The organism is Neobacillus sp. 204, from assembly GCF_046562815.1.
Lineage (GTDB): Bacteria > Bacillota > Bacilli > Bacillales > Cytobacillaceae > Neobacillus.
Genome location: NZ_JBJORY010000001.1, coordinates 519044 through 749729, shown reverse-complemented (window position 1 = coordinate 749729; position 230686 = coordinate 519044). Strand labels below are relative to the sequence as shown.

Annotated in this window: 163 protein-coding genes, 2 tRNA genes and 12 pseudogenes (2 of these 177 cut by a window edge); 40 read left to right on the top strand and 137 right to left on the bottom strand. The window is 37.9% G+C overall.

The features are described from left to right. From ACJ004_RS03545 to rpmG, 3 genes are all read right to left on the bottom strand, one after another. Positions 1-37 carry the start of a metal ABC transporter substrate-binding protein gene (locus ACJ004_RS03545; RefSeq protein ID WP_410891133.1) on the bottom strand. 911 nt of this gene lie to the left of the window's left edge, so 37 of the gene's 948 nt are visible here — the first part of the coding sequence; its start codon is at positions 35-37; its stop codon lies off the left edge, out of view. A 437-nt stretch (positions 38-474) separates the two neighbouring features. After that, positions 475-1674 (bottom strand): GTP-binding protein, encoded by a 1200-nt coding sequence (locus tag ACJ004_RS03540; protein WP_410891132.1) that lies wholly within the window; start codon positions 1672-1674, stop codon positions 475-477. A 122-nt stretch (positions 1675-1796) separates the two neighbouring features. Then, entirely contained in the window at positions 1797-1946 is a 150-nt protein-coding gene (gene rpmG / locus ACJ004_RS03535) for a 50S ribosomal protein L33 (protein WP_410891131.1), read from the bottom strand. A gap of 732 nt (positions 1947-2678) precedes the next feature. On the opposite strand from rpmG, the pseudogene ACJ004_RS03530 reads away from it, so the two are divergent. Beyond that, positions 2679-2840: pseudogene (locus ACJ004_RS03530) on the top strand (TetR-like C-terminal domain-containing protein); the annotation flags it as partial. Positions 2841-2998: 158 nt separating this feature from the next. Here ACJ004_RS03530 and ACJ004_RS03525 read toward each other — a convergent pair. The 3 genes from ACJ004_RS03525 to ACJ004_RS03515 all read right to left on the bottom strand — a co-directional run bounded on the left by ACJ004_RS03525 (position 2999) and on the right by ACJ004_RS03515 (position 6018). Continuing rightward, positions 2999-3703 carry a DUF421 domain-containing protein gene (locus tag ACJ004_RS03525; RefSeq protein ID WP_410891130.1) on the bottom strand — a complete coding sequence of 235 codons (705 nt, stop codon included), beginning with the start codon at positions 3701-3703 and terminating at the stop codon, positions 2999-3001. A gap of 452 nt (positions 3704-4155) precedes the next feature. Next, on the bottom strand, positions 4156-5190 hold the full coding sequence (locus ACJ004_RS03520; protein ID WP_410891129.1) for an electron transfer flavoprotein subunit alpha/FixB family protein: 1035 nt from the start codon (positions 5188-5190) through the stop codon (positions 4156-4158). After that, complete coding sequence (locus ACJ004_RS03515; protein ID WP_410891128.1) at positions 5191-6018, bottom strand: electron transfer flavoprotein subunit beta/FixA family protein; 828 nt, start codon at positions 6016-6018, stop codon at positions 5191-5193. 335 nt (positions 6019-6353) lie between these two features. Between ACJ004_RS03515 and ACJ004_RS03510 the strand changes: the two genes are divergently transcribed. After that, on the top strand, positions 6354-7442 hold the full coding sequence (locus ACJ004_RS03510; RefSeq protein ID WP_410891127.1) for a low temperature requirement protein A: 1089 nt from the start codon (positions 6354-6356) through the stop codon (positions 7440-7442). 90 nt (positions 7443-7532) lie between these two features. Here ACJ004_RS03510 and wrbA read toward each other — a convergent pair whose 3' ends face one another. Further along, a complete protein-coding gene (gene wrbA, locus ACJ004_RS03505) occupies positions 7533-8144 on the bottom strand; it encodes an NAD(P)H:quinone oxidoreductase (protein WP_410891126.1) in 612 nt (203 codons plus the stop codon). Positions 8145-8415: 271 nt separating this feature from the next. Between wrbA and ACJ004_RS03500 the strand changes: the two genes are divergently transcribed. After that, complete coding sequence (locus ACJ004_RS03500; RefSeq protein WP_410891125.1) at positions 8416-9831, top strand: PQQ-dependent sugar dehydrogenase; 1416 nt, start codon at positions 8416-8418, stop codon at positions 9829-9831. 83 nt (positions 9832-9914) lie between these two features. On the opposite strand, the pseudogene ACJ004_RS03495 reads toward ACJ004_RS03500, so the two are convergent. The 8 genes and pseudogenes from ACJ004_RS03495 to ACJ004_RS03460 all read right to left on the bottom strand — a co-directional run. Beyond that, positions 9915-10181, bottom strand: a pseudogene (locus ACJ004_RS03495) (ATPase); the annotation flags it as partial. A gap of 479 nt (positions 10182-10660) precedes the next feature. Then, positions 10661-10786 (bottom strand): hypothetical protein, encoded by a 126-nt coding sequence (locus ACJ004_RS03490; protein WP_410891124.1) that lies wholly within the window; start codon positions 10784-10786, stop codon positions 10661-10663. Positions 10787-10807: 21 nt separating this feature from the next. Continuing rightward, positions 10808-11188, bottom strand: a complete 381-nt coding sequence (locus ACJ004_RS03485; RefSeq protein ID WP_410891123.1) for a VOC family protein — start codon at positions 11186-11188, stop codon at positions 10808-10810. 85 nt (positions 11189-11273) lie between these two features. Then, positions 11274-12506, bottom strand: a complete 1233-nt coding sequence (locus tag ACJ004_RS03480; RefSeq protein ID WP_410891122.1) for an MFS transporter — start codon at positions 12504-12506, stop codon at positions 11274-11276. Between the two features lie 39 nt (positions 12507-12545). After that, positions 12546-13571: an ROK family transcriptional regulator gene (locus ACJ004_RS03475; protein ID WP_410891121.1), complete on the bottom strand. Its 1026-nt coding sequence runs from the start codon at positions 13569-13571 to the stop codon at positions 12546-12548. Positions 13572-13813: 242 nt separating this feature from the next. Then, positions 13814-14062 (bottom strand): hypothetical protein, encoded by a 249-nt coding sequence (locus ACJ004_RS03470; protein ID WP_410891120.1) that lies wholly within the window; start codon positions 14060-14062, stop codon positions 13814-13816. Between the two features lie 33 nt (positions 14063-14095). Next, positions 14096-14188, bottom strand: a pseudogene (locus ACJ004_RS03465) (YunC family protein); the annotation flags it as partial. A 179-nt stretch (positions 14189-14367) separates the two neighbouring features. After that, complete coding sequence (locus ACJ004_RS03460) at positions 14368-14898, bottom strand: PadR family transcriptional regulator (RefSeq protein ID WP_410891119.1); 531 nt, start codon at positions 14896-14898, stop codon at positions 14368-14370. A gap of 332 nt (positions 14899-15230) precedes the next feature. On the opposite strand from ACJ004_RS03460, the pseudogene ACJ004_RS03455 reads away from it, so the two are divergent. Continuing rightward, positions 15231-16456 (top strand): annotated as a pseudogene (locus ACJ004_RS03455) (cytochrome P450). Between the two features lie 169 nt (positions 16457-16625). Here the strand turns inward: ACJ004_RS03455 and ACJ004_RS03450 are convergent. Then, on the bottom strand, positions 16626-17213 hold the full coding sequence (locus tag ACJ004_RS03450) for an AarF/UbiB family protein (protein WP_410891118.1): 588 nt from the start codon (positions 17211-17213) through the stop codon (positions 16626-16628). 282 nt (positions 17214-17495) lie between these two features. Between ACJ004_RS03450 and ACJ004_RS03445 the strand changes: the two genes are divergently transcribed. Beyond that, positions 17496-19391 carry an HAD family hydrolase gene (locus ACJ004_RS03445; protein ID WP_410891117.1) on the top strand — a complete coding sequence of 632 codons (1896 nt, stop codon included), beginning with the start codon at positions 17496-17498 and terminating at the stop codon, positions 19389-19391. A 522-nt stretch (positions 19392-19913) separates the two neighbouring features. Next, positions 19914-20099, top strand: a complete 186-nt coding sequence (locus ACJ004_RS03440; protein WP_410891116.1) for a hypothetical protein — start codon at positions 19914-19916, stop codon at positions 20097-20099. A 1161-nt stretch (positions 20100-21260) separates the two neighbouring features. Here ACJ004_RS03440 and ACJ004_RS03435 read toward each other — a convergent pair. The 7 genes from ACJ004_RS03435 to ACJ004_RS03405 form a co-directional block, all read right to left on the bottom strand. After that, complete coding sequence (locus tag ACJ004_RS03435; RefSeq protein ID WP_410891115.1) at positions 21261-25055, bottom strand: S8 family serine peptidase; 3795 nt, start codon at positions 25053-25055, stop codon at positions 21261-21263. A 759-nt stretch (positions 25056-25814) separates the two neighbouring features. Further along, the gene (locus ACJ004_RS03430) at positions 25815-27191 is read right to left on the bottom strand and encodes a sensor histidine kinase (RefSeq protein ID WP_410891114.1); all 1377 of its coding nucleotides are present in this window, start codon (positions 27189-27191) and stop codon (positions 25815-25817) included. Next, a complete protein-coding gene (locus ACJ004_RS03425; protein WP_410891113.1) occupies positions 27188-27868 on the bottom strand; it encodes a response regulator transcription factor in 681 nt (226 codons plus the stop codon). The genes ACJ004_RS03430 and ACJ004_RS03425 overlap by 4 nt, the downstream gene beginning before the upstream one ends. Before the next feature lie 40 nt (positions 27869-27908). Next, positions 27909-28607: an ABC transporter ATP-binding protein gene (locus tag ACJ004_RS03420; protein ID WP_410891112.1), complete on the bottom strand. Its 699-nt coding sequence runs from the start codon at positions 28605-28607 to the stop codon at positions 27909-27911. A 1-nt stretch (position 28608) separates the two neighbouring features. Further along, positions 28609-29643 carry an ABC transporter permease gene (locus ACJ004_RS03415; protein WP_410891111.1) on the bottom strand — a complete coding sequence of 345 codons (1035 nt, stop codon included), beginning with the start codon at positions 29641-29643 and terminating at the stop codon, positions 28609-28611. Between the two features lie 596 nt (positions 29644-30239). Further along, the gene (locus tag ACJ004_RS03410; RefSeq protein ID WP_410891110.1) at positions 30240-34358 is read right to left on the bottom strand and encodes a S8 family serine peptidase; all 4119 of its coding nucleotides are present in this window, start codon (positions 34356-34358) and stop codon (positions 30240-30242) included. Between the two features lie 614 nt (positions 34359-34972). Continuing rightward, positions 34973-36289 carry an efflux RND transporter periplasmic adaptor subunit gene (locus tag ACJ004_RS03405; protein ID WP_410891109.1) on the bottom strand — a complete coding sequence of 439 codons (1317 nt, stop codon included), beginning with the start codon at positions 36287-36289 and terminating at the stop codon, positions 34973-34975. Positions 36290-36862: 573 nt separating this feature from the next. Between ACJ004_RS03405 and ACJ004_RS03400 the strand changes: the two genes are divergently transcribed. The 3 genes from ACJ004_RS03400 to ACJ004_RS03390 all read left to right on the top strand — a co-directional run bounded on the left by ACJ004_RS03400 (position 36863) and on the right by ACJ004_RS03390 (position 38570). Further along, positions 36863-37054 (top strand): hypothetical protein, encoded by a 192-nt coding sequence (locus ACJ004_RS03400; RefSeq protein WP_410891108.1) that lies wholly within the window; start codon positions 36863-36865, stop codon positions 37052-37054. After that, the gene (locus tag ACJ004_RS03395) at positions 37041-37208 is read left to right on the top strand and encodes a site-specific integrase (RefSeq protein WP_410891107.1); all 168 of its coding nucleotides are present in this window, start codon (positions 37041-37043) and stop codon (positions 37206-37208) included. The genes ACJ004_RS03400 and ACJ004_RS03395 overlap by 14 nt, the downstream gene beginning before the upstream one ends. A gap of 603 nt (positions 37209-37811) precedes the next feature. Continuing rightward, the gene (locus tag ACJ004_RS03390) at positions 37812-38570 is read left to right on the top strand and encodes a BsuPI-related putative proteinase inhibitor (RefSeq protein WP_410891106.1); all 759 of its coding nucleotides are present in this window, start codon (positions 37812-37814) and stop codon (positions 38568-38570) included. A gap of 431 nt (positions 38571-39001) precedes the next feature. Here the strand turns inward: ACJ004_RS03390 and ACJ004_RS03385 are convergent, their stop codons facing one another. Further along, positions 39002-43165 (bottom strand): S8 family serine peptidase, encoded by a 4164-nt coding sequence (locus ACJ004_RS03385; protein WP_410891105.1) that lies wholly within the window; start codon positions 43163-43165, stop codon positions 39002-39004. A 950-nt stretch (positions 43166-44115) separates the two neighbouring features. Next, positions 44116-50004 carry an Ig-like domain-containing protein gene (locus tag ACJ004_RS03380; RefSeq protein ID WP_410891104.1) on the bottom strand — a complete coding sequence of 1963 codons (5889 nt, stop codon included), beginning with the start codon at positions 50002-50004 and terminating at the stop codon, positions 44116-44118. 342 nt (positions 50005-50346) lie between these two features. On the opposite strand from ACJ004_RS03380, the pseudogene ACJ004_RS03375 reads away from it, so the two are divergent. Next, positions 50347-50544: pseudogene (locus ACJ004_RS03375) on the top strand (tyrosine-type recombinase/integrase); the annotation flags it as partial. Positions 50545-51152: 608 nt separating this feature from the next. Here ACJ004_RS03375 and ACJ004_RS03370 read toward each other — a convergent pair. The 5 genes from ACJ004_RS03370 to ACJ004_RS03350 form a co-directional block, all read right to left on the bottom strand. After that, on the bottom strand, positions 51153-52460 hold the full coding sequence (locus ACJ004_RS03370) for an efflux RND transporter periplasmic adaptor subunit (protein ID WP_410891103.1): 1308 nt from the start codon (positions 52458-52460) through the stop codon (positions 51153-51155). 4 nt (positions 52461-52464) lie between these two features. Next, positions 52465-52776, bottom strand: coding sequence for a hypothetical protein (locus ACJ004_RS03365; protein WP_410891102.1), 312 nt, complete (start codon positions 52774-52776; stop codon positions 52465-52467). 20 nt (positions 52777-52796) lie between these two features. Beyond that, positions 52797-53003: a hypothetical protein gene (locus tag ACJ004_RS03360; RefSeq protein WP_410891101.1), complete on the bottom strand. Its 207-nt coding sequence runs from the start codon at positions 53001-53003 to the stop codon at positions 52797-52799. Positions 53004-53957: 954 nt separating this feature from the next. Further along, positions 53958-54176, bottom strand: coding sequence for an aldehyde dehydrogenase family protein (locus tag ACJ004_RS03355; RefSeq protein ID WP_410891100.1), 219 nt, complete (start codon positions 54174-54176; stop codon positions 53958-53960). A 53-nt stretch (positions 54177-54229) separates the two neighbouring features. Further along, positions 54230-54493 (bottom strand): aldehyde dehydrogenase family protein, encoded by a 264-nt coding sequence (locus tag ACJ004_RS03350; RefSeq protein WP_410891099.1) that lies wholly within the window; start codon positions 54491-54493, stop codon positions 54230-54232. 477 nt (positions 54494-54970) lie between these two features. On the opposite strand from ACJ004_RS03350, the gene katG reads away from it, so the two are divergent. Next, positions 54971-57172: a catalase/peroxidase HPI gene (gene katG / locus ACJ004_RS03345; protein WP_410891098.1), complete on the top strand. Its 2202-nt coding sequence runs from the start codon at positions 54971-54973 to the stop codon at positions 57170-57172. 86 nt (positions 57173-57258) lie between these two features. Here katG and ACJ004_RS03340 read toward each other — a convergent pair whose 3' ends face one another. Beyond that, on the bottom strand, positions 57259-57432 hold the full coding sequence (locus tag ACJ004_RS03340; RefSeq protein WP_410891097.1) for a hypothetical protein: 174 nt from the start codon (positions 57430-57432) through the stop codon (positions 57259-57261). 152 nt (positions 57433-57584) lie between these two features. Between ACJ004_RS03340 and ACJ004_RS03335 the strand changes: the two genes are divergently transcribed. After that, complete coding sequence (locus tag ACJ004_RS03335) at positions 57585-57734, top strand: zinc-ribbon domain-containing protein (protein WP_410891096.1); 150 nt, start codon at positions 57585-57587, stop codon at positions 57732-57734. A gap of 339 nt (positions 57735-58073) precedes the next feature. Beyond that, a pseudogene (locus ACJ004_RS03330) lies at positions 58074-59033 on the top strand (APC family permease). A 562-nt stretch (positions 59034-59595) separates the two neighbouring features. On the opposite strand, the gene ACJ004_RS03325 reads toward ACJ004_RS03330, so the two are convergent. Further along, the gene (locus tag ACJ004_RS03325) at positions 59596-61029 is read right to left on the bottom strand and encodes an alkaline phosphatase PhoX (RefSeq protein ID WP_410891095.1); all 1434 of its coding nucleotides are present in this window, start codon (positions 61027-61029) and stop codon (positions 59596-59598) included. Positions 61030-61315: 286 nt separating this feature from the next. On the opposite strand from ACJ004_RS03325, the gene ACJ004_RS03320 reads away from it, so the two are divergent. Together ACJ004_RS03320 and ACJ004_RS03315 are read left to right on the top strand one after the other, a co-directional pair. After that, entirely contained in the window at positions 61316-61441 is a 126-nt protein-coding gene (locus ACJ004_RS03320; protein WP_410891094.1) for a hypothetical protein, read from the top strand. Positions 61442-63130: 1689 nt separating this feature from the next. Further along, on the top strand, positions 63131-67279 hold the full coding sequence (locus tag ACJ004_RS03315; protein ID WP_410891093.1) for a S8 family serine peptidase: 4149 nt from the start codon (positions 63131-63133) through the stop codon (positions 67277-67279). A gap of 890 nt (positions 67280-68169) precedes the next feature. Here the strand turns inward: ACJ004_RS03315 and ACJ004_RS03310 are convergent. Further along, the gene (locus ACJ004_RS03310) at positions 68170-71742 is read right to left on the bottom strand and encodes a family 20 glycosylhydrolase (RefSeq protein WP_410891092.1); all 3573 of its coding nucleotides are present in this window, start codon (positions 71740-71742) and stop codon (positions 68170-68172) included. A gap of 755 nt (positions 71743-72497) precedes the next feature. On the opposite strand from ACJ004_RS03310, the gene ACJ004_RS03305 reads away from it, so the two are divergent. Continuing rightward, positions 72498-73316: a PRD domain-containing protein gene (locus tag ACJ004_RS03305; protein ID WP_410891091.1), complete on the top strand. Its 819-nt coding sequence runs from the start codon at positions 72498-72500 to the stop codon at positions 73314-73316. Between the two features lie 48 nt (positions 73317-73364). On the opposite strand, the gene nagE is transcribed toward ACJ004_RS03305, so the two are convergent. From nagE to ACJ004_RS03290, 3 genes are all read right to left on the bottom strand, one after another. Then, positions 73365-74813: an N-acetylglucosamine-specific PTS transporter subunit IIBC gene (nagE, locus tag ACJ004_RS03300; protein WP_410891090.1), complete on the bottom strand. Its 1449-nt coding sequence runs from the start codon at positions 74811-74813 to the stop codon at positions 73365-73367. Positions 74814-74947: 134 nt separating this feature from the next. Beyond that, complete coding sequence (locus ACJ004_RS03295; RefSeq protein WP_410891089.1) at positions 74948-75436, bottom strand: PTS sugar transporter subunit IIA; 489 nt, start codon at positions 75434-75436, stop codon at positions 74948-74950. Positions 75437-75729: 293 nt separating this feature from the next. Next, positions 75730-78036: a glycoside hydrolase family 84 protein gene (locus ACJ004_RS03290; protein ID WP_410891088.1), complete on the bottom strand. Its 2307-nt coding sequence runs from the start codon at positions 78034-78036 to the stop codon at positions 75730-75732. A 1150-nt stretch (positions 78037-79186) separates the two neighbouring features. Between ACJ004_RS03290 and ACJ004_RS03285 the strand changes: the two are divergent. Both ACJ004_RS03285 and ACJ004_RS03280 read left to right on the top strand, forming a co-directional pair. Beyond that, positions 79187-79519 (top strand): annotated as a pseudogene (locus ACJ004_RS03285) (zinc-ribbon domain-containing protein); the annotation flags it as partial. A 62-nt stretch (positions 79520-79581) separates the two neighbouring features. After that, complete coding sequence (locus tag ACJ004_RS03280) at positions 79582-79707, top strand: zinc-ribbon domain-containing protein (protein WP_410891273.1); 126 nt, start codon at positions 79582-79584, stop codon at positions 79705-79707. Between the two features lie 830 nt (positions 79708-80537). On the opposite strand, the gene ACJ004_RS03275 is transcribed toward ACJ004_RS03280, so the two are convergent. The 3 genes from ACJ004_RS03275 to ACJ004_RS03265 form a co-directional block, all read right to left on the bottom strand. Beyond that, on the bottom strand, positions 80538-84074 hold the full coding sequence (locus ACJ004_RS03275; protein WP_410891087.1) for a S8 family serine peptidase: 3537 nt from the start codon (positions 84072-84074) through the stop codon (positions 80538-80540). 599 nt (positions 84075-84673) lie between these two features. Continuing rightward, a complete protein-coding gene (locus tag ACJ004_RS03270; protein ID WP_410891086.1) occupies positions 84674-84871 on the bottom strand; it encodes a tyrosine-type recombinase/integrase in 198 nt (65 codons plus the stop codon). A gap of 22 nt (positions 84872-84893) precedes the next feature. Beyond that, positions 84894-85490, bottom strand: coding sequence for a tyrosine-type recombinase/integrase (locus ACJ004_RS03265; RefSeq protein ID WP_410891085.1), 597 nt, complete (start codon positions 85488-85490; stop codon positions 84894-84896). A gap of 1391 nt (positions 85491-86881) precedes the next feature. On the opposite strand from ACJ004_RS03265, the gene ACJ004_RS03260 reads away from it, so the two are divergent. Further along, positions 86882-87799, top strand: coding sequence for a PIN domain-containing protein (locus tag ACJ004_RS03260; protein ID WP_410891084.1), 918 nt, complete (start codon positions 86882-86884; stop codon positions 87797-87799). 613 nt (positions 87800-88412) lie between these two features. Here the strand turns inward: ACJ004_RS03260 and ACJ004_RS03255 are convergent. The 3 genes and pseudogenes from ACJ004_RS03255 to ACJ004_RS03245 form a co-directional block, all read right to left on the bottom strand. Next, positions 88413-88835: pseudogene (locus tag ACJ004_RS03255) on the bottom strand (group II intron reverse transcriptase/maturase); the annotation flags it as partial. Between the two features lie 285 nt (positions 88836-89120). After that, positions 89121-90380, bottom strand: a complete 1260-nt coding sequence (gene ltrA, locus ACJ004_RS03250; protein WP_410891083.1) for a group II intron reverse transcriptase/maturase — start codon at positions 90378-90380, stop codon at positions 89121-89123. Positions 90381-91563: 1183 nt separating this feature from the next. Next, entirely contained in the window at positions 91564-92865 is a 1302-nt protein-coding gene (locus ACJ004_RS03245; protein WP_410891082.1) for an FG-GAP repeat domain-containing protein, read from the bottom strand. A gap of 1067 nt (positions 92866-93932) precedes the next feature. On the opposite strand from ACJ004_RS03245, the gene ACJ004_RS03240 reads away from it, so the two are divergent. Further along, complete coding sequence (locus ACJ004_RS03240) at positions 93933-95159, top strand: IS110 family RNA-guided transposase (RefSeq protein ID WP_410891272.1); 1227 nt, start codon at positions 93933-93935, stop codon at positions 95157-95159. A gap of 105 nt (positions 95160-95264) precedes the next feature. Here the strand turns inward: ACJ004_RS03240 and ACJ004_RS03235 are convergent, their stop codons facing one another. After that, the gene (locus ACJ004_RS03235) at positions 95265-95600 is read right to left on the bottom strand and encodes a hypothetical protein (protein ID WP_410891081.1); all 336 of its coding nucleotides are present in this window, start codon (positions 95598-95600) and stop codon (positions 95265-95267) included. A gap of 848 nt (positions 95601-96448) precedes the next feature. Here ACJ004_RS03235 and ACJ004_RS03230 point away from each other — a divergent pair. Next, positions 96449-97309, top strand: coding sequence for an AAA family ATPase (locus tag ACJ004_RS03230; protein ID WP_410891080.1), 861 nt, complete (start codon positions 96449-96451; stop codon positions 97307-97309). A gap of 507 nt (positions 97310-97816) precedes the next feature. On the opposite strand, the gene ACJ004_RS03225 is transcribed toward ACJ004_RS03230, so the two are convergent. The 8 genes from ACJ004_RS03225 to ACJ004_RS03190 form a co-directional block, all read right to left on the bottom strand. Further along, positions 97817-100672, bottom strand: coding sequence for a DUF4116 domain-containing protein (locus tag ACJ004_RS03225; RefSeq protein ID WP_410891079.1), 2856 nt, complete (start codon positions 100670-100672; stop codon positions 97817-97819). Between the two features lie 292 nt (positions 100673-100964). Beyond that, positions 100965-101795: an excalibur calcium-binding domain-containing protein gene (locus tag ACJ004_RS03220; protein ID WP_410891078.1), complete on the bottom strand. Its 831-nt coding sequence runs from the start codon at positions 101793-101795 to the stop codon at positions 100965-100967. A gap of 105 nt (positions 101796-101900) precedes the next feature. After that, on the bottom strand, positions 101901-103010 hold the full coding sequence (locus ACJ004_RS03215; RefSeq protein ID WP_410891077.1) for a DUF4236 domain-containing protein: 1110 nt from the start codon (positions 103008-103010) through the stop codon (positions 101901-101903). Positions 103011-103085: 75 nt separating this feature from the next. Next, a complete protein-coding gene (locus tag ACJ004_RS03210) occupies positions 103086-103502 on the bottom strand; it encodes a hypothetical protein (RefSeq protein WP_410891076.1) in 417 nt (138 codons plus the stop codon). 179 nt (positions 103503-103681) lie between these two features. After that, positions 103682-104305 carry a YHYH domain-containing protein gene (locus ACJ004_RS03205; protein ID WP_410891075.1) on the bottom strand — a complete coding sequence of 208 codons (624 nt, stop codon included), beginning with the start codon at positions 104303-104305 and terminating at the stop codon, positions 103682-103684. A gap of 664 nt (positions 104306-104969) precedes the next feature. Next, positions 104970-110735, bottom strand: a complete 5766-nt coding sequence (locus tag ACJ004_RS03200; RefSeq protein WP_410891074.1) for a DUF4011 domain-containing protein — start codon at positions 110733-110735, stop codon at positions 104970-104972. A 287-nt stretch (positions 110736-111022) separates the two neighbouring features. Then, positions 111023-111415, bottom strand: a complete 393-nt coding sequence (locus ACJ004_RS03195) for a terminase small subunit (RefSeq protein WP_410891073.1) — start codon at positions 111413-111415, stop codon at positions 111023-111025. Positions 111416-111476: 61 nt separating this feature from the next. Further along, positions 111477-112352, bottom strand: a complete 876-nt coding sequence (locus ACJ004_RS03190) for a hypothetical protein (protein ID WP_410891072.1) — start codon at positions 112350-112352, stop codon at positions 111477-111479. A 134-nt stretch (positions 112353-112486) separates the two neighbouring features. Between ACJ004_RS03190 and ACJ004_RS03185 the strand changes: the two genes are divergently transcribed. The 6 genes from ACJ004_RS03185 to ACJ004_RS03160 all read left to right on the top strand — a co-directional run bounded on the left by ACJ004_RS03185 (position 112487) and on the right by ACJ004_RS03160 (position 116759). Next, the gene (locus ACJ004_RS03185; RefSeq protein ID WP_410891071.1) at positions 112487-112711 is read left to right on the top strand and encodes a helix-turn-helix domain-containing protein; all 225 of its coding nucleotides are present in this window, start codon (positions 112487-112489) and stop codon (positions 112709-112711) included. Next, positions 112695-113276: a CHC2 zinc finger domain-containing protein gene (locus ACJ004_RS03180; protein WP_410891070.1), complete on the top strand. Its 582-nt coding sequence runs from the start codon at positions 112695-112697 to the stop codon at positions 113274-113276. The genes ACJ004_RS03185 and ACJ004_RS03180 overlap by 17 nt, the downstream gene beginning before the upstream one ends. Continuing rightward, entirely contained in the window at positions 113254-114843 is a 1590-nt protein-coding gene (locus tag ACJ004_RS03175) for a YfjI family protein (RefSeq protein ID WP_410891069.1), read from the top strand. The genes ACJ004_RS03180 and ACJ004_RS03175 overlap by 23 nt, the downstream gene beginning before the upstream one ends. 178 nt (positions 114844-115021) lie before the next feature. Continuing rightward, the gene (locus tag ACJ004_RS03170) at positions 115022-115204 is read left to right on the top strand and encodes a hypothetical protein (RefSeq protein ID WP_410891068.1); all 183 of its coding nucleotides are present in this window, start codon (positions 115022-115024) and stop codon (positions 115202-115204) included. 28 nt (positions 115205-115232) lie between these two features. After that, positions 115233-115433, top strand: coding sequence for a helix-turn-helix domain-containing protein (locus ACJ004_RS03165; protein WP_410891067.1), 201 nt, complete (start codon positions 115233-115235; stop codon positions 115431-115433). Positions 115434-115631: 198 nt separating this feature from the next. Further along, positions 115632-116759, top strand: a complete 1128-nt coding sequence (locus ACJ004_RS03160; protein WP_410891066.1) for a site-specific integrase — start codon at positions 115632-115634, stop codon at positions 116757-116759. Between the two features lie 119 nt (positions 116760-116878). Here ACJ004_RS03160 and ACJ004_RS03155 read toward each other — a convergent pair. Further along, positions 116879-116975, bottom strand: a tRNA-Sec gene (locus tag ACJ004_RS03155). 328 nt (positions 116976-117303) lie between these two features. On the opposite strand from ACJ004_RS03155, the gene ACJ004_RS03150 reads away from it, so the two are divergent. Beyond that, positions 117304-117729 (top strand): DUF2621 domain-containing protein, encoded by a 426-nt coding sequence (locus tag ACJ004_RS03150; protein WP_410891065.1) that lies wholly within the window; start codon positions 117304-117306, stop codon positions 117727-117729. A gap of 74 nt (positions 117730-117803) precedes the next feature. Here ACJ004_RS03150 and ACJ004_RS03145 read toward each other — a convergent pair whose 3' ends face one another. Next, positions 117804-118283, bottom strand: coding sequence for a CcdC family protein (locus ACJ004_RS03145; protein WP_410891064.1), 480 nt, complete (start codon positions 118281-118283; stop codon positions 117804-117806). Positions 118284-118465: 182 nt separating this feature from the next. Further along, on the bottom strand, positions 118466-119173 hold the full coding sequence (locus ACJ004_RS03140; RefSeq protein WP_410891063.1) for a cytochrome c biogenesis CcdA family protein: 708 nt from the start codon (positions 119171-119173) through the stop codon (positions 118466-118468). A 275-nt stretch (positions 119174-119448) separates the two neighbouring features. On the opposite strand from ACJ004_RS03140, the gene ACJ004_RS03135 reads away from it, so the two are divergent. Beyond that, a complete protein-coding gene (locus ACJ004_RS03135; RefSeq protein ID WP_410891062.1) occupies positions 119449-119625 on the top strand; it encodes a Spo0E family sporulation regulatory protein-aspartic acid phosphatase in 177 nt (58 codons plus the stop codon). Positions 119626-119700: 75 nt separating this feature from the next. On the opposite strand, the gene ACJ004_RS03130 is transcribed toward ACJ004_RS03135, so the two are convergent. From ACJ004_RS03130 to yneA, 9 genes are all read right to left on the bottom strand, one after another. Further along, positions 119701-121494, bottom strand: coding sequence for an ABC transporter ATP-binding protein (locus tag ACJ004_RS03130; protein WP_410891061.1), 1794 nt, complete (start codon positions 121492-121494; stop codon positions 119701-119703). A gap of 1 nt (position 121495) precedes the next feature. After that, positions 121496-123247: an ABC transporter transmembrane domain-containing protein gene (locus ACJ004_RS03125; RefSeq protein WP_410891060.1), complete on the bottom strand. Its 1752-nt coding sequence runs from the start codon at positions 123245-123247 to the stop codon at positions 121496-121498. 190 nt (positions 123248-123437) lie between these two features. Further along, positions 123438-123767, bottom strand: a complete 330-nt coding sequence (locus tag ACJ004_RS03120) for a hypothetical protein (protein ID WP_410891059.1) — start codon at positions 123765-123767, stop codon at positions 123438-123440. Between the two features lie 149 nt (positions 123768-123916). After that, entirely contained in the window at positions 123917-124132 is a 216-nt protein-coding gene (locus ACJ004_RS03115) for a YneF family protein (protein ID WP_066252919.1), read from the bottom strand. 71 nt (positions 124133-124203) lie between these two features. Then, positions 124204-124644 carry a sporulation inhibitor of replication protein SirA gene (gene sirA, locus ACJ004_RS03110; protein ID WP_410891058.1) on the bottom strand — a complete coding sequence of 147 codons (441 nt, stop codon included), beginning with the start codon at positions 124642-124644 and terminating at the stop codon, positions 124204-124206. 247 nt (positions 124645-124891) lie between these two features. Next, positions 124892-126898, bottom strand: coding sequence for a transketolase (gene tkt / locus ACJ004_RS03105; protein WP_410891057.1), 2007 nt, complete (start codon positions 126896-126898; stop codon positions 124892-124894). A 179-nt stretch (positions 126899-127077) separates the two neighbouring features. Further along, positions 127078-127308 carry a DUF896 domain-containing protein gene (locus tag ACJ004_RS03100; RefSeq protein WP_410891056.1) on the bottom strand — a complete coding sequence of 77 codons (231 nt, stop codon included), beginning with the start codon at positions 127306-127308 and terminating at the stop codon, positions 127078-127080. 78 nt (positions 127309-127386) lie between these two features. After that, positions 127387-128034: a YneB family resolvase-like protein gene (locus ACJ004_RS03095; protein ID WP_410891055.1), complete on the bottom strand. Its 648-nt coding sequence runs from the start codon at positions 128032-128034 to the stop codon at positions 127387-127389. Between the two features lie 12 nt (positions 128035-128046). Next, the gene (yneA, locus tag ACJ004_RS03090; RefSeq protein ID WP_410891054.1) at positions 128047-128373 is read right to left on the bottom strand and encodes a cell division suppressor protein YneA; all 327 of its coding nucleotides are present in this window, start codon (positions 128371-128373) and stop codon (positions 128047-128049) included. Between the two features lie 158 nt (positions 128374-128531). Between yneA and lexA the strand changes: the two genes are divergently transcribed. Beyond that, on the top strand, positions 128532-129155 hold the full coding sequence (gene lexA, locus ACJ004_RS03085; protein WP_218347485.1) for a transcriptional repressor LexA: 624 nt from the start codon (positions 128532-128534) through the stop codon (positions 129153-129155). 199 nt (positions 129156-129354) lie between these two features. Beyond that, entirely contained in the window at positions 129355-129648 is a 294-nt protein-coding gene (locus ACJ004_RS03080) for a DUF4257 domain-containing protein (protein ID WP_410891053.1), read from the top strand. Positions 129649-129787: 139 nt separating this feature from the next. Here ACJ004_RS03080 and ACJ004_RS03075 read toward each other — a convergent pair whose 3' ends face one another. From ACJ004_RS03075 to hflX, 5 genes are all read right to left on the bottom strand, one after another. Beyond that, entirely contained in the window at positions 129788-130042 is a 255-nt protein-coding gene (locus tag ACJ004_RS03075) for a hypothetical protein (protein ID WP_410891052.1), read from the bottom strand. A gap of 448 nt (positions 130043-130490) precedes the next feature. After that, positions 130491-131825 (bottom strand): type I glutamate--ammonia ligase, encoded by a 1335-nt coding sequence (gene glnA, locus ACJ004_RS03070; protein ID WP_410891051.1) that lies wholly within the window; start codon positions 131823-131825, stop codon positions 130491-130493. A 38-nt stretch (positions 131826-131863) separates the two neighbouring features. Beyond that, a complete protein-coding gene (locus ACJ004_RS03065) occupies positions 131864-132265 on the bottom strand; it encodes a MerR family transcriptional regulator (RefSeq protein ID WP_410891050.1) in 402 nt (133 codons plus the stop codon). 134 nt (positions 132266-132399) lie between these two features. Continuing rightward, complete coding sequence (locus ACJ004_RS03060) at positions 132400-133671, bottom strand: methionine gamma-lyase family protein (RefSeq protein ID WP_410891049.1); 1272 nt, start codon at positions 133669-133671, stop codon at positions 132400-132402. A 14-nt stretch (positions 133672-133685) separates the two neighbouring features. Next, positions 133686-134945 carry a GTPase HflX gene (gene hflX / locus ACJ004_RS03055; protein WP_410891048.1) on the bottom strand — a complete coding sequence of 420 codons (1260 nt, stop codon included), beginning with the start codon at positions 134943-134945 and terminating at the stop codon, positions 133686-133688. A 196-nt stretch (positions 134946-135141) separates the two neighbouring features. Here hflX and ACJ004_RS03050 point away from each other — a divergent pair, with 196 nt between their 5' ends. Further along, a complete protein-coding gene (locus tag ACJ004_RS03050; protein ID WP_410891047.1) occupies positions 135142-135747 on the top strand; it encodes a trimeric intracellular cation channel family protein in 606 nt (201 codons plus the stop codon). Positions 135748-135802: 55 nt separating this feature from the next. Here ACJ004_RS03050 and spoVK read toward each other — a convergent pair whose 3' ends face one another. The 3 genes from spoVK to miaA form a co-directional block, all read right to left on the bottom strand. Next, positions 135803-136750 (bottom strand): stage V sporulation protein K, encoded by a 948-nt coding sequence (spoVK, locus tag ACJ004_RS03045; protein ID WP_410891046.1) that lies wholly within the window; start codon positions 136748-136750, stop codon positions 135803-135805. 198 nt (positions 136751-136948) lie between these two features. After that, positions 136949-137179: an RNA chaperone Hfq gene (hfq, locus tag ACJ004_RS03040; protein WP_410891045.1), complete on the bottom strand. Its 231-nt coding sequence runs from the start codon at positions 137177-137179 to the stop codon at positions 136949-136951. Between the two features lie 26 nt (positions 137180-137205). Further along, positions 137206-138162, bottom strand: a complete 957-nt coding sequence (gene miaA / locus ACJ004_RS03035) for a tRNA (adenosine(37)-N6)-dimethylallyltransferase MiaA (RefSeq protein ID WP_410891271.1) — start codon at positions 138160-138162, stop codon at positions 137206-137208. A 307-nt stretch (positions 138163-138469) separates the two neighbouring features. Here miaA and mreBH point away from each other — a divergent pair, with 307 nt between their 5' ends. Further along, positions 138470-139477, top strand: coding sequence for a rod-share determining protein MreBH (gene mreBH / locus ACJ004_RS03030; RefSeq protein ID WP_410891044.1), 1008 nt, complete (start codon positions 138470-138472; stop codon positions 139475-139477). 131 nt (positions 139478-139608) lie between these two features. On the opposite strand, the gene mutL is transcribed toward mreBH, so the two are convergent. Together mutL and mutS are read right to left on the bottom strand one after the other, a co-directional pair. After that, positions 139609-141564, bottom strand: a complete 1956-nt coding sequence (gene mutL / locus ACJ004_RS03025) for a DNA mismatch repair endonuclease MutL (protein ID WP_410891043.1) — start codon at positions 141562-141564, stop codon at positions 139609-139611. A gap of 14 nt (positions 141565-141578) precedes the next feature. Next, the gene (gene mutS, locus ACJ004_RS03020) at positions 141579-144179 is read right to left on the bottom strand and encodes a DNA mismatch repair protein MutS (protein ID WP_410891042.1); all 2601 of its coding nucleotides are present in this window, start codon (positions 144177-144179) and stop codon (positions 141579-141581) included. A 349-nt stretch (positions 144180-144528) separates the two neighbouring features. Here mutS and ACJ004_RS03015 point away from each other — a divergent pair, with 349 nt between their 5' ends. After that, positions 144529-145272: a YwaF family protein gene (locus tag ACJ004_RS03015; RefSeq protein ID WP_410891041.1), complete on the top strand. Its 744-nt coding sequence runs from the start codon at positions 144529-144531 to the stop codon at positions 145270-145272. A gap of 384 nt (positions 145273-145656) precedes the next feature. Then, positions 145657-145730 (top strand) — tRNA-Arg (locus tag ACJ004_RS03010). A 1244-nt stretch (positions 145731-146974) separates the two neighbouring features. On the opposite strand, the gene ACJ004_RS03005 is transcribed toward ACJ004_RS03010, so the two are convergent. Genes ACJ004_RS03005 through ACJ004_RS02995 form a run of 3 tightly spaced genes read right to left on the bottom strand, consistent with a single transcriptional unit; the run spans position 146975 to position 152739 of the window. Then, positions 146975-147100: a hypothetical protein gene (locus ACJ004_RS03005; protein WP_410891040.1), complete on the bottom strand. Its 126-nt coding sequence runs from the start codon at positions 147098-147100 to the stop codon at positions 146975-146977. Between the two features lie 2 nt (positions 147101-147102). Next, positions 147103-152466, bottom strand: coding sequence for a S8 family serine peptidase (locus tag ACJ004_RS03000; RefSeq protein WP_410891039.1), 5364 nt, complete (start codon positions 152464-152466; stop codon positions 147103-147105). A 57-nt stretch (positions 152467-152523) separates the two neighbouring features. Then, positions 152524-152739, bottom strand: a complete 216-nt coding sequence (locus ACJ004_RS02995; protein ID WP_410891270.1) for a S8 family serine peptidase — start codon at positions 152737-152739, stop codon at positions 152524-152526. Positions 152740-153253: 514 nt separating this feature from the next. Here ACJ004_RS02995 and ACJ004_RS02990 point away from each other — a divergent pair. Further along, positions 153254-154498, top strand: a complete 1245-nt coding sequence (locus ACJ004_RS02990) for a helix-turn-helix domain-containing protein (protein WP_410891038.1) — start codon at positions 153254-153256, stop codon at positions 154496-154498. 653 nt (positions 154499-155151) lie between these two features. Here ACJ004_RS02990 and ACJ004_RS02985 read toward each other — a convergent pair. Further along, positions 155152-155244: pseudogene (locus ACJ004_RS02985) on the bottom strand (adenine methyltransferase); the annotation flags it as partial. 370 nt (positions 155245-155614) lie between these two features. Between ACJ004_RS02985 and ACJ004_RS02980 the strand changes: the two are divergent. Next, positions 155615-156784, top strand: a complete 1170-nt coding sequence (locus tag ACJ004_RS02980) for a processed acidic surface protein (RefSeq protein ID WP_410891037.1) — start codon at positions 155615-155617, stop codon at positions 156782-156784. A 2-nt stretch (positions 156785-156786) separates the two neighbouring features. Continuing rightward, positions 156787-157443, top strand: coding sequence for a class D sortase (locus ACJ004_RS02975; RefSeq protein WP_410891036.1), 657 nt, complete (start codon positions 156787-156789; stop codon positions 157441-157443). Positions 157444-157809: 366 nt separating this feature from the next. Here the strand turns inward: ACJ004_RS02975 and ACJ004_RS02970 are convergent, their stop codons facing one another. The 5 genes and pseudogenes from ACJ004_RS02970 to ACJ004_RS02950 all read right to left on the bottom strand — a co-directional run bounded on the left by ACJ004_RS02970 (position 157810) and on the right by ACJ004_RS02950 (position 167310). Beyond that, positions 157810-161763 (bottom strand): S8 family serine peptidase, encoded by a 3954-nt coding sequence (locus tag ACJ004_RS02970; protein ID WP_410891035.1) that lies wholly within the window; start codon positions 161761-161763, stop codon positions 157810-157812. Between the two features lie 464 nt (positions 161764-162227). Beyond that, positions 162228-162662 (bottom strand): hypothetical protein, encoded by a 435-nt coding sequence (locus ACJ004_RS02965; RefSeq protein WP_410891034.1) that lies wholly within the window; start codon positions 162660-162662, stop codon positions 162228-162230. 174 nt (positions 162663-162836) lie between these two features. Continuing rightward, a pseudogene (locus tag ACJ004_RS02960) lies at positions 162837-162953 on the bottom strand (rhamnulose-1-phosphate aldolase); the annotation flags it as partial. A gap of 124 nt (positions 162954-163077) precedes the next feature. After that, a complete protein-coding gene (gene odhB / locus ACJ004_RS02955) occupies positions 163078-164334 on the bottom strand; it encodes a 2-oxoglutarate dehydrogenase complex dihydrolipoyllysine-residue succinyltransferase (RefSeq protein ID WP_410891033.1) in 1257 nt (418 codons plus the stop codon). A gap of 84 nt (positions 164335-164418) precedes the next feature. Continuing rightward, positions 164419-167310: a 2-oxoglutarate dehydrogenase E1 component gene (locus tag ACJ004_RS02950; protein WP_410891032.1), complete on the bottom strand. Its 2892-nt coding sequence runs from the start codon at positions 167308-167310 to the stop codon at positions 164419-164421. 170 nt (positions 167311-167480) lie between these two features. Here ACJ004_RS02950 and ACJ004_RS02945 point away from each other — a divergent pair, with 170 nt between their 5' ends. Then, entirely contained in the window at positions 167481-168365 is an 885-nt protein-coding gene (locus tag ACJ004_RS02945) for a LysR family transcriptional regulator (protein WP_410891269.1), read from the top strand. An 84-nt stretch (positions 168366-168449) separates the two neighbouring features. Here the strand turns inward: ACJ004_RS02945 and ACJ004_RS02940 are convergent, their stop codons facing one another. The 6 genes and pseudogenes from ACJ004_RS02940 to ACJ004_RS02915 all read right to left on the bottom strand — a co-directional run bounded on the left by ACJ004_RS02940 (position 168450) and on the right by ACJ004_RS02915 (position 173678). Next, positions 168450-169211, bottom strand: a complete 762-nt coding sequence (locus ACJ004_RS02940) for a DeoR/GlpR family DNA-binding transcription regulator (protein WP_410891031.1) — start codon at positions 169209-169211, stop codon at positions 168450-168452. A 201-nt stretch (positions 169212-169412) separates the two neighbouring features. Continuing rightward, positions 169413-169954: pseudogene (locus tag ACJ004_RS02935) on the bottom strand (bifunctional rhamnulose-1-phosphate aldolase/short-chain dehydrogenase); the annotation flags it as partial. Positions 169955-170202: 248 nt separating this feature from the next. Beyond that, positions 170203-171054 (bottom strand): SCO family protein, encoded by an 852-nt coding sequence (locus ACJ004_RS02930; protein WP_410891030.1) that lies wholly within the window; start codon positions 171052-171054, stop codon positions 170203-170205. A 377-nt stretch (positions 171055-171431) separates the two neighbouring features. Beyond that, positions 171432-172230, bottom strand: a pseudogene (locus tag ACJ004_RS02925) (ABC transporter ATP-binding protein). Positions 172231-172409: 179 nt separating this feature from the next. After that, the gene (locus ACJ004_RS02920; RefSeq protein WP_410891029.1) at positions 172410-172874 is read right to left on the bottom strand and encodes a flavin reductase family protein; all 465 of its coding nucleotides are present in this window, start codon (positions 172872-172874) and stop codon (positions 172410-172412) included. A 135-nt stretch (positions 172875-173009) separates the two neighbouring features. Continuing rightward, entirely contained in the window at positions 173010-173678 is a 669-nt protein-coding gene (locus tag ACJ004_RS02915; protein WP_410891028.1) for a protein kinase family protein, read from the bottom strand. A gap of 162 nt (positions 173679-173840) precedes the next feature. On the opposite strand from ACJ004_RS02915, the gene ACJ004_RS02910 reads away from it, so the two are divergent. Next, positions 173841-174392: a GNAT family N-acetyltransferase gene (locus ACJ004_RS02910; protein WP_410891027.1), complete on the top strand. Its 552-nt coding sequence runs from the start codon at positions 173841-173843 to the stop codon at positions 174390-174392. Between the two features lie 13 nt (positions 174393-174405). On the opposite strand, the gene ACJ004_RS02905 is transcribed toward ACJ004_RS02910, so the two are convergent. From ACJ004_RS02905 to rseP, 49 genes are all read right to left on the bottom strand, one after another. After that, positions 174406-174606 (bottom strand): hypothetical protein, encoded by a 201-nt coding sequence (locus ACJ004_RS02905; protein ID WP_410891026.1) that lies wholly within the window; start codon positions 174604-174606, stop codon positions 174406-174408. Positions 174607-174699: 93 nt separating this feature from the next. Beyond that, positions 174700-175245, bottom strand: a complete 546-nt coding sequence (locus ACJ004_RS02900; RefSeq protein WP_410891025.1) for an outer spore coat protein CotE — start codon at positions 175243-175245, stop codon at positions 174700-174702. Positions 175246-175494: 249 nt separating this feature from the next. Continuing rightward, on the bottom strand, positions 175495-175947 hold the full coding sequence (locus ACJ004_RS02895) for a YlbF/YmcA family competence regulator (protein ID WP_410891024.1): 453 nt from the start codon (positions 175945-175947) through the stop codon (positions 175495-175497). 1 nt (position 175948) lies between these two features. Next, complete coding sequence (gene miaB, locus ACJ004_RS02890) at positions 175949-177493, bottom strand: tRNA (N6-isopentenyl adenosine(37)-C2)-methylthiotransferase MiaB (protein ID WP_410891023.1); 1545 nt, start codon at positions 177491-177493, stop codon at positions 175949-175951. Between the two features lie 181 nt (positions 177494-177674). Further along, entirely contained in the window at positions 177675-178541 is an 867-nt protein-coding gene (locus ACJ004_RS02885; RefSeq protein WP_410891022.1) for a 2-oxoacid:ferredoxin oxidoreductase subunit beta, read from the bottom strand. Beyond that, positions 178542-180278 (bottom strand): 2-oxoacid:acceptor oxidoreductase subunit alpha, encoded by a 1737-nt coding sequence (locus ACJ004_RS02880; protein ID WP_410891021.1) that lies wholly within the window; start codon positions 180276-180278, stop codon positions 178542-178544. A 485-nt stretch (positions 180279-180763) separates the two neighbouring features. Further along, positions 180764-181024, bottom strand: a complete 261-nt coding sequence (spoVS, locus tag ACJ004_RS02875; protein WP_026566505.1) for a stage V sporulation protein SpoVS — start codon at positions 181022-181024, stop codon at positions 180764-180766. A gap of 143 nt (positions 181025-181167) precedes the next feature. Then, entirely contained in the window at positions 181168-181965 is a 798-nt protein-coding gene (locus tag ACJ004_RS02870; protein ID WP_410891268.1) for a TIGR00282 family metallophosphoesterase, read from the bottom strand. 108 nt (positions 181966-182073) lie between these two features. Then, positions 182074-183633, bottom strand: coding sequence for a ribonuclease Y (gene rny / locus ACJ004_RS02865; protein WP_410891020.1), 1560 nt, complete (start codon positions 183631-183633; stop codon positions 182074-182076). 286 nt (positions 183634-183919) lie between these two features. Then, a complete protein-coding gene (recA, locus tag ACJ004_RS02860) occupies positions 183920-184963 on the bottom strand; it encodes a recombinase RecA (RefSeq protein WP_410891019.1) in 1044 nt (347 codons plus the stop codon). A gap of 269 nt (positions 184964-185232) precedes the next feature. Next, a complete protein-coding gene (locus tag ACJ004_RS02855; RefSeq protein WP_410891018.1) occupies positions 185233-186486 on the bottom strand; it encodes a competence/damage-inducible protein A in 1254 nt (417 codons plus the stop codon). Between the two features lie 38 nt (positions 186487-186524). Further along, positions 186525-187109, bottom strand: coding sequence for a CDP-diacylglycerol--glycerol-3-phosphate 3-phosphatidyltransferase (pgsA, locus tag ACJ004_RS02850; RefSeq protein WP_410891017.1), 585 nt, complete (start codon positions 187107-187109; stop codon positions 186525-186527). A gap of 51 nt (positions 187110-187160) precedes the next feature. Next, complete coding sequence (locus ACJ004_RS02845; RefSeq protein ID WP_410891016.1) at positions 187161-188066, bottom strand: helix-turn-helix domain-containing protein; 906 nt, start codon at positions 188064-188066, stop codon at positions 187161-187163. A 21-nt stretch (positions 188067-188087) separates the two neighbouring features. Further along, entirely contained in the window at positions 188088-188927 is an 840-nt protein-coding gene (locus ACJ004_RS02840) for a DUF3388 domain-containing protein (RefSeq protein WP_410891015.1), read from the bottom strand. Positions 188928-189046: 119 nt separating this feature from the next. Then, positions 189047-189304 carry a DUF3243 domain-containing protein gene (locus ACJ004_RS02835; protein ID WP_410891014.1) on the bottom strand — a complete coding sequence of 86 codons (258 nt, stop codon included), beginning with the start codon at positions 189302-189304 and terminating at the stop codon, positions 189047-189049. Between the two features lie 79 nt (positions 189305-189383). Further along, positions 189384-190103 carry an elongation factor P 5-aminopentanone reductase gene (gene ymfI / locus ACJ004_RS02830; RefSeq protein ID WP_410891013.1) on the bottom strand — a complete coding sequence of 240 codons (720 nt, stop codon included), beginning with the start codon at positions 190101-190103 and terminating at the stop codon, positions 189384-189386. Between the two features lie 71 nt (positions 190104-190174). Then, the gene (yfmH, locus tag ACJ004_RS02825; RefSeq protein WP_410891012.1) at positions 190175-191467 is read right to left on the bottom strand and encodes an EF-P 5-aminopentanol modification-associated protein YfmH; all 1293 of its coding nucleotides are present in this window, start codon (positions 191465-191467) and stop codon (positions 190175-190177) included. 1 nt (position 191468) lies between these two features. Continuing rightward, complete coding sequence (yfmF, locus tag ACJ004_RS02820) at positions 191469-192749, bottom strand: EF-P 5-aminopentanol modification-associated protein YfmF (RefSeq protein ID WP_410891011.1); 1281 nt, start codon at positions 192747-192749, stop codon at positions 191469-191471. A 384-nt stretch (positions 192750-193133) separates the two neighbouring features. Then, the gene (locus tag ACJ004_RS02815) at positions 193134-194093 is read right to left on the bottom strand and encodes an ABC transporter permease (protein WP_410891010.1); all 960 of its coding nucleotides are present in this window, start codon (positions 194091-194093) and stop codon (positions 193134-193136) included. Position 194094: 1 nt separating this feature from the next. After that, positions 194095-195141 carry an ABC transporter permease gene (locus tag ACJ004_RS02810; protein ID WP_410891009.1) on the bottom strand — a complete coding sequence of 349 codons (1047 nt, stop codon included), beginning with the start codon at positions 195139-195141 and terminating at the stop codon, positions 194095-194097. Beyond that, positions 195134-196669: an ABC transporter ATP-binding protein gene (locus ACJ004_RS02805; RefSeq protein WP_410891008.1), complete on the bottom strand. Its 1536-nt coding sequence runs from the start codon at positions 196667-196669 to the stop codon at positions 195134-195136. The genes ACJ004_RS02810 and ACJ004_RS02805 overlap by 8 nt, the downstream gene beginning before the upstream one ends. Before the next feature lie 207 nt (positions 196670-196876). Then, positions 196877-197959, bottom strand: coding sequence for a BMP family lipoprotein (locus ACJ004_RS02800; protein ID WP_410891007.1), 1083 nt, complete (start codon positions 197957-197959; stop codon positions 196877-196879). 85 nt (positions 197960-198044) lie between these two features. Beyond that, the gene (locus tag ACJ004_RS02795; protein WP_410891006.1) at positions 198045-198770 is read right to left on the bottom strand and encodes a GntR family transcriptional regulator; all 726 of its coding nucleotides are present in this window, start codon (positions 198768-198770) and stop codon (positions 198045-198047) included. A 461-nt stretch (positions 198771-199231) separates the two neighbouring features. After that, the gene (locus ACJ004_RS02790) at positions 199232-201583 is read right to left on the bottom strand and encodes a DNA translocase FtsK (RefSeq protein WP_410891005.1); all 2352 of its coding nucleotides are present in this window, start codon (positions 201581-201583) and stop codon (positions 199232-199234) included. Positions 201584-201715: 132 nt separating this feature from the next. Beyond that, positions 201716-201952, bottom strand: a complete 237-nt coding sequence (locus ACJ004_RS02785; RefSeq protein ID WP_410891004.1) for a YlzJ-like family protein — start codon at positions 201950-201952, stop codon at positions 201716-201718. Then, on the bottom strand, positions 201949-202704 hold the full coding sequence (locus ACJ004_RS02780; RefSeq protein WP_410891003.1) for a ClpP family protease: 756 nt from the start codon (positions 202702-202704) through the stop codon (positions 201949-201951). The genes ACJ004_RS02785 and ACJ004_RS02780 overlap by 4 nt, the downstream gene beginning before the upstream one ends. A gap of 105 nt (positions 202705-202809) precedes the next feature. After that, entirely contained in the window at positions 202810-204477 is a 1668-nt protein-coding gene (locus tag ACJ004_RS02775; RefSeq protein WP_410891002.1) for a ribonuclease J, read from the bottom strand. A gap of 389 nt (positions 204478-204866) precedes the next feature. After that, positions 204867-205745 (bottom strand): 4-hydroxy-tetrahydrodipicolinate synthase, encoded by an 879-nt coding sequence (dapA, locus tag ACJ004_RS02770; protein ID WP_410891267.1) that lies wholly within the window; start codon positions 205743-205745, stop codon positions 204867-204869. 81 nt (positions 205746-205826) lie between these two features. Continuing rightward, entirely contained in the window at positions 205827-207071 is a 1245-nt protein-coding gene (dapG, locus tag ACJ004_RS02765) for an aspartate kinase (RefSeq protein WP_410891001.1), read from the bottom strand. 35 nt (positions 207072-207106) lie between these two features. Beyond that, positions 207107-208156 carry an aspartate-semialdehyde dehydrogenase gene (asd, locus tag ACJ004_RS02760; protein WP_410891000.1) on the bottom strand — a complete coding sequence of 350 codons (1050 nt, stop codon included), beginning with the start codon at positions 208154-208156 and terminating at the stop codon, positions 207107-207109. A 202-nt stretch (positions 208157-208358) separates the two neighbouring features. Next, positions 208359-208958, bottom strand: coding sequence for a dipicolinate synthase subunit B (gene dpaB, locus ACJ004_RS02755; protein WP_410890999.1), 600 nt, complete (start codon positions 208956-208958; stop codon positions 208359-208361). Continuing rightward, positions 208955-209857, bottom strand: a complete 903-nt coding sequence (gene dpaA / locus ACJ004_RS02750) for a dipicolinic acid synthetase subunit A (protein WP_410891266.1) — start codon at positions 209855-209857, stop codon at positions 208955-208957. Before dpaA ends, dpaB begins: the two co-directional genes overlap by 4 nt. 166 nt (positions 209858-210023) lie before the next feature. Continuing rightward, positions 210024-210266 (bottom strand): YlmC/YmxH family sporulation protein, encoded by a 243-nt coding sequence (locus tag ACJ004_RS02745; protein ID WP_088086400.1) that lies wholly within the window; start codon positions 210264-210266, stop codon positions 210024-210026. A gap of 146 nt (positions 210267-210412) precedes the next feature. Continuing rightward, positions 210413-211651 carry a M16 family metallopeptidase gene (locus ACJ004_RS02740; protein ID WP_410890998.1) on the bottom strand — a complete coding sequence of 413 codons (1239 nt, stop codon included), beginning with the start codon at positions 211649-211651 and terminating at the stop codon, positions 210413-210415. Between the two features lie 145 nt (positions 211652-211796). After that, complete coding sequence (locus ACJ004_RS02735; RefSeq protein WP_410890997.1) at positions 211797-212744, bottom strand: polysaccharide deacetylase family protein; 948 nt, start codon at positions 212742-212744, stop codon at positions 211797-211799. Positions 212745-212901: 157 nt separating this feature from the next. Further along, on the bottom strand, positions 212902-215019 hold the full coding sequence (gene pnp, locus ACJ004_RS02730) for a polyribonucleotide nucleotidyltransferase (RefSeq protein WP_410890996.1): 2118 nt from the start codon (positions 215017-215019) through the stop codon (positions 212902-212904). Positions 215020-215261: 242 nt separating this feature from the next. Continuing rightward, the gene (gene rpsO, locus ACJ004_RS02725) at positions 215262-215531 is read right to left on the bottom strand and encodes a 30S ribosomal protein S15 (RefSeq protein WP_026566475.1); all 270 of its coding nucleotides are present in this window, start codon (positions 215529-215531) and stop codon (positions 215262-215264) included. 158 nt (positions 215532-215689) lie between these two features. Next, entirely contained in the window at positions 215690-216655 is a 966-nt protein-coding gene (gene ribF / locus ACJ004_RS02720; protein ID WP_410890995.1) for a bifunctional riboflavin kinase/FAD synthetase, read from the bottom strand. A gap of 31 nt (positions 216656-216686) precedes the next feature. Continuing rightward, entirely contained in the window at positions 216687-217607 is a 921-nt protein-coding gene (truB, locus tag ACJ004_RS02715) for a tRNA pseudouridine(55) synthase TruB (RefSeq protein WP_410890994.1), read from the bottom strand. A 45-nt stretch (positions 217608-217652) separates the two neighbouring features. Then, the gene (gene rbfA / locus ACJ004_RS02710; protein ID WP_026566472.1) at positions 217653-218024 is read right to left on the bottom strand and encodes a 30S ribosome-binding factor RbfA; all 372 of its coding nucleotides are present in this window, start codon (positions 218022-218024) and stop codon (positions 217653-217655) included. Positions 218025-218041: 17 nt separating this feature from the next. Continuing rightward, a complete protein-coding gene (locus tag ACJ004_RS02705) occupies positions 218042-218323 on the bottom strand; it encodes a DUF503 domain-containing protein (RefSeq protein ID WP_410890993.1) in 282 nt (93 codons plus the stop codon). Further along, positions 218320-220644 (bottom strand): translation initiation factor IF-2, encoded by a 2325-nt coding sequence (infB, locus tag ACJ004_RS02700; protein WP_410890992.1) that lies wholly within the window; start codon positions 220642-220644, stop codon positions 218320-218322. The genes ACJ004_RS02705 and infB overlap by 4 nt, the downstream gene beginning before the upstream one ends. Before the next feature lie 19 nt (positions 220645-220663). Beyond that, positions 220664-220966: a YlxQ family RNA-binding protein gene (locus tag ACJ004_RS02695; RefSeq protein ID WP_410890991.1), complete on the bottom strand. Its 303-nt coding sequence runs from the start codon at positions 220964-220966 to the stop codon at positions 220664-220666. Between the two features lie 8 nt (positions 220967-220974). Beyond that, positions 220975-221247, bottom strand: a complete 273-nt coding sequence (gene rnpM, locus ACJ004_RS02690; RefSeq protein ID WP_335495516.1) for an RNase P modulator RnpM — start codon at positions 221245-221247, stop codon at positions 220975-220977. A gap of 19 nt (positions 221248-221266) precedes the next feature. Then, entirely contained in the window at positions 221267-222388 is a 1122-nt protein-coding gene (gene nusA, locus ACJ004_RS02685) for a transcription termination factor NusA (RefSeq protein WP_410890990.1), read from the bottom strand. A gap of 36 nt (positions 222389-222424) precedes the next feature. Then, the gene (gene rimP / locus ACJ004_RS02680; RefSeq protein WP_410890989.1) at positions 222425-222895 is read right to left on the bottom strand and encodes a ribosome maturation factor RimP; all 471 of its coding nucleotides are present in this window, start codon (positions 222893-222895) and stop codon (positions 222425-222427) included. Positions 222896-223185: 290 nt separating this feature from the next. Beyond that, on the bottom strand, positions 223186-227511 hold the full coding sequence (locus ACJ004_RS02675; RefSeq protein WP_410890988.1) for a PolC-type DNA polymerase III: 4326 nt from the start codon (positions 227509-227511) through the stop codon (positions 223186-223188). A gap of 171 nt (positions 227512-227682) precedes the next feature. Then, on the bottom strand, positions 227683-229386 hold the full coding sequence (locus ACJ004_RS02670) for a proline--tRNA ligase (protein ID WP_410890987.1): 1704 nt from the start codon (positions 229384-229386) through the stop codon (positions 227683-227685). 77 nt (positions 229387-229463) lie between these two features. Further along, a protein-coding gene (rseP, locus tag ACJ004_RS02665) for an RIP metalloprotease RseP (protein WP_410890986.1) crosses the window boundary here: on the bottom strand, positions 229464-230686 show its 3' portion. Its footprint extends 37 nt past the window's final position; the window shows 1223 of its 1260 coding nt (coding positions 38-1260); its start codon lies off the right edge, out of view — the gene reads right to left on this strand; its stop codon occupies positions 229464-229466.

Sequence of the window (230686 nt, the reverse complement as noted above, 5' to 3'; positions counted from 1 at the left end):
AAAGAAAAATAATTAATGTACCAATCAGTTTTTTCATGTTTACCTCCAGCATAATAATAATTAGGAATTATTACGATTTAAATAAAATACTTATATCATATAATCAGAGTTTATGAGGTTTTCATAAATCGTAAACATTACGAATTGTATTTTATAATGGATCTTTAATTTAGTCAATCCATTTTTAATGAATTAATTCACTAGGAAAACATAACCATATGATAGGAATGACAATCTCTTTATTTTTAGTTATGCTGTGTTTAACATGTCTGTTGATTTCCGCTCCAATCAACAGAGTGGAAAAATCAACAATAACCTTTAACACAGCCTTTAGTTAAAATAATTCCCTGATAATACTTGATAAATAATTTTAACTAGTATTATCAGGGTTCTTTTTTACAACCTTATGGTCGAACCAATCTCCTTTTAATGTTTTTTTGCCGGGTCATTTGCAGAAAGAGACAAACCGAAATTTTATCCTGCTGTAGTAATGGTCCATACGAAAGGATCATTCATTTGATTCCAATTTTGAGTCATCTCCTCTTCGGTCAATAAACAGCGATCTAAAGAGGCTTTCACAAGATTTTTATCCATGTCGATTCCGATTAGAACGAATTCATTTTTCCGATCTCCAAACTTTTCATGCCAGTCATTTTTTAAAGCAAGGTCTTCCTCTAAATATTGGGTTTGTTGTTCTGGAGGTAAAGATGCTACCCAATAAGTAACAGGCTCTAATTGAACAGATGGTCCTGCTTGTGAGAACAATAAAGCTAGGTCATTCCTGGTTGCGCACCATACTATTCCCTTTGCCCTTACGATTTCAGCAGGCATTTTTTCTACCCATCGATTAAATCTTTCAGAATGAAATGGGATAGGACTTCTATAAACAAAGGAGCTAATACCATACTCTTCCGTTTCTGGCTTATGCTCCGGGGCCTCCAACTCTTTCAACCAGCCAGCAGATTCACTTGCTGCCTCTAAATTAAATAATCCCGTATTTAAAATCTCTGAATTTGGAATTTTACACTTAATGGAACGGTGTAACTTTGCTTCAGGTTGAAGCTTTCTTAAAAATACCTCCAACTGATTTAATTGCTCCTCTTCTAGTAAATCACATTTATTAAGAACTAAAACATCACAAAACTCAATTTGGTCTATCAATAAGTCCGCAACGGTTCGATCGTCATCATCACCTAGTGCCTGGCTTCTTTCCAAAAGGAGGTCCCCTGAGGCAAAATCATGCCAAAACCTGTTTGCATCAACAACAGTAACCATTGTATCTAGTCTGCAGTACTTTGTAAGGTCAATCCCCAATTCCTCATCTATGTAAGAAAATGTTTGAGCAACTGGTACCGGTTCACTGATACCCGTTGATTCAATCACGATGTAATCAATGTTACCAATCTTGGCCAGTCGTTCCACTTCTTTTAAAAGATCTTCTCTTAGCGTACAACAAATGCACCCATTTGATAATTCAACAAGCTTTTCTTCCATCCTATTTAGCCCCCCTCCTTGTTTTACTAACTCGGCATCTACATTAATTTCGCTCATGTCATTGACAATAACAGCAACTCTCAATCCTTCGCGGTTTTGGAGAATATGATTTAATAATGTTGTTTTTCCTGCTCCTAAATAACCGCTTAAAACGGTTACTGGAATTCTTGTGTCTTTCATGGTAATCTTCCTTCCATTTATGTTTTAAATCAAAATCATTACGATTTACAGATTACACTTATACAATGATATAGCGAAATTGCTCCCAGTCATTATAATCATACTATAACTTTCCAAAGTTCCTACTTCGTTTCTCTATGTATGGTGTAGCGTTTCAATCGGGGAGAATATTTCCTAAGTACTAGCCTTTCAGGGTTATTTCTTTTGTTTTTAGTGGTGATGTAATTTCTATCACCTGTTTCTGTACATTGCAGGGTTATTTTTACGCGCATACAATATTTTCCTCCTTATAAGTTTCTTTTTAAATCGAAATCATTACGATTTGAATTTTATATCAATTTTGTTTCCTATGTCAAGGGGAAAAAGCTATCTAGCATTTTTTATCCAGTCATATATCATTTAATTTTATTTGATTAAATATAAAAACATCTAATTCGTGATCAAGATGTGACCAAAAGTGTGACCAGTTTTCTTATATTTTTTATGGGATTAAACAAGTAATTGAGGAGGTTTATGCATACCTCCTCTACTTTACGATTAAATATTTCTCCATATACTCAAATAGTATTAACAAATGGGCAACTCTTTTCAAGAACCCCTGCGAACAGAGATCTAATTGTTATATACGGACCTGTCACAAAAAGTATCCCCGCCCAAACCACACCCTATAGAATTATAATTTTGTGTTCACGGTTATAATAGAAAATTCCTGTTTAGAATATTAATTGGTATACAAAATATTTAATAGAATTTAATAAAAAATAGCAGAACGAAATACAGTCTTTACCTTCCAATAGGAACAAAAGAAATACCGAATTACAAAGGAGAAGAACACCTCTGCACTACTTCATATTTAAAAATCTAAATCTATGACTTCTTCAAAAGTCCTTTTTACTTGATCACTTTCGACTAATTGTCCTTCTTTAATATCTTTCACTTCTTCAGCAGGTTCAATAGCAGGATTATAATTATTTGGATTGGTAACCGGACAGATAGACTCCTTGCTCGCTACTACCGATATCCAAAGGGATATTGCTATTTGGCACGGTTCTTCTGCTCTTATCGGCACGATCGTACCTTGGTTGCGTAGGGACATGCCTTATACACCGCAATTTCTTGCTAAGCAGTTGTATATGCTTTTTCATTTAAGTAAGGTTAATAGGTAACCAACATAAAGAAACGATTATACCAGTTGGACCTTTGGTAGTTGTTAACTACTGGGCTTTTCCAATGCAAAAAAAAATCCCCTTTTGACAAATTCCGGGGATTTTTTGTTCGTATAAACCGAATTGTTGCCTTCCTATTTTCAATTAGCCTTTCCAAATTATTCAACATCTGTAGGTGAAGTTAATTTATCTTCATATTTGTCTACAAAAAGGTAACCATCGCTATTGACTACAGCATAATAAATTTCTTCTATTCGTAAATTTCTTCTTTTGAATTCAGCTTCAATCCACTCACGTTTATAAATGCCGGAAGCGTTCTTTTCGATGATTTTCCCGTCCATAATGAGTTCAACCGGCAGCGACTCTAAGGAATTGGGCAAATTTAAATCTTTTTTTATTACATTTTGAAACGGTATCTTTTTAAGAATGGATAATTCCCCGCTCACTTCTAGTAATGCGTATTCCACTTCAAATATATTAAAGATATCCTTTTCCCTTAAAAGCTGATTAAGGTCGTCAATCGAGAACTTTACCTTTTTCATATTATTGTCTAGTAATTTTCCTTTTTCTATTAGCAGGGTAGGTTTACCAGATAACCATTTTCTAAAACTTCGACTCCTAGAAGATAACACCATGAACAAATAAAACATTAAAACTAATACAAGAAATGAAATTAGAATTTCTTTGAACTTTAAATTCGTATCAAACCCCATGTTCGCTATAAAGGAACCAATTGTAACGGATAAGGCAAAACTATAGTGGTTTTTATGAGAGTTAATATGCTTTCCAATAGCCAGAGTAACGAGTATTAAAAGCATAAAGCTGACAGCTGTTCTCAGAATGGGTATAAGTGTATCTTCCATTTAAATCTCCTGCTTACTTATATTGTTTTTAATCATCTATTCTTTAAAAGACACTAGTTATCTTTCTCTTAGAACAGAATCCATTTATAATCCTTGATCAAAGTAAAAAAATCGAATCGATATTGGCCAATAATATCCTCTTTTAATTAATTTATCTTTCCAATTAGCCCTCTTATTTATCCATCTAGTTAGATTCAATTACGCTTCCTTTTTATAAAAATAAATGAAAAGGATATGTAGAACTAAACTAGCTACTTTTTATTTTGAGAGGAAAAAGGCTGAAAAACAAAATATAAAAAAGGTATATATAGGAAAAAGCCTCATGGGTGAAAATTCACCATGAGGCTTTATTATAGAGTTATCGTGAGTAACACATAATTCATTGTGGGAACTTAAGACTCCGACCTTTTTGAGAATTTCTATTTTATGTGTCTCTCCCTTATATCATTACATCAACCTTCGCTGGTATTGCTTACCTTTTCTCTGGATAAAGCCTTTTTAAACTGTTCGATTAGTATAGGAACGATCTCAAAAGCATCTCCAACAATTCCATAATGACAGGACTGAAAAATGGGGGCTTCTTTGTCCTTATTAATGGCAATAATTAAACCGGAATTTTTCATTCCCACTATATGTTGAATTGCTCCTGAAATTCCGATTGCAAAATAAATTTTTGGCGTTACCGTCAATCCGGTTTGCCCCACTTGATGAGCATGTTCGATCCAACCTGCTTCTACTACATCCCTGCTTGCACCAACCGCTCCTCCAAGAGTTTCTGCCAATTGGTGAATTAACTGAAAACCCTCGAAACTCCCTAATCCCTTTCCACCGGCAACAATGATATCCGCCTCGTCAATTCTTACTTTCTTAACTGTTTCCTTTACAATTTCCAAGACTTTTGTCCGAATATCTTCTTCTTTTAGAGATATCGTTTCTTCAACAATCTTGCCTGTTCTCCCCGACTCCGGGGTAAGTGCCTTCATGACTTTAGAGCGTACTGTCGCCATTTGCGGACGGTATTTTTTACATAAAATAGTCGCCATGATATTTCCGCCAAAAGCCGGCCTGCTCGCCAATAGTAATCCCGTTTCCTCTTCAACATCCAGCTCCGTCGTATCTGCCGTTAAGCCTGTCGGCATATCGGTAGCCACTGCGCTTGCTAGGTCTTTTCCCGTTGATGTGGCACCGAAGAGGATAATTTCCGGTTTATATTTATCCGTACATACCAGCAGCGCCTTCATGAAGGTTTCGGTCCGGTAATGTTTAAAGATAGGTTGATCATATAAATACACTGTATCTGCTCCATATTCAAATACGGTTTTTGTTAAATCCTTAACATTTTCCCCGATTAAAATACCCGCCAATTCCACTCCCCGTTTGTCTGCCAACTTTCTTCCGGCACCTAATAACTCAAGTGACACGGAAGCAACCTCCCCATCCTTTTGTTCAATGAATACCCAAACACCTTTGTAATCTTGGAAATCCAATTACAATTCCCCCTTCATTTCAAACAGTTCTTTCTTTTCAAGAAGGACTGAGAGCAATTGCTCTACTTGTGCCGTTGGGTTACCTTCAAGGAACGCTCCCCCTGCTGGTTTTTGCGGAGCCCATACTTTAGAGACAATCGTTGGGGATCCCTTCAAACCAAGCTGCTTCACATCTACCTCTTCCAGGTCGTCAACAGACCAGATATGCGGTTTATATCTGGCAGCTTTTATCATGTTTGGAAGCGGAGAATACGGCACTTCATTGATTGTTTTTTCAACAGAGAACAAACACGGCAATGTGGATCGAACGACTTCATATCCGTCCTCCAACTTGCGATGAACAATGGCATATCCTTCCTCTTGATTGATTTCCACTACTTTGTTTACAGAAGTCAGCGGTGGAATATCAAGCCTTCGTGCAATTCCGGGCCCGACTTGCCCTGTATCTCCATCGATGGACATTTTTCCGCAAATAATCAGATCTATCGGCTTCGTTTTTGCAATTTTTTCAAGTGCCTTTGATACGGCATAGCTGGTTGCCAATGTATCCGCACCCGCAAACCGGCGGTCCGTGATTAAATAGCCCTCATCGGCGCCTATTTCAATGCACGTTTTAATCGCGTTAACCGCGGGAGGCGGTCCCATCGTTACAACGGATACGATTCCCCCATACCGATTCTTTAGACGAACCGCCTCTTCAACTGCATGGGTATCATACGGATTCAATATCGCAGGCGCCGTCCTGCGGTCCATCGTGTTTGTTTTTGGATTCATTTTGATAATTTTGGTGTCAGGCACTTGCTTGATACAGGCTATAATATGCAGCATTTTAACCCTCCCTTTTAATTAAAAATGCACATGGTTCCTTTACTTACCGTAATATGAAACTTTCCAGCAGTATTCCGAATAAAAAGTCTTTTTACACCCGTTTACATTTACTTTATTAAAGGAGATGTCCCTACATTCGAATTTTCTGAAAATATATATGAAAATGTTGCAAAAATAAAGCCAACCTAAAAAAAACCTCACGAGTGGAGGAACCACAGTACTTTGTAACCTGGTTGTAATGTGCTCTAAGGGCCTTATAGTTAAACGATTTAATTTAGTATAATGGACATAATAATATTTTTGAAAATAATATCATCAGAAATAGGAGTATTAAAATGGTAGAAAAAAAAGTAACCTGGCTAGAACTTTTTTGTGACCTTTTATATGTCGCAGCAATTTCCAAGGCAACCCATGTATTACTGAGGGTTAATGAAGGAGAGGTTTTATTTGTAAATTTACTTAAATTCAATTTAATATTTATTCCGGTCTGGTGGGCATGGGTCGGACAGACAATGTTTGTGAACCGTTTTGGAAAGGACAAATTTCATCAAAGATTTTTAATCATTTTCCAAATGGTATTTGTGTTAATTTTAATCTCTAGCTTATCGGTTGATTTTGATCGCTATTATATCCCTTTTTTAGTTGGATTCATCGGCGTTAGAGTATTAACTGCATTTCAATACTTTTTGGTTATTAGAAAGGGAAAGAGGGAACAAAACAAGGCTGCGTATTATTTAGCAACAAGGTTTTGGATAGGTATTTTTATTTCAAGTTGCTCGATATTCTGTTCTTCGTGGTTTAAATATGTGGTTCTTTATATAGGAATTATTGTTGACATTTTTATTCCTCTATTCGGTAGGAAACACCTAGTTAAACATCCGGTTAACACTTCTCATTTATTAGAACGTTTTGGACTGTTGACGCTTATATTATTGGGAGAATCTATTATTAGCATTTTATCTGTTCTTCATCCCCAGATTGGTAGGTGGAATGCCATAGGATACTCTGTATTGTCATTCTCATTAATTATTTCATTTTGGTGGCAATATTTTGACAATCTTGAGAAAAAAATTGATAAGGCTATCAAAACAACGGGACAAATGATCCTTTATGGACATCTCTTTATTTATATTTCTTTAAGTATGATTGCTGCTTCTATTCAACTTTTATTTAATGAAGAAATTAGCTATTATTTCATACTTAATTTTATCTTTGGTGCAGCTTTAATTTATTTTTTATCAACGACCTTAGTATTTCATAAATATCGGTATGAAGATCAGAAGCTTAAGATATTTCATTTAAGTCTGTTCTTAAGTATTATTCTCTCTTTTTACATTTTCGACATTTTTATACCGGTTTCGGGTATAATCATTTTACTTCAAATTAATGTGTTTTTTGTTATCTATGCTAAAGTTTCAACATGAAAAATTGTCCTTATATACCCTTCTCAAATTTCAAAATAAAGAAAAAGCTAATCGCGAAGTTTCCGATTAGCTTTTTCTTTATTTTGAAATCTATTGATTGGCTTTTTTCACCCATTCTGCAACTGTAACTGTACGTTTTGCTTGGTGTTTAACTGCTGCCTGTACATCTTCTATCATTTTACCATCTTGACCAACAGTAACACTTGTCCCATATGGGTTACCACCAGCTCCAAATGTAACTGGATCTGTATAACCAGGAGCAGCGACAATTGCTCCCCAATGATACATGGTGGTATAGAGTGATAAAATCGTTGCCTCTTGACCACCGTGAGCATTTTGTGCTGAAGACATTGCACTTACTACTTTATTTACAAGTTTCCCATTAAACCAAAGACCACCTGTAGTATCAAGGAATTGTTTCATTTGTGATGGCATATTACCAAATCGAGTCGGTACACTGAAAATAATGGCATCTGCCCATTCTAAGTCGTCTAATTTAACCTCTGGTACATCTTTTGTTTTTTCAACTGTAGCTTTCCAAACAGGATTTCCTTCGATAGCTGATTGTGGAGCTAGTTCAGGCACTTTAAATACTTTCACTTCTGCACCTGCTTCTTTAGCACCTTCTTCTGCCCATCTTGCTAGTTGATAGTTTGTTCCACCCATGCTGTAGTAAATTACTGCTAACTTTGCATTCGTCATTTTAACTGTCTCCTTATTAGATGAATTCCAAATAATTTGTATCCCACCTATTATTTCTATCTTATAAATTCTGCATTCATTTATTAAGCAGCTTTTTTGAACTCAGTTGAATCTTTGTGAAAAATCAATTGGCTTACTGACCCAAAGATTTTTTCTGGTGCGGAAAATGGGGCTATACCTTATCAGATTCTCCAGCCCTAATTTGGTACTATTAGAATAGTTCCAATCATAATCTTATAAAAGAAAACAATTAGAAGGAGTGTAAAAGTAGGTGAAAAAAGTTAAGGTTAGTTTACGACCCATAGTTAGTAAGATAAATTTACCCACTGTTTTGAAAACAACTATCCTTCCGGGCGACTCAATTGAAAGATTATTTATTGCAACCCAGGTAGGAGAGATCTTTTACATAGGAAACGGCGCTATCAGTACTTTTTTAGATATTCGCCCGCAAATCATAAAACTAGGTGGTTCTAATGGTGGTTATGATGAACGGGGATTGCTAGGGCTAGCGTTTCATCCCGAATTTTATTATAACGGACTATTTTATCTTCATTATTCAGTAGCTGGAACACAAGGCCCAGGTGCTCTTTCTGAATCCTTTAACCCTAACCCGTGTGATCCCGGAACCTTAAACAAAAGGTGGATAAATAGAGAAACTCAATATGATCATATTGATACAGTGGAAGAATGGATTTTACAATCAAATGGTCAACCTCAAAAACGACGGACGTTACTTAACTTGAGAAGACCTTTCATGAATCATAATGGTGTCAATAGCTTAAACTTTTCACCTGAAACAGGAAAACTTGTTTTAACAACCGGAGATGGTGGATCAGGCTATGATCCATTTAATTTAAGTCAGGACGGAATGGAAATCGCTGGTAAAATACTTGAAATTGATGTAGTTAAGAATACATTTATCGATAATCCACCCGTAGTCACACGTTTGAATGAACTTTCCGCACCTATTCAGGAAACGCTTACGGTAATTGCCAAAGGGGTCCGCAATATATCAGGCATTTCATATCAAAGGTATTATAATCAGTATATTAAATATGTGGGAAATGTCGGACAGGATCTGGCAGAGTCGATTTTTTCATTCGTTCAATATAAACCAATACCGGTTACTCAGCTTGTTCAAGCTTCTTTAAGAAACACCGAACCTGACCAAGAAGGATTTATTAACTTTGGCTGGCGAGGTTGGGAAGGTGCTTCTCCTACTTCGATTATAAGGGGCTGCACTCAAAATCCGAAATTGGATGAAAAAACCATTGCTTATTACGATGAAGCAATAAAAACTTCAACGAAACGTCTTCAGCCTTTAACTAGTTATTTTCATAAAGATCCGCGCCCAGATAAGTTTGGAGGAACTGCACTTACAGGAGTCCGGGCATACATGGGGAACGGAATCCCCGATTTAACGGGAAGCGTTGTGTTTACCGATCTTGCCCGAAAAGAAGAATCCCGACCTCCGGTTAGAGGGGCTTTAGCTTATACCAGGGTAAGAACAGATGGTAAACTAAGTGATTTTAGTGTGATCGATACCGATTATGATTTTGGGTCTCAATCCGCTTATTATGTTAGTTTGGGAACGAATCTGGATCAAACCAGACTATATTTAGGGGTTTATGGCTCTATGAAAGTGACTGATTTTAATCAAGGTACTGTTTTTGAAATTGTTCCATGATACTTAAATTCGACTTATTACCAGATAATTCTGCTGTATCTAAACATTTCACTAAATTTTTTACCGAAACTAAGACTAATAACTTACAACTTTTTTGATCCTCTTTCAATTGCAAGTCCCTTAATATAACGTTTCATAAAATGCTCAAATCCCTCTACATCCTTTTGATCAGGGGACATTGTTATACCATTCTTTTCGGCAAATACTTTGTAGCTTAAATACTCTTCCAACGTTTCATTATCGGCTTTGTTCATCATATAAGATGCAAGCAGGGCAATCCCCCATGCTCCGCCTTCTCCTGCGGTTTCCATTACGGAAACAGGAACATTTAGAGCACCAGCCATAAAGCGAGAACTATTCGCTTTATTCTAAGATCTGCTAAAGTTAATTCATTAGCACTATAGCTTTTCCAAAGGATATCGCTGAAGTGTCGGAACTTTTTATATAAAGAGGCAACATCAACTTGCCCATAATACATTGGGAGCGTTTCTTTCAGCGCGTTAGAAAAAGGCAAAGGTGATCATGTAACGTATCGTCCAGATCATAAAAGATTGCTTTTATATCCAATTTATTTCCCTCCTTGTGTATTAAAAATAAATCAAATCATAACCTTTGTAATTGTAAATGAAATGAGTTTAGATCAGTTTGGCTTCATGAAGGTATAGTTAAATAAAGAAGTCAGCCACTACTCAATATATGTTTTACCACATAATTCATAATAAAAAAATCCATAACCCCAGTGCTTCGAATTTTTAAGCACCGGGGATATGGATCAATAAGATTTAACCTTCAGACTTTTACTGCACACTAAGAGTTGACGCTTGATAGTTTACTGGTAAGTATATGAATCTGCAGCAGTGGTTGTAACTGTTTGCTCATACCAAGTGTAATCCCCAAGAATAGACGGCGCTAGCCAGCTGGTGAATGTAAAAGTAATACTCTGGTTTCCTGCCAAGCATTATTCCCTTACCACCTATTACACAGTCAATTCTATAAGATTGCCTTCTAGGTCTTCTATCACACTCTCATAGTAACCGTCCCCAGTAACACGAGGACCATTAACAAGGCGATAACCATCATTTTGTAAGCGAGCTGTCATTTGGTTGACGGACTCCTTGCTTCCTAGGGAAATTGCAATATGAGCCCAGCCAATCGTATCGTCCAGATCCGACTTATCGACGCCTGACTTACACATAATCTCTAAACGTGCACCCCCGTCAAACGTTAGAAAATAAGATTCAAATTCCTTGTCTTTATTATGATACTTTGAGTTTGCAGTCCCATTAAAATACGTTTCATAAAACCTCTTCATACCCTCTAAGTCTTTGACCCAGATTGCCACATGCTCTATTTTCATCTCACTGTCACTCCTCAAATGTTGTTATATTTTTACCTTTTTTAAAATTTTTGCGGGTGGTTAAATAACCTATTAACCCCCCCGATTAAATTACTGTGGAGTTGTTATTTTCTACTCTTATTAATTCGTTCCTATTCAATATGGCATTTAATTTTTCAGAACCCCAAAGCATTATTGCAATAAAACCTGCAATGACAAATGGGAAGATTCCTATTGTTGAGTGTGCTGCAAGGAAACCAAGAAGAGGGGGGAGGAACGTGCTACCTGTATAAGCAACAGCCATTTGATATCCCATAATTGTTTGAGAATGTTTTTGTCCAAATCGTATTGGCGTATCATGCAACATACATGGAAATATCGGTGCTAATCCTAATCCAACCATAATAAAACCTACAAGCGAGAATGTGGATGGCAAAGGTAGGAGTAGAAGTGCGGCACCAACTAATGCTATTATTTGCCCCATCCGAATTAGTGTACGGTTACCTATTTTTAAGGTAATAAAGCCTGTTATTAATCTACCGATGGTTATTCCTGCGTAATACAAGGAAACCCATTTTGCTGCAACATCTACCGATAAATCTTTAACATTTACTAGGAAACTACTTCCCCAAAGTCCCATCGTTGCTTCTGCGCCACAATAAAACAAGAAAGATATCAAAGCCAGTTTAACTCCCCTTATTTGAATGGGTTTATGATTTTCAGCATCAGCTCCATAAAATGTACTATTTGTGTTTTCTAGCTCTATAGTTGCGTTAACATTACTGTTTCCTCCTACCTTATTCCATAAAGGCAAAGTGAAGAAAAGAATGACAACTAACACAAACTGCAGACCAGCGATGGCAAGATACCCGCTTCTCCAAGATTGTTGCCCTGAAATAAACTGAGCCATAATTACGGGACCAAGTGTAGCCCCAACTCCCCAAAAACAATGGAGCCAACTCATGTGGTGTGCTTTGTAATGTGAAGCTACATAATTGTTTAATCCCGTATCAACTGCACCTGCACCCAATCCAAGTGGTATGGCACAAATAAACAACCAAACAAGCGAAGGAGCAAAATGAAACCCAAGCAGTGCTCCAGCTGTCATTAAACAACTGAAAAATGTGACAATGCCAGTTCCGAATCGATTAAGCACAGCTCCGCTAAAAAAACTGGAAATGATCGTTCCACCAGCTATCGTCATAAAAAGCAATCCGGCTGTCTCTAATAGTGCTCCGAACTCCGATTGCATCAAAGACCATGACACTCCCAACAATGAATCCGGTAAACCTAAGCTGATAAAAGCCAAATAAATAATTACTAAAAAGAATGTAGCCATGTAACCCCGCCTTTTAATTTCAATAGGTATTGATTTGTCTTAGCTGCTAATTTCTGTGATCATCAGATTAAGACCAAGACTTTGTAATCCAAATAGATAATCTTGTTTCCAATCACTCATTATTAGTTCTGGAAGATGCTCTGCTGGAATATACTTTGAGCTTCGTTCTACAATTTGGTCTATGATGAATTGATTAACTTCATCATCGCAAAAAATAATTGTGCGAGGGTTAATGATTGCTACAAATGAAGCTACCAACCTGCTAATGGCGTCGATCTCATATTCCTCACATAAAATTGCTTTTTTAGACCGGTTTCCATTTTCCAAAGCCTGCCCGAAATTTCGGTCATCATACTGTGGAACGAATGATACCTCTCCTGAAAAATTAGTGCTTCCTCGCACCACAACCCCATTTACAATGATCCCAGCACCTGGACCATTTTGACCTGAATATAAATAAATGAGAGATTTATTTTTCTTGATTCCCTTACTATCGTAATAACCAAGCACTGCCGCATTCATATCGTTTTCTATTACAAATGGTATTGAGAACTGATTTTCCAAGTATCCCTTCAAATCAAAGCTTTGAAGATGCTCATAACCTGGTATATAAATAATCCGTCCATTATCAACGGAACCAGGTACACCAATGGCTACAGATTTGATTTTCGGATATTTCTCTATTAAATCTTCAACATACTTAGTTAATATTTTTAAATCGTCATCTATTAATGCACTTGATGTTTTACCAACATCCTTTACTTCTCCTAAACAGTTAAAGACAATATAATTTGTCTCTGTTCTCTCTAAAAAGATCGCCAACCCTAACATATACTCCGGATTGTATGCATATCTTTTTGCCCTTCTTCCACCACTAGAATCATCAAGACCGACTGAAATAAGTTCACCGTCCTTTTCCATCTGTGATAAGAATTTACTTATTGTAGGGAAACTAATTCCTAATTTATCGCTAAGTTCTACTTTGGTTGCACTTCCAAGTTCTAGAAGAGATTTACGAATACCGCGAAGGATTTCCGTTCTCAACGATTTTGGAGTCGTATTCACAAGGGTCACCGCCTATTAAAATGGAGTTATTAAAGAACTTTAATAACTTTCTAACAAAAACACTTATTAAAACTCTTTAATAAGTATTGAACAAAAAACTTATTAAACCTCTTTAATAAGTGATGTTCATAATATATCAGATAAAGTTACCGAAAACAATGGAGATTATTAATTGAATATTGTTAATTAAAAAGAATATAAAGGCTACTTGGTTCGCAAGTAAGAAGTAGAAAAGGTCATCATTAAGCGAATGAAGACCAAAACTTCATAAGAAAGCCGAAGAAAAGGTTATCATCAAGCGAATGAAGACCAAAACTCCAAATGAAAGCCGAGGAAAAGGTCATCATTAAGCGAATGAAGACCAAAACTTCAAAAGAAAACCGAGGAAAAGTCATCATTGATGATCTTGCCGCTAGAATTGTCAATTCCCCGCCTTGAAAGCCTCCTGTCACTTCATCGAGCTTTTTGATTGGCGTAATCGCACTTCTCAAAGTGATTTGTTCATCCTAGGGTGCCTCATAGATCCGATCGGCTAATTTTTCATTTAAAAATTTAACATTTAAAGCTCCGCACATAATATAATCCTTATTATTGGATACAGACAGCAGAGTGGTTTCTACTGCGGCTAACCCCATCCCACTTGCAGCGCCTGTAATAATGGCAACTTTGTTATATAAGCGTCCCATTAAACAGCCTGATTTCAATGACTTCTTTAACCAAAAGAAAAAATAAGCGAATAAAATTGTTATACAGGATGCCTATGAATATCGCAAACAGAGCCATGCTGCTTTTTATTTCATTGTTCGAACCGATTTATAAAAGTTAAGAGCTTTTCCATCCAATGAATATTATGTTCTGATTGACTAAATGCATGTTCACTTATAAATTGAACCGCCCTCTGCTGTTTTTCATCAAGTAATTCAATTCGTACTTTAGCCTGTTTATATTCATCCCAACGATTCTTTTCTTTTTTTATAGTTTCCTCAAGATAAAAAGCTACCTTGACTGGATCAATGTATTTTAGCAGATAAATGGATATGTACAAATCTTCTATCTTTGAGACTTTTTTAAAGCTGTTATAAATCTCTTGCTCAAGAAAACGTCTTCCTTCCTGAGTAATCCCGTACAGGGTTTTGTTTGGGCGATTGACTATCTGAATTGTTTCGACAGGTTCAATGAGTCCTTTTTTCTGTAGTGCCTCAAAGTTATAGTAAAATTTTCCTTCACTTATTTTTATGGGAATTACATCTAGTAATGCTTTCTTTAATTGATAGGGGTTGCTATTTTCATTAGCCAAAATCCCGAGTATAAATAACGAAAGAGACATAGGAAAATCTCCTTTCTTATAATTAGTTCTTTAAACCCTTAAATTTTATCATAATAGTCATCATCATACCTCCTTTCATCTTCATTCTTAGCAGCTGAAACGTTACTTTTCTTAAAATATAAAGCTTCTGTAAGCGTGTAACGCAAGAGTAATAAAGCTCATTTATATAATTTTGAAACAGAACAAAAATAAAATTCTTTAGTGCAATTTACTCTATAAAAACTGCTCTGATTAGAGTAATTTAAAATTAGCATTAGACATGAAGTAATACATAATTAACATTAACCATTATTATTACTTTGTGTAAATTCAGTTATAGGAGGAAGAATTTTATGAATAAAGAAGTAATTCCAATGAATGAAATCACAAATTTCCAATCACGTACGGAAGAGTTTTTTCCTATTAATTGGTACAAAGAAATGCTTCACAATCATCCTGTTTATTATCATGAAAAAACAAATACATGGAATGTGTTTAAATATGAAGATGTTAAACAGGTGTTAAGTAACTATGAATACTTTTCAAGTGAAGGTCCAAGAACCACAATTTTTGTTGGAGCTAAAGACCAACAAGAAAAAACTTCACCTATTATGAATATTACACTTTTAGACCCACCTCAGCACCGGAAAGCACGCTCCTTGTTAGCAGCTGCATTCACTCCCCGCAGTTTAAAAAACTGGGAGCCGCGTATTCAACAGATTGCAACCGAACTTGTGGAAGCCATACAAGAAAACTCTACTGTTAATATTGTGGAAGACTTGGCTGGGCCATTACCTAGTCTAGTCATAACGGATTTATTTGGGGTACCGGTACAAGATAGGTATCAGTTCAAAAAATGGGTTGATATCCTTTTCCAACCTTATGACAAAGAAAGGCTGGAAGATATTGAACTGGAAAAACAAAATGCTGCAAAAGAATATTTCCAATACCTTTATCCGATTGACGTTCAAAAACGTTCGAACCTTTCGGATGATATTATCTCTGATTTAATCCAAGCCGAAGTAAATGGCGAAAGGTTTTCGGATGAGCAGATAGTACAAACCACAATGTTACTTCTAGGTGCCGGGGTTGAAACAACAAGTCAGCCAATACTTTCTATTCATTACTCTATGATGACCAGTCATTATATGGAGAACTAAGAGATAATGTTGAATTAGTACCAAACACAGTCGAGGAAATGCTCCGTTATCGTTTTCATATGTCAAGAAGGGATCGTACTGTTAAACAAGATAATAATTTATTAGGCACTGAGTTGAAAAAAGGAGATGTTGTCATTGCGTGGATGAGTGCATGTAATATGGATGAAAATATGTTTGACGACCCGTTCTCTTTAAACATTCATCGTTCAAATAATAAAAGACATTTGACATTCGGAAATGGTCCACATATCTGTTTAGGTGCGCCTCTTGCACGATTAGAAATGAAAATTGCTCTTGAGGCATTCTTACAAAAGTTTTCTCGAATCGAACCGGTAGAAGGTTTTCAATTAGAAGAAAATTTAACTGCTTCAGCAACGGGACAGTCCTTAACTTATTTACCGATGAAAGTTTATAAGTAAAGATAAAAAGTCATTGAAAATATGATATTTCAATTGGGGAACACCAGGTTAATTCTGTTGTTCTATTTTTTTTTCTTGTTAAACTAATGACCTATTTTAAAATTCATTAATCTTCTTCACCTACAAGAGCCCAAACACTTTTTAATGGTAATTTATTAGAAAACTTCATTTATTTATCTTTACTATTTTTCATCAAATTTTGCCATTCCCAATATAAATCCGGATCCATTTCCTTCAGATGATCCAGGAACAGGTCCAACAGGTATAATCTGGCTAGGCTTTCAAATAATTTAATGGGCCAAGCTTGCAGACGTTTCATTGAATTCACATGGTCAACAACTTTAATTTCTCCATCATCGGTTACGATAAAATGGCGAATAGCTGCATCAATCCGGGTAAAACCGATTCTTTTCATTTCCTTGAATATAAATACAAGTTTTTTAGCGATAGGTTCAGGGATAGTCCCTATTGACCTAAGATATTCTTTCAATGGTTGTCCCTTGATGTACTCCATTACAATATAGTTCTCCCCTACTTCAAATACTTTGGGAACAATCGAAGAATCCTGACCTGCGTTTAGTGCTTCACTCTCTCTCAGCCAGTGTCTTTCTCTAGCATACACCTTTATACATCGGTCATCGGAAATCCTGAAAACTGCCCCCTGCACTCCTTTGCCGATCAATTCGTAATTGGTCGGATTTTTTATTTCCAGTCCATTTTTTGTTTTTTTAATAGAGATGCTTTTAAAATTATCCATATTTCCCAGTCCTTTTTAACTAGAATATTGTCCGAGCTATACTTACGTTACGGCGATTAACCATTGTACTCAATAAAACTGATAATTGAGAGGTCATTAAACTTATAAAATAACGAAAAAAATAGGATGGATTGGTTTATTCAAATAATTTTCATTAAAACTTGCCGGCTTGCCCAAACCTCTATTGGACAAGCGAATAAGATACAAGTATCTCATGTGTTTTTGAGGTATGTATTCGTTTGGCTGGCATTTCCCTAAAAAGAATAGGAGGAATATTTATAAATGGAAGACCCTTTAAATACAACAGAGCTGCTAAAGTTGCCATATTTAGATGGATCTGAGTCGAGAGTATTAAACCGGCCTTCAGCACTTGAATTCGCTAGAGATCTCTTAGCATATGATGTCATTTCATTTGATATTTTTGACACTTTATTATTAAGGCCTTTTGCCCAACCACATCATATATTTATGATATTAGGAGAAAAACTTAACTGTGTGAATTTTATGTCTATACGTATGGAAGCGGAAAAAGAGGCGCGAGACCAAGCAGAAATAAAGAATGGGAATAGGCAAGTAACTATCTATGATATATATGAAATTGTTGAGTTAAGAACAGGAATTGATAAACAATATGGAGTGCGGTTAGAGGTTCAAACAGAATTAGAGTTTTGTTTTGCAAATCCATATATGAAAGATGTTTTTGAAATACTTAAATCACATAATAAGAAAATAATTGCTATTTCAGATATGTATTTAACAAAGTCAATGATTATACAATTACTGGAAAACTCAGGTTTTAGTGTTATTGATGTTTTTGTTTCTTGTGAGAACAATTGTAGTAAACGAGATAAACAGTTATTTAAAAAAGCTCTGCAAAAATTAGGTAATGATATAAGGATGGTTCACGTCGGAGATAATTATGAAATAGATATTAAAAGCGCTCAAGAATTCGGAATTGCGACAAGATATTATAAAAATGTTCATGAGACAGGAAATCAATACCGTGCAGACACTTTGTCTGAACTAATTGGTTCCACATATAGCGGGATCGTTAATACTCATTTGCATAATGGTAGAAAGCAATATACACCCCATTATGAATATGGTTTTATTTATGGTGGATTGTATATATTGGGCTATTGCAAATGGATTTATGATTATGCAAAACAGAATAACATAGATAAAGTTTTGTTTCTTTCAAGGGATGGGGATATTTATCGTAAAGTATTTAATTTTCTATACACTGATATGGACAATGAATATGTTCTCTGGTCTCGAATTGCCAATTTGAAATATACCATAGAAAAAAATCGATATGATTTTTTGCAACGAATGGTAAAGCATAAAGCACAAAGTATATTGAAAATTACTATAAAAGGGCTTTTAGAATCTTTAGAGTTAAGTGAGTTGGTTGATTTATTGGCTCATTATGATTTAAAAGAAGACGATTTGATTCATAAAGGAAATGTAAATATAATTCAAGCATTTTTTATAGCAAACTGGGAAACTGTTGAAAAAAAACTTTCTGAGGATAATGCAATTGTTAAAGAGTATTTTTTAAATATCATTCAAGGTAGTAAAAAGGTTGCTGTCGTTGATGTTGGTTGGGTTGGGTCTGGAGGATCAGGGATAAAATATTTAATTGAACAAAAATGGAAATTGAATTGTGATGTTCACATATTAGTAGCTGGAAGTAGAACATCTAACCATACTGGTATTCTTAGCCAGATTTTGAAAAAAGAAATAGTCGCTTATATTTTTTCTAGAATGTATAACAGAGATTTATACGATATCCACTCAAATACTAAACATAATAATGTATATTTTGAGTTATTTACACAGGCTTGCTATCCATCATTCTCTGGTTTTAAGAAAACTGAAGAAGAGTTTAAATTACTTTTTGATGTACCAGAAGTGGAAAACTATAAAATTTATGAACAAATTCATTCTGGAATATTCGATTTTGTCAAATTATATAACAAGATGTTCTCAAATTTTGAATATCTATTTAATATATCAGGTTACGATGCGTATCAACCTTTTAGAATGATAATTAGAGACCTTCGATTTATAAGAGAATATTTTGGTGATATAGTTTTTTCCCGAGGAGTGATTGCAGATACAGAAAATCAATCCTTCGAAACATTGGGTGAAATCATGGATAAAGCTAGTCTCTAAAATGACATTTTAAGGGTGTATGCTTGTTTACATTTAGATTCGGAGTGAACACGATGATTTTGTACCATGTAGTAACAACCTAGCAGTTGTTGAACTGTTTAATTTACAAAGAACTATTTCATAAGGGACAAGTTTGTTACATTTTAATATCAGAATTTATTAAAGAAAAATATCCACATATTATGCAAATGGAAGGTCTCTTTTTTGATAAAATCCTTGTTTTTAATATAAAGGAATTCTTTAACGATACCAAAAATAATAGTTTAAATAACACTAGAGAAGCAGTTGGAAAATAGAATTAATTGATGATTTTAACAGTAATACTTTGCCAGAATCTAAAGAGATATGTAATTTTTTAAAATCCGTTGATAGAGATTCTATTATTATTTTTATAAATTCTTGTAAGAAATATCTTTTCTATAATTACCCTAACAGAGAAATATTTGAGAGTATAGTGCCTGTTGAAATTCATCATCAAAGCACAGTCGATTTGTTTATTAAAAAAGGAAGGAGTAAAGGAATATGATCAATCAACACTCTTTTGAAAAAACACTGACAGGTTCAAATGAAATTATTAAAGTAAAGGCAATGTCAGAAGAACAGTTAAGAATTAAAATATTGGAAGGAATATTAGAGGCAACAGAAAAAAGATTGGAACATTATATTAAGTTGGTATCCGAACTGAGAGAAAAGTTGAATTTAAAGTGAGTTTAGACTGACTTCCTAGATCCGCTTTTCTAATTCAAAAAAACACAAAAAAAAATAGGCGGAAATTAACATTTATTCTCAAAAAACGCTAAATTTTGGATTCTTCCCTAGTATTCGATTCCAAAATTAAATTGCCGTCGGAAAACATCATTAGGTAATACAGAAACTTCGGCCATTATTTTTTCTTCCAAAACCTCTAATTGTTGTTCATTCATTTTTTTCCTCCTGTTATCCTTTGTTTTGAAGTTTATAAATTCCTATCACACTTTAAACATATTGAAAAGGATAAAAAAAAGACCGAGTGCCCTCTGGTTTATGTACAATAAGTATTCGTTAGAATCCTTGGTATTACAGGGTTGGCGGGACTGGCTGGGAATCGAACCCAACTAACCTGGCACGCAGGCTACGGACAGTTTTGAAGTTAGAGGAAAGATTATTTCTAGTTATTTTTGATTATCATAAATTATTAGAAATCCTTAATTTTAAAGGATTTTAGCAATTTTTATGTGATTTAGTTATTTCTAATAATTTTTAATTATTTGTAGTGTGTGACCAAAATGTTACCAAAGTGCGGCCAAAAAACACTTCAAAAATAAAGCACAAAAAAGCCCACAAAATTAATCGGCACTTACTTTATTAAATGCTACCGACATTATCTGCAGATCCTCTTTAAATGGAACTGCAGTTTTTTGAAAAATTTTAAATTTTTAACCTTGTCGTCAAAATAGCACCATTTATATTTGGAAGATGAGCTTTTTGAAGAAAATAATTGACCTCAACCCTGTCTATTTTCTTAAACTGTCTGTTATACAGTATTTTTGTATAATTTGATTCCATTAATTCCAGTAATTCAAGATGGCAATGATTATTTATACACAAGTAGTCTCTCTAATTCCATTGTTTCTAGAAATTCTGTGCAATTTTCGTGCAATTCAAAAAAAAAAATTGATAAATGAAATAGAAGGTAGGGTGTATTTTATATTAATTATTTTTAAAAAATAACCCTTTATTCCAAATGGAATAAAGGGTTATTTATTGGTAGCTTTAACATAAAGCAACTGCAGGTAATGCAACGTTAAGTTTTTGAAGTCTAAAGTTCCATTGTCTGCCGCATTTAAGCTAAAGCCCCAGTTAGCAAAACCTTAGCATCTGCCGCGAGTGTTAGCGCACAGCGTAGGTCTTAATGATAGTCTGTTCGATCTGGCTGCCGTTTGCGTCCCATGCCTTGACGCGAAGCGAAACGTAGCCAGTGTCTGGGTTTTTCACCCACACTTTGTAGTGGCCATCTTGCCTGTTATCCACTTTTGTTTTGCTCCAAGTTTCGCCGTCGTCCGTGGATACTTCGACCTCGACCCCTTTAATGTCTGGGGTAGCACCTGATTGAAGTACGAATGATAGATCGAAGTGGTCAGTAATGCCACCTTTTGCCTTGTTTTCCGCATCCAGGCCAATGTCATACTTCGGCCACAGTAGCGCTAGGTTTTCCTGCCCATTTGCTGGTCGCTCGGACTTGAACGTCCACGCAGTGCTAGTCTTTGTAGACATTCTGAACCCTGTCGGGTGCGCCGTGTCCATCGTGATTCGGTAGGTCGCTGGGTCAGCGCTGACCGGCAGCTCGGTTCCAAACCCGAAATATTTCTTCTCCGCTAGGAGTTTCCCGTCCTGAAACAACCGAACCATCGACGTGTCTTCAGGATATCCAAACCAGCCCCAGTGCCCCGGTTGGCTGTCACCCTGTTCTGCCATGTTGAGTAAGAATTTGTCTCCCTCGCGGAACGCCTTTTGGGTCTCGGGTTGAGCCGGACCAGCTGCCGCACCCAACCATGTCTCTTCGCGCTTCTCACCAGGCAGGTAGTTGCGGAATATGTCCTTCATGTTACGGGAGATGCGATTTTCGTCATAGACCACGTGGTACCATTTCATATCCTTCATCGTCGGCGACATACTGCCGGTCGAATACCACTCTTCACGATCCAGTGGTCCGTCGATAAAATTCACAACCGAAAACAATGCAGACTCCCCTGGGCGGACCGCATTAAGGGTCTCACCGAGTACTCTTCCTTTTGTACTGCGGTAGTGTGCATTCACCACGGCAGAGTTCTCTGCCGTCACTTCGTCGACTGGGTTAGCCGGGATCACATCCGGAACCATCATCGCCATGTTGTACACGTACGGGCTGTTGGCAATACCTTTCAGGTTGATACTAGTAGGACCGTTAGCAATTCGATCGAAGAGCACCGCTCCGGTGTCTTGTTGAAGGGTCCAGGCCGGAATCGTAATGCCAGCCGTTTTAAACACGCTCGTCCAGTAAATGCCTGGTCCGTCATAAACAATAAAGACACCCACTGCACCGGCAGCCGTCACAGCTTTAATCTGGTCCGTAATCGTCGATTTTATATCGCGAGTGATGACGGCCAGTTTGCCACTGACGTCCTTGCCGCTGAGGTCATCAGGTCGTGCAAATCCGACGTTGACTGCTTCGAGTGTCTTGTCGCCGTTCAACTTAGGTGTAAACATGACATGCTCGAGCGGGATCGAATCACCATTATCATAAGAGGCACGGATTAAAGGTGCGTACCTGCGCTGCTGGAAGTCAAACTCGAACGTGCCGGTCGTCACAGGCTCGGTTGGTACCACGTAGGCGTGATCCCAGTACGGTGCCGTATAGCTCTTCATGAAGTCAATCACAAACGGGATGCCATTAATTTGCTGTGTCCCGCGGTATCCTAAACTGTAGCCCACCCCTTCGGACTCCTTAGGTGTAGCTATCTTGACCTCTTTTCCCAACTGGGCATCTAACGTGATCGTCTTGTTCCCGTTCATCTCCACCTCAGGATCACCTACGAGAGTATGGCTCTCCACTCGCCATTTAGCCTCATCGTATGTGTCCACGGTACCCATGACCGAGTAACGTCCTTGCGGCACTTCAACGGTCTTGATCCCAGATTCTTTATTTGTTAAGACCTCTTTTCTGAATCCCGTATCAAGGTTAACCACAAATATTGTACTGGTTGTCGGTTTTCCGTTGCGGTCGATTGCTTCAATCCTTAAATCCACTGATGGTACCTTCTTCGTAGCACCAATGGTCGTTTTTATTGTTTTACCGTCATTGGAAGTAGCCGTGACTACTGCTGTATAATCGCTTACCGTGCCAATGGAAGGATCAAATGTCACTTTCACTTCACTGCTGCCATGAGCAGGAACGGTAACTGCTGACTGGTTTAGTGTAAACATGCCTGCCGGAGCTAGGGCACCAGTCTCATTTTTAGATACCATATTAAGAGTTAAATTCATAACACTATCAGACGGGTTGACGTATTTAAATGTCTTCTCGATCGGTTTACTAGTTGCCTCAGCAGCTCCAAGACTAACGACTGCAGGACTGCTATAGACGTTGGCATTCAGGGCTTGAGCAACGTCCGCGCGTCCGCCTCCGACCTGATAGGCAGTTAAGGTGGTGGTAGTTGGTCTAAAAGCAGTTCCAATCAACACCTGTTTAATTTGGTCAGCGGACCAGTCCGGATGACTTTGGCGAAGAATGGCTGCCGCACCCGCTACATGTGGTGTAGCCATCGATGTACCATTTAGAGATGTATAGTTAGCGTCAACGACGGTACCTAAAGCGGTTCCTGCCGCACGAGCAGCTACAATTGCTACTCCTGGTGCCACGATTTCTGGTTTGACTCTATAATTCTCGATTAGCGGACCCTGACTAGAGAAAGACACCAATTGGTCGGATTTGTTTACCGCCCCAACGGTCAAAGCTTTTTCGGCTGCACCAGGTGATCCTACGGTTTTCTTATCTGGACCTGCATTACCTGCCGCAATGACAAACAAGGTATTGCTGGTTTCACTGAAGTGGTTGACCGCTTGGCTCAGTGGATCGGTGCCATCGCTTGGAGTTGGATTCCCAAGGCTCATACTGACGACATCGGCCCCTTCCTTGACTGCCCAATCCATGGCTTCGATGATTCCAGATTCAGAACCTGAACCAGAATTGCCAAGCACCTTCCCAATGAGAAGTTCTGCACCTGGAGCGACTCCCTTTAATTTACCGCCGGAAGCTGCGCCAGATCCCGCGATGGTCGAAGCGCAATGCGTTCCGTGGCCGTGGTGATCGATATAATCTTCACCAGGTATGAAGCTCTTTGTTTCCAAGATAGCATCTTTAACATCAGGATGAGTAGGATCGATTCCAGTGTCCAAGACAGCTACTTTCACGCCTTTACCATTATATCCAGCCGCCCATGCAGTCGGTGCCCCAATTTGAGGTACACTCTTGTCCAGTGTCACGCTCACCTGCTTGTCTAGCCAAATTTTCTTCATGCCATCGGCAAGTTTTGGGGCGGTCTCTGCTTTGACACTGTCGTCGTCGACTGCTTCCCAGAACGTCTTCGCTTTCGACTTATTCGCCTTTAGCGCGACACCGTTAACGCTATCTAACACCTTGTCCTTTTTTGAGCCTGTCGGAGCAGCCTGTTCTAACGCTTTGTCCGTCATACTCTCTGTGCCTGAGTAAGTCGCGATCAGCGGGATATCAGAGCCATGATCATCATCGTAGCCGTATTCGACCAACTTGGTGATGTTGAACAGCTCGCGGTCCAACTCATCCGCATCGATGTACGACTGCGCCTTAGCCGGGATTATGTAGAAATCGTCACCCAACTGTATCTTAGTTATTTCCGTTGGGCTGCCATCAGGTGACGGTGCGACTGTCGCTGCCTGCAAGCCGTCGGCGTATTTGTCAAGAGTTACAACTTCTCCGGTAACTAGAGTGACCGTGTGCGTGTCAACAACCGGATTGTTCTGCTGTGGCTGGGACGACTGGCTGACCGACGTTTGATCAGTGTTTACATCATAAGCAAATGTATTACCAGTACTTGTTGCCAATAGTACTGCTGAAGCCAAGCTTGCGGTCAAAACATTAATAATTTTTTTGTTTCTCCTCTTACTCATTAAAGCTCCCCTTTTCCTAACTAAATAGTAGATTAATATATTTGTAAAAATGTGAAGGTATCGTGCTGATGACTTAACTTCGCATTTCATACACTGGTTTGTCTTTCAACATCTGGTTATTAAATTTTCAACTAATCTAGTATCAATTGGGAGTTTATTCAACAGTTATTCAATATTCTAAAATATTACACAATTCAGATTATTATTGATATTCTTAGTATATAAACGGAATATGAACAGATGATGAACAAGACATTACATTTTGAACAGATGATGAACAAGACATTACATTTTGAACAGAAGATGAACAGGAAATTACATTTGCCCTGAAATTTAAATAATTTTTGAAATATCGTTATGATGTCTTCATCTGGTTTAATAACATTTGGAAATTGGGAGTATATTCAACAGTTATTCAATATTCAGAAAAATCCCCTAATTCTGATTATAGGATAGGCTTCAATTCTAGTAAATTGGGGGAATATTCTATGATCTCTATTAGCATTTTTCTACATGAATCTACAAAAAAATAAATTTTGATTTTGTGTTTTGTAAAATAAAATAGAAAAAACAAGTACTATGAATTAATTTATTGTAGAAATTCGTAAGATATTGGAACTTGAAAATTGGGGGAATTTTAGAACTTCGCTAGAAAATAGCCTTTTAATTGTTATGGATCTCTATTTTTTTCACAACTATTTATCATGATTCCATATATATTTATGGCAAATAAAAAGACACCTTCAGATTGGAGGTGCCTTACATTGGTAATTCAACAATAAAAGTAGAACCTACTTTTTCTATACTATTCACAGTTATATGCCCCTCATGTAGCTTGACAATGGTTGCAACAATAGATAAACCTAAGCCTGTTCCCTCAATGGTTCTTGTTCGTGCCATATCAGCTCGAAAAAAGCGATCAAATATTCTTTCTAATTCCGTATGATTCATCCCTATTCCTGTATCCTCAAAAGTTACGAAAATCGACTGTCCTATTTCTTCTATTGAAATCTCTATCGTACCATTCGATTTATTATATTTAATGGCATTTGATAATAGATTATCCCAAACAGTATTCAGTAAGGAAGGATCACCGATCATTTCAATATCTGGTAAGGAGTGGCTAAGCATTATACCTTTTTCACTCACTGTCCATTGATAGTTACGAATCAATTCTTTTAATTGGTGACCAACGTTGAATACCTTTTTCTCCATAATATCCTCATTTCGATCCAACGAGGCAAGAAGTAACAATTGTTTTGTTAAGGTAGAAAGCCTATTAATTTCACTGTTGATGATGGAAACATATTGAGTTCTTTTTTCGTTACCTATTTCTTTATTTTCCAATAAATTCGTATATCCTTTTATATTGGAGAGAGGTGACTGTATATCATGAGAAATATTTGAAATAAATTCCTTCCTCATGTCTTCCATTTGTTCTAGCTTTCTAGCCATTCGTAAAAAACTATGGGAGAGTTCCCCCAGCTCATCATGACGGGTAATATCCAGTTCTACATTAAAATTACCAGTTGACAGATACTTTGTTGCTTTAGTTAGGTTGGTAATAGGTCTAACTAAAAATTTAGTATTAATAACCACCATAACGATGCTAATAGTAATCGATAATAGTAGAATCCATCCAAATAATATGTGCATTTCGTTAAAAAGAAATTTTATGTCTGGTCTAACAAAAAGAGCATAGTTTGTTCCGTTATGTTTCAATGGAACACCAATCGTATTCCTTAGTTCATTGGCAAAAAATCCTGTCACGAATGTTTTTTGAGGAAAGTGAAGAATCCCGTGGAAAATATGTCCTTTTAATACTTTCTCTTTAGATGAAACAGAAAGACTTTTGTCCCTAAATGGTTCACCAAAAAATAGTTCATTCCCCTCGTTATCTACAAGGTATAGTTGATAACCAACATTAGAAACACTTTCTAAATAATTTTTCAAGTCGATATTTGGGTGCTCATTAACAAAAGAAGCTATATCTAGGGCGACTTTTGTGTTTTTATTGTCATTAAAAGGCTTCAGCTTTTGTTGATAAATGATATTTGAGATGAAAAAAGCTACGATAAAGCTAATTAACATCATACCGATGGTTACAACAATATACTTTGCATTTAGAGTTTTCATCTACGTTGAACCTCTAATAGATATCCAACCCCACGTACAGTTTTTATTTGGAAATCATCTGTTAATTTAGAAAATCGTTCTCTTAATCTTTTTATATGAACATCTACTGTTCTTTCATCTCCTTCATAATCCATACCCCAAACTTGTTCAATTAGGTAATATCTAGAAAATACTTGCATCGGATTGGAAATAAGAAAATATAGAAGTTCAAATTCCTTTAACGGTAAAAGTAAGGTTCGTTTCCCAATCTGAACTTCATAGTTTTTTTTGTTTATCGTTGTATTGCCTACCCGTAAAATGGATTCGTCTGGTCGATACTCATATCGCCGTAACAAAGCCTTTATACGAAAGCTTAATTCCTTTGGTTCAAATGGCTTGATTAAATAATCATCTGTACCGGCTTCATATCCTTGCTCTTTATCCTCGATTTGATTTTTAGCTGTTAAAAGGATGACGGGAATATCATACAATTTTCGAATTTCTTTCGTTAGTGCATAGCCATCCATGAATGGCATCATCACATCGACTACCGCTAAATCACAAGCTTCGTTTCTAAGTATTCCTAAAGCTTCCATTCCGTCTTTTGCTTGGAATACTTTATAGCCTTGTTCAAATAAGTGAATAGCTACAAGCTTTAATATATTGATATCGTCATCAACTATTAAAATATTTGTCATTTATGTTTTCTCCTAGCCCTCTAGCTTTAAAGCTTTGCCTCTAACTAAGAATTTTATCATCACCTTGGAGAATCTGTCCATCGCTCATTTTAATGATATGATCAGCAAATGCAAGCATTTCTACGTCATGTGTAACCATTAAAGTCGTAATGTTTAGCGTTTTAGATAAATCTCGGATTAACGTCATAATCTCTTTAGACCTTTTAGAATCCAAGCTTGCAGTTGGTTCATCTGCGAAGAGCACTTTTGGTTTATGGATAATAGCTCGAGCAATGGCAACCCGCTGCTTTTCCCCACCGGATAATGAAGATGGATAAGCCTGTTTCCGATGATCCATTCCCACTAATTTTAGCAAATTGTCAATTTCTTTTTTTTGTTCCCCTTTCTTTATTTTAGATTCAGAGACCTCTAACATTAACATCAGTTGCTCTTCTACAGTGAGAAAAGGAACGAGATGGGCAAATTGAAAGACAAAGCCAAATTTACTTGCCCGTATTTTTCGAACTTGTTCTGCATTCATGGCCGTGATATTATTCCCTTCAAATATGACCTGCCCATCTGATGTGGGTTGTAGTCCAGCCGCTATTGTGAGAAGCGTACTTTTACCAGACCCCGAAGCACCTACTAATGCTGTTATTTCACCTTCTCTAAGATAAAGATTAACTCCTTTAAGGATTTCTTCCTTCACTTCACCATTTGTAAAGGTTTTTCTAACATCATCTATTGTAAATATTGTCATATTAAACCTCTCCTTGTTGAATCGCATGTAATGGTTCAACTTTTTTGATCTGTATTCCTGAAAGCGTTGCTCCTATAAATCCAATTAATAAGAAGATAAACGACATTTGTACTGTTGTTCCAGTGGTTAAATTAAAGGGCATTCCTTTAGGTGCTATCATATTAAAAACTTGACTGAGTGCAACAGATAAACTAAGAGCTATTAGTGTTATAAAAACCATCTGTGTCCACATCATTTTGAACAAAGCACTTGTTTTAACACCGATTGCTTTAAGAATGCCATATAAACCAATTTTTTGAACGTTCATCATGTAGAAAAAGATCGCAAACAACATTCCGCTAATGACAACTAAAAACCATACAATCATATTTAGAGACATCTGTTCTGCGTTATAGCTCGGAATGGTATGAAGAAACTGATTCTTCGAAAATGCTTGTAAACCAGCAAAAACTTGTGATGATTCGCCTCCAGGTATGAAAATTAATTGCATTTCATCTGTCCCGTAAATTTTTTTGTAGTCCTCTATATTGATATAAGCGACAGGTGCATGGCTGAATTTCTTATGGTCTACAAAACCTTTTACTATAAAGTTTCCGCTGTATTGATTATTCGTTAAGGTATCTCCAATTTTTATTCCTTTTTCTTTCAAAGAGCGATCGACTACGATTTCCCCTTTATGAACATTTTCAAATAACTTTGAATCGGTCGATGTAACAAATGCGACACTTCGTTGCTTACTTTCACTATCATTCAAAAACCCCATTTGTATGGAAAAGGCTAAAGCCTCTTTTTGTTTGTTTAATATATTTTTTTGGATACTGCTATCGATTCTTGACAGATTAAGGCTTTCGTCTGCATCTTCACTCATATAAAATTGTCCTTTTGGTAGATCATTAATTAATGCAGCGTTATCTTGTGATAGGCCATTTGCCAAACCAGCGATAATAAACGTTAATAAACTAATGAGAAATACAATTGAACCTAAGATCAAAAACCTTACTTTATTTTTTTTTATTTCTTTCCAAGCAATGTTCATCAAAATTCCTCCAATCTCTTGTTAATTCTTAGTTTATAATCGGTATATGAACTGATGATGAACAGAAAATTACATTTGGCGTGAAATTTAAATGATTTTTGAGTAGAGGGTTTCATCTATGGTATATAAATAAGCTGAGATGTATGTAGGCAGATAAATATTGATTCTAAAACTAAAAAGCAACAAATATACCAGTCTTTGTGCGATAAAAACACAGGAGAAAAACGGTATTTCCTGAAAACTAAGAAAAAGCTCAAACCCTAGATACTAAAGGATTTGAGCCTTGTTTAGATGGTGACCTGTGAGGGACTTGAACCCCCGACCCCTTCCCTGTCAAGGAAGTGAAGTTGGTTTGATTAAAACAGAAACAATTTGAAATCATTGATAGATTATATTCCTATTAGACTAGTTATTAGATGATTATTGGACCTATACACAATTGAAGTTGTTTCTTTTTTGTAATGTACGTGAGATAAAAAACGCTATTCTTTCATTTATTTTAGAAAGAATAGCGTCTTTTTCGTTATAGAAAGGTAATTGTGTCTTTCTTAAATCGGCATGACACACACATTATGAATTAATAGAGAAATTAAATGCTAGGCTGAAATTTGCAATTCTTTTAAAATATCTTGCAGTGTCTTTCCATCAACTTGTTGTAAAGGTACCGGTGGATTGTCAGCATCAGAGTTTTGTTTTAGATAGTTCTTTTCAACAAAATACATATCCTTTGCATCCACAATTCCGTCGAAGTTAATATCCGCAGCTCTGTTATTTGTATTCCAAGCCTCTTGGATTGCTAGGGCATCGTGGATATCAATCACATCATCTTGATTCACATCGCCAGCAACAGCATATCCAGCAGAGTAATCACGAAGCTGACCCCATATGATTCCCTTCTTCTCGACCCCAATTAGAAATTGGCGTTTGATTTTAAAATGTCCCGGCAATTTCATTTCCCAAATGAATGGTTTATCAGTAACTGGAAGTTTGGAAATACGGTAATCTCCATATCTAATAATGGACGATGAGCCATCATACACATTGCCGCTCGCATCTATTAATCGAATCGAAGCACCAAGTTTTGTCCAATCAGCGTTATATGCTATGCCTAATCCATCTAATGAGCCATATACTTCTGAGAAGGTTGGCTGTAGTAGCCATTCCATTCCCGCAGAAGAGACGGTAATACGATTGCCAAGCTCATTCGTATAAGCAACCGTCGGATTTACAGCTGCGCTTACTGCAAATGCTGTATCCTTCACTTTCAATGTCAGATTGATTGCAGGAATGTTTCCGCTCACTGTCTTGGTTCCATCCATAGCTAGCTTGACTTTTGAAGTGTTGCCTGTCGTTTCAACATTTATCACGGCAGCTCCGTAATTCGCAAGGGCATCATTCCCTTTTACTTCTACAATTTCAAATCTTTGGCCGATGTTAGTGAGCGTCCACTCTGCCGTTTTTAACTTATCTACGTTATTTAAAATGAGGGTGGCAGATACCGTTTCTCCCATTTTTACATTTGTTTTGTCAGTCTTCATATATCCGTACGGTGTACCCGCTTTAACAAAGTAGAAATTTTTCTTTTCAGTCGGATTTTTCGCCGTGTCTAGTCCAGTTAATGTAGAGCGTATGAATGGGATGGTTTCAATTATCGGTACGTCAAAATTGATCGTGCCATCTGTCCCGGCAGGAAGGACAGGTTTATTGATTCCGTTAATAGAATACTTGAGAGTGTTGATAGACTGATCGACATTCATTTCGGATGCCACCATCTTTTCCACTTCTTCATCTGTAATTTTGACTTGAAGAGGAACCGTTTTTTGACCCGGCTGATATTCATAGACAGGTGATTCATTTCCATCTAAAGATGTTGTCATCTTTGGGCTATTATCGTCAATAAATACATCATTATTAGTTGTAAAAATATGATCCCTTTCACTTGTGCCAATTACTTTAATCTGGTAATGTCCAGGTTTTACACTACTTCGAGTAGAGGCTATTGGCTTTTCTGGATTTCCTGTAAATGCATAATAACTACCATCAAATACTCTATCAATGAAATAATTGATATTATCATACATATCATCCATAGGAATCGTTTCTAGAAATCCTATATCCGCTCCAGTTTTTCCATCTACCAAAACTAAATCTAGATATTTCATCGTAGATTTTAATCTGAAATTCAATCTAGCATTCGAAATGAGACTAGAGTTTGGACTCACTTGTAAATAACTCGGTGAAATGGCATATGAAGAAAGAGAAGTAGAGTCAATTCCTTCTTCAGTTGTTCGAATGCTAAATGGAATTCGATATTGTTCGTTTTTGTCGACTTCGTTTGTAAGGATAACATAGCCTTCATAAATGCCGGCTTTGGCAGTCGCTGGAACTGTTATGGAAACAGGCACTTTTTTTGTTTTAAAAGATTGAACAGGAATAACCTTTGGAATAGCTAATTTCACCTCATTAGAACTAGCATCTAGTGATCCACTAACATCTGTTTGAAATTGGACGTCCACATCAAACTTTTTCAGTTTATCTTCTAAATTTGTAATCTTTACGGTCTTTTCAATAAAAGTTTCCTCGTTTGCATAATGATTACCGAAACTAAGTCCGCCTGTCTCTTCTTTCATTGCAATGGTTTCTTCATTGAAGCGAATTGGAGTTTCATCTTGAACTTGAAGCTCCATTCCTGTGTGGACGGCACGATATGGATCTACACGACCTGCTCCTACTTCAAATACACTATATTTTTCTGCTAATGGTTTAGCTGTATTCATCAAAATCGTTTTGACATCGCTTGGCTGAAGTTCGGGATTCGCTTGTAATAGCAGAGCAGATATTCCCGTTACATGAGGAGTGGCCATTGATGTACCGGACATGCGGTTATATGCGTATTGATAATTAGATGCATCATTCTTATAAATGATGTAAGCAGGGACGCTTGATAGGACATTTACTCCTGGCGCTGTTATTTCCGGTTTTATATCATAATTTTTACGAGAAGGTCCGCGAGAACTGAAACTAGCCAGCTTGTCTCCTTCTGTGAATACTTCATTAAAATTTTTGAAAGTCATGGTATTATGGCCAGCTGCAAGTTCTGCTTTAAAATCCAATCCTTGTTCATAACTCATAGAAAAAGTAGGAACAAAACTTTGATCCTCTCTCACAAAGTTTTGTGTACCTGCATTCGGCACGTTATTATATGTTAATACAGCAAGTGCTCCATGGTCTTTTGCATATGTAACTTTTGTTTGCGTTCCAATCTCACCCACATTGACTAAGACAATTTTCCCAGATACATTTTTATTCGTGTAGTCTGTTTCTTTTCCTACTCCTAAATCAACAATTTCTAAAGTCTGTTTTTCAAATGATTGGAGATTGGATGTAAAGTTTGAGTAGAGATTGCTTAAATCGTAAGTTTTGTTTGTTACACCTTCTAGAACTCCTGTATATTTTGCTACAGGTATTGGAGTACTGCTTGCTCCTACAGTAAGTGCCAATGCGGCGGCGGCTGGAGATCCAATTGAATAAGAGTAAGGTCCGGTGTTACCTGCAGCAACAACTGCAGTTACACCGCTGAGAACAGCATTGTTAACAGCTGTGCTAGTTGGGTCAATCGGATCATTTGTACTTGAGCCTAAAGAAAGATTGATAACATCCATCCCATCCATGACTGCTTTGTCGATTCCAGCTAAAATAGTTTCCATGTCACCTGTACCATATGGTCCTAGAACACGATATGCATATATATCTGCTTCAGGAGCGATTCCTTCAACGGCTACACCACTAGTATTTTTAGCTCTCCCTGCAATGGTGCCGGAAACGTGCGTTCCGTGAGATGTATAATATGTCCCGGACTGTTCTGGGTCATCACCGTGTTTTAACCAATCTGCATACGTTGTTTCCATCGGGTCATTATCGTTATCAACAAGGTCATATCCACCCTTATAGGCATCCTTCAAATCCGGATGGTTATAATCAATCCCTGTGTCGATAACCCCAACTTTTACACCTTTCCCTGTATACCCTTCCTTATGTAGCTTATCTACACCTAGAAATGGAATGCTTTCTATTCTTTTAGTAGATTCTAGCTCTTCACTTGAATCTGCTTTTACTGGCGGATCGATAGTAAATGTAACACTTTTATAAACCGCTTTTACAGCATCTGATTGAAGTAGCGACTCTACTTCATTTGCAGGTAGTTCCATAGAAACCCCGTTGTAGACTGTTTTAAAGGCATGCGTTATTTTATAAGGATTTTCGCCACTTTTTTCTAGATTGGATGAAAAAATGCTCTTTAAATCATTTTTAAAAGTAGCATGCTCATGGTCAACTTTGATTTTCGCTTGTTCTGCTGTCAGATTCTTTCCTTTAATAGCAGCATCAAGTACCGCAATTTTCTCAGGCTTGGACTTAAACTCGACAATAACAGAGATTTCTTTATCGCTCTTTAATTCTTCTTCATCAAATCCTTGCTTTCCATAGTTTTCCTGGGCTTGAAGCTTAGTCAGTGCTTCCCGCTGCTCTTTCGTCAGAGAAGCCAAGATTTGTTCAGCCTTTGTACTAGATCCAGCTCCACCTTGAAAAGGCGATAATAGCGTCCCCGTAGCATGCACTTTAGATGGGAAACTAAGATAAGTATTTGATAGACTGCTAGAAACCAAGCCTAGCCCCAACGCAAAGGTTGTCGCTTTTTTAATAAACTTCTTTTTCATTCTCTTTTTCCTCTTCCCCAAATAATTAATCAATACAAAGTTAATGTACTTGTATTTTTTATAAGAGTAAATGGGGGGATTTCTCATGACACTTAAAACTTTAATTTAAAAAATTCAATAAAAAAATAGTTATAAAGTGCTATTAATAAGGAATATTCTGTTATTTTTTAATAGAATGTAATAAATATTGACTAATTTTCGTTTTAGTAAAGGGCTTAAATTCGGGGGAATATGGAGAGTTTTCATAATTTTTCAAAAAACAAGCTAAATCAAAAGAGTTAAATGGTAAAATAGTACTATACGCAGACTTTTTCACTGTTGATCTGTTTTTTATTCAAGAAATTCAAATGATAAAAGTTATCTATAACAATTCCCTGTAACAATGAAAAAAGCCTTGATAACACAAGGTTACCAAGGCTCTGTTCTAATGACCTGTGAGGGATTCGAACCCCCGACCCCTTCCCTGTATATAAAAAACAAGCCAGCTATTATTTCACTGGCATGTCCATTCTACTTGCTTTTCTTATTGTCCCATATGGCAAATAATATTTGGGTCTACTGCAATATTTTGTTCTTTTTGAATCCAATCACTATCATAATATACCTGTGAAATACTAATCAAAAAGAGATGTACCAAGGCGAACAATCCAGGATGGATTTTCTTCTAATTTGTCTTCTTCCTTTAACCCCTTAAGTATGGCAACCCATTTGCCTCTTTTTTGACCAGTTTCTACCTTTTGTTTCTGAATCTTTCCTTTTTTTTGTACATATACATAGGTGGATTTTCCTAAGCCCATGATGCTCGTTTCAGGTACTGCCAGCAACTGCTTTGACTGCACTACTACTTCCACCGTGGTATAGAAGCCAGGATATAGGCCCTTTTGTGAATCAAGACTTGCTTTAAAGGAATAGTATGGAATAGTTTCTTGTTGTGTATCTTTATCCTTATTTGCAGTTGTTTTATATGTAGGATAATCACTAACCTCCGAAATTTTTCCTTTCCATTTCATATTAGCTTGTACTTTAGAAGTTACTATACTAGATTGGCCTGATGCAATTTTTGCTTTTTCTGCCTCTGTTAGCTTTCCTTCAACTTGAAACGGGTCATTAGAAGCGATTTGCATGATTGCTAGTTGCTGATTATCTTTTGCTCGAAAACCTTGACCTACATTTTGGTTCAGGTTTGATATTACACCTGCAGTGTTGCTGATGACAGTTAATGTTTCGAGCTCAGCTTTTAGCTTTTCAGCCTGCAACGTATATTTTTCCACTTTTAGTTCTGCTGCACGGAGCTCAGCATTTGCTTTATTTAGTTCAGCTTTAAGTGACAGGATCGTGATAGCTTTAGTAGCTATGTTAGCATTATCAACTGCATCAGTTGTATTGGTTGTATCAGTTGTATTGGTTGTATCAGTTGTATTGGTAGTTTCAGTTGTATTGGTAGTTTCAGTTGTATTGGTAGTTTCAGTTGTATTGGTTGACTCAGCTTCTCGTATATCCTGCTCTAATGAAGTGATTTGCTCTTTCATCTGAGTATCACTTGTTTCTGCTAGCTTTTTATTTACTTCTGCTTGTCCTAGCTCAGCCGCGACTGTTGAGCCTTCATAAGAAAAGAGCTTTTGTCCTTTTGTAACAGTTTCCCCTTCTTTCACAAAAATTTCCTGTATAGACCCTTTTGTTGCATTTAAATAAATAGTTTCAGCATGACTTTGTACAACACGACCTGACAATGTTTTTGTTTTAGTAAAATTTTTTTCTGTTGGATTTATTAACACTAACGGCTTAGATTTACTTTTTTTAACTTCTATTACAGCTATGCTTAATATCACAGAAATGAATAAAATAACTAGGATCCCAAGTAAAATCCATTTCTTCTTACGCGAGGTATGTACTTGTTCATTTTCTTCACGAATTCTTTTTGCTGTTTCCATTACCCTGCCCCTTACTTAATAGATATATAGCGAATATTGCAATAAATTGTTGAAGCGAACTACTAATATCTATTTTCCATTTATTAAAAGAAAGTTTCAAGGAGTATTTTTTAGAAAATTAAATATTCTATACAGGTTTGACGTGGGATAAGCTCTTCTATTTCTTTTAACCACACTCCACGTGTTCAGAGTGTTAGTGGCAACACATAAGGAGTTAGTGAGATTACACCCTTTTATAAGGGTCGATTTTTAGGGGGACTTCTAAAAATCTACCACAATAATAGTTAGAAAACACTATTATTCCGCTCTTCAAATTTTTGCGCCCGATTGTTAAATAATACGGATCCAATTAAACATTTGATTAAATGAAAGATCTACACATAATTGCTTATATCAAGTTACTTTTATTCAATAACAATGCAGCAAAGTGACAAATCCCTGCATATTTAGCAGATGGACCGAACTTGAATATTTCGAAGCAGGACCAAAGTCAATGACAACTACCAATCAAACGTATAATAATCCATTTATACAAAACTATAACTCTTTCTTTTTTAAGTCGAAATCTGAGTATTGAAGGATGCAGTCAAGTGGCAATTCTTAACAAGAAACATCGCTGAGGCTGTAACCACGCCAAAGACGAAGAAAGTAGAAATGAAAATATGGAATAATGAAGAAGTAAAAGCCTTTTTAATATCAGCAAAAGAATCGGTATATTATACAGTTTATTTTAACAGCAAGTTATACTGGTATGCGTCGTGGTGAGGTTCTGGAATTACGTTGGCAAGATGTCGATTTCCAAAATAATTTAATTTATGTAAAACAATCTTTTCAGGAAGTTAAGGGGAAAGGACTAACATTTAAGGAACCTAAATCAGGAGTAAGCCGAAGTGCTGAGTATCTCGTTTCGATTTTCTGATAAAGGTAGTCTTACCGCTACAAGAGAGTCCAACCATTAAGTTAAGAGTTTCCACGTAATTCCATCTCCTTTTCTTGAAACAAATGTACAGCAATGTTTTTGAATTAAACTGCAACGTTACTTGAATAAGAAAGGGGCTTTACTCCCTATTGAAGTAAAGCACTATAGTTTAAGTAAAGAAACCTATACAATCTCTTATACACTTTAACATAATCCAATCTAATTAAATGTATTGTTCTAGAATCTAACTCATTACAAAAAGACGCCTTATTAAAGAAAGGCGCCCTTTAATTGAATAAACCACAAAATATTTTTTCTGTTCGCATGGAGGAGAAAATGTAACTAAAGCAGCCTTTAACAAGAATCATTACTTTTATAATATTTCTTTTCAGACCTTGCATTAACGATTTCTCCATTGAGCAAAATAACTGAAATTAATAGCGAGGTTAGTCCATAAAAAGAATCCCATTTATATTCATTTCCTGTTTGTATCTTTTATCTAATTCCTCAGTTAAAGCAGATACAGTAAATTACAACAACATATCATCCAGATGACAGGGGTCTATGGATTTTTTCAGAGAATAAAGGAAAAAGGAGACCAATATGCGAATACTTCTATGTGTGATCTTGCTTTTCTTTCCAGTTGTAATAAAAACGGATGCAAACGGGGTGAACGATTTGGATTACACATTTAGTATGATCCCGACAGCTGGTCCTGAAATGGCGGAACTCGAAATGATCCTAAAAAACGAGGGAGAAATACCGCTCCACTTTGAATTTCCTACTTCACAAATGTTTGAAATTACAATTACCGACCAAACTGGTTCAGTGGTTTATATTTATTCAAAGGGGAAGTATTTTTTACAGGCATTTCAGACCATTAGTGTAAATCCGCATCAAACCATTAAAAGATATGAAAAATGGAACTATCAATTCAAGGGAAAAAGGGTTCCTCCTGGAGAATATACTGTCAATGCTATGTTAAAGCCGACCAGACTAAATGATGAACCCATCCAAAATCGTACGAAGCTATACAGTACTCAAAAACTGTATGTTCCAGAGGAAAACACTTCCTTCAGGTTTGTAAAGATGTCAGGCACCAAAGGAGATTATGTTATTACAGGAGAATTCAGGTCAACAAAAGGTATATTTTATTATTCGGTTGAGGATGGCCATGTGGAGTACATGAAAGAAAAACAGGTTGTTGGTAATGGGAAGCAAGAGTGGAAGCCATTCAAACTTCATATTCAAATTCCAAAAGAGAAACTTTCTTCTGATGGTCCATTAATATTGAATCTTTATGAACGGGATAAAGAAAATAAAATCACTAACCATTACCCATTGATTTTAGAAAAATTTTAATATGAAAAAGCGGAAGCAACGACGCGGGTGCTTCCGCTTTTCTTATTCCAATCTAAGTAATCTGATCAAGCTCTTGTTGCATTTGTTGGAGATGTGCTTGCTCTGCTGCCTATTTTCAACGTTTATTAGACTTTTACGGTGCAACTGGATTGGGGGAAAAGGAACATCTCTTTCGAAGAATCTCACCTTGCATATCTAGCAAATTTGTAGAATATTATTAACTCCAAATAATATTGAAATTATTCGACTTGTTAGTATGTAATAAAGTTTAAGAGGTGACATATTTGTACTCAAGGAACGTTCATGAGTTTTCATTAGGGGGATAATTGTAGCACCTTACCTTTTTTATGGATATAATTTTTAAAAATTTCAATAAACCATAAAAAACCACCAGCAAAGCTGGTGGCAAATGATTCTCTATCAAATTTTGCTTAACCTAATGGTTTAATGTAATCTTCCAATACCTTCCCTTTATATCTTGTTACCGGTGGTTTATTGGCACTAGCATCAGGGTTTTTCAGCAGATAATTTTGCTTTACATACTGTAAATCCTTCGAATCTACGATACCATCAAAATTGATATCTGCATTTCGATCGTTTGTATTAAGCTTTTCAGTTATATATACTGCATCAAGGATATCGATGACATTATCATTGTTAACGTCACCGGCTCTCATTGTTGCGTAGTAGAAATACTTAAGTTTTCCAGCGTCCATTCCATCGTATGCATCTACAATTTCATCTACCTTAACATGTCTCTCAAAGTGTCCAGGTATCTTGATAACGATTTCATAGGACTGATCTAGTAATGGAAGATTCGGTACTGAGAATCTTGCAGCGCTGTTGATGGTTGCATCATAACGTTTTCCATCCGTGCCGCCGATAATATATACCTCTGCCCCTACCTTTGAATAGTCCTTTTTAGGATCTAACCATAAAAATCCATTAGGGACAAAGCCATCTGGCAGGAATCCCCCCTCAAGAATGGAGTAGGTTGGAATGATATTGATTCCTTGACCGAATTTGTTGTTTATTGTCATTTGTGGTTGACCTAAAATATTTGCTTTGGCAGTTTGGATACCAAATTGTTGAATCCATTTTGTGTAAAGAGCTGGTTTATCCTTCACTTTGAAAGTGAGGGTAGCAACAGGCATATTTGCATTGATTCCAGTTGTAGGAGTAACTCCATCTAAACTTGTAGTTAGTTTAAGCCAATTGTTCGTTGTATCGGTTGTTTGATCTTGTGCTGTAAGGTTAGCAGTTAGTCCCATTGACTTCGCTGCATTTACATATTCACTGTTTAATTCCACGCCATGATATTCAAATACTTGATTAGGGTAAGTGATGGTAAATTCTCCACCCATAAGATTTTTAATATTGTGCTCACTTAAAGTCACTTTAACTGTATCACCGTATTTAGCATTATTCTTATCAGTAGTTAACTTTAAGTAAGGAAGTCCCTTTTTAACCAATGTATAAGTAAAATCAGGGTGACTTTGCATGCCGTTCGTTGCAATATCTTGGGTTTGAAGGGTCATTGTTGAAAAATTCTTTTCAGCTTGAATAGTTCTTGTGTATTCAAATTTCCCTTTACTGTCAACGACCAATGGAACGTTACCAATTGGGTTTGAAGCACCGGTAACTTTCACTTTATTGGTAGATTGGTCAACATTATCCCCGTTGCTATTCAACAGATCAACGGTAGCATCATAAATATTTCCACTGATTTTTAGACCAGTATCATCCACTTCATAGACTCCACCAGGTGTATTCATTTTTAAGGTTGGTAGAGTGTTATCAATAACGATTTGTTGGGACTTTTTAAACACATTTCCATCTTCGTTTGTTCCCACCACTTCAATCTCGTATCTTCCAGGTGACGCAAGTGATTTTGTAATATGAACTGGCTGGTCTTCATTTCCTGTAAATGGGAAGTAAAGTCCATTAAAGCCAGCATCCAACCCAAAAGTCATACCTTCATTAAAACCACCTGTTGAAGAGGCAATTAATCCTAATGGTTCTCCAGTATCTGCATTTTTTAGGACAATATCAAGAGTCTCCATACGACTACTTAAAGAAAATGTAACTTGAGTAGATCCGATAATTGGAAAAGGTAAATCTCTTCTTGTATTAAAGGCTTTAGTTGTTAGGATTACATCCTTTATTCCTTCTTTCATTTTATTTAATCCAAAAGGAATTTGATAAACTTCACTTCTATCTTCCTTATTCGTAAAGTAGATGTATCCTTCATATAAGCCTAACTCAGCACCTGCTGGAACGATAAGCTTTGGCTTAATTTTAGAAGAAGAATTTGAGTTAACAGTCATTTCAGACGGCATATCCAAAGAAACCCCATTCTTTACTGCATCATTGGAATAAGTTGCTATCTGATTGAATTGAACTTTAACATCAAATACCTTATCATTATTTGAATGGTTTTCAATCTCAATCGTCTTTTTGTCTTGATAATTTTTATCTGTTGCTACGATAGGACCAAAGCTCATATCCCCACTTTTTTCGGGAATAAAGGCCTTTTCACCATTTTCGTCTAATGTTGGTGCTTCATCCTTAACACCAATTTCTATTGAAGAATGGATAGCTTCATCCGTATCAATTCTTCCTGCTCCTTTTTCAAATACACTATAGGAACCGTCTAAGTCATCTGCTGTATTCATAAGCGCTAACTTAATCTGCTCTGGTGTATATTCAGGATGGGCTTGTAAAATTAAGGCAGCAGATCCTGCAACATGTGGTGCAGCCATTGAAGTTCCATCAAATCTAGCATACGCATGTTCATAATCATCTTTATGCGCTACTCCGTTGTAATAAGCTGGGATTGAAGAGAATACTGCAACACCTGGCGCAGTGACTTCAGGCTTAATGTCATAATATCTTCTTGCTGGCCCTCTTGAACTAAAGTCAGCTAATTTATCCCCTGGCATCGTATAAGTGCCAAACTCATTAATTGTGAGATTAACAGCACCTTTCTTCAACATATTGACCAGTTGAGTACCCTGCTCATTTAGAAGATTAAAGGTCGGGATGAAGTCAAAGTTGTTTCCAAAATAGTAAGGAATATAAGTCTCACCTGGAATATTATTGAACATCATAACAGCCTTGGCACCATTTGCCTTTGCGTTTTTTATTTTTACATTTAAAGTTAAATCACCGCGTTCTATAAGTACAATACTGTCCTTTACATTTTTACCTGTATAACTTACAGCATCTCCCTTTCCTACAAACACGATTGGAAGAGTAGATCCTTTTAGCGTATTTAAATTTGAATAATCTGTAGCCAAAATTCTCATATCTTTTAAATTAATGGTTTCATTTGCTGAATTGGCAACGCCGTTACCTGTTTCAATTGTTATAGGAGAACTGCTGGCTCCAACTGTTATGCCAAGTGCTGATGATGCTGGGCTACCAATCGTATAGTGAGTAGATCCAGCATTACCTGCAGCAAGAATACAAACTGTTCCAGCTAAAGTTGCATTATTAACTGCAACCGACAATGGGTCAAGTGGGTTGGCAACAGGTGCACCTAATGATAGGTTAATAACATCCATCTTATCTTCTACAGCTTTATCGATTCCTGCAAGAATGGCATTCGATGATCCTGAACCATATGGTCCAAGAACCTTATAACCATAAAGCTCAACTTCTGGAGCAACACCCGTTATGGCGAAATTAGATTGATTTTTACCAGTACCAGCGATAATACCTGATACGTGTGTTCCATGGGCAGTGTACCATGCTGATTGCGTTGTAGCATTAAATTCAGGTTGTCCAGATTTTTTCCAATCATCATATGTTGATTCCATAGGATCTGAATCGTTGTTAACTAAGTCATAGCCACCCTTAAAAACATCCTTTAAGTCTGGATGAGTATAATCGATACCTGTATCTATGACACCGACCTTTATACCCTTTCCAGTGATGCCTGCTTGGTGTAATTTTTCAGCACCAATTTGTTCTATATTATTTAATTTTATGGATGAGTTGTTTATAGGTTCTCCGTCTTGTTCAACGAACGGTTCAACTGTAACTTCCTTATCTTCATAAACAGCTTTTACTGTATCTAAGGTTAAAAGTTCCTTTACCTGATTGGCTGGCAGAGTCATCGCTACACCATTAAAAACACGCTTGTATTCTCTATTGATTGCTGCTGATGTATTTAATTTTGAATGTCCATTTACCTGTTCCTTAAATTTCTTATGAGATTCATCCACAATTTTAAGAGACTCATCACGAGAAGCCTTAGATCCATTCGCTTGCTTTATCTTAAAATCTATTTCAGATGGTTCTTGTTTAAACTGCACGATAATATTGATTGGATTAACTTCGTTCAAGTTAACTTCAGGTGAGATCTTAAGCCCTTCGAAGTTAGACTCTTGGATACTGTTAATTCTTTCTCTGTCCGCGTTCGATATGTTTTTTATGTAACTGTCTATATCCTTAATGCTAGCATTCGATTCTGTAGAATTTGTCTCTGCGTAAGATTTTTGCCCTGGGATTAAACTAGTTGTAAATAGACTTGTGGTTAACACCCCTGCAGCCATTACATTCATCATTTTTTTGTTTCTACTTTTCCTCATCATACCTCTCCTTTTCAAACTTAATTTAGTAGTTTGATATGTTTGCAAAAATGTGACTTTGAAGTACTGGATTACTGACCTTCACTTTTAAAACCAATTCACCTTATTACTGATGGAATATTCAGACAAAACCTACTTAATCTACATTATAGTTATGTTATAAGTTGAAGTGTATCGGGGGAATAGGAAATGAAGTTTACTTGCATTTTTTTACATATACTGACAAAATTAAAAATTTTAATGTTATATTTTGTAACACAAAGTAGAAAAAAAGAATAATATCAATATATTTAGTGTGTTAAAGGGAAATTTTCATCATCTAATTTGGGGGAATATTACAATTTCACTTGAAAATAGCATTTTAATTTATACCTAACTTCATTTTTTACACTTCTCTTTATCCTGAGCACACAAAAAAAAGGCGAATTTCCTTCCCTTACAAATATTTATTGGATTGGATTTAATTTACTTCAAACAGAACTAAACATACAAAAAATCCTAACACCATTTAGATGTTAGGATTTTTGATTATGATCTGAGAGGGATTCGAACCCCCGACCCCATCCCTGTCAATTACAGGATGCGCGGATTATTCAGTAATACTGAATATTTCAGGTCAATTAAGTCCATAAAATCAAGGCGTTACTGTAGTTTTATGCAAGGACCGACTATTATATCTATTGTTACTAGTAAGTCTGTGCAATTTTTGTGCAATGGTAATTATTTTTACGATTAAGAGGTAGGGTGGAATATTTAAGCCATTATCAATAAAGTAAATCAATTAATAGAAAGTATGTAAATCGGTGTTGCAGCGTTTCTCCTCGATCCTTTCAGGTTCAGGAGTAACAGAAGAACTTTCGACAAACAAAAAACTCGCATTTTCCTCTCATGTCTAAAGATCACGAGTTTCCAATGCGAGTTGATGAAGCTTACTGTTTATTGCTTAATTCTTACTTCACAGTAATGGTACGTTTTACAGTTATACTCACGTTTCCTGCTTTATCTACTACAGAAAGAGTAACCGTATGATTTCCCTTGCTCAATTTTGATAAAGACGCTGTAAATGTACCTTTACTTGAAACTGTCACTTTTGCTGCGGTTTTGTTGTCAATTTTTACAACAACTGAGGCGCCTGCTTCTGCAGAACCACTGATGCTAAGTGTCCGTTTCTTGCTATCCAACACAAATTTTGAAATGATTGCCGCTTTTGGCGCCGTACGATCCGTTACCGTGATCGATGTTGCCGTACTCGTATTTCCTGCTGCATCCTTCGCATTCACTGTTAAGATCGTGCCTGCTTTTTGTGGTGTGATAGCGATTTTGTAGTATCCTGTTGCCGTTGCTTTACCTGTCGCGACAACCACACCTGCTTTTTTCACCGTAATGGTGGCATTCGCTTCTGCAGATCCAGAAATGGTCTTGTCGTTATCATCGATCGCATTGATTTTTGGTGCATTTGGTGCCGTACGGTCTAAAACCGTTACGTTTGTGTTTGCACTTACGTTACCTGTTTCATCTGATGCGCTAACAGTTAACACAGTGCCTGCTTTTTGCTTATCGATTTCCACGATGAACTTACCGTATTTATTCGCTGTTTCTGTTCCTATCACAATGCTACCACGTTTCACCGTTACCGTTGCGTTGCTTTCCGTTGACCCAGAAACAATCACGTCATGTTCTGTCACAGGTTTCACGCTTGGTGCTAGAGGAGCCGTTACGTCAAGAACTGTGATCGAAACGGTTTTACTTTGGTTACCGGCTTCGTCTGTTACGGTTACTGTTAACACCGTTCCTGCTTTTTGCGGAGCGATACTCACTTGATAGTTTCCGTTTTCATCTGCTTTCGCCGTGCCAAGTGCACCGTTTGTGCTGCTAACGACAACATTTGAATTTGCTTCTGTTGTTCCTGAAACAGCTGTATCTTTGTCACCAACTTTTCCAACAACTGGCGCATTTGGTGCTGTCAGGTCTGAAACCGTGATTGATACTTCTTCGCTCACTTTTCCTTCTGCATTTGCGACGCTAATTGTTAAAACTGTTCCTGCTTTTTGAAGTTCGATTGGAAGTGTGAAGTCTCCCGCTTCATTTGCTGTTCCTGTTGCGAGGACGTTTTCATCTTTTTTCACAGTCACTATTGCATTTGGTTCTGTTTTACCTGAAATGCTTGTTTCGTTATCTCCAAGACCTTTCACAACTGGTGCGTTTGGAGGTAACGTGACATCCGTTGTTGCCGTTGCCACATTTGAAAAACCAGCGTTTAATCCGCCTGTTACCGTTACGCGGAATTTGTAAGTCGTGTTTTCGTTTAATCCAGTCACAACTGCTGTATTTGAATCAACTGCTACAGGACTTGCTGTTGTAGCTGCCGTCCATGTTATGCCGTCCGTTGATTTTTCAATTTTTATATTGGTTGCATCAACAGCTGCTAACCAGTTAAGGGTTGCTGTATGATTCGTTTTGGTTGTTGCTTTTAATGTGTTTACACGTGTTGATAGACCTAAAACATTGAAGTAGTCTGTAGCGTACTTACCGTCAACCATCTCTTTTGGTGTGATGGTCGCATCTGGGTTGGCTTTGTATAAACTTGCAACCAGAAAATTCATATCCGTTGCATTGACAATACCATCGCGGTTCAAGTCTTCGATGTTGAAATCAGTCGGTTTTTGAACGCCGAATTTCTTCGCAACTTGTTTCACGTCTAACACGTCAATGACACCGTCTCCATTTACCTCACCGGCTGCTGCAACTGGTTGAGAACCTGGACTGTTTATTAACTCACCGATGTCTTCGCCCCACGATGTTTTCCTACCAAGCGTCCATTTCTTAATGCTCTTTAAGTGTCCAGGTGCTTCGACGACAATATCGATTGGATCTTTCGATAAAGGAATATGCTGGATATCTATAAAACCGTTTTTGGCAATCGGTGCTTGCACTTTTGTCCCGTCTGACAATTGCGCGTATGCTTTCGCTCCTAGGATGGAATAATCCATCGTAAAGTTTGCATAGAACGCTTGAAGGTGGGCAAAAGTTACCACATAAGAGCTCTTTGGTACGATTGCATATTGGTTAATTTGGTTGAATGATGGAATGACTTTCGGTTCTTCTTCACCGTATTGTGTATACGTGAATGGCACTATATTTTCTTCGATGTTCATCTTGTCATAGGTGCCGTTGATGCTGTATTTACCGTCATAATACAGTTTAAATGTCACATCAAGGAATGGCATATCACCGCTGATTCCTTTGAAATCTTCACCGCCGCTGATATGAGCGCCCGCATTCACCATGTCTTTAGTACCTGGATAGACAGGGTGATCCTTCACAGTTGGTTCATCCACACTAACTGTTAATCCGTGCTCATCCGCATAGTGCTGGAATGTTGGGTTCACTTTTACGTTTTGGAACTGGAAGAGCCAATCATAGAATCCAACATTGTAGTTTCCGGCCATCAAATCCTTTACGTTATTTAGATTTAATGTCATCGTCAACGTTTCATCTTGATAGAGTTTTTCCTTATCGTAAGTTGGTACCACATAAGGTGTGCCTTTTTTGACGAATGCATAGGAATTGGATTCATCCATCAATTCCGTATTTCTCGCCATATCCATAGGGATTAGTTTGATGGTTGCTGGACCATTCTCAATATCAGATGGTTCAATTCCGATTTTTGTATCTCCGTTTGCATCAAGTGGGAAGTCGCCGTTCGCTATAGCTTTTTGATTGAAGTAATAAAAGAGCTTATTATCAGACTGTGTGTAGCCTAAATCTGCTAATTTTGCCGTTCCTTCGTCATACACATTCGTATGAAGCCAAAACGCATGGTACGTATTTCCGTCTTGCCCCACTTCATCTGTAAAGTCCGAATCACTTAGCTCATAGACGCCAGGTTTATGGTCTTTAAACGTCAACTTCGGTAACGTGTTATCGATGATAAACTGTTGATTACCGACCTCGTATCTCACCGCATCTGCATCTGATGTACGAAGTTTGATACTATACTCACCTTCTGGCAGTTTCGCCATCGGCTGATTGATGTCTGTTTTTTCATCTTTCGCATCGCCGATAAACGGATAATACGATGGCGAGAATGCTAATTTTAGATCCGTATCAAGAGCTGCACCGTTTAAGCTAAATGGTTTTAACGAACTTGCTCCAAGTGCTTTGCCGTCTTTATCATAGATGATCGCCCACATATCTTTCATCGGGCTGTTTAATCTGAATCGCATATAGCGAGTTTGAGTTACCATCCATGGATGACTATAAAGCATCGTTGTGATTGCTGGATTCAAAATCTCGACGTCTCCGATTCCTTTTTCAACGAAGCGAGTCGCGAACGGAATGCGATAGTGTTCGTTTGGATTGTCATGGTTGACAATGTTCACATACCCTTCATATTGTCCCATCTCTGCGGAAGCAGGTATATTAACCGTTGCTGTTACATTGGTTGACCCGCCTGCAGCGACCGTCACAGATGATGTAGAAGTCGTGACGGTTACATGGTTTGCTCCTGCGTCACTTACCCATGCACTATCATTATCAACCGGTTTACTATATTCAGCCGTAATGTCGAATGTTTTCGCTTGAGTACCGCGGTTTTTAAAGACAACCGTACGATTGGCAGAGTTTGTGCTACCTTCTTTTTTGTAAACAGCACCAAACGTCAATGCGCCTTTTTCATACGTGATCGTGACAATGCCACCATTTCCATCACTCTTTAATGTGGAGTCTTGTACCTTGAATGCCATATCGTTATGAACGGCTTCTGCTACATCTACTTCACCAGCGCCTACTTCGTACACGGAATAGTCGCCATTTAGTTTGTCCGCACTATTCATCAAGGCTGCTTTGACATCAGCCGGTTTGTAATCTGGGTGTGCTTGTAAAATCAGTGCCGCAATCCCTGCTACGTGCGGAGTAGCCATGGATGTACCCGAAATACGAGCATACGCTTGTGAGTAATCAATTCCTGGTTCTGGACTGTGGATATATTCTGGATACGTCGAGTAAACCGATACCCCAGGAGCCACAACGTCCGGTTTAATGTCATAGGTTGTTGTAACTGGTCCTCTTGAACTGAAGCTAGCCAAATGGTTACCTTCAGTTATAATTGACCCGATATTCGTAAACGTAATCGAAGCTGTTTCTGCAGCTGCTTTTAAGCGTTCGCCGTCTGCTTTTGACATGCGGAATGTTGGGATAAAACTAACATCACTTGCCAAATAGTTATCAATGTCGCCGTCGATATTGTTATACATGATTGCCGCCACTGCGCCTGCTTTTTGTGCATTGACAATTTTAGAGGCAAGTGAATAGGTTCCACGTTGAATCAATGCTATTTTCCCGCGCAAATCAATCGGTTGACCATTTGCATCTTTGAAATCATCCTCGCTACCTAAGCCGACAAATACCACTGGATAGGTTTGGTTTAGAAGGGTTTCCACATGATCATTAAACCCTTTTCCAAGCAATTTAAAGTTGGTGAAGGTTTCGTTTCCAACTGTCGCCGTTGCTGTCGGAATCGATATCGGGAAGTCACTTGCACCAACCGTAATCGGAAGCGCTGCTGCTCCAGGTGTGCCAAGTGTATAGGCAAAATTACCTGCGTTTCCTGCTGCAATGACGCACGTTACACCAGCTAATGTTGCATTGTTAACCGCGATTGCTTCTGCGGATGATGGATCGTTACTCGCTGCACCAAGTGACATGTTAATGACTTTCATGCCGTCACTAACGGACTTGTCAATGGCTGCAACAATCCCGCTTGAAGCACCAGAACCGTAAGGACCTAGTACGCGGTAGACATATAAATCAACGCCAGGGGCAACCCCTTGTGCCGGATTTTCGACATTGGCTTTCGATTGTGCTGCGATTGTTCCAGATACGTGCGTACCGTGGTACGTCGGGTATTCACGGCCTGGTGTGACTGGCTTACCTGCTTTCACCCAGTCATCGTACGTTGTTTCCATCGGATCTGCGTCGTTATCGATGAAATCCCACCCCTTAACCGATTTCGGGTCAATCGTATTCGGATTCACACCTTCTTGTTTTCGGTACCCTTTATACACATCCGTTAAATCCGGATGGTTGTAATCAATTCCTGTATCTAACACGCCGACTTTCACGCCGTTTCCTTTAATGCCTTCGTTATGAAGCGCATCAATTCCCGGAAGTGGGATACTATTTTCTTTTAGTCCTTCCACGCTTTGTTGTGACACAGCCGTTGGTTTAATCGGGTCGATTGTGACCTTTTCGTCCGCAAAGACATGGCTAACAAGCTCTGAATCTAACAGTCTCTCAACCATTGTTCCTGGAAGTGTCATCGCTACCCCGTTCAACGCGTTCTGATATTCGCGCGTAATTTCGATAGCAGGTGATGTTCCAGTTTCATTTTCTGCCGTAACTACATTTGCCGTAACTGCATTTTGTGCCGTAACCCCATTGACGCTCGGTTGATGCGCAGATAATCCTTCGATAAACGAACGGAATTGTTTGTGCGTATCAGCGACGGCTTGTTTCTCTTCTGTTAGGGTTGTCTTGTCTCCAGCTAATTGCGCCTGCATCACCGCTACTTTTGCCGGTTCTTGCTTGAATTCAACAATGACGCGAACAGGTTCCGCGCTTGTTGTGTCGATTTTAGACGAAATTTCCGGACCACCTATGCTGATCTGATTCAATGCCGCAATCTGTTCTTTCGTCAACTGTGGAGCGCTCGAATCCTGATGAAGAGGATCGATAGGTATTGATGATGCCGCTAGCACGTTGTACGGAATGACAGATGACAGCAATAAAGCACTCATCGTCGTCGTTGCTAAAATGTTCTTTAACTTACGATATGCCAATTCACTTTCCCCCGTTTTTTAATATTTCGACAATTAACATTTTTCATTATATATTGAATTGTCCGTGTAGTGTATTGGGGGAATGTGAGTTGAAACCCTCAAAATTTCATGTGAAATTTTTTGCATAAAATTTCGTTAAATTTTTATAATCCTATATTTATTAGGACTTTTCATAATAATTTATATTGGGGTAATTTTCGAATTTTTTAAAAAAACTAAGGACAGGTGCATTAAAATAGCCTTTTCCATTTATTTAATTTTGAGACAAAGTTATACTTCAAGCTAGACATCTTGAGACTCTATTATTACAAAAAAAAGCTATCAAATTCCTAAAATACATAGGAAATACACGTTCCTAAAAGTCCATTTCATAATTTAAGACATACTCATGCCACCATTTTAATGCGAATGGGTGAAAATCCAAAAGTAGTTAGTGAACGGTTAGGACATGCAAGAGTCGGGATTACTCTCGATATATACTCGCATACAAATGAAGAAATGCAGAAGAATACAGCCGATCGTTTTGATGATCGATTCTGAACTTAATGAACAAAAAAGAACATAAGAGCAATCAATGGAACCCTTGGTACCGTCAAACAATTTGGTAGCCGCGTGCAGTTTCTGTGCAGTCTTTATGCAATGTATAAATATACAGGAATAAAATGGATATAACTAAAAATAAGGAAAAGGCTCAAACCCTTGATACCACCGGGTTTAAGCCTTGTCTAATTGATGACTTGTGAGGGATTCGTACCCACGCCCCTTCCCTGTCAAGAAAGGAAAACGAATCTGATTATAACAGTTTTGTTATTGATTGCCTGATTTAATAAGCTACAGTTTCCGTTTAATTAGGATAAGGCTGATTAAATTGGTGGCAGGATGTTGGATTTTACCACCACAATGCCACCAACTTACTACCAGAATGTTCCTGCATTCGATATGTGCGGAGTGTATATGGCAACATATGGGTGTTGGTGAATTACTTTGATAAATAATACTATATAAAAAAACAAGCCAGCTAATATTACACTGGCATGTCCATTATACTTGCTTTTCTTATTGTCTCATATGGAAAATAACATTTGTGTCTACAGCAATATTTTGTTCTTTTTTGAATCCAATCACTATCATAAAATACCTGTGAAATACTAATCAAAAAGAGATGTTCCAATGCGAACAATCCAGGATGGATTTTCTACTAATTTGTCTTCTTCCTTTACCCCCTTAAGTATGGCAACCCATTTGCCTTCATTTTGACCAGTTTCTACCTTTTGTTTCTGAATCTTCCCTTTTTTTTGTACATATACATAGGTCGATTTTCCAAAGCCCATGATGCTCGTTTCAGGAACTGCTAACAACTGCTTTGACTGTACTATTACATCAAGCGTGGTATTGTAGCCAGGATATAGGCCCTTTTGTGAATCTATACTTGCTTTAAAGGAATAGTATGGAATAGTTTCTTGTTGTGTTTCTTTACCCTTTTTTGCAGGTGTTTTATACGTAGGATAATCACTAACCTCCGCAATTTTCCCTTTCCATTTCTTATTTGCTATTACTTTAGAAGTTACTGTAATAGATTGGCCTGATGAAATTTTTGCTTTTTCTGCTTCTGTGAGCTTTCCTTTAATTTGGAACGGATCATTAGAAGCGATTTGCATGATTGCTAGTTGCTGATTTTCTTTTGCTCGAAAACCTTGACCTACATTTTGGTTCAGGTTTGAAATTACACCTGCAGTGTTGCTGATGACAGTTAATGTTTCGAGCTCAGCTTTTAGCTTTTCAGCCTGCAACGTATTTTTTTCTACATTGAGTTCTGCTGTACGGAGCTCAGCTTTTGCTTTATTTAGTTCAGCTTGAAGTGACTGGATCGTGATAGCTTTAGTAGCTATGTTAGCTGAATCAACTGCATCAGTTGTATCAGTTGTATCAGTTGTATCTGTTGTATTGGTTGTATTGGTTGTATTGGTTGTATCAGTTGTATTGGTTGTATTGGTTGTATTGGTTGACTCAGCTTCTCGTATATCCTGCTTTAATGAAGTGATTTGCTCTTTCATCTGAGTAACATTTGTTTCTGCTAGCTTTTTATTTACTTCTGCTTGTCCTAGCTCAGCCGCGACTGTTGAGCCTTCATAAGAAAAGAGCTTTTGTCCTTTTGTAACTGCTTCCCCTTCTTTTACAAAAATCTCCTGTATAGACCCTTTTTTTGCATTTAAATAAATCGTTTCAGCATGACTTTGTACAACACGACCTGACACTGTTTTTGTTTTAGTAAAATTTTTTTCTGTTGGATTTATTAACACTAACGGCTTAGATTTACTTTTTTTAACTTCTATTACAGCTACGCTTAACATCACAGAAATGAATAAAAGAACAAGGATCCCAAGTAAAATCCATTTCTTTTGACGCGAGGTACGTACTTGTTCATTTTCTATACCAATTCTTTTTGCTGTTTCCATAACCCTACCCCTTACTCGCTACACCGTTAAACGCGCGCTTATATTCATTTGTAATCTGAATTTCAGATTGTTTCGTCGAATGAGATGAAGCTTCAGTACTTGGCGTGTAACCAAATGTACTGATCGCATTAACGCCTGCTTTTTCTGGTACCATTTTTTGAATAAACTCTTTAAACAGTTTATGACTATTATTTACATCTTGTTTCGCTTCTTTTAACGAAAGATCATTTCCTGCTACTTGTTCTTGAAGTACTGCTATCTCTGCCGGAGATTGTTTAAATTCTACAATCACGCGAACCGGCGCAGAGTTGTTCACGTTAATTTCTGGAGATATTTTTATCTCAATACGTGACTGAAATGGTTAAGAGCCTTTGACTGCTCAGGTGTTAAATGTAATGCTTTAGATTGACTACTTGTACTGGTCCCTTGAATCGTGTTTTGGACCGAGTCTGCAGCCAAAACATTAAAAGGAACAACACTAGAGAGCAATAAACCACCTATTGTAGCATTTGTAAGAATTTTTCTAAACCTATTTTTCCCCAAAACAATTCCCCTCCCAAATGCTAAAATTCTTTTTTTTATAAATTTTTCGACAAATTACTACTTTTTATTTTACTTTAGATTTTTTCTATAGTAAATTGGGGGAATTTGATACAAAACGAATAAGAAATGAGGGAATTTATCGATTAAATATGTATAAAAATCTAACTTTTTGTCGATATACTTATGTTTTTAAGCAAAAATAACTTGGGGAAATCTAGATAATCTAAATAATGTTTTGGGGAATTAGTAATGTTATATTGATTATGAAGGTACTACAATTACATAGATTTCAGAAAAAATTAAATAACCTTAGCCCGAATACAGGGCTAAGGCTGCTTAATAAATAACTTTTTCATTAACTTCTACTTGAAAGAAGTAAGTCTAAGGGTTAATTGCCTTTCTTTAAAATAAGTTGCGAGACACACTCAACATGTCTGGACTGCTGATTATAGAAATCTAATAATTTGTAGTGATGTAGCTTTATTCACCTTATTTCATTTATTTGATCGACAGTATAAGCAGTTCAAGCAGTTTTGAAGTTTGCTAGCATCTATTTTTCTAGTACCTCATGTACCCAAAAGTATTTATAAATCAATCTTTCTTGCTTCCTAGTGTTATCTTGTAATTTGTAGTTTTAAAAATTTGGGCACCAAACAGGCACCTATTTAATCTGTATACCATTAACTTCACTATTACACATTATCTAATGAAAAAAATAGACTGTATTATTAACTTATGAATGCTTTTAGTTATCGCTGGTTAAAAACGAGATCTGTTCTACTACATTCTACAACATCTCCGATCGAGTACCGTCAACTTCATACCGCTAAATCTCCCTGTTGTTTAAAGTTACTTATAGAAGTGGTTGATTTTTCTAATATTGGCTGCCGAGTTGGCTCCCAGCAGATTTCTGCTCTTTTAGATTGGAATCGCGTATCCCCAACCATCATGTAATCAACTTTCGCCCCCTGTATCGTTGGCAATTTGGTTTGCCATAACCAAAGGATAATTCCAAGGAACAATAAGACCGACAACACCAATCGGTTCACGAATAACCATGGCTTGAATATCATCCGGAACATCATAGGTTTGACCATGAGGCTTTGTTGCCAAACCTGCATAATAGCGTAATTGATTTACTGCATCTTCCACATTATACAGTGATTCTCGCAATGTTTTCCCATTATCAAGCGTTTCTAAGTATGCAAACTCTGCTTTTCTTTCTTCTAGTTATTTGATATTTGCAGCAATCGATCCGCACGATCCCTTGCTTTGCTGTTCATCCAGCCATCATCATAAAATGCTCTGTGTGCAACCGCGATAGCGTTTTTTGCATCTTGTGCTGAACCTTCCGTAACAATCCCGATAACCTCACCATTTGCAGGATTGATGATTTCTCTCTTCTCACTAGCATCACTTTCAACCCATCTTCCATCGATATACATCTTTTGAATAATGGTATCCGGAACTAAGACTGATTTGATATCCATAATATGAGAGGTCCTTTCTTCTTATTTTCTGAAAAAGTCTATTTATCTATCTGAATGCCCTTATTTTTGCAAAAAAAAGGAAGGCTGAAAACCCTCTCTGGAGTAATATTACGATATCAACTACTACAGAGGTATTAGATTTCTACTGCCCTTGACTTTTTATAGAAACCGTGCCTGCAAATATTTGAACGTAATTTATTACATCTTTCAAATCATAATTTAATTCCCCAACTACAAATTCAGAAACCTTGTCTTAATTACTGGTTCTACAACTTTCTTACCTGGTATATGTATATAAAGTAACTAGAGAGATACTTTGTATATTTGTTGGCAATTATTTCATTCTTAAAGACAATATTTCTTTCAACACAATTAAGAGTTTATTATAATTATAGTTAGGGGTAATTTTCCAATTTATAAATCCCAAAGGAAAATTTTCCATTAAATAGTTTAGTCAAAGAAGGAGGAGCAAAACGCATGCAAGAAAATGGTAACATGGGAAAGTGCCCGTTTCACGGTAGCACTACTAGTTCAAAATCTAGTGGTACGTCAAACCGAGACTGGTGGCCAAATCAGTTGAACTTGAACATTCTCCATCAGCATGACAGAAAATCGAACCCTATGGGAGAAGACTTTGATTATGCAGAGGAATTTAAAAAGTTAGACTACGATGCGCTTAAGCATGATCTCCAAGAACTCATGACAGACAGTCAAGATTGGTGGCCTGCTGACTATGGACATTATGGACCGTTTTTTATCCGAATGGCTTGGCACGCTGCAGGTACATATCGGACAGGCGATGGCCGCGGTGGTGCTGGAACGGGTAACCAACGTTTTGCTCCCCTTAACAGCTGGCCGGACAACGGTAACCTTGATAAAGCCCGGCGTCTGCTATGGCCGATTAAGCAAAAGTATGGCAACAAGATCTCTTGGGCTGACTTGCTTGTTTTAACAGGTAATGTAGCGATTGAATCCATGGGTGGCAAGACATTTGGATTTGGAGCAGGACGGCCTGACATTTGGCATCCAGAAGAAGATACCTATTGGGGTACAGAAACAGAATGGCTGGGTGATAATCGTTACTCAGGCGATCGAGATCTAGAAAATCCACTGGCTGCCGTACAAATGGGGCTTATCTATGTGAACCCTGAGGGTCCAAATGGCAAACCAGATCCCCTTGCAAGTGCTCGTGACATTCGTGAAACCTTCGCACGTATGGGAATGAACGATGAAGAAACAGTGTCTTTAATAGCGGGCGGCCATACTTTCGGTAAGGCGCACGGTGCAGGAGATGCTGCCCTTGTTGGTCCGGAGCCGGAAGCTGCTCCGATTGAAGCGCAAGGCTTAGGCTGGCTAAGCACATACGGCAAGGGTTTTGGCCACGATACCATTACCAGCGGTATTGAAGGGGCTTGGACTGCTAATCCGACACAGTGGGATAATGGTTACTTTGATCTATTGTTCGGCTATGAATGGTGGCTTACAAAGAGTCCTGCAGGTGCATGGCAGTGGCTTGTGGTAGACCCTGCTGAGGAACATCTTGCACCAGACGCAGAAGATCCATCCCTTAAAGTACCTACGATGATGACCACCGCTGATATGGCATTGCGTCATGATCCGATATACGAAAAGATTGCCCGACGATTCCATGAGAATCCGGAAGAATTTGCCGAAGTCTTTGCCCGTGCCTGGTTCAAACTAACTCACCGTGACATGGGTCCTAAAGCAAGATATCTTGGCCCTGAGGTTCCTGAAGAAGATTTGGTCTGGCAAGATCCTGTACCGACTGTTGATTATGAATTAACAGATTCAGAAGTGGCGGAGCTAAAAGAAAAAATCCTGAACGCAGGACTTACTGTAAGCGAGCTTGTCACAACTGCTTGGGCATCCGCCAGTACCTTCCGCGGCTCAGATAAGCGCGGCGGCGCTAATGGTGCCCGCATCCGTCTTGCTCCACAGAAGGATTGGGAAGTGAATCAGCCGGAGCTGCTTGCAAAAGTCCTCCATGTACTCGAAGACATTCAAAGTACATTAGATAAAAAAGTCAGCCTTGCCGATTTGATTGTCCTAGGTGGCAGTGCTGCGGTAGAAAAGGCAGCACGTAATGCAGGCTTTGACGTAACGGTTCCGTTTGCTCCTGGACGCGGCGATGCGACGCAAGAACAAACAGATGCGGAAAGCTTTGCCGTGCTGGAGCCTGTTGCTGATGGGTTCCGCAACTATCAGAAGCAGCAGTTCAGTGTAAGTCCAGAGGAGCTCCTGATAGATAAGGCACAACTCTTAAACCTTACTGCGCCAGAAATGACTGTACTTATTGGCGGTATGCGTGTTCTAGGTACTAACTACCGGGGCACAAAACACGGAGTTTACACGGATCGTGTTGGCACACTCACTAACGACTTCTTTGTTCACTTGCTGGATATGGGAGTAGCTTGGACTCCTGTAGATGGAGGCGTATATGAAGGACGTGACCGCAAAACAGTTGAAGTAGTGCGGACAGCAACAAGAGTGGACCTCGTGTTCGGTTCCAACTCTGTTCTCCGGGCCATCGCAGAAGTGTATGCACAAAACGATAACAAAGAGAAGTTTGTGCGCGACTTTATCGCAGCTTGGGTCAAAGTAATGAATGCCGACCGCTTCGACTTGAAGTTGAAAAAGGCTGTATTAACGGGGAAATAAAGTAATAAAGCAAGAGCTTGTATAATAACAAAGCACTTTAAGGAGAGTGGTTTTTCACTCTCCTTTTATAATGGATCGGGTTTCTTCTATTTTATTCGTTTAATTCTGGTTTCCTTTTTGGCTTTGATGAGTTTTCGCTTTTTGACCATTTTCCTTCTTTCTATTTCTTTGGAACAAACTTCACTCCATGAAATTAATTCTTCATCAGACATTGTTGGTATTCTTTCAATTATTTCATTTAATGATTCCCATTTAATCATGTTCAAAACCCTTTCATATGATTATGAAGATAGTCTTGACAGTTTGTAATTCTGTTTATACTATTTTTTCTTTTTCTTTCCTAGTCAGGCTTCTCTAAAATCCATATTGTGCCTACCAAATTGGCTGTATCCATACTGTTCAAGGACTCGAAATGGATTATGTAAAGGTTCTTATCGGACCTGAAATTGCAAAACAGTGGCACCCTACAAAGAACATTGGCTTAAATCCTTCCAATATCTCACCAGGATCGGGAAATCGCGTATGGTGGTTATGCCGATTTTGCGGCCCAAAACTAAACTAATCCTGTTTTCGAAATTAACGCTCTTTTCTAACATAAACCTCCGCATCGAATAGATTTCAATCTTTAACCGTAAGGCGCTCTCTTCTATTTCCTGATACCCTTTCCCCGTATGAAAATGAGCGAGAAAATGAAGGTCTGCCGAAACATCTTCAATATCGATCTCCTCTCGAAAACGCTGTTGAAGCTCCGCGATTAACAATTTTCTTCGTTTATCATACTGATGGTTCATCCGTTTTACGTGTCTTGCATATTCACCGCTTTCAATGAAAAACTGCAATGTAAATAACATAAGAGAGTTACTGTATTGGATGAAGTTAGAATAATGCTCCCTGTGCGCTTATAGTTGGCGGCTGGCTGCTTTTAACAGAAAGGCATCATGGTCTTGGCGTGCTCTTTGATTCTTTTGGTGCTTCAGGCAGTGATAGCTATTTTATTGCATTTGCAGCAGCTTCATTAATTGGAATTTTTCAATATTATGGGTTCGAAGCTTGTGGTGATGTAGCTGAAGAAGTACCGAATCCAGGTGTTCTTATCCCGAAGGCAATGCGTCGGACAATTTACATTGGCGGTGCTGCAGCAACTTTTGTTTGCGTTGCTTTAATCCTTGCCATTGCTGATATCCCAGCAGTTATCGCTGGTGAGGATGTAACACCTGTTGATACTATACTAAACGATGCATTTGGCCCTATTGGAGCATAGATTGTACTGGGTATTGTGGTGATTTCTTTCCTTTCATGTGCAATGAGTTTACAGGCGGCAGCAAGCAGACTTACCTATTCGTATGGACGTGATGACATGATTGTAGGAAGCAAATTGTTAAAGAAGTTTTCGGCTGCTCGTCACATCCCGCCATTTGCCCTTCTTCTTGCGGCTTTTGCTCCTGCTATCATTGTGCTTGGATCAAAGGTTTCTACAGATGCGATCACAAAGATAGTCAGTTTTGCGGCATTTGGCATTTATCTTGGCTTCCAAATGGTTGTCCTTGCTTCGCTTCGAGCTAGACTTAAAGGATGGAAGCCAAGTGGAAAGTATCAATTAGGCACGTGGGGACTCCCTATCAATATCGGTGCACTTGTTTACGGAATAATCGCAATGATAAACATGTGCTGGCCAAGAACGCCAGATGTACCATGGTATGATAACTATATCGTGCTCATTTCAGGAGTGGTAGTTGTTGGATCTGGTTTATTGTATATGATGATTCATCGAAGCTACGGACATAGCGATATGCCGTATGATGACGCAATACCGAAAAAATATATCTCGAAGCAAAACGAGCCCAAAGACATATCAATGTAGGATTAATGCCGACAGTAGACTACTCCGATTTTCGAACTGGTCTACTGTCTAAAAAGATCCTTTCCCCCTGTTAGTGTACTGCTTATCTATTTAATAATTTCACTTTTGAAGGTTTTTTTCCTGTCTTCTTTTAGTGGACGCGGCCGCAACCCATACAGCTCTTTTGCCCGCTTAAACCGTTCTGCCATAAATAAAAAGCCTCCTTCACTTCATCGGGTTTTCCTAACATAGCAAAAGAGGCTCCCCAGTCTGTTTGACATCACCCTACACCGTCTATCTGTAAAAACACTTATTCAATCCAATTTATCCCAAACGGTCAAAAACATTGGTGTGTCAAAGTTTTTGGCGGGACTGTCTGGAAATCGAACCCACCTGACCTGACACGCGGGTCTTAAGGAGTTTGACGTTTGCTAGCACCTGTGTTTCTAGTATCTTGATATACCCTCAAATCTTGATAAAACAAGGTTTCTATTTCCTTGTGTTTTCTAGTGATTTGTAATTTTAAAAATGGCACCAAGCATGGCACCACTTAGACCTTAATTTATAACTTGAATTCCGCAAATTAGATTAATTTCACTCCATGGCGCTCAAATGCTGCCGCTTCTAGAACGGACATACCTTGTTCCTCGGCAGCCTTAGCCACTTTATCCGAAACTTGTGGTGCAAGATTCGCAGGAGCAGCATAGGACATTTCCCTTGCACGTGCAGAGTTTCTGCGTTGGAACGGTCCCCAAATGGCAAAGGTTTTGCCTGGGCTTTGAATATTGACAAACAGTGTGTTTCCGTCAGACGAGAAGGTAGGGCCTGCCAATTCAGAACCACTTAGACGGTTGGCGGCAAAAGGATAGACTTTGCCTTCAGGGGTAATTCCCATAATCCGATCTTGGCCTGAACCATCTTCTGCATACCAAAGGTCACCCCATGGGGTCATGCAGATATTATCTGGATATTCCATTTCTCGTGCATCATTTCCTTCATAGAAAAGTTCCAATGTATTAGTGTGAGGAATATAACGGTATACGCGTCCAAGTTTTTTATCACCGGCAGAGGTGTCGTCAAACCAGAAAACACCCTCTTGGAAGAACGCTCCTTCTAGTCTACTGAACTCAATGCAGCCTTGTGCCTTTGCATCTTCGCGGCACAGATGAGGATCTAGTTCCTTCCAAACAATCTTAAATGTTTGTCCTGTTTTAAATGTACTTGCTGATGGATCAGTTACCGCTTCAATCGCTGCCGCATAAAGCTTACCGCCTTTTTGTAACGCACCTAGTTTTTGGCTTAATTCATTTGGGATAAAACGGTAAAGGTAACTTGGGCTTGCATCCTCAGTTAAGTATACATATCCTGTCGCTGGGTCAATCGCACAGGCTTCGTGGGAAAAGCGGCCCATTTCCTTGATTGGAGATCTGGACATTTCGTTCTCCGGCTGTTCCGGATCTACTTCGAATACATAACCGTGTGTTGCGGAACGTGTTTCTTCACAAGTTAACCAAGTACCCCACGGTGTCGCTCCACCGGCACAATTTCGGATTGTACCTGAAGAGGTTACATATTCTTTGATAACTTCTCGATTTGGTCCTACAACTAGTCCCGTTGTACCCCCTTTAGCTGCTGCATCATAAGGGTTCCTTCCAAATGCTGCGCCTGCCCCTAATTCATGGTTACGAACAAGAATTGTCGTATTGTTAGGTCCCTCGAAAGCTACCATCCCATCAAAGGCTCCCGGGATTTTTGCCCGGTTTGACATTAAACCGCCCTCTTCAGAGATAATTTTGTAGTGAAAACCTTCTGGAAGATCGAGAATTCCATTTGGATCCGGAACCAAAGGACCATAACCGCCATAACCGCTGGTAGGATTATTAGTCTTATCCGCAAATGCTTTCGAACCGAGTGCTAACACACCAGTTGATCCAAGAGTAAGAGCAAGTGTACCCATTCCTCCTGCTTTTAAAAAGTCTCTTCTGTTCAAGCCATTTTTAGAAGTTTCATTATTCATAGACTATCTCTCCTCATTAAGTATATTTTAGATCTAATAATAGATTAATTAGGAAGTTTTAAGAGAAGAAAGTATTTGTGTAAATATTCAGTAAACTATTAATAAAAAATTGTAAATAGTAGTGAAAATGATTATACATAAAGAGATTGTTTCTGATGAGGTAAAAGACATTTCATCCGGCAAAGCCATATCGATTATGCATTTTCCAACCTCATTGCCTTAATGTTTCAAAACTATATTGCATTGACCGATTTTTCCGTTCGAAGTAAATTTCCTTTTCTCATCAATGGTACCGAAGGAAGAATCCGATAATTCACATGTTAAGCCTGATGTCGGCAATGCAGCTGAAGCCATGGATTTGTCCCTTCCCTTCGCGGTAAATGATATGGCTGAGCCAGGAGTAAAGGATTGATCATACGGTTCAATATAGCAGAAGCAGAAGCAAAAACATGATCAGTTGGCTCTTCAGATTACAATCAGCCAAGATTTCGCAAGACTTCGTTCCGAATGGTTGCTTTTTTTTGTACTCTTTTCATTACCTTGTCCACGTTTAAACTTACGAATAACTTTTTGCATAAAAAATAGTCCCCTGTGAATATTCAAAGGCGACTAAATGTAAATGTTATGTACAGTTTCATTAAACCCTGCTACAGTTTGGTAAGAAATCACTATTTAGACTGGAGAGAAGATATTTTTATTGAAAACGCTGAAAGAATTTACAACGAAATTAAAAAAAGAAAAGGACTTGGTAATATCTGGGCCTTTATCGATGTTCTGTAAAGGAATCGAACCAGTGACCTCAACCCTGTCAATTTCTAAACTGTCTGTTATACAGTATTAAGCACCTGCACCTATTAGACTAGTCTTTAGATGATTATTGGTCTTATACGCATTGGCCACAAAGGAAGTTGTTTCTTTTTTGTAATGTGCTTAAGATATAAAACGCTATTCTTTCCAATTATTTTAGAAGGAATAGCGTCTTTTTCGTTTTAGAAAGGTAACTGTGTCTTACTTAAATCGGCAGGAGTCATACACATAAGAATTAATAGAGAATTTAAATGCTAGGCTGAGATTTGCAATTCTTTTATAATATCGACAAATATCGGGTGGTGACAGGCACCGAAATTAATCAGTTAATCCATTCAATGAAAGGGAATGTGGAAATCGAAAGTGAACGTGGGAAAGGAACAAAGTTTACCATTCGCTTTCCTGCCCTTGTAGTTGATGGTTGAATAATGTACTTAAAATGATGGCATTTATTAAAATATCATTCAATTAAAAAAGTGACATGACCAGTCCAAAAAGGTTACTGGAGCCTTGTCACTTTTTCACGTCATGAATCATATTACATCTGCTTACTTCATTCAATAATCGCAAAAACTTTCACAGCATCTTGTTACTTTACAAATTTTCTTTCTATTCCACTAAAAAAGCATTGAATAGAAGTTCAAAGGAGAAAGAGATGGAGATAATCGACTGTTTAATTCATATTACCATTTAGTTTCCCCATCTGGATTAATAGCAAAAAATTTTCCACGAGCTTATGCTGGTGGTTTTTTTACATTATAATTTCCTTTCCTTTTCCATGATAAAAATGTGGCATGGCTTTAAAAGGTCATACAATTGAAAAGCCTTAATCCTAGAATAATGAATTGGTTCCTTTTTCCTATTTTTATTCCTTATATAAAAATTAATAACCTTATTTATCACGAAATACTAATTTTCCCCCAAGTCAAATATCGGCATTCTTCAAATAGCTACAATTAATCCAGTGATACTATTTTCTTTTTTTGTTTTTTTTACAAAAGGTAACAATAAAAATATTTTTATTGTAAGTGCGTGTAGAAAAATATGGAAGAGTTTGGACTATTTTTCCCCCAATACAATTCAAAATCATAATTACATATAATACTAATCGGGCCATTATTCTGAAAATTTTGTATAATCTTTGGTTTTAATTCATTCAAAATATCAGGCTTAATAGGGGCTGTTGAAAGATCATTCCGTGTATTAAATGTGAAGTAACGTATTCAAACACGAAAGCATCACATTTTTACAAATATATTTAGATTCCATATTTAGTTTGAAGAGGAGAGGTTCGATGAAGAAAAGTAGAAACAAAAAAATCATTAAAGTCATGGCAGCTGGGGTGTTAACCACAAGCCTAATTTCAACTTGTTTAATCCCTGGGCAAAAATCTTTTGCGGTGACAGATACAACCAACTCAAGTATTAAGGATATTGACAGTTACATAAAAAATATATCCGACGCTGACAGAGAAAGAATTCATAGTATGCAGGAGATCAACTTTGAAAAGCTAAAAATCTCATCTGATGTGAATTTGAAGGTTGATACCCCTTTAAATGTCATTGTCCAGTTTAAACAGGATCCAGCAGAGGTTGATTATAAGAAAAAGCAAGCAAATGGCGTCAAAGCCTCACTTGATGATTCAATGAAAATGGTCGATGAATCTCATAAAAAATTTAAGGAACAGTTCAATGGAAATCAAAATTTCAATAAATCCATTGAAATTAATAGAGAATTCAAACATGCATTCAATGGGGTAGCAATGTCACTACCTGCCAATCAGGTACAAGAATTACTACGTATGGATACCGTTCAAGCCGTTTTTGAAAATAAAGAAGTTTCCATTGATCCAAACGCTGAACCAGAAGTCGAATCAACAAACAACAGCTCAACCTTAACACAGGATAACCTAGAACAAATAGGTGCAAACAAATTACACAAAGAAGGAATAACTGGGAAGGGTATCAAGGTTGGTGTCCTTGATACAGGAATCGATTATACCCACCCTGACCTAAAGGATGTTTACAAGGGGGGATATGATTTATTTAATAACGATCCAGACCCAATGGAAACAACCTATCAAGATTATACGAAATCAGGACAGCCTCAATTTAATCCACTTTCAGGGGCTTCATACTGGACAGATCACGGAACACACGTATCGGGAATTATAGCTGGTACTGGGAAAAATAATTCTGACTTCGCTATAACGGGTGTTGCTCCGAATGTAGAACTTTATGGATATAAGGTTTTAGGACAATATGGTAGTGGCCTATCTGCAACAATAATAGCAGGGATAGATCGCGCTGTACAAGATAAGATGGACGTTATTAATTTATCATTGGGAACAGATATTACCGACCCGCTTAATCCGATGTCAGTTGCCATCAATAATGCAACTTTGGCTGGAACAGTTTGTGTTATTGCAGCCGGGAATTACGGAGCTCCGTATACTATCGGAAATCCAGCTGCATCACCACTTGGTATTTCAGTCGGTGCTAGCAGTTCTCCTGTTACTGCGGAGACGAGTAATGGAGTTATCAGTTCAAATAATGAAACGATGAATTTAAACAATATGAGAATGATGGCCCTAGATTATTATACTAACCTTAATTCGCTAAAAGGAATGACTCTTCCGATCGTTAATGTGGGTATAGGAGATATTCCTAGCTATATTGGTAAAGATGTTAAAGACAAAGTGGTACTTATTGAACGTGGTATTGCAACATTAAATGCGAAAATTAAGCTAGCAAAGGAAAACGGTGCAAAAGCGGTTATTCTGTACAATAATGTTCCTAACGAAGACTATATCCCTTACTATTTTGGCTATTCCTTTGACTTCTGCCCTACCTTCAACATTTTAAATGAACAAGGCACTAAAATTGTCAATATGTTAAAAAATGGTCCAGTAAACCTAACCATTAATGATTTTGGTAAAATGACGATGGAAGGGGATAAACTCGCAGACTTTAGCTCAAGGGGGCCGGGAAGAAGAGATTATGATATTAAGCCTGAAGTCACGGCTCCAGGTGTAGGAGTGTTTTCTTCCATACCAGCTTATGCCAATGGATATGGCCATAGGGATGACTACCAGCATGCCTATGCAAGATTTTCTGGTACATCAATGGCTGCTCCTAACGTAGCAGGCTCTGCTGCCTTGATTTTGCAAAGCCATCCTGAATACACACCTGAGGATGTTAAACTAGCTCTGATGAATACCGCTGATAACTTAAATGGTTCCTATAGTGTATTTGAACAAGGATCTGGAAGAATAGACACGTACGAAGCTGTCCATTCGTCTATTAAAGTAAGTGTGAAGGATGAAATATCAACTTTACAAGATGGCCAACACGTAAATCTACCACAAACAGCAGGTGACATTGCTTATGGCCCTATTCCTGAATCTAAAAAAGATAATAAAATTAGAAGAACAATTGATATAACAAATAGCTCTAATGCAGAAAAAGTATTTGACGTAAAGGTCGCATTTAATCCAGGTGGCTCAATGTCACAAGATGCTTTAAAAAATGGTGTGAATTTGGATATTGCTTCTGAAGTATCGGTAAATCCTAATTCAACTTCTTCCATTAAAACGAATCTACTAATACCAAAAGACTCTGAGCTTGGTTTATACGAAGGATATATTTACTTTACGAATCAAAACGATAGCAACGAAGTTTATCAAATTCCATTTGGATTTAAGAAGTTACACGAAGGAATAAGTGAATTGGAAGTACCATTTAAATCCTTTACGACTAGAAGAGATATGAATACTAACTACATGGGATATACTCCAATTGGATTTAGTTTTTCAAGTCGAATGAATGATGTTGATATTGTTTTAAAAAATGCAGATACAGGGGAAGCACTTGGGATCATTGATTCCTACCATGGTGGGTATTTTAATGAAGATACGTTTTGGGGAGTAGAAGGTGGATTTGTTGGACTGTATTTCCCATTCACTTCAAATAAGGATCAACCAGTAAGTTTAACAAAGAAACTTGCTTCACCTGGTAGATATGAAATTGAACTAGTGGCACAAAACGAAGATGGAGCTGTATTTAAAAAGTCAGAGAAAGTCTTTATTGAAAATACACTTCCAACAATTAAAATGAATATGCCTGGTGGAGTATATGAAGTGGATGATACTGGTCTAAAAATTAGCGGAAACATTCATGATGATAATGTTGATGTCATGAATACTTACGGAATGAATTTTGACCAATCCTCTAACATGATTAATGTATTAACTACTTTCCAGAGTGGAAGCACTCCACTTACTATCGACAAAAATGGTAATTTTGAATACAAAAAAACCATTACACAGGGTAATAATACAACTTTCACACTTCAAGCGTTTGATAATGCTATGAACAGCATTCAGGATCATCCTGATTTTACTTACTCATTGATTAAAAAGGGTACTCCTTACGTAAAATTAATATCTGACAAAAACAATGCAAAATACGGTGATACTTTTAAGGTAACGTTAAGTGAGCACAATATTAAAGATTTCATGGGTGGAGAATATACTCTCTCATATAACAATCAAGTCTTTGAACTTCAAGGTGTTGAATTAAACAGCCAAATTGTAAACGCTGCCCAAGCGAAGGGACTTTCTACTAGCTTTACAAAGGTAGAAACAACTTCCGGTACGACGAACAGTATTAAATTAATTCCACAATTAACAGGAACCACTACTTCTGGAATCAATGAAAATATGGGAGTAATGAACCTTACATTTAAGGTAAAAGACACTCCAAGTGTTTACACAAAATGGATTCAACAACTTAACATCACGTCTGCAAAAGCATATGTATTAAATCAATCGCCTTTGTTCATTAACAAATTTGGTCGAGGAATCAATATACTACCAACAACTTCAGTTCTTGAAGGTGGCTTCTTGTGTGATGGCTATATCGCTCCTGGTACGTTATGGCATGATTATAGTAAGGACTATTCAAAGGTTGGGGCAGAGGTGTATATGATCGGCCAGGATGGAAAACGATATGATGCGACAATCAACAGTTCTGCAAGATTCTCTTTTAAGAATCTTCCTTTAATCAATCAATCCTATGAACTCGTTGTAAAGGTTCCTGGACACTTTGAAAGACATACAAAGGTAGATGAATTAGTAGACCTATACGAAGGACAGGAAGTTGGAAAACTAAAGTATATCTTCTATGGAACAATGAGAGCCGGAGACGTTAATAATGATAATGTAATCGATATTCTTGATGCTGCCTATATTTCCGAAAAGCTTAATACAAACGATCGAAATGCAGATATCAATTATGATGGTGTAGTAGATGTGAAAGATATGGAGTATGTAAAGGAATACTACTTATTGTTAAATCCAGACGTTACTGTTCATAAACAACCATTAACAACATATAAAGGTAAGGTACTCGAAGATTACCTTAAACCTTTAGGAATAAACTAATAATAGATTTGGGTTTTCATTTGCCACCAGCTTATGTTGGTGGTTATTTTTTTTAAAAATCCAATCAAACTTTATCGTTTTAAACTTAAGTTAGTGTCAAGACAGTCAATTAAACTTTTGCAGTACTTCTCCCGCCTCTGTTCTACTGTTCCTTTGTAATAGTCTAATAGACAGTCTTTATTCATAAAGCACAAAGGTACCGCGTTTGAATACTTAAATAAATCCTCTCCCGCCAGATCTGAAATGGTTCTCGCCAGTCGAATGATTTTGATTTTAACTCGGTTACTCCAGCGACAACCAACCACCCTCACAATATTCAGTTGCAACTCCATACAATCACTTTCTATCTATCTAAAAACCTATCAATCTTCGACAAATATCGGGCGGTGACAGGCACCGGATGTTCATCCTCCCCCAAATATGGAAATAACTCAGATTGAAATGGCTCACTTTTGAAGTGATCACTGTGGCTCAAATTAATATTGACAAATACATTATTCACATAACACAAGGAAATTTTTAGAACATTTTAAATTCTACTCGCGAATGCTGACTCATCACCTCTTAATAATTAATATAAAAAGGATTGAACCCTTAATTTAAATTACAAAATAAAGCACCATCTTTACCTGTTATAAAAGGTGGTGTTCCAATCAATCATAAACCCCACTTTAGAGCCAATATATTTCCCCTTCCAGTAATTTAATCTCGGAAATATTGGGACCATGTTTTTATGGTTTCCTTCCGATAACTCCACACTTTTACCATTCCGCCCGTATAATAGGTTAAGTTAATCTTTGATAATTTAGGAAAAATTTGAGGATGATTCCTTGTTGCCGTAAAAAAAACACCAGCAAAAGCTGGTGCTAAATTATTACCAAATCTTCATATTAATTTTTTAGCTGTTTTTGGCTGCAATCAAATTGGATTGGATCAGTTTTGGGATTTAATATTATTTGTGCATCTGCATTCAAAACTGTTTTAGCTTTTTCACTGCTATAACTGATTAATGCTTTATTATTAAGTCGGTCTAAAAAGTCCTGTATATGCTTAGCTGCATGATCAGGCTCCCCAATATCTAGCTGATGCTGGGCCTGATCAAGATCATTTGTAAGCTGTGGTATTATCGGTCCAGAGAGTTCACCTGAATTAATAAAGCGGCTTACCAACTCCATCATTGAGTTAATACTAGTTGTGACATTATAGCTAAGCGACGTTTCTAGTTGGTTGCCAGCTTCATCCTCTAGTGTAACTAAAGCTGTAAAACGTCCTAGTTTCCCTGCCAAGTCAATATCTACGCTCTGCTGTGTTTTAGTATCAATAACATAGACCTCGCCGTCTATATTAATTTTTGCTGAAGTAATTCCTGATAAATCATCTGCAACTTTAAAGGTAAGTGGTAAATAGTCATCGAAGGATGCTCCATCATTTAAGTTATTACCATTTACAGTAAGATTAAAATGCGGCATTGTTTTATCAATTTTTATAATCTGCTGTTTTGTCTCTTCTAAATTACCTGCTATGTCCATCGAGCGAAATTCCAGCGTATAAACTCCCTCTTGATTAATGTCAACTGGATGATTATAAGGAATCCAATCTCTGCTATCGCCTATTCTGTATTCTGTACCTTTAAGCCCGCTCAAATTATCATTTGAACTTAAAGTAACAGTTACATTCGAATTAGACCAGTCATTCGACCCCGTTCCACTTACCTTTGCGATAGAAACAGGTGCAGTATAATCTACTACGATTGGGATGTTATTTGATTCTATTATTGTGCCATATAGATTAACTATCGCAGTAATAACTGCATTTCCTTCTTTATTAGGTGTTATTACCCCGTTGTCATCTAAAGATGCTACTTCTGAATTACTGCTTGTATACTGTACGTCAGCTTTTGTTAAATCCGCATCTAAACCACTGTCAAGCTTTCCTGATATGATAATCGTTCCTTTGTTTGTCTTGCTTAGCACTGTTTTATCAGCAGCAATGGTTACATCCTTCAACTTATCAACTGTAAAATTAACATTGTATGTCTTTGTTGTAGTACCATCCTCAGCAGTTACCTTTATATTTGTTTTACCAGGTAGTTTTGTTGCAGCTGTTACTACTGCACTAGCATTACTATCTGATGTAGTTGTGGCTACTGTCGGAACTTCAGTTGTTCCTGCCGGTAACATTACATTGTAATCAGTTGTTTCTGCTGCAAATTCATTTAAAGGTGTACCATTTAAATTAATAGAACTTAAAGTTGCAATTGGTGATTTACTCAATCCTACAATTTCACTGGCACTCAAGGCTCTATCGACTATCGTTAGTTGGTCGACGCTGCCTGCAAAGAATGAAGTTTTTGCACCCGTTCCTGGTTGTATTTCAACTCCCACATATGACATCGGACAATTCATTTTATCTGGAAGCGTTTGCGAAAGTACACCATTTACATAAAGTGATGTCCCTGCACTGGAGCCAACAAATGTTAGATGCACCCATGTGTTTGTCGTAGGAAGCTTATAATTGAAGGCACTGTCTTTTACTCCAAATACGGAAAAGCCAACTTTCCCTGTATTCTTCCATTGGTTAGCCTTAATACTAGATGTCGAGCCACTAATTAGTGCCTCTGCCGTTTTGCTTATATTAGATTTTCCGTAAACCCACATACCCAATGTCCAGTCTCCAGTTAACTCTGTACCTCCCAAACTTATATATTGAGAAGTCCCATTAAGACTAACAGCACTTCCAAATTTACCTGGTGTCCATGTTGGAAGAGATGTTGTGGTACTTAATAATGTGGCATTATATCTACCTGAGCTATCGGCTGCTGTAGTTCCTGTACCTTCATCCATGGTCCAGTTTGAGTTAATTGGCAGTGCTGGCGGAGAAAAAGCAATTGGATCTGCGAAATACTTGATTCCCTTATTTTCTAAATTTGAAGCATGGTTATAAAGTCTAGTCTTAAAATCGGTCCAGTTTCTAATATTCTTAGGTGTCCAGCCAACCTCTGCATTAGCTATTAATCGTGGATATATCATGTAATCCAAATTATCCTGAGTAACAACCGTTTCTGTCCAAAGTGTGCTTTCTATTCCATAAATAGAAGCTGCAGGAGCAAAATCTGTTGGATCCCAAGTGTAGGCTTTGTTTGTATTTATTAATCCTCTCCAACTTAATCCTAAAGGAGAATTAGCGTAGTATTTTTGATCTATATAAGCATTTGCTGGAGATAATATCATCTTCATTCCTTTTGATATGGCTGAAGTCCCAGTAGTTGGAGTACAATGCCAGTTTTGAAGAATGGAATCATTCGATGTTATACCTGTTGAAGTATCATATGGGTCCCATCCTACTACCTTCTTACCATAACTATTTACAATACTTGCGACTCTTCCTATAAAATAATCGTAATCTGCTGCAGAAGTTGCAAAAGATTCATCCCCTCCAATATGAATATACGGTGAAGGTGAAATAGCAGCAAGTTCTCTTATTACGTCATCAACAAAAGCATAAGATGTTTCAGATCGAGCCATAAGTGTACTATAACCAACAGCTGTATCATACCTAGGTTGCGCTCTGACTCCAGTAGGATTTAATTCTGGAATAGATGCTAAGGCTGCATTCGTATGTCCAGGCATATCAATTTCAGGAATAACCTCGACATATCTAGCATTTGCATAGCTAATGATATCCTTAAATTGTTCCTGTGTATAATATCCTCCCGGATCACGATTAACTGCAGATATGCTTCCATATGTTATGAGGTCTGGTCTGGATTTAATTTCTATTCGCCATCCCTGATCATCGGACAAGTGTAAATGGAGTTTATTAATCTTATATTGTGATGCAAGATCAATCTGACGCTTAACTTGATCTACTGTGAAAAAGTGCCTGGCTACATCCAGCATTAGCCCTCGATAACTATAGGAAGGCTTGTCATTAATCGTTGAACAAGGTATTACCCATGGTACTCCTGTAACAACTGAACTCTTTACAATTTCTGCTGGAAAGAGCTGTATTAATGTTTGTGTACCTCTGAAAATACCTTCAGGTTTATACGCAGTAATTGTAACTTTATCAGTTTCTGTAACTAAACTATAACCTTCATTTCCTTGCTCAGAAGTTCCTCCAATTGTAGTAAAATATATACTTCCTGCTTGAGGCGTATTTGATTTTGTAACCTTGATATTAAACCCAGTGGAAATATTTAGCTTTGCTACAAGTAATTGAGCAATGTTATAAATTTCATCTGTTTCTTCTTGAGAATTACCAGCTACGTATATCGAAGTGCTTGGAGTTAAAGCAAATTGACCAGTGCCAGCTATATAACTTACAGGTTTTGGTAATAACGAAGGGATATTTGGAGCAGCATTAGCATTATTAGGTATTATTATCACGAAATTAAGTAAATTAAGGAGTAAAATAAATACTATTGTCACAGGAAACGTTTTATTTTTAATTAATTTTTTCAATCTATATTCTCCTTTTTTTTTGATATGGAATTGTAATTTTGGTTCTTAACTTACTGTCCTAGTGTTCATTTCTGTAGAATTTGTCACCGCGAAGGTTTTGTTCACAACATCTCTTATTCCCCATTAACTTAACTACTAGCTAAATACGATTCTAAGGGATGTTTCTGCTTAGTCACAATTTAATAGGATCTTCAAACCCTGCGCCTAGTATTTATTCTAGAATGCATCTGCCGTTATGAAGCTGCTTTCATGAAAAAAAGATGTGAAAAAAGGAATATATATAAATTAAAAATTCTATTTTCACATAAAATTCCAATATTCCCCCAAATCGGGTGATGATAATTTACAAATAGCGACTCTGAATGGAATAAAAATATTTTCTTTTTCAATCTTATTTTACAAAATGTATCAAAAACATAAGTTTATTAGCATGTGTATGTTAAAAAATATCAATAAACTTCATGTGAAATTCCCCCAATTTACTCAAAGACATTACCTACTTATAATTTGGAATAGTGGTTCGTTCCAATAATTACAATTTTCAAATATATTAAACTACTAACTACATATGTAAAGGAGAAATATGATGTGAAAAAGTAGAACAAAAAATGATTAATGACCTCAACGGCTGTAACAAGAATATTATTCTATATAAAGAATGTTTTTGTTCTAATACAGATTTCTGAATGTTACTTTTTAGAAATCCTCAATTATTATTTCTCTGTTTGACAGATGTAAAAAGGAGCTGGGTTAAGGTGAAAATTAAAAAAATCCTGAACAACAATGCCGTTGTGGTGACAGATAACCATAAAGAAAAGATTGCTATTGGTAAGGGAATCGCTTTTCAAAAAAAGAAAAATGACATTATTAATCCAAGCAAAATTGAAAAGCTATTTGTCATGAAAGAAAATGAAAAGTTCCAACAGTTGCTCCTCCAAATTCCCCAAGAACATTTTGATATCTCAGAGGAGATTATTACTTATGCTGAAGAATACCTCGGCGCCAAATTAAATGACCATATTCATATCGGACTGACAGACCATTTATCCTTTGCCATTGAACGAGTAAGGGACGGAATCAATCTTAATAACAAGCTTTTTCATGAAATAAAGATACTCTATAAAAAAGAATTTGATATCGGAATGTGGGCAATCCGCCATATTAAAAAGAGAATAAATCTGGAGATGCATGTTGACGAAGCAGCCTATATTGCTCTTCATATTCACACAGCTAAGATACAGGGTGGTGACATGAAGCAAACTCTTAGACAAACAGCCATTATCAGTAACATGATACAGATAATCAAGGAATTCTTAAAGATTGATATAGACGAAGATGTGCAATCTTACCAACGTTTAATGACCCATCTTCGCTATACTGTTTCTAGGATTAGCACCGATAAATTTCATTCGATTGATGACGAGATGCTGAAGATGTTCATAACTAAATTTCCCATTGCTTACAACTGTGCAAAAAGAGTCGCCTCGGACCTTTCGCAAACTCATGCTATTCAACTTCCTGAACTTGAACTCGGATTCTTAACCCTTCATATTGAAAGATTAAGAAAACACTGAAATTATGGAAAAAACGCTTGGATGGCCTAGCGTTTTCTCCATCCAAGTTTATTTTTTATTACGAATTTTTAATATTTCATCTGCTACGAATTGTACATTTGTTCCTACAATGACCTGAATGCTTTGTGGCCCCACGATATTAATTCCTGGCACCCCAGTCGCCTTAATTTTCTTTTGATCTACTGCCTTCATGTCTTTAACTTCCATTCTTAAGCGCGTTACACAATTGTCAACAGAAGTAACATTCGCGTCTCCGCCTAATCCTTCATAAATCTGGGCAGCTATACCTGCAAATTTGCTTTCACCTTTTGCTACAATTCCATCAGATGACTCTTCATCATCTTCCTCACGGCCGGGAGTCATTAAGTTAAACTTTGTAATGATGAACCGGAATAAGAAATAATAAATAACCGCAAATACTAAACCTTGGACTAGTAACATATAAGGATGATTCGCTAACGGCAGTTTTGAACTTAATACAAAGTCAACTAATCCTGCACTAAAGCCAAAACCTGCTGTCCAGTGGAATGCTGCTGCGATGGCTAATGAAATACCTGTTAAAACCGCATGAACCAAATAAAGCAATGGCGCAACAAACATGAAAGCAAATTCAACTGGCTCTGTCACCCCGGTAAAGAAGGAGGAGAAACCTGCTGCTAGCATCAAGGATGCCACTTGCTTTTTCTTTTTTGTTTTAGCCGTATGATACATCGCAAGTCCAGCTGCAGGCAATCCGAACATCATTACTGGGAAGAAGCCAGCTTGATACATACCTGTGATTCCTTTTGTTCCTTTTCCAGACCAGAAATTACCGATATCATTAATACCTGCAACATCGAACCAGAATACAGAATTTAAGGCATGGTGTAATCCTGTTGGAATCAATAATCGATTGAAGAATCCATAAAGTCCGGCACCGGCAGCGCCTAATTCACTAATACCTTTACCAAATGAAACTAATCCTGTAAATATAACAGGCCATACGAAAAATAATACTGCGGAAACCACTAACATTGAAACCGCTGTCATTATTGGAACTAGACGTTTCCCGCTAAAGAAGGCTAAGGCATCTGGCAGCTTCACATGACTAAAACGATTGTACATCATGGAGGCAACGACCCCGGAGAGAATTCCTACAAATGCATTTCCTATTTTCCCAAAAGCTGGGTCAACCTTTGCTGGATCTATTCCTTGCAGCAATGCAACTGAGCCTGTTGAAAGCAAGGTTGTCACAACCAGGTAAGCGACCAAACCACTTAACGCAGATGAACCATCTTTTTCTTTCGCCATTCCCAATGCAACTCCAACCGCAAAAAGAATTGGGATATTATCTATAATTGAAGCACCGGCTTTAATTAAAAAAGCAGCCAGAGGACTATCAGCACCCCATCCAGTAGGATCGATCCAATAACCGATACCCATCAAAATGGCAGCAGCGGGTAGAACTGCTACTGGTAACATCAATGAACGACCAATTCTCTGTAAATATTTTCTCATTTTTTTCCCCCTAATAAAATTCTTTTAAAAATAAACGACTAGAAATGAAATAATTCCGTAAAAAAAACGAACCCAATTTAAATTTCAAGCTTATGCGACTTTGTCGATCACCTCCTTAAAGCTTAAAGATGTATTTATTTTGCAGTTGCGTTAATAAGAACGGTCCTCCCTTGAATAGCCTCCTTTTCCTTTGTTAAGATATATTGATTTTTATTCTGAAGACTATTGGTAATGACTATAGGCGTTATGATGCTTTTTGCATTTGTACATATAAATTCCCAATCAACCTCAATCAATAATTGCCCGACAGAAACCTGGTCGCCAACATTTACAACACTGTTGAATCCTTCCCCTTTTAAAGAAACCGTTTCAAGTCCGACATGAACGAGAATTTCTACCCCATTCTCAGCCCGAATCCCAATCGCATGCTTCGTTGCTGCAATTAGAATCACAGTCCCCTTTACCGGGGAATGAATATTGCCGTTAGTTGGAATGACTGCAATTCCTTCACCCATCATCTTCTGACTAAAAACCGGGTCTGGAACATCCTCCAGCGCGATGATTGAACCATTGACAGGTGTGTAAATTTCAACAACTTTTTCTTTTTTTAAAAATTTAAACATGATTTATAAATACTCCTTTGTATGAATTTACAAATAAAAAAGGCATGGGGGTACAATAAACGGATAGAGCTATCCATTCATTTACCACCATGCCTGATCGTATCAGTAACATGTGATCCATATTAAACTATTAAAATAATCATACCATAAAAAACTCGGTTTGTAAACGCTTTCTTTAGCGTCTTACCCACCTCAGATCAAGCACCAAATATCGGGTTTTTCAGAATCGATGCTTTTTGCATAAAGCATCTGTTTACCTTAAAAAGAACATTTCTAGTACAATTTCAGTGTTATTAGTTTCGAGTTTCAAACACTTTAAACTCGTATAAAGAATAGCCCCAGCTTGATGCCCTTTGTATTCCTTGCATTCTTACAAATCTGGCTTCAGTTGAAGGGATCTCGATTTCATCGGTTCCGCCATTACTATTTAATTCTGTATAGACATCAGTCCATTGGTTGCCATCCTGTGATACCTGTATTTTGTATTGTTTTCCATAGGCGTTTTCCCAGTTTAAAATTACTTTATTAATAGAATAAATCTGTCCAAGGTCCACACTAATCCATTGATTATTCGTGTATAAGGAGGCCCATCTTGTAGTATTGTTTCCGTCGACTGCTAAATCAGGTGTCAGCCAGCTGACCTCAGAAGAAGAGGCTTTGGCTATTTTTCCCTCCGCTAAATTTTTACCATTAATAACTCGGTCAAGGAAGGTAGGGATGACACCCAAGCTTAGTTTTTGCGGGATTTTCGCCATCTCTGTCATCGTGTTTTGGAGTAACGTTTTTTGCTCCATTGCTGCTTGTGTATCATTCTCCTGTTCTGCTAGGACCATTTTTATTGCTGCTTCGCCTGCGAATCCATAAAGCTCCATCTTATTTAAATATGGATTGACTTCTTCAAGAAAATTTTTATTATCCAACGTATTTCGTAGTTGATGCGGTGTATTTTTCAACTTAATAAATTCATTAAGTAGGTCATCTGCCCCTTCTTTGACGTTCCCTGACTCATATGCAGCCCAAAACTTATCAATTAGCGGCTTTAAATTTTCTGAGAACGGCTCTTTGCTGTTATTAAGCCCTGCAGCATACGAAGAATCAACAAAAACCTTTAAAGGTTCTGCTGCATCTCCAGCAAATTCCTTTATACTCTGTTCCAAGGAGTAATTTGCATCATAGCTTTCCGGGTTCCAAGTATAATCTGCCACCGTAAACAGCGGAATCTTGGATGCCTCCGCTTCGTTCATCGGATTGGCAGTTAAACCAATGACGCCATGTTCAGGAGTCAGGTTTGAATCTCTTCCAACTAATGGCCCGAGGAACAACTTGTTTCGGTCAAAATCATTGACTGGATAGTTATCCCAGATTAAAAGGTCATGTTTGAAAATCCCATGAATTTTATCCGCATCGGCTGAAGTAATCGAAGGAGCTACGACGCCAATCCCCGTCCATTGAACAACAATATCCGATTGGACCAATTCTGCAAATGTTTTTCGATAAGGCGAAGTATTTGCTTGGTAATATTCTGTTGGTACCGTAATTAATCGTTCTGCCCCTTCATGAGTTTTAATAAATTGTTCATTAAAACGGTTTAATAAATAGGCTTGTGCTTTTGCAGATGCGTTTGCATCAATGCCAAACATTGCACGATCCTGAGGTGAACGGAGACTTGGGTTAATATCATCAAGGAACAAGGCAAAGGACTTCACTCCGACATCCCACATGGCTTGGGCCTTGTTCATTAAAACTTGTAACTCCGCATCACTGGAAAAAGTGATGGTATTCCCTGGTGAAATGGCGAACGTGAAGGTAACGTGGTTTTTCTGTGCAGTCTTAACAAGTTCTTCGATTTCCTTTATCTTCTCCTCTGGATATGGTTCTCTCCACTTATCACGATGGTAAGGATCATCTTTTGGTGCATAGATATAGCTATTCATCTTATGCTCGCCGTAAAAATCCAATTGACTTAATCTATCTTCATGAGACCATGGTTTGCCATAAAAACCTTCAATAGCTCCTCTTATCGGCATAGTTGGCCAGTCTTTTATTTCTACTTCAGGAATCCAATCGGTTCCTTCCCGTTCTATTAATATGTGTTTGAAAGTTTCGGCGCCATAGAATGTTCCTGCTGCATCATTTCCGACAATCACAATATCTTTTTTATCTCCGTTGCTCTTTCCTGATGAAACAATATAGCCTTCTTTGTGGTTAATATCGATATTTTGTATACCAACGTTTTCCTCCACTATTTTTAACTCGTCTTCATCTTTAAATTCTCCCACCCAAATTAACACTGGAGCATCAGGAAGTGGATTATTTATATCACTCTCAATGATCTTATTAACACCTGCTTTTTCAAGAGCTCCTTTCACTTCAAGAAGGGCCATGGCATCAGTATCTTTTTCAGTGACTATACCAACTTTTGGATTAAGAGGGAATCCATTTCCTGTTTTTTCAATAGATTTTGGTTTTGGGGAAATTGTAAAATCGTAATCTTCATTATTACTTTGTGCTTTGGTTTCTTGAAAATCTAAGGGAACAAACAATCCGGTTACTAAACAAACTGTTAGTGCAGCCTTTGTATATAACTTTCTTTTTGACAACTTTTCCACCCCTATTTCTTCATTTATCTATATTTCTCAAACTATCTACTTCCAAGTTTTTAGGTTCATAAAATAATATAATCATCTACACGTGCAAATATTTTTTATCCCTACATCTATTTACCTCCTCTCATTTTCAATAATATTGAAATCTAACATTACTACTAATCTCTCTCTGAATAGACGCAAAAAAGGCAACGGGTATCAAGTCAAAGAATAGAAATTCTTTCACTCGTACCACGCTGCCTGATCGTATCAGTAACATGTGATCAATATGTAATATTAAAGATAATATAACATTCGAAGAATAAAAACTCAATATGTAGGAGGTGTTTTTTTCAGAATATTCTATAAAAAAGTTGTTTTAATGATAAAAAGACGGACTTTTCAGTCCATACCCAACAATATTATTTTTTACATCCTTACGCGCTTTATCTAGTACACCTTATCAGCTCTTTGGGCTATTGTGATGTTTAACTTCTGGAGGGTGGCAAAGGTTACGAGAAGAATGATAGCGATATCAAGATATTATGGAGAATTTAAACCCCTCATAAATGGCTACAGTGCTAAGATTGAAATAAACAAAGAATTTTTATTATTTTTGGCCAAAAAAAGCAGCACGCTGCCAATCGCAACTGCCGGATTCTGCATTTCGAGTTGGAAATTTTCATTTTGAAACTGGAGTAAACGTCACATTAGTTTATAGGATTTATCTTATTTTGTTAAAGCTATTACCTCTACTTCAAAAAGAACTCCTTTTGGGTAAACATGCACTTAAAACGTTAAAAACATTAAGTTGGCGGGACTGCGTGGGAATCGAACCCACCAGACCTGGCACGCAGGTCTCAAGCAGTTTTGAAGTTAGAGGAAAGGTGTTATTTCTTGTTACTTTTAAACATCTTATATTATCGGAAATTGTTGATATTAAAGGGGTTATCGTCATTTCGATACTAATTTGTGATTTCTACTAATTATTAATTATTTTGCGTATGTGACCAAAATGTTACCACTACTCAGCCGGTTAAGTTTGCATTAATCATGATTATACTGTGGGCATCCAATCACAAACAACTTGCTTTTAGATTATCTGAAATTGTTTATAGTTACCGACACAACTTATCATTTCATTTATTCTAAAGGAATTTAAGGAATATGGCGTATAAATGAGCATTTAATCAAAGAATGGAACTGGGAAAAAAATATTGGACTAGACTCTAGAAATTTAAATGTAAAAGCAAAAACAACATTATGGTGGATCTGTGATAACGGCCATCAATGGTCTGCAAGACTTGATCATCGTAAAAGAGGAGCTGGTTGTCCATACGATTCAGGACAACGGCTCTTGCCAAGTAACAGTCTTGCAAATACTTATCCTGAAATTGCAAATCAATGGCATCCACATAAAAATGGAGAGATCACACCCATTGAAGTTTCTAGAGCAACTACAAAAGTATATTGGTGGAATTGTGAAAAAGGACATGAGTGGAAGGCTAGTTTTCTAACAGAACTAGAAGAGGTGATGACTGCCCATATTGCTCTAGCAAAATTCCTACTACTGAATCTTGCTTACAAACTAGAAATCCTCTGCTTGCAAAAGAGTGGCATTATGATAAAAACGGATTACTAACACCTTATGATGTTACCTTAATGTCAAATAAGCGGGTATGGTGAATCTGTACAAAGGACATGAATGGCAAGATAAGGTTTCCACGAGAGCAACAGGAAATCGCTGCAAAATTTGTTTTCATAGAAAACCTAGAAAAGCAGTTTCCAGTGATTATAATTTAAAGGTAATAAATCCTGAATTATCTGTTGAATGGCATCCTATAAGTGCCCCAGACTTAAATTATCCTTTCCTAGCTCGTAAGATACAAAAGGTGGTTGAATAAACACCTTCTTTTTGACTGTTTCCAGATTGGTTGGGGAAAATTTCACGATTTCAAAATCAAGCAATCTCCCTTGAGAACCCTTCGGATTAAGGAAAATTATAAAAAAAACAAAAACTAGCAATTTCTTGATTTTACCTGATATGATCACCGTTCTGTTTCTAATTTCAACCTCTAACTGACCGACACCACCTGTCGGCTTCTTCTCAAGTAAATATTGTGCATGTTGGTTGTGATAGGTACTGGCACACCCTGTTCCTTTAATGTGTGTGTGTTGCTTTCTGAATCAACTTCCCCAACAAATTGTTCATTTTACGTCCTCCTTTTCTCCTTTAATTGAATCTAATTTGTTTATTCTAGAATACTTTTAACTTCCCTATTTTCTTAATTTACTTGTTTGTCATCTAGGGAAGTTTGAACAAGTTACTTTTCGGTATTTTGGGAACTCCAAGTTCCTCTGTTGAGAAAAAGATGAGAGGAACAATATCTATTTAGTTGTTAGCAAGCGCCTCAAAAGTGGGGCTCTCTTTTATGTGAAATATCTCGGATTCGTATATAAAAAAAACTCAACCCTTCTAATATAAAGGATTGAGGTTTTATCTTATGGTTTCGTTTTTAAGGTTGTACTATCGTCATATATCGTGGTTTTGTGCTGATCTTTAGACCCGTTTCATCTTCCATCTCAGCGATTACTTTATATTGCCCGCTTGGCATATCAGGTGTTGGAGTCCACTTTTCGATATAAGCAGTCTCTGTATTCGCAAAATTATAAGTATCGACCACTTTTCCTTCAGGATCTTGGATTGTAATTGTCCAGTTCAATTTTTTCAAGCCTATTCCCAAAATATGAGCTGGTTCTTGTACCGTTACTGGTCTTTGCCATACATCCCAGAGTGAAAGGAATAATTCCTGTGTTAAATACGAGCGATCTCCGTATATTCCATAACTGATATTACCTGCCCAGTCAAATGGCACGATGACTACACTTTTCGGTTCTGAATTTACTAATAGGGACGTTTGTGTTGCCGAGACATTTTTATATACGCCATCGACCGTCGCAAAGGACTTTGTTAAGCCGCTTCCCCCTGCATTATCTGACATCTCCCAAGTAATCAGATACTTATTTTCTGGTGTTTTGTTAACTTGAATATTTTCTACTTTTGGTGCAACTGAATCTACATTAATAGGGAGAGTAACCCTTTGTGGACGAGCTCCTTTATAATCTAATGTGCTCTCTATAATAAATTGATACTTTCCGTCCGGAACGTAATTTCCTTCCGCTGACTTCAAATCCCACCCATATCCACCATAATAGTACCTGTTTGACGCCATTACATTTTTAGTAAATTTCCATGGTTCTCCTGTTAAATCACTATAATCTCCAAGATCACGAACTCGATTACCTAATGCATCTTCAACGTACATGTGCGCCTGTTTTAAATTACGTAGGGCGGTGAAGACCGAATAAACACCTTGATTCGCAGCATGCGGAGAGTTGGCCATTCTTTCTTCGGAGAATGTTTTGGTCACTTTATCATAACCGAGTGCTACTGCTGGTTTTTGTATCCAGTTTTTCGCACCATAGTAATTAAATAGAGCTGTTTCTTGTAAAAATGCATTTGGGTCCCACATCGGTGCATCTAAGTTCTGAGGTTGATCCCACTCGCCATAAAAGCCCATATACGGAATTGTTAAAGACGGAATCGAATCTGGACTTCCATTTTTCGGAACAAAACGAACAAATCCTTCAACAAATATGTTTTTCTTCAATTCATCTGGAAGTTTAATATCCACCGCTAAATCTTGCAGATGACCTTTTTTCACGGTAAAGGTAGCAGGAGTTGTATCACTAAAATCTTTTCCGTTGATCTTCGCTGTTGCACCTTCGATGCGCTTACTCATCATCTTTAACGATTCCATGGTTCTATCGTTTTTCCCATCTCTATTTACATCAATATCTTTCAGCTCGGTATCATCTGTTAAAAGATCTAGATACACATCATAAGTAATCTCCTCTGGAGAAGATTTACCAGCTAACGCATCTAACTCCAGCATAAAATTCACTTTATCTTGCTTAATTTCTTTTAATTCCACAGCAGCTGCATTTTCTGGCTTAGCAAACTTATTTTTTACTAATACAGGTGTTTGCAGAGCATTAGCAATTTGCATCATCCCTGCCCCTTGTTTACGTGGTGAATACGGAATTTTCCCATCTGTTGCAGGGTCCATCACTACTCTAGCTGTATTCATCAAGGCTGTTTTCGCTTGATAGATAGCATTAGAATTTCTATTGACGCCTTTTTCGTAGAGCGACTGTAAAACCAAAGCTCCTCCAGCCGCTGCCATTGGTGAAGCCATGGAAGTCCCGCTATATATTGCATAGTGGTTTTCCCAGATAGTTGAATAAATCTTACCACCAGGTGCGGTGATTTCAGGTTTAAAATCAAGGGTAGTCGGTGCTCCCCAAGATGAGAAGTCAGACATTGTCCCCTTACTTATATTATCTATCCAGGTTCCCTGACCCGCTTGAACCGTAATCTTTTCACCGTTTTTCAAACGTTGAACCAAGTTTTGTCCTTCAGCGACCTGAGTACTAGCTCCTGGGATGGAACCTTGAGAGAAAATTAATTTACTATAGTCTCCTTGTGTCGCTAAAGGAACCACAATCACTCCTAATGCTCCTCTCTGCACAGCAGGAGATTGTATATATTGTTCACTGCCCGCATATCGTTGATCAGCCACCACGATTTTGCCTTTTACATCTTTTCCGGTGAAATCCTGCTTACTACCATAGCCTACATAAACTAACTCAATCTCTTTATTTTGAGTAAAAACATCTGTCAGTGGATAATAACCTCCATACCTTTTGTAAATAAGTTTTTTCCCATCTGGAAGAGTCAGTGTGTCCATATGTATTTGGTCATTTTCATAAGCAGCTACTTGTAATGCAAATGGACTGATTCCTGGTGAGGATACTACGCCAATATCAGGATTTTGAGCATAGGGTGCGTTTTTATAAGAATTATTTCCACTTTTCGCACTGTAGAATGAGTTACCACCTGCACAAACCACTAATACTCCCTGCTCTGTAGCAGCATGAACTGCTTTTTGTATTGGATTATCTTCACTCACAAACTCAGCGTCACTTCCTAAGCTCATGTTGATGACATCTGCATCCATTTCAACCGCATGATTGATTCCGGCTATGATATCGTCTGCATATGCCCCACCCCCATGATCAGAAAAGACTTTTTCCGCTAGGAGCTGGACATCAGGAGCAATCCCTTTTACTCCGTCTATTTCATCGGCTCCATTTGCCCCAATTATTCCTGCTACATGCGTTCCATGAGCAGAACCCCAAGGGATAACATCTGGATCATTGTCAGCCCAATCGTAACCAGTTGGTACTTTATCTGTAAACCAACCATCATTTATTTCAGTTTCAGCTAATTTTTCTTTTATAGTGGTAGAGGTCCACTTTTCTTTCTCTTTTCCTCTGTCAGACATATTTAGATCCTTATGAGGATAATCTACTCCAGTGTCGACAACCGCAACAAGCATTCCCTCACCATGATAGCCTAACTCAGTCCATACTTTTTGAGCTTGTACAAGGGATTTGCTAGAGCTCATCAATTCTTTATAAGTTTCCGCAATATGTACACTAGCAACTTCAGGAAATTTTTCGATTTCTTTAATATTTTTGAACTCTGTATCCAAACTAAAACCATTAATACCTGTCACAAAGTTATGGCGCTCTTTCACTTCCAACTTTTTCGTTTCTTTCATTTCTTTGACCAAAGCTTGTTGAGCTTGCTTTAATTTTTTCTTTTCAGCTCCATGGCCTTTAGCACTACTTACAGGTTCTCCTTTCATTTCCACAATCACTCGTACGGAATCGTTAGGAGCATATTGGTCATATGGCTTGTGGGATTTGTCTACTTCCACATTCTCTTGATCAGTCTGTTGGTCCCCTAACGATCTCTTTCCACTCGCTTGCTCAAAGAAAGATTGCAGTGGTGCTTCAACTGAAGTGGATTGGTCGTTTGAAGTGTTATCCGTTGCAGCAAAAACTGTCAATGATGAAAGAACTAAGGATGTTGCAGCTGCAGTAGTCATCACCTTTAATGCCTTCAATCTTTTATTCTTGCTCATTAGCTTTTCCCCTTTTTTATTGGTTTAATATTTATTTCGCAGCTTTTATGTGATTAGTAGAATGAGAATACACTAACCATTTTTGAGAAATAAATACAATAGAATCGTACATCCAATATAAATCACAGTAAATTGGGGGATTTGAGCATAGTTCGATAGACTTATAGGTTGTCGAATAAAGAATAATAAAATAGAATTTCAAGTTATTATCTGGAAAAACATTAATAATTTTATCGAAATCAATAATTTCTAGTGGATTATTTTTTTAATAGTTGGCCGAATTAAACATTATTGTAAATTTTTTTAAAAATATTATAAATTAATTGATAAAAATGTGTAATAAGAACTAGAATGATTTGTCGATAACAATGAAATGAAAAAAGGGAAGAGAGAGTCTTTATCACTAGTGTTGCATTAATTTTATTCCACTATTAAAAATACTCAAAATGTTCAATATTAGCATTTTGCGCAAAGAAAAAGTCCTATAATGGATAAAGTCAGGTGGTAACCCCTCCAAATCCACTAAAAAAGGACCAATCTCATGGACAAGAACACGAAAAACTTCATTTGGACAATGGTTTTCACCCATAAATCTTCAATTATTTGAAGAAAACGAATGCTCCAGTATGTCTTAAAACATGAGGTCTAACAGCTTTTTTTATCCCAGCAAGATGAGCCACTTCATGAAGCCTAGTTCTCCAAGTATTAGAAACCATTTCTCTACCGTCGTATGTCAAAATTAGAAGGTCTTCTCCAAAATCCTCTGATTCAATAAAATACTCTTTGAGAAGCTTCATAGTCTTACTAGAAAGAGGTACTTCACGTGCCTTCCTTGTTTTTGTATTCAATAGCTTCCAGCTTAATAACACCAGCTTTGAAGTCAACATTGCTCCTCTTAATTTCTAATAGTTCAGAGAAACGAACCATTGAATCGAGTAGAACCATGACCATAACTTTATCTCTGAAACCAACAAAGATTGCTTCATCAAAAGCGTTTAACAAAGTCTTTATTTCAGATACAGTTAAAGCTTCAATTGTGTCTTCTGCTGTTTTAATGGGTTTAAACCGCTCGTGAATAGGATTATCAATAAGATTCTCCATATAACACCAACGTAGGAACGCTCTCATTGTTCTTACACGAATGTTTACAGTAGTTGGTTGAATACCCTTTTCGTTCAACATGAAATCAACCCAATCAAGAAACACCTCAAGTGTCATTTGCTCCCTTGATAAGTCTTGTTCTAGATAATCAAGTAACCATTTAAAGTGTATCCCGTATTCCTCAATAGTACGAGGTGCTAAATCCTCAGACTGCTTAAACCACATAAACCGCTCAAACATTTCACACATCGTAAAGCTTTCAGTAACAGTTTTCGTTGTTATAACTCTTCCATGTTTTCTCACACTTTTACGCATACAAAAAACCTCCAAATATAATAATTTGAAGGCTCTGAACACACACAGTTTTAGCTTCTCGGTCACACACAGTGTCGTTCAAAATGAACAAAAGACTGTGGAGGTAAGAAGTTTAGTGATTGATTGAAAAGGTTAATTTGGCGGGACTGCGTGGGAATCGAACCCACCAGACCTGGCACGCAGGTCTCAAGCAGTTTTGAAGTTTGCTGTCACCTGTTTTTCTAGTATCTTGATGTATCTTCAAGTATTGATAAATCAGGCTTTTTTGACTACTAGTGTTTTCTTGTGATTTGTAATTTTAAAAATTTGGGCACCAAGCATGGCACCTAAGCAACCTAGTTGTTACATGTTATAATTAAACGATTATCCATTTATGAAATATAAAAAAGCCGTTCTTTTATTGGTATTTTTTAGGTCATGTAGGTCAACAAGGACCGTTATGACCTTAAATGAAACTAAAAAATAACATGATATTAGTATACAAAAAGAAATATGAGGTGAGGAATGTACCTATTGCCCAAATAAGTGTTGACGTGAATTAAAGAAATTAGGAAGCATCAATCAAAACCTGAAGAATTCTTAAAAGAATCCTTATGATTTGGGACATTGAACAAATGTCGAAGCCAACTCGTTTTTACAAACATTGAGCATTACTCACGTTAATGGTTCTGCTCTGTAAAGAGCAAGCATAAAAACCCTAGAAGCGTTGAAATAACGCATTTTCTAGGGTTTTTTATTTTTTCAGCTTATTAAAATAATGTATTCTCCCCCAATTATTTGGGGGAGGTTTTGGGGGAACTTTTTTATTTTATAATATGTGTGGACAGACGCACTTAATCTTTAATAAGCTGAGGTAAAAGGAAAAAGAACATAACGACAGCCTCTTCTGCACTGGCATTCGAGGCTTTTATTATTAAAATATGGATCCCAATTACTTAGGAAACCTATTACATATTAATTCGCCTTCTATATTGTTCATTTTCAAGGTCATATCGGTCATTCCTATCCTCAAGATATTCAAAACTGTCCTCCGAGCTATAAATTAAGTAGTTCATCTTGTGTCGTTTTTTCATAATCCTTACTATATTTCGAAAAGTTAAAAAAAGAAAAATCCTGTGTCTAATTTACCAGTCCTAATTTAATTTATATTTGTTAATTTTTTCTCTACATACTTTTTTCTTATGTTAAAATTTAATTTAAAGACAATTTTTGGTGGATATTGAAATGAAAACATGTTATACAAAACTACCTGATGACATAAAAAACAAAGTAAAAGAATCTTTAGGTAATATTGAGTTTTTGAATGGCATTATAAATTGGTTTTAAAGGTAATACCAATCATTAAATATTAATAATAATAATAAAGTTCAAAATTTCTTGGAGGTTTTAATATGAATGCAGATAACGCAATAGCAGTTGATACAAATGTATTACTGTACCTCTTTCAACCAGACAAACATACTAATGAAGTTTTTAATAGATTCATAAGCAATATATTATTTCTTCAAGCAGATTTAATAATTACAAACCAGATTCTGGAGGAATGGGAACGACATAAGGAATCAAACTACAATAAATTTTTGGACCAAATATCTGAATCAATTAATCGACACGAAGATTTAATAAAATATGTAGAGGAAAAAGCGAGACAAAATTTAAAATACACATTAGAAAAAATTAAAAAAATGGAGGTTAGAAAATATAAGTATACATACGGCCAAAGAGCTAAAAAGATTGACAAATTATTAAAAGATCCAAGGACAATAATTCTTGACAGGACACCAGATGTTGATAAGCACGTTGTAGATTTTGCGATTAGTAAAAAACCTCCTTTTTTTGGAGGGGAAGAAAAAAACGGGGTACCTAAAGTTAAAAATGAAGCAGCAGATGCATCTATTTTTTTCACATTATACTCCTTTCTGAAAAAAAGCGCCGTTGAATATAACAATGTATACTTTATAACAGAAAATAAAAAAGACTTTAGCCGACCAGATAACCCTGCTGAGCTACATGATAATTTAAAGCCGTTCGCAGATGAAGTTGGATTAAAATTTTCTAACAATCTTAATAGGGCATTATTAGAAATTAACCCAAAAGATTATTTAGTAAAAGATCTTTTTTCTGGTATTGAGGACGAATTTCTTAGTGACAGGTATTTTACAAATTGTTCTGTTTGTGGAGGTGAAGTCCATATAAACGCCGAAGCAGAAATTAATTACAGCCTCCCTCCACATCGCCAAACCTATATTTTAAAATGCCAACAATGTGGCCATTCTTGGGATACAGGGGATTTAGTGAATGATTTTTAATCATTTAATTTTTAAAATTTTGGCATTTAAGAAAGACTGTAAATTAAACATAAAGAATATTAGTAACTTAACCTAACCATTGCATCTATCCTTTTTGGATAATCCCCTTTTCTAATCTTACAAAGGATATTTGACCGTATTTTTTACGCTCTTTAATATGTATATATAATAGGAAGAAAAATAAAACAATACAGTACCTAAAAAAGCCCTTTAAATTAGGCTTTTTTAGTTGAATTGAAAATAGGAATATACATCATTCTACATGTTTCGCGGTCAAAAGGCGGTCAAAAATCAATAGAAAAGTTTACATCATGCCGCCCATTCATTTGGTCATAAAATAAGGAGAAATACTTTTAAAAAAAGTCGCCTTTTATCGCTATATTTACCAGTTTACTTTTAATGTTTTCTAATAAAAATAATATTTCAGGAAGACAAACAGGAGGACAAACACTTTAAACAAAGCCGAATCCATAAAGAGCGGCCTCGAACTAATGATAGTCGGATTATATCGTATTCAACACAGTCCACTGTCTTGACTACTGATAGTAGAAAATAATCGAGTAGGAGGGGGTGACTAACCCCCGACCTCTCACACCACCGTACGTACCATTCAGAACTTCTCTAAATCGATATCAACCACCCACCTGCATCCTTCCTCAATGTAGCTGCGCGTCAGCTTAACCGCATCATGTGCTCGTTTCCTTGGTCTAAATCTGTGGCTATAATATGAGAAGGTTGGGTCATATATGGCAGTAAGAACTTGTGAAATTGATTGTTGAATGAAACGGTCAGTCACGGCTGGAATACCTAGTTTTCTCTTCCCACCACCTGGTTTCGGGATTTCGACTCGGCGTACAGGTTGAGGTTGGTAGGTACCCAAAAGAAGCTCTTGTTTGATTAGGTGATAATTCTCTTTGAGATGCTGACGTAGGAATGTTACGGGCATCTTATCCACACCATGACTCCCTTTATTTTTCTCTATTCGCTCTAGCGAGCGAATGAAATTTTCACGTGACACGATTCGTTCCATTAACATCGATATTTCCTCCTGCGTGAGTCTCTTTCCTTGTTGTGTCCTATTCATTCTCCACCCTCTGTCTATATCCCCTGTAAATCATTACTTCCTCCATAGATGAGGTTCTTCCTTTTCTGTTTCATTGAATGATAGATACTCTAAGGCGTTACTCTTCATATCTGGTTCAGTCCTTCTTTTCCTTCTCGAGTAGGTAAGTGTAGAGTCGAAGGAGGTCGGCAAAAGCCTTCCTCCGTCCGCTCAATCAAACGGATCGTACAGTTTTCCCGTAATCCGCTTTCCTTTATGTCATCTTTTAGATGCAACTTTGGATTCTAAATCTGGAATTAATGAAATAAGGTTTACAAGTTTGTAATCCGAATAGAGTTTGGATTCGTGAAGTTTCTTCCAACCCATGTTTCGCCATCTTTTAAATCGATGGCTCCATATTCTTCTTACAATCCAGCGTTGGAGTTTATTGAAGAGTTTTCTAACGTGAGCTTTACGATAGTAGTTACCCCATCCTCTGATAACAGGATTGATACTCTCTATTAACTCAAACAAGCTTAATGGGATTCTTCGTTTTGTTCGGCTACGTATAGTGTCCATGAATCGCTTCACTGATTTTTCAGTAGGAATTGCATAGATGTTTATTATATTAGGTTGCTTTTTGATTTTATGGCGAGGAAGTTTAAGTCCTTTTCCCTGTTTAATCTTATATCCTAAAAATTCAAATCCCCATTTAATATGTGTAATTCTGGTTTTCTCAGGGTGGAGTGTTAAGCCAATTTTAGATAGTATTTGTCTTGCATCATTTAATGCTTTCACTGCTTCATTTCTTGTTTTACAGAGTACTACCCAATCATCGGCAAATCTTGTAAGTCGATACCCTTTATCAACCATTTCATGGTCAAATGAATCTAGATAGATGTTACTGAATAACGGACTGATTACCCCACCTTGCGGTGTGCCTTGAGTGGTCGCATGTTTCTTTCCCTTTTCCATATAGCCCGCTTCAAGCATTTGCCTAATGAGTCGTAAGACTCGTCCATCACTTACTTTTTCCGCGATTTTATTTATTAACAATTCATGTTGGACATTCCCAAAGAAATCTCTTAAGTCTGCATCTAGGACCCATTCGCAACCATTGATAATCTCCCGATATATCTTCCTCATAGCTTGATGGGTAGACCTTCCTGGCCTATAACCAAAACTACAGTCATTAAAAGTTGGTTCAAATATTGGCTCAAGACGATTCTTTAAAGCCTGTTGACAAACTCTGTCCCGAATGGCAGGAATTCCAAGAGGTCTCTTCTCGTTTGGTTTATTTCTTTTAGGAATGTTAACTCTCCTGACCGGTAGTGGTTTATATGAATCATTTTTCAGTCTCTGGTGTAGTTTGTCTAGTTCTTTATACTGTACCTTTTCAAAATCACTAATACTGATATTGTCGATTCCTCCGCTACCTTTGTTTTCCTTAACTTTTTCCCAAGCCCTCAATAGATTTGTTGGGTGGTAAACCTTATCTATTAAGGAATGAATCTTTCTTGTTGTACCATTATCCGTCATTGGTTTCGTATCCTCCACATACAAGTTTAGGGTCTTTCACAAAGGGAACTTTCCGTTCTTGTTCGTTTTACTCGCAAAACTAATTTCGGATTTTGGTTCCATAAAGCAAGCTGCCTTCCCCATTTATTTACCTTTTGAATAAATAAATGACATCTATATAGATGTTCCAGACGTTTTTGTTGTTCGTCTGTTTAAGTACTATTCAGCTCTCCGACTTCTCGCAGTGCATTTGTGTCCATTTCGGGGTTTCCTTATAGTTCACATTACTGGAGTTCTGTGAATTTCTTTACCGGATAACTGTCACAGAAACAATTACCCCGACTTTATTTAACCACTTGTCCCTAATAAGTGTTATTGTTCTAGACACTACGAGATCTCCATGGGTCGCTACATTCATCTTCCATACCATGCCGCCCGCACACACCTTGGTACGATGGGTGGACTAGTAGTGCCTTCGCCTCCATAGTGCAGGCTCGACCTTGCCCCATCTTTGGCCGACCGGTTCGCATTTCGGGTAGCCCCGTTTCACTACAGCCTGGTATTTCTCCTCAAGCCCTTCAGACTCCACCTCGCGGTGGACGCCCTGCCCTCTGATGATAAATCATCAGCCCTTGAGACATTACTCCCAAGTTTGGATATGAATCTCCTAGTCCGAGATTCAGTGGGACTTTAACCCACCTGATGAACGTGCTGCCACGCACGCACTATGACCTCTGCTGACGCCTGTCGTTCAACGCACCCGTTTCGAGTATGCCTACCATGTGGGCATGGCGTACCGACAGGTTCTCCCCGGGTAAGAGTACAAACTTTTTTTCTATGTCTCCGCCTCATTTACTCTGTGACACCTTCGGCAGAAAGGACTTAGTCTTGTTATGCAGACTCATCCAATGTCACCTAGCTTCGTATAAGGTTCGTATTCCTCGGAGCTGAAATTTGCCGCGGACTTCCTTCAGATATGAGAGTCACCCCGCATACCCATGTCTTGAGCTACAGCTACTACTGCCTTCACTGTTCGGGACTTGCACCCTAGAGTTTGCCCTCATGCCGGGCACACATAAAAAACCTGTATAGAATAAATTCTACACAGGTCTTCAAATTTACTATTAGTTTGTCAACAGCCCCATAACTCAAAAACGTTTGACGAACGTATTTCAGGATATACTGTTATTCAGGATTTACTGGACTACTGATAATAATACCCAAAAGAAGTTTTTATATTTTGGTTAAATGTAAAGAGAAGATGGTAATCTCTTATGGTATCGAAGTCATAAAGAAGATCATCACTTCCATCCCCATTAAAGTCGCCCCTCCAGTTATTATAATATGTCATACCAAATTGCCGCCCATGATAATCATAACCAGTTAGAGTCCATGATAGCTGATTACCATTAAAGACGCCGATCCAAAAAGAGCCATCTCCACGATCTGCAGGAAAATGAAAAAGAATATCATCTCCCCCATAACCGTTAAAATCACCGGTCCAGAACGGACGTCCATCATACACCTGTCCAAACCCATTTGTATTGCCGGCTGTATTCCAGGTAAACTTAGTCCCGTTAAAGGTACCGAAATGCCAGTTGCCATTTCCGGGATAATAAAAAAGAATATCATCTTTTCCATCACCGTTAAAATCACCTTTCCAAAACGGACGACCATCATACACCTGTCCATAACCATAATCTGTTTGTGTATTGCCGGCTGTTATCCAAGTAAACTTAGTCCCGTTAAAGGTACCGAGATGCCAGTTGCAATTTCCGGGATAATAGAAAAGAATATCATCTTTTTTATCACCGTTAAAATCACCGGTCCAAAACGGACGTCCATCATATACCTGTCCATACCCATAATCTGTTTGTGTATTGCCGACGGTACTCCAGGATAATCTATACATCATTAAATCTTCATCATATTTATAGGTACCCATCGTCCAGTTGCGATCTGTGGGAGAATAAAAAAGAATATCATCTTTTTTATCACCGTTATAATCACCGATCCAAAACGGACGTCCATCATTCAAATTTCCCATCCAACTTGTATCGCTGATAGATTTCCAAGATATGTTATTCCCACTACCTAACTGCCCATACCAGGTACCGATGTACCATCTGGAATTCCAATTTAAAAAAATAGCATCTCTTCCATAACCGGTAAAATTACCAACCCAGTATTGCTTTCCGTTTAAATTACCAAAATTTGGTGTATAACTGATTTGTTGAATGTGAGGAGAATTTTCTGTAGATTCTACCATCCACTTCAACGTAGCAGAATCATAATAAATAATTTCATCTTTTCCATTACCATCCAAATCACCAATCAAGGTGTCAGACCCGATCTTCGGGCTAGCCCCCATATTAGCTCCCTTATCGTTAGGGTAACTAGCTGCTTGAACGGAATTACCAGGAAAATAGGTTGCAGTTAATATAAAGGTGAAAATTAAGGACCAAAGAAAAAATGTAAATGATTTTTTCTTTCGTAAATGAACCATATTAATTCCTCCTGTTGATTTAAATAGTTTGAATTACAATTGGTTTAACTGTGGACTTATTACTGTAACTTATAGTTGATTGTAAGTTGCAAATGTGATATCCCTTGACGATCCTATAAATTTTCTAACTGCTTGTTATTTCAACAACTTGTTTCGGATCCTTTAGTAATATCAAGCATCCTATTCCTCCTTGTTCAAATGTACTAAACTAACACTCTCGCAAACAATATCAAGCAACTCTTAAAGATTTGTACTTAACTGCATCGCGCACCTCCTTCATCATACTTAATATTTATATGTTAGAAATCAAATCGAGTACATTGGGGGAATTTTCTTGTACCCTAATTACTATTTTTATACATAAATTCAAAAGAAATAAAATAATAATGGTGTTTTTCGTCAAATAAAATAGAAAAATATGTAATATAATTTAATTTATTGTTGCAATTTGAATAATATTGGCAATTGAAATTGGGGGAAATTTAGAATTTTACATGAAAATAGTCTTTTAATTGTTTTGGATCTCTAATTTTTTTTTTTCACAACTATTACTTCAATAAGAAAAAGCATTACCGTTGTTCCAGTAATGCACCCGTTAGCCATCCATGTAGCACAAAATGTGCTGCACCACAGAGAATGAAAATGGATAGGAAGTGTCAATACTGATACTGACCTTAATCCAGTCAACCCTACTCCATAGACTTATTAATTATCGCTCTCCTCTTTTTTTTACGATTGAGAAGGGTCTTCTTAAGTATTGTCATTTTTCTAATCTTAAAGAAACTTATTTTCATGGTAGACACGCATGCCGCGTTGCGGCACCATCAAATGAATGAAAATGTTTTTATACTAGTCTAGCTCCCCTTCCTCCTGTCAATCCTGATAATACGGCTGGCGAAGGAAGGTCGATCAACTATGGTGTTTTTAAGCCCGCATGGTAGACTGATTCACTACGACCAGGTGCACCACAAATTGTTGCTCTCTAATGAGAAGCACGCAGGATAGATTAATCTTATATGGTTGTTGCACCAGCCTTAATTTACTTCAGCCTAGGAAGGGTTTTACTAATGGATGTTGTGTATAACCACTGTTGTGGACTTGATGTTCACAAAAAGAGTATTACCGCTTGCGCGATTACTCCAAAAGGAAAAGAAATTGAAACATTTGGTACCATGACACATGAACTTTTCCAATTGGTGGATTGGATTAAAAGCAAACGATGTACTCATGTTGCCATGGAAAGTACAGGTGTGTATTGGAAGCCAATCTACAATCTACTAGAACTTGAAGAAGTACAACCGATGGTTGTAAATGCTGCTCATATCAAGGCTGTTCCGGGACGTAAAACTGATGTTAAAGATGCAGAATGGATTGCGAAATTGCTTCGCCACGGTCTTCTTCAACACAGTTATATCCCTAATAGGGAACAAAGAGAACTACGTGAGTTAGTTCGATACCGTCGTAGTCTAATTGAAGAAAGGGCTAGGGAGATTAGTAGAATCCAAAAGGTTCTAGAAGGTGCTAATATTAAACTTTCTTCAGTTGCGACTGACATTATGGGTGTCTCAGGTCGAGCAATGATTGAAGCGATTATTAACGGTGTAAATGATCCACAAACATTATCAAGCCTAGCTAAAAGAAGCTTGAAGAAAAAAAAGGATGATTTAGAACGTGCTTTAGTAGGATCCGTTGGACCCCATCAAAAGATGATGTTAAAAACTCAACTTTCACACATTGACTTTATGGATCAACAGATTGAACTGTTAAGTGAAGAAGTCCAGCAACGCATGCAGCCTTATGAAGAAGATATTGAATTGCTTGATTCTATCCCTGGAATTGGCAGAAGTCACGCCGAACAACTTTTGGCTGAAATCGGAATTGGCATAGATATTTCAAACCAGTTTCCTTCGGCTCCTCATTTATGTTCATGGGCTGGTATGGTTCCAGGGAACAATGAAAGTGCTGGCAAAAAAAAGTCCGGAAAAACGAGAAAAGGTAATAAAAAATTGCGAGCCGCACTTGTTGAAGCTGCACATTCGGCAGCTAGGACAAAAAACACCTACCTATCTTCCCAATACCAACGTTTGGCGGCAAGAGTTGGTAAAAAACGCGCAGCAGTTGCGGTTGGACATACCATATTAACAATTGCATATCACATGTTAAACAGAAGAGTACCCTATATTGAGTTGGGCGCAGATTACTTTGACCGACGAAAGAAAGAAATCGTGATCAAGCAATCTATCAAACGATTAGAGACTCTTGGTTGTAAAGTAACAGTTGAAGCAATAGCGTAATTATGGTCAAAAAAATATAGCTAAAATTCGAGACCCGGATCTTTTTAAAAAAAATGGATCTTATAGGGTTTAGTTTCGTATTGCCAAAATGCCCTTTTACCATTACTATTTTTCAGGTAATTCAGGAAAAATAAGATTTACTATTACCACTGCAAAAACTAAAAACCAAAGTAATGTTATTTCGGAGAAATGGCTTCCAAAATTGAACATAGTTAGAAGAAGAAGAGTATTTATTAGAGATTGCACCCACCTCGGAAAATATCGCTTACGATAACGATTTATTTTCTGTACAGGTTTATATTGTAAGACTCCAACAATCACAACAGCTATAGAATTAAACAATGCTATCCACCAAGAATAGTGATTCCAAACCAAAACACCAAATATTAATATGACTGCCACTAAATAAAAATAAAAACGTTTATTTAAAATTTTTCTCAAAAAAATGCACCCTCTTTACAGAGAATCTTATCATGAACTGTAACCGTATTCTTCATGAAAAATCCCCCAAAACTTATTACTCTAAACGGCTTCGTTTGTTGAAGAAGCAAAAGAGGTGCCGCAGCACCTCCCGTTATTAAACTCAAGCACTCTTTAGTTTAATAAGGATAATGAAATAGTTCTCAAAACAGCCCATAGAAGTAACCCTGCAATAATAACTAAAACTCGAATTACCCAATTCTTCACTCTATAAATCCTCCTGATAATTGATAAGATATTTTTAATATCCTCTCTAATATACAAGTCTTATTTATCAGACTGCCTTTTAAAAAATAAGTAACAAAATGAAAAAATGACCAAATATAATAAGTATCCTCCAATATAATTGTCACTAAGAAAATTGTGGATGCCATTGGTACGAAGTATGGCACGAATAACAACAGTAAGAATTACAGTGATAAGTGCAGAAATCAGGGCTTTTTTGGTTGCTATAAAGTTACTCCATTTTAGTTTTATCTTTAATATTTTTTCAAAGAAACTTTTTCTTTGTTATAAACAATAGTATTGTACAATACCCATTATTTTTTTAATACGGAAATTTAATCATTTATTTTATTCTTCTTGTTGAACTAAACTGCCCCTTTAGTACAATAAGTAAAAGGGATTGCCGCAGCAGTCCCATTCTTATACTCTTGCACCCCTATAGTAAGAAGAGAAGGTATGAATAGTCTAATTTAACACTTATAATACCTCATAGACTAAGGTATACCTACACTTTAGAAGAAAAAGCGTTGCTGAACAACATAAATTCAACCTTCACTCTATATTTCTGCAAACGTGGTAAAATGATGATAGTATTGATTATAGCTATTCATTTTCCCAAAGGAAGGTTTACCCATATGATATATTTAAAAAGCTTTAAACTTTCCCCTCATACAGTCAAGAATCCTAATGCCTATCCATACAATGTGTTTAGAAAAATAACTGGAGAAGTGTTTGTCTTTAATAACATTACAGTTTTGTATGGTAACAACGGTTCGGGCAAGTCCACATTGTTAAATTTAATAGCAAACAAGCTGAATATTACGGGGGCTGAGGACCTTACAATTAATGGTTATAATACATACCCGCCAGATTACATGATGAATTGTTCATACAGCCTAGGAGAAAATAAGAGTGACGGAGAGTCAAATCGAATACCGCCTAATAGTCAGTACATCAAAAGCGAAGATATTTTATATGAGATTAAGAAGATTCAGCAGGAAGCAGTTCTTAAGGAAGGTTACCTGTACCAGCACTCTAAATTGGGGTATACTAAGGAAAATTTGGAAAAGTTGAAACACTCTTCACAGATGTACAAACAAATCGAGATTATGAAGTTTGCCAATGAGAAGTATTCTAACGGAGAAACATCCATGCAAATATTTGATGAGTATCTTGCCCCTAATGGATTATACCTGCTCGATGAACCTGAAACATCTCTTTCACCGACAAACCAAATTCAGTTGGCGGAAGAAATCAATAAACTGGCTAGATTTTTTAACTGTCAGTTTGTTATAGCGACACATTCGCCATTTATGTTGGGAACACTAGATGCTAAAATCTATAATCTTGACGCTCCCCTATTGAGAACCTATAGATGGACGGAACTTGAAAATGTAAGGTATTTCTACGACTTTTTCAGAGACCGTATGAATGAATTTGAATAAATGACAGAAACATTTTTGGGCACTTCAGAAGGCATATAACAATGGAACCAACAAAAATGTCAAATTATTCACTTTTATAGGTTCCATTATTGAACTATTCTGCTTACGATAGTTTAGGTACAATATTTCACAATCTTTCTTGTGCAAAAAGAAAAAGGGCGGTCTCCTTCTTGAAGTATCACCCCCGTTACTGGAATAAGCTGATGATGAAATTTAAGATAAAAACAAACCCAATAAAAAATAAAATATCCATTTTTCTTCCTTATTTTTTCAAATCCGAAAAATAAATTCGATAACCCAATGGGAAGGAAAAGCCATCCATATGATTTTAATACTCTTATAAAGCACGAATTTACCTATATATTGGATACTAAGCTATGGTTCCGGAATCTCTGTTGACACCAACGAAGCAGATAAACGACTATTTATACGCAACCGGAATTTCCTTAATCTATAAGATCATTAAACAACTTCATAATCACGAAGAAACGCCGCTGAAAAGCGGCGTTAATTGCTTCTGTTTCGTTTAACGGATAGCAACAAAGTGTCGTTATTATTATCAGACAAATTTTTTGCTTTATTTTTGCTTTGAAGTTGAAAATCGATAATACGATCGTTCCAAATCCTTATAACATTAACTTCTGTCAGGTACTGTAATGACTTCATTATTCTTGATGGTCTATACATATAAGTATCCGGAATAAATCTTGATATTTCAATGCTTCCTGCTTTTATTTCACCTTTCAACAGCTTGACGCCCTCGCTCTCTCCGTCTAAAAGTTTCATATAATTATCATATAAATCTTTTCTTTGATTTAACAAAAGCGCTTTGACATTTGGATAGATATTCTTATCAACAATCGACCAGGCAAAATATGGGGTTACGGTTCCGTCTACCGGATTCACATAAATGTGATTAAAGAAATCTATATCAACAATACATCCGTGGATTGTACCAATACCGCCAATTTTTTTAATACTATCAGATATGGATTTTAGTGCTTGATTGTAATCGCTAAATAACCCTCTGATTGCATCTGAATAATACGCCATTCTCTCAAAGTAATATTTGATGTCATTATGTTCTAAATTATTAATCATCCCACCATTTAACAGATATTTTTTCCCTGTGTTCTGGTTTTCAAGTATAAAACAATATACATTATTGTTTTTAAGCATATGTATAGTTCCTGCTCTATTAAAAGTTACTTTAATCTCAACGCCTTGGTTAAAGTCCAAATATTGTTCTCTCGAAATAGAATAAATTCCGTCAGGAAAATACTTAAAAATATCATAAACCCTTGATAATTTAAAATGCTTTACACCTATGCTTGTAGAATAATATCCAATTTGATTGTCAGAATAAAAAGTTTTTTTCTCGTCACAACAGTAATCATTACGATGAGTATGTCCATTCACATATATCCAGTTGCGGTTGTAATCTTCATTCGACCAGTTTTCTTTTGGCGTATGAGTTAAAATAATAACTTTATCGTTGCCTAAAACGCTTTTCACTTTATTGTAAATGAATTTAAATTGGTTTGTCTGTTTGATGTCCTCTTCTAAAGACATAATGGTTTGCCGATAAATTCCTTTCGTGGCGTTAAATTGTGAATTTAATCCGGAAAACCCTAATCCACCCAGTATCACAAAAGGACTTTTCAAGCAGATATGCTTCAACTCGTCCTGATCAATGGATTTCAATTGCTTTTCTGAAATAATCGTTCCGTTTGAAAGCAACAAATCATTTTGTAAAAAGCATATGCCTAGACTTGAAAACAAATCCCGGTATTGCTGAATAATTTCATCCAATGTAAGCAAATTAGAATGTGCAATCCCGCGTCGATTGAAATCCCATAATTCGTGATTCCCAAGCACTACTACTATTTGACGATGACTCCAAAACTTGACTATTTCTGTATAAAACAAAGTCGATATTTCAAAGTTAAAAGATATATCTCCCGCTATTAATAAGTAGTCGTCATAAGATTTATCTGTAGCAGTATCAATCATTTTTTTTACAAGCTGTCTGATATACATTTTAACTTCCAATTCAGTTGCATTCGTTGGGAATGCTTTTAAAAGCTTATGATTGAGGTGGATATCACTAATATAGTATATCTTGCAAGAAGTATCATTTAATGTGGCATCTGAAACCAAATCGATATCATGAAGAACAGAGATTGCCTCAACTACCTCATTTTCTGCAGAAATCATAAGCTCTGTGTTGGAATCATAATCTTTGACATTTTCAGCGTAAAAAGCATCGTCATATATGTGTTGTTCTACTAATACATCGCTGTTAATATAGGCACCTTCAATATTAAAATCGGCGAGACTGACCTCTTTAAAATCATAATCATGCAGATTGGCATTTTTCAAATCCGCATCTAAATGCTTATAAAAGTCAACAAATAAGTCGAATTCTTTTACTTCATCCTCTTCTCTATAACATATTTTTTCTATTGTAATAAATCTATGTGTTTCTTTATCAAAGTATTTTCCCTTAAATTCCCGTACCTGTAATTGTCTTTCCAATCTGATAATTTGAATATCGTGGTTTATATTATCTGGCAAGCGGTTTGTTATCTCTCTAACACAAGAGCGGTCACTATACGATATCTCAGAAAGATCGTCGCATTCCCTTAATATCCGTTCAAATATTTCAAGGCAATTATTTAAAGTATACATACTCTCAGGCACATAAAGAAAAGCTTTCCAACTTGAGTTTACCGCCGCATTGCACAACTCCGTCGTTTTATATCTGTTCGGTACATGCTCTAATGCCAATACATTATTATTAACAGCATCATTACATAATTCTTTGCTTCTGTTTTTACTTGGCACATATTCTAAGCCCAATCCGTTTTGCTCAACTGCTAACACGAATAATTCTTTTGACAGAATGTTCTTCGGAACAAATTCGAGCGCTAAACCATTTTGCATAATAGCTATTCTGCAAAAACTTTCCGACTTATACTTATCGGGAACATATTCAAGGGCTTTGCCATTTTGCTTTATTGCCTCAAGATAAAGCTTTTTTGTTCGGAACTCATCAGGAATATACGTGGAGTAGGCTATTATTGTTCCTTTATTTCTAACGGCTTCTATGCAAATATCATCCGTCATTATTTTTCTTGATACATATTTTATAGCTAAAGCATTTTGTTTAACAGCCTCAAGACACAAAGCTACAGAATGCAAATTTTTAGGAACCAATTTTAATGTAAGACCATTTTGCTTAACAGCTTCTAAGCATCTTTCAGTCGTTTTTTCTACCTTGTCAATGTACCAACCATTTTCTTGAATGGCTGACATTATATCTCGATCACTTATAGTAATAATCTCAGATGGCTTATCCATGCTATCCACCTCCACTAAAAACACAATTGCCTAAATACATAATACCATGTTTTCCCTTTTTGCTTAATTCATTTCACTGAACTTTCATACTCCCCCTTGTCCTCCCGTAATACGCCCAAGCCTCACTGCTGTTTATATTCGATTTCTAATCTTTATTAAACTAACCTGCTTACGTTAGTTGAAGAAGGTTTAGCTATTTGGCAATGATTCTTTTAAAATGGTTATTTCTGCAATTTTCACACCGACCACTTTTTCTCCAGTAAAAAAGAAGGCAGAATTGCGCCTTCTTTAGTTAGTTTTGCTCGCACGCATAATCGTCATGGTCACGGTCCATTTTTGTCTGGTACGCAGCGTGGGTGGACGGAACTCCTTTAGGATAGACTTTTCTTAGTTCCGTACAATTTGCAAATGAAGTTTCCGTTGTTTGAACAGGCTTTGCTGCAGCTTCTTCTGCCTCTGCTTTCTCCTTAGCCTCTTGCTTGGCTTTTAATTCAGCCTCTTCTTTTGCCTTTTGTTCTGCTTCCTGCCTGGCTTTTAATTCTGCTTCTTCTTTTGCCTTTTGTTCTGCCTCCTGCTTGGCTTTTAATTCAGCTTCCTCTTTTGCCTTTTGTTCTTCCTCTTGCTTGGCTTTTAATTCAGCTTCCTCTTTTGCCTTTTGTTCTGCCTCTTGCTTGGCTTTTAATTCAGCTTCTTCTTTTGCCTTTTGTTTAGCAATTGCCGCTGCTTTCAATTTTGCATTCTTTTCAGCTTGGTCAGCCACTTTTTTCTTTACGTCCGTTGCTTCTACTTTTGCTTCATTTTTGTCATTTGGAATCATAGCGGCACTTCCGATCCATACTACCATAGCTCCTACCATCATCATAAACTGCTTCTTTGCTTTTCCGTTTCTTCTAAACAATGAAATGATCGCCATGACCAGGAACACAAGAGACAGGATGAATCCTAAAGCAAATAAAATCATAGCAGCAGAATTTCCTGAAGCAAACAACCATATGATAATTCCGACTATCATCAAGAGGAAATTCATTTTCACTTTTGGATTTCCTTTTCTTATTCCATTAATCCCGGAGACAAGAAAAAATGCCGTAATGATAAATCCTACCCAGCTAAAATATGTTGCCAAATTAATACCCCCTATTTTCTATTTATATTTTGACAGTTTTCTATTATAAAGGAACATGAACAAAAAATTGGTTTTCCCCCCCAATCTACGTTATTTGAACATCTCCTATACTTGTATCCTATCAACCGGTGCGAATCCTTTTGTTTTTCGGAAATTCATTTTATGCTCGAAATTAACCATGGAATCTGAGCAATCAATCGTTTCAAAATTTAATCGATTCAGCGTTGTCCTATCAATTTTAACAGATAATACTACGATTTTTTCATGATGACCAGTAGACGTATTCAATTGAGAATCCAAAGCGTGAATAATTATTCTATCCAACGGCAAGAGAGCAAACATATCTCTTGCTATTCTAAGGGTACAGCTGCAGACGTAATCCTGTTGAATATCGTAATATTTGGAGATAGGCATATTTCTAACGGAAACTTTACCTGTACTGGTTAGGGTTTTCATTTCTGTCGGAACTACTTTCTTGGTTTGTACATCAAATTCAACTTCCATGGTATGTGGTTCTTCAAGAAAGAACTCAAATCCGCTTCCAAATTCACTTAAATCATCTAGAGGGGCAAACTCCTTTATGACTTCAAAATAAGTGTCTAAATCCCCATGCAATACCTTAGTTGCCGTCTCTGTTAGTGAACTCCATTCCTGAAATTCTTCCTCGTCTTTCTTTCGGGCTTCTAATACTTTTTTTCGGAGCTCCTCAACACGCTTTTCTTCTTGATTAAAGACTCTAGCCATTAAACCAGGTCTATAATTTTGCAGTTCCTGTAAAGCTTGCTGCTCTAGAGGTCCCGGGTTGCCTTTTAAGAATGGCGGTTCTGTATTTTTAATGTCCTGCCAATCAACAAAATCATCGCATTCTTTATGAATGGATTTAATCATTTCTAGTTTATTTTCAAATAAATCCACTTCCAAGCGATTTCGTTGCAACTCTTGTAACTTTTCTCTTTCCTTTTGTAATCGGTTCAATTCCAGTTGTCGCTGATATGAAGCGGTCCTATAGTTCCCTCGACTACGGCTGCTCCCACCAGAAGCGGAAGTGTATGAAAGACCAGTTCCAGGTAAAGAAACTGTAGTTCTGCTTTGACCTTTTGAGTTCACAGAGTACCTTAATCCTTTGACTCCTACACTTGCACCAACCCCTCGACTACTTACGTTTAAACGAACACCTGGAGCTATTTTAAAGCTTTTTCTAAACCCAAAACCCATATGGTTTCCTCCTAATTTCATTTCCCCTTAGGTAACTGAAGAGTTGACTTTTTGAACTAAATATAAAAGGATTTCTTATTTAGCATTCCGTTTTTTTCTAAATCCGTACCAAACTCCGCTTGCTAAAGCCAATCCTACTGCACCGACTCCGCCAGTCGTCATTAATTTATTTTGTTTGTTCTCGTACTCCTTGTACCCTAACTGATAGTGATGTTTAAATATCGGTTCCGCATTTTTATATTTGGACGGTATTTTTAAATCTTCTCCTTCCTTTCCTAATTCATAGGCTTCTTTTTTTATTTGATTGATTTCTTTATTAGATTCGAAACCAGCCTTATACCAATCTGTAAATTTCTCATTGTTTAATTTGGGAGCCTGATATTTTAACATAGTAAATGCAGCTTCATATCCTTGCTTAATGTAACTTTTCTTTGATTCACTTTGCCCCTTATCGTATCCCTCCTGGTAAGCCTTAACATACATTGCTTCCACATCTTTAGGAGGAGAATTAACATCTTTTTTTCCATCACTGTAACCTAGTTCTTTATATTCCTTTTTTTTAGCTTCTACTCTTTCTGCTACAGCTTTATTAAATCCAGCCTCAAAAGATTTTTTTAACCCAGAGTGGGATCTATAGACAGCTGGGATAACAATTTTATCTTGTTTTTTCCCTAAAGCATATCCCTTATCGGTTGCTTTGTTTTTGCTGATTCTATTTTTTTCTTACCAGCTTCATATCCTTTATTGTAACCAACAGCATAACCTACTTTATATGCCTGAGAGCCATTTGCCTTTGACATATTACTCGGTTTTTCTTTATACCCATCATTAAGACCAGCAGGATATCCAGCTTTTTCTCCTTTTGTATTATCTTTTTCTTCTTGGATTTGAGCTTTTTGCTGAGGGCTGTTATTAATCAAGGTCAAATCATAACCATCGGGAGCTTCGCAGGGAATCCCATCATCTACTTTGCCATTCCCCCAACCATCCAAGTTTTCTGGATCGTAAGTAGCTGAATAACCTTTAGTATTCCAATAGTCAATCATATCGTCATATGTTGCAAAATCTGTGCAATCCTTGTCATTTATATTTGTGCTCTTACTCGAAGAACTGCTACCGGATGTTGTACCAGCCCCGTTGTGATAATGGTACTCCCCAGTACTAAGTCCCCAGCTACCACAGTTTGTTCGGCAAGTATGTCCTCCACTTGAATCGGTTCTTCCTGGGTGTGCATACGCTATTGAACTATACAGAAACGTAAGTAAAAATCCTATTAAAGCTATTTTCTTGCCCATTTTTCTCCCCCTTATTTTCTATTATTCTTATAAAAAAACAGTAGAGTGCTATCCTACTGTAAAATAACAATGAGCTTATGTAGTTCAAAAGACGCAGTATATAACCAATATAATCTTTACATATCTTCCACTAAATAACAATTGTTTTTTTACTATTGATTTGGAAAATTCTAAAATAAGTTATGGGTTTCGCGCCATTGCGATGACGAACTCCCTGTAATAAAAGATTGGATTGCTTACCTGTAGTTGCTCTAAATTACTTTATATGGATTCTTTTGGTTTAATCATGTACCAATGAAGGACAATGAAACCAATTCAATTTTATTGTTAAATGCACCCTGTAATTCCTTTTTCTCAACAAAAGCACCATTCGTTTTATAGTTGAGTCGTTTCGACAAGAGTCAGCGTGCCAATTAACGGTATAAAGCCCTCATGGCCAATCCGATTTATATAGTAAATATAATCTTACCTATAAGGTAACTTCCTAATGGTATAAATCATTTGGTTACAACTTTCAATTTCAAGGCTTCCAGTCTTTGAAAAGGGATAATATTCCCGAGCAAAATAGGACTATCCATATTAGATAGTCCGCTCACTTAACAATAATCAATCCACTATTTCTTTTTTCCCCATGAGATGCCTGTTTTTTCAATCGCAAAGTGTTTTATCTATTTTCAAGACTACACAATAAATTCTTAAGTCGTGTTATTTCAAAATTACGTTTCTTGAACCACTCCTGCGACCAAATTCGGTGAATTTTCCAACCGAGATTTTCAAGGACCTGCTGACGTAAACGGTCTCGGTCGCGGGCTACTTTCGAGCTGTGATAAGTTTTGCCGTCACACTCAATCGCGCAAAGGTACGAATTCGGTTTACGAGGATCAACAACGGCCAAATCAATTTTGTAACCAGAAGCGCCTACTTGAGTGTGTACTTCATACCCCATATCGACAAGAACATCGTAAACATCTTCTTCAAAAGGGGAATCATAAATTTTTACGGTATTTGAAGGTGTATATACTGGCAAATGGCCATTCATTGCCATTTCCATATAATCTCGTAATCGGTGAACGCCAATGCTCTGAGTCCGCTCCAATGGAATGTCTTGCGGCAACAATGAGCTGATTAATTTAACATGGTATTTCGCCCGAGTAATGGCTACATTTAAGCGGCGCTCTCCCCCGTTTTTACTTAACGGCCCAAAGTTCATATGAAGGCTGCCATCAGGAGCTTTTCCATAACCGACACTGAAGAAGATGACGTCCCGTTCGTCCCCTTGAACATTCTCCAGACTCTTTACAAAGAATTCATCTTGTTTGCCTTCTTTAAAGAATCGCTCCATAGAATGATCATTCCGTCTCATGCGATCAATTTGGTCCCGGATCTCTGTTGCCTGAGCATCACTAAACGCTATTACTCCTAAAGAACGGTTTGGATGATGGTGGAAGTGTTCGAATACCAACTTAGCTGTAACCTCTGCTTCTCTTAGGTTGCTTCTTGTTCCACCGCGATCATATAAACCATCTGGAACATGAACAAATTTTACGCCCAGTTCGTCCCCGTGCTCAGAACTTGGGAACGTAATCAAACTGTTTGAATAAAAGGCAGTGTTTGAGAAAGAAATTAGCGATTCGTGTCTGCTACGATAATGCCAGCGTAACCGCATATTCTCAAGGACATACATACACTCATCCAGAATGCTCTCATAATCAACTTCTTTTTCATCCTCGAATTCTTCACCTACACCTCCGGCCTTAAAGAAATCAGTTGGTGGCAGCTGCTTATTATCCCCCACTATGATCACTTGGGATGCTCGAATAATGGAACCAATCGCATCTTCGGGAAAAATCTGCGATGCTTCGTCAAAAATAACAACATCGAAGGCAATATCGTTTGCATCTAAATATTGGCTGACCGATAAAGGACTCATTAAGAAGCATGGTTTCACTTCCAACGCAAGGGCGGATGTCTGGGATAACAGTTTCCGGATCGCTAGATGCCGCTTTTTTTTGCCGATTTCATGAAGCAAGACCCCTTGTTCTCGACGATAGGTAAGGCTATCGATGGCATGTTTGCGTTTTTGCTCCAATATTTCCTGCACTCGCATAGCATTCTGATCAAGACTCTTTAAATCACTTTCACGGAATTCGAGAATCGTTCCATTGGCCCTTTCCGCATCGAAGTCATAAAGGATTTCCTCATCTTGATAAATTTGGTCCAACCATTTCCGATAAAATCGTTTCTGAAACAGTTGTACGAATGTGCCGTTTGTAGGCTTTTCGTTTTCAAGATGTTCTAAGAAAGAAGATAGTTGAGAATCTCTTATTCTCTTTTCCAACCTTTGATAACGGATCCATTCCTCCAACTGCTCTATCGACTGAATACGTTCATTAATCCATGAATAATAACTGTTTAATGAACTTTTTTGTAACCCCACACCATCTACTACTAGGGATTCTTTTATAAAATAAGTTTCTAGATGACTGTATAGCTGCTCTTGCTGCTTCAAAAGCCCATTGCTTTTTTCGAAAAGGCGAAGTAATTCTTGCTTCTGTTCAGGGTTCGCCCCTTCTGCAATGTATGCTACCAATCGTTCAGGAACTTCACCATGGGCGAAATGCTTTATCCAATCTTCAATCCACGCTAAGGCATCAAAAATGACATCCCAATTAGTCGTATACCCTGAAAAGAAATGGCCGAAGGTATCCTTTAAGTAATCCAAATCAGCTTCAAGAGCAATCTTCTGCTCCTGAACGACGATCGCTTCTTGAAGATCTTCCTTTAACTCTGATGGTGCTAGATAATCCCGTTTGAAAAATCCGCTTATTACATCGTATTGTTCCATCCATTGTTGGAGACTCTGCTGAAACCATTTGAAACAATCTGCAATGCTTTCTATCTCCCACTGATTTGTCTCAGATCTCTTGAAATTCCTGAAAAGGGACGGGACTTTTTGAATTAATACAGGGATCGTTTGTTCCAATGTTTGTACTGCCCGTTCAAGTTCTGAATGGCGACCGTTATCCTTGAAAGAATCCTCGATTAAAAGTGTTTGAAACTTTTCGGGAATATAAGGAGTGAGGTTTCTTAGCGCTTCAATATCAGACAGCGCCTGCTCCACCTTTTCCCATGGCGTTTGTTCCATTTTATACCACGATCCCATGATCTCCTTTAACTGGGACTCATGTTCCATGATTTCATTTTTCAGCTGGATGACTGCTAATGATAAGCCTATGTCCTCTAACAGTTCTTTTAAGGAAAGGCGAGAAACCGTACCTGGTTTTCGAACATCCAAAAGTATTTGAGTATTCGTGTAAAAGCCTTGTAGTTTTAACTGTAGTTCCTTTATTTCAGAAACTGTTTCCGAGATCGGCCATTGCACTAATGGTTGAGCACTCCGATTCATGAGATTAGGAAAATCACCATGAAGCGTTTCCAATATCCCCTTAATCTCACCGGTAATCGATTCCAATCGTTCAAATTCTGAAGTCAATTGCTCCAAACGACCCGTGGATTGTATCAAAATTTCTTTTAAAGGTGCCGGGATTATAGAACCTGGGAACATTTGCTGAATTTCCTGAACAACAGAGAAAGAATCTTCAATTCGATTCCATTCCGTTTCAAGCCCTTTATAGTGCCTTCCAAAATAAGTCCGAAAATCCGATTGATGGTCTTCCATCCACTTTTTATACTCCAAAACCCGTTTGACCGAGCGAACTTGTTTACTCAATGACTCAAAGTCGTATTTATCCTTTTGCTTCAATTTGGACGTCAGCCATTTACAATCTCGGCGGAAACTTCCGTTAAAAATCCGTACAGGTGATTGATAAACGGTTTCAAACCGCTCTAACATTTGGAAGATACGGTCATCTAATATTTCTTCCTCGTAGATTTCCAATGTCGCCGACAATTCCTGGTGGTACTTCTTATGAATATTTTTGGACTCCTTAATGAAACTATAGATTTCATGTTGACGTTCCGATTGAAACCATGAAGCGGTTGGCCTCGGGTCTTTGGCAATCAACTCCAATATTGGTTTCAATCTTGTCACCGACTTTAGATTGGATAATTCCGTCTCAAGCGATTCAGATACAATTGGTTTGACTTGGTCGAATTGTTGGATCTGTACCAAAAACTTTGCAATACGCTCCTGGATTGATACCCGCTTATTAAAAAGCGCATCATCATTTGCATCCGACTGAACGTTTGAAGTGAACAATGGTAGAAGCTCATTTCCTTGTGTCTCTATTTTTTGCCGCAGAGCATACAAGTCGAGTTCAAGTATTGACGGGTCATATTTCGCGTTCAATATGTCCCGTTTTTGTCCCCAATCCGAAAACCTCTGCTTCGCCTCTTGGATAGATTTAGTTACTCCCTCTAAATCACCGAACCATTGCTGTGTTGGGCGGGGCTTTTTTAGGACAACTGACATAAGACCATTTAAAAGATGAATATCCTCAAATTTTTTTATAGGCGAAAGCCCAAATTCATCTGGAATCGACCCCAAATCGTGTAACGTTCGCAACGAAGCTCTTCCCTGTTCAATCGTGTCTCTAATTATGTCTCTTTCTTGTATGAGTACCTTTGGATCTTCTGAACCGAATGCTTTAAAAAAGTCCTCTGAAACCATAAACAACTGAACAAAAATATTGGTGATGTCCTTTTCTAATATCTCAGGGTGAAAGATGGTTGAAAGAAACGATCTCTCCTCTAAAAAAGAGGACATTTTCTCCTGATATTCCCGCGCCTTTTGGATTGTCAATTGAATAGATTCGTTGTCAAACCAATGTTTTGGAGGATTAGGTGAATATTTAGCCATTTCAATGATGCTATGGTTTTGCCGAACGACTTCAATCGAATCACTGGTTAAGCCCAAGGTTTGATGAATAGATTTCGACTGTTGAATAAGCGCATCTAAATTTTTCAGATACTCTCGAAGAAACGACTCTAATTTGGACGCCAATTCAAGACTATAAATCGGCCTCTTAAACCCCTTCCAAACCGGAGTCTGTTCCGTTAAAATCAATCGCCCGCGATAACGCTCTAAATTATTCAAGAGGGACAGAATATATTCAGAATTTATCGATTCGTCAATTTCAAAATCAAACAACATCTCCTGAATTTTATCGAGTTTCGCTATGGTTCCATGAATTTCATATGCGGATTTACCGAAAGGGTCGCGGATCTGGTGCAGTTTCTCCGAGTATGTATTGAGCTGGTTCCTTAAGTGATTGATGTTCGAATACAGTTCGTGTTGAATTTGTTTCTGCTTGGGATGATTATTGATCGCCTGTTGGAAAGCGTCCAATATTGACCGTTTATTTGCTTTATGACTGTGCAGCTCCAAACAGAATTCACCGAGCCCGACCTGTTCCAAACGGGATTTTACCACTTCTAGTGCTGCCATCTTTTCGGATACAAACAATACCTTTTTGTTGGCGGCCAAACATTCGGCAATGATGTTTGATATGGTCTGGCTTTTTCCGGTGCCAGGAGGCCCCTGTAAGACAAAACTCACACCATTCTTAGCAGCAATAATGGCTTGTTGCTGGCTTGAATCCGCATCTAATACTAGGTATGACTCTTGGGCCGGCACTTTACGATCAAGTTCATGTTCATCCGGCACTGATGACAAATCCATTAAATCTCCGTTTTCTTCTGCTTCCACTCCGGAAATTTTACCAATAAGAGGATGGGCTTCCAGCAAATCTATGAAATTTTCAAGATCTTTATACATCACGAGCTTACTGAAAGAAAACAACGATAGATAGATTTCTGGTGAAACAGACCACCCTTCTAAATGGTCAATTTGTTCACTGATCCCACTCCAGATTTTTTCAAGGTCCACATCTTCTTGGTCGCTTAATTCCGGGAATGCAATGCCTTTTTCCTCCCTTAATTTGTGAGCCATGAAAGGATTGAGTACAATTTCATCCTCAACCATTTTCATTCGGAAGGGTTGGTTGGCACTGGAACGGTTCAATTCAACAGGAATCAACAGCAACGGGGACATAAACTCTTTGTCATTCCCTTGTTCTTTCCACTTGAGCACCCCAAACACAAGATAAAGGGTTTGAATTCCTTGCTCATTTAAACGAGTACGAGCGTCTAACCGTAGTTTGCCGACCAATTTATTAAACCGCTCTTTCTCTTCTGCGATTTTCTTTCTTTTTTCCGGTTCTTCTTCTATTGAGTTCATCATTTTTTGAATCTGCTCAAAAATAGGATTCTTTAACTCTTCTACATTTAAATTTTTAGATTCTTTCACTAACTGGTCAAACAGCTCTTGCGGTTCTTCAAAAAACTGTAAAGTGTTGTTCTTTTTGGGCCGGAAATTTAAGAGGACATTACGATTCGTTAAATCAATTAAATCTCTCTTCCATTTTAATATCTTGGCTTGAAGTAAATCATTACCCGTGGAGACGTTCACTATAAATCCCACCCATGTCAAGAATTAATCCTTACGTTAGCAAGGTGTTCACTGAAAAAAATATTATCGTATTTTATAAAATATATGTAAATATTTAAATTTTCAAACATTATTTTCTATATAATATTTTATCATTTCATACTTTTTTACTCAATCCATCTGGAAAATATTTGCCATAAGGACAATACACACTTGTTACCACCGCTTCATAAAACTGCGTTTGTCCAAATAAAAAAACCCAGCAATTTTGCCAGGCTCAATTTAAATTGCATTCTGCTGGGATTTCCTTAATTCTCCGCTAATGTTGGATCTTCAAATCCAAAGACAATTTTACCGTCAAACGCACCTTTTAATTCCTTCTTCTCTACAAATGCTCCATTTGTTTTAGCAATATATTCACTAGCCTTTAACCTATCCTTTATGTCCGCATTATCATCCCGCATTATCTCCGTCCAAAACCGCTTTGTTTCAGTTATATCTGCAACATACTCCACATCCAACTGCTCATTCCGCTCCTTAATATACTTCAACACCTTAGCATTTCTAAGCAGGCGGCTGGCGTTTACTTCAGCTGCATTTCCTTCTGCTTCATATCCTGCTCTCAAATAGCTGGTGGTGGCGTTTCCGGTTTCAATGTAGTAATCAGCAAACCTTTTTTGTTTTATATTTAGACCGTTCATTTTTATCACCCGCCATAAGGATATATAAGAATATTTATTCTAATTGTATTGTAACAAATACTTAAGAACGTGTGGGCTTATTCCTCATATAATTTAAGCGCCTATTATGATTATGTTCACAATTACTTCTGTCCTTGTTCGGGTAAGGCGGGCAATAATCCCGGTTCCCATGATCAACAGCAAATATATTTCCACATCGTTCATTTTTACAACGTCTATAAGTGGTTTTCTTTAATAGCGCTTCGTGCAACTGCCACCAAGCCAAGTCCATTAAAGAGGAAAATAGAACCGAAGGATAAAATTCACCATTCTTTAATTGAAGACGATCCTGTTTGGTGGGTAATTCATCATTAACAATGTTCATCAAATCTTCTTTTTGTTCCTCCGTTATTTTATCATCCATCCAATTTTTTAAATAATTTACAGCAATTTTCATTCGATAAATTTGGTTGATTAACTTTTGGTTTACCAATTCTTTTTTTATATCCGTCAAAACTAAATTTCTATGCCCGCTAGTAAATGCCTCTTCATTTATTCTCTTAAAAAAATACTCACGCTCACTAATGCCAAGTAGCCCAAATCGTTTTGTAAATTTTAAAAAACTTTTTTGGGCTTCTAAGGAACGTATTCTATGGACCTTTATTTCTTCAAATCTATTTTGTTCATTATTAAGCCTAACAGTCTCTTCATCTATAACAATCTCAGAAATTTGTAAGTAGATATGTTCAGGGTACGTATGCAGTGTATAAACCTTGTATTTATCAGTATTTTTAGCAGTAACATTTACTTCTATGTTTCCCCAAGCATCTTCTTCCCCGTTAACGAATTCATATTCCTCATAAACAACAAACTCGTTTGCATAATATGGTACTTCATTTTTCCTGTATGGAGAGATTTTTAAGTTTTCATCTTCTTTTGATGGAATTAGTGTACTCATACCTGCACTCCCTCTAAATACGAACGTATTTTTGTGGTACATAACTGTATTCACATTAGATTATACACGATTTCAAATAGTTACTACAATAACCTTGTAATACTACTATTACTAACCATGGGGTGGTGATGAAAATGTTGAACAGGAATCAGGACATTAAAGAAGCAAAAAAGGATGTTCCAGATTGGGCAATAGCAGAAAAATTAGGAATTTCCGAAAACAGCTTTTACCGCTGGATTCGAAAAGAGCTATCAATTGAAAAAAAAGCAATGATCATGCAAGCCATTACGGAATTGAAAAATCAATTAGAAAATCAAAAAAATAAAAAGGGGTTTGATAGCAATGACAAGTGTCTGTGAAGAAATTAATAACCAGTTATCCATTATTGAAGCTTTTGAAAAATACACCGGTGTCATGATTCCTAGTGCAAAAGGCAATAAGAAGCAATTTAACATCTGCTGCCCGTTCCATGACGACAAAAATCCTTCCTTAACCATTTATGCACACAGCAACAGATGGTATTGCCATGTCGGCTGCGGCGGAGGTGATGTCATTAATCTCGTAAGTAAGGCAATGAATCTTTCAAATGCGGAAGCTATAAAATTGCTTGCAAAAGATATGGGAATTTCGATGAATCAGCAACTTAATGCAGAAACCTACAAAATTAACAAAAGCATAAAGGAATTTAACCATCACTGTATGATGTATGCGGATGCCTTAAATGATTTTAAGATAGCCCTATTGGATGAAGCCAGAACCATAACAGATGTTAATGAATTGGGACATAAAGGGGACATTTACCATTCCCTTGCTCGAATAGAGTATTTAGCCCCCCTTGTGCAATTTGGCAGTGTGGAAGATAGAATTTATGCAATTCGGAAGATAGGAGAAATGATTAACCATGGTAGTGGTAAACCTGAATAACATTACCCCTGGCGAGTTGCAATTAATGACCCAATTTAACGAGGAACCAGGATTTATGGAGCAGTGGGAAGAGCCGATATATTACGACAAAAATAATTTACCCTCATTTAATGTAGAAATTTTCCCAAACTGGTTAAAAGATTTCATTATTGCTGTGGCTGTATCGACCCAAACACCTGTTGACATGGCCGCAATGGCAGCTTTAACGATATTGTCAATCGCATTGGCCAAGAATTATGAAATTAATCCGTATGGCGACTGGATTGAGCCTTTAAACACCTACTGTTTGACCTTAATGGGGCCTGCAAATAGAAAAAGCTCGGTTTTTCGTGAAATGTGTTTGCCAGTAATACAATTTGAGAAGGAAGAAAACGAGCGGCTGCACCTAGAAGCTCAAAATGTGGAATCAACTAAACGTGCCCTACAAAGGCGCATTGAACATCTAGAGGGACTTTACGCCAAAGATGGTGACGACAATATATTTGAAGAAATCGCCCAAGCCCAACAAGAGCTAGATTCCTTACCCGAGGTATACTTGCCCACATTCATTACTGATGATGCCACCCCGGAAACCTTAGTTACATTAATGAAGCAAAATAAAGAACGAATAGCGGTTATTTCCGCTGAAGCAGGACTATTCGGAATGGTAAACGGACGGTATAACGGTCAAATAAACCTAGAAGTCTACCTCAAAGGGCATACAGGTGATTACCTAAGGGTCGATCGTCGAGGGAGAACCGAATGCCTGGAAGCACCATTAATAACCATAGGGATATTTGGGCAGCCGGATGCTGTGAAAAATTTACCCCCGATTTTCCATGGTCGTGGGTTGATGGCTCGCTTTCTCTACTCATCCCCAAAGGATTTTAAAGGATATAGAGATGTTCGCCCGAAACCCATTCCAGCCAATTTGAGGATTCAATACATTAAAAATATAAAACTCTTAATGCAGCAAATGACCGAAAAGCCAATAAAATTAAAATTTGGTAACGATGCAGATGCCTTATTCCAAGCGTTCCAAGAGAGGATAGAAATACAATTACGTGAGGGTGGATCCTTGTCAGAGATACCTGAATGGGGTGGGAAAATTGTCGGGAATATAGCACGTATTGCAGCACTGTTACACATTGCCAAACAAATTGAGGGCTCACTTAGTACAGCTACTATTCCAATGGATATCAATGCCGAAACAGTCCATGGGGCTACAACACTAAGCGATTACTTTATTGAACATGCTAAAGCAAGCCTAGGGAAAATGAGGATAAACACCGAGACCGAGGAATCTCTTGACCTTCTTAGGGTCATCCATAGGAAATACAAGAAGATGTATGAGGAGACAGGGCTTATCAGTCGCCCCATCCCTTACAGAGAGATTCAGCAAGCTGTGAAATCCCGTTATGATAGCAAGCAACTAAAATTTCTATCAAATGTCCTTGAGGAACGCGGTTTTGTCCGTTTATTCACAGATGCTGATTCTTATAGTAAACCAAAGCAATATTTGATGGTAAACCCCTATTTACTTAAATCTTCCCCTTTTTCCCCAATACCCGAAAAAGTATTGGAATAGCAATATTTTTAATGAAAATCCATATTCCCCATTTCTCCCCCATTTTACCCAATAGAAATGGGGAATGCGGGGAAATGCTGGGGAATAACTTACGTGGCTAGTATCCTCTACAAGACAATGATTTATTACAAATGGGGAATATGGGGAACATTTTTTAACCATTCAAGGAGGTTCGATTATGAATTCAAATGAAACAAAGACTGACGAACTCAGCAATATTCTTCGATTACTGCAAAAAAACCAACGGGAAATAGAAAGATTAAAGCGAGAAGTAAAATCCCCCTCTAATGGGGTGAACCCAAATACCGCATTTAAATTCCAATTTGTCGGGAAATCTCTGCTTTGCCCACACCGAGTTTAAAATTTTTGAAGATTAGGAGGTTTATTGAATGATAACAACAATTGAGTTACCAGAAGTAATGGAAGTAAAACATATTCAAACGTTTCTTGGAATTGGACGTTGCCAATCCTATCAATTAGTCAAAACCAACACTTTCCACACAGTAAAGGTTGGAAAACGAATCCTGATTCCTAAGAAATCATTCATTGAATGGTTTGAGGGGAAAGCGCATACGGCTCAAAAGGACTAAGGAAGTCCTTCATGAATTGGACTTACATAAGTCTACTAATATAAAAACAATAGATTGAATACGAAACGGTCGATTCTAAATTCAAAAATCAGGCTGGGCACAAGCAGTTTTATTTCCATTCATCGAATAATTTGATTATTATTACAGTAGGTGCTATATGCTTGGTGTCCAGCTAATTTAAGAACGGAGGTAAACAAAATGGCTGGCACTGGTTATCCTAAACAGGATAAAAAGACAGGAAAGTGGTATTTTGTAATTGAAGCCGGGAAAGATTCCAACGGGAAGCGGACAAGAAAAAAACGTTCCTTCGAAACAAAAAAAGAAGCTAAGATGGCCATGGCCAAAGCGTTACTTGAGGTGCAGAACAATCGCGATACCAAGAAAAATGTCAATATTACGGTTGGAGAATACCTCCATTATTGGCTTGAAAACTATGCCAAGACGAATACAAAGCCAAAGACATTTGCTGAGTATGAAAAGATTGTAAAAACACACCTTCAACCCTCTTTGGGACACATCAAGCTTTATGAATTGAGAAGCATTCAGTTGCAGAACTACTATAAAGTGAAATTGATCGGTTTGACTGCTCAATCCGTGACACATCACCACCGTGTTCTCTCAAAAGCCTTGAATGACGCTATTGATTGGGAATTCATCGATAAAAATGTGGCAAAAGGCGCTAAACCCCCTAAGCCTGCTAAGCGAGAAATGAACAGCTATTCGGTTGAACAACTCAATTTGCTTCTCAAGACAGCAAAGGACAGAACACCGGTATTCTACCCTATCATCTACGCTGCTGCTCATACAGGCATGAGAAAAAGTGAATTAATCGGGTTGAACTGGAAAAACGTTGACTTTTTCAACCAAAGGATTTATATCAGGCAAACCATTACAGAAGCAAACGGAAAATACTTTTTTAACTCCATTCCTAAAAACGAGAAGCCAAGGGGAATAAAGCTAACGGCCGAACTATTGAAGCTGTTGGAGAAACTCAAAGAGGAACACGACAAGCAAAAGGAAATCCTAGGGGATTATTTTAATCCGTATAATCTTGTCTTTTGCAATTCCAAAGGGAATATCATGGCTCCATCTGAAATTTCTAGAGCGCTGAAAAGAGCACTAAAAGCGGCAAATCTGCCAGATATCCGGTTTCATGACCTTCGCCATTCACATGCAACCATCTTGTTGCAAGCGAATGTCCATCCCAAAATTGTGAGCGCTCGTTTAGGGCATTCCAAAATTCAAGTGACCATGGATATCTATTCACACATGACAGATTCCATTGAGGGAATTGCGGTGGATACATTGGATACTCTCCTTGAATAGATTCCAATGACACAAATGGGACGTATGGCACTTTTTGGGCACTCCCCAATAAAAAAAGACCGAGTGCCCTCTGGTCTATGTAAGAAAGGAATTCGCAAGAACCCTTGATATTATTGGTTTGGCGGGACTGCGTGGGAATCGAACCCACCAGACCTGGCACGCAGGTCTCAAGCAGTTTTGAAGACTGTGGAGGACACCAGTACCCCATTCAGCCCCATAGGTGAAATAAAGATAAAGATCAAGATGTAATGGGAAAGTTACTCAGACTTTTTCAATTGATCCAAACTGTTTCGCTTTCCTATCATTTGTTATCATATTACAATGGAATATGGTATTAATCAATAGAATCCGCTCATTTGTCACTTTTTCGACATGCTTCTCACTAGTCAAAAAAGGACTCAAGAGCAGATTCACAATCTCTCAAAATTGATAACTACCTTAAAACTTTAGTATAAATTGATGCAATTATGTCCAATACTTGTCTAAACTTATAAAAACAGACTATAATAAGATGAAAAAATAGTTATTTATGTAGGTGAATAGAATGCTTCATGGTTGGTTTTTATGGTTTATCCTATTCTGGGTATTTTTCCTAGTTGGTTCTTTTGCCATCGGTGGATTTTTTATGTTCCGTAAGTTTTTGAAAAAGATGCCGAAAGAAGACGGTAAGTCTGTTTTGGATTGGGAAGAACATTATGTAAATGAATCCCGTCATTTGTGGGGCCCTGATGAGAAAGAACTCCTAGAGGATTTAGTCAGTCCCGTTCCCGAGCTTTTCCGTGATGTGGCTAGACATAAGATTGCTGGGAAAATTGGCGAAATTGCCCTTAGCGAAAAGGCTTCAAAAATTACTCAAGACCTAGTTATTCGCGGCTATATTCAAGCAACACCAAAGAGAGATCATAAATTTTTACGTAAAAAGCTGTTTGAAAATCGAATTGACGTTGCTCCCTTCGAGCACCTATTTTAACCGTCTAGCTAATAGACGGTTTTTTGTTTTTCAAAATAAAAACTGACCCCCAAAAGGACCAGTTTCTCAAATAACTATATTTGTTTATCCTCATGCAGCTTCTTAAACAGCTTTTTGTAATCCACATACATCGCAATCCGCCAAGGCACGATCATACAATAGGCTAGGAAGAAGAACATCCCGCTTAATTGTCCAATATCGATGGTTGCACTAAGCACCGACTTCATTACGAGGCGAACCACTAATAGCCCAATTAATATAAAGAAAAATGCTTTGGAGCGCTTTAGATAAATATCGTTATCGCGAATCTCAAACTTGGAAGTTTTTATTAATAAGATCGAAAAAAGCATCCCGACGATCGCGGCCTCGATCATTTCCGCTCCCGTTAGTCTAAATTGCGGTTCAATATACATTAAGGCCCCACTCGACATGAAAATTGGCGGTAAAATTATCTTCCGAGCATTTGTGGGTTTCTTTGCGGCTTTCATCCGGACCACCAAGGCAAGGGTGCCCATAAATACCGCTCCAATTGAAGAAGCAACAACTATGTTCATTAGATTCATTCCTTATCTAATTTATTTTCTAACCCATTATATCTCAAATATATTGATTTGAAAAAAATTAACTCATGAAAATGTCACCCATTTTTACCAGATCCGGTAATGGATACAAAAAAGGAAAAACCATCTCAGGAATTTCCCTTACAAAGAATATTTATATTTTTATATATTTATGATTAGAATCCTGTAAAGCCACCAAACAGATTCGAAAAGATTGAAATGATTTTTGTCATCCAGTCAAAGAATAAGACAATACCCATGACAATCATTATGTAACCACCAATTTTGACAATTTTGCCGCTGTTCTTCTTGATCCAACTCATCCGTCCAAGGAAGAATGAAAGAATAAAGAATGGTATAGCAAATCCTAGTGAATAGGCAATCATGTACAACATACCTGAACCTGGATTTGTCGCTGCTAGGGAGATAACAAATGAAAGGATTGGACCTGTACAAGGTGTCCAGCCAGCCGCAAACGCCATCCCAATTAATACGGAGCCAAAATAGCCGGAAGGACGATTTTTAAATTCAATACGGCGATCCTTCATCAAAAACTTTGGATTTAATATCCCAACGATCACTAACCCAAAAAAGACAATAAAAATTCCGCCCAGCTGCCGAATTAGATCTTTATACTGTAAAAAAAAGCTTCCTAGAAACGAAGTACCAAATCCAATCGCAATAAAAATAATCGAAAAGCCTAATAGAAAAAATAATGTATGGAGTAAACTCCGTTTTTGAAGCATTGCATTTTCACTTTTTAGCTCGCCCACAGACATCCCTGTAATGTATGAGAGAAATGCAGGATAAAGCGGTAAACAACAAGGTGAAATAAAGCTTAAAAATCCTGCCCCTAATGCTAAAAATATATTTAGATCTGACATATTAACACTCCCACTATAGTCGATACGTTTCTATTCTAACAAATGTTTGATATAAAAGATAATGGTTAACTTGTATATTTTGTGTGTCGACATATTTTTTTGTCCTGACAAAATGACTCTAATAAATATATGCATAAAATGGATGGATAATTATTTACAAATGTCTTTGAAAAAATTTACATCATAGGTTATACTAGTAAAATCAATTCCAATTTGATATATTAGTATTCTGTTTCTACTAAAATTTAGGAGTTTCTCTGGAAAGGACATCAGCCGTGACAAAAAATGATTTAGTTTCCTTAATTGAAAAAAAACGAGCTGAATTAATTCAAGTCGCGACCACAAACGGCTTGACATCCTCCGTTGCAATTCGCTATAGCCAAGAACTTGATCATCTTTTAAATGAATACCATCGAGTATATATAAAAAAGGTTCCTTCATCAGCTTGTTAATCATATTGTTGAGAAGAACTATAAAAATAGAACGAGTAAAAGCCTGGTGAAAACGCCAGGCTTTTACTCGTTCTATTAATTCACAACATCCTCGAGACGCTCAACGGCTCCATTTTGCAAAAGGAACATTTTATGATACAACCCAGCTTGGGCAAGGAGCTCTTGATGGGTACCTACTTCCACAATTTCTCCCTGATGCAATACTAAGATTAAATCAGCATCCTGAATAGTTGAAAGGCGATGCGCAATCGCAATCGTTGTTCGCCCTTTTCGCATCTTGGCGAGTGCTGTTTGAATCGCTTCCTCTGTTTCGGTATCGATATTAGCGGTCGCTTCATCAAGCACCAAAATTTTAGGATTCGTCGCAATGGTTCTCGCAAAAGCAATTAATTGCCTTTGCCCGCTTGAAAACGTAGTCCCCCGTTCCACAACTTTATGCTCAAAACCATCATCTAATTTTTCGATAAATGTATGGGCTTGGACAAACCTCGCCGCCTCTTCAACTTGTTTATCCGTCATATCCTTCGAATGAAGGCGGATGTTCCCCTTCACTGTCCCGTAGAATAAAAAGGGATCCTGTAACACGAGGCCCATTTTCTCCCTGAGTTCGGTCTTGGTGAAGGTACGAATCGATTGACCATCGATGAAAATGTCTCCCCGTTCATATTCATAGAACCGCATCAGTAAATTAATTATCGAGCTTTTTCCACTACCGGTATGGCCAACCAAGGCGACTGTTTCACCAGGATGGGCGGTGAAAGAAATATGTTTTAGCACATCCTGTTTCCCATTATAGGAAAAGCTTAAATCCTTAAATTCAATCTTACCTTGTTCAATGGAAAGGCTCTTCTCTTCATTTTGGGCCGGTGCTAATTCTTCCTCATCCAACAATTTAAAAACCCGCGATCCTGCGACTATTGCTTGTTGGTACAAGGAAAGTCGCATCATCATCTGATTTACCGGTTCAAAAAAACGGTCCAAATAATTAATAAAGGCATATAATACGCCGATTTCCACCACATGGTTCAATGAAGTGATCCCAAAATAGCTTAAGACAATGATTAAGCCCACAATATAAATTAAATCAATCGCTGGTCTTAACAGGAGTCCATCGATTTTTATATTCTTCATTCCAGCCTTATAATGCTGTTCATTAATCATTCCAAATTCAGAACGGAGTCGTTTTTCCTGACGAAATACTTGAATGATGCCCATTCCTGATAATGATTCACTTAGCTTTGCATTTAACTGACTCAGCCGTTCGCGCATATCCAGGTAAAATCGTGAACTTAACTTCCTATAAAGGCTCATGACAAACAATAATAACGGAATTAACACGACGCAGAATAATCCTAGTTTGATATTTAGAATAAACATCGCAATGAAAATACCTGTTAATAAAAATCCACCTTGGATAAAGGTTGCAATTACGGTCACAAACATGTCTTTAATCGCTTCTGTATCATTGGTTACCCTTGAAACGATGCTGCCTGCCGGAGTTTGATCAAAATACTTTAGACCAAGCGACTGGACCTTTGAGAAAACATCGATCCTGAGCTGTTGGATAATTTTTAAAGCGAGTTCTTGGAATTTTACAAATTGAAAAAACATGAGAATGGCTTTGATGATTTGAATGGCCATGTATATGGATCCAAGTATAACAAGCGGTTGAAAAGCAAGCTTTACAGGTGTTAAATAATCATCGATAAATATTTTCACTAAAATCGGAAGGACGATATCACCGATTGTCGTTAACAGCAGAAAGGTAAACGCCACGGCTAACGTTTTTTTATATGGTTTTGTATAGGACAGCAGCCGGAATAAAATATTTCGTTGCTCACGCTCTGAAAGCTGTATTTTTTCTTCCATCTTAATGCCCTCCATGTTCGACCAGCTCTTCTAGCTGCTGGCGTAAATACATTTCTTTATACCATCCGCCCGACTCCATTAAAGCTTCATGTGTACCTCTTTCCACAATCCTGCCATCCTCGAGAACGAGAATGAGATTTGCATGTTGAATGGCACTTAAACGGTGGGAAGTAATAATGGTCGTTTTTCCTTCCCTATTCTGTCTTAAGGCGGTAAGAATCTCTTCTTCTGTTTTAGCATCCACTGCAGACAAGGAATCGTCGAGGACCAATACTTCTGGATCCATCAAAATAGCCCGGGCAATCGAAATCCTTTGTTTCTGCCCACCTGATAAGGACACTCCCCTCTCCCCTACAACTGTATGATAACCATCAAAAAATTGAAGAATATCATCATGGATATTGGCCAATTTTGCCGCATTCTCCACTTCGACAGTTGAGGCGTGAGGGTTAGTAAAAGCAATATTTTCACCGACAGAGGCCGAAAACAAAAAGTGATCTTGAGGCACATAGCCAATCGCTTCACGTAATTTTTCAAGTTTAAATGCTTGCAAAGTCTTCCCACCAAAGGTAATTTCCCCTTGGTAACTATCAAACTCGCGAATAAGCAACTTTAAAAGAGTAGTTTTTCCTGCACCCGTTTTACCGACAATTCCAAGTGTTTCCCCTGTATGTAGTGAAAAATGAATATCCTTTAAAACAGGCTCTCCTTCGCCAGGGTAGGTAAAATCAGCAAGGCTGAATTCGATTTCACCTGCCGGTACAGTGTCTAAGGCATTCACCTGATCAGTTATCTCTGCTTTTTCCTGAAGGAGCTGGGTGACACGGTCGTATGAAGCCCTGCCTCGCTCAACGATATTAAATAACCAGCCAAAAGCAAGCATCGGCCAGATCAGTAAACCTAAATAGGTAGTAAACGATAGTAATTGTCCAATTGTTAATTCGCCATTAAGGACGTATTTTGCACCAAAAACGATTGATAAAAAGAAGGAAATTCCAACAATAATCGAAATCGTTGGATCAAAAAGTGAATCAATCTTGGCGACCGTGATATTTTTTTGGACGACGTCTTCTGATTGCTTCCGAAAATCCTCAATGTCCTCCTGTTCCTGACCAAACGTCTTAATTACTTTGATCCCGGTAATGCTTTCCTGAGTTTTATCATTTAATGATGAAAAGGCTTCTTGCGCCTGATAAAAGGTGCGATGGAGCATCGTTCCAAACCAGCTTGTGAGGATGACCATAAACGGCATAGGAATCAAACAAATTAAAGTTAATTTCCAACTGATTGTAAAGGCCATTGCACAGATAACAAAGCCGCCAGTAGAGAGAGAATCAACGAGAGTTAAAACCCCCATACCTGCGGTTTGCTGAATCGCTTGTAGATCGTTAGTCGCATGGGCCATTAGATCCCCAATGCGTCGTTTTTGATAGAATGATGGTGACATCGTTGTAAAATGGTGATATAGTCGATTGCGAAGCAGCTTACTAAGCTTTACCGAGGATCCAAAGATCATTATTCTCCAGTAGTAGCGAAGGGAATACATAGCCAAGCCTATAACAACGAGGACACCGATCCACTGCAAAAGGACCCCCTTTGTCATTGTTCCCTCTTTAATTTCATCAGCAACGATTCCAATCACCTTTGGCGGCACCAACTGCAGTAGGGCAACAAACATTAAAATTAAAATGCCAGAAAGGTACGCTTTTTTCTCTTTTTTAAAATACCAGCCTAGGTCTAAAAATACTTTCATTCAAACGCCCCCAAAACACAAATATCGATTATGCATTCTTAAATTGTAAACTTACTTGTTCATTATTCTTATTGGGAAAAATAATCCAATTTACTAAGATTTTATTCTACCAAATTTTCATAAAATAATAAAGATTATGAATTATTTTACGAAGCAAGAAAAAGCACCCAATAAGATGAGTGCTTACTACTTATAATTCTGTTACTTTATCTGAATCACCGAAAAAACCAGTAAACCTATTATTCGAATGACACTGAGGGCATCTGACCGTAATCTCTAAATCAATAATCTGTTGCTGGCTGTTATTGACTAGATTCTTTTTAAGGACAATAACCTGATCGGTTACCCCTTTAGTGGGATTGATTTCTTTCAATTCATCGAGAATATTCTCACCATTAACTATAGCTACGTACTCAAACACCTTACTGCAAAATACACATTGCTTAGTACCTTGAACAACACTAGTAGGAACCAATTCTACTTTCCTATTTTCGCCTCCCGTCCCCACTATATTCGACAACAATGAAAGCGTTTCCTTCAATACATTTTATTCCCGATACAAATTCATAAATCAGTCAAATTTACCTGCTTTATTTAAAAATAAAAACCACCCTTCTAAATGAAAGGTGGTTTATTATTGGTCTAATCGGATTAGTAATAACTTGTCCGTTATTTGGATTGTTGCTTGTTCATTGCAGCCATCATTTGGTTGATCTTCTTTTGTGATGGTTTTTGGCCCATTTGCATCATCATCATTTTCAACATTTGTTCATTGATAGGCGGATTTTTCTTTAAATAGCTCATCATATATTTACGAGCAATGAAAAATCCTAGTGCTACACCAGCTGCTAATGCTAGTATACCAACTAGAATGTAATACAACATATTCAACTTCCTCCTTCGTGTTGTCTACCATACAGTGTACTAAATAAAACACGATTAGACAATATCTGCAATCAGATAAATTTTCTTTCTTTTATTGGCTTTAACCAGCCGTATCGCTGATGTTCAAGGTCAAGCGCCAAAAAGGAAGACTCACACTTTCTTAGAACCTCAAAAAAGGCAGTCTCCGCTTCATAACTTCCTTGTGCCTCGATTGTAATTAAGTCTTGGAACACCTCTAACTTTGCCGTACTTAGTTTTCCACTTAATTCAATCGAATATGCACCATTCTCTGCTTTAAAACCCTTGATTTTTCCAAGCTGCTTTTGAATGAGTTGATGGACTTTTAGGACTTCAACCTTTTTAGTTATATAGGAAATTTGTTTTTGTGTTATAAATTTAAACTCACCTTTTGCTTTATGATTCTCTTGAAAAAGCTGAAAAAACAATCGCTCTCTTCCGAAGTAATGGGTCGCAAATTCATCTTCTATTAAATATAGCTGATATTTTCTCACCACTGTTCTCTCCTTCGTTGATTACCCTTTTTACTATTATAAAAAAAGACAAGCGAAACCTTTGTCTTACGGCGGCAAAAACTTCCACTACTTTTGTCGATTAGCCAGATTGCAAGTTATTTTTTTAATAATTCGGTAGATTTAATGAATTTTCCTGCAAAATTAATTTTGTTCATAATATTGTTGAAATTTTCTTAACAAATAAAAAAGAGAACGGATTAACTCCGCTCTCTTAAAAATTACGATCTTATTTTTGCAAAAGTGCCTTCACACGTGCCACAACGTTTTCAACTGTGAACCCGTATTCTTCCATAATCTTTTCTCCAGGTGCTGAAGCGCCGAATTGATCAATAGCTAATACATCGCCTTCGTCACCGGTATATTTGTGCCAGCCAAATGATGCTCCAACTTCAATACCAAGACGCTTTTTCACGCTCTTTGGCAGGACAGAGTCTTTATATTCTTGGGATTGTTGTTCGAAACGATCCCAAGATGGCATACTTACTACAGAAACATGTACCCCTTCTCCAGCTAGTGCTTTTTGAGCTTCCACTGCAAGGCTTACTTCTGATCCAGTTGCCAATAACAACGCATCCGGTGTTTCTCTTTCTGAAGGAGCAACTACATAGGCCCCTTTTGAAACTCCCTCGTAAGCATTGACATCTGTACCTTTTAAGGTAGGTAAATCTTGACGAGTTAAAACAAGTGCAGTTGGTTTGTTTGTAGACTCAACAGCAAGTTTCCATGCTGCTGCAGTTTCGTTACCGTCTGCAGGGCGAATGATTGATAATCCTGACATCGCACGTAAAGCAGCCAATTGCTCTACAGGTTCATGTGTTGGTCCGTCTTCCCCAACAGCAATACTATCATGAGTAAATACATACGTAACAGGTAATCCCATCAACGCTGCTAGTCGAATAGCTGGGCGTAAGTAATCAGAGAAGACAAAAAATGTTCCGCCAAAAACTTTTACTCCACCATGTAGGGCGATCCCGTTCATCGCAGCACCCATTCCAAATTCACGAACACCGAACCAGATATTACGGCCTTCATAAGAACCTGGCATAAAGTCTTTCGTACCTTTAATCATCGTTTTATTTGATCCAGCAAGGTCAGCTGATCCCCCGATAAAAATAGGTAGATTCTTAGCAATCCCATTGATAACTTCTCCTGATGAAGCGCGGCTTGCAAGACTTTTCCCTTCACTGTATACAGGGATTTCTTTATCCCATCCTGCAGGAAGTTCATTATTTAAAGCTTGTTCAAGTTGGGAAGCTAGTTCAGGATATTCCTTTTTATATTGAGCGAAAAGATCATTCCACTCTTTTTCCTTTTTCTCACCATTTTCGACAATGAGTTTCTGGAAGTTATCATAGACTTCCTGCGGTACATGGAAATCTTCTTCAAAAGTCCATTTATAGGCTTCTTTTGTAAGTTTTAACTCATTTGCTCCAAGTGGTGAACCATGAACACCTGAAGTTCCAGCACGGTTTGGTGAACCGTAACCAATCACAGTTCTTACTTCGATCATGGTTGGTCTGTCTAAATCATTTCTTGCATCTTCCAGTGCTTTTGCAATTTCTTCTAAATTGTTTCCATCCTCAACACGAAGATATTGCCATCCGTATGATAAGAAGCGGTCTTTAACACTTTCAGAGAAAGACTTATCTAAGTCACCATCTAGGGAGATATCGTTTGAATCATAAAGGACAACTAAGCGGCCTAGTTTTAAGTGTCCAGCAAGTGAAGCTGCCTCAGCAGAAACACCTTCCATCAAATCTCCATCTCCGCAAATGCTGTATGTAAAATGGTTCACAAGTTCATATTTATCTTTATTATAAACACTTGCTACATGGCGTTCAGCCATTGCCATTCCCACTGCCATTGCAATCCCCTGGCCAAGTGGTCCAGTTGTTGCTTCTACACCCTCAGTGTGACCGTACTCCGGGTGACCAGGTGTTTTTGAACCCCATTGGCGGAATTGTTTTAGGTCATCCATGGTTAAATTGAAACCAGATAAGTGAAGCATGCTGTATAGCAACGCTGAACCATGTCCAGCAGATAAGACAAAACGATCACGGTTAAACCATTTCGGATTCTTTGGATTTTGGTTCATGAAGCGTGTCCATAAGGTATAGGTCATTGGCGCCGCACCCATCGGCATCCCTGGATGTCCAGAGTTTGCTTTCTCGATTGCATCGATGGAAAGCGTTCGAATTGAGGTTACTGATAAATCATCGATAGTATTAAACATGAATTACATCCTTTCCTAATCACTAGGTTACTAAGTACATTTCAATTTTATATTGATACCGTTTTTTATTCAACAAATAGCATAATAATAAGAGACAAAATTCACTTTATTTTTTATTTTGGCACAGAAATTGTCTCTCTATGTAAAATAGGAATACAAAAAATTGTATTCCTGGACTTTTAGTGAAGTGTATTTTTTTTCCTTGCTTTGATTTTTTCTGGTGTTACATCATTTCCTTCGGGATCAATAAACTTTGTGTTGGTTAGGGTATCAAGCATATTAGAACGGAAAGTTGCCAAATATTCGCTTCTTAAGGTTGTTTGTTCTTTAGCTTCTGATTCAGTCAATCCCGTTGCCTTTGCTTTTCTTGCCAGTTCATTAATTCTAGCCATTTTTTCTTTGGATAGCATGGAGTGAACCTTCCTTTCTATCTGTTTACATGACACCTGATTTTACTAAAAAAAAAACCTAATGACAAGGCAAAAGGTCTACTCTTCTTGTGATTCTATATATTCTTGGTATCTTCTATGGACCGTTGCTTTTGAAATATTATACCCAAACCCTCTCAGAGTGGCAGCTATTTCAGCAAAAATTAATCCATTCTTTCTTAATCGAACAATTTCTTCTACTGGGACTTCAATTTTATCACGTCCAGATGCTTCGCCGAGATTCTTTAAGTTTTTTTCAGGTTTATATCCTTTTTGAACTGCCCGTTTCATTCCGCGCTTAATTTTTGCATTATGTAGTTTACGTTGATATTCCTCAACCATACCAACAATTTTTAAAACCATGGAATCCGATTCTGATAGTTGTAATTCACCACTATGGGAGATACTAAAAAGTTTAATATTTTCTTTTAAGATACAATGTAAGATAGCTATTTTAGCGTTGCCTCTACCAAGTCGTGTTTCATCCTGGATTAAGACAGCCTGAACCTGTTCATCCTTAATTCGTTCTAATAATTGAAAAATTCCTTCTCGATCGTAATCATAGCCACTTGCCTTTTCTTTAATTACCCTATCGATTTCAAAGTGATAGGATTGAGCAAGTTGTGTTAATTCCTCTTCCTGACGCTTTAAGGATGTTTCTTGTGTTTCTTTATTGGTGCTGACACGGCAGTATATGATTGCTTTCATAATTGTTCCTTTCTATTCACCTATAGCACTCGCTAATTCTCTTGTTGATGAACCTTCTTCCTTGCTCACTGGGATAATTATTTCTTCACCAGGAAAAATCCGATCTTCTTCAATTTCATTATGCTTTTTAATCCATGCAACAAACTCTTTGTTTGATAATGAATGTTGTTCTGAAAATTGATCTGAAATTCCCCAAAGTGAATCGCCTTCAGTAATCGTAATCTTTAAATATTTATCCTGGTCGTTTGAGTGATGTTGGAAAGATAAAATGAAAGAAAATAAACAGCTTAAAATAATAAGTGTAATAGCATAGGAGTATTTGTTCCATAATTTTTTCATAAATTAACACCTCTACTAAGAATATATGTTCGCTTTATTGATTTAATTATAAATCGAACATTTGTTTGTTGTCAACTGTTTTTCGAACTTATGTTTGTATAAAAAATACGAACATGATATAATAAAGACAACATTAACCAGACGAGGTGGATTTTATCATGGCTAAAATATCAAAGCGGCAGCAGGATATCTTAGACTTCATTAAAAGTGAGGTTAAGAGTAAAGGATATCCCCCTTCCGTTAGGGAAATTGGAGAGGCGGTTGGACTGGCATCCAGCTCAACTGTACACGGTCACTTAGCAAGGTTGGAAAGCAAAGGACTTATTAGACGAGATCCAACCAAACCAAGGGCAATTGAAATATTAGAAGCTGATGTAGCAGCACATATACCAAGAAATGCAGTAGTAAATGTTCCAGTGGTTGGTAAAGTAACTGCAGGACTTCCAATTACAGCTATTGAAAATGTGGAAGAGTATTTCCCACTTCCAGAAAGTCTTGCACCTGCAGATGAACAAGTTTTCATGCTAGAAATCATGGGTGAGAGTATGATAGAGGCCGGAATACTAGATGGAGACTATGTAATTGTAAAACAGCAGCCAACCGCAAATAACGGTGATATTGTTGTAGCAATGACAGAGGAAGATGAAGCCACCTGTAAGAGATTTTTCAAGGAAAAAGATTACATACGCCTGCAGCCGGAAAATTCTACAATGGACCCTATTATCCTAAGGAATGTTTCCATTTTAGGAAAAGTTATTGGTGTTTACCGGCATATTCATTAATAAGGAGCTTGCACTACGGTGCATGCTTTTTTTTGTCGCCCTATTGGGAAAATTTTTCATTTTTATCATATCATGTATTTTATATAGTGAAAATTCAGTATTTTTACTCATGCTTATCTTGTTAACCTATAATATAATAGTACTACACCAAGATTTACCTTAGGTCCAAAAAATAAAGGCTTAAGGAGGTTGAGAAACAGTGTTAGCGGACATTATTTTCTCTATAGTAATTGGTGGAACAGTTGGTATTGTAGGACATGTTCGAAAGCACGGAAAAATTATCATGCCCCGGAAAACGAAAAAGTTCATTTATCTCGGTTTTTTAGAAGAATTACTCCTAGGTGCGGTTGCTGCGCTTCTCCTTGTTTTATATACAGCTCCAAATTCAACGGTGGAAAATATCCTTTTTTCGATCATTGCTGGAATTGGTGGTGATGCCGTTCTTTCTAAAATTAAGCTCCTAAACCAGACAGAAAAAGATAATAATGAATAATTAAGAAATAAAGCCATGATACAAGCGTATCATGGCTTTCTCTTATAAAAATTCTGCTGCTCTATCAGCTATGCTAATTTTCTTTAACTCATATCTTACAAACCCTTTCTTTTTGCAGCGCCTGCCCTCCTCTACTTGCCTATTTTGCTATGCGTGCTTGTATTTCAGATAATTTCACCTTAAAAAACGCTTTATAAACTTGCGTGTCCGCTTCCGTAAAGACAGAATGGCTTACATAGTTTCCTTTTAACGTTCTACGTTTCTCATCAAATAGAAAACATTCCTGACCTTTTGCTCCTGATTCTAGTAAACTTAAAATAAGATCCGGTTTCTTATACGTCTTTTCACGAAGAATTTCTTGGGTTAGAGCATTACAAATTTGCAGTTTATACAAAAAAAGCACCTCCCAAATGTTTTCTACTTAAGCATATACTATATATGAGTAGCAGAACATAGAAAATTGTGAATTTTTAAAGAAATAAAGAAGACATATGGACAGTAGAGGGGATTAACAACCATCACAGGTTTGAACGGGCATTTGTGGTTGCCAATCAGAGATATTGTCGACCATAGATAGATATATTGAGCCATCTAGGTCGTCAATAAGGGGGATTGTCGACCGTAATTATATATTATGAGCAATTTAAATCATCAATCAAGGCTATTGTCGACCGTAGTCAGATATTATGTGCAATTTAAGTCGTCAATCAGGGCTATTGTTGACCGTAGGTAGATATATCGAGCAATTCGGGTCGTCAATCAATGGGTAAAGCTATCAAATTTAATAACAGCCCCAAATAGGTAAAAGCCCTGACGCAACGAGCGACAGGACTTTTTAGATATTAATACATGCTCATATATTGATCGCGTTCCCATTGGTGAACGACTGTACGGAACATATCCCACTCAATTTCTTTCGCTTCAACAAAGTGTTCCATAATGTGCTCGCCAAGACCAGACACAATTACTTCATCAGATTTCAATTGGTCTAATGCTTGAGCTAATGTTGCAGGAAGATCGACGATACCTTCTTCGATTCTCTCTTCTTTGCTCATTACATAGATGTTTCTGTCAACTGGTGCAGGAGGAGTTAATTTGTTTTTAATTCCGTCTAAACCAGCTTTTAGAAGTACAGCCATTGCTAAGTATGGATTAGCTGATGGGTCTACACTACGTACTTCAACACGTGTACTCAAGCCACGAGAAGCAGGAATACGAATTAATGGTGAACGGTTTCTTGCTGACCAAGCCACATAGCATGGTGCTTCATAACCAGGAACAAGACGCTTATAAGAGTTTACTGTTGGATTTGTTACCGCTGTAAAGGCTGGAGCGTGCTTAAGGATACCTGCAATGAATTGACGAGCTGTATCACTAAGTTCTAGATCACCCGATGGTTCGAAGAATGAATTTGCTCCTTCTTTAAACAATGAAAGGTTCATGTGCATTCCAGATCCATTAACACCATACAATGGTTTTGGCATAAACGTTGCGTGTAAACCATGTTTACGTGCAATTGTTTTTACCACAAGCTTGAAAGTTTGAATTTGGTCACAAGCTGTTAATGCATCTGCATATTTAAAGTCAATTTCATGCTGACCTGGAGCCACTTCATGGTGGGAAGCTTCAATTTCAAAGCCCATTTCTTCTAGTTCAAGCACGATATCACGACGGCAGTTTTCACCAAGGTCGATAGGCGCTAAATCAAAATATCCGCCTTTGTCATTAAGGTCTAATGATGGTTCGCCCTGCTGGTCTAATTTAAATAAGAAGAATTCTGGCTCAGGCCCTAAGTTAAAGCTCGTGAATCCAAGGTCTTGCATTTCTTTTAATACTCTTCTTAAGTTATTACGAGGATCCCCTTCAAATGGTTTTCCTTCTGGAGTATAAATATCACAGATTAAGCGGGCAACTTTCCCTTTTTCTGCTGTCCAAGGGAATACCACCCATGTGTTAAGGTCTGGATATAGTAACATATCAGACTCTTCAATTCGTACAAAACCTTCGATGGAAGAACCGTCAAACATCATTTTATTATCAAGTGCTTTTTCTAATTGAGAAATTGGAATCTCTACGTTTTTGATTGTTCCAAGGATGTCTGTGAATTGTAAACGAATAAATTTTACGTTTTCCTCAACAGCTAATCTTTTAATATCTTCTCTTGAATACTTTGCCATGTTCTTACCCCCTATTTTTTAGAAAAGATGCTTTCATATTAATGAAAGAATCTTGACATATCTCCCTGACGTAATGAAGAACGATTGTTTCGACCTGAATGCATCAATTCGTTGCGTAGTAGTTTTCTTAGTTGTTCATCAGTTAATTCGCGTTTAGTTTTCTCTGTTTGTTGTTCAATAATGTTTGATTGTTGCTCCTTAACAAGGAACAATTGTTTAATGCCAGCCATGTTTACACCTTGATCAATTAGATCCTTAATTTCTAGAAGCCTATCAATATCATTCAAACAATATAGACGTCTATTTCCTTCGGTTCTAGCAGGAGAAATCAATTGGTGTTCTTCGTAGTAACGAATTTGCCTGGCTGTAAGTTCCGTTAGCTGCATGACCGTTCCGATCGGGAACAGGGGCATGGAACGGCGAATTTCCTTTCCACTCACCTAATTATTCCTCCCTTTGTGTTTATTCATATTGTTATTATATTTCGTGTTAGAAAAGTTGTCAATGATATGGCAGATTTTCTTACACGAATTTTTTTAAAAAATTGGACAACTTAAAAAATACTACCTAATCACTAAAACAGTTCCATTAATCCTTTCTCTTTTAAATGGTCTACCGCTAGACAAACAGCCATTTTAACATGAGCATAGGTTAATCCACCTTGCACGTAAGCTACATATGGTGGTCTAATCGGTCCATCTGCGGTGAGTTCAATACTCGCCCCCTGAATAAAGGTGCCCGCTGCCATAATCACGTCGTCCTCATACCCTGGCATATAGCTCGCATGTGGAGTGACATAAGAATTAATTGGTGACGCAAATTGAATGGCCTGACAAAAAGCAATCATTTTCTCCCGATCATCGAACTGAACGGATTGAATTAAATCGGTTCTTTTAGCATTCCATTTGGGAGACGAATTCATCCCTAATTTCTCCAACATCGCCGCTGTAAATACGGCACCTTTTAAGGCTTGGCCGACCACATGGGGAGCAAGGAAAAAGCCTTGATACATTTCCTGAAGACTATAGAGGGAGGCACCCGCTTCAGCCCCAATCCCAGGTGAGGTCATTCGATACGAACAGGCATCCACCCACTGTTTCTTCCCAACGATATAGCCGCCTGTCTTCACAAGGCCACCACCAGGATTCTTGATAAGGGAGCCAGCCATTAAGTCTGCACCTATATGGCAGGGCTCGGTCTCTTCTACAAATTCTCCATAGCAGTTATCCACAAAAACAACGACATCTGGTTTAATCTCTTTCACAAACTTAATCATTTGGCCAATTTCAGCCACCGTAAATGAAGGTCTGGTATCATAACCCTTAGAACGCTGAATACCAATCATTTTCGTATTCGGTTTTATTTTCTCTGACACCTGATCCCAATTAATTTCACCTTTATCAGTTAGTGCAACACTATCGTAGGAAATGCCAAATTCTTTTAAAGAACCAACCCCATTCCCACGAAGCCCAACGATTTCTTCCAAAGTATCATACGGTTTACCCGTAATATAAAGAAGTTCATCCCCAGGGCGAAGAACACCAAATAAGGCGATGGAAATGGCATGAGTACCTGAAATGATTTGTGAGCGAACAAGGCCTGCCTCACCGCCAAAGACATCTGCATAGACCATTTCCAGCGTATCTCTGCCTATGTCATCGTAACCATAACCAGTGGACGGAATAAAATGAGAATCACTGACACGGTGTTTTTGAAAACTCTGTAAAACCCTAAATTGATTGGTTTCGATTCTTTCATCAATTTCCTTATGTACCCCGGCAATTTGTTGCTCTACTTCTTTCACAATGGGCTGTAGTTTTTCCCCATTTTTTAACTGTTGAAACATGTTGAATCTCCTATCTACTTTTTATAATTCTGTAATTGGCCCGTTATTTGATGATCCTTTAAAGTATAACCTTTACAGCGATAAAGTTCTTCACCTTCATCAAATACCAGTTCTCTTAAAATGGTCTCATTTTTTAATAAAGAAAGCAGTTTCCCTTCTGTGGAGGGAATCCTTGCCTCGTAGGTATCCATCATTTCCATCACTGCCTTTTCCATTTGCTGCTTTAAGGCCAGACGGTCCTCTTCATCAAATGCACTAATAAACGCGGTCGGTGTGTCAGCGGTTGGAACAAAATCTGGATGCTGAATGTCTTTTTTATTATAAACGGTAATTTGCGGGATATCTTTAACATCCAAGTCATCCAGCAGTTTTTTCACCGTTTTTTCATGCTGAAAATAGTCCGGGTTGGACATATCCACGACATGGAGCAGCAAATCCGCTTCCTTCACTTCTTCAAGTGTTGACCTGAAGGCAGCAATAAGAGTCGTCGGTAAATCTTGAATAAAACCAACCGTATCCGTAATCAAGGCTAAGAAACCACTCGGCAGGATTAATTTTCGCGTCATTGGATCAAGTGTAGCGAACAATTGATTTTCCTCATATGATTCAGCTTCCGATAAACGATTAAAAAGGGTTGATTTACCGGCATTGGTATAACCAACAATTGCGACCTGGAAGGTTTTATTTTTCTTCCGTCTTTCTCTATATCGATCCCTGTGCTGAACGATGACAGAGAGTTGACTTTTAATTTCATCAATACGGCGGCGGATGTGACGGCGGTCTGATTCTAACTTCGTTTCACCAGGCCCTCTTGTACCAATTCCGCCACCAAGACGAGATAATGACGTCCCTTGACCAGCAAGGCGAGGCAGTATATATTGCATCTGGGCTAGTTCGACTTGTAGTTTTCCCTCTTTGGATCTCGCTCTTTGTGCAAAGATATCTAAGATTAGTTGGGTCCGGTCAATAACCCTGGCATTTAGTTCTGTCGCGAGATTTCTCTTTTGACTAGGAGAGAGTTCATCATTAAAAATGACGACATCCGGTTCAAGTTCCTCCACCAGCGCATTTAGCTCTTCCACTTTTCCTTTACCTATGTATGTAGCTGGATGACGGCGCTCCCGTTTTTGAACGACAGATACCAAAACTTCACCCTGAGCGGTTTCTGTTAATGCCTCTAACTCTTCCATTGAATAGTGAAAACGTAAGTCATCGTCTCCACTGGTTTGACATCCAACAAGGATTACTTTCTCTTTCGTTTCTTTTTGTTCCAAAAGGCATCCTTCCTTCCTAAACATCTACCTCTCATCATAACAAAAAAAGGCTATAATCTCTAATTTCTCCAAATACCCAAAAAAACTTATTGTAATTTTTCCACAGCATGATAAAATTTTAATGTTTTAATCAGTTACATTTTTACTATTTAAATAGTGTTTTAAAAAAATAGACTTCAAGGGGATAACAGATCAAATGACATGGGATGTTTTAAGTATGATTGGCACGATTGCTTTCGCTGTCAGCGGTGCGATTGTGGCGATGGAAGAAGAGTATGATATTTTTGGTGTTTACATTTTAGGGATTGTCACCGCTTTTGGCGGCGGGGCGATTCGAAACCTGTTAATTGGTGTTCCGGTATCTGCACTATGGGACCAAGGTTTATTTTTTCAAATTGCCTTGTTATCGATAACAGCTGTGTTTTTATTTCCAAGCAATCTGCTAAAACACTGGCAAAAATGGGGGAACTTATTTGATGCAATCGGCCTTTCTGCTTTTGCCATCCAAGGTGCCATTTATGCCGTTAACATGGACCGTCCACTTAGTGCCGTTATCGTTGCCGCAGTCTTAACCGGAATTGGCGGCGGAATCATTCGTGATTTATTAGCAGGCAGAAAACCAATTGTACTAAGAGCAGAAATTTATGCGCTCTGGGCCATTTTAACAGGTCTATTTATCGGGCTCAAGATTGCGGCAAATCCTTGGGAGTTATACACATTATTTATTCTAGTGACCGTTTTGCGCGTCCTTTCATATACCTATGATTGGAAACTGCCAATTCGTAAGCTCGAAGCAAATTAATCAACGAAGCTATATAAAAACGACAGATTACGAAAAATCTGCCGTTTTTTTGTGCTTAATCTTCCTCAAACACAAGATCATTACTTCTCAGTGTCATTAATTCATGCCGATCATAACTATTTAACATGAGCAGCCTCATGGCCTGGGCGCGGATTGATTTTTCAATAATATTTCGGACATACCTTCCATTTGAAAAACTATTTGGACTTAATACGGCTTTTACCCATATTAAATGATCTTTCATTTTTTTTTCGGCTTCATGGCTAAATGTGTATTCTCTTTCTTGTAACATCCTTGCTGAAATTTCCATTAATTGTTCGATATTGTAATCAGGGAAATCAATAACTAATGGAAATCGAGAATGAAGTCCAGGATTAAGGGTTAAGAAGTGATCCATTTCCCGCGAATATCCTGCAAGAATAAGAATAAACTCATGTTGTTTATCTTCCATATGTTTAACCAGGGTATCAATAGCTTCTTTGCCAAAGTCCTTTTCTCCACCGCGACCCAAAGAGTACGCCTCATCGATAAACAATATTCCCCCTTGGGCCTTCTTGATTAAATCCCTTGTCTTTTGTGCGGTGTGACCAATGTACTCTCCGACAAGGTCAGCCCGCTCAGCCTCAATTAAATGACCTTTTGTTAATACATTCATTTTTAGAAACAACTTACCGATTAGTCTTGCTACTGTCGTTTTTCCTGTACCTGGATTACCTTTAAACATCATATGAAGGGCTTGTTTTCTTGCTTTCAAACCCATTTCCTCTCGTTTTTTATTCACATAAATCCAAGCATAAATTTCCTTAATCATCTTTTTCATTTCTTCCATCCCAACCAATGCCCCAAGCTCCTCTTCAATTTCCTTTAGAGCCGAGTGCTCTGGAGGAATGTCCTTTGGAACAACTTGAAAGTCAGGTAACTCTTTTGTTATGGTTTTCCCTTTTTGTGAATTGAGGACAACACTTATTTGGCCGTTACTTTTCATTCGAATGGGTTGGTCCAAAGCTTTCACCTCTCATTTTCGCCAACAGTTTCCAAAGAATGGTTTTTATACCACTCAGAATTTATCCTCTAAATTCCGAACTCATATTTGCATAAAGGAATGCATACTCCTTCAACTAATATGTATTCAAGCACTCTGAATTTCATTAAAAAAGTTTTTTCGAAAATAAAAAAAGCCCTGGGATGGGCTCTTAAAAACTTATTGGTTATCCAATTCAAGCTGAACATTTCTTTGCGGCGCAAAAGTGGAGATCGCATGCTTATAAACTAATTGCTGCTTTCCTTCTGATTCAAATAGAACTGTAAAATTATCAAAGCCCTTAATTTGGCCTCTTAATTGAAATCCGTTTAATAAAAAGACCGTCACATGTATGTTATCTTTGCGGCACTGGTTTAAATATTGGTCCTGAATATTGATTGTTGTTTTCATTTGTATTTCCTCCTCTTTTATCTCTACTAATATGTATTCGATTTTACTTTAAGCTTTCCTTCAACACAATGTGAAATTTCCTTTATTTTTTTTGAGATATTCTCCACATCGGTCATATCGAACCAAGCAACCTCCATCTTGTTCCGAAACCAAGTCAATTGTCTTTTCGCGTATCTTCGAGAATTTTGTTTCAAGTTGGCTATTGCCTCATCTAATGTCACTTTACCATCGAAATACGCAAACATTTCTTTATAGCCAATGGCTTGGATGGATTGACAATCACGTAAACCCTGTTGGTATAAACCTTTTACTTCCTCGATGAGCCCTTCCTCCATCATGATATCCACGCGATCATTAATCCGCGCATAAAGCTTCTCTCGTTCCATCGTTAATCCAACAATGGCTGTATTGTACAAAAGGTCAGGTTGTTGCGTACTCTGATACTCTTGCATCGTCTTCCCGGTAAGATGAAAAATTTCAAGGGCACGAATGACTCTCCGAACATTATTGGGATGGATTTGTGAAGCACTTTCAGGGTCCACCGCCAACAATTCTTTATACAGTGCATCATTTCCTATTTCCTTAACTCTTTCCTCAAGCATGAGACGATAGGACTCATCGCCAGGCACATCGGAAAATTGATAATCATAAATGACAGACTGGATATACAACCCTGTCCCGCCAGCAATGATGGGCAACTTACCTTTTTTGGCAATCTCATCGATCTTAGCTCGAACAAGGAGTTGAAATTCGGCTACAGAAAAATTTTCATCAGGCTCCTTAATATCAATCAGGTGATGTGGAATCCCATCCATTTCATCCTTTGTGATTTTCGCTGTACCAATATCCATACCACGATAGATTTGCATCGAGTCGCCGCTAATGATTTCACCATTATAGCGTTTAGCCATTTCGATGCTTAACTTTGTCTTTCCTACTGCAGTTGGTCCGATGATTACTAATAACTTTTGTTTTGAATCCAATATTTTCACACTGCCTTATCCCATTTTCAGTGAAAGCAGGTTGAAGATTCCACTTTCACCCCTTCATCGTAACATAAATTTAAAAAGCAGTTGAACATCAAACTAGTATATACATAAAAGTTCTTTTCTATGCTACTGTTCCACATGAATTTATTTTTTCAATTGTATTACCAAATAGGAATAATTTTCTTGTAAAGTTACAAAAGGATAACGGTTCATTTACAAAGCGCTTTCCACCCCCAAGTTTATGTTAGACTAACGCGTAGCATATTTAGAATGAAAAACTAACGAAATTAGGTGAACTAGGATGTTATCAACTTTTGATATTGGAATTGATTTAGGAACAGCAAATATACTAGTTTATAGTAAAAATAAAGGAATCGCGATTAATGAACCCTCTGTTGTGGCAATCGATACGGTTACCAAAAATGTTGTAGCGGTTGGGCACGAGGCTAAGGAAATGATTGGGAAGACCCCTGAAAAAATCGTTGCCATTCGTCCGATGAAGGATGGAGTTATTGCAGATTACGATGTAACCACTGAATTGCTAAAACACATCATGCGTAAGGCGGCCAAAAAAATAGGCTTTTCGATGCGTAAACCAAATGTAGTGGTAAGTATCCCATCTGGTTCTACAAGTGTTGAGAGAAGAGCGATCAATGATGCGGTAAAACAAGCAGGAGCAAAGAAGATCAGTTTAATTGAGGAACCGGTCGCAGCGGCAATTGGGGCAGGGTTACCTGTTGATGAACCTGTTGCCAATGTAGTGGTCGATATTGGCGGCGGTAATACGGAAGTTGCTATTATCTCTTTTGGTGGCGTTGTTGCCTGTCACTCCATTAAAATTGGCGGTGACCGTCTCGATGAAGATATTATTCAACATATTCGCAAAGAATATAATATCCTGATTGGAGAAAGAACAGCGGAAAATATCAAAATGGAAATTGGTTATGCTCTCATTGACCACGAAGAAATTTTCATGGACGTCCGCGGCCGCGACCTTGTAACCGGGCTGCCAAAAACTATTAAACTATCATCCTACGGAATTCGTGTAGCGATCAAGGAAGCACTATTGCATATTTTGGAAGCCATTCGTGCGACCCTTGAAGATTGCCCAGCCGAGCTTAGCGGAGACATCGTAGACCGCGGAGTGATTCTAACCGGTGGTGGAGCTTTATTAAACGGGATGGAGGCTTGGTTGAGTCAAGAGATGGTAGTTCCTGTTCAGCTTGCCCCAAACCCACTAGAATCAGTTGCAATCGGAACCGGAAAAGCCCTGATGTACATGAATAAGCTGCCAGTAGCAGTGAAGTAAACAATGATTGATATCTCCAAAATCTGCAGAATATTATTTTCTGCAGATTTTTTATTTTTTGGGTTCGGGCTCTCAGAACCTCCCCTTTCAAAAAAAAGAACGCCCCTAGTTACTAGGAACGTTCCTCTCTGTTACATCACCCGTTTAAACATTTTCTCCATCTCATAAATCGAATAATGGACGATAATCGGCCTGCCATGCGGACAGGTGAATGGATCAGAAGCTTTTCGGAGATCATCTAAGAGAGCTTGGATCTCGTCATTTCGTAAGTGGCGATTCGCTTTAATCGATGCTTTGCAGCTCATCATAATCGCTGCTTCTTCACGAAGTTTTTTAATATCTACCTTCTTCATTAATAAAAGCTGTTCAACCATCTCTTCAATAATCTGTTTTTCTTCCCCTTTTGGGAACCATTGCGGGTGGGAACGAACAATAAAACTATTCATCCCGAATTCCTCAAGAAAAACCCCGACCTTTTCGAGCTCACTCTGGTATTCATTGATTTTCAAGAATTCATCCGTTGAATATTCAAAGGTTAACGGCACCAGCATTTCTTGTAACTCGGATTGGACCCGTCCTACTTTTTCCCGAAAATATTCGTACTTTAACCGCTCCTGCGCAGCATGCTGATCAATGATATACAGTCCATTTTCATTCTGAGCAAAAATATAGGTTCCGTGCATTTGCCCGATTGGATATAACCGCGGAACCCTGCTCTCTGATGGAACAGAATCTGTCTCAATTGGATCACGGTGGAATGTAACAGAATCTGTTTCAATTCGATCACGGTTTGGTTCAACACTGATGTCGCCTTCATCTGACTGAGCATTTGAATTGCTAAATGGATTGGCCGAGTACCAGTTGTCAGGTTCGACCGCCTCTTCGATTTCGTGTGGAATCGGTAATTTTGTAAATGGTGTTTCCCGATCTGGCACCTCTAGCCATGGACGTTTCTCTTGAACGATTCCCGTTGCCGCAGGTTGATTCCATTCCAACTCTTTTCTCTCGGTTGGAGGTTTTGTACCTTCATCAAGGGCTAACGAGGTCTGTTCTTCCTTCGGTATATCCTTTTTCACCGCTGTATAGGCTGTCGGGATTAGGATTTTCGATTTAAACTCCTCTTTGATCATCGTTGTGACGAGTTCATTCAATTCTGCTTCCTTACTTATGCGAACCTCCATTTTCGAGGGATGAACATTGACATCGACAAGCAATGGGTCCATTTCTATATTAAGGAGAACAATTGGGAACCTGCCAATTGGAAGCAATGTGTGGTAACCTTCCTGGATTGCCTTGGCTAATGGATAGTTTTTAATAAAACGACCATTGATCATCGTAGAAATATAATTTCTTGAAGCCCTGGTTACCTCTGGCATCGAAGCAAATCCAGTAATTTTATAATCGAGCGATTGACCCGAGATCGGAACAAGCTGTTTGGCAATCCCGATTCCATAAATCGATGCTAAGACCTGACGAACATCACCGTTCCCATTCGTTTGTAACAATTTCCTCTCATTATGAATGAGACGGAAAGCTACCTCTGGATGGGACAGTGCCAATCGATTCACGACATCTGTAATATTCCCAAGTTCCGTATGAATTGTCTTCATATACTTCAAGCGGGCGGGTGTGTTGAAAAATAAATCGGTAATCGTAATATCTGTGCCGCGCCTGCTTGAAGCCTTCTCAAATATTTCGACTTTTCCGCCTTCAATGACTAATCTGTTTCCGGCCCCTTCACCGATAGAAGTTTTCATCTCGAGCCTTGAAACGGAGGCGACACTCGGCAGTGCCTCCCCCCGGAAACCAAGGGTCCGGATCCGGAACAAATCATTTTCATTCTTTATTTTAGAGGTGGCATGGCGTTGAAAGGCGAGTAAAACATCCTCTTCCTCTATCCCATTTCCATTATCGGTAATGCGGATTTTAGCGAGTCCCGCTTCTTCCACCTCAATTTCAATCACTGTGCTGCCAGCATCTATTGAATTTTCGACCAGCTCTTTTACCACAGAGGCAGGGCGTTCCACTACTTCACCTGCCGCGATTTTATTGGATAAGGCATCATCTAATTGAATAATTTTACCCATTCGGATTCACCCCCCTACTTTAACTTTTTCTGGAGTTCATACAACATGTTAATGGCCTGAAGTGGTGTTAAATCCAATATATCAAGATCCTTCATTTTTTCAATTACTCGTTTTTCCTTCGATGATAGTTCTTGCTTTTTCACATCTTTTGGCTCATCAAAGAAGGATAGTTGGGCAGGCTGCTCTTCTACCTGCACTTCTTTTATTGCTTCCATTTTTGGCTTGCTATCCTGAGGATCAGACTGCTCAAGTGCAGTTAATATTTCATTAGCACGGCTGATTAAACCTGATGGCAATCCCGCCAGTTGGGCAACATGAATACCATAACTCTTATCCGCTGGTCCCTCTTTAATTTTATGAAGAAAAACCACTTTTCCATTATGTTCAATCGCACTGACGTGGATGTTTTTTAACTTTGGTAGTTCTTCTTCTAAAATCGTTAATTCATGATAATGGGTGGAAAAAAGTGTTTTTGCTCCAATATTTGTGTGAATGTATTCAATGATGGCTTGAGCAAGGGCCATTCCATCATACGTAGAGGTTCCACGCCCAATTTCGTCAAATAAGATTAAGCTGTTTTGAGTTGCATTTGAAATTGCATTTTTGGCTTCAAGCATTTCGACCATAAAGGTACTTTGTCCTGAAATTAAATCATCCGCTGCACCAATACGGGTGAATACTTGGTCAAAAATCGGCAGCACCGCTTCGGAGGCTGGGACGTAACAGCCAATTTGCGCTAAGATCGCGATCAAAGCGATTTGGCGCATATAGGTACTTTTCCCTGACATATTCGGGCCTGTTATCAATAAGACTTCCCGGTCGCTGTCCATGAAGCAATCATTTGGAACGTATTCCTGGGCGTTTAATACCTTTTCAACCACTGGATGACGGCCTTCCTTTACCACAACCCGGCCTTCTATTGAAAACTGCGGTTTTATATAGTGTCGGTCTTCACTCACTTGGGCAAAGCACTGCAGGACATCCAGTTCGCTTATCGTTTTTGCCAAAGCCTGTAAACGCGGGATTTGTTCCTTGACAATTTCGCGAATTTCGGTGAACAATTCATATTCCAGCTCACCGCATTTTTCTTCTGCTTGTAAAATTAATGCTTCTTTTTCCTTTAAATCAGGAGTGATAAACCGTTCGGCATTTGATAACGTTTGTTTCCGTTCGTACTGCCCTTCTTGTAAAAGATGCAGGTTTGCACGTGTAATTTCTATATAGTAACCAAAGACACGGTTATATCCGACTTTCAGTGACTTGATGCCGGTCTTCTCCCGTTCTTCTCGTTCCAGCTGAGCAATCCACGTTTTCCCGTTCCGGCTGGCATCACGATATTGATCCAGTTGGGCATTGTATCCGTCACGAATCATATTGCCTTCTTTTAAGGAAAGCGGTGGATTTTCAATTATCGCCTGCTCCAATAGATCGGTGATTTCTTCGCAAGGATCAAGTAGTTCAGCGATTTGGCTTACCTTTTCATTCTGCATGCCTGCCAGGATTTGTTTCAAGTAAGGTACCTGCATTAGCGAACGCTTCAATTGGACCAAATCACGTGCATTAATATTTCCAAAAGCTACTCTTCCTGCTAAGCGTTCTAAATCGTAAACTTCTTTTAGCTTTTCACGAAGTTCCTGACGCTCAAAATAATAAGATAGTAACACTTCGACTATGGTTTGGCGCGATTCAATTTCATTTTGACTGATTAACGGACGGTCGATCCAGTGCTTTAACATCCTGCCGCCCATTGCGGTCATCGTCTCATCAAGGAGCCATAATAATGATCCTTTCTTTCCTTTCGAACGAATCGTTTCTGTTAATTCCAGATTACGCTTTGAATAGTAATCAATTTTCATATATTGATGGATTTGATAGGTAGTGACTGGCTGAAGATGATCCAAACTTCTTTTTTGCGACCGGTATAAATAGTTAAACAGTCGCGCGATGGTTTGCTTTAATTTTTCTTGATTCAAATCTTTCAGCAGGTTAGAAAAATTCATATCTATTGAACTATTATCTTCAAACGAAATCGCTAGGACGTCCCGTTCACGAAGTTTCTTTTGCAAATCGCCGTCAAAGTTACTGGCCACCACTACTTCCTTCGCACTTAAAACCGCTAACTCATTTAAAACTTCATCAAAATTATTTGACAACAACGTTACTCGGCTTTCACCAGTTGAGATATCATTGTAGGCAAATCCATAGGTTTCGTCATCGAAACTGGTAATCGAGGCAATATAGTTGTTCTCTTTATCACTTAAACCCTTACCTTCCATCACCGTTCCCGGTGTGACCAATTGGACAACTTCCCTTTTAACCATCCCTTTGGTCAGCTTCGGGTCTTCCGTTTGCTCACAAATGGCTACTTTATAGCCTTTTGCAATCAATTGTTCAATATAGTTGGCTGCCGCATGGTAGGGAACACCGCACATCGGAATCCGGTCGTCACTCCCACCCTGCCTGCTCGTTAAGGTTATTTCTAATTCCTGTGAAGCTTTGATTGCATCATCAAAAAACATTTCATAAAAATCGCCTAAGCGAAAAAATAAAAAGGCATCTTGGTAGTCTGCCTTGATTGTTAAGTATTGTTGTATCATCGGCGTATATGCAGCCATAATGACCTCCACTAAATTTAAATTACTGTCTAGCTTCAGCGCCTAGGGGCTCGGGTCATAAGCCAATCCGTCAAGAAGGTTAAAGAGCAACCTTCTCGCCGGCTCGTCTTATGCCTGTCGCCCCTATGCAAGGCGCTTCCGCTTTTCTTTTTTTCGATTTTCTTCGACAAATCATTATAACATATTTCGAAAGGACTTTTTGAGGAAGAAAAATCCTAATTCTTAACATGAGTAAAAAAGATATATTTTATATTCTCAAAGAGGTGTAAAAGCAAATCCATCGAATATAATTACATATAAATAGAAAAGGTAATGTTATCTGAGGATTACGGAGAACAGGGGTGGTTAAATGGGTGGAGTGTTTGACCGCAGTTTCAAAAACTATGATTTTGAAATGTTTTCTTTAAGTCATTTTGTTATTATTACAATCTTACTCCTAGTTTCTGTCTGCCTTTTCCTTTTTAGAGATAAGTTGAATACCACGCATTGTAGACGAACAGAAATTTGGGTCGCTATATCATTAATTATAATGGAAGTTTCCTATCATTTATGGATGCTAATGACAGGAAGCTGGAATGTTAGTCATGCCATCCCTCTAGAATTGTGCAGTATCAGTCTGATCTTAACAGTCATTTTATTGTTAACGAAGAAAAAAATAATCTATGAAATATTATTATTTACGGCATTATTAGGTGCTATACAGGCACTAATCACTCCTTCATTAAATTATGACTTTCCTCATTTTCGTTTTTTCCATTTTTTCTATACACATTTGATGGAAATCTGGGTACCTCTTTATTTTACATGGACCAAGGGATACCGACCGACAATCTGGTCAGTATTAAAACTGTGTATCTTTTTGAATGTGCTCCTGCCGATTATTATGATAATCAATAAGTTGGTGGGCGGAAATTATATGTTCTTAAGTCATAAACCTGACAGTGCGAGTTTATTAGATGTTTTAGGACCCTACCCTTGGTACATTTTATCGCTGGAAGGATTATTAATTGGGCTCAGTATAATCGTCTGGTTGATCTTTCGTGAAAAAGGTGCGAAACAAATCGAAGTGGCCAGAAACCTGCCGATCCAATAACAGCAACTTTTTTATTGACCTTTTGCTAATAACAAACTATAATAAATAACGTTCCTATTAAAGGAGAGATTTTCCTTTAAATTTGTCTCAGTAGCTCAGTAGGATAGAGCACGATCGAATATGCTCCATTGATTTACTTCAGCGTACTGATCGAGCTGCTTCTTGAATAATCTTTCTGAGATCAGGACGACATTTCTAATTGTGAGTTTGGAACAAAATATTTTTATTTCATTTGTCTCAGTAGCTCAGCAGGATAGAGCACGATCGAATATGCTTCATTGATATACTTCAGCGTACTGATCGAGTTGCTTCTTGAATAATCTTTCTGAGATCAGGACGACACTTCTAATTGTGCGTTTGGAACAAAATAATTTCATTTCATTTGTCTCAGTAGCTCAGCAGGATAGAGCAACAGTTTCCTAAACTGTAGGTCGGAGGTTCGAATCCTCTCTGGGACATATTAAAAACCTTGTTAAATCAGTGTTTTTGACTGATTTACAAGGTTTTTTATTTTATATAATTAATTATTTGCCGCAAAATTGCCGTAAATCAAATCTGGGTCCATTTCGATTATGAGATGGGCTTTTATTTTTTCGTCTGAAAATTGTGGAGTATATTGATGAGTACGATGTAAAGGTAAAACGAGATAAACGCTTTCGTTACATAAACTGAATCACTAATAAACACTTCCCTGTCAAGGAAGTGAAGTCAATCGGATTGTAACAGTTTTAGTTTGAAATCGTTGATATAATGGGATTTTATTATTTCTATCTATGATATAAACAGATGTAATTGGTGACAATATGTTTGGTTTTGCCACCAGCCTGCCACCAACTAGCCACCATTATACAACCAACTTAACTCCTTGTCCGCTAAGGGTTATAAGACCTTTTTGCAAGAAATCCCCATCAATTCTTTGCTAAATTAAGAATACAAAAACAGAAAATATTAAAAAATAGGGACAAGACACACGTTTCATTGTACCCAGGTCTCAAGCAGTTTTGAAGTTAGTAGGAAGATATCTTTTTTGATTCCATCTAGTTTTATATAATGGTGTAAAGTCTTGATTTAATGGACTTTTTAACAAGTTATATATCATTTAATTTTATCTAATAAAATATAAAAACATCTAATCCGTGACCAAGTTGTGACCAAAGATGTGACTAGTTTTTTGGTTTATTGATAGGATTGAGCAAATAATTGAGGAGGTTTATGCAAACCTCCTCTTCTTCTATATGAGACCTAAAGGACGGTTGATGTAATGAACCCCCGACCTCAACCCTGTCAATTACAGGATGCGAGGATTATTCAGTATTATTGAATATTTTAGGTCAATAAAGTCCGTTAAATCAAGTAGTCAATGTAATTTTATGCAAGGATCGTCTTTTATATCTATTTTTTCTATTAAGTCTGTGCAATTTTTGTGCAATGGTAATTATTTTTACGATTAAGAGGTATGGTGGAATAATTAAAGCCATTATCAATAAAGTAAATCAATTAATAGAAAGTATGTAAATCGGTGTTGCAGCGTTACTCCTCTTCCTTGCAGGTTCAGGAGTATCAGAAGAATTTTCCACAAAACAAAAAAACTCGCATTTTCCACTCATGTCTAAAGATCATGAGTTTCAAATGCGAGTTGATGTAGCCGATTGCTTTTTTCTTACTTAACAGTGATGGTACGTTTTACAGAATTGCTCACGTTTCATGCTATATCAACTACAGTAAGGATATTCGTATGGTTTTCCTTACCAAGCTTAGATATAGTAGCTGTGAATGTGTCTTTGCTTGAAACATTGTCTTTTGTTGCTAGTTTCCCGTCGATTTTCACGACTAGCGTAGTGCCTGCTTCTTCAGAACCGTCACTTTTTGTTCAGCACTTACGTTACCTGTTTTATCTGATGCACTGACCGTTAAAACGGATCCTGCTTTTTGCTTGCCGATTTCCAAGTTGAAATTACCGTTTTCACTAGCTTGTTTTATTCCAATTACTTTCCCATTTAGCTTCACAGTTACAGTCGCATTGCCTTCGGTAGTACCCGAAACGATCGTGTCATGGTCTGTAAAAGGGTTCACACTTGGCGCAAGAGGCGCTGTCACGTCTAGAACCGTTACAGAAACTGCTTTGCTTTGGTTGCCAGAATCGTCTGTAGCTGTAACCATTAGCACGGTGCCTGCTTTTTGAGGAGTGATTGCCACCGTATAGTTTCCATTTTTATCTGCTTTCGCCGTGCCAAGTGCACCGTTTGTGCTGCTAACTACAACATTTGCATTTGCTTCCGTTGTTCCTGTAACGATTCTATCACTGTCACCAACGTTTCCAACAACTGGCGCATTTGGTGCTGTTAGGTCTGAAACGGTGATTGATACTTCTTCGCTCACTTTTCCTTCTGCATTTGCCACGCTAATTGTTAAAACTGTTCCTGCTTTTTGAAGCTCGATTGGAAGTGTAAAGTCTCCCGCTTCATTTGCCGTTCCTGTTACGATAACGTTTCCGTCTTTTTTCACAGTCACTGTTGCATTTGGTTCTGTTTTACCTGAAATGCTTGTTTCGTTATCTCCAAGACCTTTCACAACTGGTGCGTTTGGAGGTAACGTGACATCCGTTGTTGCCGTTGCCACATTTGAAAAACCAGCGTTTAATCCACCTGTTACCGTTACGCGGAATTTGTACGTCGTGTTTTCGTTTAATCCCGTCACAACAGCTGAATTGGAATCAATGGCTACTGGACTTGCTGTTGTAGCCGCCGTCCATATTAAGCCGTCCGTTGATTTTTCAATTTTTACATTCGTCGCATCAACAGCTGCTAGCCAATTCAGTGTTACTGTATGATTCGTTTTTGTTGTTGCTTTCAATGTGTTCACAAGAGATTTAATACCTAACACGTTGAAGAATTCTGTGCTAACTTTACCGTCAACCATTTCTTTTGGCGTGATGGTCGCATCTGGATTTGTTTTGTATAAACTTGCAACCAGAAAATTCATATCCGTTGCATTAACAATACCATCGCGGTTCAAGTCTTCGATGTTGTAAGGAGCTAGTTTTTGAACACCGTATTTTTTCGCTACTTGTTTGACGTCAAGTACGTCAATGACACCGTCTCCGTTTACATCACCTGCTGCTGCAACGGGTTGAGTACCTGGTGTTTGTACAAACTGACCGACGACTTCTCCCCACGGTGTTTTCACACCAGGAAGCGTCAGTTTCTGAATGCTCTTCAAGTGTCCTGGTGCTTCAACGACGAACTCGATGGGATCATTCGATAAAGGAATTTGATTAAAATCTACATAACCGGCTTTAGAAATCGTTCCTGGCACTTTTGTCCCGTCTGTCAATTGCGCGTATGCTTTCGCTCCTATGATGGAATAATCCATCGCAAAGTTCCCATAGAACGCTTGAAGATGGGTAAAAGTTACCAAATGAGATTTCGTTGGTATGATTTTGTATTGGTTAATATTGTTAAATGATGGGATAACAACCCGCTCTTCTTTACCGTATTGTGTATACGTGAATGGCACTGTATTCTCTTCGACTTCCATCGTGTCATAGTAAGCACCGTACATTCCGTCATCATAGAGTTTAAAGGTCACATCAAGGAATGGCATATCACCGCTGAATCCATTGAAATCTTCACCGCCGCTGATATGAGCGCCCGCATTCACCGTGCTTTTATTTTCTGGATATTTAGGGTGATCCTTCACATTTGGTTGATCGATACTTACTGTTAATCCGTGTGCATCCGCATACTGCTGGAATTCTGGGTTCACTTTTACACCTTGGAACTGGAAGAGCCAATCATAGAATCCTACATCGTAGTTTCCAGCCATCAAATCCTTTACGTTATTTAGATTTAATGTCATCGTCAACGTGTCATTTAGATAGACTTTTTCCTTATCGTAAGTCGGCACCACATAAGGCGTGCCTTTTTTAACAAATGCATAGTAAGGGGATATATTTAAAATTTCCCCATTTCTCGCCACATCCATAGGGAATAGTCTGGCTGTTAGTGGACCATTCTCAATATCAGATTTTTCAACACCGAACTTTGTATCCCCATTTGCATCCAGTTCGAAATGTCCGTTCATTACGGCTTTTTGATTGAAGGAATACATGAGCGTATTATCAGCCTGTGTGTAGCCTGAAGAGGCTAATTTACCCGTTCCCTCGTCCCAAACATTCGCATGAAGCCAAAACGCATGGTACGTATTCCCGTCATTTGCTTGTTCATCGGTAAAGTCCGAATCACTTAGCTCATAGACGCCAGGTTTCTTGTCTGTTGTCAACTTCGGTAACGTGTTATCGATGATAAACTTTTGATTACCGACCTCGTATCTCACCGCATCTGCATCTGTTGTACGAATTTTGATTGTATACTCACCTTCTGGCAGTAGCGCCAATGGCTTAGTGCTGTCTGTTTTTTCATCTTTCGGATCGCCGAAAAACGGATAATACGTTGCCGAGAAAGTTGTTCTTAGATCCTGACCAATAGGAGCACTGTTTAAGCTAAATGGTTTTGACGAAACGGCTCCAAGTGCTTTTCCGTCTTTATCGTGGATGATCAGCCACATATCTTTCATCGGGCTGTTTAATCTGAAAAAGAGAGAGCGACTTTGAGAAGCCATATATGGATGTCTCCAAAGCTCCGTTGTGATGGCTGGAAGCGCGATCTCGGAGGATCCGATTCCTTTTTCAACAAAGTAGGTCGAGAATGGAATGCGATAGTGTTCGTTTGGATTGTCATGGTTGACCATGTTCACATACCCTTCATATCTTCCCATCTCTGCGCTCGCAGGCACGTTAACCGTTGCCGTTACATTTGTTGACGCGCCTGCAGCGACTGTAACAGATGCTGAAGAAGTCGTGACGGTTACATGGTTTGCATCTGCGTTACTTACACTTGCACTTACATTATCCACCGGTTTACTATATTCAGCCGAAATGTCAAATGTTTTCGCTTGGCTACCGCGGTTTTTAAAGACAATCGTACGGTTTGCTGTGTTTGTGCTACCGTCTTTTTTGTAAACAGCACCAAACGTCAATGCGCCTTTTTCATACCCGATCGTGACAATGCCACCATTTCCATCACTCTTTAACGTAGTGTCTTGTACCTTGAATGCCATATCGTTATGAACGGCTTCTGCTACATCTACTTCACCTGCGCCTACTTCGTACACGGAATAGTCGCCGTTTAGTTTGTCCGCACTATTCATCAAGGCTGCTTTGACATCAGCCGGTTTGTAATCTGGGTGTGCTTGTAAAATCAGTGCAGCAATCCCTGCTACGTGCGGAGTTGCCATGGATGTACCCGAAATACGAGCATACGCTTGTGAGTAATCAATTCCTGGTTCTGGACTGTGGATAAATTCTGGATACGTCGAGTAAACCGATACCCCAGGAGCCACAACGTCCGGTTTAATGTCAAAGGTTGACGTAACCGGTCCTCTTGAACTGAAGCTGGCCAAATGGTTACCTTCTGTGACCATTGACCCGATTTCAGTAAATGTAATCGCAGCTGTTTCTGCAGCTGCTTTTAAGCGTTCGCCGTCTGCTTTTGACATGCGGAAGGTTGGAATAAAACCAACATCACTTCCTAAATAGTTATCGATGTCGCCGTCGATATTGTTGTACAGGATGGCCGCCACTGCGCCTGCTTTTTGTGCATTGACAATTTTAGAAGCTAATGAATATGTTCCACGCTGAATCAATGCTATTTTCCCGTGCAAATCAATACCTTTGAAATCATCCTCGCCACCTAAGCCGACAAATACCACCGGATAGGTTTTATTCGCAAGTGTTTCCACATGGTCATTGAACCCTTTTCCAAGCAACTTAAAGTTGGTGAACGTTTCGTTACCAACTGTCGCCGTTGCGGTCGGTATCGACACCGAGAAGTCACTTGCACCAACCGTAATCGGAAGCGCCGCTGCCCCAGGTGTGCCAAGTGTATAGGCATAATTACCTGCGTTTCCTGCTGCAATGACGCACGTTACACCAGCTAATGTCGCATTGTTCACCGCGATGGCTGATGGTGATAGTGGATCGTTACTACCTGCACCAAGTGACAGGTTAATGACTTTCATTCCGTCACTAACGGACTTGTCAATTCCTGCAACAATCCCGCTCATAGAACCAGATCCGTAAGGACCTAGTACGCGGTAGACATATAAATCAACGCCAGGGGCAACTCCTTGTGCCGGATTTTCGATAGGCGCTTTCGATTGTGCTGCGATCGTTCCAGATACGTGCGTACCGTGGAACGTCGGGTATTCACGGCCTGTTGTGACTGGCTTACCATTATTCACCCAGTCATCATAGGTTGTTTCCATCGGATCCGCATCGTTATCGATGAAATCCCAACCCTTAACCGATTTCGGGTCAATCGTATTCGGGTTCACACCTTCTTGTTTTCGGTACCCTTTATACACATCCGTTAAATCAGGATGGTTGTAATCAATCCCCGTATCAATCACACCAACTTTAATACCGTTTCCTTTAATGCCTTCGTTATGAAGTGCATCAATACCCGGAAGTGGGATCGAATTTTCTTTTAGTCCTTCCACGCTTTGTTGTGACACAGCAGTCGTTTCAATCGGGTCGATGGTGACCTTTTCGTCCGCAGAGACATTTCTGACAAGCCCTGAATCTAACAGTCTCTCGACCATTGTTCCTGGAAGAGTCATTGCTACCCCATTCAACGCGTTCTGATATTCGTGCGTAATTTCGATCTCAGAGGATGTTCCAGCTGCATTTTCTGCAGTAACAGTATTTACCGTGACTGCATTTGCAGTGACCGCATTGACGCTCGGTTGATGCGCAGATAATCCTTCGATAAACGAACGGAATTGTTTATGCGTATCCGTGACTGCTTGTTTCTCTTCTTTTAAGGTTGTCTCGTCTCCAGCGACTAATGCCTGCATGACAGCTACTTTCGCCGGTGCTTGCTTGAATTCAACAATGACGCGAACAGGTTCCGCGCTTGTTGTATCGATTTTAGACGAAATTTCTGGACCACCTATGCTGTAATGATTCAATGCCGCAATTTGTTCTTTCGTCAACTGTGGAGCGCTCGAATCCTGATGAAAAGGATCGATAGGTGTTGATGATGACGCTAGCACGTTGTATGGAATGACAGATGACAGTAATAAAGCACTCATCGCCGTAGATACAAAAATGTTCTTTAACTTACGTTTTGACAATTTAACTCCCCCTTATTGCAATGTTTTGAAAATTTTCTCTTTTTATTTTACTTTGAATTATCCATGCATATTGATAACATCCATGCCATCTTTTACTGCATTATAAATTGCAGCAATAATACCATCACTTAGTCCGCTTCCATATTGACAAAGTACACGGAAAGCATAAATATCTGCATCTGGTGCTGCACCAAGTGTTTTATACTCACTATCCGCTACGCGCGACCACCAATTATACCGGCAACATGTGTTCCGTGCTTTGTATAATACGATCCAGCTGCTGTTGTTTCTGGCCAGACTTCTTAGAAGCTTGTTTTATTAACTTTTTTCCCCATTTAAATCCTCCTAGTTTTTTGAATACAAGATCATTTTTTGAAATATACCTATTAGAAATCCAAAATTCCTATCTATTAAAAGGAATTACAATAGTGAAAGTAACCTGCTTTAAATCTACTATTAATTGTCACTTAACCTTTAATACTTTTGATAGTAACATTAAGGTTAGAATAAATAACAAGACAATTACTGGATAAGCGATCACGTACACTTGCAGATCCTACTTTTTATCATAGTTTGATAGATTTTTTTGCTTTCTAAATGAATGTTTCAAATATATAGATTATTATATAATCAGGTATTTCTTTTAGCTATGGGGGTTTTCTTGTGTGATTTTCTACCTAAACACTTTCATTTTTTTCTTTTAATTTTAAAAAACCTAATAAACACCCTATTTCAAATTGGGGTTATAATCATATTTTAGTAAATTACAACAAAGTGGGGATATATTTTGATTGAAGGTAAAATTATACAATTCTATAGAATACAGAAAAATATGAAACAATCTGAGTTAGGAGAAGGGATATGTTCTACAACTCACATTAGTAAGATCGAACGAGGATTAACTGAAGTCTCTCCAAAAACACTCCAATTATTAGCTGATAAACTAGAAATAGATTTGCAAACTGAAATAAAAACTTATATGAGTCTAGATATTCTACTAAAAGAATGGCTATATTCTATTAGTATGAAAATTCATACAAAAGCGGATCAGTTAAAGGAAAAACTTGAACATGTAGCACTTCTACAAATGCCTACTTTCTTCCAATTTTACATACTTATTCTTACTAGGCATTATTTATCAACAGGTAATCAATCACAGGCGCTTAAGTGTTTAAAAAAAATGGAATCTTGCCAGGAGTTATCTCAATTTGAAAAAAATTTATTCCTTCACAATAAAGGATTTTACGAATTAAGATTTACTAAAAACTTTCATAAAGCCATTTCAATTCTAAATGATATTGATGGAAATCAATATACTCATGAATATCTATATCATTTGGCATACGCCTATGACTCTATTAACTCACGAGTGTTAGCTTTATACTATGCAAGTAAAGCTTTGCAGTACTTTAAAGACGCTAGTTGCTTTACCCGAATAATTGAAACTGAAACACTCATACTAATGCAACTTGAACAATCTAATGAGATGATCTCATTAGATTCTGAATTTAATCGACTAATCGACATGACGGTAGAATACGGACTGAATGATCATAGGGCTAGTCTCTACACTAATTTTGGATACTTTAAACTTCGTGAAGGGAATTATTTAAAGGCTATTGAGTGCTATGAAAATGCTATGTATTCATGGGAACACAAGAATTCATATTATTATCTTTGCTCTCTAGAAGAATATATCACCACTCTAATTAAGGGGAAATTGAAATCGAAAGATGAAATTTTAGCTCTAGCTAAAGAAGGACTTAAGCTTGCCAAAAAAACGGATGAATTACTGCATATTCATATTTTTAATCTTCATATCCTTACCATTCAAGATCAAAAAGATGATTATTATCAGTACCTTGAGTATAAAGCTACACCATATTTCAATAAAATAAACATGCAACAAGTAACAGAAGATTATCAAATTCAACTTTTTGATTACTATATGGAAAATCAGGAAATGAATAAAGCTAATTCATTGGCCAAATCAATCATCGATAATTATCGAAAAAACATTCAATTTCTTTAGATAAAATTCTATCAGTTAATAATTTTAAAAAATGGCAGCGTTCTTAATGAATTCGCTGCCTTACTTATCCTCATTTTTATCTAAATACTTTAACTAAATAACGATTTTAAATTTTGTGCCCCAATTAAGCTCACCTTGGCAATAATGGCAAAGTTTCGTTGTTCCGCTTCGGAAATGGCGCGCAAATAAGGTTTGCTTAACTCCAACCCCTTCATCTAAAATGGCTATTAAAAAATCGGACTAAAATTGTGATTTTTTAAATTTAAATCATAATAATTGTACTTTTATACAAATTGTAAAAAATCCAATTAAAAGAGACCGTCTTATAACGATCTCACTTGTTAATTTTTTTTAATCCTTCGCATCATGGGGCAAAACTAAGTATTTCATTTTTACATGGCTATAACTGTATTAATTTTGGCTTGATTCCCGAATATTACAACTGCACTTGGAAAAGGTGCTGAATTATGGCTATCTCCGAATTTCAACCGACCTTTAACTAACCTAATTTCACCCTTCATACAATATTCATGCCACCATTTAGTATCAGTTCTAGCAGGAAGGAAGCAAACAAACAACTGTTGCTCCATTTAAAAATGATTCATAAGCTTTTTTTACCCATTCTCCTATAAATGACCATATGGAGGATTCATCTAACAAATGCCTTTCCATTCTTGTTTCAGCCCGTCAATTTCTTTGGTGAAATATTGCAGACACTTGGCGTTCTCCTCGCTAGCACAAACATCTAATTCATACGAACATTTCTATATCAATGGTTACACTTAATTTCAAGGTTTCTTCGCCAATATATATCATACTTTTCCTAAACTGTAGGTCGGAGGTTCGAATCCTCTCTGGGACGTAAAAGTTTGATAAGCGTATAGAGAAAAGGGTTTTGTAGCGTATGTTAATCAGTTGTTTATAAAATTGAAACTACGTTTACAAGCCCTTTTTTCGTTGTATGTTGGATTCCGATAAAGTGCCCTGCAATTTTTCATTTTTTCTGTAAAAATAAGAAAATTCAGGTCGTTACAGATATGAAAACATCTTCTCAGTTCCAGCGTCCTAGGTTATACTAATCTAGTAATTATCATATAAATATAGGGGGATAACTTTTTGAAGCGTCTTATGTCTGTTTTCATGGCATCTTTTATTATTCTTGGACTAATACCTATAACTGCTTTTGCTCAAGTTGAGCCTAAGAGTCAGGAGTTTCAAACCTTTTTACAAGAAATTGGTATGTCCGAAGATGAATTTATATCCTATTTAAAGGATACACACGATTTTACCTTGGCAGACTTTGATTCCTTCTCAGAATTAAAGAATTACCTGGGGGATCCTGTTAATGAAACCAATCTCCAAGAACTCCTCGATGAGTATGAAATAACAAAACCAGAACTTGAAAATCTACTCAAAGAAAATGGGACATCCTTGGATGAGTGCGTATTTTATGATGACCTAGACTATAAGGTTTATGAATTATTATATAAGGAAGAATTAACACCGATAACAGAAGAAAACCTGAAGGAGCTTCTTTCTAATTATGACTTCCCATCGAAAGAAGAGCTTGAAAAGTTATTAAATGAGAATAATGACTCGATTGAAAACTATGAATATATTGAAGACCTTGAAATGGCATTGGCGGAAATTGTTTATAGTGGAGCACAGGACGAGATAAAAACGATGCTCGATGAGATTGGCTTAACAGAAGCTGAAATAAATAAACTAAGTGAATATATAATGATGAAATTCTCAGATGAGAATGCCAATTCGGAAGAGTTTGGCACAAAGATGGAGGAAATTGCAAACCGCCTTATGTCCTTCAAAGATTTTGACAGTGCGGATGACCTGACTGCAGAGAATGTTGCCGAAATCCTGGATGTTTGGAATGACCTGCTTAATCTTTTCGAATTGAAAACGGAGTTTTATTTAACCAAAGATGGAAAAACAACTCCTTTGTCAATTGATTCTCTTATTAAAATGGATTCTCTTAATGGGGCTGATTTGCTGATAAAAATTTTCTCTAAAGACGGTGAGTTTCTTGCCGATATGGTGTTAACAGCTAAAATGTTCGATTCAGATTTGCTCACTGAAACAGGTAAGGACCTTGAGATAACAAAGGATGTAGTTAAAGTGGTGGATAAGCTCCCTAAGAAAGTAAAAACGGTTAATGGGGGCACTTTGCCAAGAACCGCTTCCGACTATCTGCCAAACGCTTTAGGCGGTCTTTCAATCGCAATAGCAGGCCTGTTACTGTACAGAAGAATGAAAGTAAACGGTATTTAGAAATGACAAATACAACAAAAAGAAGAACTAGAAAGCTGGTTCTTCTTTCTCTTTCAATGGCAATAGTCGTTTTTGGCTTATGGTTTAGCGGGACAAATACTTTTAAGTTTTTAAAAGGATATTTGTTATATAAAACGGCTCAAACCAGCTCCGAACAGGTTCATGTTAAGCAGTCTGAACCGAAAAAAGCCGACACCTATAAGGTGGATGAACCCCTATATTCCAAAAGGCCCCAAAAAGGGGAAATGATCGGCGAGCTGTTTATCCCAAAGCTAAAGGCATCCCTTCCCATATATCACGGCACAGATGAGGATGAACTTGAAAAAGGAGTCGGCCATTTTGCTGGCAGTGTTCTTCCTGGGGAAAAGGATAACTCTGTGCTTTCCGGACACCGTGATACCGTCTTTCACAGGCTCGGCAGCGTTGGAAAGGGTGATTTGTTAATCGTTTCCACCTCAGCCGGCAAATTCACATACAAGGTAAGGAAAGTTCGGATTGTAGCTGCCGACGATCGCACGGTTATTGTACCAAAGCCACGTGCCACTTTAACCGTGACCACCTGTTATCCTTTCAATTTTATAGGCAAAGCACCGAAGCGTTATATCCTGGTTTCAACTTTAATTAAAAGCGAGAAACAATTACAAGCTGGCGAGGGTTAAACTGTAACCCATAAAATGGACAGTCTCAAAAAGATAGACAATACGTTGACATATCGGATAGTTTCCTAAATTGTAGGTCTGAGGTTCGAATCCTCTCTGGGACGTAAGAGAAACCTTTGTCTTTCAAGGGTTTCTTTTTTTATTTACCATTTTTTGTTTTTCTTTTCCTCCGATTGAGAGCGAGGTGGGAGCAGCTACCTCCTTTCTTTAGTTGAAAAAGGAAAAGTTACTATTAATCCCTTAACTTCATTTTAGATAGTTAGTTTAACTTCCATTTGAGCAAAACAAAAAACTACTTATCTATAGAATCAAAAAATCCTGATCCCCAAAAAGCAGAGATCAGGATTTTCTATTTTAGTCTACAATTTATTTCACTAACGTAAACTGCGTTACTTTAAACGCGTCAATATTTATATAGGCGTTTGTTGCGGCGCTAGCTTTCTTTCCAGTCGCGACAATCTTGATTTTGTGTGCTTTATTTGCGAGACTTTGGGTCTCGTAAACATTCGCTTTATACTTATGGCTTGAAGAGTATAGGTCGATTTGCTTTACTTTTACACCGTCAATGTAAATATCAGCTTTTCCCATCGTTTTATATTTTAACGCGTAAAGTGTGATTCCCGTTCCAGTAAATGAGTATTCAAGGGATCCGGACGTTCCTTTCGTTTGCTGTATCGTTCCTCCGGAAGAATAAGTATACTTCGGCTTTATCCAAGTACCTGAATATTTAATAGTGGAATCTGTATTTTCAACGATTTTTGCCGTTTGGACGGAAAAGCTTATACTATATGATCCCATCCCTTTTAATGCAGATGGTACGATATAAAACAGTCCCGATTTTGTCGGTTTATAGATGATTTTTTCAGAAGAAGTAGTACCAGCCGATTTTTTAAGGGCAGTCGTGCCATAAATAGTCGTTGTTCCCATATTAAATAGCGAAAGATCAAAATTTGCACCAGTTGGGCCTGTAAGTTTAATCTCATATGTTTTGCCCTGTTCCAAGCGTTTAGACCAAACATCATTTACATCTTTGGCGTCGGCATTCAAGCTTCCCTTTGCCGTTCCTACCAATGGAAGACTTCCTTTTATGTCATCATCATAAACGAAAGTGACAGCTGGCGAAAAAGGCGTTTCCGTTTGCTCTTTTGTATTAATGACAACTACATAGTTGTAGGATTTTCCTGGTAAGGCAGTAGTATCAGAATAAACTGGTCCAGAAATAGGCTTTGTATTCAGTAGTACATAGTTTGCTTGTGAAGACTCTTTACGGTAAATGCTGTAAGATTCTGCCCATTGGACAGCTGACCATGTAATAACTGGATATTTTTTGACTTTATCATAGAAGGCTTTTAATGAAACAGGATTGCTTCTTACCAGTAATTTATCTACATTGATTCCTGAAGCACTTTTTCTCGAAGCAGGATCGCTTATTCCGGTCCAGACGATTTTGACTGTGTGTCTGCCGTATGAGGAAAAGTCCTTCGTAAAAATCGTTTGTTTTGCTTTAAAAGTACTAGAATAAAGAGAAGGAGATGCGACCTTAGTACCATCTATATATACATTGGCTATTCCCTGAGTCGGATCTTTGAACCCTTGCCAATCAAAGCTGTACCCAACAAAAGAAAAATTAACTTCTCCGATTGAATTAATGGTATTAGCAGATCCTCCTGAATACTCGGGATTAAATGAAGGCATCCAGCCCCCTAAGAAGGTCATTGAGTTTGAATCATCTTCATACGATCCTCCAAAATTACCAGTATAGAGCTTGTAGTTTCCGTTCCCTTTGTAGGCATAGATATTAACAAAATAGATGCCCGTTTTAGGAGCAGTAAACTTTATAGATTCATTGGATGTATTGGCATTCTCAGAGAACGCAAGCATTCCATTTGAATTGTTTATACTAGTTGTTGAGCCGTCAAACACATACAAATCAAAGTCAGTACCTGAAATACCATTCAGAGAAAGGGAGAGAGCTTCACCTTCTTTTAAGGATAAGGCAAAAACATCATTCTTATCTGTAGTGGCTTCCAAGCTGTCATTTAAAACACTTTTTTCTAATGGCACTCCTGGAGTTTCATTATCATCAAAGTTATCTAGATTCAATGAACTCACAAGTTTTCCACTGTTAACAAGTCCTTTTAATGATTCAAGGCTCTTTCCTTTTGTGCTTGTATATAACTTTAGCATTTCCGGTGCCATGCTTGGACGTAATCCTAGTAAAATAGCAGCTATCCCAGTTGTATGAGGGGTTGCCATCGACGTTCCGCTATAGAAATCATACGCCTGTGAATAATCAGAAACATATTTCGTATTTACGACTGTTTTAGAATCATTGGATTTAATAAAATCAGCAAAGTAATAAGGCGACTCATAGCGGTTTACTTCATATTTTGTATTTTCATAGATTCCACCAGATAGACCTTCTACATTCAAACTTGGTGCCATATCAGAAAAAACAGTTAAATGTAAATAGTCCTTAACAAGTGGTGATTTCTCTTGGGCAGATAAGGCATTCTGACCAGTTAACAACAAATTCCCACCATTGGATAGGAAATCTTTTAACATGTCAGCGTCGGTAGATGTTAAAGATGCGCCTTCTTCATTGAAAACCCCAATACCATTACCTGTAAACCATATCACTGCGTCAAAGGAAGATAATTCAGTGCTATCTAGGTAATCCGCTAGGGATGCATCAGAATTAACCGTAATGGCTGTAAGTGAAGAATGGTTGCTTAAAAGTTCTTTATAAATAGGTAAATAGTTTTTAAATAAGCCGGCAATTTCCGGTTCGTCTTTGAACATTTCTGCAAGGTCGCTTTCATCATCCTGGACAAGGAGAATGTTTTTAGACGAATCCACTCCTAAATAATCTAGTGCTTTATTAAAAGCCTCTTGTCTTTGTGACCCAGTTAATTTTTCGTACCCAATGCCATCAAAGATCGCCTTATAATTATCCCCGCTGATTTGTGCGGATGCTCCTGGCTGGTCAATACTCATTAATTTTGCAAGCTCGTCAACTGGGTATTTAGGAACTGAGCTTAAAATATCAACACCTGGTGCAGCAACATCAACGGAATCGTAGCCATAATTGGAGAAAGGTGCTATTTTACCCTTATTATCCACTGCAGCAACGGATAATATATTAGTAGATTCGAAGCTCGCAGGATAAGCACCGCCTTCATCATTATCCATTCCATCATTTCCGGCCGCAGCGACAAATAAACTATTACTATTGTTGATGGCATCTTCGAGTAAAGGGTCGTATTCTTCACCCCCCCAGCTATTATTCGTAATTTTTACACCCATCGATTTCGCATACGCAATTGCCTCGATGGCATCGGAAGTGGTTCCGCCCATAGGTCCTAGAAATTTTATTGGTAAAATTTTCACGTTTGGAGCTACACCAACAACACCTTTATTTGAACTAGTATCTGTTCCCTCTAAAGCGGCAGCGATCGTTCCGGAGACATGTGTTCCGTGCTCGTCCCCATCCAGTGCATCATAGACTGTGTTATCTTTGTTATAAAAATCCCATCCATGGACATCGTCAGTATAACCGTTCCCGTCATCATCGATATTATTGTTAGGGATTTCTTTCGGATTTGTCCAAATTTTCCCTTGTAAATCAGGATGATTGATATCAACTCCCGTATCAATGACACCAACCACAACTTCTGGAAGGCTGGAACTAAATTTACTCCACCCCTCAGGTGCATCTACATCTATATCTGCTAATCCATTAATCTCTTTAATTGCTTGTCCCGTATTGTTAAGACCCCATAACTGATCATAATAGTTAGGAGAATTGTTTAGATCAGAAGGATAATATTTGTAGTTAAGCTGTACAGATTCAATGTTATTATCATTTTCAAGTTTATTAATATACTCACTCGTACTTTGATCAGCTGGAATTTTTACAACCTCTGCATTTACAGATTTTAATTTCTTCGTAGATTTTAATGAATATTTCTTCTGGAGTGTGCTGATTTCCCCAGTGGTTACTTTCTTCTTATATTTAATGATTAATTCGCCAGATTGATATGTATTTTTGCTTTGTGATTCTTTTTTACTTAATTTTTCCTTGATCTCAGTTTCTAAATTACTATCTGTCTCTTTTTTAATAGAAACCTTGTTGCTTGCAGTTTTTACTTCTTTTATTTGGCTTTTTCTAAGGTTGTTACTAGAGCTCACTTGATTTTTGCCCATAACGGAACTGCTATTTCCTCTCGTTTGTGATGTTGCCTGCACGCCCCCTGGGAAAACGGTTGATAATAACAGAAAGGCAGTAACTGGTAAAGATAAAAGTGTTCTTTTCTTCATTCTGCACCCCTTAATATAAGATTGATAGAAATATTGTATGAGGAAGTCTTAGTGTCTAGCAAAAGGTGGTAAAACTTACTCACATTACCATAATAAACCAAAAAATATGTTTTTGGTATAAAAAATAGCTCTATTTTTATCATGTATGAAACATTTGATTGCTTCATCAATGTAATATTCAATATTAAAAGTTCACTTTCTTTTATTAGTCAGATGGTATCTGCAAAAAATCTAACAAACTTGGAAAAAAGGACACTATTATATATCAATATTTTTCCATAAACAGTAAAAACCGACAGTTTACTAAACTGTCGATCGGAGGTTCGTCTCTGGGACGCAAAAGCTTTATAAACACTGATTTTATCGCATTTCTGTCGGATCTAACTTTCCATAAGAGAGAAACATAATATCAGTGTATTTTTATGCGATTGGCCCAATCGAAATGGGGCTTAATGGTGGATTATTTATAAATCAACTTTTTTATTCGAACCATTTTTAAGAAGTCTATTTAAAAACCTTTTAGCTATTAAGATGACTGATGAAATGATTGCGAAGCCTAAGAAAAATACAACGTATCCCCATAATCCCACGATAGCATCTTGAAATTCCATGTTACCTCTATTAGTAATAGCTTGTTGTATTTCTATTGCAAATACTAAAACTACCATGAATGTAAAAGTATAGAGGAAAGATAGTATTGTGATCCCAAAGGGCATTTTAGATATGAATTTAGACAAAATAAGTACAATGAGAAATACTAAAATACCTATAATACCCATAATCCAAAAGTGTAAGTCTTTATCATTTAAACCAAGATTTAAATTATTACTTGCATATACTTGAATAAAATCATGGATATTATTTAAAAGTTCAGTAAGCATGAGAATTATTTCTTTCAAATTTACAACTCCTTCACTACCTTGTATTATAGCAAAAAAATCTCTCTCATGGTTTCTTTACATCAAATCATATCATATTTCGAATCGATCATCTGAACAAAAGGCATGCTCCCTGTTTTTAGGTGTATGCCTTTTGATTAAGCAACATATTTTACAGTTTCAAGATTCCTTCTCTTCTTTTACATTTTTAAAGTATTTTCCTGAACCGGTAACTGCAAAATATCTGCCGGCCAATTTAGAAGCATCAAAATTCATTGGTACTGTTCTTACAACTTTATCAACATCCAGGTAAGGTTCTGTCACAATATTCATTTGTTTATTTCTGATTAAACAAACAAAAACAGACCTAAAAGGTCTGTTTGCTTGGATTATTTTACGAGAAGTTAAAATAGATATTTGTATTCCTATCAAGCTTTTATCCTTCTAATAATAACGAATGTGGATCTTCCAACAATTCTTTTACTGCAACTAGGAAGCTAACAGCCTCTTTTCCGTCTACAATTCGATGATCATATGAAAGGGCAATATACATCATTGGGCGGTTTTCCATCCGCTCATTATCAATCGCGATTGGTCTTGTTTGGATTTTATGCATACCGAGAATCCCCACTTGCGGGCTATTCAAGATCGGCGTTGACATTAACGAACCGAAAACACCACCGTTGGTAATCGTAAATGTTCCGCCTTGCAAATCATTTAATGTAAGGGCGTTATCACGAGCTTTTTTACCAAGATTACTGATTTCTTGTTCGATTTCGGCAAAGTTTTTCTGGTTTGCACCGCGTACAACCGGTACGACCAACCCCTCTGGTGCTGCAACGGCAATTCCGATATCATAAAACTTTTTGAGAATCAATTCATCACCTTGAATTTCGGCATTTAACAGCGGAAATTGCTTTAAAGCTGAGACGACGGCTTTTGTAAAGAATGACATGAATCCAAGACGAACCCCATGTTTTTCAAAAAAGGCATCTTTTCGCTTATTACGTAAATCCATAACAGCCGACATGTCGACTTCGTTGAATGTGGTTAACATCGCCGCTGTATGCTGGACTTCTACTAGTCGTTTAGCGATTGTTTGACGTCGACGCGACATTTTCACACGTTCTACTGGTTTGTCAAACTCTTCATCAATTTGTTGTACAGCCGGCTTGGGGCTGGACTTTTCCACCTTTGGTTCTTCTTTTACCGCAGGTGTCGGTGTATATGCTTTTACATCATCTGGTCTAATTCTGCCAAGTGGATCACGGCTGCTTACTTGTGTTAAGTCGATTCCCAATTCTCTTGCCAATTTTCTGGCAGCTGGTGAAGCGATCGGACTTGCGGCTTTTGGAAGTTCTGGCTCAGGTTGGTTGCTATGCTGATTTACGGTTTTTACTTCCTCTGTTTTTTCCGGAGCTGCTGCTGTTGGAACAGCTGGAGTGGCTCCCGCAGCCGTATTCTCTTCGATAATCGCAATGACATCGCCTACCTCGACGATATCACCAGTCTCTTTTAATAATTTTGTGACTACACCTGAGTATTCGGCATTTAATTCTATATTAACTTTGTCGGTTTCCAGTTCAACAACACTATCTCCTTTGGTCACTTTATCACCAATATTAATAAGCCATTGGGAAATGGTTCCTTCTGTAATGGATTCTGCTAGTTCTGGTACTTTGATTTCAATCATCTGTTGTATCCTCCTAGGTATGATGTTAAGTCCCTATTATGTTAGTTTTTCAACTATAGTATTTTGCCTGATTATAATGGTTAGTTAGTAACTAGCTCTCTTTCTTGTTTCTGAGTAGCTACTAGACTCTATATAGTTCAAAGCCTGTTGGATGATGCGTTCTTGTTCCTTCTTATGAACGATCGAATCGCCGCCTGCCGTACTTGAACGCTCTTGACGCCCAATGTAACCAACTTCCAGGCTGCCGGAAGCAAGATCAAAAAGCGTAGGGGCGATATAATGCCACGCGCCCATATTTTGCGGTTCTTCTTGCACCCATACGATTTCCTTCAAATTTGGGTAACGCTTCAAGATGGCTTCTACTTTTTCCTTAGGAAATGGATACAATTGTTCGATTCGAACGATGTGTATTTCTTCTAAGTTGCGATTTTCTTTCTTTGCGTCAATTTCTACAGCCAGATCGATGGCCATCTTACCCGTTGTTAACACTAAACGCTTTACCTTATCTGCCGCTTTTCCAAGCTCAGGCTGTTCCACAACCGTTTGGAAATGGCCTTCGCTTAGAGCAGTACCAGGAGAAGCGACTAACGGGTGGCGCAGCAGACTCTTTGGCGTCATAATCACCAATGGCCGAACAAACTCAGTTCCTAAGATAGATGCTTGACGGCGTAAAACATGAAAATATTGGGCCGCACTTGTCAGATTGGCAACCGTCCAGTTGTTTTCAGCTGCTAACTGTAGAAAGCGTTCAGGACGGGCACTGGAATGCTCTGGACCCTGGCCTTCATACCCGTGTGGCAACAGGAGGATAAGCCCTGATTTTTGCCCCCATTTTGCTCTCGCAGATGAAACAAATTGATCATAGAGGGGCTGTGCAGTGTTGGCAAAGTCGCCATATTGCGCTTCCCACATGACAAGCGTTTCAGGAGCAAATACATTATATCCATATTCAAAACCTACAACAGCTGCCTCCGAAAGCGGGCTATTATGAACCGCAAACGATGCTCGTGCTTGCGGAAGATGGTGCAATGGTGAATAGGTTTCGTTTGTTTCCGAGTCATGGAGTACAATGTGCCGCTGCGCAAACGTTCCACGCTCAGAATCTTGGCCAGTTAGACGAATCGGCGTACCTTCTTTTAACATCGATGCAAATGCCAGCACTTCAGCTACCGCCCATTCTACTTTCCCGTTTTCTTCTAATGCCTTATCACGGCGCTCCAGGATCCGCTTTAATTTTGGATACACATGAAAACCTTCTGGCCATTTCAGCAAATCTTGGTTTAATTCACGAAGAGTATCAAGTGGCACACTGGTTTCCATCGGTGGAATTCCTTTGGAGATCACTCTCGGAACCTCTACTTCTTCAAAGAGTTCATCCTGCTTCTTCTCTGAAACTTTTTCATACTCAGCTTGCAACATTTCTTGTACGCTGCGATTGATTTGCTCCACTTCTTCTTGTTTAAGAATGCCTCTATTTTGCAACTGATTGGAATACAACGCTCTTACAGTTGGATGGTTCACAATTTTTTTGTATACTTGTGGCTGGGTGACCGCTGGGTCGTCCATTTCATTGTGGCCAAATCGACGGTATCCAACTAAATCAATCAAAAAGTCCTTTTGAAACCGAGTACGGTATTGATAGGCAAGACGAACAGCGGCCAGACATGCTTCTGGATCGTCCGCATTTACATGGACAATCGGAATCTCAAATCCTTTTGCTAAGTCACTTGAATATCTCGTCGAACGTGAATCGTGGCTATCTGTCGTAAAGCCAACCATGTTGTTGGCAATGATATGGATGGTTCCTCCTGTTCGATATCCTTTTAATCCACTTAAATTCAAAGTCTCCGCTACAATTCCCTGACCAGGAAATGCTGCATCGCCATGGACCAAAATCGCCATCGCCCTTTTAACATCCTGCTCCGGGTAACCAGCCTTTTTTCGTTCTTCTTGGGCAGCTCTTGCAAAACCTTCGACGACCGGATCAACAAATTCAAGATGACTCGGATTATTGGCTAAGGTAATCCGTGCACGAACGTTACCGGGACCTTCCATGAATCGATTGCGACCTAAATGGTATTTCACATCACCAGTCCAGCCCTCACTAATGTCGACTAAATCTTCTGACGGGCCCTGTTGTTTGGCAGACGAATGCTGAAATTCAGAGAACATCTTGCTGTATGGTTTGCTTAACACATGTGCAAGGACACTTAAGCGGCCACGATGCGCCATTCCAATCACAACATTACGCGCTCCATTCCCGACACCTTCGTGTACCGCTTCATTTAGCATGGGTACTAGCATGTCAACGCCTTCAATGGAGAATCTTTTTTGACCGACGAAGGTTTTATGCAAAAATTGTTCAAATCCTTCTACCTCAGTCAAAGATTGTAACAAGTTCTTTTGCTCTTCTTTAGACAAGGAACGATGTAAGGAACCCGTCTCCACCATTTGAGTTAACCATGCTCGTTCATCCATATGTTGCACATGGTTAAATTCATAGGCTAATGTGGAAGTATAAATACTCTTTAAATGGTTGATAGCATCCCATGCGGTTTGAATGCCAACTGGTGCCTCCTCCCAAACAAGTTTGGATGGAATCGCTTTCAAGTCCTGCTCACTTACCCCATATTTTTCTGGATTAAACAATTTTTGATTTTGTTGATTTGCCTCTACTGGGTTCATGTTTGCCGCTAAATGTCCATTGGAACGAATGTCTTCAAGCAGTTTTACTACTTTGAGGACTTTCTGTATATTTACGGAATTTTCAACTTTGATTGATTCTTTATTGTTGCTTTCTTTGGCATCTCTTGACTCATAAGACAAAGGTGAGCCCCATTTAATAAAAAGTTCTTTTAATTTTGGATCAATGGAGTCTTCTCCGTTCGTATAGCGTTCATATTGTTCGATTACATAGCCAAGGTTTGGACCATTGAATTTTCTCCAAGGATTTTGTTGGTTTTGCTGTATTCCCATTCACAATTCCCCCATTGTTGTGTTACTATATATGTCTTGTTTCGGATTATTTAATGACATTATAATTAATTGCTTAAGGTTAAGGATAATGTAATAATTGAAATAAATAAAATGCTAAAAAATTATATTAATCTATAAAAAATATTTATATCAGATAGATGGGTGGAAAAATGGATTACCGTGACTGGGAAATACTAAAGGTGCTTTATCATCAAAAGAATCTAACAAAAACAGCTCGCCTCTTATTTCTTACTCAACCCGCATTAACGACTCGATTAAAGCATATGCAGGAAGAACTGGGTATAAAAATCGTAACCCGTGAAAGCAGGGGGGTGCATTTTACCCCACAAGGAGAATATCTTGTTCATTGTGCTGAGGAAGCACTTGCTCATTATGAAAAGATAAAAGAAAATGTCCAAAATATGAGTAATAACGAAAGTGATGAAGTGGTTGGTACCTTGAAATTGGGGGTATCCAATTTTTTCGCGAATTATGAACTTCCTTATGTTTTAAAACTATTTAAAATGCAATATCCACATGTGGAATTCAAAGTAACTACGGGATGGAGCAGAGACGTCACTCAACTTATCCACAATAAGGATGTCCATATTAGTTTCGTTCGTGGAGATTATGGCTTTCGGGGATTATCGAAACATCAATTATTTGAGGAAACCATCTGCATTGCTTCAAAAAATGAGTTGGATCTTAAGGATCTCCCTCGTCTTCCAAGAATCGAATATAGAGGGGATTACTTGTTAAAATCAGTCATTGATCATTGGTGGGCTGAAAATTATGCGCAAGCCCCCTTTATCAGTATAGAGGTGGACCAAGTAGATCCCTGTAAAGAAATGGTTATCAACGGTTTAGGCTATGGAATTTTGTCCAGCAGGGTCCTTAAGGGGATAGAAGACTTATACAAAATCCACTTAAAAGATCAAGAAGGAAATCCAATTTTGCGGAGAACGTGGATGTATTATCATAAGGAAGCTCTGGAATGGAATGTTGTTAAAGCGTTCGTACACTTTATCGAAAATTTTGATTGGAAAGATAATTGAATGTAACAGAGATAATATGGATAGTGGTCCCAAAAGGTGGAATTAAGCAAGCCAAACACAATTTAGTGTGTTTGGCTCAAGGTCTTAGTTTACAATCAATAACTTTATCTTTTTTTCTTCCAGCTCGTTTCTAGTTACTTCATCTATATTGGAATCACTAATAATGCAGTCGATAGTTGAAATAGGGGCAATTTGCGAAAAGGAGCGTGTTCCAAATTTAGTGGAATCCACCATTAGGATGGTTTCATCTGCTATTTCCATCATATGCTTCTTTAATAATGCTTGTGACTCATTAAAATCACTTAGCCCTTTTTCAAGATGGACCCCTTTACAGGAAAGAAACGCTTTATTAACGTGATACATGCTGAGAGAACGTTCTGCAAGCGGTCCGACATATGATAGAGATTGTGAGAGTAATGTTCCTCCGGTAGAAATCACTTTGATTTGTTCTTTTTTACTAAGTTCAATTGCTACTTTTATGGAGTTTGTTAAAACGGTTAACGGCTGATCAGGGAGCTCCTTTGCTAAATACCATGCTGTAGTACTTGCATCTAACACAATTTGATCACCAATCTCAATCAAACGAACGGCTGCTCCTGCAATCTCCCTCTTTTGTTCCGCATTCGTGATTTCTCTTTCTAAATAGGAAATCTCCCCCTGCTCCTTTTCAATACTAACCGCTCCGCCATGACTTCGTATTAGTAGGTTCTCTTTTTCAAGCTTTTCAAGATCACGACGGATGGTTTCCTCTGTAACGGAAAACATCTTGCTAAGCTCGGTCACTCGAATACTCAGTCGTTCATTAACTATTTCCACAATCTTTTTTTGTCTTTCTGCTACTAGCACTTCATTTACCCCTTCCGATATAATTACTTCTATTTATGTTTGTTTGTATTTGTTTTCTACTTATTTTCATTATAACTATAACATATATTTTTGAAAAACAAACATACAATACCTAAAAAGAATGATTTATAAAGGGATTAGCCTACTAATTTTTTAATCTGGGAGAATTGAGTTTCAAATTCCTCACATGGTTTACTGATCTACCTTTCTAGAAAATTCTGTCTCTGCTGGAGCAAGAGTTAATTTATATAGTTCTAATGGCCAATATTCGACGTTGTAAGATTCATTCTCGCTTAAAGATACAAAGTTTCCTAATGTAGTAGCACCTTTCATAACAGCAATCGCACGATGATATAATGCCCCGCTTACTCTAGAGTTCCCAATTAATATAAAGTGGAACCATTTTGTGTGAACTAAATGGTCTGGACATGCTGCACCTATCTGTGAAAGCTCGGGAGCTTGCTCGCTGTTTACAAATTGAAGTACATCTTCACCACGATCAAACGTTAACAGCATCTTCTTTCTTCACTTACTGCTCCGCGGATAACAGGCATTACTTTAGCTAAAATACTAGTTGCTTCTTCCTCTGAAAGAGATTGATATTTTTCCCCGCCAAATACAGATGCTTCATCAATTCTTTCATTTATATATTGTTCTGCTTCATTAATGATTTCAATTGTTTTTGCATAAGACTGTTCAGAAGTTTCTCCCCACGTTACAAGTCCGTGTTTTTCCATTAGAACTTGTATAGCTTTTTCAGTATCCCAAAGATTCTTAACCATCCTAATTCCTCCGTTTGTTTGCATATGTGGTTATTAACTTCTATTTTCATTATAAATTAGTTCTGTTTATCTTTGAATACTAAAAATATAGTTTTGTTTTATATTTGTTTTTCTTTAAAAGAAATGAAATGTAAAAAGGGGTGACGAACACATATGCGTGCTCGTCACCCCTTTACTATCCACCATCAAAAAGGATAGTGGTCATTCCCCTATTTTTCAAGTGTAACTACCTGATATAATTCATTGCGGTCAATATTGCTCCCATTGAATTCATGTGTCAATAGTCCGTCCTCATTAAAGATAAACGTTTTGTTGTCATGTAATACTTCGACACCGTTGTTTTCGAAAAGCTCACCCAGCGTGTCGGCCAGGTTTTGAATCTGATTCTTATCTCCTGTCAGCATTTTAAGGTAAGACAAATCAAAGTTCATTTTCTTGGCGTGTTCTTTCATCGCTTCAGGTGTATCATTTTCAGGGTCAAGCGAAACAGAAACAAGTAAAAGATTATTTGTTTTACTTCCTTTCGATTTCAGATCCTGCTGCAAGTTGTTGAAATTACTCAATAAGATTGGACAAGCATTCGTATCAAGGCAATTTACATACGTAAAAGTCAGGACAACAGTTTTTCCGATAAGATCTTGTTTTGTCACTGAACGCCCATTCTCGTCGATTAACATAAAATCAGGTAAGGCAACGGCTCTTGTTACTTTATGAGCATTTTCTAATGTTTTTGCCTCGACTGAGAATTGCTTTTCATCCTCTAAAAATTCTCCATCGTGTTCTACTTTTATTACAGCAACCCATTCACCGTTCATCGCTAAACTAGCAGTTCCAATATACTTGCCATCCCCTATTTCTTCCACAGCGACCGGAATTGTTCCATGATCCATATTTTTCATATTTAATTCAGCACTCACTTGGGCACCCTCAAGCGGATTTCCCTGTTTGTCTGCCAAAGTAAACTGCATGGCATATCTTTTTCCAGGGGTAAATGTTTTTGGAGTGGTTAGTTTCACAGTCATTTTATTGGATGTCCCACAGCCCGCGATAAATAGGATCATGAGACTCAATATGAAGACAGAATATCTTTTCATTTTGCCCAACCTCACAGTCAGATTAATTGTTATAGTAAAGTTCTTATCCACTATATACTACAATCTAGATTAAAACTGTGAAGTTTTACACTTTAATCAAAAGACAAGGTTTTATCCAATTCTAGATGCAAGTAAATCCGCCTACGAAAACAAAATTGATATATTGGCTTTACATGCTTTTAATGATCTAGATACAAATGTTAATCCGAAGCGTCCGCTTGTAAACGAGTTAGCAGATATCTTACGCAAAGCTTATAAAGGGGTTCAAACTTTTTAATCCAATGACAATTGGTTGGCGCATGAATGCCTTCATGCGCCTTTTCTTAAGGGTATCAATTTCATCATTAATAGGTTTCGAGTCTTTCTTTTTCTGTTTTAGATAGCATCGGCCTGTCGTTCCTCCAATCTACATGAACTTGAAGATTGAAATATTCGGTTAGCTTTTCACTTGATAACAATTTACTTGTCTTTCCATCTGCAAACACTTGGCCCTCTTTAAGTAATAATGTTTTTGTAAAAATAGGTAAAATTTCTTCGACATGATGTGTTACATAAATCAACGTCGGAGCACCGGGGGTTTCTGCGATTTTCCTAACCGAATCTAACAGTTGTTCGCGCGCGATAAAGTCTAATCCATTCGTAGGTTCATCGAATATTAGCAAAGAAGAGTCAGCCATCAGTGCTCGTGCAATTAAGACCCGCTGCTTTTCCCCTTGTGATAATTTTTCATAATTGCGATTTGCATACTTAATACAGCCAAGTGTCTCTAATAGTTCAACTGCCATTTCTCATTTCATCTGTCGGTGTTTCATATAAACCGATCGAAGCAAAGGCACCGCTTAAGACAACCTCAAACGCATTATCACCTGGATGAAACTTTTCTTGAAGTGAAGAAGAGACAAACCCGATCTGTTTACGTAGCTTCTCACTTAGATAGGTTTTCCCAAATTCCATGCCAAGGACAGTTACCTTTCCATTTGTTGGAAAATAATAGACATTTAATAGATTCAAAATGGCTGTCTTTCCAGAACCATTTAAACCAAATAATACCCAGTTTTCTCCTTTATTAATCTTCCAATTTACATCTTGTAAAATCCAATTCCCATCGCGTATTAAAGAGACATTTTCAAGTTGCAATACCATTTGTTTACTCCTTTTCTTTTAATAAAATTATTGTATCTCCATTGTAACAAATTTTCAGAATATAAAAAAATAAGCCCTACCGGTGAGGACTTACTAATAAATTCAATCTACCTATTAAGCTATAAAAATAATTGATTTAAACTAGCACTTTTTTAAATTTTTCCATAAGTGATTTTTATTTACTCTTCTGCAAGCGATCGATATTTTCCACTAAAATAAATTAATGGGTCAGATTCCATCAGGTTAATATTAATTATCCTGCCAATAAATAGTGTATGGTCTCCCTCCACATGCTCTGCAGATACCTCGCAAGTAATTTGAGCCACAGTTCCTGGTAAAACCGGTATTCCTTCGAGACGGTCAAACACTATTTCTTGCTGCTTTTTCGTTTGACCCGCGAAAATCATTGATAATTCTTGCTGATACGAGGACAAAATATTAACCGAAAAGCTTTTGCTTTGTTTTATTTTTTCAAGCATTTGTGCTTTTTCAGCAATGGAAATGACGACAAGCTTCGGATTAAGAGATACAGACATAAAGGCGTTCGCAGTCATTCCGTGCACATCTCCAGCTACTTCCGTTAACACCACGGTTACACCTGTCGCAAACTTACCCATTGCGTTTCGAAATTGACGGTCATCCATAATTGCACCTCACTTAACGTTTAGTGGATTTCGTTTGCATCCAAATCTTGATACACCTCCACATTCAACTATTATATGAAGGCAGATGACTTAAATTAACCTAAAATATCGCATTCTAATTTGCTGTAACAGCTTTTAAATAAAATTATTCTCTTGATTGCTCTTCCTTTTCAAGCGGCGATACATCCGATAACCTTTGCGAACAGCATCGACGATAAAAAACGGGATTGGCGGATGATATTTATAAATATATGGAAGATAAATTTTATAGTAGGCCTTTTTTAAATCTTTCCATTTCCTACAATAACCTTGTTTATAAAAATCAGATATATCAACAATGTACCCTCTTCCTTCAAACATGACGACATTTTTCCCATGAACATCATAGGGATTTAATCCAACCGACCTTGCATAATCTAAACCTGAATCAATATCTTTAATTACAGTTTCGGGAATTTGAATTCCCTTTACCAATGCATCAAACAAGGTAATCCCTTCAAGCTTTTTTAAGATTAAATAATTTTCCCCATAATCATAAAGTGAAGAATAACTCTTATGATTTCCTAATCTTTTATATACTTCAATTTCCTTCTTAAGTTCTTCAGGACTTCGTCCATATACTTTTACAACCCATTCCGGATGAGCATCAAGCGTAAATACCCCAGCATAATTACCACTCCCGATGATTTTCCATATCTGTGACTGATTTTTCACGATAATCGGGTCAAACGGACTGATTGTAGTTAATTGTATATTCGGTAAAAGTTCGGTTTCTATTAAATTTATATACTCTGCTTTTTGCAAAATTGTACACCTTCTAAACCAAAATTATAGATAATTTAATGGAAATTTCTTTTATGCCATTATACACTAATAATTAATAGAAAGATTTAGAATTCATTTGGAAATTCCCTATTTTCAATTTTGTTAACGATGCGTAATAATGACTAAGAGAAAGGATTTGCGATGACTTTTCCCATTTTAGAAACGAAAAGGCTTAAATTAATTGAAATAACCCATCAGCATGTTGACTACTTATACGAAATTTTATCATTAGAAGAAGTGACTAGGTTTTATGGGACGAATCGTTTTACTTTACCTGTCGAAGCTTCAAGATTAATTGACATGTTTCATAAGAATCTTGTTGATAAACGCGGGATCCGTTGGGGTATCAAATTAAAAGAAAATCAGCGATTTATCGGTACCGTGGGTCTTAATGGTTTACAGTTAAAAAATAAGCGGGCGGAGATTGGCTATGAACTCCATCCAGATTATTGGAGAAGGGGCCTAGCAAGAGAGGCAATAAATGAAGTGATCCGTTTTAGCTTTCAGCAATTAGATTTATATCGAGTTGGTGCTGTGGTCTATCCGGAAAATGAAGCATCGATTAACTTACTTTTGAAGATTGGTTTCACAAAGGAAGGCAGACTGCGCGGCTATATCAATCAAAACGAACAATTTCATGACACATACGTCCTGTCTTTATTAAAGCCAGAATGGTTAGAAAGCCAGGATTAAACTCCTGACTTTCTTATTCCTCAAAATATTCCTTTATTTTTTTGGGGTTTTTCACTTCCGTATCATGATAATACGGATTATTTTCTAAAGCATCTTTGGGATCGAGATTGGTTTTGATCACTAGCATGGGTGAGGGTGAAGATTCGGCAATGATTCGGTCATTTAATTGGTCAAAATCAGGCATATTTTTATTTCCAGGCTGTCTAGGTTCCATCGTAACACCTCCTTATCATAGCTTGCTAATTTTGCCATTTAAAAATTCCCCTAAAAAGAAAAAAACTAGGAAGTAAAAACCTCCTAGTTACTTTTATTCTTCTTCTGAGCCGACTAAGAAATCTGGATTTAACTCCTCGAATTCTTCATCGTCTACGTCCATACCCCAATCATCATCGCAGTCCTTGCATTCCTCAGAGCTGACACGAACACAAACCTTTGTTTCGCCAATCACCTCTACAAGGAATTCTCTTTCGACATGGACGATGATACGATTGCCATTCGGGGAAATGACCGCTTCAACACAATTTGGCTGCTGCAGCACTCGAGCACAAATTTCATTGTCATCGAGGCAATCATGGTCACGATACTTTAACTTAATGACATCTGTATATTGGACACGTTCTGTGACAACTTCTGTTTTGGTATTATCATTAAAGGAATACCAAACATTGATATCGTAAGAGCCATGTATCTCCACAGTCTTGCCAACCTTTTTCGCATTGTATTTATGGTTGATGATCCAACAGCCAAGGATACTTGTTGGACTATGCGCCGGGCTAATCGTATGATTGGACTGGGTGAATTTACGTCCTTTCGCTACTACGGCCTTCGTAATTATCTCTCTATATTCTCCCATTTCGCGCGAACCCTCCTCATTCATTTTCATTTCATCGTATGCAAGATATAAGACTAGTGTGATATTTATTTTGATGAGTACTGGATAAAAGTTTAGTCATAGTTCATTTTATGCGGGATTTATAGGTGTGTGCCTTCCAGGCCTGTACTTAAAAAATGAAGAGTAATAAGATTTGGTATGCAGGGGAAAATTAATATAGAGTTAAGAAAATAAATAAAGCCAGGCTCGGTTAAAAGCCTGGCTAGTGTCTTAATGTTCGTGATCGCAATCGTCATGACCTTCACAAGAGCCACCATTTTGTATGCTGGAACCAGTTTCTCCCATCAATACATCACCGCCCGTTGAAATGATGATTTCGTCGGTGACCGTATTTGAAATGGTAGAAGCAATAATTTGCAGTAATTCGTTCACATCTAATTGTGATTGTTTGAATTCCTGTACGACAGGAATTTCATCTAATTCTTGCTCAATGGAAGCAATTTTATCTTCAACCTTCTTTAAAGCCTCAGGTTTGCCATAGTGCTGAAGATTTACAGCTTGCTTTTGCAATCCTTTAATGTCAGAAATCAGGGTATGAACTTTCTTGTTTCCATTTAATTGTGCTTCTGCACGTTTAAAAAAGTCAACCTCTTCTGTTTCAGCGATCATCCGTGCTAAGTCTGTCGCACGTGCAACGATATCATCTTTTGTATATTTCGCCACTTTACTTCACCTCTGCTGGTTCTAGTTCTTCCACCATTTCTCCGTTTAAAGACCATGTTCTTGCTTCTGTTATTTTCACTTTTACAATTTTGCCAATCGCTGATTTTGGTGCAGCAAAGTTTACAAGCTTGCTCCTAGAGGTGTAGCCTGCAAGAACATCAGGATTGTTCTTACTTTCCCCTTCAACAAGAACATCGACGATTAGTCCTTCATGCTTTTTCATTGCTTCTAATGAGAGCTCATTCACAAGAGCATTTAGGCGCTGTAGGCGAGCTTTCTTCACTTCCATCGGAACGTTATCCTCCATTTTAGCTGCTGGAGTACCTTCACGTGGTGAATAAATAAAGGTATATGCCAATTCATAACCGACTTCACGGTAGAGGGACATTGTTTCTTCAAACTGTTCGTCTGTTTCATTCGGGTAGCCCACAATAATATCAGTGGTTAATGCAACATTAGGAATCGCCGCTTTAATTTTTCTGACAAGTTCTAAATACTGTTCCCTTGTATACTTTCGGGCCATAATTTTTAACACATCAGTGGAACCTGATTGAACTGGTAAATGGATATGGTCCATTAAGTTTCCGCCTTTGGAAAGAACGTTAATTAAACGATCGTCAAAGTCACGCGGATGGCTAGTCGTAAAACGGATTCTTGGAATATCTATTTTTCGTAATTCATCCATCAGTTCACCAAGTCCATAAGAACCATCTTCTAAATCTTTTCCATAGGCATTTACATTTTGACCAAGTAACGTAACTTCTTGGTAACCCTGTGCGGCAAGATGACGTACTTCCTGAATAATTTCTTCTGGCCTGCGACTTCTTTCCTTCCCACGAGTAAAAGGTACGATACAGTAAGTACAGAATTTATCACAGCCGTACATGATATTTACCCATGCTTTAATTTTCCCACGGCGGACTTTTGGAAGGTTTTCAATAACATCCCCTTCTTTAGACCAAACTTCGACAACCATTTCCTTAGACATGTATGCTTCATTCAATATATATGGTAAACGGTGGATATTATGGGTACCAAAAATCATATCAACCTGATGGTAGGTTTTTAGAATTTTATTTACTACCGATTCTTCTTGAGACATACATCCACAAACACCAATAAGTAAGTCAGGCTTTTCTAATTTTAGTGACTTTAAATGACCTAGTTCACCAAACACTTTATTTTCAGCATTTTCTCTGATTGCACATGTATTTAATAGAATAACATTTGCATCCTCAGTACTGTCAGTGGGTTCATAGCCTAATGCTAAAAATATTCCAGCCATTACTTCTGTATCATGTTCATTCATTTGACAGCCATAGGTACGAATATAAAACTTTCGCCCTTCACCCATTCCACGGAATTTCTCTGGAATAGCAAAGTCATTTTGATACTTTACTTCTTCTTTTCCACGTTTCTTCGCTTCTTTCAAGGATGGTGCAGTAATCACTTGTTCAAAGTACTTGCTGTAATCCTTGGCGGATTTTTTGTCCGAAGAATTAACAGACTCGACTTGTGTACCTTCTAAACGTTGTTTTTCATTCATTTGTTCAAATACCCCTTTCTACCCATTTATCATTTCATCTATTAACTATTTAAGATTATCATTTGTGCAAAATTGTTGGGGACACCAGACATATCCACACATTATTATAGTATAAAGGTTTATTGACTTGAAAACAATAGAAAATCCCGTGTGCTAAAGCCACGGGATTTTCTAATTTATATTAAACAAATTCAGAAACTAATTTATCAAAATAATTTTGATCAAGGTTAAGGTCCGCCTTGGCTAATGGAGTTTCTGAGTAACCAGTGATTAATTCTTGATAAGACTTACGCTCAGTGTTTTGATAAATAAGTCCTGTAACAAGACCGTTATGTTTCATTAATGTCTGCATTGCTTCTTCACGATTTGAAGGATCATACCCTTCAATATCACTTAGTTTAGTTAGGTTTTCTTTAAACCAGTCATATGTGTTTACCTTATTATAAGTAACACAAGGACTGAAAACATTGATTAAAGAGAATCCTTTGTGTTTAATTCCCGCCTCAATTAAGGCTGTTAAATCTTTTAGGTCTGTAGAAAAACTTTGCGCTACAAATGTTGCTCCAACTGTTAATGCCATTTCCATTGGAGAAATGGATTGTTCAATTGAACCTAGCGGCGTGGATTTTGTCTTAAATCCTGCTGCTGAACGTGGAGATGTTTGCCCCTTTGTTAAACCATAGATTTGGTTATCCATTACGATATAAGTAATATCAAGATTACGACGAATGGCATGAACCGTATGACCCATTCCAATTGCATAACCGTCTCCGTCACCACCTGAAGCGATAACTGTTAAGTCACGATTAGCCATTTTAACACCTTGTGCGATTGGAAGTGAACGGCCATGAATCCCATGGAAACCATATGAATTAATATAACCAGAAATACGTCCTGAACAGCCGATTCCAGAAATAACAGCAAGGTTTTCTGGTTCTAAGCCTACATTCGCTGCCGCACGTTGCATAGCCGCTTGTACGGAGAAGTCGCCACAGCCAGGGCACCAGTTCGGTTTTACATTGTTTCGAAAGTCTTTAAAAGTGGCCATTTAGAACAACTCCTTACATTTTGTATATACTTCGTGTGGTAGGAACGGATTTCCGTCATATTTTAAATGCTTAGTGATTTTTTCTGCATGTCCAACATTCATTTTCATAATATTCGCTAATTGACCCGTTGCATTGTTTTCCACAACAATAACTTTCTTAGCAGAACGTACAAGTGGAAGAACTTCGTCTGTTGGGAATGGATGAATTAAACGGATATGTGCATGATTTACTTTTAAGCCATCATTCTCTAAACGTGTCATCGCTTCTTCAATTACACCGCGAGTTGAGTTAAAGCCTACAAATAAAACATCTGCTTCTTCATGCTTAATATTTTTATATACAGGTGTATCAAAGCGAATATTTTCGATTTTACGGAAACGCTTATCCATTTGTGCAATCCGGTTTACAGCGGATTCAGATGGTTTACCCGTTTCATCGTGTTCAACTCCTGTTACGTGATGGATACCATTTTTCATCCCAGGAATAACACGTGGAGAAACGCCATCTTCTGTTACTTCATAACGTTTAAAATATGCATTATTTTCGTTCGCAGGTATTTCTTCCGCTACTAATTTTCCACGTCTAATTTCAACTTTATCATATCTTAATGGTTCAACTGTTTGTTTCCCTAAGGATAATTGAAGATCAGATAAAATAATGACAGGACATTGATACTCTTCTGCTAAATTGAATGCTTCCGCTGTATCATAAAACGCTTCTTCAACTGTACTTGGAGCCATGACAATTTTCGGAATTTCACCATGTGTTCCATAGATCATTGCCATAAGGTCAGATTGCTCTTGTTTTGTTGGTAATCCTGTTGAAGGACCTCCGCGTTGCGTGTCAACAATTACAAGCGGCGTTTCAGTAATACCAGAAAGACCGATTGCTTCCATTTTTAATGATAGTCCAGGTCCAGCAGAAGCCGTAATCGTACGTACACCACCATAGTTCGCTCCAATGGCCATTGTACAAGCAGCAATTTCGTCTTCTGTTTGAATTACTGTACCACCTAGTGCAGGTAGCTTTTTAATCAAATATTCCATTATTTCAGATGCCGGTGTAATTGGGTATGCTGCCATAAAACGACATCCGCCTGCAATTGCTCCAAGAGCAATAGCGTCGTTTCCAATCATAAACATCCTTTTTTTGCCGTCAGCTTTTTCAAGCTCCATTGTTTGGACACCTGAAACAAGATTTTCTTTCATTTTTTCAAAGCCAGCTTTGATGGCATCCATATTTTTTGCAACGACTTGATCGCCTTTTTTGCCAAAAATCTCACGAACAACTACTTCAAATACATTAATATCTAAGTCTAAAACGGCAGATGTTGCACCGATTGCTACCATGTTTTTCATTAATGAAGTTCCAAGTTCAGTGGCAATTTCAGTAAATGGTACCGCATACAATGATGCTTCAGTGTCTTCTGGTTTCTTTGGCGTAAATTTTGCATCTGCAAGGATTACACCATTACTGTGAAGTTCTTTGTAATTTAAATCAATAGTTTCTTGGTCGAATGCTACCAGGATATCTAGGTCATCAGAAATAGAACGCACTTCTGTCGTACTTACTCTGATTTTATTATTCGTATGGCCTCCCTTAATACGTGAAGAAAAGTGACGATAACCATACAGGTAATATCCCAGGCGATTCAGTGCAATTGCAAAGATTTCCCCAGTACTTTCAATACCTTCCCCTTGTTGTCCTCCAACTTTCCATGAAAGTTGATTGATCATGACTTACACCCCTTTGGATATGTAAAAATTAAGTAGATTAAATTGATCCATTTTTAGTTTAGCACTATTCCGAGTATTTCACTAGAATTTAGCCTATAATTACAAATGGACTAAACACTGCAACCTAAGATATGTACTAAACGCTTACAATTCTAGACCTATGCACTAAAAAATGCAACCCTTTAAAGCAAAATATTGTCTAAAATATGAATATTTTTTTATAATTTGAAATATACTTTCAGGCGATAATATTGACCCTAAAAAAAGGATGATTTACCCCTATTATATGGCAGTTTTTCTTACATTTATTCTTCATACGAATATTTAATATTTTTATTCTAGAAATCATTTAAGTTTATCTTAGAATAATAAACTATTATCATTCAATCCGTTTTAAGCCCAAACCTAAAAAATACCTGCTTGTTTTACCAAGCAGGTAGGTAGAATAAATTTATTTTTGATGTTTTGTCAATAGTCTATCTCTTTCAACGCGGTTCTACAATTAGCTTGATAGCTGTGCGTTCTTCCCCGTCAATTAAAATATCGGTAAACGCAGGGATACAAATTAAATCAACTCCGCTAGGTGCTACAAATCCTCGAGCAATCGCTACTGCCTTAACGGCTTGATTCAATGCACCCGCCCCAATTGCCTGTATTTCCGCTGCACCTCTTTCACGCAGAACCCCGGCAAGCGCACCAGCTACAGAATTAGGATTAGATTTTGCTGAAACTTTTAATATATCCATTTCTAGCTCCTCCTTAGAAAATCCCGATCCCGCATGAGCAGTTTCATGAACAAATCAGGTTATAACATTCCACTGCTACTATATTCAGTTGTCAAAAAACATATTCCGGCTTGGACAAAAAAAAGAGCAATATGAATTTGCTCTTAAGAGTAAAACGGATGATCATCGTTAATTAAGATGGGTTGGATTTTTTTAGTAAAGCCAGTTTTACGATCCAATTCAATAACCACTGCACTTAGTTGATTTCTTCCTCCTGTAGCCACATCAAACCGTACGGGAAGACTCGTTAGGAATCTTTTAAGGACAGCTTCTCTCTCTACCCCCAGAATGCCATCATACGGCCCTGTCATGCCCACATCGGATAAATATCCTGTGCCATTCGGTAGAATTCGGCTATCGGCCGTCTGAACATGTGTATGTGTCCCGACTACTGCAGATACTCTACCATCCAAGTACCAGCCCATTGCCTGTTTCTCACTAGTTACTTCCGCATGAAAATCCACAAAAATATATGGTGTTCTCTCTCTGGCGATTTCAATTAGTTCATCCGCCTTTTTAAAAGGACAATCTAATGGTGCCATAAAAGTTCGTCCTTGTAGATTAATCACAGCAACTTCTAAATCATTTACTTTAAAAAATGCCATCCCTTTCCCAGGTGTTCCTTCAGGAAAATTTGCTGGTCTAACCATATTTTTGGCAGTTCCGATAAACTCAAAGATTTCGCGATTATCCCATGTGTGATTTCCAAGAGTTACGGCTTGTGCACCATACCCTAAAAATTCGCGATAGATTTTTTCTGTAATTCCCTTGCCACCTGCAGCATTTTCCCCATTAATAATAGTAAAATGAGGTCGATATTTTTCTTTTAATTTTGGCAGATATTCCTTCACCATGTCCCGGCCTGGTGAACCGACAACATCGCCGATAAAAAGTAGATTCATTATTAATCCTTTCATCAAGAAAATTGTTAATGTTTAAATTGTATCACATTCAGACTTCATTTAATCTGATAAGCACTCCAAAAAATAAAGCGGTGCATGCGCACCGCTTTATTTTGCATATTCAACAGCCCGTGTTTCACGGATAACTGTCACTTTAATGTGTCCAGGATAATCAAGTTCTTCCTCAATGCGCTTACGAATATCGCGAGCTAAACGGTGCGCAGCTAGATCATCGACCGAATCTGGTCTTACAATAATACGCACTTCACGTCCTGCCTGAATGGCAAAAGATTTCTCTACACCTTCATAAGATTCAGAGATCTCCTCTAACTTTTCAAGGCGGCGGATATAGTTTTCTAACGTCTCACTACGTGCACCTGGCCTTGCAGCTGATAAAGCATCTGCAGCGGCAACTAAAACGGCAATGATAGATGTCGGTTCTGTATCCCCATGATGAGATGCAATACTGTTAATTACTACCGGGTGTTCCTTGTATTTGGTTGCAAGTTCAACACCAATTTCTACATGGCTGCCTTCTACTTCATGGTCGATAGCTTTCCCAATATCATGAAGCAAACCAGCACGTCGTGCTAGTGTTTCATCTTGGCCCAATTCAGCGGCAAGTAATCCAGAAAGCTGTGCTACTTCCATTGAATGTTTTAAGACGTTTTGACCATAGCTCGTACGGAACTTCAAGCGGCCAAGAATTTTGATAAGATCTGGGTGAAGTCCATGAACACCCACTTCAAATGTGGTTTGCTCACCAACCTCCCGGATATACTCATCCACTTCGCGACGAGATTTTTCTACCATTTCCTCTATTCGTGCTGGATGGATACGCCCATCTTGAACTAACTTCTCAAGTGCTAAGCGAGCCGTTTCACGGCGAATAGGATCAAAACCTGATAGAATGACAGCTTCAGGAGTATCATCAATAATTAAATCAATTCCTGTTAACGTTTCTAGGGTACGAATATTTCTTCCTTCACGGCCAATGATACGGCCCTTCATTTCGTCATTTGGTAGGTTGACGACAGAGACAGTCGTTTCCGCAACATGGTCAGCAGCGCAACGCTGGATTGCTAGCGAAAGAATTTCCTTCGCTTTCTTGTCTGCTTCCTCTTTTGCACGATTTTCACTTTCCTTAATCATTATCGCAGTATCATGGGTCAATTCTTGCTCCAATCTGTCGATAATGATGGCTTTCGCTTCCTCGCGCGTTAAGCTTGAAATTCGTTCGAGTTCAGTTTGTTGTTTTCGTACCAACTCGTCCACTTTGCTTTCCATCTCTTCAATATGCTGTTGTCTTTGGTTTAGAGAATCATCCTTCTTTTCTAAAAGATTTTCACGCTTACTTAACGTTTCCTCTTTTCGATCTAAATTCTCTTCTCTTTGCAGTAAACGGTTTTCTTGTTTTTGCATTTCATTTCTTCGTTCACGAACCTCACGTTCTGCTTCTGTGCGAAGCTTGTGAATTTCATCCTTTGCTTCTAGCAAAGCTTCTTTTTTCAATGAATCAGCATCACGTTTCGCATCTTCAAGAATCTGCTCCGCAGCATTCTTTGCACCTGCTACTTTTGCTTCAGCAATGGATTTATGAACAAAATAGCCAACAACGGCACCGACGATAAGGCCAAGCAAAATGGAGATGATAGTAATTAAATCCAATCGTTACACCTCCTCTTGCTATGAACTTTTGTTACATTTTTTAAGTGTCGGCATGTACATTGTTTAGACTCAACATACAGCAAGCACCAAGGCTTTTTTCGAATTGTAATATTACCAAAAATGTAAAATATACATGTTAATTGTAAAGGGGGGAATATTCATTGTCAAGGCTTAGTCCTATAGGCTTTTTGAAATATTTAGAATAGGACATCATTTTATCAATAATTATCTTAGAATTGTCTTTTTTAAAAAAGAGCAAAACTATAAATAGTTTTGCTCTACTAAATTAGTCAATTAATTCAAATTGATCATCATCGTCTGTTTCAGTTACGAATTTTTCACCGTCTAAACCATAATGTTCACGGATTTTTGTTTGAATCTGGAGACGAATATCAGGGTTTTCCTTTAAGTACAGCTTTGCATTTTCACGGCCTTGACCAATTCTTATATCGTTATAAGAATACCATGAGCCGCTCTTTTGTACGATATCTAATTCGGAGCCTAGATCAACAATTTCGCCTTCCTTAGAAATCCCTTCACCATACATAATATCTACCTCGGCAGTACGGAATGGCGGAGCAACCTTATTCTTTACGATTTTAATTTTGGTTTTATTCCCCACAATGTCAGTTCCTTGCTTCAAAGCTTCAGCACGGCGGACTTCAAGACGGACTGTTGAATAAAACTTTAGTGCACGACCACCAGGTGTGGTTTCAGGGTTCCCAAACATAACGCCAATCTTTTCACGGATTTGGTTAATAAAGATAGCGATTGTCTTGGATTTGTTGATGGCGCCAGATAGTTTACGAAGGGCTTGGGACATCAGACGTGCTTGTAAACCAACGTGCGAATCTCCCATTTCCCCTTCAATTTCCGCTTTTGGAACTAATGCAGCTACTGAGTCAACGACAAGAATATCAATGGCGCCGCTTCGCACTAATGCTTCAGCAATTTCAAGCGCTTGTTCGCCAGTATCAGGCTGTGATAATAATAACTCATCAATGTTAACACCCAATTTTTGGGCATACGCTGGGTCAAGGGCATGTTCAGCATCAATAAATGCTGCTTGTCCACCATTTGCTTGGACTTCAGCAATCGCATGCAAAGCAACCGTTGTTTTACCAGAGCTCTCAGGACCATAAACTTCGATAATACGGCCTCTAGGATAACCACCCACTCCAAGTGCTGCATCAAGTGCTAAAGAGCCACTCGGACTTGTTAAAATTTTCGTATCGGTTTTCTCTCCCATCTTCATGATAGAACCTTTACCGAATTGCTTTTCTATTTGCTTTAACGCCATTTCTAAGGCCGCTTTACGATCATTACTCACGAATCATTTCCTCCCTTATATATAAACACAAGCTAATTGCTATAATCTATTAAATTAATACCTATTAATAATATAACCGCTTTTCGGATATTTGTCGAGCAAAAAAACGAACATTCATTCGTTTATTTTCAAAACAATATTAATGCAATAAAAGGATCTTTGCCCTGCTTTTTGTATATTTTGGCATTTTTTTAGTCCGATAATGTTAATTTCGTTTATTGTCAGACTTTTTTCTAACCTTGGGTTTTACAAAAAAAAATCACAGAATACTAATTAGCATTCTGTGACTCTTTTATTGTGCGAAGAAGAAAATAACATCCAAATTTGACAGCACGGTTTCGGTTGGCTTCCCTGGTTCCGCCAAGGATAAGCTTTTCGACGATAGTCGGCCTCCCCTTCTTGGCAATCCCAATATATACAGTGCCGACCGGCTTGCCTTCAAGCTCTTCTGGACCAGCTACACCTGTAAAACTAATCCCAAAATCAGTATTAAATATTTTTGAGGCATTTTCAGCCAACTCTCTCGCACATTGTTCGCTTACAGCCCCATGAGTTTCAAGCGTTTCTTGCCGCACCTGTAATAGCTGCTGTTTCACATCATTGGAATAGCAGACAACTCCACCATTAAAAACTGAACTTGCGCCTGAAATGGCGGTAAGCTCCTGTTGGAACAGTCCCCCTGTTAAACTTTCAGCTGCGGTAACTGTTAATTTTTTCGTCTTTAAAGCCTTTAGTACTTCTTCTATAAGCGAGGTATTATCATATCCATATAAAAATTCACCGACACGCTGGTTAATCGTATTTTCCATTTCATCGAGCAGTTCCTTGGCCTTTTTTTCGTCCAAATGCTTTGCCGTCAGCCTCAAAGTAACTTCCCCATCGCCGGCAAGCGGGGCAATCGTTGGATTGCTTTGGACATCAATCAAATCCATTATTTCAGTTTCCAATGCCGCTTCACCAATTCCAAAAAACCTTAATACCCTTGAGACAATAATCTCCTTGTCCATGGTCACATTTGAAAGTGCCTGAGACCCATATTGGTTAAACATCGGCTCTAGTTCCTTTGGAGGCCCAGGAAGAAGCATATAGGTATGACCGTTGGATTCCACAACCATGCCAGGAGCCATCCCATGATCATTTGGGAGAATATAAGCCCCTTCTAAAACGAGAGCCTGTTTTCGGTTATTTTCTGTCATTACTCGGTTGGTCCGTTGAAAATAAAATTCAATCGAGGCTAACGCATCTTGATCAATAACTAGTTCTTTTCCTAGGTGCCGAGCGATTGTTTCCTTCGTTAAATCATCCTTTGTTGGTCCAAGGCCGCCAGTAAAGATAATCAGATCTGCTCGATTCTCAGCTATTTCAATAGCCGACTTTAATCGATCTGAATTATCACCAACAACCGTGTGAAAATAAACATTAATTCCAAGGCCAGCCAATTGCTGAGACAAAAATCGTGCATTCGTATTCACAATCTGACCGAGCAATAATTCCGAACCAACGGCAATAATCTCAGCATTCATAGAAACTCATCTTCCTTTACTTCAGAGTAGTTTTACAATTACTTTGAATTTTTGAGGACATGACTATTTTTAGCGAAATAATCCCATCCAGACCAGATTGTAAAAATTAACGCCACCCACAATGCCACGATATCAAACCGAAACGGGATCATTGCAAACAGAATATTATGTAATAAAAGCGATGAAATGGCGACGATTTGCGCCCAAGTTTTAACTTTGCCAAGCATATTAGCTGCCACAACTTCGCCTTCACCTGCAAGCAAGAGTCGTAAACCAGTTACCGCAAACTCCCTGCTAATAATAATAATCACTATCCATGAAGGTGCATAAACATCATTCAGTTCAACAAGAACAATCAATGCGGCTGAGACTAGTAATTTGTCAGCAAGAGGGTCAAGAAATTTCCCCATATTGGTCACAAGGTTATATTTTCGGGCATAATGACCATCTACCCAGTCAGTTGCTGAGGCTAAAATGAAAATCAAGGCCCCGACAAAATGGGTAACTGGAAGGTCTGTCCCAAGAAGATGCATATCGCCCCAATCAAATGGAGCAAGCATAATAATCAAGAATATTGGGATTAATAATATTCTTGATACAGTTATTCTATTCGGAATATTCATAGTTTTCCTCCGTCTTATTATTAAAAGCGAAAAATAGTCATCAACAGATGACTATTCGTTTTTCAGAACATGTTGAATTGTTATGTTCTGAACATTTGCAGTCGCTGGCACTGCATACTCAAGCTTTTGATCATTAACATAGATTTCAGTATCAGCAGCATTACCTACTCTAATAACAGCCGTGCTCTCTGCTGATAAATCTTCTATTTGGCTCTCGGTACCGCTGGTTTTAAGTGTTCCTTGGAAAAAGGACTTCCCTTTTCCATTTTTAATACTAACCCAGGTCTGCCCTTTAGAAACCAATTTTACGACAAATTTGTCGGCATTTTTTAATTCATAGGTGGAATTCCTGCCGCTGCTTTGAACGGCGGTAATTTCTTGTTTTGGTGTTTCATCAACAGTTGTTTGTTGCTCTTCTTCCTGTTGTTGATTATCCTTCTTTTCATCAGTGGTGTTTGTCGTATTCTCTTTAGCGTCTGCCTTTTCTTTTTCAAGATTCTCCGATTTCACAATTTTAACCCGTTCAGTTTCTTTGTTAATGGATTCATTTGTATTATCCCCTGCATGTTTATATACAAAGTAATATAACAGGCTGGCAACCCCGATCACAAAAACTCCAATTAAGATTTTAGGAAGAATATCAAAAATTTTCGAATTAGTTTCTGAAATCGCTTTATGAGTTTTCACTCTTGACAATTGCTGAGGCAAATCATCGTTATAGCTGGCAGGAATTTCACCTTTATAGGTTTCAAAAATTTCATCAGGATTAAGACTCAGTGCCTCTGCATACTGTTTAATAAATGCCCGAACATAAAAATTCCCGGGCATGCTTGCATAATTTCCCTCTTCAATACCAATTAAATAACGCTTTTGAATTTTCGTCATGGATTGTAAATCATCCAAGCTCAATCCTTTAGCTACTCGGGCTTCTTTTAGTCGATTCCCTAATTCAGTCACCTGTTAACACCTTCCAATTTACTAAAAATCAAAATCTCCAAAATCAGATCCGGAGAACATGTTATTATGGTCAACAACCTCATATGTAATCTCTTCTTCCGCGTCATTCCTGAGCTCAATAATATAATCAAAATCTTCCAGTGTGTATTCAGAATTTTGTATGAAGATATCAGGATGCTCGATTACTTTTACGGACGGAAGTCGCATGATTTCACGAACTAGCTGCCAATGACGCTCATTAGCGCGTCTGGTAGAAACAATTCCATCGAGAATAAATAGATTATTTTCGTTATATTCATCTTCAATTAATTGATTCCGGATGGTTTGTTTTAACAGCGTAGAGGAAACAAATAACCAGCGTTTATTTGCACAAACACTTGCAGCTACCAGAGATTCTGTTTTTCCAACGCGCGGCATTCCGCGAATACCGATTAGCTTATGCCCCTCTTGCTTAAATAATTCTGCCATAAAATCAACTAATAAGCCAAGTTCGTCCCTTACAAAACGGAAGGTTTTTTTATCATCCGCATCTCTTTGAATATAACGTCCGTGTCTAACTGCAAGCCTGTCTCGCAGTTTTGGTTCTCTAAGTTTAATTAGTTTTATTGTGTCCATAGTATGTAAAATTGACTCAAGTCGTTTAATTTGATCATCATCTTTTGCTAAAATGAGTAATCCGCGTCGACCCTCATCAACACCATTAATTGTGACAATGTTAATAGAAAGCATACCCAACAAGGATGAAATATCCCCTAGTAGACCTGGTCGATTTTTTTGTATTTCATATTCTAAATACCATTCTTTTTTCAAGCTATAAACCTCCTTTAAAGAAGTTTCGACATTTTTTTTACAATTCCTCATCTAACCCCTATAATAAATGATTTTGAATGAAGATGAAAGTAAAAACAAAGATATTCCTTACATTAAAGAAGATTCTGTATTTGATGCATGCAAAAAGAGAGGAGAAAGCCTCCTCTCTTTTAGCGACTGCCGTTATTTTGAATCAATTTTACCATGATATTTGCAATAGCTTGTTGTTCTTCTTTATCTGCAACTGACCAAAGATCAGCAAGAATTCTTTCCTGTTCATTTTTTGGCTCTACTTGATTTGATAAGTAGTCCCCAATTTGAAACGCAAGAGTATTAATGGCCCCTTCACTCATACCTTCATCTTTTGCATGATTAAGACGATCGGCTAAAAAGTCTTCCCACTGTTTCCAGTTATCTAATACAGACATGTTTTTTCCCTCCTTTAATTTTGTACAAGATTATTTTGCGATGAAGTGAGGGGAACTATGCATTGTTACTTTTGATTTTTTAGGTATACCACCCACCATTTATTGCAAGGACTTGTCCTGTTATGTAGGATGACTCATCAGAAAGCAAGAAACCAACACTTCTCGCTATTTCTTCTGGCTTGCCCATCCTTCCCATGGGGATCTCATAAATAATCTGGTCTACTTCTTCTTGTGTAAAACCTTCCATCATGGGCGTCGAGATAGCTCCAGCGGCAATGGCATTCACTCGAATTCCATTCATGGCTACCTCTTTACTTAATGCTTTTACAAATGCGATTTGTGCACCCTTGACTGTAGAATAGGCCACCTCACAAGATGCACCTGTTTGACCCCAAATGGAAGTAATCAAAACAATACTTCCTTTTCCTTTAGTAAGTAATTTAGGGAGAAGTTCTTTTGTAAGCATGATTGGAGTTAATACATGAACATTCAATAATGCTTCAGCTTCTGATTGTTGTAAATCAACTAGAAGCCCATATTGACTTTGTCCCCCGCAATGAATAATTGCATCTAACGAAAATATTTCTGAAAAAACCTTTTTATACCCACTAGGATCAGCCAAATTTGCTTGAATAGGTATATATTCCCCACCGAAGGGCTTCAGTTGATTTATTAATCCTCTAATTGCTTGTTCATTGTTATTATAATGAAGATACAAATGATAACCTTTTTCTGCTAGGTTATATGCAATCGCTTGCCCGATTCCACCACTTGCCCCAGTTATTAATGCGTATTTCATTTATTTCCCACTCTCTCTAATTGAAAACTTTTACGAAGAAAAAGCGCCGAGTCTCCGACGCTTTCAGGTATTTATTTTTTCTTAGGAACCACTTGGCATACAGAAAAACGCTCTTCTGAAATAATCTCGGACGCAAGTGACTGAACATCGTTTAAGGTGATTTTTTCAAGTGTTGGTACAACATCAAACAAGTTCATATCATTAAAAGCATAGCGGGTAAATTGATTAGCAATATATTCAGGTGAGTTTACTGCCCTCAGAAATGCACCAATCTTTTTCCTTTTCGCTCTTTCTAATTGGTCTTCGTTAAATACAGATTGATTTTTTGCTTCAAGGAGCATTTTTTCAAGTGTATCTGCCAGCTTATCAGGTTCGCCTGTATCCCCGCCAATCATAGCAAATCCAAAACCTTGTTCTTGTGTATAGTCGAAAGAAAAAGTTTCATCAATCAATCCATCATTATAGAGTTGATTGTAATTTTCTGAGCTTTTCCCAAATAATAGATCCAATAACACATTCATGGTTAATTCATTTTTAAGCATTTCGTTTCCACTTTGATCGATATGAAGTGCTTTAATTCCTAGTAAACATTTTGATGTTTGCACATTCATTTCTAGGACCTGTTTTTTTTCAGCTGCCTCTATAGGCTCATTTTCAAATTTACGCTTAATCTCAGGCATGTCTTTGTATTCTTTTTTAGCTTGGTTTTCTTTTACTTGGTTCATGAAACTGTCTGGGTCAACAGGGCCAACAATAAATAGGAGCATATTACTCGGATGATAGAAGGTGTTATAGCATTCATAAAGCCAATCTTTTGTGATATGTGAAATAGATTCAATTGTACCAGCTATATCGATTTTAACGGGATGGTTCTGGTATAAATTTTGAATCAATCCAAAGTATAAACGCCAATCGGCATTATCATCGTACATGGTTATTTCTTGCCCAATAATTCCTTTTTCTTTTTCAACGGTTTTTTCAGAAAAATAAGGGTCTTGAACAAAATCAATTAATGTTTCAAGATTTTTTTCTACATCAGACGTGCTTGAAAATAAATAGGCCGTCCGTGTAAACGAAGTAAATGCATTCGCAGATGCACCTTGGCGGCTAAATTGCTGAAAAACATCACCATCTTCTTTTTCAAACAACTTATGCTCTAAAAAATGGGCAATTCCATCAGGGACTTTGACGTACTCTTCTTTTCCAAAAGGAACAAAGGTATTATCGACAGAACCATATTTTGTCGTAAAAGTTGCAAAGGTTTTATTAAATCCTTTTTTCGGTAAGATATAAACATTTAGACCATTGGGTAATTTTTCATGATAGAGCTCTTCCTGAAGCTGGTCAAAAGTAATTTTCTCCATTTTATTTGCCCGCCTCCGTTCCAGTTAAAAAGTAGATGGTATCCATTTCGATTTTTTTCGCAACTGCGATAATTTCTTCTTTCGTTACTTTTTGCATTTCTTGAAGCCATGTATCAAGATTAATATTTGCATCGGCCACAACATTATGATAAAGAATTTCCGTTAATCCTCTAGAAGTGTCAATCGTTTCTAGTATTTGATTTTGAATGACTGCCTTTGTTTGGCTTAGCTCCTGATCTGTGAAATCTCCATTTTTCATCGCCTCTAATTGATCATGAATAATTCCAACAGCCTGATCATAATTCTTTAAATCAATCCCTGACATAACCATCATTAATCCTTTATGACTTTCAAGACGGCTGGCTGCATAATAGGCTAGACTTGCTTTTTCACGGACATTAATAAATAATTTGGAATGCGAAAACCCGCCAAAAATACCATTAAACACTTGTAAGGCAAAATAATCGGGGGCACCATAGATAATATTCGTACGATATCCGATGTTTAATTTTCCTTGTTTTACATCTTGCTGCTCTTTTACTTCATTTACTTGTCGATTACTGTTTCCCTCTTGTTGTCCTAACTTTTTTGGTGTTCTATCCTCAAAATGTAGTAGGTCAGCAGCAAATTGCTTTACCTCTTCTTCATTAACGTCGCCGATAATATATAAATCCATTTCATCATTTAAAAATGCACTTTGATAATATTCATATAAATTTTCAGGTGTAATGGCATCTACATCTGCTGCATCTCCGTTTACTTCTAAGGCATATGGCTCGCCCTTACACATTTCTTGAATCAGGCGGACATTCGAGTAGCGCATCTTATCATCAAAAACAGATTGGATTCGTTGTTTGAGGGTCCGCTTCTCTTTTTCAATGGTTTCCCTGTCAAATGCATTACCTTTACTATTTGGGTTGGTTAATATTTCGGTTAACAATTCAAACCCTTTTTTTAATAATGGGCTTGGATCACTTAGAAATTTTTCGTTGGCAATTTCTATTGAAAAACTCATAATGTGGTATTCACCTTTTTTTGATAGGTCAACAAAAAGGGTTGCGCCATATAACTCATCAAGATAGGAGCGAAGCGCTGTGGTTGTAGAATATTTTGCTGAACTGCTTTGCAATACTTGTGGAAGAAGTGCCCGTTTGGTTACATCTTCTTTTGTAAGAGGGGCTTTCATTTTCCAAATCAAAGTATTCGTTTTATATTTTTCTGTCGGGATCACATGAAGTCTATATCCCTTAAGTTGGATTATCTTTTCTGTTGCAGTGGCCATTTACATTCCTCCTTAGCTGGTCAAGGTCATACTTAACTATATGTAAACATTTTTCTTTATATCTTTTCCTTTGCAATAAAACCCTATACTTATTACTATAATTTGACATGCTTGGTCATTACAAGCAAATACACTTTTATTTTATTGGCTCTGTTACACTTGCCTGTTGATTTCCGCTCCAGGCGCTTCGCTTTCCGCGGGCAGTCCGGGGAGCCTCCTCGTCGCTGCGCTCCTGCGGGGTCTCCTCTGCCCCGTCCTCCCGCAGGAGTCTTCGCGATTCCACTCCAATCAACAGGGTGCCAAAATCATTAATAAGCTATAAGATACTCTAATAAAACGAACCCCTGGAACTATAACCAGGGGTTCTACATTGTATCAATGATTTTATCTACTACCTTTAATATAATGTGTACCAGATGCTTTTGGTGCATCGGCACGACCAATGAATCCAGTTAGAGCTAATATTGTTAACACGTAAGGAGCAATTAACAAATAGACATTCGGAATTTCTTTTAAGAAAGGTAAACTTGAGCCAATAATACTGATACTTTGAGCGAAACCAAAGAATATTGCAGCACCTAGTGCGCCAAGTGGATGCCATTTACCGAATATCATTGCCGCTAACGCCATGAAACCTTGACCACTAATCGTGGAGTGACTGAAGTTAGACGTAATCGATTGTGCATAAACTCCTCCGCCTAGACCACCTAGGGCTCCAGAAAGAATAACGCCTAAATAACGCATTTTTGTAACATTAATCCCCATTGTATCAGCTGCCATTGGATGTTCACCAACGGAGCGAAGTCGAAGACCAAATGGTGTTTTGAAAACAATATACCAAACTATAATAGCAACAAGGATGGCAACGAAAGACGTCCAATACGTATTTTGGAAAAAGATTTTACCTATTACAGGAATATCCTTCAAAACTGGGACATCAATTTTGCTAAAACCTTTACTGATGATTCCCGTTTCACCTTTATCATAAATAAGCTTTACAAGAAACAGAGTAAGTCCTGTTGCAAGTAAGTTAATGGCAACACCGGATACCGTATGGTCCGCACGGAAGGTAATTGATGCAACCGCGTGAAGGATGGAGAACAATGCTCCTGCTACCATTGCTACTAATAATGCGATCCACGGCGTAGCACTCCCAAATGTATCAAATGTAGTTAAGTTAAAGACAATCGCAGAAAATGCGCCTATTACCATTAATCCTTCAAGTCCAATATTTACTACCCCGGAACGCTCCGAGAATATACCGCCTAATGCAGTGAAGACAAGAGGAGCAGCCCATAATAAAGTGGATGGAACAAGAATAATTAAAATATCCATTAAACTCAACTTACTTCACCTCCTTCTTACTGAATCGGTCAAGAAATACTCTTATTATATAGCTTGATGCAACAAAGAATACGATTAACGCAATGATGATATCTACTAATTCATTTGGTACTCCAGCTTCAAGTGGCATGTTCAATGCTCCGACTTTTAGAACACCAAATAATATTGCGGAGAAAAACACACCTAATGCCGTATTACCACCAAGTAACGCAACAGCAATTCCGTCGAAACCAACACCTGAGAATCCACCTTTAACAGCAGCGTATTCAAATGTACCTAGACCTTCCATAGCACCTGCCAAACCAGCAAATGCGCCGGAAATAACCATGGAAAGAATAATATTTTTATTAACATTCATTCCTGCATATTGTGCGGCATGTTGGTTAAAACCAACTGATCTTAATTCAAATCCTCTGGTTGTCCGTTCTAATAAGAACCACATAATAAAACAAGAAATAATAGCAATAAGAATTCCCCAGTGAAGCCGCGAATAATCAGTAATACTTTCTAAAAACCCAGAACGTAATGTTGCGGATTTATGAATAGGGCCTGAATTGTCGCCATGATCTGTGATTACATTACGAATTAGATAATTGGATACATGTAAGGCAACGTAGTTCATCATGATGGTAACAATTACTTCATGGACACGGAAACGTGCTTTTAATAAACCAGGAATAAATGCCCAAAGCGCACCTGCAGCAATGGCTGCTAAGATGGCAAGTGGTAAATGAATAACACGCGGCAGGTCAAAGGCTACTCCAACCCATACCGCTGCAAGCCAGCCCATTAAGAATTGTCCCTCAACCCCGATATTAAATAAGCCTACTCGGAAAGCAAAAGCAACTGCTAATCCGGCAAGAATATAGGGAGTAAACTGTCTAATTACTTCCCCAATATAATAAATTTCTCCAAATGCCCCATTCCACAGTGCAGTGTAGGCAGCAACCGGATTGTAACCACTAAATAACATGATAATTGTTCCAACAAGGATACCTAGCAATACAGCAATTATTGGTGTTAGAATACTTTTTAAGCGTTTAGACATTTGTTGATTCACCCGCTTCCTTTCTATTCGATCCAGCCATCAACAATCCAAGCTCCTGCTCAGTTGTTTCCTTCGGATTAACGACAGCTACGATTTTTCCCTCATATATAACCGCAATCCGGTCACTTACATTCATAATTTCATCTAATTCAAAGGATACAAGCAAGACACCCTTACCATTATCACGTTGCTCGATTAGGCGTTTATGAATGAATTCAATGGCTCCAACATCCAGTCCACGAGTTGGCTGAGCAGCTATCAATAAGTCCGGGTTTCGATCAACTTCACGGCCAATGATGGCTTTTTGCTGATTTCCTCCTGATAGAGCACGCGCCAAAGTATATTCACTTGGTGTACGTACATCAAACTCACTAATTAAGGTTTTTGCCTTTTTATAAATTTCACCGAAGTTTAAAATTCCATTTTTGGAGAATGGCTTCTTATTATAAGTTTGTAAAACCATATTCTCACCAATTGGGAAGTTCAAAACTAACCCATGCTTGTGACGGTCCTGTGGAATATGACCTACACCCGATTCGGTAATTTGTCTTGGTGTATGGTTGATTAATTCTTTTCCATATAATTTGACACTGCCACTATCAGCTTTACGTAAACCGGTAATGGCTTCAATAAATTCCGATTGTCCATTACCATCGACACCAGCGATTCCAACGATCTCACCAGCACGTACAGTAAGATTTAATCCATTAACAACTGTGACACCACGAGTGTCTTTTACAACCAAATCCTTAATTTCAAGAACTTCTTGTTTTGGAGTTGCTTCTTTTTTATCGGTTTTAAAGACAACTTCTCGGCCTACCATTAAACTAGCTAGCTCATTAGGGTTTGTTTCGCTAACAGTTACCGTGCCAATCCCCTTACCTTTACGAATAACGGTACAGCGGTCAGATACTTCCATAATTTCTTTAAGTTTATGGGTAATGAGAATAATAGATTTACCTTCTTTTATAAGCGTTTTCATAATTTGAATTAACTCTTTAATTTCTTGTGGTGTAAGCACCGCTGTAGGCTCATCAAAAATGAGAATTTCTGCCCCGCGATAAAGTGTTTTTAAGATTTCCACACGTTGTTGCATTCCCACGGAAATATCGGAAATTTTAGCCTGAGGATCAACAGATAATCCGTAACGCTCTGAAATTTCACGAACTTGCTGTTCAGCTTTTTTAATGTCGATTTTCCCAGCAGAAGTAATTTCTCTACCTAGAATAATATTTTCGGTAACTGTAAATGTGTCAACAAGCATGAAGTGTTGATGGACCATTCCAATTCCTAGGTCGTTTGCGATATTTGGGTTTGAAATGTTAACAGGTTTCCCTTTAACACGAATTTCCCCTTGTTCTGGTTGATAAAGACCAAAGAGAACATTCATCAAAGTGGATTTTCCTGCACCATTTTCTCCAAGCAAAGCATGGATTTCACCCTTTTTTAATTGAAGGGTTATGTTATCATTCGCAACGAAGCCATTAAACTCTTTACGGATGTTAAGCATTTCAATTACATATTCCATCTTTTCTCACTCCCTGTGATAAGGTAAAAGGAAAAATTGACCAATAGTAGTAAGAGGTCAGACCTTTCCGAATTTTAAAAAAAACAGGGAATTCCTCCCCACTGTAATCCTAAATGAAAAGTAGAATGCATATTCTACGCTTCAGTTAAAATTCATTAGAATGGAATAAGCGAGCAGCTAATAGATCCCGCTTATTCCTCACAAAAATTATTTTGCACTAAAGTTCTTTAATTCATCACGAGTTCCTGGAACTTTTACAGCACCAGACTTAATCTTTTCAATCCACTCTTTTACAGCAGCTTCAATTGCATCTTTATTGCTAGCTTTGCTATTGATTGGAGCTAAACCAACTCCATCTTCAGCTAAACCGTATAATGCAACCTCGCCACCAGGGAAATTGCCGTCCATTGCTTTTTTAGATAAATCTTGCACTGCTACGTCAACACGCTTAAGTGCTGATGTAAGAACAACATCTGGACCCATGTCATTTTGGTCACGGTCTACACCAATTGCCCAAATCTCTTTACTTGGATCTTTTGCTTTTCTGTCAGTTGCTTCTTTGAATAGACCGTTACCAGTACCACCCGCAGCATGGAAGATTACGTCTGCACCAGAAGAATACATTTTAGAAGCAATGTTTTGACCTAGTTCCGCTTTATCAAATGCACCTGAATATTGAACATCCACTTTAACTTCTGGTTTTGCAGCCTTAACACCAGCTAAGAAACCAGCTTCAAAACGTTCAATAACAGGAATTTCCATCCCACCGATGAATCCGATATGGTTAGATTTTGTTTGAAGAGCTGCTGCTACACCAGCAAGGAAAGCAGCTTCTTGCTCTTTAAAAAGAACGCTTGCAACGTTTGGCTGTTTAACTTCAGCATCGATGATCGCAAATTGAGAATCTTTTTGTTGTTTCGCAATTTCTTCTACAGCAGCCTGCATTAAGAAACCAATTCCGTAAACTAAATCAAAGTCTTGACGGGCAAGTGTATTTAAGTTTGTAGAATAGTCAGCATCAGATTTTGATTGAAGGTAATCGTATCCGCCTTTACCTTTTGATAAACCGTTGTCTTTACCGAATTTTTGAAGACCTTCCCAAGCCGATTGGTTAAATGATTTGTCATCAACACCACCAACATCAGTAACCATTGCTACAGAGAAATCATTTTTCTTTTCTCCACCCTTATTTGTATCTTTGGTTGTGTCATCACTTTTTCCACATGCTCCTAAAAGTGTACCAGCAGCTAGAACTAGTGATAAAGCCGTTCCTATTTTACGCTTTTTCATGGTCTTGACCCCCTATGAATATGGTTTGATTTAGTAAAAATGTTTTTGTAGCAAGACTGATTGCGTTTTCAATTTGGACAAAAAATTAAATTCTTTTCCTTAAAACATGAAAACTAAACTTGTCCGCTTTAAAATAGTTTACCGAAAATAGGATAGGTTCATCCATTTCATCGAAATGCATTTGTTTTAAAACCAACAAAGCAGTTTCTGGTTCACATTCTAGAATTGGGGAAATTTTTTCATGATAGCCTAATGGCTCGATTTGAGCAACCGCGTATGTAATTCTTCGGTTTGATTCTTCTTCCAAAATATGAAAGATAGATTCTTCTGCATGGGAAAATGTTTCTGGCAGAATTCGTTCTGGTACCTTGTCGACACAGTAGACGACGGGTTCCCCATTTGCGGTTCTTACCCTCTCCATCACGAAAATTTCCTCACTTGTAGAACAAGAGAAACGACGAATATCCTCTTCGGTAGGACTTTGTGTTGATGAACTAAGGAAAATCGTTCCTGGTGTCATCCCAGCTTGTGTGATCATAGCAGTTACACTATTAAGTTGTTCAATCCCTGAAGTAAACAAAGGCTGTACGTTAACAAATGTACCCACACCGTGGCGCCTAATGATAACATTCTCTTCTTCGAGTATCCGCAATGCTTCTCGAAGGGTTGCCCTGCTCACACCAAGCTGTTTAGCAAGATCAAACTCTGATGGTAATTTTTCTTTTTCTTTATATACCCCAGTTGCGATATCTTGCTTTAAGCGATCGATCACCTGTAAGTATAAATGCCGGTTATCTGATTTTATAGACATGCTGTATTCCTCCAGCCTTTTCCTTAGACATCAGACATCTGATATCATTTCTACTAATCGAAATTTATATTAACACTTTTTTCTGGATAAATAAATAGCTATTCAAAAATTTGTCGATAAATGGTGGCAGCTTATGTCACAATTATATAAGAGGAATTTTACCTATTTGATATTTTCCGAAAAAAGGTCCATCTGCTCATAAAAATAGCCTATATTATGAGGATTTATTCGCACATAATATAGGCTATTCTTAGTCACAATTAATCATGCAACTTTTTTAAGTTAGGCTCTTTTCGTAAACTTTGTTGCTTTTGGAGCTTATTAAGGGTCAATTACTAAGTTTCTGGGAAATTTTCGCAAATGTTCTTACGAAAATATGCCACGAAGCATAATGTTATACGTGTTGATGGACTTGTACGAAAAACATCAATCTATGCGAAAATAGCCTTAAGTTAAGATAACTATGAACTTTGTTCTTCTTTGTCTATTGGTTTTGACTGTAAAACAGCTCGTGGTTTACTTCCCTCATAGGGACCAACGATACCCCGTGCCTCCATTTCATCAATTAACCTCGCTGCTCTTGTATACCCAATTCGAAAACGTCTTTGTAACATGGAAACAGATGCTGTTTGCATTTCAATGATTAAGTCAACGGCCTCATTATAAATATCATCATCGACGGCACCTGTTACTTCTGGAATATCATCAGGAATCATTTCCTCTTGGTACTGCGCTTTTTGTTGTGAAATAACAAATTCTACCGTATCCTCAACCTCTTGATCTGAGAGGAAAGCACCTTGAACACGCACTGGTTTGGATTCACCAACTGGCAGGAATAACATATCGCCTCTTCCTAACAGTTTTTCTGCACCACCCATATCTAAAATCGTCCTAGAATCAGTAGCACTTGATACCGCAAAGGCTATTCTGGATGGTATATTTGCTTTAATTACCCCAGTAATTACATCAACAGATGGCCGTTGTGTAGCAATGATTAAATGAATTCCGGCCGCACGCGCCATTTGGGCAAGGCGAGTAATCGAATCTTCTACATCTGATGAGGCAACCATCATTAAGTCAGCTAACTCGTCAACGATTACGACAATGAATGGAAGTAACGGCTGTTTATCATTCTCTTCTAAATTATGCTTTTTGACATGATCATTATAGCCCTCAATATTACGCGTTCCCGTATGAGAGAATAAATCGTAACGCCTTTCCATTTCACTTACTACTTTTTGCAACGCTTGTGAGGCTTTTTTGGGATTTGTTACCACTGGTGCCAGCAAGTGCGGAATTCCATTATAAACATTTAATTCAACCATTTTCGGGTCAATCATCATTAATTTCACTTCATGTGGTTTAGCCCGCATTAATATACTTGTGATAATCCCATTAATACAGACACTTTTCCCGCTTCCTGTTGCACCGGCAACAAGTAAATGAGGCATTTTATTTAATTCAGCTAAAACGGCCTCACCAGTAATGTCCCTACCTAAACCGATTAATAGCTTGGAGTCGGGTTTGTCATTTTGGGTAGCTTCTAGTACCTCACGAAGTGAGACCATCGCCACCTCAGAATTGGGAACTTCAATCCCTATCGCCGATTTACCTGGGATTGGAGCCTCAATCCGAATACCCTTAGCAGCTAGTGCTAATGCTAAGTCATCACTAAGACTAACAATTTTACTTACTTTTACACCGACATCTGGGTGAACTTCATATTTTGTTACAGCTGGTCCTAAATGTACTTGGGTTACTCTCGCTTTGACACCAAAGCTTTGGAAGGTTCTCTCAAGCTTTGCTGCATTCGCATGAATTTGTTGATATTCTCCACTTTGATCTGCTTTCTTCGGAAGATTTAACAATCGGAGCGGTGGTAACTCATAGTCAATATTTTCGACTTCTGTAAAGGTGATTGGTGGGATTGGATCGTCATTTTCTTCCTTCGTTCCTTTTCGTTCTTTTGTTTCTTCCGGTTGATTTTTATTCTTCTCATCTTCTTCTACATAGGCCCTATCAGCAAAACTTGAAATAATTGGTTCTGGTGTTCTTATTTCCGCCTGAAGAGACTGAGGTGCTGCAGTTGAGCCAGACCGATCGTTTTGTTCGTGATTTTCCTGTGCTTGTCTACGTTGCGTAGTTCTTTCTGCTTTTTTCTCTTGTTGTTTTTGTTTCCATTCGGTCATATCCGTTTTAAATGCATCCCACTGATTTTTTGAAAAATCAACAAAGACCATCATAATTTTAGCGATGAAATCTCCAAACGATTTGCCAGTTAATAGAATAATGCCAATAAGGATGAAAATAAATGCAATAATTTTCGTACCTGTCTCGGCAAATAGATAATGGAAGAGAGCAAATAACACTGCACCAACCATTCCTCCGCCTAAATCGATGGTGCTTGTTTCACCTCTTAATTCCATCATAAACAATTCCCATGTATTGCTAATCACACTAGGGTCTTTAAATTTTCCTTCATTGGTTAACAAATGAAAAAGGGTTACATGACTTAGAAGTAGTATAGCGGAAGTAATAAAGTACACTCCTACTAATTTGATATGAAAGAAAAAAGGAATACTACGTTTCCACATTAAATAAACGCTTAATACAACTAGCCCAATTAAACTGAGCATATACCATTCTCCCATCCAAAAACGGAAAAAGATAACAGTTGCTTTTCCTACTGCACCGAGTTTTGCAATCGATATAATTGCTACCGCTAAAATAGCCAGTGCAGATAATTCATATTGAACGGTCTTTTTCAAATGGTTATCTCTCTTTTTAGGTTGTCTTCTCTTTTTCTTAGCCATCTAATCACCTTGCTGTTCCATTATGGTATATTATTCCTTAATATATTACATCCTTGAATAAAGGGTAAAAAGGAAGAAAGCAGCCTAACTGGCTGCTCTTGTATCTTCCCCTGATTATACCATATTCTTCTATTACATTGCGGACAATCCTTCTAGGTTTGCGAAAGAAATTTTTGCACCTGGGCATATTTGGTTATCTAAATAATGCTGAGGATCTGTGCTGAGGCATCGAATAACTTGAACATTTTGTCCGTCTATCAACTCTACTAAAAGTGGTATTCCTTGATAACTTACCATTTGTTGATTGCTCGGTGATTCAGTTTGATAAGGGAAAATTAATTCAGGCGGCATCATTGTATATAGAATCATTGGATCAACCCTTCTTCTTTGTCTTTATGAAGTTCAATCAATTCATTTAACTTTTTCATTGCCTGTCCAAGTCCGCCTACTTCATCTATCAAACCTGTTTTTACTGCATCAACACCAATAACATTTGTTCCAATGTCTCTGGTTAAGTTACCTTTCGCAAACATTAAATCTTTAAATGTTTCTTCAGTAATTTTAGAATGCTTCGTGACAAAATTGATTACCCGATCTTGCATTTTATCCATGTATTCGAAGGTTTGCGGCACACCAATTACAAGTCCTGTTAACCTAATTGGGTGGATCGTCATCGTCGCAGTTTCCGCAATAAAGGAATAATTACAGGAAACAGCAATCGGGACTCCAATGGAATGCCCTCCTCCCAACACAATTGAAACAGTCGGCTTTGAAATTGTCGCAAGCATTTCCGATATAGCTAGACCCGCCTCAACATCACCGCCAACTGTGTTTAAAATGATTAGAACTCCCTCTATTTTGGGATTTTGTTCGATTGCAACGAGTTGTGGAATGATATGCTCATATTTTGTTGTTTTGTTTTGTGGTGGTAGAGCTAAATGTCCTTCAATTTGACCAATTATCGTCAAGCAATGGATTTTAGAATCAGTCGATAGCTGTGGTACATTTGTTTGTCCAAGTTGTTGAATTTTTTCTATTAGTGCAGAAGAAGGTTTATCCTCTTTTTGAGGTTCCCCGCCTTCTTGATTTTCACTTTTATTTTGTTGTAAATCGTTATTCATCCTAATACTCCCTTCAAGCATGATATAAGTTAGTATTAGGCTTAAAAGGTAATTTCATGCTTAAAATAAAAAGCACTGGGTTACCAGTGCTCTACGTCTTGAATTCTAGATTTCCATAATGATTGGGAGAATCATTGGTCTTCTTTTTGTCTTTTCATATAAATTTCGATTTAATTCTTCTCTAATTTCTTGCTTTAAACTTGACCACTCAAATGATTCCTTCGCAATATTTCTATCTACAATGTCACGGACTAGTTTTGTTGACTCCTCCATCAATTTTTCTGATTCGCGAACATAAACAAATCCTCTAGATATAATTTCAGGACCAGCTACTATACTCTTGTCTTGTTTTTTTAATGTTACAACGACAATAAGAATTCCATCCTGTGATAAAAGTCTTCGATCGCGAAGGACAATATTTCCCACATCCCCTACACCAATTCCATCGATAAGGATATTTCCAGAAGGAACTTTTCCTGAAATGGCAAGTCTGCCTTCCTTCCATTCAAGAATATCACCACGGTCGGGGATAATAATTTGTTCATCAATAAGTCCACATTCCAAAGCTACTTTTCGATGGGCTTTAAGCATTCGGTATTCCCCGTGTACAGGGACCAAATATTTTGGTTTCATTAAGTTAATCATGAATTTTAATTCTTCTTGGCTGCCGTGACTCGATACATGGATGGTTCTTTTACCTGAAATAACATTAGCACCTGCTCTAAAAAGCATATCAATTGTCTTGAATAAAAATACTTCACTGCCCCTAAGTGGTGAAGCGGCAATTAATACTGTATCGCCTTTTTGGATATTAACCACTTTATCCATTTGCTTCGCCATCTTCTGCAGAGCCTCAATTGGTTCGCCCTGACTTCCAGTCATTAATACGACAATTTCTCGGTCTTGATAATCTTTTAACTCATTGGTAGGTATAATTAAATCCTCTGCCACTTCTAAATAACCTAAATCAAGGGCAATATGATAAATTCTCTCGAGGCTTTTTCCTACGACTGCAACTTTACGTCCGTTCTCTTTAGCAGCATTAAAGATATGCTGGATTCTATTTATATCTGAGGCGAAACAAGCAGCAATAATCCTACCTGGCGCATTATAGAAGGCATTTGACATTTCTCGCTCCACAATTGCTTCTGATGCTGTATAACCAGGTTTTTCAGCTTCTGTACTATCAGACAACAAACATAAAACTCCTTGTTCCCCGATTGATGCCATCTTTCCTATTTCTGGTTTATAAAGCTTTGTAGCAGCCTGATCAAATTTAAAATCACCTGTATAAACGATGATACCTTCAGAGGTATGGATACAGATCCCAACAGAATCAGGAATACTATGATTGGTTTTAAAGAAGCTTACATCCACTGCATCGAGGTTAACTACCGTATCAGATTGCACTTCAATAAAATTGGGCTGACCAAAAAAATCTTGTTCTTTTAGTTTGGCATTGGCAAGGGCTAATGTTAGCTTAGTTCCATAAACAGGTACATCAATTTGACGGAGCACATACGACAATGCTCCAATATGATCTTCATGACCATGAGTTAAGAAAATAGCTTTTACCCGTTCCTTATTTTCTTTTAAATATGTAATATCTGGAATCACGATATCTATGCCAAGCATTTCTTCCTCGGGGAACATTAAGCCGGCATCAATGATAAAAATGTCCTTGTCCACCTCAACAAGATACATGTTTTTTCCGATTTCTCCCACACCACCAAGTGTGATTATCTTAATGGAGTTATTAATTTTTTTTATCAATTTGTAAATCCTCCTATGCTGTACCAAATTTATAATTGAACTCCGAAAAATGTCTAGCTCTAGCTCCGCTAAACCGGGCGCTTCCGCTTTTCTTATTTCCGATCCAAATCAGTTATGATTATTATACTTGATTTTAGAAAACCTTTCCAATATTAAAAGGAATAATAAAAAATGGAATAATAAAAAGCCAACCGAGTAGATCTTTCGGTTGGCTTTAGCTATTTATTTTAACCGTTTTAATAAGGCTCTTTTTGTAAACTTTGTTGCTTTCGGAGCTTTATTAGTGTCATTTACTATGTTTCTAGGCAATTTTCGCAAAGGCTATTACGAAAAGATGCCACGAAGCATATAGGTATACTGGTTGATGAACTTATACGAAAAACAACAATCTATGCGAAAATAGCCTTTAATAAAGTAATTAACGTTGTTCGTTCTTGTTCTGTTAGCCCAACGAGAGGAAGCCTCACTGACCCCACATCTAATCCTGATAATTGTAAGGCTGTTTTAACAGGAGCAGGACTTGGAGCAGCAAATAACCCTTGCATAACAGGGAGGAGAGACTGGTGCAATTTTGCAGCCTTATCATTCTCCCCGCTAAAAAATGCTTGAACCATCTCCTGCAGCTGATTTCCAATCACATGGGAAGCAACGGAAACAACTCCTGCCCCACCAATGGAAAGAACAGGAATGGTCAGACTATCATCTCCACTATATAAAACAAAATCATCATCGGTATTGGCAATGATGCGGGTCATTGCATTTAGGTCACCGCTTGCTTCCTTAACAGCAACAATATTGGCTATCTTTGAAAGTCGAATAATCGTATCAGGATGGATATTAACCGACGAACGGCCGGGTATATTGTAAACCATAACCGGTAAGGAAGTTGCTTCTGCAACGGCCTTAAAATGCTGATACAGACCTTCTTGATTGGGCTTATTATAATAAGGAGCGACAACCATAATAGCATTCACGCCAAGTTGCTCAGCCTTTTTTGTCAATTCAACGGATGCATACGTATTATTGCTTCCAGTTCCAGCTATTACAGGAATCCGCTTATTTACCACTTTAACAACATGATCAAATAATGCCAGTTTTTCTTCCTTAGTCAAAGTTGGTGATTCGCCAGTGGTTCCAGCAACCACAAGGGACTCTGTTCCATTTTCAATCAAAAAATTCACTAATTGCGTGGTCTTAGCAAAGTCAATATGTCCTTTTTTATCAAAGGGAGTCACCATTGCCGTCGATACTCGCCCGAAATGAACCATATTTCTACTCCTCTCAATACCATCAAGCATAATTAAATCCACATTCATCGTAAGGATTTACTATTAATTTGAAGATAACTTTTATAAATCAGTAAGATTAAATTCTACTGATTCATCTTCTAACTGAAAGGCATCGTGAAGGGCATTGACGGATTTAATTAAATCATCCTGCTTTACAAGTACCCAAATCGTCGTATGACTATCTGCAGATTGTAAGATACGAATCCCATAATCCGATAAGGCTGTTACGATTTTGGAGGTAACGCCAGGAACACCGGCAATTCCTGCACCAACAACAGAAACCTTAGCACAATGACGCTCGACATCAGGATCATGACCTAATTCATTTAGAACCTGAATAGCCCGATCCGTCATTTCCTCTGTTACTGTGTAGATTACCCCGTTAGGAGAAATATTGATAAAATCTACACTGATTCCTTCATTGGCCATTGCCTTAAATACTTCAGCCTGCAAGTAATATTGATCCTTTTTGGCAAAGACTTTAATTTGTGTAACATTTGAAACGTGGGCGATACCGGTAACAACTCGTTCCTTGATATCACTGCCACGATTATGTTTATTTAAAGAAGTTACCAACGTTCCTAAATTATCTGAATAGGTGGAGCGAATCCGGATTGGCACTTTTGCCTGCATCGCGATTTCAACTGCCCTTGGGTGAATAACCTTTGCCCCTTGATAAGCCAAATTACATACTTCTGTGTAGGTTACAACCGATAGCGGTCGGGCATTTTCAGCGATCCGTGGATCAGCAGTCATAATACCTTCCACATCAGTAAAAATATCAATATATTCCGCATTAAGGGCAGCTCCTAAGGCAGCTGCTGAAGTATCACTCCCGCCACGGCCAATGGTCGTAACATCGCCATTTTTTGCGGCCCCTTGGAAGCCTGCAACCACAACAACATCATTTTTCTCTAACTCACTAAGCAATCGATCACACTGCATTTCGATGATTTTTGCATTTGTATGATCATTGTTTGTACGGAAGCCTGCTTGTGATCCAGTTAATGAAACAGCATTAATTCCGCTTTCTAGTAACATATTTACAAACACGACACTCGAAATAACTTCACCACAGGACAATAATAAATCATGTTCCCGTTTTGAAATTTTGCTTAAATTCCCACCGATTAAAGAAAGTAGTGAATCTGTAGCATAAGGGTCACCTTTTCTTCCCATCGCGGAGACAACTACTACCACTTTATAGCCATCAGCTAATGCATTCTCGATATGGCCTTGTGCATATTTTCTGCTTTCTTCATCTTTGACAGAAGTACCGCCAAATTTTTGAACAATAATTTTCATGGTGACACCAAAACCTACCTTTTTTTGATGTAACTTTATTTTACAATACCTAATTTCACTAAGCTTTCTGCGATTTGTACAGAGTTCCAAGCTGCTCCTTTGAGCAGATTATCTGAAACAACCCACATATGAAAACCACGAGGTTCATCGATGTCTCTTCTAATTCGTCCGACAAATACATCATTTTTTCCAACGCAATTTGCTGGCATTGGATATAGTTGATTTTCTGGATCGTCCTGTAAAATAACCCCTGGCGCATCCTTTAATAATGCCTTAATGTCATTTGCGCTTACATCATCCGCATCAATTTCAAAATAAACTGATTCGGAGTGGCCAACTGCTACTGGAAGTCGAACGCAAGTAGCTGATACCTGTAGCTCTGGTAAATGCATGATTTTTTTGGTTTCATTAATCATTTTCATCTCTTCAAATGTATAACCATTATCTTGAAATTTATCAATTTGCGGGATTGCATTAAAAGCAATTTGATAGTGATTTTTATCTGATTTCACTGGCAAAATTTTTGGTTCATATGCTTCGCCGTTTAATATTGACTGAGTTTGTTGCATCAATTCTTCAACAGCTGCGGCACCTGAACCGGAAACAGCTTGATAAGTTGAGACAATAACTTTTTTCAACCCGAATTGTTGACGGATTGGCTCAAGAGCAACAACCATTTGAATAGTAGAACAATTAGGGTTAGCAATGATCCCATTATGTTCGTGAAGGTCCGCTTCGTTCACTTCTGGAACAACTAAAGGTGTATTCTCATCCATTCTAAAAGCACTAGTGTTGTCCACCACGATAGCACCACGTTTAACTGCTTCTGGACCAAGTTCCTTTGATACACTGCCACCAGCGCTAAATAGGGCAATCTCAACGCCTTCAAAGCTCTCAGGCTTAGCTTCTTCAATGATGTATTCCTGACCATTCACATCCACTTTTTTCCCAGCTGATCGAGCTGAAGATAATAGGGTAAGTTTTCTGATTGGGAAGTTCTCTTTTATTAATGTTTGTAGCATTTGTTGTCCTACTGCTCCTGTTGCTCCGACAACGGCAACGTGAAATCCATTTTGTTGACTCATTACTATTTTCCCCTTCCATACTCATCGTGTACATAACTGGTCATCATACTTTAAAAGGAAATGGCCCTTATTTAGCATCCAGCATGTTAATAATAATTTTTTTATCTCATCAGTGGGTAATAAGCTTCCCACTGATGATAGAATAATTTATTTTAACATATTCCTTTAAAGAAATAACCTATTTTGATGAATGAAGGAATTATTAGTCAGAATCTTTATACCTCTCAACTAAAACAGGCTGAATTTGGATCCCTTCGATTGCTGCTTCAACTGTTTCTGTGAGCAATGTCATTCTTGCAACCATCGAATTTGGCTTTTTAACGGGGTCATCTTGGCCATATGGAATGAAGTAGATATTCTTCGTAGCCATTAATCTCATTAAATTTACTCCATTTAAACCGAGTGCATCATTTGTTGAAATACCCAGCACCACTGGTTTTAAGTTGCGCAGTGTTGCTTTTGCAGCCATTAATACAGGACTATCATTCATGGCATTGGCAAATTTACTCATCGATACCCCTGTTAATGGAGCAATAACCATACAATCCAAAGGAATCTTCGGTCCGAGCGGCTCCGCTTTAACGATCGAGTCTATGACCTTGTTTCCTGTTAAATCTTCAATTCTTTGGATCCAATCTTCTCCTTTACCAAAACGAGTATCTGTATTTTTAACTGTAAAAGTTACGACTGGCATTACCTCTGCACCGGCTTGAACTAACTTTTCTATTTCTGGGAATACTGCATCGTACGTACAATGAGAGCCGGTTAAGCCAAAGCCAATTCTTTTACCTTTTAAACTCATTTCACTTTCCCCTTTCGCTTTCTTAAATCCTCTTGAAGCAGTTGGGCAAGGACATTGGCCAGAATTTGACCAGCCGTTTTCGGTGCAACAATTCCCGGAAGCCCTGGTGCGAGCAAAGCTTTTACCCCTCTTTTTTCGGCATAACGAAAATCGGTGCCACCTGGCTTTGAAGCCAAGTCAATAATGAGCGTATGTGAAGGCATTTTTGATATAACCATCGCTGTTACGATTAAATGTGGTGCTGTGTTAATTAATATATCGGTGTTTTTCACTTCATTTACCAGGTTATTTAAATGGAATGGAGTTAATCCCATCTCAGTAATCCTAGCTAGATGCTCACTTTTTCTTGCTCCTACTTTTACTTTTGCTCCTAGTGCAGCAAAGGTCCTTGCCACACTCATCCCCACTCTCCCTAAGCCAAGAACAGTAATATTTGACCCATGTATAGTAAAATCAGTGTGTTGGATCGCCATCATAATTGTCCCTTCTACAGTCGGAATGGAATTATAGATGGCCACATCATCCCTTTCAAATAACTGAATAAGAGTCCGTTTGGTTTCCTTAGTAATCCCATTTAAATAGGAGTTACTAATTCCGGAATAAATCGTACAATGTTCTGGTGTCTTTGCAAGCAAATCCGCTGTCAAAATAACCTTTTCATTCGAAAAGATTGTTTCTACCTGTCCTTCTAAATTTGTACCAGGCACTGGCAGGATAAGAGTATCCATATTTGAAAAATCGACTTCATCCAATTTTTCCTTGACCGCACCCGTAAAGGCATGGTCAAGCTGTTCGAAACCAATAAGCGATAATTTCGCATCTAATTCGGTTAACTTGCGGATGATTTCCAGCTGTCTGGCATCCCCGCCAATCACGGCAATCTGCATCCCTGTCAGCATGAAAACATTCACCTTCTTTTTTTAAAAATCCTACTAAGAGATTCCTTTTCTTTATATCACTCCACCATCTTATGTCGGTTCTCTCCATTCGGTGAGTTTTCCATTCGTACTAAATAAAAAAAAGCCCAAGCAAGATAAAACTCGCTTGGGTCAACATTTGTGGTTCCTAATCTTCATCAGGAACATCGATAATGATCATATCAGAGCCTATTTTTTTAATATGCTGCCAAGGAACTCTAATTTCTTCCCCTTGTTTTCGAAATCCAAACCATTTTATAGAAGGAATGAGCAATGCTTGAATTTGGCCTGTTCCCTCATTAATTTCTAAATCTGTTTGCCCGAGTACTCCAAGTCGTTCAGCCTTTTTTACATCCACAATTTCTTTACCACTTAATTCACTCAATCTCACGTGCAAAAGCCCCCCTTCCTTTCCCCTTACTATAAGTTTATAAGAGGAAGTCCATATTTAGACTAAGAAAAGCTAGAAGGACTTAGAAGATGGAGTTTCCACTATATAAAAAGAGGTATCCATTGGAAATGGAATACCTCTTAATTTTATGCAAGTTTATTGGGAAATTCTCCGTCTGGGCTGATTAAAGTAATGGAATATTTATCAGTAAAGATATTTCTAGCCATTTCATCGACACTGTTCTTGGTAACCATATCAATTTGATCAATTATTTCATCAAGCGAACGATGTCTTTTTAGTAAAAGTTCATTTTTACCATTACGGCTCATCCGGCTATTTGTGCTTTCGAGACTTAACATCAAGCTGCCTTTAAGCTGTTCTTTACTATTCGTTAATTCCCTTTCCGTAATCCCATCTCGCTTCAATGTATTAAGTGTTTCTTGGATGGTTTCAAATAATACATTCAGTTGTTTCGCACCTGTTCCACCATAAACTGTCACAATCCCACTATCTTGGTAGGCAGAATGGTAAGAGAAAACAGAGTAGGCTAAGCCCCTTTGCTCTCTAACCTCCTGGAACAATCTTGAACTCATACTTCCGCCTAATATATTATTTAAAGTAATTAAGCTGTAGATGTCTTCGTGCCCCACCTTTAATCCTTCAAAACCTATACATAAATGAGCTTGTTCTGTGTCTTTTTTCCGCGATATTTGATTCGAATGAAAGGTAGGAATATTTTCAACAGGCTGATTATTAGCACCTGTATAGGATCCAAAATATTTTTCAACCTCTTTAATAAACGCATCAGAAACATTACCAGCAATTGAAATAACTACATTTTCTGGCGTATATCTTTCATGGATATATTCTTTTAATGTTTCTCCAGTAAACGTATTTAAGATTTCTTCCGTGCCTAGGATGGGATATCCAAGTGGATGGTCACCAAAAACAGCTCTGCTTAATAAATCATGAACGATATCATCTGGAGTATCTTCATACATTTTTATTTCTTCTAAAACTACATTTCTCTCTTTGTTTAATTCCTCTTCAACAAATGTTGAGTTAAAGAACATATCCGCAAGCACATCTAATGCAAATTGGGAATGTGTATCAAGGACTTTAGCATAATAGCATGTATATTCCTTAGACGTAAACGCATTCACTTGTCCGCCAATGCTATCAAAAGATTCGGCAATTTCCTTCGCCGACCTAGTTGTGGTGCCTTTAAAGAACATATGCTCAAGAAAATGGGAGATACCATTGTTTTGCGGATTCTCATCTCTAGAGCCAGTACCTATCCAAACACCTATTGCTACCGAACGAACGGTATGAATATTTTCTAACACAATTCTTACTCCATTTTGGCATGTGTATTTATTAATCATCGACTTCCTCCAGTCTATACAGTGAAACTACAATCAGTGGGGGTCTTTCTTCCCATTCAAAGCGGGATAAACAAACGCTTCTCCAACTATCATTATACTTATAATAGTATATTTTCTCCAATTTTCAGGATTTCTTTCCCGATTATTATTGCTCTACTCTTTCTTCGCTCATTAACTCCGAAACTGTACCAATTTTTAAGTTTTTTTGCTTAATTTGCGTTATTAAACGATCAAGTGATTTCGCCGTAGATTCTGTTGGATGCATAAGTACCATCGCACCATTATCAATTTTTGACATAACACGGGTTATGAGCGCATCGGGGGTTGGTTTTCTCCAGTCAACCGTATCAACCGTCCACATAACCGTCATCATATTTAATTCATCGGCCACTCTTACCGTTTCATCACGATAACTGCCACTTGGCGGAGCAAACCAAATACATTTTTCACCTGTAGCTGCTTCGATAATTTCATTCGTTTTCACGATTTGATCTCTGGCTCTTGCTGCTGTTAATTGCTTCATATCTGGATGAGAATAGGAATGATTGCCGACTTCATGACCTGAACTGACAATCATTTTGGCAAGATCCGGATTTTTTTTCACCCAATTCCCTTCCAGAAAAAAACTAACAGTTATATTATGTCTTTTAAGGGTTGCAAGCATTTGTGATAAATATTCATTTCCCCACGCCACATTAATAATAAATGAGACCATTGGTTTATCAGGGTGACCTTTGTAAATAGGGGATGGCGGTAAATCCTTAAGGTGAACTTTGGGCTTTGTCTCAGTAAAAACAAGTTTCTTCTCATTAAAGACGCCTTTGTTTTTCATATTTTTATATGATGCAGCAATATCAACCTTTCGCCCATTATAGCCAGGAATAGCTTTCCAGACCCTATCAATCGTCGCATCTTTTGGCGGTATTTCATATGTAGGGGCATTTTTGATAATGCTTTGATAAAGAGGGTCTGACTGTTTTGCTGCTGGCAGAGATGATTCTTTTGTAAGAGTTAAGTATTTGTTCACAAATGGATTACTTACTGCGATCCATCCTGCTAAACAAATAACAATTATGATAGAAATCTTTTTCATCTAACTTTCCCCCTTTCCATACAGATTATGTATAAAAGGGACAAGGTAGAACTGTGGGTTCACCAATACAACTTGTTCTAAAGTTAAAAGATTAAGGAACATCTTTACATATGGAAAAAGCCAGGGTAGGTACCCTGACTTTCTATTTAGATTCTAATTATTTGTTTTCTTCAGCTTTTTCACGCTGTTCTTTTAAGACTGCTTTTCGGGAAAGATTTACACGACCCTGTTTATCAATTTCAGTTACTTTGACTAAAAGTTCGTCCCCGATTTTTACAACGTCTTCCACTTTGCCAACACGTTCTTCGGCAAGTTCAGAAATATGAACGAGTCCATCTTTTCCAGCAAAGATTTCGACAAAGGCTCCAAATTTTTCAATTCGTTTTACCTTACCAAGGTACATTTCGCCTACTTGTACTTCACGAACAATATCTTCAATGATTTTCTTTGCTTTTTGGTTCATTTCTTGATTAGTTGAGGCAATAAATACAGTACCATCCTGCTCAATATCAATCTTGACACCAGTTTCTTCAATAATCTTATTGATTTGTTTTCCGCTAGGTCCAATAACATCACGAATTTTATCTGGGTTGATTGTCATTGTTAAGATTTTCGGCGCAAACTGTGAAAGCTCTGTTCTTGGTTCAGAAATCGTAGCTAACATTGAATCCAATATATGCATTCTGCCAACTTTTGCCTGTAGAAGGGCTTCTTCTAAAATTTCACGGGAAAGACCTTCAATTTTAATATCCATTTGAAGTGCAGTTACCCCTTTAGCTGTACCGGCTACTTTAAAGTCCATATCTCCAAGATGATCTTCCATTCCTTGGATATCGGATAACACGGTATAGTGCTCGCCTGATTTTACAAGCCCCATTGCAATTCCGGCTACAGGAGCTTTGATCGGTACACCTGCATCCATCATCGCTAAGGTACTAGCACAAATACTAGCCTGTGAAGTCGAACCATTGGATTCAAGCACTTCAGATACAAGGCGAATCGTGTACGGGAAATCCTTTTCAGACGGAACAATTGGTTCAAGAGCACGTTCTCCAAGTGCACCATGACCAATTTCACGACGACCTGGACCACGAATTGGACCTGTTTCGCCCACACTGAACGAAGGGAAGTTATAATGGTGCATAAAACGTTTCTCTTCTTCAATGCCAAGACCATCAAGAATTTGGACATCACCCATTGCACCAAGAGTACAAATGCTTAGGGCTTGTGTTTGCCCGCGTGTGAAAAGACCTGAACCGTGCGTACGAGGTAAAATACTAATTTGTGAAGAAAGCGGACGGATTTCATCAATTTTTCGGCCATCTGGTCGAACCTTCTCAACAGTAATTAAACGGCGGACTTCACCCTTAACAATCTTGTCCAATATTTGCTTAACTTGTTTCAAATCTTCATCTGTTGCTTCTTGTTCTTCATATTTAGCAATAACTCGATTTTTCACCTCTTTAATGGCGTCTTCACGGGCATGCTTCTCTTGAACCTGAATGGCACTTACCATATCAGCCTCACACATTCCCCTAACTTCTGCCTCGAGGTCTTTATCAATTTCATAAAGAGATATTTCTCTTTTTGGCTTGCCAATTTCAGCGACGATTTTTTCTTGGAATTCAATCAGACGCTTAATTTCATCATGACCAAACATAATGGCTTCAAGCATAGTTTCCTCAGGAACCTCTAAAGCTCCTGCTTCTACCATGTTGATTGCATCTTTCGTACCAGCAACAGTTAAGTGAATATCACTTTTTTCAGCTTGTTCAACAGTTGGATTAATAACAAATTCATTGTTAACCCGCCCAACAACAACACCAGCAATTGGTCCCTCAAATGGGATATCCGATGTACTTAGTGCTAACGAAGAACCAAACATTGCGGCCATTTCTGTCGAACAATCCTGATCCACACTCATGACAATACTAATCACTTGAACATCATTACGGAAACCATCAGCAAAAAGCGGTCGAATTGGTCTGTCAATCAGTCTGCTTGCTAAGATTGCTTTTTCGCTTGGACGACCCTCACGTTTAATAAAGCCGCCAGGGATTTTCCCAACAGCATACAAGCGTTCTTCATAGTTTACTGTTAATGGAAAAAAGTCTAAATTTTTAGGTTCCTTTGAAGCAGTTGCTGTACTTAATACTGCTGTATCCCCATAGCGAACTAGGACTGCACCGTTTGCTTGTTTAGCTAATTGTCCAATTTCGACAGTTAATTTACGACCTGCCCAGACCATGGAATACTCTCGTTTCAATTGTTCCATTTTTTTACCCCTCTCTATCTAAATCACTTAGGAGGATGATGCGAAAATTTCTATTTCGCTGTACTCATCATTCTAAATCAAACTAATATTAAAAAGCCTAGAAAAGCTTATGATATCAATACAAATCACCTTAATAGTATGCACAAAAAGTCCTGACTTAAAAATATGTATAAAAAATTCTTTAGTGAGCTGTCTACTTTTTAAACCTAATAAAAAAGCGGGAATAATCCCGCTTCTGTAAACTAACGACGTAGGCCAAGCTTATTAATTAACACACGGTAACGTTGAACATCTTTGTTACGTAGGAATGTTAAAAGATTACGACGTTTACCAACCATTTTCAAAAGACCGCGACGTGAGTGGTGATCTTTCTTATGAGTACGTAAGTGCTCATTCAAATTGTTGATTGATTCTGTAAGGACAGCGATTTGAACTTCTGCAGATCCAGTGTCGCTTTCATGAGTTTTAAACTCATTGATAAGTTCATTTTTACGTTCTTGAGTGATTGCCATCCGGATTCACCTCCTAAATTTTACAAATCCCCTGGTACCGAGCAAGCGTTGGTGATTCGTCTTGCCAAGTAGAGGTTATTTTTAATACGTTAATAAGAATACAACTTTTTACACCAAAAAGCAAGGCTATAACGAAGTTTATTGAGGAAAAACACCTTTTAAAGACTAGAATTAGGAAGATTGTCTAAATTTCTAAAATACTTGAGTGAATTTTGCTTATCTCGTTCAATTTGTGCGACAAGCTCTTCAATTCCTGAAAATTTTTGTTCATTTCGTAAGTGGAGACGCCATTCAATGGTCACTTCTTCACCATAGATGTCCTCATTAAAGTCAAATATGTGTACTTCAACGGAAGGAAGGATGGATTCCTTGTTAAATGTAGGTTTATAGCCTATATTGCATACTCCATTATACCATTGTGAATGTACTTTCATTCTTACTGCATACACACCGACTGGTGGAATAATATACTCGTCTTTTAAATCGACGTTCGCGGTTGGAAAGCCAATCGTCCTGCCCCGTTTATCACCATGAATAACGATGCCTGATGTTGTATAATATCGGCCTAAAAGTGAATAAAGTTCGTTGGTTCTACCGTCCTTAATCAGAAGACGAATTCTAGTTGAACTGACCTTTTCGTCACCTTCTGTAAACTTTGGTACAACAGAATAAGAAAATTTATCTCTAGAATGAAATGGTAAGGTCTCCATTGTTCCCTTTCCCATTCGCCCATAGGTAAAATCAAAACCAGCCACCACATGCTTTACATTCAATCCAATCACATATTGGTCAATAAATTCCTGTGGCAGCAAATTAGCAAATTCCACGCTAAAATGGATTATAAATAAATAATCAATCCCTAATTCTTCGATACTTTTGATTTTATCTGCTAATGGGCTAATATATTGAATCTGCTTATTAGTTTTTCCTAATACCACAGACGGATGGGGGTCAAATGTCATGACCGCACTGCAAATTCCTTTTTCTTCTGCTTGTTTTTTAGCCTCAAGAACTACCTGTTGATGGCCTCGGTGAACACCGTCGAAGTAACCCAATGCCATTGCCAGGGGTGGATATTCATTACTTGCAACATTAAATGGAAATCTAAGCCTAATTACTTCCAAAAGAAACTCACCTTTTCTATACCGTACCTTTTTAATCTAAATCATTTCGTAACACTTTAACTGGTTTTAAGAGGTCAGGCTTATTAGGATGCTTTGAATAGATAGCAAGAGCCAGGCCATCAGCAGTTTCAGCGATTATCGGTCCGTTACTGGTTTTTAAGTGTTCAGGTATTTGTAATAATGCCCCATTTTTCACTTTCTCTGCTACTTTATCATTAATTTGCAGTTTCGGCAAATGAGAAAGTGCTGTTTCTAAAGGCCTTAATACACTCGAAATGGTCCCTGCTTCCATATGTTTTTCAATCTCTTCGAACGTCAAACAATCCTCTAATGAATAGGTTGCCGATTGAACTCTTTGTAAGTAAGACATATGTGCTGGGAAGCCAAGCATTTCACCAATCATTACCGCTAAGGTTCGAATATAGGTTCCTTTACTACAACTAACTTTAAACTTAAATTTTATGGTATCACCAGTAAATTCAGATCGATCATCTAATAACTCTATGGAATAAATCGTTACCTTCCTAGTTGGCCGTTCAACCTCAATCCCCTTCCGCGCATATTCATACAAACGGACCCCGCCAACTTTTACTGCTGAAAACATTGGTGGTGTTTGTTCAATTTCACCAGTTAATGACTGAAAAACATTGAGTATTTCTTCTCTCTGAATAATCCTGGTTACTGGCTTTTGTTCAACGGTTTCACCTGAAGCATCTTCTGTGGTTGTGGAATACCCAAGGGCTACTTCACCTTCGTATGCTTTACCAGCTTCCGTTATGTATTCGGCAACTTTAGTTGCTTTTCCAATACAAATAGGAAGAACTCCTGTGACGTCTGGATCTAAGGTACCCGTATGTCCAACTTTTTTGGTTTTTAATATTTTTCGTAACCTAAAGACACAATCATGAGATGTTAAGCCTGCAGGTTTAAATAAAGGTAATATCCCTTCCATTTTATACCTCCTATCAAAAAAAAGGATAGACGTAAGTCTATCCTGTTATTCTTCTTCTCTTTTTTCTAAAGGCTTTTCATCTTTATGCAATTGATGAAGAAGCGTATCGATTCGATTTCCATAATCGATGGATTCATCCCATTCAAAGATGATTTCTGGTGTTTTCCGAAGGCGAATACGGTGGCCAATTTCGGTCCGTATAAAGCCTTTGGCCTTGGCCAGACCTTTTAAAGTATTTTCCCTTTGCTCTTCATCACCTAATACGGAAATATATACTTTGGCTTGTTGTAAATCACCTGTCACTTCAACATCGGTTACTGTAACAAAACCAATCCGAGGATCTTTAATTTTACGACCGATGATGTCACCAAGTTCTTTCTTCATTTGTTCTCCGACACGATTTGCTCTGTGGCTCATCACATTCACCTCTTAACTTAAAGCCATTCAATCTCGGTGATCGTTCTCTCTATTTCTGGAAAGGAGTCGATAAATTTTAAAGCATTATTCAACTCATGTTCCGTGTTAACCCGAGTGGAAGTAACGACAACGATAGCAATTTTTGTCCGTTGCCATACATCCCGAAAACCAACTTCTGCAACAGAAACATTAAATTTCTGTTTTAAACGAGTTAGGATTCTTTGCAGAACTGCTCGTTTCTCTTTTAAAGAATGAGCATCATATATCATACATTCACATTCGGCTACACCGATGATCATTTCCGTTCAATTTCTTCCATTACATATGCTTCAATGATGTCTCCTTCTTTAACATCATTAAAGTTTTTAATGGTAATTCCGCATTCGTACCCTTGTGCTACTTCTTTTACGTCATCTTTAAATCGTTTTAAGGCATCAATATTACCTTCAAAAGTGACAACACCGTTACGAATTAAACGAATGCCGCTATCACGGGTAATTTTACCATCCGTAACATAAGACCCAGCAATTGTACCAACCTTCGATACCTTGAAAGTCTGGCGGATTTCTGCCTGACCAATAATCTTCTCTTGGAATTCAGGATCAAGCATACCTTTCATAGCAGCTTCAATCTCTTCAATAACTTTATAGATAATGCGGTGAAGACGAACATCGACTTTCTCCGCTTCTGCTGCACGTTTCGCATTAACATCTGGACGAACATTAAATCCAATAACGATTGCATTTGAAGCAGCAGCTAGACTAATATCCGATTCATTAATGGCACCTGCACCACTATGAATAATCTTAATATTGACACCTTCAACATCTATTTTTTGCAATGAAGCAGCAACGGCTTCAGCAGACCCTTGAACGTCCGCTTTAAGGATGATGTTTAAATCCTTCATTTCACCTTGCTTTAATTGATCAAAAAGCGTTTCTAGACTAACAATGGATTTTTCACCACGTTGGGCTACCAGTGCTGTTTGAGCTCGTGATTCTCCAACTTGACGTGCAGTTTTTTCGTCTTCAAACACAACGAACCGATCTCCAGCTTGTGGCACGTCATTAAGTCCAGTTATTTCAACAGGAGTTGAAGGACCTGCCTCTTTGACACGGCGTCCTTTGTCATTCACCATTGCACGGACACGACCAAAGGTATGACCAACAACAATTGGATCACCAATTTTTAGTGTACCGTTTTGGACTAGTAAGGTTGCAACGGATCCACGACCTTTATCTAATTGTGCTTCGATAACAGTACCAACGGCTTTACGATTTGGATTCGCTTTATATTCTTCTACTTCACTAACGAGTAAGATCATTTCTAGAAGGGTGTCAATGCCTTCTCCCGTTTTTGCAGAAAGTGGTACAAAGATAGTATCTCCACCCCATGCTTCTGATACTAATCCATGTTCAGTCAACTCTTGCATTACACGGTCAGCATTTGCAGCTTCTTTATCCATTTTATTAACTGCTACAATAATTGGAACCTCGGCAGCTTTTGCATGGTTAATCGCTTCAACAGTTTGCGGCATAACACCATCATCTGCAGCTACTACAAGGATGGTAATATCAGTTATTTTAGCACCACGTGCACGCATTGTCGTAAAGGCAGCGTGTCCTGGTGTATCAAGGAAGGTAATCTTTTTCCCGTTTTCAACCACTTGATAGGCACCAATATGCTGGGTAATTCCCCCCGCTTCACCTTCTGTTACCTTTGTGTTCCGGATAGAATCGAGCAAGGTTGTTTTACCATGGTCAACGTGACCCATGATTGTTACAACAGAAGGTCTTTCCACTAAAGCTTCCTCTGTATCTTCAGTAAAGTATACTTCAAGATCAGTGGTATCCACTTTAATTTCTTCTTCAACCTCAACACCATACTCACTTGCAATTAATTCAATTGCATCTTTATCTAATACCTGGTTAATGGTTGCCATTACTCCAAGTAAAAAGAGCTTTTTAATAATTTCAGAAGGCTCACGATAAATCTTTTTCGCTAATTCACCCACTGTTAAAGATTCACTGAAAGTAATTTTCGCTGGAAGTTCTTTCTCTTTTTTCTTCTGAGGTTGGGCTTGTTGAACTGGTGTATGAGTCTTTTTCTTATTTCTATTATTATTATTGCGATTTTGATTATTATTATAAGGCTTGGCCTTTGCTTTATCAGCATTATTGAAGACTTTATTTTCTTTGGATTGGGATTCCTGGTTCTGCTTTTTGCCTTCTCCTGATTTTGGAGGAGAGACCACTTTTACTTTTGTTGGAGCAACATTATTATCCGCCGCTTCCTCAAATGCCTTCGCAGTTTTGGTTTGCACTTGCGGTCTTTGTGCAGACTGAGCAGGTCTTTGGTTTTGACGCTGCTGCTGCTGCTGACCTGGGCGTGAGTTAGTTCGTTGTGACTGCTGTTGTCCATTTTGTCTATTTTCTGGTTTTGACTGTGGTGTCTTGTTATCCTTTTTGCTGAATGTTGCGTCAAGCTTTTTAACGTCTGCGTCTTCTATTGTTGCCATATGATTAGAGACCTCTATGTTCATTTCTTTTAGTTTTGTGATGATTTCTTTACTTGAAATGTTGTGCTTTTTTGCATACTCATATACACGTATTTTACTCATCTTTTCACCCCCGCTAGATTTAATCGAGCAACGTTACCATTTTTTTTGCAAATCCTTCATCCAGTACAGCTACAACAACGCGGGCTTCCTTGCCAATCGCTTGGCCAAGAAGATGACGATTTTCCACAAGTTTATATGGAATCTGATAAGAATTACACTTATCAGTAATTTTTTTTGTCGTATTTTCAGAAGCATCTGCGGATAATAAAATGAGTCGTGCTTTTCCGCTTTGAATCTGCTTCACGGTTAGCTCCTCACCTGATATGATTTTGCGTGCTCGATTGGCCAAGCCAAGTAATGACATCCATTGATTTTGTTTCATTTGGATAGTCAATTCTCCTTCTCTATAAGCTCAAGTAGCTCTTCGTATAACGAATCATTTATAGAAACCTGTAAGTGATTAGATAGGGTATTTTTTTTCTTGGCAAGTAAGACAGCTTCCTTGTCCTTTGAAAGGTAGGCACCCCTTCCGGATTTCTTACCCGTCAGGTCAATGGATACATCCCCTTCTTTTGAGCGAACGATGCGAACTAGTTCTTTTTTCGGCTTCATTTCGCCGGTTGCTACACACTTGCGCATAGGAACTTTTTTCTTAGGGTTCACTCATCATTCACCTCACTTTTTAGTCCAACTCTTCTTCATAATCAAATTCATTTTCAACTTGATCATCAAAAAGCCTAATGGTTTCTTCACGCGGATAGATTCCAATTTCACGTGCTTCCGTTTCTGATTTAATATCAATTTTCCAGCCTGTTAATTTCGCTGCTAAGCGGGCATTTTGTCCACGTTTACCGATTGCCAATGACAGTTGATAATCAGGAACCACAACAGTGGTAGCTTTTTCATTTTCATTAACCATTACATCTAACACTTTAGAAGGGCTAAGAGAATTTGCCACAAAAACAACCGGGTCTGCTGACCACTTAACAATATCTATTTTCTCACCTTTTAATTCATTGACTACAGCTTGGACCCTTGCCCCTTTAGGTCCAACACAAGAACCCACTGGGTCTACCTCAGAATTATCAGAATGAACGGAGATTTTCGAACGATCTCCTGCTTCACGGGCAACAGATTTAATTTCTACAGTTCCGTCATAAATTTCCGGGACTTCAATCTCAAACAGACGTTTTAGGAGGCCTGGATGTGTCCGTGACACGAATATTTGAGGACCTTTGGTCGTTTTTTCAACTTTTGTGATAAATACCTTGATTCGGTCATGCGGTTTATAACGCTCATTAGGCATCTGCTCATTCACTGGAAGTAATGCCTCAATTTTACCCAGGCTTACATAAATGAATTTGGAGTCCAATCTTTGGACGATACCAGTCATAATATCTTCTTCACGGTCAATAAATTCTGAATAAATAATTCCGCGTTCAGCTTCTCTAACACGCTGGGTTACGACTTGCTTAGCTGTTTGAGCTGCAATCCGTCCAAAATCTTTAGGAGTGACTTCCATTTCAACAACATCTTCAACTTGATAATTGGGTGAGATTTGTCTAGCATCCTCGATGGAAATTTCAAGACGTGGATCAAATACTTGATCGACCACTTCTTTTCTAGCAAAAACACGCATAGACCCTGTCTGTAAATTTAAATCAATCCGAACATTCTGTGCCTGATTAAAATTACGGCGATATGCCGAAACAAGTGCTGCTTCAATGGCTTCAATGATAACTTCTCTGGAAATACCTTTTTCTCTTTCCAGTATAGTAAGAGCATCTAATAATTCGCTGCTCATCTTTGTGTATCCCCCTATCCTATTCCTATAATATCATTACGAAAAAGTAACAGCTAAACGTGCATTGGCCACCTTTTCATAGGGAATTTCAATCGTCTTTTTTCGGGTCTTTATCTTCATTTCAATCTTTAAATGTTGTCCATCAAATTCTAATAAGGCCCCTTCGAAGCTTTTTTCCCCATCGATTGGTTCATAAGTTTTGATAAAGACGTTTTTTCCGATTGCTTTTTGGAAGTCTTTATCTTTTTTTAATGGCCGCTCCGCCCCAGGTGAAGAAACTTCAAGAAAGTAGTTATGGGGAATCGGATCGAGCTCATCTAGTTTTTCGCTGAGTTTTTCGCTAACGAGTCCGCAATCTTCAATATCAACACCGTTGTCTTTATCGATATATACGCGTAGAAACCAACTTTTCCCTTCCTTCACATACTCAATTTCCACCAACTCTAAACCAAGTTCTTGAAAAATAGGTGTAGCTAGCTCTTCTACAACTTCCGTTACCTTGCTCATGCTTTACCTCCTTTTCCGAATTATTTCACCCATATTGTATGTAGTTCACGGAAAGTTTTATCAAGTTACTAAAAAAATCTCATGAGTTTCAACTACTAATCCCATCAAATAGAAGGACTATTATGAGCGTTCCGCCCCTTGTCACTCAGGAAAAAAGTCATATACAAAAACGAAAGAGCGGGTTTCCCCACTCTTGATCACGAGAGTATTTCTTAGTATTTCCAATAAAACTATACCATAACCATCATTTTTATGCAAATAGCATCGCGGTTTGTCAAGGTTTTTCCTATTTAGAACAACGAAAGCTGGTTTTGTTCAGGAAGGGATCTTAGGCACCCTTGTTTATCTAAATATTCAAGAATGGTCTTCGATACTTTTCCACGCTGCTGCAGATCTTCTTTCGATAAAAATTCTCCTGTTTCACGTGCTTTGACTATATTATAGGCCGCGTTTGTTCCGAGTCCCGGAATCGAATTAAACGGAGGTATTAGGGTATTGCCTTCGATGGTAAATTCATATGCCGATGATTTATAAAGATCGTAATTTTGGAATACAAATCCTCTTTGTGTCATCTCTAATGCTAGTTCTAAAACCGTTAATAAGTTTTTCTCTTTATTTGATGCTTCTAACCCTTTAGCATTGATTTCCTCAATTTTTGCCCTGATGGCTTCTGGTCCGCGTGACATGGCTTCGATGTCAAAGTCTTCCGCACGGACAGTAAAATAAGCGGCATAATAAAGCAATGGTAGATGCACTTTGAAGTAAGCAATTCGAACAGCCATAAGTACATAGGCAGCCGCATGGGCTTTAGGGAACATGTACTTGATCTTTTTACAGGAGTCAATGTACCATTCTGGAACCTCGTTTTTCCTCATCTCTGCTTCCATTTCCTCGCTTAAGCCTTTACCCTTACGTACAGATTCCATAATTTTAAAAGCAAAGGAAGGGTCTAGTCCCTGATAAATAAGATAGACCATGATATCATCCCGGCAGCCAATTACTTCACTTAGATTACAGGTTTGATTATGGATTAATTCCTGGGCATTTCCAAGCCATACATCAGTGCCATGTGATAACCCCGATATTTGGACAAGTTCTGAGAAGGTTGTTGGCTTTGTATCCTCGAGCATTTGCCGGACGAATCGAGTACCAAACTCAGGAATACCAAGTGTTCCAGTTTTACACATAATCTGTTGCTCTGTAACGCCTAAGGACTCCGTACCGCTGAAGATTTTCATCACTTCAGGATCATCTGTCGGGATAGTTTTTGGATCCATTCCGCTTAGGTCCTGCAGCATCCTAATAACAGTCGGGTCGTCGTGTCCGAGGATATCGAGCTTTAAGACATTGTCATGGATGGAATGGAAGTCGAAATGGGTGGTCTTCCATTCTGAATTTCTATCATCAGCTGGGAATTGAATCGGTGAAAAATCATATACATCCATGTAATCAGGTATTACGATAATCCCACCTGGATGCTGTCCAGTTGTTCTTTTTACACCCGTACAGCCCGAAGCAAGACGTTCCACCTCTGCACCACGCAGTTGAAGATTGTTATCCTGTTGATATGCCTTCACATATCCAAAAGCAGTTTTATCTGCAACAGTTCCAATAGTCCCTGCACGATAAACATATTCTTCTCCGAAAAGAACCTTTGTATAGTTATGGGCCCGTGGCTGATATTCACCCGAGAAGTTTAAATCGATATCGGGAACCTTGTCCCCTTTAAATCCTAGAAACGTTTCGAACGGAATATCATGTCCGTCCTTATGGTATTTCCCGCCACATTGCGGGCAATCTTTATCAGGTAAGTCAAATCCAGATCCAACTGATCCATCATTAAAGAACTCTGAATGCTTACAGGTTGGGCAAACATAATGCGGCGGCAGTGGATTTACTTCGGTAATCTCTGTCATGGTTGCAACAAGTGATGAGCCGACAGATCCCCTTGAACCTACAAGGTAGCCGTCATCCAATGATTTTTTTACCAGTTTGTGGGAAATCAAATAGATTACAGCAAATCCATGTCCAATAATACTTTTCAATTCTTTTTCTAACCGTGCTTCAACAATTTCCGGTAGATTGTCACCGTAAATTCTCCGTGCCATTGAATAACTCATTTCACGCATTTCTTCATCGGCACCTTCAATTTTCGGTGTATACAAATCATCCTTAATTGGTTTAATCACTTCAATCATGTCCGCAATTTTATTCGTGTTCGTGACGACAATTTCTTTTGCTTTCTCTTTCCCTAAAAATGAAAAAGCATCAAGCATTTCATTGGTTGTTCTAAAGTGAACATCTGGCAGTTGATGTCGGTTGAGCGGGTTTGCTCCACCTTGAGAGTTTATTAAAATTTTTCGATAAATTTTATCATTTTCGTTTAGGTAATGAACATTACCAGTGGCAACAACTGGAAGTCCCAATTTATCACCAAGGTCAACAATTTTCGCAATGATGTCTTCCATTGCTTTTTCATCGCTCACCAATTCCATTTCAATCAATGGCGCATTTACTTCTTTCGGCATTACTTCCAGATAATCATAGAAGCGGGCAGCACCCTCCACTTCCTCTGGGGATTTTTGCATCATTCCTTCAAATACTTCACCTTTATTACAGCCAGAGCCAACAAGAATTCCTTCTCTGTATTTTTGTAAAACAGATCTTGGCAATCTAGGGACTCGATAAAAGTATTCGAGGTGTGAAATGGATACAAGTTTAAACAGGTTCTTTAACCCGGCTTGAGTTTGGGCTAATAATGTACAATGATACGGACGTGCGCGTTGATAGGCATTTCCTTTTCCCATGTTATCATTAAATTGGTCATGATATTCGATGCCTTTTTCGAGCGAATCTTTTAACATTTTCAACATTAAATAACCGGTGGCCTCAGCATCATATATCGCACGGTGATGCTGGGTTAATTCGATATCAAACTTCTTAGCCAGCGTATTTAACCGATGATTTTTCATCTCTGGATATAAAAATCGTCCAAGTTCAAGCGTATCAATAACAGGATTGCTTGCTTTGTCAAAGCCTATTTTTTTATAGCCGACATTAAGGAAACCCATATCAAAGGAAGCATTATGGGCAACGAGGACAGCATCCCCGACCCACTCTTTAAAATTCCGAAGAACTTCCTCAATTTCCGGAGCCGTTTGAACCATATCATCGGTAATACCCGTAAGGTTGATGGTTGTTGCCGATAAACGGTGATGCGGATTAGCAAAGGATTCAAACCGGTCAATGATTTCGCCATCATGGATTTTCACAGCTGCCAGCTCAATAATGGTGTTATACACGGCCGAGAGTCCAGTCGTTTCAACGTCAAAAACCACATAAGTATCTTCTGCAAGCTGTCGGTGTGCGTCATTGTAAGCGATAGGCACGCCATCATCGACTAAATTCACTTCGACTCCATAGAGAATCTTTATATCATTTTTCTTCCCTGCACCATACGCTTCAGGAAAGGATTGTGCAACAGCATGATCGGTTACGGCAATAGCTTTATGTCCCCACTTACTCGCCTGAGCAATCAGTGCGCTTACAGGTGTGACTGCATCCATTTGACTCATTGGCGTATGAAGATGTAGTTCCACTCGTTTCTCATCTTCTGGTGCCGTATCTTTTCGTCCAACCGGTTTTATTTCATTAATATCATTTCCAATCATCACCAGGTCACGAACAAAGGTATCATTTTGAATGCTTCCTCGAACCTTTACCCACATGCCTTTCTTGACCAGTTGAAATAACGCAGCATCCTCTTTGTCTCGCGAAAACATTTTTACCATGATGGAACTAGTATAATCAGTTAATTTAAAGGTTAGCAGGGAACGACCGCTCCTGAGTTCGCGAATTTCGGCATCAAAGATATACCCTTCCACTGCTACTCTTCTTTCTTCGTCGACAATATCTATCAAACTGCGGAAATCGTTATTATCTTTAATGGTAAGACCAATCGTAAGCGGCCCAGACGGTACTTCACCAGAGGCTTGATCCTTTTCAGCTTCTTTCTTCTGTAATTCCACCATAGCTTGAAGTCCACGTTCTTGGTCTTCCTTCTGCTTGGCAAGTAAAAATTGTTGATATTCATCACTTTTCTCGACATTTTTCAGTTCCGTCTCAATTGAAAGACTAGGAAAACCGAACGATTGATATATTTTTGAGATAATCTCGCCATATTTCCGCTTTAAGGCTAGTCCCTCTGTATCATTACGAACGGAAATTGTAAGCTTATGACCATTTACTTCTGGGAGTTGTTCATGCAGCAGTTTTAAAAGCGGCGGCGCAATCCCGTCAATCTGCTGAATACTATAACTCCAATACTCTTGTATTAATTCCGTTGAAATGGTTTGATTTTCTACATTTATATGATAAGAAATCGTAGCAATATTTGAAAATGTCCGTTCAAGTTGTGTCGTAAACAGAACATATATATTATAGGGAAGGATATTTTCGAATAAAAATTGGAAATGCCACTTCCTATTCTTTTTTTCAACTAATAATCTATCTATTTGCGCATTGTTGAAATGCACTACAACAGCATCCTCGGTTAATTGCAGCTGCTGGAGCAAGAGTTGGAATCGCTCTTTTTTGCCTAGGGCATGTTCGCTCATCGTTCTCTCTCCCATCTATTAAAAATCACTATTTTTATCTCGTCAAAAAGTAATTATATCATATGAGTGGCATGGATTCGGCTTTATTCGACAGAAAAAATTCTCCATTTTCGTTAAATCGTTATCTTTTTTAACAGAAATAGGGGCCGAGTTAACGGCCCCTATAATTTATTAAAGGGTGTGCAGTATTGATGTAATTTTATCCATAAGTTCATCTTTATGGGCTTCGATGACTTCGCTTGTTTTGCGAACTTTTATTTCAATAATTCCGTCTGTCGCTTTTTTCCCAACCGTGATACGGATTGGCAAACCAATTAAGTCAGAATCGGCGAATTTCACACCTGCTCGTTCTTGTCGATCATCGAACAAGACTTCAAAGCGATTTTTTTGTAGTTCCTGATAAAGTGTTTCTGAAAGTTCACTTTGAATGGAATCTTTGATATTGACTGCAATTAAATGGATTTGATAGGGAGCAATATTTGCTGGCCAAACCAAGCCTTTGTCGTCATTGCCCTGTTCTGCAATCGCAGCAACAGTCCTTGAAACACCAATTCCATAGCACCCCATAATCATTGGCTGCGATCTGCCATTTTCATCTAGATAAACGGCATTCATTGCCTCACTATAGCGAGTACCAAGCTTGAATATATGTCCAACTTCAATTCCTTTCGCAAAAACAATCGTACCCTCACCGTCTGGAGATAGGTCCCCCTCTTGAATAAATCGGAGATCAGCGAACTTGTTAACTTTAAAGTCACGGCTAGGATTTACATTGACAAAATGATAGTTTTCTTCATTTGCACCACAAACCCCATTGATAATGAAATCAACAGCCTGGTCAGCGACTACTTCTACATTCTTTACCCCTATCGGACCCAGTGAACCGACAGTGCAAGATAATATTTCTTTTGTTTCTTCAGGACTTGCTAATTCCACTGTACCAGCCTCAAATAGGTTCTTTAGTTTAATATCATTCACTTCATGATCCCCTCGTACTAATACCAGCACGAATTGATCATCAATTTTAAACAGAAGTGATTTAATACATTTTTCAGCTGATACCTTTAAAAATTGAGAAACCTCGGCGATCGATTTTTGGTCCTTCGTTTCGACTCTTCCTAATGGTTGTAGTGATTCTTCACTACGCTCATAGTTGACATTTACAGGTGCCATTTCGATATTGGCCGCATATGTTGATGTATCAGAATAGGCGACCGTGTCCTCACCGACATCCGATAATACCATGAATTCATGTGTATCTTTTCCACCCATTGCACCTGAATCTGCAATAACTGCTCGGAAGTTCAATCCACAACGGCTAAAAACATTCGAATAGGCTTGAAAAAGCTTTTGATAAACATCGTCGAGACTTTCAAATGTTGAATGAAAGGAATAAGCATCCTTCATCACAAATTCTCGACCACGTAAGAGTCCAAAACGGGGCCGTTTTTCATCGCGGAATTTTGTTTGAATTTGATATAAAGTTAGCGGCAGCCGTTTATAGGATTTCACTTCATCCCGAACCAGGCTTGTGATGACTTCCTCATGGGTAGCACCGAGAGCAAACTCACGATTATGTCGATCGTTTAATCGCATTAATTCAGGACCATATGTATACCATCGACCAGATTCTTGCCATAATTCAGCTTGCTGCAAAGCAGGCATGAGCAATTCAACGGCGCAAGCCTTGTCCATTTCATCCCGAACTATTGTTTCCACCTTTTGAAGAACGCGTTTACCAAGGGGCAAATAGCTATAGATTCCACTAGCATTCTGGCGAATATATCCTGCTTTAAGTAATAATTGATGGCTCTTTATGTCTGCATCTGCAGGGACTTCTCTTAAGGTAGGAATTAACGTTTGACTCTGTTTCATTTACGACACCTCTTCACTTCATTTTCTCCAAAATGAGGCCCCCGTTAGAAATTAACAGGGGCATTTATTTTCGTTTATTACAAGAAAAACCTTTGAATATCATTCCACGTTACTACAAGCATGAGCAACATAAGGAGAGCAAATCCAATAAAATGAACCATCCCTTCCTTTTGACGGTCAATTGGCTTGCCTCTGACAGCTTCAACGGCAAAAAACATCAATCTTCCACCATCAAGTGCGGGAATCGGTAATAAGTTCATAATCCCTAAGTTAATGCTTAATATCCCGGCCCATTTCATTAAATAATAAATTCCTGATTTCGCAACAGAATCAGTTGCTTGGTAAATCCCAACCGGACCAGAAAGAGCATCGATTGAAAATTGCCCAGTCACTAATTTACCTACCATCACAAAAATTTGCTTAGTCCAGAAATAGGTTTCTGTGAATCCGGCTTTAATCGCTTGAATGGGTGATTTCTCGACAGGACTATATACACCGATAAGTCCGATTTTCTTTCCCTCAACCTTTTTTTCAATCGGCGTTACCGTGATATCTAAATCCTTTTTGTCACGGCGAATAGAAAATTCGAGTTTTTCATTTGGATTTTTCCGAATGACCTCCACTACGTCAGACCAACTTGAAATTTCTGAACCATTGATCGTCTGTATTAGATCACCTTTTTTTAGACCTGCAGCCATTGCTGCCCCATCAGGAGTTATTTCACCTAATTTTGGTTCATTGGTAGGAACTCCCTGTATAAAAGCAATAATAATAAATACAATGAAGGCAAGCACAAAATTCATCATCGGACCTGCAAAAATAGCCATCGTTCTTTGGGCTAAAGTCTTTGAACCAAACTGCCGGTCAATTGGAGCAATTTGTGATTCGACTCCATTTTCAACGATGACTGCTTTTGGATCAATGATAAAGGTTTTTAATTCTTCATCTTCATCGTCAGGAAATCCTTTAATAATTAAATCCTTTTCAATATCAGCATATTCAACTTCAACAATCCGACAATTAGGAAACTTCTCTTTATTGGTTAAGATGATTTTATTAACTTTTTCTTCCTTATCAAACAACAAGCCAATTCGATATCCAGGCTTTATTTCAATCATTTCTGGGTCTTCACCAGCCATACGGACAAATCCGCCGATCGGTAGTAAGCGAATGGTATAGGTTGTCTCCCCTTTTTTATGAGAAAAGACCTTTGGACCAAAACCTATTGCAAATTCACGGCATAATATTCCTGCCCTTTTTGCGAAAATCAAATGACCTAATTCATGAAAGAATACGAGTG

Bases quoted from the DNA above. Each gene is read 5' to 3' on its own strand.
- ACJ004_RS03125 (WP_410891060.1), bottom strand. From the start codon at position 123,247: ATGAAAGTATTTTTAGACCTAGGCTGGTATTTTAAAAAAGAGAAAAAA.
- ACJ004_RS02805 (WP_410891008.1), bottom strand. From the start codon at position 196,669: ATGGAATATGTAATTGAAATGCTTAACATCCGTAAAGAGTTTAATGGC.
- spoVS (WP_026566505.1), bottom strand. From the start codon at position 181,024: ATGGATATATTAAAAGTTTCAGCAAAATCTAATCCTAATTCTGTAGCT.
- ymfI (WP_410891013.1), bottom strand. From the start codon at position 190,103: ATGAAATACGCATTAATAACTGGGGCAAGTGGTGGAATCGGGCAAGCG.
- ACJ004_RS02785 (WP_410891004.1), bottom strand. From the start codon at position 201,952: ATGATTCTATATACAATGATGCCGCCTGAATTAATTTTCCCTTATCAA.
- ACJ004_RS03245 (WP_410891082.1), bottom strand. From the start codon at position 92,865: ATGGTTCATTTACGAAAGAAAAAATCATTTACATTTTTTCTTTGGTCC.
- ACJ004_RS03435 (WP_410891115.1), bottom strand. From the start codon at position 25,055: ATGAGTAAGAGGAGAAACAAAAAAATTATTAATGTTTTGACCGCAAGC.
- ACJ004_RS02675 (WP_410890988.1), bottom strand. From the start codon at position 227,511: ATGAGCGAACATGCCCTAGGCAAAAAAGAGCGATTCCAACTCTTGCTC.
- glnA (WP_410891051.1), bottom strand. From the start codon at position 131,825: ATGGCAAAGTATTCAAGAGAAGATATTAAAAGATTAGCTGTTGAGGAA.
- ACJ004_RS03275 (WP_410891087.1), bottom strand. From the start codon at position 84,074: ATGAGCAAGAATAAAAGATTGAAGGCATTAAAGGTGATGACTACTGCA.
- katG (WP_410891098.1), top strand. From the start codon at position 54,971: ATGCAAGAAAATGGTAACATGGGAAAGTGCCCGTTTCACGGTAGCACT.
- ACJ004_RS02855 (WP_410891018.1), bottom strand. From the start codon at position 186,486: ATGAATGCTGAGATTATTGCCGTTGGTTCGGAATTATTGCTCGGTCAG.
- ACJ004_RS02910 (WP_410891027.1), top strand. From the start codon at position 173,841: ATGACTTTTCCCATTTTAGAAACGAAAAGGCTTAAATTAATTGAAATA.
- lexA (WP_218347485.1), top strand. From the start codon at position 128,532: ATGGCTAAAATATCAAAGCGGCAGCAGGATATCTTAGACTTCATTAAA.
- ACJ004_RS03215 (WP_410891077.1), bottom strand. From the start codon at position 103,010: ATGGGTTTTGGGTTTAGAAAAAGCTTTAAAATAGCTCCAGGTGTTCGT.
- ACJ004_RS03260 (WP_410891084.1), top strand. From the start codon at position 86,882: ATGAATGCAGATAACGCAATAGCAGTTGATACAAATGTATTACTGTAC.
- ACJ004_RS03240 (WP_410891272.1), top strand. From the start codon at position 93,933: ATGGATGTTGTGTATAACCACTGTTGTGGACTTGATGTTCACAAAAAG.
- ACJ004_RS03460 (WP_410891119.1), bottom strand. From the start codon at position 14,898: ATGTCTCTTTCGTTATTTATACTCGGGATTTTGGCTAATGAAAATAGC.
- ACJ004_RS03320 (WP_410891094.1), top strand. From the start codon at position 61,316: ATGGTACCGAAGGAAGAATCCGATAATTCACATGTTAAGCCTGATGTC.
- ACJ004_RS02905 (WP_410891026.1), bottom strand. From the start codon at position 174,606: ATGGAACCTAGACAGCCTGGAAATAAAAATATGCCTGATTTTGACCAA.
- yfmH (WP_410891012.1), bottom strand. From the start codon at position 191,467: ATGGAGAAAATTACTTTTGACCAGCTTCAGGAAGAGCTCTATCATGAA.
- ACJ004_RS02695 (WP_410890991.1), bottom strand. From the start codon at position 220,966: ATGAAACAAAATCAATGGATGTCATTACTTGGCTTGGCCAATCGAGCA.
- ACJ004_RS03095 (WP_410891055.1), bottom strand. From the start codon at position 128,034: ATGAAAGCAATCATATACTGCCGTGTCAGCACCAATAAAGAAACACAA.
- ACJ004_RS03415 (WP_410891111.1), bottom strand. From the start codon at position 29,643: ATGAACATTGCTTGGAAAGAAATAAAAAAAAATAAAGTAAGGTTTTTG.
- ACJ004_RS03295 (WP_410891089.1), bottom strand. From the start codon at position 75,436: ATGTTTAAATTTTTAAAAAAAGAAAAAGTTGTTGAAATTTACACACCT.
- ACJ004_RS02880 (WP_410891021.1), bottom strand. From the start codon at position 180,278: ATGATCAATCAACTTTCATGGAAAGTTGGAGGACAACAAGGGGAAGGT.
- wrbA (WP_410891126.1), bottom strand. From the start codon at position 8,144: ATGACGAATGCAAAGTTAGCAGTAATTTACTACAGCATGGGTGGAACA.
- ACJ004_RS03485 (WP_410891123.1), bottom strand. From the start codon at position 11,188: ATGAAAATAGAGCATGTGGCAATCTGGGTCAAAGACTTAGAGGGTATG.
- ACJ004_RS02795 (WP_410891006.1), bottom strand. From the start codon at position 198,770: ATGTCTATAAAATCAGATAACCGGCATTTATACTTACAGGTGATCGAT.
- ACJ004_RS02970 (WP_410891035.1), bottom strand. From the start codon at position 161,763: ATGAAGAAAAGAACACTTTTATCTTTACCAGTTACTGCCTTTCTGTTA.
- dapG (WP_410891001.1), bottom strand. From the start codon at position 207,071: ATGAAAATTATTGTTCAAAAATTTGGCGGTACTTCTGTCAAAGATGAA.
- dpaA (WP_410891266.1), bottom strand. From the start codon at position 209,857: ATGCTGACAGGGATGCAGATTGCCGTGATTGGCGGGGATGCCAGACAG.
- ACJ004_RS03510 (WP_410891127.1), top strand. From the start codon at position 6,354: ATGGTAGAAAAAAAAGTAACCTGGCTAGAACTTTTTTGTGACCTTTTA.
- ACJ004_RS02670 (WP_410890987.1), bottom strand. From the start codon at position 229,386: ATGAAACAGAGTCAAACGTTAATTCCTACCTTAAGAGAAGTCCCTGCA.
- ACJ004_RS03150 (WP_410891065.1), top strand. From the start codon at position 117,304: ATGCTTCATGGTTGGTTTTTATGGTTTATCCTATTCTGGGTATTTTTC.
- ACJ004_RS03340 (WP_410891097.1), bottom strand. From the start codon at position 57,432: ATGATTAAATGGGAATCATTAAATGAAATAATTGAAAGAATACCAACA.
- ACJ004_RS03190 (WP_410891072.1), bottom strand. From the start codon at position 112,352: ATGAGTACACTAATTCCATCAAAAGAAGATGAAAACTTAAAAATCTCT.
- ACJ004_RS03385 (WP_410891105.1), bottom strand. From the start codon at position 43,165: ATGAGGAAAAGTAGAAACAAAAAAATGATGAATGTAATGGCTGCAGGG.
- mutL (WP_410891043.1), bottom strand. From the start codon at position 141,564: ATGGGTAAAATTATTCAATTAGATGATGCCTTATCCAATAAAATCGCG.
- ACJ004_RS02705 (WP_410890993.1), bottom strand. From the start codon at position 218,323: ATGATCATCGGTGTAGCCGAATGTGAATGTATGATATATGATGCTCAT.
- tkt (WP_410891057.1), bottom strand. From the start codon at position 126,898: ATGTTTAATACTATCGATGATTTATCAGTAACCTCAATTCGAACGCTT.
- ACJ004_RS03130 (WP_410891061.1), bottom strand. From the start codon at position 121,494: ATGGAAGAAAAAATACAGCTTTCAGAGCGTGAGCAACGAAATATTTTA.
- asd (WP_410891000.1), bottom strand. From the start codon at position 208,156: ATGAGTCAACAAAATGGATTTCACGTTGCCGTTGTCGGAGCAACAGGA.
- ACJ004_RS03425 (WP_410891113.1), bottom strand. From the start codon at position 27,868: ATGACAAATATTTTAATAGTTGATGACGATATCAATATATTAAAGCTT.
- ACJ004_RS02835 (WP_410891014.1), bottom strand. From the start codon at position 189,304: ATGTCTGTATTAGATAACTGGAAACAGTGGGAAGACTTTTTAGCCGAT.
- ACJ004_RS02900 (WP_410891025.1), bottom strand. From the start codon at position 175,245: ATGGGAGAATATAGAGAGATAATTACGAAGGCCGTAGTAGCGAAAGGA.
- miaB (WP_410891023.1), bottom strand. From the start codon at position 177,493: ATGAATGAAAAACAACGTTTAGAAGGTACACAAGTCGAGTCTGTTAAT.
- ACJ004_RS03145 (WP_410891064.1), bottom strand. From the start codon at position 118,283: ATGAACATAGTTGTTGCTTCTTCAATTGGAGCGGTATTTATGGGCACC.
- ACJ004_RS03205 (WP_410891075.1), bottom strand. From the start codon at position 104,305: ATGGGCAAGAAAATAGCTTTAATAGGATTTTTACTTACGTTTCTGTAT.
- ACJ004_RS03480 (WP_410891122.1), bottom strand. From the start codon at position 12,506: ATGGCTACATTCTTTTTAGTAATTATTTATTTGGCTTTTATCAGCTTA.
- ACJ004_RS03420 (WP_410891112.1), bottom strand. From the start codon at position 28,607: ATGACAATATTTACAATAGATGATGTTAGAAAAACCTTTACAAATGGT.
- yfmF (WP_410891011.1), bottom strand. From the start codon at position 192,749: ATGGCCACTGCAACAGAAAAGATAATCCAACTTAAGGGATATAGACTT.
- truB (WP_410890994.1), bottom strand. From the start codon at position 217,607: ATGGAAGGGATATTACCTTTATTTAAACCTGCAGGCTTAACATCTCAT.
- dpaB (WP_410890999.1), bottom strand. From the start codon at position 208,958: ATGAGTTTAAAAGGTAAAAGAATTGGCTTTGGCTTAACCGGCTCTCAT.
- dapA (WP_410891267.1), bottom strand. From the start codon at position 205,745: ATGGTTCATTTCGGGCGAGTATCGACGGCAATGGTGACTCCCTTTGAT.
- ACJ004_RS03390 (WP_410891106.1), top strand. From the start codon at position 37,812: ATGCGAATACTTCTATGTGTGATCTTGCTTTTCTTTCCAGTTGTAATA.
- ACJ004_RS03335 (WP_410891096.1), top strand. From the start codon at position 57,585: ATGGATTATGTAAAGGTTCTTATCGGACCTGAAATTGCAAAACAGTGG.
- ACJ004_RS02945 (WP_410891269.1), top strand. From the start codon at position 167,481: ATGGATTACCGTGACTGGGAAATACTAAAGGTGCTTTATCATCAAAAG.
- ACJ004_RS03265 (WP_410891085.1), bottom strand. From the start codon at position 85,490: ATGCGTAAAAGTGTGAGAAAACATGGAAGAGTTATAACAACGAAAACT.
- ACJ004_RS02740 (WP_410890998.1), bottom strand. From the start codon at position 211,651: ATGATTAATAAATACACATGCCAAAATGGAGTAAGAATTGTGTTAGAA.
- ACJ004_RS03450 (WP_410891118.1), bottom strand. From the start codon at position 17,213: ATGGATAATTTTAAAAGCATCTCTATTAAAAAAACAAAAAATGGACTG.
- rpmG (WP_410891131.1), bottom strand. From the start codon at position 1,946: ATGCGCGTAAAAATAACCCTGCAATGTACAGAAACAGGTGATAGAAAT.
- ACJ004_RS03170 (WP_410891068.1), top strand. From the start codon at position 115,022: ATGAATTCAAATGAAACAAAGACTGACGAACTCAGCAATATTCTTCGA.
- rpsO (WP_026566475.1), bottom strand. From the start codon at position 215,531: ATGGCAATCACTCAAGAACGTAAAAATGAACTTATCAATGAGTTTAAA.
- ACJ004_RS03410 (WP_410891110.1), bottom strand. From the start codon at position 34,358: ATGAAAAAGAAGTTTATTAAAAAAGCGACAACCTTTGCGTTGGGGCTA.
- ACJ004_RS03230 (WP_410891080.1), top strand. From the start codon at position 96,449: ATGATAGTATTGATTATAGCTATTCATTTTCCCAAAGGAAGGTTTACC.
- ACJ004_RS02885 (WP_410891022.1), bottom strand. From the start codon at position 178,541: ATGGCCACTTTTAAAGACTTTCGAAACAATGTAAAACCGAACTGGTGC.
- ACJ004_RS03350 (WP_410891099.1), bottom strand. From the start codon at position 54,493: ATGGATATCAAATCAGTCTTAGTTCCGGATACCATTATTCAAAAGATG.
- hfq (WP_410891045.1), bottom strand. From the start codon at position 137,179: ATGAAAACAACAATCAATATTCAGGACCAATATTTAAACCAGTGCCGC.
- nusA (WP_410890990.1), bottom strand. From the start codon at position 222,388: ATGAGCAGCGAATTATTAGATGCTCTTACTATACTGGAAAGAGAAAAA.
- ACJ004_RS02780 (WP_410891003.1), bottom strand. From the start codon at position 202,704: ATGAATAACGATTTACAACAAAATAAAAGTGAAAATCAAGAAGGCGGG.
- ACJ004_RS02735 (WP_410890997.1), bottom strand. From the start codon at position 212,744: ATGAAAAAGATTTCTATCATAATTGTTATTTGTTTAGCAGGATGGATC.
- ACJ004_RS03015 (WP_410891041.1), top strand. From the start codon at position 144,529: ATGGGTGGAGTGTTTGACCGCAGTTTCAAAAACTATGATTTTGAAATG.
- ACJ004_RS03370 (WP_410891103.1), bottom strand. From the start codon at position 52,460: ATGGAAACAGCAAAAAGAATTGGTATAGAAAATGAACAAGTACGTACC.
- ACJ004_RS03100 (WP_410891056.1), bottom strand. From the start codon at position 127,308: ATGCTATCCAAAGAAAAAATGGCTAGAATTAATGAACTGGCAAGAAAA.
- ACJ004_RS02810 (WP_410891009.1), bottom strand. From the start codon at position 195,141: ATGTCTAAACGCTTAAAAAGTATTCTAACACCAATAATTGCTGTATTG.
- ltrA (WP_410891083.1), bottom strand. From the start codon at position 90,380: ATGACGGATAATGGTACAACAAGAAAGATTCATTCCTTAATAGATAAG.
- ACJ004_RS03540 (WP_410891132.1), bottom strand. From the start codon at position 1,674: ATGAAAGACACAAGAATTCCAGTAACCGTTTTAAGCGGTTATTTAGGA.
- nagE (WP_410891090.1), bottom strand. From the start codon at position 74,813: ATGAGAAAATATTTACAGAGAATTGGTCGTTCATTGATGTTACCAGTA.
- ACJ004_RS03270 (WP_410891086.1), bottom strand. From the start codon at position 84,871: ATGAAGCTTCTCAAAGAGTATTTTATTGAATCAGAGGATTTTGGAGAA.
- ACJ004_RS03430 (WP_410891114.1), bottom strand. From the start codon at position 27,191: ATGAAAACTCTAAATGCAAAGTATATTGTTGTAACCATCGGTATGATG.
- ACJ004_RS02840 (WP_410891015.1), bottom strand. From the start codon at position 188,927: ATGAGGAATTGTAAAAAAAATGTCGAAACTTCTTTAAAGGAGGTTTAT.
- ACJ004_RS03315 (WP_410891093.1), top strand. From the start codon at position 63,131: ATGAAGAAAAGTAGAAACAAAAAAATCATTAAAGTCATGGCAGCTGGG.
- ACJ004_RS03165 (WP_410891067.1), top strand. From the start codon at position 115,233: ATGATAACAACAATTGAGTTACCAGAAGTAATGGAAGTAAAACATATT.
- ACJ004_RS02950 (WP_410891032.1), bottom strand. From the start codon at position 167,310: ATGGGAATACAGCAAAACCAACAAAATCCTTGGAGAAAATTCAATGGT.
- ACJ004_RS03395 (WP_410891107.1), top strand. From the start codon at position 37,041: ATGCGTCGTGGTGAGGTTCTGGAATTACGTTGGCAAGATGTCGATTTC.
- mutS (WP_410891042.1), bottom strand. From the start codon at position 144,179: ATGGCTGCATATACGCCGATGATACAACAATACTTAACAATCAAGGCA.
- ACJ004_RS03225 (WP_410891079.1), bottom strand. From the start codon at position 100,672: ATGGATAAGCCATCTGAGATTATTACTATAAGTGATCGAGATATAATG.
- ACJ004_RS03515 (WP_410891128.1), bottom strand. From the start codon at position 6,018: ATGCTGCATATTATAGCCTGTATCAAGCAAGTGCCTGACACCAAAATT.
- ACJ004_RS03175 (WP_410891069.1), top strand. From the start codon at position 113,254: ATGGTAGTGGTAAACCTGAATAACATTACCCCTGGCGAGTTGCAATTA.
- ACJ004_RS02930 (WP_410891030.1), bottom strand. From the start codon at position 171,054: ATGATCCTATTTATCGCGGGCTGTGGGACATCCAATAAAATGACTGTG.
- odhB (WP_410891033.1), bottom strand. From the start codon at position 164,334: ATGATTGAAATCAAAGTACCAGAACTAGCAGAATCCATTACAGAAGGA.
- mreBH (WP_410891044.1), top strand. From the start codon at position 138,470: ATGTTATCAACTTTTGATATTGGAATTGATTTAGGAACAGCAAATATA.
- ACJ004_RS03185 (WP_410891071.1), top strand. From the start codon at position 112,487: ATGTTGAACAGGAATCAGGACATTAAAGAAGCAAAAAAGGATGTTCCA.
- rbfA (WP_026566472.1), bottom strand. From the start codon at position 218,024: ATGAGCCACAGAGCAAATCGTGTCGGAGAACAAATGAAGAAAGAACTT.
- pgsA (WP_410891017.1), bottom strand. From the start codon at position 187,109: ATGAATATTCCGAATAGAATAACTGTATCAAGAATATTATTAATCCCA.
- ACJ004_RS03115 (WP_066252919.1), bottom strand. From the start codon at position 124,132: ATGTTGTATTACATTCTAGTTGGTATACTAGCATTAGCAGCTGGTGTA.
- ACJ004_RS03405 (WP_410891109.1), bottom strand. From the start codon at position 36,289: ATGGAAACAGCAAAAAGAATTCGTGAAGAAAATGAACAAGTACATACC.
- ACJ004_RS03050 (WP_410891047.1), top strand. From the start codon at position 135,142: ATGACATGGGATGTTTTAAGTATGATTGGCACGATTGCTTTCGCTGTC.
- infB (WP_410890992.1), bottom strand. From the start codon at position 220,644: ATGAGTAAAATACGTGTATATGAGTATGCAAAAAAGCACAACATTTCA.
- ACJ004_RS02870 (WP_410891268.1), bottom strand. From the start codon at position 181,965: ATGAATCTACTTTTTATCGGCGATGTTGTCGGTTCACCAGGCCGGGAC.
- pnp (WP_410890996.1), bottom strand. From the start codon at position 215,019: ATGGAACAATTGAAACGAGAGTATTCCATGGTCTGGGCAGGTCGTAAA.
- ACJ004_RS02920 (WP_410891029.1), bottom strand. From the start codon at position 172,874: ATGGATGACCGTCAATTTCGAAACGCAATGGGTAAGTTTGCGACAGGT.
- ACJ004_RS03140 (WP_410891063.1), bottom strand. From the start codon at position 119,173: ATGTCAGATCTAAATATATTTTTAGCATTAGGGGCAGGATTTTTAAGC.
- ACJ004_RS02790 (WP_410891005.1), bottom strand. From the start codon at position 201,583: ATGGCTAAGAAAAAGAGAAGACAACCTAAAAAGAGAGATAACCATTTG.
- ACJ004_RS03440 (WP_410891116.1), top strand. From the start codon at position 19,914: ATGATCAATCAACACTCTTTTGAAAAAACACTGACAGGTTCAAATGAA.
- ACJ004_RS02975 (WP_410891036.1), top strand. From the start codon at position 156,787: ATGACAAATACAACAAAAAGAAGAACTAGAAAGCTGGTTCTTCTTTCT.
- rimP (WP_410890989.1), bottom strand. From the start codon at position 222,895: ATGAGCAAGGTAACGGAAGTTGTAGAAGAGCTAGCTACACCTATTTTT.
- ACJ004_RS02800 (WP_410891007.1), bottom strand. From the start codon at position 197,959: ATGAAAAAGCGTAAAATAGGAACGGCTTTATCACTAGTTCTAGCTGCT.
- ACJ004_RS03060 (WP_410891049.1), bottom strand. From the start codon at position 133,671: ATGTTTCAACAGTTAAAAAATGGGGAAAAACTACAGCCCATTGTGAAA.
- ACJ004_RS03445 (WP_410891117.1), top strand. From the start codon at position 17,496: ATGGAAGACCCTTTAAATACAACAGAGCTGCTAAAGTTGCCATATTTA.
- ACJ004_RS03195 (WP_410891073.1), bottom strand. From the start codon at position 111,415: ATGAACGGTCTAAATATAAAACAAAAAAGGTTTGCTGATTACTACATT.
- ACJ004_RS03180 (WP_410891070.1), top strand. From the start codon at position 112,695: ATGACAAGTGTCTGTGAAGAAATTAATAACCAGTTATCCATTATTGAA.
- yneA (WP_410891054.1), bottom strand. From the start codon at position 128,373: ATGAAAAAATTATGGAACAAATACTCCTATGCTATTACACTTATTATT.
- ACJ004_RS03525 (WP_410891130.1), bottom strand. From the start codon at position 3,703: ATGGAAGATACACTTATACCCATTCTGAGAACAGCTGTCAGCTTTATG.
- ACJ004_RS03325 (WP_410891095.1), bottom strand. From the start codon at position 61,029: ATGAATAATGAAACTTCTAAAAATGGCTTGAACAGAAGAGACTTTTTA.
- ACJ004_RS03160 (WP_410891066.1), top strand. From the start codon at position 115,632: ATGGCTGGCACTGGTTATCCTAAACAGGATAAAAAGACAGGAAAGTGG.